204 protein-coding genes, 1 tRNA gene and 3 pseudogenes (1 of these 208 cut by a window edge) are annotated in these 228,833 nt (G+C 73.5%); 130 read left to right on the forward strand and 78 right to left on the reverse strand.

Annotated features, from left to right (window positions below):
- Nucleotides 1–37 precede the first annotated feature (37 nt).
- The 4 genes from ACIRG9_RS08745 to ACIRG9_RS08760 all read right to left on the reverse strand — a co-directional run bounded on the left by ACIRG9_RS08745 (nt 38) and on the right by ACIRG9_RS08760 (nt 6,242).
- Complete coding sequence (locus ACIRG9_RS08745; RefSeq protein WP_402852320.1) at nt 38–1,333, reverse strand: DUF2314 domain-containing protein; 1,296 nt, start codon at nt 1,331–1,333, stop codon at nt 38–40.
- Between the two features lie 65 nt (nt 1,334–1,398).
- Nucleotides 1,399–2,172 carry an adenosylcobinamide-GDP ribazoletransferase gene (locus ACIRG9_RS08750; RefSeq protein WP_402852323.1) on the reverse strand — a complete coding sequence of 258 codons (774 nt, stop codon included), beginning with the start codon at nt 2,170–2,172 and terminating at the stop codon, nt 1,399–1,401.
- Nucleotides 2,162–4,123 carry a bifunctional adenosylcobinamide kinase/adenosylcobinamide-phosphate guanylyltransferase gene (locus tag ACIRG9_RS08755; RefSeq protein ID WP_402852326.1) on the reverse strand — a complete coding sequence of 654 codons (1,962 nt, stop codon included), beginning with the start codon at nt 4,121–4,123 and terminating at the stop codon, nt 2,162–2,164. Before ACIRG9_RS08755 ends, ACIRG9_RS08750 begins: the two co-directional genes overlap by 11 nt.
- A gap of 61 nt (nt 4,124–4,184) precedes the next feature.
- Nucleotides 4,185–6,242, reverse strand: a complete 2,058-nt coding sequence (locus ACIRG9_RS08760) for a protein kinase (RefSeq protein ID WP_402852329.1) — start codon at nt 6,240–6,242, stop codon at nt 4,185–4,187.
- 142 nt (nt 6,243–6,384) lie between these two features.
- Here ACIRG9_RS08760 and ACIRG9_RS08765 point away from each other — a divergent pair, with 142 nt between their 5' ends.
- Nucleotides 6,385–6,585, forward strand: a complete 201-nt coding sequence (locus ACIRG9_RS08765) for a hypothetical protein (protein WP_402852332.1) — start codon at nt 6,385–6,387, stop codon at nt 6,583–6,585.
- Complete coding sequence (locus ACIRG9_RS08770; protein WP_402852335.1) at nt 6,582–7,379, forward strand: site-2 protease family protein; 798 nt, start codon at nt 6,582–6,584, stop codon at nt 7,377–7,379. Before ACIRG9_RS08765 ends, ACIRG9_RS08770 begins: the two co-directional genes overlap by 4 nt.
- A gap of 72 nt (nt 7,380–7,451) precedes the next feature.
- Here the strand turns inward: ACIRG9_RS08770 and ACIRG9_RS08775 are convergent, their stop codons facing one another.
- Together ACIRG9_RS08775 and ACIRG9_RS08780 are read right to left on the reverse strand one after the other, a co-directional pair.
- Entirely contained in the window at nt 7,452–8,450 is a 999-nt protein-coding gene (locus ACIRG9_RS08775) for an aldo/keto reductase family protein (RefSeq protein WP_402852338.1), read from the reverse strand.
- Between the two features lie 115 nt (nt 8,451–8,565).
- Nucleotides 8,566–12,810, reverse strand: a complete 4,245-nt coding sequence (locus ACIRG9_RS08780; protein ID WP_402852340.1) for a WG repeat-containing protein — start codon at nt 12,808–12,810, stop codon at nt 8,566–8,568.
- Between the two features lie 162 nt (nt 12,811–12,972).
- Here ACIRG9_RS08780 and ACIRG9_RS08785 point away from each other — a divergent pair, with 162 nt between their 5' ends.
- The 3 genes from ACIRG9_RS08785 to ACIRG9_RS08795 are packed head-to-tail and all read left to right on the forward strand — an operon-like array spanning nt 12,973 to nt 15,588.
- Nucleotides 12,973–13,824 (forward strand): ABC transporter permease, encoded by an 852-nt coding sequence (locus ACIRG9_RS08785; RefSeq protein ID WP_402852343.1) that lies wholly within the window; start codon nt 12,973–12,975, stop codon nt 13,822–13,824.
- Nucleotides 13,817–14,620: an ABC transporter permease gene (locus tag ACIRG9_RS08790; RefSeq protein WP_402852346.1), complete on the forward strand. Its 804-nt coding sequence runs from the start codon at nt 13,817–13,819 to the stop codon at nt 14,618–14,620. Before ACIRG9_RS08785 ends, ACIRG9_RS08790 begins: the two co-directional genes overlap by 8 nt.
- Nucleotides 14,617–15,588, forward strand: a complete 972-nt coding sequence (locus tag ACIRG9_RS08795) for an ATP-binding cassette domain-containing protein (RefSeq protein ID WP_402852349.1) — start codon at nt 14,617–14,619, stop codon at nt 15,586–15,588. The genes ACIRG9_RS08790 and ACIRG9_RS08795 overlap by 4 nt, the downstream gene beginning before the upstream one ends.
- A gap of 19 nt (nt 15,589–15,607) precedes the next feature.
- Here ACIRG9_RS08795 and ACIRG9_RS08800 read toward each other — a convergent pair whose 3' ends face one another.
- The gene (locus ACIRG9_RS08800) at nt 15,608–16,168 is read right to left on the reverse strand and encodes a helix-turn-helix domain-containing protein (RefSeq protein ID WP_402852352.1); all 561 of its coding nucleotides are present in this window, start codon (nt 16,166–16,168) and stop codon (nt 15,608–15,610) included.
- Between the two features lie 67 nt (nt 16,169–16,235).
- On the opposite strand from ACIRG9_RS08800, the gene ACIRG9_RS08805 reads away from it, so the two are divergent.
- Together ACIRG9_RS08805 and ACIRG9_RS08810 are read left to right on the forward strand one after the other, a co-directional pair.
- Nucleotides 16,236–16,985 carry an AzlC family ABC transporter permease gene (locus ACIRG9_RS08805; protein WP_402852355.1) on the forward strand — a complete coding sequence of 250 codons (750 nt, stop codon included), beginning with the start codon at nt 16,236–16,238 and terminating at the stop codon, nt 16,983–16,985.
- Entirely contained in the window at nt 16,979–17,287 is a 309-nt protein-coding gene (locus ACIRG9_RS08810; protein ID WP_402852358.1) for an AzlD domain-containing protein, read from the forward strand. Before ACIRG9_RS08805 ends, ACIRG9_RS08810 begins: the two co-directional genes overlap by 7 nt.
- Before the next feature lie 52 nt (nt 17,288–17,339).
- Here ACIRG9_RS08810 and ACIRG9_RS08815 read toward each other — a convergent pair whose 3' ends face one another.
- From ACIRG9_RS08815 to nadA, 3 genes are all read right to left on the reverse strand, one after another.
- Nucleotides 17,340–17,948, reverse strand: a complete 609-nt coding sequence (locus ACIRG9_RS08815) for a DUF3043 domain-containing protein (RefSeq protein ID WP_402852360.1) — start codon at nt 17,946–17,948, stop codon at nt 17,340–17,342.
- A gap of 74 nt (nt 17,949–18,022) precedes the next feature.
- Nucleotides 18,023–19,378: a UDP-N-acetylglucosamine 1-carboxyvinyltransferase gene (gene murA, locus ACIRG9_RS08820; protein WP_402852363.1), complete on the reverse strand. Its 1,356-nt coding sequence runs from the start codon at nt 19,376–19,378 to the stop codon at nt 18,023–18,025.
- 213 nt (nt 19,379–19,591) lie between these two features.
- Nucleotides 19,592–20,767: a quinolinate synthase NadA gene (nadA, locus tag ACIRG9_RS08825; protein WP_402852366.1), complete on the reverse strand. Its 1,176-nt coding sequence runs from the start codon at nt 20,765–20,767 to the stop codon at nt 19,592–19,594.
- A gap of 44 nt (nt 20,768–20,811) precedes the next feature.
- Between nadA and ACIRG9_RS08830 the strand changes: the two genes are divergently transcribed.
- The 4 genes from ACIRG9_RS08830 (at nt 20,812) to ACIRG9_RS08845 (ending at nt 24,249) form a co-directional block, all read left to right on the forward strand.
- Nucleotides 20,812–21,972 (forward strand): glycerate kinase, encoded by a 1,161-nt coding sequence (locus ACIRG9_RS08830; protein WP_402852368.1) that lies wholly within the window; start codon nt 20,812–20,814, stop codon nt 21,970–21,972.
- A gap of 153 nt (nt 21,973–22,125) precedes the next feature.
- Nucleotides 22,126–22,494 carry an iron-sulfur cluster insertion protein ErpA gene (erpA, locus tag ACIRG9_RS08835; RefSeq protein WP_402852371.1) on the forward strand — a complete coding sequence of 123 codons (369 nt, stop codon included), beginning with the start codon at nt 22,126–22,128 and terminating at the stop codon, nt 22,492–22,494.
- 220 nt (nt 22,495–22,714) lie between these two features.
- Nucleotides 22,715–23,692 carry a carbohydrate kinase family protein gene (locus ACIRG9_RS08840; RefSeq protein WP_402852374.1) on the forward strand — a complete coding sequence of 326 codons (978 nt, stop codon included), beginning with the start codon at nt 22,715–22,717 and terminating at the stop codon, nt 23,690–23,692.
- Nucleotides 23,689–24,249, forward strand: a complete 561-nt coding sequence (locus tag ACIRG9_RS08845; RefSeq protein ID WP_402852377.1) for an AAA family ATPase — start codon at nt 23,689–23,691, stop codon at nt 24,247–24,249. Before ACIRG9_RS08840 ends, ACIRG9_RS08845 begins: the two co-directional genes overlap by 4 nt.
- Before the next feature lie 18 nt (nt 24,250–24,267).
- Here ACIRG9_RS08845 and ACIRG9_RS08850 read toward each other — a convergent pair whose 3' ends face one another.
- On the reverse strand, nt 24,268–26,301 hold the full coding sequence (locus ACIRG9_RS08850; RefSeq protein ID WP_402852380.1) for a BTAD domain-containing putative transcriptional regulator: 2,034 nt from the start codon (nt 26,299–26,301) through the stop codon (nt 24,268–24,270).
- Nucleotides 26,302–26,474: 173 nt separating this feature from the next.
- Here ACIRG9_RS08850 and ACIRG9_RS08855 point away from each other — a divergent pair, with 173 nt between their 5' ends.
- A complete protein-coding gene (locus ACIRG9_RS08855) occupies nt 26,475–27,347 on the forward strand; it encodes a M23 family metallopeptidase (protein ID WP_402852383.1) in 873 nt (290 codons plus the stop codon).
- A 124-nt stretch (nt 27,348–27,471) separates the two neighbouring features.
- Here ACIRG9_RS08855 and ACIRG9_RS08860 read toward each other — a convergent pair whose 3' ends face one another.
- Nucleotides 27,472–27,702, reverse strand: a complete 231-nt coding sequence (locus tag ACIRG9_RS08860; RefSeq protein ID WP_402852386.1) for a sulfurtransferase TusA family protein — start codon at nt 27,700–27,702, stop codon at nt 27,472–27,474.
- A gap of 147 nt (nt 27,703–27,849) precedes the next feature.
- On the reverse strand, nt 27,850–29,001 hold the full coding sequence (locus ACIRG9_RS08865; protein ID WP_402852389.1) for a cysteine desulfurase family protein: 1,152 nt from the start codon (nt 28,999–29,001) through the stop codon (nt 27,850–27,852).
- A 242-nt stretch (nt 29,002–29,243) separates the two neighbouring features.
- Between ACIRG9_RS08865 and coxB the strand changes: the two genes are divergently transcribed.
- Nucleotides 29,244–30,215 carry a cytochrome c oxidase subunit II gene (coxB, locus tag ACIRG9_RS08870; RefSeq protein ID WP_402852392.1) on the forward strand — a complete coding sequence of 324 codons (972 nt, stop codon included), beginning with the start codon at nt 29,244–29,246 and terminating at the stop codon, nt 30,213–30,215.
- A 10-nt stretch (nt 30,216–30,225) separates the two neighbouring features.
- Entirely contained in the window at nt 30,226–30,651 is a 426-nt protein-coding gene (locus tag ACIRG9_RS08875; protein WP_402852395.1) for a cytochrome c oxidase subunit 4, read from the forward strand.
- A gap of 160 nt (nt 30,652–30,811) precedes the next feature.
- Here ACIRG9_RS08875 and ACIRG9_RS08880 read toward each other — a convergent pair whose 3' ends face one another.
- The 4 genes from ACIRG9_RS08880 to ACIRG9_RS08895 form a co-directional block, all read right to left on the reverse strand.
- Nucleotides 30,812–31,027, reverse strand: coding sequence for a hypothetical protein (locus ACIRG9_RS08880; protein ID WP_402852398.1), 216 nt, complete (start codon nt 31,025–31,027; stop codon nt 30,812–30,814).
- Nucleotides 31,028–31,059: 32 nt separating this feature from the next.
- Nucleotides 31,060–32,106, reverse strand: a complete 1,047-nt coding sequence (gene trpD / locus ACIRG9_RS08885; RefSeq protein ID WP_402852401.1) for an anthranilate phosphoribosyltransferase — start codon at nt 32,104–32,106, stop codon at nt 31,060–31,062.
- Nucleotides 32,107–32,238: 132 nt separating this feature from the next.
- The gene (locus tag ACIRG9_RS08890; RefSeq protein WP_402852404.1) at nt 32,239–32,637 is read right to left on the reverse strand and encodes a hypothetical protein; all 399 of its coding nucleotides are present in this window, start codon (nt 32,635–32,637) and stop codon (nt 32,239–32,241) included.
- A gap of 89 nt (nt 32,638–32,726) precedes the next feature.
- On the reverse strand, nt 32,727–33,695 hold the full coding sequence (locus ACIRG9_RS08895) for a cytochrome c oxidase assembly protein (protein ID WP_402852407.1): 969 nt from the start codon (nt 33,693–33,695) through the stop codon (nt 32,727–32,729).
- Nucleotides 33,696–33,803: 108 nt separating this feature from the next.
- Between ACIRG9_RS08895 and ACIRG9_RS08900 the strand changes: the two genes are divergently transcribed.
- The 5 genes from ACIRG9_RS08900 (at nt 33,804) to ACIRG9_RS08920 (ending at nt 39,058) form a co-directional block, all read left to right on the forward strand.
- Nucleotides 33,804–34,403, forward strand: a complete 600-nt coding sequence (locus ACIRG9_RS08900; protein WP_402852409.1) for a heme-copper oxidase subunit III — start codon at nt 33,804–33,806, stop codon at nt 34,401–34,403.
- A gap of 72 nt (nt 34,404–34,475) precedes the next feature.
- On the forward strand, nt 34,476–35,312 hold the full coding sequence (locus tag ACIRG9_RS08905) for a c-type cytochrome (protein WP_402852411.1): 837 nt from the start codon (nt 34,476–34,478) through the stop codon (nt 35,310–35,312).
- Nucleotides 35,313–35,459: 147 nt separating this feature from the next.
- On the forward strand, nt 35,460–36,542 hold the full coding sequence (locus ACIRG9_RS08910; RefSeq protein WP_402852414.1) for a ubiquinol-cytochrome c reductase iron-sulfur subunit: 1,083 nt from the start codon (nt 35,460–35,462) through the stop codon (nt 36,540–36,542).
- Complete coding sequence (locus ACIRG9_RS08915) at nt 36,539–38,158, forward strand: cytochrome b N-terminal domain-containing protein (RefSeq protein ID WP_402852416.1); 1,620 nt, start codon at nt 36,539–36,541, stop codon at nt 38,156–38,158. The genes ACIRG9_RS08910 and ACIRG9_RS08915 overlap by 4 nt, the downstream gene beginning before the upstream one ends.
- A 210-nt stretch (nt 38,159–38,368) precedes the next feature.
- The gene (locus tag ACIRG9_RS08920; RefSeq protein WP_402852419.1) at nt 38,369–39,058 is read left to right on the forward strand and encodes a DUF4142 domain-containing protein; all 690 of its coding nucleotides are present in this window, start codon (nt 38,369–38,371) and stop codon (nt 39,056–39,058) included.
- Nucleotides 39,059–39,127: 69 nt separating this feature from the next.
- Here the strand turns inward: ACIRG9_RS08920 and ACIRG9_RS08925 are convergent, their stop codons facing one another.
- The 5 genes from ACIRG9_RS08925 to ACIRG9_RS08945 all read right to left on the reverse strand — a co-directional run bounded on the left by ACIRG9_RS08925 (nt 39,128) and on the right by ACIRG9_RS08945 (nt 44,648).
- The gene (locus tag ACIRG9_RS08925) at nt 39,128–39,415 is read right to left on the reverse strand and encodes an Lrp/AsnC family transcriptional regulator (RefSeq protein WP_091122500.1); all 288 of its coding nucleotides are present in this window, start codon (nt 39,413–39,415) and stop codon (nt 39,128–39,130) included.
- A gap of 52 nt (nt 39,416–39,467) precedes the next feature.
- Entirely contained in the window at nt 39,468–40,328 is an 861-nt protein-coding gene (locus tag ACIRG9_RS08930) for an NDP-sugar synthase (protein WP_402853044.1), read from the reverse strand.
- A gap of 59 nt (nt 40,329–40,387) precedes the next feature.
- Entirely contained in the window at nt 40,388–40,927 is a 540-nt protein-coding gene (locus ACIRG9_RS08935; protein WP_402852423.1) for an NUDIX hydrolase, read from the reverse strand.
- 49 nt (nt 40,928–40,976) lie between these two features.
- Nucleotides 40,977–42,767: a RelA/SpoT family protein gene (locus tag ACIRG9_RS08940; protein WP_402853047.1), complete on the reverse strand. Its 1,791-nt coding sequence runs from the start codon at nt 42,765–42,767 to the stop codon at nt 40,977–40,979.
- A 123-nt stretch (nt 42,768–42,890) separates the two neighbouring features.
- Nucleotides 42,891–44,648, reverse strand: coding sequence for a DEDD exonuclease domain-containing protein (locus tag ACIRG9_RS08945; RefSeq protein ID WP_402852425.1), 1,758 nt, complete (start codon nt 44,646–44,648; stop codon nt 42,891–42,893).
- A 129-nt stretch (nt 44,649–44,777) separates the two neighbouring features.
- Between ACIRG9_RS08945 and ACIRG9_RS08950 the strand changes: the two genes are divergently transcribed.
- Nucleotides 44,778–46,226 (forward strand): NYN domain-containing protein, encoded by a 1,449-nt coding sequence (locus ACIRG9_RS08950; protein ID WP_402852428.1) that lies wholly within the window; start codon nt 44,778–44,780, stop codon nt 46,224–46,226.
- Nucleotides 46,227–46,347: 121 nt separating this feature from the next.
- A complete protein-coding gene (locus tag ACIRG9_RS08955) occupies nt 46,348–46,563 on the forward strand; it encodes a hypothetical protein (protein WP_402852431.1) in 216 nt (71 codons plus the stop codon).
- Between the two features lie 28 nt (nt 46,564–46,591).
- Here the strand turns inward: ACIRG9_RS08955 and ACIRG9_RS08960 are convergent, their stop codons facing one another.
- Genes ACIRG9_RS08960 through ACIRG9_RS08975 form a run of 4 tightly spaced genes read right to left on the reverse strand, consistent with a single transcriptional unit; the run spans nt 46,592 to nt 49,806 of the window.
- Complete coding sequence (locus ACIRG9_RS08960; RefSeq protein WP_402852434.1) at nt 46,592–47,383, reverse strand: ABC transporter permease; 792 nt, start codon at nt 47,381–47,383, stop codon at nt 46,592–46,594.
- A complete protein-coding gene (locus tag ACIRG9_RS08965; protein WP_402852437.1) occupies nt 47,380–48,336 on the reverse strand; it encodes an ATP-binding cassette domain-containing protein in 957 nt (318 codons plus the stop codon). The genes ACIRG9_RS08960 and ACIRG9_RS08965 overlap by 4 nt, the downstream gene beginning before the upstream one ends.
- A 28-nt stretch (nt 48,337–48,364) precedes the next feature.
- Entirely contained in the window at nt 48,365–49,234 is an 870-nt protein-coding gene (locus ACIRG9_RS08970; protein ID WP_402852440.1) for a DUF4097 family beta strand repeat-containing protein, read from the reverse strand.
- A gap of 59 nt (nt 49,235–49,293) precedes the next feature.
- Nucleotides 49,294–49,806: a hypothetical protein gene (locus ACIRG9_RS08975; RefSeq protein WP_402852443.1), complete on the reverse strand. Its 513-nt coding sequence runs from the start codon at nt 49,804–49,806 to the stop codon at nt 49,294–49,296.
- Nucleotides 49,807–50,097: 291 nt separating this feature from the next.
- On the opposite strand from ACIRG9_RS08975, the gene ACIRG9_RS08980 reads away from it, so the two are divergent.
- Both ACIRG9_RS08980 and ACIRG9_RS08985 read left to right on the forward strand, forming a co-directional pair.
- On the forward strand, nt 50,098–51,357 hold the full coding sequence (locus tag ACIRG9_RS08980; protein ID WP_402852446.1) for a M48 family metallopeptidase: 1,260 nt from the start codon (nt 50,098–50,100) through the stop codon (nt 51,355–51,357).
- Nucleotides 51,354–52,478, forward strand: a complete 1,125-nt coding sequence (locus ACIRG9_RS08985; protein ID WP_402852449.1) for a glycosyltransferase family 4 protein — start codon at nt 51,354–51,356, stop codon at nt 52,476–52,478. Before ACIRG9_RS08980 ends, ACIRG9_RS08985 begins: the two co-directional genes overlap by 4 nt.
- 246 nt (nt 52,479–52,724) lie before the next feature.
- Here the strand turns inward: ACIRG9_RS08985 and ACIRG9_RS08990 are convergent, their stop codons facing one another.
- The 5 genes from ACIRG9_RS08990 to ACIRG9_RS09010 form a co-directional block, all read right to left on the reverse strand.
- Nucleotides 52,725–54,386, reverse strand: a complete 1,662-nt coding sequence (locus ACIRG9_RS08990) for a putative bifunctional diguanylate cyclase/phosphodiesterase (RefSeq protein WP_402853050.1) — start codon at nt 54,384–54,386, stop codon at nt 52,725–52,727.
- An 82-nt stretch (nt 54,387–54,468) separates the two neighbouring features.
- Complete coding sequence (locus tag ACIRG9_RS08995) at nt 54,469–55,281, reverse strand: SAM-dependent methyltransferase (RefSeq protein ID WP_402852452.1); 813 nt, start codon at nt 55,279–55,281, stop codon at nt 54,469–54,471.
- 207 nt (nt 55,282–55,488) lie between these two features.
- Nucleotides 55,489–56,157 carry a response regulator gene (locus tag ACIRG9_RS09000; protein ID WP_402852455.1) on the reverse strand — a complete coding sequence of 223 codons (669 nt, stop codon included), beginning with the start codon at nt 56,155–56,157 and terminating at the stop codon, nt 55,489–55,491.
- Nucleotides 56,158–56,164: 7 nt separating this feature from the next.
- On the reverse strand, nt 56,165–57,859 hold the full coding sequence (locus ACIRG9_RS09005; protein WP_402852458.1) for a GAF domain-containing sensor histidine kinase: 1,695 nt from the start codon (nt 57,857–57,859) through the stop codon (nt 56,165–56,167).
- A gap of 14 nt (nt 57,860–57,873) precedes the next feature.
- Nucleotides 57,874–59,679 carry an AMP-dependent synthetase/ligase gene (locus ACIRG9_RS09010; RefSeq protein WP_402852460.1) on the reverse strand — a complete coding sequence of 602 codons (1,806 nt, stop codon included), beginning with the start codon at nt 59,677–59,679 and terminating at the stop codon, nt 57,874–57,876.
- Between the two features lie 187 nt (nt 59,680–59,866).
- Between ACIRG9_RS09010 and ACIRG9_RS09015 the strand changes: the two genes are divergently transcribed.
- The 6 genes from ACIRG9_RS09015 (at nt 59,867) to ACIRG9_RS09040 (ending at nt 65,105) form a co-directional block, all read left to right on the forward strand.
- Nucleotides 59,867–60,322, forward strand: coding sequence for an SRPBCC family protein (locus tag ACIRG9_RS09015; RefSeq protein ID WP_402852463.1), 456 nt, complete (start codon nt 59,867–59,869; stop codon nt 60,320–60,322).
- Nucleotides 60,323–60,363: 41 nt separating this feature from the next.
- On the forward strand, nt 60,364–61,056 hold the full coding sequence (locus ACIRG9_RS09020; protein ID WP_402852465.1) for a hypothetical protein: 693 nt from the start codon (nt 60,364–60,366) through the stop codon (nt 61,054–61,056).
- Between the two features lie 63 nt (nt 61,057–61,119).
- Complete coding sequence (locus tag ACIRG9_RS09025) at nt 61,120–62,076, forward strand: ROK family glucokinase (protein ID WP_402852468.1); 957 nt, start codon at nt 61,120–61,122, stop codon at nt 62,074–62,076.
- Between the two features lie 30 nt (nt 62,077–62,106).
- Nucleotides 62,107–62,778, forward strand: a complete 672-nt coding sequence (locus ACIRG9_RS09030) for an endonuclease/exonuclease/phosphatase family protein (RefSeq protein WP_402853053.1) — start codon at nt 62,107–62,109, stop codon at nt 62,776–62,778.
- Between the two features lie 102 nt (nt 62,779–62,880).
- Nucleotides 62,881–64,284 carry a flavin-containing monooxygenase gene (locus ACIRG9_RS09035; protein ID WP_402852470.1) on the forward strand — a complete coding sequence of 468 codons (1,404 nt, stop codon included), beginning with the start codon at nt 62,881–62,883 and terminating at the stop codon, nt 64,282–64,284.
- Entirely contained in the window at nt 64,281–65,105 is an 825-nt protein-coding gene (locus ACIRG9_RS09040; protein ID WP_402852472.1) for an alpha/beta hydrolase, read from the forward strand. The genes ACIRG9_RS09035 and ACIRG9_RS09040 overlap by 4 nt, the downstream gene beginning before the upstream one ends.
- 9 nt (nt 65,106–65,114) lie before the next feature.
- Here ACIRG9_RS09040 and ACIRG9_RS09045 read toward each other — a convergent pair whose 3' ends face one another.
- The 3 genes from ACIRG9_RS09045 to ACIRG9_RS09055 form a co-directional block, all read right to left on the reverse strand.
- A complete protein-coding gene (locus tag ACIRG9_RS09045) occupies nt 65,115–66,533 on the reverse strand; it encodes a trehalose-6-phosphate synthase (protein WP_402852474.1) in 1,419 nt (472 codons plus the stop codon).
- A 177-nt stretch (nt 66,534–66,710) separates the two neighbouring features.
- Nucleotides 66,711–67,547 carry a DUF308 domain-containing protein gene (locus ACIRG9_RS09050; protein WP_402852477.1) on the reverse strand — a complete coding sequence of 279 codons (837 nt, stop codon included), beginning with the start codon at nt 67,545–67,547 and terminating at the stop codon, nt 66,711–66,713.
- A 357-nt stretch (nt 67,548–67,904) separates the two neighbouring features.
- Complete coding sequence (locus ACIRG9_RS09055) at nt 67,905–71,579, reverse strand: ATP-binding protein (protein WP_402853056.1); 3,675 nt, start codon at nt 71,577–71,579, stop codon at nt 67,905–67,907.
- A 94-nt stretch (nt 71,580–71,673) separates the two neighbouring features.
- Between ACIRG9_RS09055 and ACIRG9_RS09060 the strand changes: the two genes are divergently transcribed.
- Nucleotides 71,674–71,889: a hypothetical protein gene (locus ACIRG9_RS09060; RefSeq protein ID WP_402852480.1), complete on the forward strand. Its 216-nt coding sequence runs from the start codon at nt 71,674–71,676 to the stop codon at nt 71,887–71,889.
- A gap of 62 nt (nt 71,890–71,951) precedes the next feature.
- Here the strand turns inward: ACIRG9_RS09060 and ACIRG9_RS09065 are convergent, their stop codons facing one another.
- A complete protein-coding gene (locus ACIRG9_RS09065) occupies nt 71,952–72,644 on the reverse strand; it encodes a Crp/Fnr family transcriptional regulator (RefSeq protein WP_402852483.1) in 693 nt (230 codons plus the stop codon).
- Between the two features lie 251 nt (nt 72,645–72,895).
- On the opposite strand from ACIRG9_RS09065, the gene ACIRG9_RS09070 reads away from it, so the two are divergent.
- The 4 genes and pseudogenes from ACIRG9_RS09070 to ACIRG9_RS09085 form a co-directional block, all read left to right on the forward strand.
- A complete protein-coding gene (locus ACIRG9_RS09070; RefSeq protein WP_402853059.1) occupies nt 72,896–73,408 on the forward strand; it encodes a polyadenylate-specific 3'-exoribonuclease AS in 513 nt (170 codons plus the stop codon).
- Between the two features lie 151 nt (nt 73,409–73,559).
- Entirely contained in the window at nt 73,560–74,588 is a 1,029-nt protein-coding gene (locus tag ACIRG9_RS09075; protein ID WP_402853062.1) for a 6-phosphofructokinase, read from the forward strand.
- 72 nt (nt 74,589–74,660) lie between these two features.
- Complete coding sequence (gene proC / locus ACIRG9_RS09080) at nt 74,661–75,479, forward strand: pyrroline-5-carboxylate reductase (RefSeq protein WP_402852486.1); 819 nt, start codon at nt 74,661–74,663, stop codon at nt 75,477–75,479.
- 15 nt (nt 75,480–75,494) lie between these two features.
- Nucleotides 75,495–75,599 (forward strand): annotated as a pseudogene (locus tag ACIRG9_RS09085) (DNA mismatch repair protein MutT); the annotation flags it as partial.
- Between the two features lie 94 nt (nt 75,600–75,693).
- Here ACIRG9_RS09085 and ACIRG9_RS09090 read toward each other — a convergent pair.
- Nucleotides 75,694–76,383, reverse strand: a complete 690-nt coding sequence (locus ACIRG9_RS09090; protein WP_402852489.1) for an NADPH-dependent F420 reductase — start codon at nt 76,381–76,383, stop codon at nt 75,694–75,696.
- 249 nt (nt 76,384–76,632) lie between these two features.
- Between ACIRG9_RS09090 and ACIRG9_RS09095 the strand changes: the two genes are divergently transcribed.
- Nucleotides 76,633–77,439 (forward strand): SGNH/GDSL hydrolase family protein, encoded by an 807-nt coding sequence (locus tag ACIRG9_RS09095; RefSeq protein WP_402852491.1) that lies wholly within the window; start codon nt 76,633–76,635, stop codon nt 77,437–77,439.
- A 75-nt stretch (nt 77,440–77,514) separates the two neighbouring features.
- Nucleotides 77,515–79,128: a glycoside hydrolase family 44 protein gene (locus tag ACIRG9_RS09100; RefSeq protein ID WP_402852494.1), complete on the forward strand. Its 1,614-nt coding sequence runs from the start codon at nt 77,515–77,517 to the stop codon at nt 79,126–79,128.
- A 103-nt stretch (nt 79,129–79,231) separates the two neighbouring features.
- Here the strand turns inward: ACIRG9_RS09100 and ACIRG9_RS09105 are convergent, their stop codons facing one another.
- A complete protein-coding gene (locus ACIRG9_RS09105) occupies nt 79,232–79,720 on the reverse strand; it encodes a glutathione peroxidase (RefSeq protein WP_402852497.1) in 489 nt (162 codons plus the stop codon).
- A gap of 144 nt (nt 79,721–79,864) precedes the next feature.
- Here ACIRG9_RS09105 and ACIRG9_RS09110 point away from each other — a divergent pair, with 144 nt between their 5' ends.
- The gene (locus ACIRG9_RS09110) at nt 79,865–81,508 is read left to right on the forward strand and encodes a glycosyl hydrolase family 18 protein (RefSeq protein ID WP_402852500.1); all 1,644 of its coding nucleotides are present in this window, start codon (nt 79,865–79,867) and stop codon (nt 81,506–81,508) included.
- 66 nt (nt 81,509–81,574) lie between these two features.
- Here the strand turns inward: ACIRG9_RS09110 and ACIRG9_RS09115 are convergent, their stop codons facing one another.
- Nucleotides 81,575–82,567 (reverse strand): helix-turn-helix domain-containing protein, encoded by a 993-nt coding sequence (locus ACIRG9_RS09115; RefSeq protein WP_402852503.1) that lies wholly within the window; start codon nt 82,565–82,567, stop codon nt 81,575–81,577.
- Nucleotides 82,568–82,811: 244 nt separating this feature from the next.
- Between ACIRG9_RS09115 and ACIRG9_RS09120 the strand changes: the two genes are divergently transcribed.
- From ACIRG9_RS09120 to ACIRG9_RS09130, 3 genes are all read left to right on the forward strand, one after another.
- Nucleotides 82,812–83,309 (forward strand): hypothetical protein, encoded by a 498-nt coding sequence (locus ACIRG9_RS09120; RefSeq protein WP_402852505.1) that lies wholly within the window; start codon nt 82,812–82,814, stop codon nt 83,307–83,309.
- Nucleotides 83,310–83,422: 113 nt separating this feature from the next.
- Nucleotides 83,423–84,829, forward strand: coding sequence for a class II 3-deoxy-7-phosphoheptulonate synthase (locus tag ACIRG9_RS09125; protein ID WP_402852508.1), 1,407 nt, complete (start codon nt 83,423–83,425; stop codon nt 84,827–84,829).
- 104 nt (nt 84,830–84,933) lie between these two features.
- A complete protein-coding gene (locus tag ACIRG9_RS09130; protein WP_402853065.1) occupies nt 84,934–85,908 on the forward strand; it encodes a threonine aldolase family protein in 975 nt (324 codons plus the stop codon).
- A 105-nt stretch (nt 85,909–86,013) separates the two neighbouring features.
- Here the strand turns inward: ACIRG9_RS09130 and ACIRG9_RS09135 are convergent, their stop codons facing one another.
- Together ACIRG9_RS09135 and pknB are read right to left on the reverse strand one after the other, a co-directional pair.
- On the reverse strand, nt 86,014–86,883 hold the full coding sequence (locus tag ACIRG9_RS09135; protein WP_402852511.1) for a deoxyribonuclease IV: 870 nt from the start codon (nt 86,881–86,883) through the stop codon (nt 86,014–86,016).
- Nucleotides 86,884–86,999: 116 nt separating this feature from the next.
- A complete protein-coding gene (gene pknB / locus ACIRG9_RS09140) occupies nt 87,000–88,976 on the reverse strand; it encodes a Stk1 family PASTA domain-containing Ser/Thr kinase (RefSeq protein ID WP_402852514.1) in 1,977 nt (658 codons plus the stop codon).
- A 165-nt stretch (nt 88,977–89,141) separates the two neighbouring features.
- Here pknB and ACIRG9_RS09145 point away from each other — a divergent pair, with 165 nt between their 5' ends.
- Nucleotides 89,142–89,531 (forward strand): Rv2175c family DNA-binding protein, encoded by a 390-nt coding sequence (locus ACIRG9_RS09145; protein WP_402852517.1) that lies wholly within the window; start codon nt 89,142–89,144, stop codon nt 89,529–89,531.
- A 113-nt stretch (nt 89,532–89,644) separates the two neighbouring features.
- On the opposite strand, the gene ACIRG9_RS09150 is transcribed toward ACIRG9_RS09145, so the two are convergent.
- Nucleotides 89,645–90,727, reverse strand: a complete 1,083-nt coding sequence (locus tag ACIRG9_RS09150; RefSeq protein ID WP_402852520.1) for a polyprenyl synthetase family protein — start codon at nt 90,725–90,727, stop codon at nt 89,645–89,647.
- A 387-nt stretch (nt 90,728–91,114) separates the two neighbouring features.
- Here ACIRG9_RS09150 and metF point away from each other — a divergent pair, with 387 nt between their 5' ends.
- Both metF and ACIRG9_RS09160 read left to right on the forward strand, forming a co-directional pair.
- Entirely contained in the window at nt 91,115–92,032 is a 918-nt protein-coding gene (gene metF, locus ACIRG9_RS09155) for a methylenetetrahydrofolate reductase [NAD(P)H] (RefSeq protein WP_402852523.1), read from the forward strand.
- A 45-nt stretch (nt 92,033–92,077) separates the two neighbouring features.
- Nucleotides 92,078–92,767 carry a CDP-alcohol phosphatidyltransferase family protein gene (locus ACIRG9_RS09160; protein WP_402852526.1) on the forward strand — a complete coding sequence of 230 codons (690 nt, stop codon included), beginning with the start codon at nt 92,078–92,080 and terminating at the stop codon, nt 92,765–92,767.
- A 73-nt stretch (nt 92,768–92,840) separates the two neighbouring features.
- Here ACIRG9_RS09160 and ACIRG9_RS09165 read toward each other — a convergent pair whose 3' ends face one another.
- From ACIRG9_RS09165 to ACIRG9_RS09190, 6 genes are all read right to left on the reverse strand, one after another.
- Nucleotides 92,841–94,328 carry a phytoene desaturase family protein gene (locus tag ACIRG9_RS09165; protein ID WP_402852529.1) on the reverse strand — a complete coding sequence of 496 codons (1,488 nt, stop codon included), beginning with the start codon at nt 94,326–94,328 and terminating at the stop codon, nt 92,841–92,843.
- 9 nt (nt 94,329–94,337) lie between these two features.
- The gene (locus tag ACIRG9_RS09170; protein WP_402852532.1) at nt 94,338–95,462 is read right to left on the reverse strand and encodes a glycosyltransferase; all 1,125 of its coding nucleotides are present in this window, start codon (nt 95,460–95,462) and stop codon (nt 94,338–94,340) included.
- Between the two features lie 147 nt (nt 95,463–95,609).
- A complete protein-coding gene (locus tag ACIRG9_RS09175) occupies nt 95,610–96,506 on the reverse strand; it encodes a carotenoid biosynthesis protein (RefSeq protein WP_402853068.1) in 897 nt (298 codons plus the stop codon).
- A 23-nt stretch (nt 96,507–96,529) separates the two neighbouring features.
- Complete coding sequence (locus tag ACIRG9_RS09180; RefSeq protein WP_402852535.1) at nt 96,530–97,108, reverse strand: GNAT family N-acetyltransferase; 579 nt, start codon at nt 97,106–97,108, stop codon at nt 96,530–96,532.
- Nucleotides 97,105–97,857: a monooxygenase gene (locus ACIRG9_RS09185; RefSeq protein WP_402852538.1), complete on the reverse strand. Its 753-nt coding sequence runs from the start codon at nt 97,855–97,857 to the stop codon at nt 97,105–97,107. The genes ACIRG9_RS09180 and ACIRG9_RS09185 overlap by 4 nt, the downstream gene beginning before the upstream one ends.
- A gap of 37 nt (nt 97,858–97,894) precedes the next feature.
- A complete protein-coding gene (locus tag ACIRG9_RS09190) occupies nt 97,895–98,404 on the reverse strand; it encodes a YbaK/EbsC family protein (protein WP_402852541.1) in 510 nt (169 codons plus the stop codon).
- A 221-nt stretch (nt 98,405–98,625) separates the two neighbouring features.
- Here ACIRG9_RS09190 and ACIRG9_RS09195 point away from each other — a divergent pair, with 221 nt between their 5' ends.
- Nucleotides 98,626–99,270 carry a lysophospholipid acyltransferase family protein gene (locus tag ACIRG9_RS09195; RefSeq protein WP_402852544.1) on the forward strand — a complete coding sequence of 215 codons (645 nt, stop codon included), beginning with the start codon at nt 98,626–98,628 and terminating at the stop codon, nt 99,268–99,270.
- A gap of 105 nt (nt 99,271–99,375) precedes the next feature.
- Nucleotides 99,376–99,510, forward strand: a complete 135-nt coding sequence (locus ACIRG9_RS09200) for a hypothetical protein (protein ID WP_402852547.1) — start codon at nt 99,376–99,378, stop codon at nt 99,508–99,510.
- On the opposite strand, the gene ACIRG9_RS09205 is transcribed toward ACIRG9_RS09200, so the two are convergent.
- The 3 genes from ACIRG9_RS09205 to ACIRG9_RS09215 are packed head-to-tail and all read right to left on the reverse strand — an operon-like array spanning nt 99,492 to nt 102,240.
- Nucleotides 99,492–100,304: an FAD:protein FMN transferase gene (locus ACIRG9_RS09205; RefSeq protein ID WP_402852550.1), complete on the reverse strand. Its 813-nt coding sequence runs from the start codon at nt 100,302–100,304 to the stop codon at nt 99,492–99,494. The genes ACIRG9_RS09200 and ACIRG9_RS09205 overlap by 19 nt on opposite strands.
- 14 nt (nt 100,305–100,318) lie before the next feature.
- Nucleotides 100,319–100,819 carry an FMN-binding protein gene (locus ACIRG9_RS09210; RefSeq protein WP_402852553.1) on the reverse strand — a complete coding sequence of 167 codons (501 nt, stop codon included), beginning with the start codon at nt 100,817–100,819 and terminating at the stop codon, nt 100,319–100,321.
- 26 nt (nt 100,820–100,845) lie between these two features.
- A complete protein-coding gene (locus ACIRG9_RS09215) occupies nt 100,846–102,240 on the reverse strand; it encodes a ferric reductase-like transmembrane domain-containing protein (RefSeq protein ID WP_402852555.1) in 1,395 nt (464 codons plus the stop codon).
- Nucleotides 102,241–102,793: 553 nt separating this feature from the next.
- Between ACIRG9_RS09215 and ACIRG9_RS09220 the strand changes: the two genes are divergently transcribed.
- The 4 genes from ACIRG9_RS09220 to ACIRG9_RS09235 all read left to right on the forward strand — a co-directional run bounded on the left by ACIRG9_RS09220 (nt 102,794) and on the right by ACIRG9_RS09235 (nt 109,498).
- Nucleotides 102,794–103,291, forward strand: coding sequence for an SAV_6107 family HEPN domain-containing protein (locus ACIRG9_RS09220; protein WP_402852558.1), 498 nt, complete (start codon nt 102,794–102,796; stop codon nt 103,289–103,291).
- Between the two features lie 143 nt (nt 103,292–103,434).
- Nucleotides 103,435–104,199, forward strand: coding sequence for a hypothetical protein (locus tag ACIRG9_RS09225; RefSeq protein WP_402852561.1), 765 nt, complete (start codon nt 103,435–103,437; stop codon nt 104,197–104,199).
- 157 nt (nt 104,200–104,356) lie between these two features.
- Nucleotides 104,357–106,078, forward strand: a complete 1,722-nt coding sequence (locus tag ACIRG9_RS09230; RefSeq protein WP_402852564.1) for a DNA polymerase Y family protein — start codon at nt 104,357–104,359, stop codon at nt 106,076–106,078.
- Between the two features lie 18 nt (nt 106,079–106,096).
- Complete coding sequence (locus ACIRG9_RS09235; protein ID WP_402852567.1) at nt 106,097–109,498, forward strand: error-prone DNA polymerase; 3,402 nt, start codon at nt 106,097–106,099, stop codon at nt 109,496–109,498.
- 39 nt (nt 109,499–109,537) lie between these two features.
- Here the strand turns inward: ACIRG9_RS09235 and ACIRG9_RS09240 are convergent, their stop codons facing one another.
- Entirely contained in the window at nt 109,538–110,257 is a 720-nt protein-coding gene (locus ACIRG9_RS09240) for a sulfite exporter TauE/SafE family protein (RefSeq protein ID WP_402852570.1), read from the reverse strand.
- 181 nt (nt 110,258–110,438) lie between these two features.
- Here ACIRG9_RS09240 and ACIRG9_RS09245 point away from each other — a divergent pair, with 181 nt between their 5' ends.
- The 5 genes and pseudogenes from ACIRG9_RS09245 to ACIRG9_RS09265 all read left to right on the forward strand — a co-directional run bounded on the left by ACIRG9_RS09245 (nt 110,439) and on the right by ACIRG9_RS09265 (nt 113,557).
- Nucleotides 110,439–110,615, forward strand: a complete 177-nt coding sequence (locus ACIRG9_RS09245; protein ID WP_402852572.1) for a hypothetical protein — start codon at nt 110,439–110,441, stop codon at nt 110,613–110,615.
- A gap of 14 nt (nt 110,616–110,629) precedes the next feature.
- Nucleotides 110,630–111,379, forward strand: coding sequence for a methyltransferase domain-containing protein (locus tag ACIRG9_RS09250; RefSeq protein ID WP_402852575.1), 750 nt, complete (start codon nt 110,630–110,632; stop codon nt 111,377–111,379).
- A 24-nt stretch (nt 111,380–111,403) separates the two neighbouring features.
- Nucleotides 111,404–111,699: pseudogene (locus ACIRG9_RS09255) on the forward strand (alkaline phosphatase family protein); the annotation flags it as partial.
- 90 nt (nt 111,700–111,789) lie between these two features.
- The gene (locus tag ACIRG9_RS09260; RefSeq protein ID WP_402852578.1) at nt 111,790–113,049 is read left to right on the forward strand and encodes a DNA polymerase IV; all 1,260 of its coding nucleotides are present in this window, start codon (nt 111,790–111,792) and stop codon (nt 113,047–113,049) included.
- A 115-nt stretch (nt 113,050–113,164) separates the two neighbouring features.
- Nucleotides 113,165–113,557: a DUF3040 domain-containing protein gene (locus ACIRG9_RS09265; RefSeq protein WP_091196162.1), complete on the forward strand. Its 393-nt coding sequence runs from the start codon at nt 113,165–113,167 to the stop codon at nt 113,555–113,557.
- A gap of 247 nt (nt 113,558–113,804) precedes the next feature.
- Here the strand turns inward: ACIRG9_RS09265 and ACIRG9_RS09270 are convergent, their stop codons facing one another.
- The 3 genes from ACIRG9_RS09270 to ACIRG9_RS09280 are packed head-to-tail and all read right to left on the reverse strand — an operon-like array spanning nt 113,805 to nt 118,633.
- Entirely contained in the window at nt 113,805–116,267 is a 2,463-nt protein-coding gene (locus tag ACIRG9_RS09270) for a DUF3488 and transglutaminase-like domain-containing protein (RefSeq protein WP_402852582.1), read from the reverse strand.
- Between the two features lie 16 nt (nt 116,268–116,283).
- On the reverse strand, nt 116,284–117,582 hold the full coding sequence (locus ACIRG9_RS09275; protein ID WP_402852585.1) for a DUF58 domain-containing protein: 1,299 nt from the start codon (nt 117,580–117,582) through the stop codon (nt 116,284–116,286).
- A 1-nt stretch (nt 117,583) separates the two neighbouring features.
- A complete protein-coding gene (locus ACIRG9_RS09280; protein ID WP_402852588.1) occupies nt 117,584–118,633 on the reverse strand; it encodes an AAA family ATPase in 1,050 nt (349 codons plus the stop codon).
- 392 nt (nt 118,634–119,025) lie between these two features.
- Here ACIRG9_RS09280 and leuS point away from each other — a divergent pair, with 392 nt between their 5' ends.
- Entirely contained in the window at nt 119,026–121,890 is a 2,865-nt protein-coding gene (gene leuS, locus ACIRG9_RS09285; protein WP_402852591.1) for a leucine--tRNA ligase, read from the forward strand.
- Between the two features lie 104 nt (nt 121,891–121,994).
- Here leuS and ACIRG9_RS09290 read toward each other — a convergent pair whose 3' ends face one another.
- From ACIRG9_RS09290 to ACIRG9_RS09300, 3 genes are read right to left on the reverse strand one after another with little or no spacing between them, the layout of a single operon-like run.
- Nucleotides 121,995–122,702 (reverse strand): TVP38/TMEM64 family protein, encoded by a 708-nt coding sequence (locus tag ACIRG9_RS09290; RefSeq protein WP_402852594.1) that lies wholly within the window; start codon nt 122,700–122,702, stop codon nt 121,995–121,997.
- A complete protein-coding gene (locus ACIRG9_RS09295; RefSeq protein WP_402852597.1) occupies nt 122,699–123,421 on the reverse strand; it encodes a type 1 glutamine amidotransferase in 723 nt (240 codons plus the stop codon). The genes ACIRG9_RS09290 and ACIRG9_RS09295 overlap by 4 nt, the downstream gene beginning before the upstream one ends.
- Entirely contained in the window at nt 123,411–124,658 is a 1,248-nt protein-coding gene (locus ACIRG9_RS09300) for a MurT ligase domain-containing protein (RefSeq protein WP_402853071.1), read from the reverse strand. The genes ACIRG9_RS09295 and ACIRG9_RS09300 overlap by 11 nt, the downstream gene beginning before the upstream one ends.
- A gap of 355 nt (nt 124,659–125,013) precedes the next feature.
- Here ACIRG9_RS09300 and mraZ point away from each other — a divergent pair, with 355 nt between their 5' ends.
- From mraZ to ACIRG9_RS09425, 25 genes are all read left to right on the forward strand, one after another.
- Nucleotides 125,014–125,445, forward strand: a complete 432-nt coding sequence (mraZ, locus tag ACIRG9_RS09305; RefSeq protein WP_402852599.1) for a division/cell wall cluster transcriptional repressor MraZ — start codon at nt 125,014–125,016, stop codon at nt 125,443–125,445.
- A 207-nt stretch (nt 125,446–125,652) separates the two neighbouring features.
- Nucleotides 125,653–126,762: a 16S rRNA (cytosine(1402)-N(4))-methyltransferase RsmH gene (gene rsmH / locus ACIRG9_RS09310; protein WP_402853074.1), complete on the forward strand. Its 1,110-nt coding sequence runs from the start codon at nt 125,653–125,655 to the stop codon at nt 126,760–126,762.
- The gene (locus tag ACIRG9_RS09315; RefSeq protein WP_402852602.1) at nt 126,759–127,352 is read left to right on the forward strand and encodes a hypothetical protein; all 594 of its coding nucleotides are present in this window, start codon (nt 126,759–126,761) and stop codon (nt 127,350–127,352) included. The genes rsmH and ACIRG9_RS09315 overlap by 4 nt, the downstream gene beginning before the upstream one ends.
- Before the next feature lie 3 nt (nt 127,353–127,355).
- Nucleotides 127,356–129,569 carry a peptidoglycan D,D-transpeptidase FtsI family protein gene (locus tag ACIRG9_RS09320; protein WP_402852605.1) on the forward strand — a complete coding sequence of 738 codons (2,214 nt, stop codon included), beginning with the start codon at nt 127,356–127,358 and terminating at the stop codon, nt 129,567–129,569.
- Between the two features lie 52 nt (nt 129,570–129,621).
- Complete coding sequence (locus ACIRG9_RS09325) at nt 129,622–131,187, forward strand: UDP-N-acetylmuramoyl-L-alanyl-D-glutamate--2,6-diaminopimelate ligase (RefSeq protein ID WP_402852607.1); 1,566 nt, start codon at nt 129,622–129,624, stop codon at nt 131,185–131,187.
- A complete protein-coding gene (gene murF / locus ACIRG9_RS09330) occupies nt 131,184–132,581 on the forward strand; it encodes a UDP-N-acetylmuramoyl-tripeptide--D-alanyl-D-alanine ligase (protein WP_402852610.1) in 1,398 nt (465 codons plus the stop codon). The genes ACIRG9_RS09325 and murF overlap by 4 nt, the downstream gene beginning before the upstream one ends.
- Nucleotides 132,578–133,702: a phospho-N-acetylmuramoyl-pentapeptide-transferase gene (mraY, locus tag ACIRG9_RS09335; protein WP_402852613.1), complete on the forward strand. Its 1,125-nt coding sequence runs from the start codon at nt 132,578–132,580 to the stop codon at nt 133,700–133,702. The genes murF and mraY overlap by 4 nt, the downstream gene beginning before the upstream one ends.
- Nucleotides 133,703–133,934: 232 nt before the next feature.
- Entirely contained in the window at nt 133,935–135,350 is a 1,416-nt protein-coding gene (locus ACIRG9_RS09340) for an FtsW/RodA/SpoVE family cell cycle protein (protein ID WP_402853077.1), read from the forward strand.
- On the forward strand, nt 135,350–136,456 hold the full coding sequence (gene murG, locus ACIRG9_RS09345) for an undecaprenyldiphospho-muramoylpentapeptide beta-N-acetylglucosaminyltransferase (protein ID WP_402852616.1): 1,107 nt from the start codon (nt 135,350–135,352) through the stop codon (nt 136,454–136,456). Before ACIRG9_RS09340 ends, murG begins: the two co-directional genes overlap by 1 nt.
- 31 nt (nt 136,457–136,487) lie before the next feature.
- Nucleotides 136,488–137,975 carry a UDP-N-acetylmuramate--L-alanine ligase gene (gene murC, locus ACIRG9_RS09350; protein ID WP_402852619.1) on the forward strand — a complete coding sequence of 496 codons (1,488 nt, stop codon included), beginning with the start codon at nt 136,488–136,490 and terminating at the stop codon, nt 137,973–137,975.
- Entirely contained in the window at nt 137,972–138,790 is an 819-nt protein-coding gene (locus ACIRG9_RS09355; protein WP_402852622.1) for a cell division protein FtsQ/DivIB, read from the forward strand. Before murC ends, ACIRG9_RS09355 begins: the two co-directional genes overlap by 4 nt.
- Before the next feature lie 242 nt (nt 138,791–139,032).
- Nucleotides 139,033–140,148: a cell division protein FtsZ gene (gene ftsZ / locus ACIRG9_RS09360; RefSeq protein WP_402852625.1), complete on the forward strand. Its 1,116-nt coding sequence runs from the start codon at nt 139,033–139,035 to the stop codon at nt 140,146–140,148.
- Nucleotides 140,149–140,157: 9 nt separating this feature from the next.
- Complete coding sequence (locus ACIRG9_RS09365) at nt 140,158–140,904, forward strand: YggS family pyridoxal phosphate-dependent enzyme (RefSeq protein ID WP_402852627.1); 747 nt, start codon at nt 140,158–140,160, stop codon at nt 140,902–140,904.
- 195 nt (nt 140,905–141,099) lie between these two features.
- Nucleotides 141,100–141,807 carry a cell division protein SepF gene (locus tag ACIRG9_RS09370; RefSeq protein WP_402852630.1) on the forward strand — a complete coding sequence of 236 codons (708 nt, stop codon included), beginning with the start codon at nt 141,100–141,102 and terminating at the stop codon, nt 141,805–141,807.
- Nucleotides 141,808–141,835: 28 nt separating this feature from the next.
- Nucleotides 141,836–142,141: a YggT family protein gene (locus ACIRG9_RS09375; protein WP_091122170.1), complete on the forward strand. Its 306-nt coding sequence runs from the start codon at nt 141,836–141,838 to the stop codon at nt 142,139–142,141.
- A 41-nt stretch (nt 142,142–142,182) separates the two neighbouring features.
- Entirely contained in the window at nt 142,183–142,995 is an 813-nt protein-coding gene (locus ACIRG9_RS09380) for a DivIVA domain-containing protein (RefSeq protein ID WP_402852634.1), read from the forward strand.
- Between the two features lie 73 nt (nt 142,996–143,068).
- Nucleotides 143,069–143,740, forward strand: a complete 672-nt coding sequence (locus ACIRG9_RS09385; protein ID WP_402852637.1) for a hypothetical protein — start codon at nt 143,069–143,071, stop codon at nt 143,738–143,740.
- 2 nt (nt 143,741–143,742) lie between these two features.
- On the forward strand, nt 143,743–144,051 hold the full coding sequence (locus ACIRG9_RS09390; protein ID WP_402852640.1) for a DUF167 domain-containing protein: 309 nt from the start codon (nt 143,743–143,745) through the stop codon (nt 144,049–144,051).
- Between the two features lie 22 nt (nt 144,052–144,073).
- On the forward strand, nt 144,074–145,576 hold the full coding sequence (locus ACIRG9_RS09395) for a potassium/proton antiporter (RefSeq protein ID WP_402852643.1): 1,503 nt from the start codon (nt 144,074–144,076) through the stop codon (nt 145,574–145,576).
- Nucleotides 145,577–145,799: 223 nt separating this feature from the next.
- Entirely contained in the window at nt 145,800–146,219 is a 420-nt protein-coding gene (locus ACIRG9_RS09400) for a TraR/DksA family transcriptional regulator (RefSeq protein ID WP_402852646.1), read from the forward strand.
- A 69-nt stretch (nt 146,220–146,288) separates the two neighbouring features.
- Nucleotides 146,289–146,915: a signal peptidase II gene (gene lspA, locus ACIRG9_RS09405; protein ID WP_402852648.1), complete on the forward strand. Its 627-nt coding sequence runs from the start codon at nt 146,289–146,291 to the stop codon at nt 146,913–146,915.
- The gene (locus ACIRG9_RS09410) at nt 146,912–147,856 is read left to right on the forward strand and encodes an RluA family pseudouridine synthase (RefSeq protein ID WP_402852651.1); all 945 of its coding nucleotides are present in this window, start codon (nt 146,912–146,914) and stop codon (nt 147,854–147,856) included. The genes lspA and ACIRG9_RS09410 overlap by 4 nt, the downstream gene beginning before the upstream one ends.
- A gap of 40 nt (nt 147,857–147,896) precedes the next feature.
- On the forward strand, nt 147,897–148,775 hold the full coding sequence (locus tag ACIRG9_RS09415; protein WP_402852654.1) for a hypothetical protein: 879 nt from the start codon (nt 147,897–147,899) through the stop codon (nt 148,773–148,775).
- Between the two features lie 111 nt (nt 148,776–148,886).
- Nucleotides 148,887–150,440 carry an ATPase gene (locus ACIRG9_RS09420; protein WP_402852657.1) on the forward strand — a complete coding sequence of 518 codons (1,554 nt, stop codon included), beginning with the start codon at nt 148,887–148,889 and terminating at the stop codon, nt 150,438–150,440.
- Between the two features lie 41 nt (nt 150,441–150,481).
- Entirely contained in the window at nt 150,482–151,402 is a 921-nt protein-coding gene (locus ACIRG9_RS09425; RefSeq protein ID WP_402852660.1) for a DUF2567 domain-containing protein, read from the forward strand.
- Here the strand turns inward: ACIRG9_RS09425 and ACIRG9_RS09430 are convergent.
- Nucleotides 151,368–152,057: an LON peptidase substrate-binding domain-containing protein gene (locus ACIRG9_RS09430; protein ID WP_402852663.1), complete on the reverse strand. Its 690-nt coding sequence runs from the start codon at nt 152,055–152,057 to the stop codon at nt 151,368–151,370. The genes ACIRG9_RS09425 and ACIRG9_RS09430 overlap by 35 nt on opposite strands.
- Nucleotides 152,058–152,164: 107 nt before the next feature.
- On the opposite strand from ACIRG9_RS09430, the gene hisD reads away from it, so the two are divergent.
- From hisD to hisF, 9 genes are all read left to right on the forward strand, one after another.
- Nucleotides 152,165–153,487 carry a histidinol dehydrogenase gene (gene hisD / locus ACIRG9_RS09435; protein ID WP_402852666.1) on the forward strand — a complete coding sequence of 441 codons (1,323 nt, stop codon included), beginning with the start codon at nt 152,165–152,167 and terminating at the stop codon, nt 153,485–153,487.
- Between the two features lie 76 nt (nt 153,488–153,563).
- Nucleotides 153,564–154,652 (forward strand): histidinol-phosphate transaminase, encoded by a 1,089-nt coding sequence (locus ACIRG9_RS09440; protein WP_402852669.1) that lies wholly within the window; start codon nt 153,564–153,566, stop codon nt 154,650–154,652.
- 37 nt (nt 154,653–154,689) lie between these two features.
- Nucleotides 154,690–155,301, forward strand: coding sequence for an imidazoleglycerol-phosphate dehydratase HisB (gene hisB, locus ACIRG9_RS09445; protein WP_402852672.1), 612 nt, complete (start codon nt 154,690–154,692; stop codon nt 155,299–155,301).
- Nucleotides 155,301–155,471 (forward strand): hypothetical protein, encoded by a 171-nt coding sequence (locus ACIRG9_RS09450; RefSeq protein WP_402852675.1) that lies wholly within the window; start codon nt 155,301–155,303, stop codon nt 155,469–155,471. The genes hisB and ACIRG9_RS09450 overlap by 1 nt, the downstream gene beginning before the upstream one ends.
- Nucleotides 155,471–156,094, forward strand: coding sequence for an imidazole glycerol phosphate synthase subunit HisH (hisH, locus tag ACIRG9_RS09455; protein WP_402852678.1), 624 nt, complete (start codon nt 155,471–155,473; stop codon nt 156,092–156,094). The genes ACIRG9_RS09450 and hisH overlap by 1 nt, the downstream gene beginning before the upstream one ends.
- A gap of 40 nt (nt 156,095–156,134) precedes the next feature.
- Nucleotides 156,135–156,458: a hypothetical protein gene (locus tag ACIRG9_RS09460; RefSeq protein WP_402852680.1), complete on the forward strand. Its 324-nt coding sequence runs from the start codon at nt 156,135–156,137 to the stop codon at nt 156,456–156,458.
- 15 nt (nt 156,459–156,473) lie between these two features.
- Complete coding sequence (gene priA, locus ACIRG9_RS09465) at nt 156,474–157,202, forward strand: bifunctional 1-(5-phosphoribosyl)-5-((5-phosphoribosylamino)methylideneamino)imidazole-4-carboxamide isomerase/phosphoribosylanthranilate isomerase PriA (protein ID WP_402852682.1); 729 nt, start codon at nt 156,474–156,476, stop codon at nt 157,200–157,202.
- Nucleotides 157,199–157,618, forward strand: coding sequence for a RidA family protein (locus ACIRG9_RS09470; protein WP_402852684.1), 420 nt, complete (start codon nt 157,199–157,201; stop codon nt 157,616–157,618). Before priA ends, ACIRG9_RS09470 begins: the two co-directional genes overlap by 4 nt.
- A gap of 74 nt (nt 157,619–157,692) precedes the next feature.
- Nucleotides 157,693–158,460, forward strand: coding sequence for an imidazole glycerol phosphate synthase subunit HisF (gene hisF, locus ACIRG9_RS09475; protein WP_402852686.1), 768 nt, complete (start codon nt 157,693–157,695; stop codon nt 158,458–158,460).
- A gap of 39 nt (nt 158,461–158,499) precedes the next feature.
- On the opposite strand, the gene ACIRG9_RS09480 is transcribed toward hisF, so the two are convergent.
- Both ACIRG9_RS09480 and ACIRG9_RS09485 read right to left on the reverse strand, forming a co-directional pair.
- Entirely contained in the window at nt 158,500–158,961 is a 462-nt protein-coding gene (locus ACIRG9_RS09480) for a hypothetical protein (RefSeq protein WP_402852687.1), read from the reverse strand.
- Nucleotides 158,962–159,102: 141 nt separating this feature from the next.
- On the reverse strand, nt 159,103–159,777 hold the full coding sequence (locus tag ACIRG9_RS09485; protein WP_402852690.1) for a YitT family protein: 675 nt from the start codon (nt 159,775–159,777) through the stop codon (nt 159,103–159,105).
- 58 nt (nt 159,778–159,835) lie between these two features.
- Between ACIRG9_RS09485 and ACIRG9_RS09490 the strand changes: the two genes are divergently transcribed.
- Together ACIRG9_RS09490 and ACIRG9_RS09495 are read left to right on the forward strand one after the other, a co-directional pair.
- The gene (locus ACIRG9_RS09490) at nt 159,836–161,293 is read left to right on the forward strand and encodes a PLP-dependent aminotransferase family protein (protein ID WP_402852693.1); all 1,458 of its coding nucleotides are present in this window, start codon (nt 159,836–159,838) and stop codon (nt 161,291–161,293) included.
- Nucleotides 161,294–161,447: 154 nt separating this feature from the next.
- Nucleotides 161,448–162,761, forward strand: a complete 1,314-nt coding sequence (locus ACIRG9_RS09495) for a low temperature requirement protein A (protein WP_402852696.1) — start codon at nt 161,448–161,450, stop codon at nt 162,759–162,761.
- Between the two features lie 64 nt (nt 162,762–162,825).
- Here the strand turns inward: ACIRG9_RS09495 and ACIRG9_RS09500 are convergent, their stop codons facing one another.
- The 3 genes from ACIRG9_RS09500 to ACIRG9_RS09510 form a co-directional block, all read right to left on the reverse strand.
- The gene (locus ACIRG9_RS09500) at nt 162,826–164,652 is read right to left on the reverse strand and encodes an AMP-dependent synthetase/ligase (RefSeq protein WP_402852699.1); all 1,827 of its coding nucleotides are present in this window, start codon (nt 164,650–164,652) and stop codon (nt 162,826–162,828) included.
- Nucleotides 164,653–164,767: 115 nt separating this feature from the next.
- Entirely contained in the window at nt 164,768–165,718 is a 951-nt protein-coding gene (locus ACIRG9_RS09505; RefSeq protein WP_402852702.1) for a terpene synthase, read from the reverse strand.
- Nucleotides 165,719–165,845: 127 nt separating this feature from the next.
- Entirely contained in the window at nt 165,846–166,475 is a 630-nt protein-coding gene (locus tag ACIRG9_RS09510; protein WP_402852705.1) for a TIGR03085 family metal-binding protein, read from the reverse strand.
- Between the two features lie 130 nt (nt 166,476–166,605).
- Here ACIRG9_RS09510 and ACIRG9_RS09515 point away from each other — a divergent pair, with 130 nt between their 5' ends.
- Both ACIRG9_RS09515 and ACIRG9_RS09520 read left to right on the forward strand, forming a co-directional pair.
- Nucleotides 166,606–168,537: an ABC transporter ATP-binding protein gene (locus ACIRG9_RS09515; protein ID WP_402852708.1), complete on the forward strand. Its 1,932-nt coding sequence runs from the start codon at nt 166,606–166,608 to the stop codon at nt 168,535–168,537.
- Between the two features lie 55 nt (nt 168,538–168,592).
- Entirely contained in the window at nt 168,593–170,368 is a 1,776-nt protein-coding gene (locus tag ACIRG9_RS09520) for an ABC transporter ATP-binding protein (protein ID WP_402852711.1), read from the forward strand.
- A gap of 68 nt (nt 170,369–170,436) precedes the next feature.
- On the opposite strand, the gene ACIRG9_RS09525 is transcribed toward ACIRG9_RS09520, so the two are convergent.
- From ACIRG9_RS09525 to ACIRG9_RS09535, 3 genes are read right to left on the reverse strand one after another with little or no spacing between them, the layout of a single operon-like run.
- A complete protein-coding gene (locus ACIRG9_RS09525; RefSeq protein ID WP_402852714.1) occupies nt 170,437–171,048 on the reverse strand; it encodes a TetR family transcriptional regulator in 612 nt (203 codons plus the stop codon).
- Nucleotides 171,045–171,800: an ABC transporter permease gene (locus tag ACIRG9_RS09530; RefSeq protein WP_402852717.1), complete on the reverse strand. Its 756-nt coding sequence runs from the start codon at nt 171,798–171,800 to the stop codon at nt 171,045–171,047. The genes ACIRG9_RS09525 and ACIRG9_RS09530 overlap by 4 nt, the downstream gene beginning before the upstream one ends.
- Nucleotides 171,797–172,540, reverse strand: coding sequence for an ABC transporter ATP-binding protein (locus tag ACIRG9_RS09535; protein WP_402852720.1), 744 nt, complete (start codon nt 172,538–172,540; stop codon nt 171,797–171,799). Before ACIRG9_RS09535 ends, ACIRG9_RS09530 begins: the two co-directional genes overlap by 4 nt.
- A gap of 106 nt (nt 172,541–172,646) precedes the next feature.
- Between ACIRG9_RS09535 and ACIRG9_RS09540 the strand changes: the two genes are divergently transcribed.
- The 5 genes and pseudogenes from ACIRG9_RS09540 (at nt 172,647) to ACIRG9_RS09560 (ending at nt 176,665) form a co-directional block, all read left to right on the forward strand.
- Entirely contained in the window at nt 172,647–173,036 is a 390-nt protein-coding gene (locus tag ACIRG9_RS09540; protein WP_402852723.1) for a MerR family transcriptional regulator, read from the forward strand.
- Nucleotides 173,037–173,256: 220 nt separating this feature from the next.
- Nucleotides 173,257–173,931 (forward strand): annotated as a pseudogene (locus ACIRG9_RS09545) (phosphoribosyl-AMP cyclohydrolase); the annotation flags it as partial.
- A gap of 180 nt (nt 173,932–174,111) precedes the next feature.
- Nucleotides 174,112–174,546, forward strand: a complete 435-nt coding sequence (gene hisI, locus ACIRG9_RS09550) for a phosphoribosyl-AMP cyclohydrolase (protein ID WP_402853080.1) — start codon at nt 174,112–174,114, stop codon at nt 174,544–174,546.
- Nucleotides 174,543–176,096 (forward strand): anthranilate synthase component I, encoded by a 1,554-nt coding sequence (locus tag ACIRG9_RS09555; RefSeq protein WP_402852726.1) that lies wholly within the window; start codon nt 174,543–174,545, stop codon nt 176,094–176,096. The genes hisI and ACIRG9_RS09555 overlap by 4 nt, the downstream gene beginning before the upstream one ends.
- Nucleotides 176,093–176,665: a Trp biosynthesis-associated membrane protein gene (locus ACIRG9_RS09560; protein ID WP_402852729.1), complete on the forward strand. Its 573-nt coding sequence runs from the start codon at nt 176,093–176,095 to the stop codon at nt 176,663–176,665. Before ACIRG9_RS09555 ends, ACIRG9_RS09560 begins: the two co-directional genes overlap by 4 nt.
- Here the strand turns inward: ACIRG9_RS09560 and ACIRG9_RS09565 are convergent.
- Nucleotides 176,658–176,927, reverse strand: coding sequence for a hypothetical protein (locus ACIRG9_RS09565; protein ID WP_402852732.1), 270 nt, complete (start codon nt 176,925–176,927; stop codon nt 176,658–176,660). The two genes, ACIRG9_RS09560 and ACIRG9_RS09565, sit on opposite strands and share 8 nt — an antisense overlap.
- Before the next feature lie 423 nt (nt 176,928–177,350).
- Here ACIRG9_RS09565 and trpC point away from each other — a divergent pair, with 423 nt between their 5' ends.
- The 5 genes from trpC to ACIRG9_RS09590 all read left to right on the forward strand — a co-directional run bounded on the left by trpC (nt 177,351) and on the right by ACIRG9_RS09590 (nt 183,200).
- Nucleotides 177,351–178,214 (forward strand): indole-3-glycerol phosphate synthase TrpC, encoded by an 864-nt coding sequence (gene trpC, locus ACIRG9_RS09570; protein WP_091122053.1) that lies wholly within the window; start codon nt 177,351–177,353, stop codon nt 178,212–178,214.
- A gap of 37 nt (nt 178,215–178,251) precedes the next feature.
- Nucleotides 178,252–179,484 (forward strand): tryptophan synthase subunit beta, encoded by a 1,233-nt coding sequence (trpB, locus tag ACIRG9_RS09575; protein ID WP_402852736.1) that lies wholly within the window; start codon nt 178,252–178,254, stop codon nt 179,482–179,484.
- Between the two features lie 67 nt (nt 179,485–179,551).
- Entirely contained in the window at nt 179,552–180,355 is an 804-nt protein-coding gene (gene trpA, locus ACIRG9_RS09580; protein ID WP_402852738.1) for a tryptophan synthase subunit alpha, read from the forward strand.
- A gap of 476 nt (nt 180,356–180,831) precedes the next feature.
- On the forward strand, nt 180,832–182,001 hold the full coding sequence (lgt, locus tag ACIRG9_RS09585; RefSeq protein ID WP_402852741.1) for a prolipoprotein diacylglyceryl transferase: 1,170 nt from the start codon (nt 180,832–180,834) through the stop codon (nt 181,999–182,001).
- 11 nt (nt 182,002–182,012) lie between these two features.
- On the forward strand, nt 182,013–183,200 hold the full coding sequence (locus ACIRG9_RS09590) for an FAD-dependent oxidoreductase (RefSeq protein WP_402852744.1): 1,188 nt from the start codon (nt 182,013–182,015) through the stop codon (nt 183,198–183,200).
- A 35-nt stretch (nt 183,201–183,235) separates the two neighbouring features.
- Here the strand turns inward: ACIRG9_RS09590 and ACIRG9_RS09595 are convergent, their stop codons facing one another.
- Complete coding sequence (locus ACIRG9_RS09595) at nt 183,236–184,081, reverse strand: GNAT family N-acetyltransferase (protein ID WP_402852747.1); 846 nt, start codon at nt 184,079–184,081, stop codon at nt 183,236–183,238.
- A 147-nt stretch (nt 184,082–184,228) separates the two neighbouring features.
- Here ACIRG9_RS09595 and gltB point away from each other — a divergent pair, with 147 nt between their 5' ends.
- The 8 genes from gltB (at nt 184,229) to ACIRG9_RS09635 (ending at nt 197,985) form a co-directional block, all read left to right on the forward strand.
- Nucleotides 184,229–189,031 (forward strand): glutamate synthase large subunit, encoded by a 4,803-nt coding sequence (gene gltB / locus ACIRG9_RS09600; RefSeq protein ID WP_402852750.1) that lies wholly within the window; start codon nt 184,229–184,231, stop codon nt 189,029–189,031.
- Nucleotides 189,024–190,562 (forward strand): glutamate synthase subunit beta, encoded by a 1,539-nt coding sequence (locus ACIRG9_RS09605; RefSeq protein WP_402852753.1) that lies wholly within the window; start codon nt 189,024–189,026, stop codon nt 190,560–190,562. The genes gltB and ACIRG9_RS09605 overlap by 8 nt, the downstream gene beginning before the upstream one ends.
- Before the next feature lie 210 nt (nt 190,563–190,772).
- Nucleotides 190,773–192,446 carry an MFS transporter gene (locus tag ACIRG9_RS09610; protein ID WP_402852756.1) on the forward strand — a complete coding sequence of 558 codons (1,674 nt, stop codon included), beginning with the start codon at nt 190,773–190,775 and terminating at the stop codon, nt 192,444–192,446.
- A gap of 118 nt (nt 192,447–192,564) precedes the next feature.
- The gene (locus ACIRG9_RS09615) at nt 192,565–193,086 is read left to right on the forward strand and encodes a hypothetical protein (protein ID WP_402853083.1); all 522 of its coding nucleotides are present in this window, start codon (nt 192,565–192,567) and stop codon (nt 193,084–193,086) included.
- 85 nt (nt 193,087–193,171) lie between these two features.
- On the forward strand, nt 193,172–195,739 hold the full coding sequence (locus ACIRG9_RS09620; RefSeq protein WP_402852759.1) for an FtsK/SpoIIIE domain-containing protein: 2,568 nt from the start codon (nt 193,172–193,174) through the stop codon (nt 195,737–195,739).
- Nucleotides 195,740–195,752: 13 nt separating this feature from the next.
- The gene (locus ACIRG9_RS09625; RefSeq protein ID WP_402852762.1) at nt 195,753–196,532 is read left to right on the forward strand and encodes a hypothetical protein; all 780 of its coding nucleotides are present in this window, start codon (nt 195,753–195,755) and stop codon (nt 196,530–196,532) included.
- Nucleotides 196,533–196,717: 185 nt separating this feature from the next.
- Complete coding sequence (locus tag ACIRG9_RS09630; RefSeq protein WP_402852765.1) at nt 196,718–196,981, forward strand: DUF6244 family protein; 264 nt, start codon at nt 196,718–196,720, stop codon at nt 196,979–196,981.
- Between the two features lie 197 nt (nt 196,982–197,178).
- Complete coding sequence (locus tag ACIRG9_RS09635) at nt 197,179–197,985, forward strand: lipase family alpha/beta hydrolase (protein WP_402852768.1); 807 nt, start codon at nt 197,179–197,181, stop codon at nt 197,983–197,985.
- Between the two features lie 5 nt (nt 197,986–197,990).
- Here ACIRG9_RS09635 and ACIRG9_RS09640 read toward each other — a convergent pair whose 3' ends face one another.
- The gene (locus ACIRG9_RS09640; RefSeq protein ID WP_402852771.1) at nt 197,991–199,595 is read right to left on the reverse strand and encodes a GMC family oxidoreductase; all 1,605 of its coding nucleotides are present in this window, start codon (nt 199,593–199,595) and stop codon (nt 197,991–197,993) included.
- Nucleotides 199,596–199,848: 253 nt separating this feature from the next.
- Here ACIRG9_RS09640 and ACIRG9_RS09645 point away from each other — a divergent pair, with 253 nt between their 5' ends.
- The 5 genes from ACIRG9_RS09645 to ACIRG9_RS09665 all read left to right on the forward strand — a co-directional run bounded on the left by ACIRG9_RS09645 (nt 199,849) and on the right by ACIRG9_RS09665 (nt 204,794).
- On the forward strand, nt 199,849–200,214 hold the full coding sequence (locus ACIRG9_RS09645; RefSeq protein ID WP_402852772.1) for a YciI family protein: 366 nt from the start codon (nt 199,849–199,851) through the stop codon (nt 200,212–200,214).
- 292 nt (nt 200,215–200,506) lie between these two features.
- Nucleotides 200,507–201,955, forward strand: coding sequence for a pyruvate kinase (pyk, locus tag ACIRG9_RS09650; protein WP_402852774.1), 1,449 nt, complete (start codon nt 200,507–200,509; stop codon nt 201,953–201,955).
- A complete protein-coding gene (locus ACIRG9_RS09655) occupies nt 201,952–202,836 on the forward strand; it encodes an acyl-CoA thioesterase (protein ID WP_402852777.1) in 885 nt (294 codons plus the stop codon). The genes pyk and ACIRG9_RS09655 overlap by 4 nt, the downstream gene beginning before the upstream one ends.
- 71 nt (nt 202,837–202,907) lie before the next feature.
- Complete coding sequence (locus tag ACIRG9_RS09660) at nt 202,908–203,393, forward strand: RrF2 family transcriptional regulator (protein ID WP_402852780.1); 486 nt, start codon at nt 202,908–202,910, stop codon at nt 203,391–203,393.
- A 336-nt stretch (nt 203,394–203,729) separates the two neighbouring features.
- Nucleotides 203,730–204,794 (forward strand): sulfite exporter TauE/SafE family protein, encoded by a 1,065-nt coding sequence (locus tag ACIRG9_RS09665; RefSeq protein ID WP_402852783.1) that lies wholly within the window; start codon nt 203,730–203,732, stop codon nt 204,792–204,794.
- Nucleotides 204,795–204,830: 36 nt separating this feature from the next.
- On the opposite strand, the gene ACIRG9_RS09670 is transcribed toward ACIRG9_RS09665, so the two are convergent.
- Nucleotides 204,831–206,264 carry a pyridoxal-dependent decarboxylase gene (locus tag ACIRG9_RS09670; RefSeq protein ID WP_402852786.1) on the reverse strand — a complete coding sequence of 478 codons (1,434 nt, stop codon included), beginning with the start codon at nt 206,262–206,264 and terminating at the stop codon, nt 204,831–204,833.
- 230 nt (nt 206,265–206,494) lie between these two features.
- Between ACIRG9_RS09670 and ACIRG9_RS09675 the strand changes: the two genes are divergently transcribed.
- Nucleotides 206,495–208,774 carry a cellulose binding domain-containing protein gene (locus tag ACIRG9_RS09675; RefSeq protein WP_402852789.1) on the forward strand — a complete coding sequence of 760 codons (2,280 nt, stop codon included), beginning with the start codon at nt 206,495–206,497 and terminating at the stop codon, nt 208,772–208,774.
- A gap of 179 nt (nt 208,775–208,953) precedes the next feature.
- On the opposite strand, the gene ACIRG9_RS09680 is transcribed toward ACIRG9_RS09675, so the two are convergent.
- Both ACIRG9_RS09680 and ACIRG9_RS09685 read right to left on the reverse strand, forming a co-directional pair.
- Nucleotides 208,954–209,964 (reverse strand): LLM class flavin-dependent oxidoreductase, encoded by a 1,011-nt coding sequence (locus tag ACIRG9_RS09680; RefSeq protein WP_402852791.1) that lies wholly within the window; start codon nt 209,962–209,964, stop codon nt 208,954–208,956.
- A gap of 46 nt (nt 209,965–210,010) precedes the next feature.
- A complete protein-coding gene (locus ACIRG9_RS09685) occupies nt 210,011–210,490 on the reverse strand; it encodes an Lrp/AsnC family transcriptional regulator (protein WP_402852794.1) in 480 nt (159 codons plus the stop codon).
- A 102-nt stretch (nt 210,491–210,592) separates the two neighbouring features.
- Between ACIRG9_RS09685 and ACIRG9_RS09690 the strand changes: the two genes are divergently transcribed.
- Nucleotides 210,593–211,750, forward strand: a complete 1,158-nt coding sequence (locus ACIRG9_RS09690; RefSeq protein ID WP_402852796.1) for a trans-sulfuration enzyme family protein — start codon at nt 210,593–210,595, stop codon at nt 211,748–211,750.
- A gap of 58 nt (nt 211,751–211,808) precedes the next feature.
- Here the strand turns inward: ACIRG9_RS09690 and ACIRG9_RS09695 are convergent, their stop codons facing one another.
- On the reverse strand, nt 211,809–212,558 hold the full coding sequence (locus ACIRG9_RS09695; RefSeq protein WP_402852799.1) for a helix-turn-helix domain-containing protein: 750 nt from the start codon (nt 212,556–212,558) through the stop codon (nt 211,809–211,811).
- A gap of 33 nt (nt 212,559–212,591) precedes the next feature.
- Nucleotides 212,592–212,665, reverse strand: a tRNA-Leu gene (locus ACIRG9_RS09700).
- 92 nt (nt 212,666–212,757) lie between these two features.
- Here ACIRG9_RS09700 and ACIRG9_RS09705 point away from each other — a divergent pair.
- The 11 genes from ACIRG9_RS09705 to polA all read left to right on the forward strand — a co-directional run bounded on the left by ACIRG9_RS09705 (nt 212,758) and on the right by polA (nt 225,367).
- Nucleotides 212,758–213,378: an ANTAR domain-containing response regulator gene (locus ACIRG9_RS09705; RefSeq protein WP_402852801.1), complete on the forward strand. Its 621-nt coding sequence runs from the start codon at nt 212,758–212,760 to the stop codon at nt 213,376–213,378.
- A 55-nt stretch (nt 213,379–213,433) separates the two neighbouring features.
- Nucleotides 213,434–214,633 (forward strand): hypothetical protein, encoded by a 1,200-nt coding sequence (locus ACIRG9_RS09710; protein ID WP_402852803.1) that lies wholly within the window; start codon nt 213,434–213,436, stop codon nt 214,631–214,633.
- A 259-nt stretch (nt 214,634–214,892) separates the two neighbouring features.
- The gene (locus tag ACIRG9_RS09715) at nt 214,893–216,053 is read left to right on the forward strand and encodes a branched-chain amino acid ABC transporter substrate-binding protein (protein WP_402852804.1); all 1,161 of its coding nucleotides are present in this window, start codon (nt 214,893–214,895) and stop codon (nt 216,051–216,053) included.
- Nucleotides 216,054–216,155: 102 nt separating this feature from the next.
- Nucleotides 216,156–217,106, forward strand: a complete 951-nt coding sequence (locus tag ACIRG9_RS09720; RefSeq protein ID WP_402852807.1) for a branched-chain amino acid ABC transporter permease — start codon at nt 216,156–216,158, stop codon at nt 217,104–217,106.
- Nucleotides 217,103–218,212, forward strand: a complete 1,110-nt coding sequence (locus ACIRG9_RS09725; protein ID WP_402852809.1) for a branched-chain amino acid ABC transporter permease — start codon at nt 217,103–217,105, stop codon at nt 218,210–218,212. The genes ACIRG9_RS09720 and ACIRG9_RS09725 overlap by 4 nt, the downstream gene beginning before the upstream one ends.
- Nucleotides 218,205–219,035: an ABC transporter ATP-binding protein gene (locus tag ACIRG9_RS09730; protein WP_402852812.1), complete on the forward strand. Its 831-nt coding sequence runs from the start codon at nt 218,205–218,207 to the stop codon at nt 219,033–219,035. The genes ACIRG9_RS09725 and ACIRG9_RS09730 overlap by 8 nt, the downstream gene beginning before the upstream one ends.
- Nucleotides 219,025–219,735 (forward strand): ABC transporter ATP-binding protein, encoded by a 711-nt coding sequence (locus ACIRG9_RS09735; RefSeq protein ID WP_402852814.1) that lies wholly within the window; start codon nt 219,025–219,027, stop codon nt 219,733–219,735. Before ACIRG9_RS09730 ends, ACIRG9_RS09735 begins: the two co-directional genes overlap by 11 nt.
- Nucleotides 219,736–219,767: 32 nt before the next feature.
- Nucleotides 219,768–220,673 (forward strand): ABC transporter substrate-binding protein, encoded by a 906-nt coding sequence (locus ACIRG9_RS09740; protein WP_402852817.1) that lies wholly within the window; start codon nt 219,768–219,770, stop codon nt 220,671–220,673.
- A gap of 6 nt (nt 220,674–220,679) precedes the next feature.
- Nucleotides 220,680–221,663, forward strand: a complete 984-nt coding sequence (locus tag ACIRG9_RS09745) for an amino acid ABC transporter permease (protein ID WP_402852819.1) — start codon at nt 220,680–220,682, stop codon at nt 221,661–221,663.
- Nucleotides 221,660–222,550 carry an amino acid ABC transporter ATP-binding protein gene (locus tag ACIRG9_RS09750; RefSeq protein ID WP_402852821.1) on the forward strand — a complete coding sequence of 297 codons (891 nt, stop codon included), beginning with the start codon at nt 221,660–221,662 and terminating at the stop codon, nt 222,548–222,550. The genes ACIRG9_RS09745 and ACIRG9_RS09750 overlap by 4 nt, the downstream gene beginning before the upstream one ends.
- A gap of 117 nt (nt 222,551–222,667) precedes the next feature.
- A complete protein-coding gene (gene polA, locus ACIRG9_RS09755) occupies nt 222,668–225,367 on the forward strand; it encodes a DNA polymerase I (protein WP_402852822.1) in 2,700 nt (899 codons plus the stop codon).
- Between the two features lie 97 nt (nt 225,368–225,464).
- Here the strand turns inward: polA and ACIRG9_RS09760 are convergent, their stop codons facing one another.
- The 4 genes from ACIRG9_RS09760 to ACIRG9_RS09775 all read right to left on the reverse strand — a co-directional run bounded on the left by ACIRG9_RS09760 (nt 225,465) and on the right by ACIRG9_RS09775 (nt 227,837).
- Entirely contained in the window at nt 225,465–225,812 is a 348-nt protein-coding gene (locus ACIRG9_RS09760) for a MerR family transcriptional regulator (RefSeq protein WP_402852824.1), read from the reverse strand.
- A 104-nt stretch (nt 225,813–225,916) separates the two neighbouring features.
- Complete coding sequence (locus tag ACIRG9_RS09765) at nt 225,917–226,672, reverse strand: SDR family NAD(P)-dependent oxidoreductase (protein WP_402852826.1); 756 nt, start codon at nt 226,670–226,672, stop codon at nt 225,917–225,919.
- Nucleotides 226,673–226,772: 100 nt separating this feature from the next.
- Nucleotides 226,773–226,991, reverse strand: coding sequence for a DUF2945 domain-containing protein (locus tag ACIRG9_RS09770; protein WP_402852828.1), 219 nt, complete (start codon nt 226,989–226,991; stop codon nt 226,773–226,775).
- A gap of 39 nt (nt 226,992–227,030) precedes the next feature.
- On the reverse strand, nt 227,031–227,837 hold the full coding sequence (locus ACIRG9_RS09775; RefSeq protein WP_402852830.1) for a class I SAM-dependent methyltransferase: 807 nt from the start codon (nt 227,835–227,837) through the stop codon (nt 227,031–227,033).
- 355 nt (nt 227,838–228,192) lie between these two features.
- Here ACIRG9_RS09775 and rpsA point away from each other — a divergent pair, with 355 nt between their 5' ends.
- Nucleotides 228,193–228,833, forward strand: the 5' end (the start) of a protein-coding gene (gene rpsA, locus ACIRG9_RS09780; RefSeq protein ID WP_402852832.1) for a 30S ribosomal protein S1. Its footprint extends 844 nt past the window's final position; only the first 641 of its 1,485 coding nucleotides appear in the window; it begins with the start codon at nt 228,193–228,195; the stop codon falls past the right edge of the window.

Raw genomic sequence — 228,833 nt, forward strand, 5'->3', positions numbered from 1 at the left:
GTGGGGGGTGGGGGGTGGGGGGTGGGGGTGGGGGTGGTTAGTCGGGGGTGGGGGTGGAGTCGCCGGCGTCCAGGACGGCCTGGGTCCAGCCGCCTTCTATGACGCCGGTTCCGTCCAGGACGGCCCAGTCGACCACGTCCGTCGCCTCGACCACGACCGGGGAGCCGATCCGGACGCTCGGGTCGCTGTTGGCGTCGCTGGCGCTGGCGCCGACGATCCGTTCCGGGACCTCCCACGAGGTCACCCCGGCCCAGACGTACTCCGGGCCGTCGTCGCCGGGCAGGCCGTACTTGACCACCAGCTGCGACTCGGTGGGCAGTCGGCCGGCGACGAAGCGGGTCCGGATGTCACCCAGCCCGGCCCGGGCCGCGGCGACCGCCTTGCTCATCGCGTCGCCCGGCCGGGTGTACCGGACGTCCGGCTGGATGCCGTTGAACAGGGTGGCGCAGGCCGCGGCGAAGTAGCGGCCGGCCGGCCCGGGATGCCCCGGCGGCGGGCACAGGGTCAGGAACGAGTCGGCGTCCGGGTCGGTCGCCGGGTCCAGCTCCAGCCGCAGCAGCACCGGCGCCGTCGCGCCGTGCTGCTCCGGATTCCCGTACGCCACCGCGATGTCGTGCCCGGTCACCGTTGCCAACACGGGGAGCTGCACGAACGCGGGCACCTCCTCGCCGGCCAGGCCCTCGGTCCAGTCCCGCAGCAGCCGCCGCGCGGCGCCGCTCATCACCGCGCCCCAGGCCCGGGTGAGGTGGTCCGGCACGCCCTGGGCCTGGAGTTCCAGCAGCCCGAAGCGGCGCAGCCCCTTGGTGGTGAACCAGAGCCCGTCGGTGTCCGACGAGTACGGCACCAGCACCCAGTCGACCAGCCGGATCCGGCCGTCGGCGTCCGGCAGCGAGCGCAGCGCGGCCGCCGGGTCCAGGAACTGGAGGCCGAAGACGTCCACCACGTCCCCGTCGACCGTCTCGGCGATCGCCGCGGCCACCGCCCGGGCCGCCCACTCGTGCGCCGGCGGCCAACCGGGCCGATACTCCGCCTGCACCACCACCAGGTGCGTTGCGGCGGCCAGCCGGGCCAGCTGGGCCTCGGTGGCGCCGAACGCGGTGAGCAGGTCCGGCGGCAGCTCGGGGAACTCGCTGACCTGTCGGGTGTCGACGGTCATCAGCGGGCTGGCCAGCATCTGCTTCGCCAGCCCGTGCACCGGCTCGGCGAGCCGCCCGGCCAGGGCCTCCACCGCCGTCTTCGGGCTGACCCTCGGCAGCCCCGCGATCGGCACCAGGTAGGTCGCGTCCAGCGACTCCGGGACCGGTACGGGCAGGAAGTCGTCCGTGATGAGCATGCCGTCCCCCCTCGACCGCGCCGCTGCCGTCGTCCACGAACGCTACCTGCCCACCCGGGTGACGTTCAGCCGGACAGCACCAGTCCCAGGTAGGCCAGCGTGGTGACGATCTCCACGGTGGCGCCGAGCACGTCCCCGGTGATCCCGCCGAGCCGGCGTACCACGTGCCGCAGAAGCCCTGCCGCGACGGCGAGCGCGGCGACCACCGCGGCCGGCCCCTGCCAGGGGCGGCCCGGCACCGCCGGCACCGCCAGTAGCGCGACGGCGGCCGCGCCGACGACCAGCGCGACCGGCCCCACCGTGCCGGCCACCAGCGCGCCCAGCCCCTCCGGGCGGGCGGCCGGCACCCCGCGCCGGCAGGCCAGGCCGACGCCGAGCCGCCCGGCCGCCGTCGCGGCGGCCACCGCGGCGAGCGCCGCCGGCCACGACCGCCCGGCCAGCTCGGCGAGCACCGCGGCCTGAAGCAGGAGTACGACGACCAGCGCGACCACCCCGAACGGGCCGACGTCCGGCTTCTTCATGATCTCCAGCGCCGCCGCGCCGCGCCGGTACGAGCCCAGCGCGTCGACGGTGTCGGCCAGCCCGTCCAGGTGCAGGCCCCGGGTGAGCAGCGCGCCGAGCCCGACGGTGACGCCGGCGGCGACGAGCGGCGGTGCGGCGGCGGCGGTCAGCAGCAGCACCGCCGCGAGGAACGCGCCGAGCAGCGCCCCGACCGCGGGGGCGAGCGCCATGGCGGTGCCCGCCGCCGCCCGGTCCACCCGACCGGCGCGTACCGGAAGCGTGGTGAAGGTGGTGACCGCCAGCCGGATCCCGTCGGCGAGCCGTGCCTCAGTCGGCACGCCGGCCGGCGGAGTCCGGCACCGCGACCGGCTCGTCCGGCTCGACCGTCGCCGGCCCCGGTCCGGCCGGCTCCGGCTCGGCGAACTCCGGGTCGACAGGCGGCGGGCCGGGCTCCGGCTCGGTGGTGGTCGGCCCGGGGCCGGCCGGCTCCGGCTCGGCGAACTCCTCCTCGTCCTCGGCGCCGGCGAGTGACGGGTGCACCGGCAGGCTGGCGGCGAGCGCCAGCCCCGAGCGCAGCAACGGCAGGGTGGCCAGCGCGGTCGCCCCCTCGCCGAGGTCGAGCCGCAGGTCCACCAGCGGGTTCAGGCCGAGTACGTCGGCGGCGAGCCGCACCGCGGGCTGACCGCCGTGGTCGGGCAGCAGGCACCAGTGCCGGGCCTGCCCGGCCAGGTCGCGGCTGACCAGGCCGGCGGCGACGCCGACCGGCCCGTCCAGCAGCACCGGGATCCGCCGGGCGGTCGCGCCGAGCAGCACGCCGGTGGCCATCGCGATGTCGCCGCCGCCCAGCTCGGCCAGCACGTCCTTGGCGCCGCGCGGGGCGCGCCGGGTGCGGTGCAGCGCGTCCCGGACCGCCGCGCAACGGGCCATCCAGGCCACGTCGTCGTACTCGCCCTGCTCGGTCACCACCCGGCCCAGCACCGCCGGTGGTTCCGCACCGGCCGTCGCCGCCAGCACCGCCGCGGCGGCCGCCTCGGTGCCGGCCCCGCACGCCGCCAGCACCAGCAGCTGTACGCCCGCGTCGGCGGCCTGCTCGGCCAGCCGCCAGCCGTACCGCAGGGCCGACTCGACCTGGTCGGCGGTGAGCGCCGGTCCGTCCTCCATGGCTGCGGAGGCGGGTGCCTCGACCACCTGGAGGCTGGCCCCGCTCTCGGCCGCCAGCCGGGCGAGCGCCCCCTTGCCGGCGCGCGCCTGCTGGGCACGGCGGGCCGACTCACCCGGCGCCGCGCCGGCCGACGCCCCGCCGGCGTGGTCGCCGTGCAGCAGCAGCACCCGCACCGAACTCCACGGCGTGGGGGTCGGGGTGCCCTGGGTGGCGGCGGCGAAGGCGACCACCCGGTCCAGCACGCCCAGCCCGGCGCCGGGGATGTCCAGGGTGGCGAGCCGGTCGACCGCCTGCGGGCCGGCGTAGTCGTCGGGCATGGGCAGTTCCATGCCGGGCTGGATCACCAAGCCGGTGGCGATCATCGGCAGCGCCATGGTGGGGGCGGCCCAGTCTCCGGTCTCCGTCACCAGGGCGGGGGCCGGTGGGGGCGGCGGGGCCGGGGTCAGCACCTCGGGCAGCGCCTGCTCGGCCGGGCCGGGGACGGCCGCCGCCTGCCCGGTGGCGGATCCCGCCGGCGGACGCGCCGGGGCGCCGGCCTGGGCGGGGCCGGCCTGCGCCGGCACGGCGGGGCGGGGCGGGGCGGCCGGCTTGAGCCAGGCCGGCTGGCCGGCGACGACCAGCACCGCCGCGTCGCAGGCGTCGGCGATCGCCCGGTTGGTCTCGCCCAGCGCGTCGGTGAAGGCCCGGCCCAGCGGCGTGGTCGGCACCAGGGTGAGCCCCACCTCCGGGCTGACCAGCACCAGCCGGGCGGCGCTGGCCCGGACGGCCGCCGCCAGCTCGGCGACGGTGGCCTGGTCGTCGGCCGGCTGGTGGGCCGGGTCGAGCAGCACGGTCACCCAGCCGCCCAGGTCGTCGACGAGCAGCGTCTCGTTCGGCCCGGCCGCCGCGATCACCTCGGCGAGCCGGCCCGGGTCCGCCGCGGTTTCCTCGGTGGTCCAGCTGCCCGGCCGGCGGGCGCGGTGCGCCGCCAGGCGGGCCGCCCACTCGGCGTCCTCCGGATCCCCCTCCGCGGCGGTGGCCACGTACCGGACCGTGGGCGCGTCGGCGACCAGCGATTCCGCGAACTCGGACTTGCCGGATCGGATACCACCGAGCACCAGGAGGCTGTTCCACCCGTCAACGGACATGCCCGTACCTTAAAGCCGTCCGGCGGGCCGCCGCCTCCCACCCCAGGCGTGTGGCGGTGGATCAGTCACAGTGCTCGAAGGCGCTGTTGTAGCTGGCGCCGCCGGTCGACCCGCCCCACTTCACACAGGTCTTCACCGCGGCGGCCTTGACCGGCCCGGCGTAGTACGCGAACGATCCGCTGTCGGTGCCGCGCGCCTTCCCCTTCACCTCCAGGTACGCCGACACGGCGGTCGCCCGGCCGACGTCGTAGTCCTTGAGGGTGACCACGCAGTTGTTTCCGGTGCCCGAGTTGTAGAGCAGGTAGACCCGGCCCTTGCGGATGCCGTTCGCGGTCAGCGTCGCCGAGTCGATCACCTTGAAGCCGCTGCCGCACGCCTGCGCCGCCGTGTACGGGTTGGGCTTCTGCGGGGCGCTGGTCGTGCCCGCCGGCTTCGGCGAGCCGGTGCTGCCGGCGGTCGGTCGCGCCGAGGCGCCGGCCGACGGGGTGGTGGCACCCGGCCCCGAGGCGCGGCTCGGGGGAGCCGCCGGCGACCCGCTGACCGGCCCGCCGGTACCGCTCGGCGTCGACTCGGGCGAGCCCTCCGTGGCCTGCGGATCCAGCTGCTGCGGCTCCTCCTCCTGCTGCTCCGGATCGGCGGTCGCGGACTCGCCGGCCAGTGCTGGCGGGCGGTCCGTCGGTCCGTCGCCGGGGGAACGCAGCGCCGCCACGGCCACCGTCACCGCGAGCGCCACGACGACGACGCCGGCCGCCGCGGTCAGGGCGAGGACCCGTCCCCGCCCCGGGCGGCTCACCGGCTCCTCCAGCGTCTGCGGTTGTTGATCCTGCTCCGGGCCGTGCCCGGCGGGACGCGGGCCGGGCTGGCCGGGGTGCGCCACGCCGACCGACCAGGCGGGAAGGCCCGGCGGTGGCCCGGCCGGTCCAGCGGGCGGCTGCGCGCCGCGGCCGACCGGCGGCGGTCCGGCGGGTGGCTGCACGGCGGGCGCCACGCCGGAGGGTGGCTGAACGCCGGGCGCGGCGGGCGGCCGAGCGCCAGGGGGCGTCGCGCCGGCGGGGACCTGGGCGCCCGGGCCGGTGGCCGGCGGAGCTGAGGGCTCGGTTCCGCCGGGGTGGCCGGATCCGCTCGGACCGGCCGGGGACCCCACGGGGGCCGAGGCGCCGGACGGCGTACCCCCGGAGCTGTCCGGGCCGGTCGGACCGGGGGCGGGCGCCGGCAGCGCGGCGGGCCCCGGCACGGCCGGGCCGGCCACCGCCCACGGCGGCCGGGGCGGGACGGGGAGGCTGGCCAGGGTGGCCTCCCGGACGTCCTGGGCGGCCTCGGCCATGGCCGCCGCGCTCGGGAACCGGTCGTCGGGGCTCTTCTCCAGCGCCCGGCGGACCAGCTCGGCCACCGCCGGGGGCGTGCCCGGCGGCAGCGGCGGCGGCTCGTCCTGGGCGTGCCGCAGCGCCACCTGGAGCGGGTTGTCGCCCTCGAAGGGCGGCCGGCCGGCGAGGCAGAAGTACGCGACCGCGCCGAGCGCGTAGACGTCGGTGGCCGGCGAGACACGCTGGCCGGTGGCCTGCTCCGGAGACATGTACGAGGCGGTGCCGAGCACCATGTGGGCGGCGGTGATCCCCGCCATGGTGTTGGCCCGGGCGATGCCGAAGTCGACCAGCACCACCGCGCCGTCCCGCTTGACCATCAGGTTGCCCGGCTTTACGTCGCGGTGCACGATCCCGGCGAGGTGGGCGGCGTGCAGCGCCTGCCCGGCCTGCGCGACCACCGACATGGTGGACGCCGGGTCGAGCCGGCCGGCGCGCCGGATCCAGGTCAGCAGCGGCTCACCGTCGACGTACTCCATCACCAGGTAGCTGACCTGGCTGTCGTCGGCGAGGGTGGCGGAGCCGAAATCGTGCACCTGCACGATGCCCGGGTGCCGCAGCGCGGCCATCATCCGGGCCTCGGCGTGGAAACGGGTGGTGAACTCCGGGTCGGCGACCAGCGACGGCAGCAGCACCTTCACCGCGACCTCGCGGCCGAGCAGTGTGTCGGTGCACTTCCAGACGGCCCCCATGCCACCGGTCGCGATGCGTTCGCTCAGCCGATAGCGATCGCTGAGTACCACTCCTCGAGTCAGCACCGGGTCACCGTACCGGCCGTCGGCTCGGCGCATGATCCACCGGGGGGCTGTCCCGGCCCGTAGTGGTCGGGCCGATCCCGGCTCGGCCGACTACGCTTGCGGGGGTCCGGCCCCAGGGGGCGACGGCGAGGGGAGACACGGCATGGCGTGGAGCTGGCGGTACGAGGGCGCGAACGGCGAGTCGGTCGACGGACCGAGCGAGTCGTTCGGCAACCAGGCGGACGCCGAGTCGTGGGTCGGCCAGACCTGGCGGGAACTCGCGGCGTCCGGCGTCACGTCCGTCGCGCTCGTCGAGGACGACCGGGTGGAGTACCGGATGAGCCTGCTGCCCCCGGCCGGATGATGGGTTACGACCGCCCGGGCGAGCCGCTGGTGCTCGGGGTGCCCCGGGCGGCCTTCCGGCCCAGCCCGGTCTTCCTCGCACTGGTCGCGCTCTTCGTGACCAGCGGCGTGCTGGCCTGGCATGGGCTCGGCAACGTCCGGTTCGACGTCTTCCTGTTCGTGGTCTCGGGCTGGCTGGTCTCGCTCTGCCTGCACGAGTACGCCCACGCGGTGGTCGCCTACCGGTCCGGCGACCGGAACATCGCCCACCGGGGCTACCTGACGCTCAACCCGTTCAAGTACACCAACCCGCTGCTGTCGATCGTGCTGCCGGTGGTCGTGGTGCTGCTCGGCGGCATCGGCCTGCCCGGTGGCGCGGTCTGGGTGGACCGGCACGCCATCCCCGGCCGGCTGCGGCACACCCTGGTCAGCCTGGCCGGCCCGGCCACCAACGTGCTGTTCACCCTGCTGCTGGTGGCGGCGCTGCTGGTCGGCCCCGGTGTGGCCGGCCCGACGGAGTTCTGGGCCGGGCTGGGCCTGCTGGCGTTCCTCCAGCTCACCGCCAGCGTGCTCAACCTGCTGCCGGTGCCCGGACTGGACGGCGGCAACATGATCCAGCCGTGGCTCAGCCCGCAGTACCGCCGGATGTACGACGTGTTCGCCCCGTTCGGCTTCATCCTGCTCTTCGCGCTGATCTGGAACCCGCGGATCGGCGGCTGGTTCTTCGGCGCGATCTTCTGGCTCGCGGACCTGCTCGGGCTGCCGCCCGACCTGTACGTGCTCGGCCTTCAGCTGATCCGCTTCTGGCAGGGCTGAGCCCCGCTCAACGGCACGGCCGAACCGGACCCGGTCCGGCCGGCGCGCCGCGCCGACCGGACCGGGGACGCGTCACGGACGCTGGGCGGGGGACTCGGTCTTCGCCGGGTCCCGCTCGGTGACCGGCTCGACGATCTCGTCGATCGCCTTGAGCAGGTCGGCGTCGAGCTTGACGCCCGCCGCCTTCACGTTGTCGTGCACCTGCTCCGGCCGGGACGCCCCGACGATGGCCGAGGAGACGTTCGGGTTCTGCAGCACCCAGGCGATGGCGAGCTGCGGCATGGTCAGCCCGGCCTGCTCCGCGAGCGGCTTGAGCCGCTGCACCCTGGTGAGCACCTCGTCGCCGAGCCACTTGGCGATGAACCCGGCACCCGACTTCTCGTCGGTGGCCCGGGAGCCGGACGGCGGCGGCTGGCCCGGCAGGTACTTGCCGGACAGGACGCCCTGGGCCATCGGCGACCAGACGATCTGGCCGAGGCCCAGCTCCTCGGAGGTGGGGATCACCTCGGCTTCGATGACCCGCCACAGCATCGAGTACTGCGGCTGGCTGGAGACCAGCGGGATGCGCAGCTCGCGGGCGAGCCGGTGGGCATCGCGGATCTGCGACGCCTGCCACTCCGAGACGCCGATGTAGTGCGCCTTGCCGGAGTGCACGACGTCGGCGAACGCCTCCATCGTCTCCTCCAGCGGCGTGCTGTAGTCGTACCGGTGGGCCTGGTAGAGGTCCACGTAGTCGGTCTGCAGGCGGCGCAGCGAGCCGTTGATCGACTCCATGATGTGCTTGCGGGACAGCCCGCGGTCGTTGCGACCGGGCCCGGTCGGCCAGTAGACCTTGGTGAAGATCTCCAGCCCCTCGCGCCGCTCGCCCTTCAGCGCGCGGCCGAGCACCGCTTCGGCCTTCGTGCCGGCGTACACGTCGGCGGTGTCGAACGTGGTGATGCCGGTCTCCAGGGCCGCCCGCACGCAGGCGGTCGCCGCCTCCTCCTCGACCTGCGAACCGTGAGTGATCCAGTTGCCGTACGAGATCTCGCTGACCATCAGGCCCGAGCGGCCTAGGTGTCGGAATTCCATGCTCAAGACCCTAGCCCCGCCCGATCATGATCTCCGGTGCGACGCTGTGGCGGCCGCCACACGGCGGTCCGTGCCCGGGTAGGTCCCGTCCGGTCCGCTCAGGGCCTGTCGCCGCTCAGAGCACCGGGCTGGTGTCGGTGAGCAGTTGCTCGATCTCCGCGACCACGGCGGCCCGGCCCGGGTGCACCGGGTCGATCAGTGGCCCACCCCGCCGGTCCAGTGCTCCCCAGCGGCCCGAGCCGTCGCGGACCAGGAAGGCGACCGGGTGCACGACCAGCGTCGGGTACGCCGGATCGACCAGGATCCGGCCGGTCCGGTCCACCACGCCCCGGCGGCCGGCCAACTCCACCACGGCCAGGCCCTCCTCGGTGAAGCCGTCCACGTACCGGCCGTCGGCCAGGGCGGTGGTCAGGCCGTGGAACCGGGTCGGCACGACCACCTGACCGTTCCGGTCGACCGCGCCCCAGCCGCCGTTCTGGCGTACCGCCGCCAGGCCGCCCCGGAATGACCGGGCGTCCTCGTACCCGGGCGGGATCCGCACCATGTTGGTCGGGTCGACCGCCATCCATCGGCCCTTGCCGTCCATCGACACCCAGGCCAGCCCCTCGGAGAACGCGGCCACCCCCCGGTAGCCGTTGTTCGCCTCGATCAGCGCCGTGCCGGCGGTGTCGATCAACGCCCAGCGGGACGCCTCCGGGCGGCGTACCCAGGCCAGACCCTCGTGGAAGGGCTGCACCTCGGCGTACCGGTGGTCGATCACCAACTCGCCCTCGTCGTCCGCGTACCCCCAGAGCTCCCGCTCCTCGTCGAAGGTGGGCGCCGGGTACCGCTCCTCGCCGAGGATCACTTCCCGGGTCCGTGGCTTCGGGCCGAAGCCGTCGACCGCCGCCCGTTCGGCGACCGCGTCCAGCGCCACCGCCGTACGCGCGTTCAATTCGGCGTTCTCACCCTGGCGCAGGTCCAGCGCCCGCTCGAAGTGCAGGCACGCCTCGGTCAGCCGGCCCTGGTCGTAGCAGGACCGGCCGGCGTGTTCGTGCAGCGCCGCGCGCAGCCGGTCCGGCAGTTCCGGCGAATTGGCCTCGGCGAAGAGCCGGTCGGCCTCCGCGTGGTCGCCCCGCCAGCGCAGCACCTCGGCCAGCCGCGCGCGGGCCAGAGTGGTCCGCCGCAACTCGCCGGTGGCCTCCGCGTACGTCAGGGCGAGCCGCGCGTCGTCGCGGGCGTCGTCCAGGTCGCCGAGGATCCGGGCGGCCACCGACCGCAGGCTCAGCAGCCGGGCGCGGGAGCGGTTGTCCAGCGCGCTGCCGAGTTTCGTGGTGAGCCCGTCCCGGATCTCGCGCAGCGCCTCCGGATCGGGGGCCTCCTCGCGCAGCGTCTCCGGGTTCAACCGCCACCGGATGGCGGCCAGCGCCTGTTCCGGGTCCGCCGGGCGGACCTCCTGCGGCTCGACCTCGGGCTCGGCGTCCGGCGCCGGGGGCCCGGAGACCTGCGCCGGTGGCGCGGACACCGGTTCGTCCGCTGTCGATTCGTCCGCTGGTGAATCGGACGGGGGGCCAGCGGCCGGTGCGGGTGGTGCGGACACCGGCTGGTTCGCTGCCGGTTCGGCCGGGGCCGGAGGTGCGGAGACCTGTGCCGGTGATGCGACGGCCGGTTCGTCCGCTGCCGGCTCGACCGGTGCCGGCGGCTCGGTGGCCGGTGCGGGTGGTGCCGACACCGGGGAGGCGGGCGGCGCCGGAGGGGCGGCCGACACCGGCTGGGTGGGCGGCAACGGAGAGTCGGGCGGTATCGGAGGGGCGGCCGACACCGACTGGGCGGAGGGCATCGACACCTGGGCGGGTGGGGCCGACACCGGTGGCTCGGCGGGCGCTGCGGCCGGGGCCGGGGCCGGGGCCGGGGCCGGGGCCGGGGAGACCTGGCCGGCTGGCACGGCGTCCGGAGCGGGCGGTGCGGATACGGGCGGCCCGGAGGGCGTGCCCGTAGCCGAGCTGGGCTCGACGATGTCCTGGGCGTCGTCCCCGCCGGCCGGCGGTGCGCTGGTCGGGCGGCCGGACCCGGCGTTCCAGGCGGGCGGCGCAGGCCTCGGCTCGGTAGGAGGCGTCGGGCCGGACCCGACGTCGTCGGTCGACTCCGACGCGGGCCGTGCCGCCCGGAACCAGGCGTCCGCGTTCTCCTCGACACGACCTGCGGCGGGCGCAGCCGCCGGGCCGTCGTCCGCCCGGGGGGTTGGCGCAGTCTCCCGGGCGCTGCCGGCGCTCTCGACACCGGACGGGGTCGATGCCGGCCCGGCCACGCCGTCGACGGTCCGGGGGGAGACAGGGGTGTCCGGCGTGCCCGGCTGCCGAGGTGCCTCGGCCGGCACGGTCGTTCGCTGGTCACCGGGAGCCGTGGCGGCGTCCAGTTGGGCGGCCGTGGGCGCCGGCGCGGCGACCGGCGCCGCCTCGGGTACGGCCGGTGGTGCCGACCCCGGCGCGTTCCCGGACATCGGCGGCGCACCGGAGACCGGCGCGTCGGTGGGGCGGGTGGCCTTCGCCGGGGTGAACAGGTCCAGCCCGGCCGGCTCCGAGGGCCGGCCGGCGGAGGCCGCCGTGGGGTGGTCGGTGCCGCCCGAGCCCGGGACGTCGACCGGCCGGGCCGGCGCGGCGGGTGCCTGCGCCGGCTGCGGAAGCGGTGGCCGGGGCGGGGTGGACGCCGGCGCGGGCGGAGCGGAGACGGGCGGTGCCGGGCGCGGCTCGGGCCGACCGACCGGCTCCACCGGCGGGCGTCGGACCTCGTCGGCACCTGCCGGAACAGGTGCGACGGGCCGCTCGCGTACGTCCTCGGGTCGCGGCGCGGGGGGCGCCGACGGCCGGTCGCGCATGCCGTCCGGACGGGCCGGGGCGGGCGGGCGCTCGCGTCCGTCGCCGCGGCCGGCCGGCCCAGCGTCGGCCGGGCGGCCCTGCCTCTCCTCCGGGCCGCCCTGCCATTCCTCGGGGCGGGGGCGGCCGGCCGAGCGATCCTCGGGCCGGTAGCGGTCCTCGGGCCGGGGGCCGACGGGCTCGGGCCGGCGGCCGTCATGCCGCGAAATCGCCTCGTCGGCCGGGCGCGCCGGGCGCTCGTCCGGGCCGGGCCGGCCCGGACCGGCCGGGCGCTGCCATTCGTCGGGCCGGTACGCGGCCGGCTCGGTGCGGGGTCGCCGCCCGACCACCGGCCATTCGCCTGCACGCGGGCGCGCGCCGTCGGACGGCGGGCGGCGCTCGTCCCACCGTTCGTCGGGACCGTGTGTGCCGGGGCGCGGCCCGCCGTGCCAGCCGGGCTCCCCCCGGTGCGGATCCACCGGGCGGCGGTGGTCGTCCGGGGCGGTGGGCGCCGCCGGGTGCTGGTCGATCCGGGCGGCTGCCTCCCGACGCGGGTCGGGCTCGCGCCGGGCCGGACCGTCGTAACCCGGTTCGCGTCGCTCGAAGCCGGGTTCGCGTCGTTCGGCCGGGCGCTCGAAGCCGGGTTCGTGCCGGTCACCCCGGCCGTCGAACCGGTCATCCCGGCCGTCGAAACCGTGGCCACGCCGGTCCATCGGACGGTCGGGGCCGGGGTCGCGCCGGTCCATCGGGCCGCGTGGGGCCGTGGTGGGCTGCCCGTCGGGCGTACCCCGGCGCTGCTCCGACCAGCCCGGTCGCGGCTGGGGGCGGTGCGGGAACTCGTCGGGCTCCGGGAGCCAACCGGGCTCGACCGCGGGCGAGGCCGGCCGGCGGGAGTCCACGTCCGACGGTGGTGTCCGCCGACCAGGCTCGGGGCGTACCCAGCGCTGGTCGGACCGGTCGTCCGCCCAGCCGGCGCCCCGCGACCGGTCCGGGTCGTACCGGTCGCCCGGCTGCCCAGCGGGGCCGCGGCGGGGTACGCCTTCGCGTCCGTCGCCGGGTGCGCGTCGCTCCGCCCAGAGCCGCCGGTCGTCCGCGCGTGGCTCGTCCCAGCCACGCCCGTCCGGGTACGCGCGCCGCTCGCCCGGGCCCGAGTGCCCACCGCTCCGGTCGCCCGCGGCCGGGCTGACCGGGTATGTGCCGGGTCGCTCGTCGGGTCCTGCCGGGCTGACCGGGTATGTGCCGCGTCGCTCGTCGGGTCCTGCCGGGCTGACCGGGTATGTGCCGCGTCGCTCGTCGGGTCCCGCCGGGCTGACCGGGTATGCGTCCCCGTGGTCGGGCGCCGCGCTGACCGGGCGCACCTCGGCCCGGCCGACGACGGTGGCCCGGCCGCGCGGCGCGGGCGGGGTCAGGTGCTCGATGCCGATGTCGCCCGGGTAGCGCTGCCCCGGGAACTGCGGACGCCACTCGTGGGTGGGTTCGACGGCCCAGGACGCTTCGGCGGGCTCGTGCCAGCGGTCCCAGCCACTCATCGGGGGGACCCTGTCGCCGCCCGCGCGGCGCGGCCCCGGGCCGGCTCGCGTCGCTCGCTCACGGCGATGTCACCTCGTTGCAAATTGTCGCGCCGGGGCGCCCGACATGCCGGTAGAGTCGCCCGGTCCGGCACGTCGTGGCTGCGGAAGGAGGGTAACGGCGTGGGCTCTGTCACCGCCACTGTGGCATCACCCACGGACGAAAACGTTACCCGATGGTTTCGGACATTCAGCGCGATAGTGGCATCCGGTTTTCGGCGGTATGCCACCTACCGCCAGGCCACGGTCGCAGGAGCGGTCACCAACAGCGTCTTCGGCCTGTTGCGCTATTACATCTTCCTCGCGGCGGCCGGCGCGACGGGCCGGGTCGCCGGCTACGACCGGGCTCAGCTCGCCACGTTCGTCTGGGTCGGGCAGGGGCTGCTGGCGGTGGTCCTGCTCTGGGGCTGGACCGAGCTGGCCGACCGGATCCGCACCGGCGACGTCGCCGCCGACCTGCTCCGTCCCGTCGATCCGGTCACCAGCTATCTCGCCGCCGACCTGGGTCGGGCCGGGTTCGCGTCGCTGGCCCGGCTGCTGCCGCCGGTGCTGGTCGGCCTCTTCTTCTTCGACGTGTACCTGCCCCGCCGGCCGGGCACCCTGCCGCTGTTCGCGTTCTCCGTGCTGCTCGCCGTGGTGATCTGCTTCGGCTGCCGCTACCTGGTCAACACCACCGCGTACTGGTTGCAGGACGTACGGGGCCCGATGATCCTCTGGACGCTCTGCGCCGGCGTGCTGACCGGGCTCTATTTTCCGTTGAGTTTCCTGCCGGGCTGGCTGGAGACCCTGCTGCGGTACGGGACCCCGTTCCCGAGCGTGCTCCAGATCCCGCTCGACGTGCTGGTCGAGCGGGATCCGGCGCCGACGCAGCTCGCCCTGGTCGGGGTGCAGGTCGGCTGGGCCGTCGCGCTGCTCGCCCTCTGCCGGCTGGTCCAGCGCCGGGCCGAACAGCGCCTGGTGGTGCAGGGTGGCTGACCAGCTGGCGGCCTATCGGGCGCTGCTCGGTGCGCAGGCACGGTCGCAGGCCGCGTACCGGACGTCCTTCGTGGTGGATCTGGTCGGCAACGTCGGAGCGACGGTGTTCGACGTGGTCACCGTGCTGGTGCTCTTCGGGGTCACCCGCGAGCTGGGCGGCTTCACGCTCCGCGAGACGCTGGTGATGGTCGGCCTGTCGTCGTTCGCGTTCGCCACCGCGGACCTGCTGGTGGGCAACATCGAGCGGCTGCCCCGGTACGTCCGCACCGGCCTCTTCGACGCGGTGCTGGTCCGCCCGCTGGCCGCGCTGCCCCAGCTGCTGCTGATGGATCTGCCGCTGCGCAAGGTGTCCCGGGCGGTCTTCGGGCTGGCCGTGCTGATCGTCGCGGTCGGCCTGGCCGGGATCGACTGGACGTTCGGTCGGGCCGTCCTGGTCGTGGTCGCCCCGCTCGCCGGCGCGGTCTTCTTCGCCGCGGTCTTCGTCATCACGGCCACCGTGTCGTTCTACTGGATCGACTCCGGCGAGCTGGCCAACTCGGTCACCTATGGTGGGCGCGACTTCACCGCGTACCCGGTCACCGTCTACGGCGGCTGGTTCCGCGGGCTCTTCGCGTACGGGCTGGGGTTCGCCTTCGTCAGCTATCACCCGGCGCTGGCGCTGCTCGGCCGGGCCGACCCGCTCGGCCTGCCGGGCTGGGTCGGCTGGGCCGCGCCGGGCGTCGCGGTGCTCGCCGCCGCGGTCGCCGCCCTGGCCTGGCGCGTCGGCATCCGCCACTACCGGAGTACGGGCTCTTGAACGTCATCGAGACACGCGGGCTGCGCAAGGAGTTCACCGTCCGGGTGAAGGCGGGTCGGCTGCGCCGGGAGAAGCGGACGGTCACCGCGGTCGACGGGATCGACCTGCGGGTGGAGCGCGGCGAGATGGTCGGCTACATCGGCCCGAACGGGGCCGGCAAGTCGACCACCCTGAAGATGCTCACCGGCGTGCTCATGCCCTCGGCGGGGGAGGCCCGGGTCTGCGGGCTGCGGCCGGTGGCCGAGCGGACCCGGCTGGCGCTGCGCATCGGCGTGGTCTTCGGGCAGCGTTCGCAGCTCTGGTGGGACCTGCCGCTGCGTGACTCGTTCGACCTGCTGCGGCACATCTACCGGGTGCCGGTTGGGGAGCACCGGGCTCGGCTGGCCCGCTGCCGGGGCCTGCTCGACCTCGACGAGTTCCTGGACATCCCGGTCCGGCAGCTGTCCCTGGGCCAGCGGATGCGTGGCGAGCTGACCGCCGCGCTGCTGCACGGCCCGGAGGTGCTCTTCCTCGACGAGCCGACCATCGGGCTGGACGTGGTGAGCAAACAGGCCGTCCGGGGCTTCCTGGCCGAGCTGGGCCGGGCCGGCGACACCACCCTGATGCTCACCACCCACGACCTGGCCGACATCGAGCGGCTCTGCCGGCGGCTCGTGGTGATCGATCACGGCCGGGTGGTGCACGATGGATCGATCGCCGCCCTGCACAGCCGGTACGGCTCCCGCCGGATGGTCGTGGCCGAGCTGGACGCCGCGTTGCCCGCCCCACCGGTGCTGCCCGGCGCCCCGCTGGTGCGGATGGAGGCGGACGGGCACCGGCTGGTCTTCGCGCTGGAGTCGGCGAGCGTCGCCGAGGTGGTCGCCGGGCTCGCCGGCCTGGCCGCCCTGCGGGACATCTCGATCGTCGAGCCGGACATCGAGGAGGTCGTCGCCCGGCTCTACCGGACCCCGGCCGAGATCGGCGGCTGACCCCGGCGCACGGCTGGGCTCAGGGGTGTTCCATGACCAGCACCGCGAACGTTCCCGGGACCAGCGCCTCGTACCGGTGCGCTGTGTCGCCGGGGAACGTGGCGTAGTCGCCGGGTCCCAGCTCGACCAGGTCGGACTCGGGGCCGAGGCGCATCCGGCCGGCCGCGACCACGACGTGCTCGATGCTGCGCGGGGTGTGCGGCTCGGCCACCCGGACGGCTCCGGGCTCCAGCTCCATCAGGTAGACGTCGCGGCGGGTGTGCGGCGCGCCGGCGGCGAGCAGGGTGGCGCTGAAGTCGGCGTGCTCGGAGCGGACGCGAGGGCCCTCGCCGGCCCGGACGACGCGGACGGTGGCCGTGGGCGGCTCGACCAGCCGGCTGAACGGCACGCCCAGCGCCACGCCCACCGCCCAGAGCGTCTCGACGCTGGGGTTGCCGACGCCGGACTCCAGCTGCGACAGGGTGGACTTGGCGATGCCCGCCCGGCGGGCCAGCTCGGTCAGGGAGATGCCCGCCCGGTCGCGTTCGCGGCGCAGGGCGGCGGCGATGGTGGCCAGCGGGGGAGCGGGATCGACCGTCATTGTTCGCTCCATAAGTCGTTCTGTTCGGTTTGACGAACACATGCCTCTGCGTTCAGGATAATGGACCATGCGTACGGCATATCGAACGGGCGACGCGGGCGTGCTGCGCGACGTCGCCGCCATCGGCGCGGCGATGGTCGCCGTCGGCGCGTCGTTCGGCGCGGTGGCGATCGCCGCCGGCCTGCCCGCCTGGGCCACCCTCGCCATGTCGGTGTTCGTCTACGCAGGCGGCGCGCAGTTCATGGCGGTGGGTCTGGTGGCCGCGGGCAGCCCGTTCGCGGCGGTCCTCGCCGGCCTGCTGCTCAACGCCCGGCACCTGCCGTTCGGCCTGACCCTCGGGGGCAGCCTCGGGCCGGCCCGCTGGCAGCGGTTGCTCGGCAGCCACCTGATGACCGACGAGGCGACCGCGTTCGCCCTGGCCCGGCCGGCCGGGCCGACCCGACGGAGCGCGTTCTGGCTCGCCGCGGCGCTGCTCTTCGTGGCCTGGAACGCGGGCACGCTGCTCGGCGTGCTGGCCGGGGGCGCGGTGGGCGACCCGGCCGTGCTGGGACTCGACGCCGCCTTCCCGGCCGGGCTGGCCGCGCTGCTGCTGCCGAGCCTGCGGGACGCGCAGACCCGCCGGGTGGCGCTGGCCGGTGCCCTGCTGGCCGTGCTGGCCACCCCGTTCCTGCCCGCCGGGCTACCGGTCCTGCTCGCCCTCGCCGCCGTGGCCGTGCCCGCGATCCGCCGCCGCGGGCCGACCGGCGTCACCGCCGCGACAGTCATGGAAGAGACCGCCCCGGCCGGCGCCGCCCGCACCGAGGAGGCGCCATGCTGATCGCCGTGATCGTCGCCCTGGCCGCCGGCACGTACGGCTTCCGGGTCGCCGGGGTGCTTCTGCGCGACCGGCTGGAACTGCCCGAGTGGTCCCGGCAGTTGCTGCCGGTCGGCGCCGCCGCCCTGCTGGCCGCGCTGGCCGCGACCGCCGCGCTGACCGAGGCCGGCGCGTTCGCCGGCTACGCCCGGCCGGCGGGGGTGCTGGTCGGGCTGCTGCTGGCCTGGCGGCGGGCGCCCTTCGTGCTGGTCGTCGTCGCGGCGGCCGGCACCACCGCGCTGCTGCGCCTGTTCGGGGTGGCATGACGCGGCCCCTCCCCGCGGCGGCGGGAAGGGGCCGGAACCGGGTCGCGCCCGGTCAGATCTTGTCGCCGATGTTGACCCGGGGCTGCGGGGCGCGCATCCGGCGGAACGTGATCGAGCGCATGATCGCGTAGAAGTAGAGGGAGCCGAGCCGCTCGGTGCTCTTGGGGAAGCGCTCGCGGACCAGCTTCTTGATCTTGCGCGAGATCAGGATCGAGTCGATCATCACGCCGAGCGCCAGCGCCCCCCACAGGGCGTTGGAGATCAGCCGGACGATCATCGGCATGGCCTGGTTGGAACCGAGCAGCACGATCAGCGCGCCACCGAAGAACCAGGTGCCGACCGTACGCCGGGAGTCGACCACGTTGCGGGCCAGCAGCCGCTCAGGACCCCGGTCGCGCGCACCGCCCTCGCGGCGGAACTCGGCCGAGGCCTCGGCGCGCGCCGTCCGGCGCTGCTCCCGGGCCTCCTCCTTGGTCAGCGCCTTGCTCGGCGCGCCCGGCCGGCGACCCGCGGCGGGCCGCTTCGGCGTCACCACGCCCAGCTCCTTCTTGCTCGGGGTGTAGCCCCGGGAACGGGCGGCATCGGACACCTCGTCGGTCGTCACCGTGGTGACGGACTCCTCGACGAGGTCGGCGGGCTTACGACGAAACAGCGACGGCACTCGTGAAGGGTAGCCAAACAGCCGCGCCCGGTGCACATCGCGGGTGCACCGGGCGCGAAAAACTCAGTGTGATGTTACGGACGCTCTACGTGTGCGCCCAGATCCGCCAGCTTGGCCTCGAAGTCCTCGTAGCCGCGGTTGATCAGGTCGACGCCGTACACCCGGGAGGTGCCCTCGGCGGCGAGGGCCGCGATCAGGTGGCTGAAACCGGCGCGCAGGTCCGGGATGACCAGGTCGGCCGCGTGCAGCTTGCTCGGGCCGGCGATCACCGCGGAGTGTTTGAAGTTGCGCCGGCCGAAGCGGCACGGGGTGCCGCCCAGACAGTCCCGGTAGACCTGGATGTTGGCGCCCATCGTGTTCAGCGCCTTGGTGTAGCCCAGCCGCTGCTCGTAGACCGTCTCGTGGACGATCGACAGGCCGCGGGCCTGGGTCAGCGCCACCACGAGCGGCTGCTGCCAGTCGGTCATGAAGCCGGGGTGGACGTCGGTCTCCAGCGCCACCGCGTTCAGCTCGCCGCCCGGGTGCCAGAAGCGGATGCCGCCCTCCTGGCCCGGCTTGCCGGCCCGCGGCGGCCGGAGGTCGGTCACCTCGTACTCGCCGCCGACCGAGCGGAAGATGTTCAGGAAGGTCATCATGTCGGCCTGCTGGGCGCCCAGCACCTCGACGTGACCACGGGTGGCCAGTGCCGCCGCCGCCCAGCTCGCCGCCTCGATCCGGTCCGGGATCGGCCGGTGGGTGTAGCCGCTGAGCCGCTTCACGCCCTGGATCTCGATCACCCGGTCGGTGTGCACCTTGATGATCGCGCCCATCTTCTGCAGGACGCAGATCAGGTCGATGATCTCCGGCTCGACCGCCGCGTTGCGCAGCTCGGTGACGCCCTCGGCCATCACCGCGGTCAGCAGCACCTGCTCGGTGGCGCCCACACTCGGGTACGGCAGGGCGAACTTGGTGCCGTGCAGCCCGTTCGGGGCGGACAGGTGCAGCCCCTCCGGCCGCTTCTCGACCGTCGCGCCGAACTCCCGCAGCGCCTGCAGGTGGAAGTCGATCGGACGCGGACCGATGTGGCAGCCGCCCAGGTCCGGGATGAAGGCGTGGCCGAGCCGGTGCAGCAGCGGGCCGCAGAACAGGATCGGGATCCGGCTGGACCCCGCGTGCACGTTGATCTGGTCGGTGCTGGCGCTCTCGACGTTGGACGGGTCGAGAATGAGCTCGCCGTCCTCGTCGCCGTCGCTCACCTTGACCCCGTGCAGGTGGAGCAGCCCGCGGACCACCTCGACATCCCGTATCCGCGGCACGTCGAACAGTCGGCTGGGGGTGTCGCCCAACAGGGCGGCGACCATCGCCTTGGACACGAGGTTCTTCGCGCCGCGCACGCGGATCCGCCCTTGAAGCGGAGTGCCTCCGTGTACGACCAGGACGTCGTCGGTCAACGCAACCTCCAGCGCGTTGGTGCTGCCGTGTAGATGATGGGGTCCACGATCTGCATCGCTACCCGGAATGCGGCCACGGGTAAACGGCCCGCGTAAGTCGTCGCCCCGGCAGCATAGCCCTCCGTTACGAAAATGGAATCGGTCACATCACCAGCGAGGGCACGAACCGGGGTGTCCGGTACGTTTCCGTGCCAGTGATGTGACCGAGGGTGATCAGGCGCCGGGGAGGGCGAGCATCTGGTCCAGCGCGGTCCGGGCGTGGCGCGCGGTGTCCGGGTCGACGGTGATCTGGTTGACCACGCGGCCGGCGACCAGCTCCTCCAGGGCCCACACCAGGTGCGGCAGATCGATCCGGTTCATCGTCGAGCAGTAGCAGACCGCCTTGTCCAGGAACATGATCTGCTTGTCGGGGTGGGCCAGCGCCAGCCGGCGGACCAGGTTCAGCTCGGTGCCGACCGCCCACGCCGAGCCGGCCGGAGCCGCCTCGATGGTCTTGATGATGTATTCGGTGGAGCCGACGAAGTCGGCGGCGGTGACCACCTCGTGCCGGCACTCCGGGTGGACCAGCACGTTGACCCCCGGCACCCGCTCCCGGACGTCGTTGACGCTGTCCAGGGTGAACCGGCCGTGCACCGAGCAGTGCCCGCGCCACAGGATCATCTTCGCGTCGCGGAGCTGCTCGGGGGTGAGCCCGCCGTTCGGCTTGTGCGGGTCGTAAAGGACGCAGTCGTCCAGCGAGAAGCCCATCTCCAGCACCGCCGTGTTGCGGCCCAGGTGCTGGTCGGGCAGGAAGAGCACCTTCCGCCCCTGCTCGAATGCCCAGTCCAGCGCCCGCTTGGCGTTCGAGGAGGTGCAGACCACGCCGCCGTGCCGGCCGACGAAGCCCTTGATGTCGGCCGAGGAGTTCATGTACGTCACCGGGACGGTCTCCGCCGCGATGCCCAGCTCGGTCAGCACGTCCCAGGCGGTCTCGACCTGCGACAGCACCGCCATGTCGGCCATCGAGCAGCCGGCGGCGAGGTCGGGCAGGATCACCCGCTGGCGGTCCGAGGTGAGGATGTCCGCGCTCTCGGCCATGAAGTGCACGCCGCAGAAGACGATGTGCTCGGCATCGGGGCGGGCCGCCGCCTCGCGGGCCAGCTTGAACGAGTCGCCGGTCACGTCGGCGAACTGGATCACCTCGTCGCGCTGGTAGTGGTGGCCCAGCACGAAGACCTTCGTGCCGAGCGCGGCCTTGGCCGCCGCCGCCCGGGCCACCAGGTCCGGGTCGCTGGGGGCGGGAAGGTCACCCGGACACTCCACGCCACGCTCGGTGGCGGGATCGCTGCCGCGGCCGAGAAGCAGCAGCGCAGTGGCGGTGTTGGAGGGCTCAACCCAGGTGGAAGTCACGCCTCCCATCGTTCCACAGCCCGACCGGCTCGAAGCCGCCGACGATGTGGCCTGCCACACTGCTCGGCATGCGCGTGCTGCTCTGCCCGGACAAGTTCGCCGGCACGCTGCCGGCCCAGGAGGTGGCCGCCGCGGTGGCCGAGGGTTGGCGGGAGGTCGCCCCTGGCGACGAGCTGCTGATCCGGCCGCTCGCCGACGGCGGCCCCGGTTTCGTCGCGGTGCTCGCCGAGGCGCTCGGCGGGCGGCGGCTGCCGGTGCCCACCGTCGACCCGCTCGGCCGGCCCGCCACCGGTGAGATCCTGCTCACCGACGACGGCACCGCGTACCTGGAGAGCGCCCAGGCGTGCGGGCTGCACCTGCTGTCGGCCGCCGAACGCGACCCGAAGGCCACCACCTCTTACGGGCTGGGGCTGCTGGTGACCGCCGCGGTCGAGGCGGGGGCGCGGACCGTGGTGATCGGGCTGGGCGGCTCCGCCACCAACGACGGGGGCGCCGGCATGCTCACCCCGCTGGGCGTCACCGCCCTGGACGAGGCCGGGCAGGCCCTGCCGTACGGCGGGGCGGCGCTGGCCGCGGTGGCCGCGCTGGACGGCGCACCCCGGCTCCGCGGCACCGCCCTGGTCGCCGCCACCGACGTCGACAACCCGCTGCTCGGGCTGCACGGCGCCAGCAACGTGTACGGCCCGCAGAAGGGCGCCAGCCGGTCCGACGTCCTGCTGCTCGACGCGGCGCTGGAACGCTGGGCCGGTCTGCTGGAGCGCGACCTGCCCGGCTGCCCGCCGGGGCTCGGCACGCTGCCCGGCGGCGGTGCGGCGGGCGGGCTCGGCGCGGCCATCCTCGCCCTCGGCGGCCGGGCCGAGTCCGGCATCGGGCTGGTCACCCGGGCCATCGGGCTGGACGCCGCGCTCGACACCGCCGATCTGGTGATCACGGGGGAGGGGTCCTTCGACCACCAGTCGTTGCGCGGCAAGGTCGTGGCCGGGGTGGCCGGGGCCGCCCGGGACCGGGGCCTGCCGTGCGTGGTCGTGGCGGGACGGGCGAGCACCGGGCGGCGGGAGGCCGCCGCGGCCGGCGTGACCGAGACGCACAGCCTGGTGGAGCACTTCGGCGGCGAGGAGAACGACGGGTTGGAGGCGGCACTGGGCCGGCCCGCCGAGGGGCTGCGCGCGCTCGGCGCCCGGCTGGCCCGGCAGTGGAGCCGCTGAACGGCCCCGGGTGTTTCCCGCCACGAGTCGCGGCACCTGGGGTGACTTCCGCCCGGGCGGCGTACGATCGGATCTGGACCACACCGGGAATGACTGGGCGACGGGAGATGTTGGCCAGTGCGTCCGGACCCACACGCGCAGGGAGATTTCCACGTGACCACGCCAGCGCAGACCGAGTCGACCGAGGCCAAGGCCCCCAGCACCGTCGTCCTCACCGACGTCGCGGCGCAGAAGGTCAAGGCCCTGATCGAGCAGGAAGGCCGCGACGACCTGCGGCTCCGGGTCGCTGTGCAGCCGGGCGGCTGCTCCGGCCTGCGATACCAGCTCTTCTTCGACGAGCGGTCGCTCGACGGTGACATCGTCACCGGCTTCGACGGTGTCGAGGTCGTCGTCGACCGGATGAGCGCGCCCTACCTGGCCGGTGCGACCATCGACTTCGCCGACCGGATCGACGCGCAGGGCTTCACCATCGACAACCCGAACGCGGGCAACTCCTGCGCCTGCGGCGACTCGTTCAGCTGAGTCGACGCCGGGGCGGCCCGCACCGGGCCGACGGCTGACATACCCGACAACGGCGGGACCGCACCTCACCAGGCGGTCCCGCCGTTGCGTTCTTTCAACGGGTGTACCCGCGGTGACAACGGGATGTGCGGCCGACAACCGGTTGTCGACCGAGGCCGTACAGCTGTGCGGGGCGACCGGTAGGCTGACCGGCGCCGTGCTCCCGACCCCGAGGGTTGACATGAAGATCGCCGTGACCGGCTCGATCGCCACCGACCATCTGATGAGCTTCCCCGGCCGCTTCGCCGACCAACTCATCGCCGACCAGCTGCACAAGGTGTCGCTGTCGTTCCTCGTCGACGACCTGGTGCTGCGCCGGGGCGGGGTGGCCGCCAACATCGCCTTCGGCATGGCCCAGCTCGGGCTGCACCCGGTGCTGCTCGGTGCGGTCGGCGCCGACTTCGCCGACTACCGGTCCTGGCTGGAGCGGCACGGCGTGGACTGCGACTCGGTGCACATCAGCGAGGTGGCGCACACCGCGCGCTTCGTCTGCACCACCGACACCGACATGTGCCAGATCGCCTCGTTCTACGCGGGCGCGATGAGTGAGGCCCGCAACATTGAGTTGGCCCCGGTGGCGGAACGGCTGGGCGGCCTCGACATGGTGCTGGTCGGCGCCAACGACCCGGAGGCGATGATCCGGCACTCGGAGGAGTGCCGGGAGCGCGGTTACCGGTTCGTCGCCGACCCGTCCCAGCAGCTCGCCCGGATGGACGGCGAGCACGTCCTCGGGCTGATCGACGGCGCCGACTTCCTGATGACCAACGACTACGAGAAGTCGCTGCTGCTGAGCAAGGCGGGTCTCACCGACGCGCAGCTCCTGGACCGGGTCAAGGTCCGGGTCACCACGCTGGGCAAGGACGGCGCGGAGATCGCCGGCCGGGACTTCGACACCATCCACGTGCCGATCGCCCGGGAGATCCAGGCGGTCGACCCGACCGGCGTGGGCGACGGCTTCCGGGCCGGTTTCTTCGCCGCCCTGTCCTGGGGCCTGGGCCTGGAACGCGCCGCCCAGGTCGGCTCGCTGCTGGCCACCCTGGTGCTGGAGACCGTCGGCACCCAGGAGTACCAGGTCCGCCGGGACCTCTTCGTCAAGCGGCTCGCCGAGTCGTACGGGGACGCGGCCGCCGAGGATGTCCGGCCGCACCTGCTGCCGTGACCTCCGGCGTACCCGGCCCGGGCGGCACGGTGGATCCGGGCGCGGTCCGGGCCGGCGCCGACGGCCCGCTGCTGGTCGCCTTCGCCGGGCTGCCGGGAGTGGGCAAGAGCACCCTCGCCGCCCGGGTCGGTACCGCGCTGGGCGCCCCGGTCCTGCCAGTCGACCCGGTGGAACGCGCCCTCGGCCGGTACGGCCTGGTCGGTGACGTGCCCGGGATGGCCGCGTACGGCGCGGTCGCCGGGCTCGCCGAGGTGCAGCTCAAGCTCGGGCTGAGCGTAGTGGTGGACGCGGTCAACCCGGTGGCCAGCGCCCGCGGCCTCTGGCACGACCTGGCCGAGCGGGCCGGGGTGCCGCTGCGGGTGATCGAGGTGCACTGCGGGGACGAGGCGGAACACCGCCGCCGGGTCGAGGCCCGCCTGCCCGACGGGGAGTTTCCCACCTGGGAGCAGACCCTCGTCCGCCGCGCCGAGTACGAACCGATCATCGGCCCCCGCCTGGTCGTGGACAGCGCCGTCGCCATCGACCCCCTCCCCGCCATCCTCACCTACCTCCACTGACCCACCGGGGCGCGGGGGTCAGCCGGGGCGGCTCATCTCGTCCTCGACGGTGGAGTGCAGCCGCCGAGCCTCGGCCAGATACGCGTCGCCGAGCCGTCCCCGCCCGGCCTCCTGGTGCAGCTCGCCGAGACGCCGGGCGGCCTGCCCCTGGCCGCGGCGGTCACCGATCTGTTCGAAGATCTCCAACGCCCGGCTGAGCCTGCTGATCGCCGCGTCGCCGTGCTCCAGTTCGGCCAGGTCACTGAGGCAGTAGGCCTGGCCGTGCGCGTCGCCGATGGCAGTGAACCGGTCGAGCGCGGCGGTGAAGCAGCCGCGGGCGGTCGCTGCCTCGTTGAGCCGCACCCGGACCAGCCCGAGCCGGTGCAACAGGTGTGCGACCCGGTGCTGGTCGTCCACTTCGGCCGCGAGCGGCAGGCCGGCGTTCAGCGAGCGGAGTGCTTCCGCCGGGTTCCGTCGGGCCAGCCACACCAGGGCCAGCGCGCCGTGCACGTACGCCTGGCCGTGCCGGTCGCCGACCGCATGGTAGGAGGCCAGCGCCTGCCGGTAGCAGTCGTATGCGGCGTCGTGGTCGCCGCGCAGCCGGTGCACCGATCCCAGCCCGGCCAGGGCGCCCGCCTCGCCGTATGTGTTGCCGAGCCGGGCGTACGCCAGCCGGGCCCGGCTGAACGCCTCGGCCGCGGCCCCGTACTGATCGCGGTACAGGTGCAGTTGCCCGAGACCGCGCAGGCTCACCGCCTCGCCGAGCAGGTCACCCCTGCGCCGGCAGACGTCGAGCGCGGCGCGGTGGGTCTGCTCCCACTCGGCGGTGTGGCCGCCGAGGTCGCACCAGGGCAGCATGGCGTGCGCGAACTCCCAGGCCAGTTCCGAGCGGCCCAGCCGAGCGGCGAGGTCGACGGCGGTGAGCAGCGCCTGCCGTTCGACGGTGAACCAGGCGACCGCGTCCTTGGTCAGCTCGGCCGCGGCCGGTACCGGCCAGCGGTCCGCGACGCTCAGCCCCGGGCCGAAGATCTGTGCCGGCAGACCCCGCGCGGCCCGTCCGGCCAGGTCCAGGTAGCCGCCGAGGACCCGGCACAGCATCGCCTCGTCGACCGGTTCGGGCAGCTCCGGCGCCAGCAGGCTGGCCACGATCAACAGCCGGAACCGGGGCTGCCCCAGCTCGTCGCGGTCGACCCGGCGCACCAGCCGGCCCTGCTCCAGGTCGTCCAGCACGTCCTGGGCGTCGTTCCGGTCGAGCAGGGCCGCCGCCACCCAGCCGGGTGCCGGTCCGAGGTTGAGCAGGGCGAGCCCGCGCAGCACCGCGGCCGCGGCGGCGTCCAGCCGCGCCGATCCGGACGGGCCCGCCCGTTCGTCCTGGTCCAGCAGGCTGCGGTGCAACCGGCGGAGCGGTTCGCTGGGCTCGATGCCCAGCCCTTCGACCAGGAACCGGCGGGCGCTGGAGTACGTCGACAGTGCCTCCGCCCGGCGGCCGGTCGCCTCGAGCGCGGTGACCAGCAGCCGCCAGGCCTCCTCCCGCAACGGGTCCTCGGTCACCAGTGCCCGCAGGTCGGTGATCGCCCCGGCCGGATCGCCGGACTCGATGCGTACCCGGGCTCGCCGCTCACGGAGCAGCCGCCAGCGTTCGACCAGGCGTTCCACCTCGGGCCGCCACAGCGGCGGATGCGGCAGGTTCTCGACGGGCTCGCCCCGCCACAGCGCCAGTGCGGCGTCCAGCCGGGCCGGGTCGGTGGCCCGGTCGTACTCGTCGAAGCGGACCAGGTCGAGTTCGGCGGGACCCAGCAGCAGGCGGTACCCGGGCGGCTGCCGGCAGAGCCGGGCCGCACCGAGGTGGCTACGCAGGGCGTGGACGTACGTGTGGACGTTGGCCACCGCCGAGCGGGGCGGTTTCCGCGGCCACAGCACCTCGATCAGATGCTCCACCGCGACCGTGCGGTGGTTGCGGAGGGCGAGCGTGGCGAGCAGCTGGCGGGGCTTGACGCCGGCCAACGGGATGGGAACGCCGTCGCGCAGCAACTCCAGTGGGCCGAGTACGCGCAGCTCAAGTCCGTCCGGCATCGCCACACCGCCCGCGATCGATGATCGTCTTTGGCGATGCTACGCGGAGGCGACCGGGCGGGGCCAGTGGTGACAGCCGGTCGGACGTTGATCGATTGTAGGAAATGTGGAGTGCGGCTGAAGGGGGCCGGGCCAGGCTGGTGATCCAGAGTACCTAGGGAGAGGACGGCTAGATGCGAATACGTCATCTGCTGCGGGCCGTGAGCGCCTTCGTCATCGGTGTCGCGGGGACCCTGCTGATCGCGAGCCCGGCGCACGCCGCGCCGGCGTTCCAGCTCCCCTTCCCGTGCGGGCAGACGTGGCAGGGAAACAGCAGCAACAGCAGCGCCCACGTGTCCTGGGAGATCGACTTCAACCGAGGCTCCACCGCGACCGCGGATCTCGGTGACACCGTGCTGGCCGCGGCCGCCGGAACGGTCGAGGTCTCCGCGCACCAGGGCAGCACCAACGGGTACGGCAACCTGATCGTGATCAATCACGGCAGCGGGTACTACACGTACTATGCGCACCTGGACAAGCGCGCGGTGGTCGCCGGGCAGTCGGTTCTGCGGGGCCAGGCGATCGGGGCGGTCGGCAACACCAGCAAACCGGGCAACAACATCTCCCCGCACCTGCACTACGAGGTGCGCTACCCGGACCGTTCCCAGTCGCACATCATCAAGGCCGTCTTCAACGGCGCCACCTTCTCCTACGGGAGCGCCTCGGTGAGCAGCAAGAACTGTGCCACCTCGTACGACCCGGCCGAGGTGTGCGGCAGCGGATTCGAGGTCATCGACTCGGCGAAGCTCGGTTCGGCCGGCACCGCCAACCTGCTGTGGAAGGGCTCGACCAGCCAGAACTGCGTGGTCACCCTGAAGATGGCGAACGTCGGCACGGCCACCGCCACGACCGCCTTCCTCGAGCCGCAGGGCTCGTCGAGAACGACGGACTCCGGCAACTTCTCGTACTACGCGGGACCGGTGATCCGTTCCTCGCCGGACTGCGTGAAGTGGGGCGGCAGCACCGGCGGCTCCAGCTACACCTCCGCGGTGGAACACTGCGGCTGAGCCCTCCCGCGTTGACCGACAGCGTTGACCAACGCGTTGACCCACAGCGTTGATCAAGAGGTTTGCGTCGTGCCGCCCGCCGGTTCGCGACGCAAACCTCTTGACCAACTGGGAGGGGCAGGGGTCACTGGGTGCGGCGGACGTCGTAGGCGGGGGAGGGGGTGGGGTGGGCGGCGACGAAGTCCTGGCCGCGCATGCGGCACCAGGCGGGGATGTCGACGGCGGCGGCCGGGTCGTCGGCGAGCACCCGGACCACCGCGCCGACCGGTAGTTCGGGCAGCCGGCGGGCCAGGTTGATCACCGGCAGTGGGCAGCGTTGGCCCCGGCAGTCCAGGATCTCGTCCGGTTCGCTCACGCCGCCGCCTCGCTCCGCTCCCCGGCGGCGCGAGGCGCCACGCTACTGAGCCTGATGGTTCGCTCGCTCCGCTCGCTCACGCCACCGCCTCGCTCCGCTCCCCGGCGGCGCGAGGCGCCACGCTACCGAGCCTGATGGTTCGCTCGCTCACAGTCCGGTGACCCCCGCCTCGGCGCGCAGGTCGGCGACGATCCCGGGCAGCTCGGCGAGGAAGCGGTCCACGTCGGCCTCGGTGATGTCCCGGTGCAGCGACACCCGGACATTGCCGTGCGACAGCACCCCCATCGCCTCCAGCACGTGCGACGGCCGCAGCGTCGACGAGGTGCAGGAGGAGCCGGAGGAGACCGCGAAGCCCCGCCGGTCCAGCGCCTGCAGCAGCGCCTCGCCGTCCAGGTAGAGACAGGAGAAGGTGACCAGGTGGGGGAGGCGGTCCACGGGGTCGCCGACCACCTCCACGTCCGGCACCTCGGCCGCCACGCGGGCCCGGATCCGGTCCACCAGCGGTGCCAGCCGGGCCGTCTCGGCCGCCGCGTCGGCCGCCGCCGCGCGCAGGCTCGCCGCCGCGGCCACCACCGCCGGCAGGTTGAGCACCCCCGGGGTACGCCCCGACTCCCGCTCGTCGGCGGGGAACGGCGACTCCCAGCGGGTGCCCTTGCGGACCACCAGCAGCCCGACGCCGGGCGGCCCGCCCCACTTGTGCGCGCTCGCGGTCAGCACCGACCAGCCGGCCGGCAGCGGCGCCCGGCCGACCAGTTGCGCCGCGTCGACGTACAGCGGCACCCCCGCCTCGGCGCACGCCTCGGCCGCCGCCGGCACCGGCTGCACCGTGCCCACCTCGTGACTGGCCCCGATCAGGGCCGCCAGGGCCACCCCCGGGGCGGCCACCGCCGCCGTCCAGGCGTCCAGGTCCAGCCGGCCGAGCCGGTCCACCGGTACGGAGACCGCGTCGCCGCCGACGGACACGTGCCGCTCCGCGGCGTGCAGCACCGCGGAGTGCTCGATCGCGGAGTGCACCAGGGTCGCCCCGACCCGGCGCCGCCCGGCCAGGCCACCCAGCACGGCGGCGTGCGCCGCGGCCGTACCGCTGGGGGTGAAGGAGAGTTCGTCGGCGCGGACGCCGAGCGCCTGCGCGGCGGCCTCGCGGGCGGCGTCGAGCAGCTGGCGGGCCCGGCGGGCCTGGGTGTAGAGCCTGCCGGGGTCGGCCCAGCCGTCGTCGAGCGCGGCGAGCAGCGCCTGCCGCGCGACCGGATGCAGCGGGGCGGCGCTGGCCGCGTCCAGGTATACCGGGGATGTGCTCACGCCGCCGCCTCGCTTCGCTCCCCGGCGGCGCGAGGCGCCACGCCACTGAGCCTGATGGTTCGCTCGCTCACGAGGGCCGACGCTATCGCGCCCGCCCCTCGGCGGGAGCCCCGATGGGGGCGGAGAGTGACCCCAAGACGGTCTGTCCCGTCATGGTCGAGTAATCTGCGACCGTCGGTGACGCCTTTGCCGTGGGTACTGGAGGAAACAGCCACCGCGGCGCGCTAGGGAGGCAGGACCAGGTGGTCGCAAGGAGTTCGGAGGTACGGCCGTCAGCCGTACGGCACAGCGCTTCCCCAGGAGCCGGTGGACGCCGGCGGCGTGGTGCTGGTCGGCTCGCCGGGCTCGGTCTCGGCGGAGCCGCGCTGCTGGTTCTGCTCACCGGCTGCGACGTCGGCAAGACGTTCGACGGTTTCGGGTGGCCGCAGGGCGGCATCACCCCGCAGTCGCACCGGATGTACGACCTGTGGATCGCGTCCTGCATCGCGGCGCTCGCGGTCGGCGTCTTCGTCTGGGGCCTGATCTTCTGGTGCGTGATCCGCTACCGGAAGCGCGGCAACGAGCTGCCGGTGCAGACCCGCTACAACCTGCCGATGGAGTTCCTCTACACCATCGCGCCGATCCTCGTGGTCTCCGTGCTGTTCTACTACACGGCGGTCGTGCAGACCGGCGTGGACAAGACCACGAAGAACCCCGACGTGACCGTCGAGGTCGTCGCCTTCAAGTGGAACTGGCAGTTCAACTACCGCGACGGCCAGGGCCCCGACGCCAAGACCGTCGCCTCGGTCCTCGGCACCAGCGACGTCATCCCGGTGCTGGTCCTGCCCACCGGCAAGTCCATCCGGTTCGAGGAGACCAGCCGCGACGTCATCCACTCCTTCTGGGTGCCGGAGCTGCTCTTCAAGCGCGATGTCATGCCGGGCAACGTCCGCAACGTCTTCGAGGTCACCAGCCTCGACCAGGAGGGCGCGTACGTCGGCCGCTGCGCCGAGCTGTGCGGCACCTACCACGCCTTCATGAACTTCGAGCTGCGGGTCGTCTCGCCGCAGGAGTACGACCAGTTCCTGACGGAGAAGAAGGCCGGCAAGTCGACGCAGGACGCGCTCAGGGCGATCGGCAAGGAGCCGTACGCCGAGAAGACCAAGCCGTTCGACACCCGGCGCGCCAAGAACAACTTCAACCCGTCCGACGCGTCGGCCGGCGCGGGAAGCTGAGGGATCCGGCATGAAGACCGAGTGGCGAATCTTCCTGATCGTCGCGACGTTCCTCCTCGGCGTCGCCATCCTCTACGGCGCCTGGACGCAGGGCGAGAGCGGCCGGATCGAGTGGGTCGGCACGGTGGCGCTGCTGCTGTCGTTCCTGCTCTGCTCGATGTGCGGCGGCTTCTTCTGGTTCATCTCCCGGCGTATCGACCTGCGTCCGGAGGACCGGCCGGACGGCGAGATCGCCGACGGCGCGGGCGAGGTCGGCTTCTTCAGCCCGGGCAGCTACTGGCCGTTCGGCCTGGCCCTGGCCGCCGCGATCGCCGGCACGGGGCTGGTCTTCTGGCAGATGTGGCTGCTGGGCGCGGGCCTGGTCGCGGTCATCTTCGCCGCCTGCGGCCTGCTCTTCGAGTACTACTCCGGCACCCGCCGAACCGCCGAGCACTGAGCTGACGGCCACACCGTGAGGCCCGCCTCCCATCGGGGAGGCGGGCCTCATGTGTACGTCCTGTGGTGGCTTCAGCTCGGCTGGCGCCGAGCGCCGCGGCGCGAACCTGGAGCTGCCGGGTCCCGTCGTGCCGTCGCCCGGCGGGCGGGCGCGGGAGGGGTCAGGCGGCGCGGCGTCGGGCCGGTCGGCGGCCGGGGCGCGGGGCGCGCACGGCGAAGCCGGCGATCAGCAGCCCCGCGCCGCAGCCGGTGCAGGCCAGCTCGGACCACTCCGGCTCACCGTGTCCGACGCCACGCAGCGACCCGTCGACGGGGGGCGGCGTCTCGAAGAGCATGACGCCCTGGCAGATGTCGCAGTAGAGCTCGCGGTCCGACACGGTGTCTCCTCTCGCCTGACCGGCCGTGCCGGTCAGAGGGAGCGGCCGACCTCGAGCCACCGGTCGAGGACACTGGCCGCGGCCCCGGAGTCGATCGACTCGGCCGCCCGGGCCAGGCCGGCCCGCAGCGCCTCGTGCAGGTCGCCGTCGAGCGGGCCCTGGGTGGCCAGCGCCGCCGCGGTGTTCACCAGCACCGCGTCCCGGACCGGGCCGGTCTCACCGGCCAGCAGCCGGCGGGCCACGCCGGCGTTGTACGTGGCGTCCCCACCGCGCAGATCGGCCAGGGTGGCCCGGGGTATCCCCAGCTCCGTCGCGTCCACCAGCGCCTCCCTGACGGTGCCCTGCTGGGCCACCCAGACGCGGGTCGGTGCGGCGGTGGTGAACTCGTCCAGCCCGTCCTCGCCGCGCATCACGATCGCGGAGTCGCCGCGGGCCGCGAAGACGGCCGCCATCACCGGCGCCATCCGCAGGTCGAAGCAGCCGACCGCGCCGGCCCGGGGGCGGGCCGGGTTGGTCAGCGGGCCGAGGAAGTTGAAGAAGGTGGGTACGCCGACCTCTCGGCGGACCGGTCCGGCGTGGCGCATCCCCGGGTGGAACCGGGCCGCGAAGCAGAATCCGATGCCGGCTTCCGCCACGCACCGGGCCACCTGCTCGGGCGTCAGGTCAAGCGGTACGCCGAGGTGTTCCAACAGGTCGGCGGTGCCGCACGAGGAAGAGGCGGCCCGGTTGCCGTGCTTGACCACCTGCACGCCGGCCCCGGCCACCACCAGCGCGGTCATCGTGGAGATGTTGACCGTGTGCGCGAGGTCGCCGCCGGTACCGACCACGTCGAGCGCGGTGGCGCGTACCTCGTCGGGGAGTTCGACCTCGACGGACCGGCCGAGCATCGCCTCCACCAGGCCGGCCAGCTCGGCCGGGGTCTCGCCCTTGGCGCGCAGCGCCACCGCGAAGCCGGCCACCTGCGCCGGGCTGGCCGAGCCGGTCATGATCTCGTCCATCGCCCAGGCGGTGTCGGCGGTGGCGAGTTCCTCGCCGCGCAGCAGCGCGTTGATCAGCAGTGGCCAGGTCCGTTCGCCCATGGGGGGCCTCCCGAGCGGGGCGTGGAATGCGGGGTGGCGGCCTTCGTCCGGTCCCGAGCGCCGCCCGGCGGCCGGATCATGGCCTAAGCGTCGGCGCCACGGCCGCGCTGCCGTGGCGCCGAGTGGGCCGGCTCAGGCCGTGGCGTGCGTACGCCGCAGCAGGTCGGCGACGGTGGTGCCGGTGGTCACCGGGTCGAGCGGGTGGGCCAGCGTGGCGTCGACCTCGGCGTACGCGGCCAGCCAGCGGTCGGCGGCGCGGGCGAGCACCACGCAGGTCGGCGGGGCGTCGTCCCGGTCGTCCTTGATCTGGCGGGCGATGCCGATGCCGCCGCCCGGGGTCGCCTCGCCGTCGAGCAGGAGCAGATCGATCTCGTAGTCGTCGACGAGCCGGACGCACTCGGCGTAGTCGGAGGCCTCGACGAACTCGATCTCGAGCCCGGGCGCGGGCCGGGTACCGACCGCGAGTCGCATCCGGTCGCGGACCTTCGGATCGTCGCTGTAGAGCAGGACGGTGTAAAGACGCTCACTCATTCCGGCACTCCCACTTCGTAGCTGCCCGCTGATCGTAGCGGGCGTCACAGCCGGTGGACGGCCCGGCCTGGCGTACCCCCGCGGGGAGCTCAACCGGCGGCCTGCGCGGCCCGCTCGAGAGCCTCCTGGCGGTCCAGTTCGCGGTCCAACCGGCGGGCCTCGCGCTCGGACTGTTTGATCCACTGGACGACGAGCACGGCCAGCATGGTGACGCTGACGAACTCTCCGCCGGCCCAGAGCACGCCGCCGGCCACCACCTGGTCGTTCTTCGGGTCCGACCAGGCCAGTTGCAGCGACGGGTACCAGTCGCCGCCGAACAGGGTGGTGCTCTGCATGATCGTGAGCCCGAGCACGGTGTGGAACGGCACCGAGAGCAACATCAGCAGCGCCCGGGCCGGGTACGGCCAGCGGCCGGGCAGCGGGTCCAGGCCGAGCAGCGGCCAGAAGAAGACGCAGCCGGTCGCGATGAAGTGGGCGTGCACCAGCTCGTGCGCCCATTCGTGCTGCAGCGTGTAGTGGTAGAGGTCGGTGAAGTACAGCGCGAACGGGTTCACCACGAAGATGGCGAACGCGACCAGCGGGAAGCTGTAGATCCGGACGATCCGGCTGTGCACGATCGCCAGCAGCCGCTTGCGGGGCCGCACCGGGAGGGTGCGCAGGGCGAGCGTCACCGGGGCGCCCAGCGCCAGGAAGATCGGCGCGACCATGGACAGCACCATGTGCTGCACCATGTGCACCGACAGCAGCGTGGTGTCGTACGCGCCCAGCCCGCTGAGCGTGACCGCCGCGATGCCGCCCAGACCGGGAACGAGGAAGCACACCGTCCGGATCACCGGCCAGCGGTCGCCGCGCAGCCGCAGCCGGTACACGCCGTACAGGTAGAGGCCGGCTGCGAGCAGCAGCCCGAGGGTGAGCCAGCTGTTCAGCTGGGTCTCGGTGAGGATCCGGGCGACGGTGAAGGGCGGCGGGACAGTCGTACCTCCCGCCGCCAGGATCTCCGGAGCGACGGGCGACGGAGCGACCGTGATGGCGGTGAAGATCGGATCGGCGTGCAGCACGCTTTTCAGGGTAGGTCAGGCGAAGCGGACGACCCCGATCGGGCCACTACCGGCGCAGGATTGCCACCCCGCTGATCGTCGGTCCCGGTCAAGGGCAATAATGACCGCGTGACTGCGGCCCCAGCCATTGACAAGAGCCGGATCCATTCCCTGACGCGGCCCAACATGGTCAGCGTCGGGACGATCGTGTGGCTCTCCAGCGAACTCATGTTCTTCGCGGCGCTGTTCGCGATGTACTTCTCGATCCGCGCGGCAGCGCCGGAGCAGTGGGAGAAGCACACCGAGATCCTCAACATCCCCTACGCGACCACCTTCACGGTGATCCTGGTGTTGTCCTCGGTGACCTGCCAGCTCGGTGTCTTCGCGGCCGAGAAGGGTGACGTCCACGCCCTCCGCCGGTGGTTCACGATCACCTTCGTGATGGGCCTGATCTTCGTGCTCGGCCAGGCGAACGAGTACCGCAACCTGGTGCACGAGGGCGTCAAGATCAACGCGGACGGGTACGGGTCGATGTTCTACCTGACCACCGGCTTCCACGGTCTGCACGTGACCGGCGGTCTGATCGCCTTCATCATCTTCATGGTCCGCACCACCATGGGCCGGTTCACCCCGGCGCAGGCGACGTCGGCCATCGTCGTGTCGTACTACTGGCACTTCGTCGACGTCGTGTGGATCGGGCTGTACGCCATGATCTACTGGCTCCAGTGATCTTGGCGCGTCACGTACCGCGCCGCTGCTCCGTCCCCTGAGACAAGGTCCAACCGGTTAAGGACACAGGTCATGACTTCTGACAACGACCGCCGACGCGGTCTGCTCGCGCGGTTGCGCGGGCGGCCCGTAGCGCGCAGCAGGGGCCGCCGCCGGCTGGGTGCCGCGGTCCGGCTGGCCGCCGCGCTGATGCTGGCCGGCGGCGCATACACCGTCTTCGCCCCCGGCGTGCAGGCGCAGGACACGCCGCCCCTGAGCGCCGCCGCCAACGAGGGCAAGGCGCTGTTCGACGTGAGCTGTGTGAGCTGTCACGGCCGCAACGCGCAGGGCGTCAACGAGCGTGGTCCGAGCCTGATCGGTGTCGGTTCGGCCGCGGTCGAGTTCCAGGTCGGCAGCGGTCGGATGCCGATGGCCCGGCAGGAAGCCCAGGCCATGCGCAAGCCGCCGTCGTTCACCGACGAGCAGGTGCGCCAGCTCGGCCAGTACATCCAGGAGCTCGGCGGCGGCCCGGAGGTTCCCGCGGGCAACAACCTGCGCCAGAACGCAAACCTGGCCACCGGTGGCGAGCTGTTCCGGATCAACTGCTCGCAGTGCCACGCCTTCGGCGGTGGCGGTGGTGCCCTCTCCTCCGGCAAGTACGCGCCGAGCCTCCACCCGGCCAGCGACCGGCAGATCTACGCCGCCATGCTGAGCGGCCCGCAGAACATGCCGGTGTTCGGCGACAACCAGATCTCCCCGCAGGAGAAGGCGGACATCATCGCCTACATCCAGGAGACCCTGAAGACCGACCAGGACCAGGGTGGTCTCAACCTGGGCCGGTACGGCCCGTCGACCGAGGGCCTGGCGGCCTTCCTGGTCGGCATCGTCGCGCTGGTCTTCGCGAGCCTGTGGATTGCGGGCAAGTCGTGACCGAGCGAACCATTCGTTTCAGTGCTGCGGCGTCGACCCCCGGCGCCGCCCGTAGCGAGGTGGCGGCATGAGCGAGCGTCAGCGAGCGAATAGTCAGTACAGCGCCGTGGTGCCTCATGCCGGCACCGAGCGTAGCGAGGTGGCGGCATGAGCACCCATACGCACCAGGCGCCGCAGGGCCGGGAGCCGCTCGACATGGACGACCCGGGGCTGTCCCGGTTCGACATCGTCCAGGAGGGCGCGCGCCGGGACGACATCGAGATCGTCCACTACGAGCCGCAGGTGGTCCCGGGCAGCAAGGCGGAACGCCGGCTGACCCGTACGGTCGCCGCGTTCTTCCTGCTGACCGGCCTGGCCGCCACCGCGTTCCTGGTCGTCTACATCTGGTGGCCGTGGCAGTGGGAGCCGGGCCGCGGCGGTGACAACTGGTACACCCCGCTGCTCGGCGTGACCCTCGGCATCGCGCTGCTCGGCGTCGGCTTCGGCATCCTCACCTGGGGCAAGAAGCTGCTGCCGAAGGAGGTCTCGATCCAGGACCGGCACGACCAGCCGAGCTCTTCGGAAGACCGCCGGATCACCGGCGAGACCATGCTCTACATGGCCGACGAGCTGGGCGTCCGGCGCCGGCCGCTGCTCGGCGCCTCGCTGATGGCCGGTCTCGCGCCGGTCGGCCTGGTGGCCGCGGCGCCGCTGATCGGCGGCCTGATCGAGAACCCGCACAAGAACAACCAGATGTTCACCACCGGGTTCAAGCCGGCGGACGGGAAGAAGATCCGGCTGATCCGTGAGGACGGCCGGCCGATTCGCCCGGCCGACGTCAGCGTCGGTGGTCAGCTCACCGTCTTCCCGGGCGTCGACGGTGGTGTCAGCAACAAGTACGCCGACTCGCCGACCCTGCTGATCCACCTGCGGGACGGTGACGCGGCGGAGTCGCGCGCGGCCAACGCCCGGGTCGGGCACGGCGACTACATGTGGGGCAACTTCGCGGCGTTCTCCAAGATCTGCACGCACGCCGGTTGCCCGGCGAGCCTCTACGAGCAGCAGACCAACCGGCTGCTCTGCCCCTGCCACCAGTCGCAGTTCCTCATCACCGACAACGCCAAGCCGGTCTTCGGCCCGGCGAACCGGCGGCTGCCGCAGCTGCCGCTGGAGGTGGACGCGGAGGGCTTCTTCGTGGCGAAGTCCGACTACACCGAAACCATCGGCCCCGACTTCTGGGAGCGGCCATGAAGCGCCGAAAGTTTGACGTAGCCGCGGTGCCGGCCCGAACCGCCGGCGCGCTGGACGACCGGTTCTCGGCGGCCACCCCGCTGCGCAAGCTGCTGAACAAGGTCTTCCCCGACCACTGGTCCTTCCTGCTCGGCGAGATCGCGCTCTTCTCGTTCGTCGTGCTGCTGCTGACCGGCGTCTACCTGACCTTCTTCTTCGAGCCGTCGATGACCGAGGTGACCTACAACGGCAGCTACGCGCCGCTGCGGGGCACCCCGATGTCGGCCGCGTACGCCTCCAGCCTGGACATCTCGTTCGATGTCCGGGGTGGTCTGATCATGCGGCAGATGCACCACTGGTCGGCGCTGCTGTTCATGGCCGCCATCGTGGTGCACATGCTCCGCGTCTTCTTCACCGGCGCGTTCCGCAAGCCGCGCGAGACGAACTGGATCATCGGCTCGCTGCTGTTCTGGGTGGGCTTCCTGGCCGGCTTCACCGGCTACTCGCTGCCGGACGACGGCCTGTCGGGCACCGGTCTGCGGATCGCCTCCGGCATCATCCTGTCGATTCCGGTGATCGGCTCCTGGGTCAGCTCGTCGATCTTCGGCGGGGAGTTCCCGGGCACCATCATCATCAGCCGGTTCTTCATCGCCCACGTGCTGCTCGTCCCGGCCTTGCTGGTGGCGCTGATCAGCGTCCACCTGGGCCTGGTCTTCAAGCAGAAGCACACCCAGTGGCCCGGCCCCGGCCGGACCAACGACAACGTGGTCGGCGAGCGGATGTTCCCGCGCTACGCGATCAAGCAGGCCGGCTTCTTCCTGGTCGTCTTCGGCGTGATCGCGGTGATGGCCGGCCTGTTCCAGATCAACCCGATCTGGTACTTCGGCCCGTACGAGGCGTGGGTGGTCTCCGCGGCCAGCCAGCCCGACTGGTACGTCATGTTCCTCGACGGCTCGACCCGCCTCATGCCGGGCTGGGAGATCAGCATCCCGATCGGTGACGGGTACGTCATCCCGCCGCTGTTCTGGCCGACGGTCGTGCTTCCCGGCATCCTGGTGGGCCTGTCGACGATGTATCCGTTCCTGGAGGCGCGCCGCCTCAAGGACTATCGCCACCACAACCTGCTCCAGCGGCCGCGGGACGTCCCGGCCCGGACCGGGGTGGGCGCGATGGCCCTGACATTCTTCGTCGTGCTGACCCTCTCGGGCGCCAACGATGTCATCGCCGACAAGTTCCACATCAGCCTGAACGCGATGACCTGGGCGGGCCGGGTCGGCCTGCTGATCCTCCCGCCGCTGGCCTACTACGTCACCCACCGCATCTGCCTCGGTCTGCAGCAGCACGACCGGGAGGTGCTGGCCCACGGCGTGGAGACCGGCATCATCAAGCGGCTGCCGGACGGCCGGTTCGTCGAGGTCCACCAGCCGCTCAGTGCGGCCGAGGGCCACGACGGGCTGGAGTACGCCGGCTGGGTCGTCCCGAAGAAGATGAACCGGCTCGGTGCCCTCGGCCCGGCGGTCCGGGGCTTCTTCTACCCGATCGAGAAGCCGGTCGAGGCACCGGTCTCGCCGGGACACCCGCCGGTCGAGCCCCGACCGGAGCGCGAGGAGATCGGCAGCGGCGAGAGCCGTCGCTGATCAGCTGACCCAGTAGCACAGATCGTGGCGCCCGCCGGCTTCCCGGCGGGCGCCGCGGCCGTTTCCGCGCCGTCCGTCCCGTCCCGCACACCACGTGCCCGGTGCTTCCGCTCCGCTGCCCCGCCACCCCCTGACCCGGACGGGTGGATTCGCAGGAATAACCCCGGTCAGCCGGGTATCCGTGCGGTCCAACGAAAAAGGGGGGGAAAGATGTTGGGTATCAAACGCCTCGGACTCCTGGCCACCATGGTGGTGGTCGGGTTGGCGCCGGCCGCGGCGGCGCAGGCCGCGGCACAGCCGTCGACGCAGGACACCCAGTACCTGCAGGCACTGCACCAGGTCAACCTCTTCGAGATCGCCTCGGGCAACCTGGCCCAGCAGAAGGGTCAGAACGCGCAGGTGAAGGACCTGGGCAAGCAGTTCGTGACGGACCACACCCAGCTGGACGACTCGGTGAAGTCCACCGCGCAGCAGTTGAACGTCCAGTTGCCGAACAGCCCGACCGCGGACCAGCAGAACGTCCTCAACCAGCTGAACGGCCTCAGCGGGGCTGACTTCGACAAGGCGTGGGTGACCGCCGAGCTGAACGGCCACGTCCAGGCCATCCAGGCCACCCAGACCCAGATCTCGCAGGGTTCCGAGCAGTCGGTGATCACGCTCGCCCAGGACGCGCTGCCGGTGCTCCAGGCGCACCTGGACGCCCTGACGTCGCTGGCCGAGACCCTGGGCATCCCGGTGCCGCAGACCAGCGCCAGCGGCACGCCCGGCCCGGGCGGTACCTCCGCTCCGGGCGGCACCGAGTCGCCGGCTCCGGGTGGCACCGAGTCGCCGGCTCCGGGCACCACCGAGACGCCGGCTCCGGGCACCACGGAGGAGACCCCGGCGCCGAGCGAGAGCTGACCCGTACGACCGCTGGTGGCCGGTCCGTCCCAGGGGGGATGGGCCGGCCGTCACGCGTACCCGCCGGGATCAGTCGGCGTTGGCCAGCCCGATCGCGAACGCCTCCTCCAGGTCGTGCTGGGAGTACGCCCGGAAGGCGATGTGCGACTCGGTGTTGATCACGCCGGGCACCTTGGAGATGCTGCCGGCGATGACCTGGGCGATCTGCTCGAACTCGCGGACCCGGACCATGGCGATCAGGTCGACGTGACCGGCCACCGAGTAGACCTCGCTGACGCCGGGCAGGTTGGCCAGGGTTTCGGCCACCTCGGGGATGGAATCGGTGGCACAGTCGATCAGCACGATCGCGGTGATCACGGCACATTTCTCCGTTCGTCGAGTTCGTCGCCCATGCTAGAGGCTCGGCTGGTCAGCCTGTCCCCGGCTCGGCGATCCGGGCGGCCGGGACGGTCAGCCCGTCCCGGGCGCGGATCGCGTCGGTGAGCCGCTCGTCCGGCCCGACCGTCGCGCCGGGCCAGACCACGGCGCGGTCCACCTCGCCCCGGACGGTCGCCCCCGCGCCGATCACCGCCCGGCGGACCCGCCCGGTGACCGTGGCGGTCGGGTGCGCGAGGCTGCCGTCGCCGGCCGCGTGCAGGTTGGCCGCCAGGTAGTCGGCCGGGGTGCCGGTGTCGAAGAAGGTGCCCCGGTAGGGCACCACGGCCAGCGCCCCTGCCGCCTCCGCCGGCCGCCACACCGCCCGTACCAGGTCGCCGAAGGCCGCCGGAAGGTCCCGGACCAGCCGCCAGGGCAGCAGCGAGAACCCGACGAACCGGTGGCCGCTGAAGGTGCCCGGGGCCGCCGGGTCGTCGGCCGGCTGGCCGAGCAGGCGTACGCTCCGCCCGTCCCAGCCGTCCAGCAGCGCGGCGATGTCCGCCCCCGGTGCGGCGTCCGGATCCGCCAGGTACGCGTCGGCATTGCCGACCAGCACGCCCCGACCGGCGATCCAGTCCCGCAGGTTGCCCAGCCCGCCGGCGGTGCCGAGCGGGTTGCCGGGCTCGACCGACAGGTGGGCCCGGGACCCGACGTGCCCCACCACGAGGTCGCCGAGGTAGCAGGCGTTCACCGCGACGCGTTCCGGGCCGGTCAGGCCGAGTCCGGACAGCCGGGCGAGGGCCCGGTCCAGCAGCGGCACGTTGCCGACCGGGCAGAGCGCCTTGGGTACCCGCTCGGTCAGCGGGCGCAGCCGGGTGCCCTCGCCGGCCGCGAGCACCACCGCGCAGACGTCCACCGCCGGCCGCCAGCCCGGACCGGGCCCACCGGGTGAGCCGGGGCGCGGGCCGGGGCCGGTCACGCGGCGGGAGGCGCCGACGGCGGGACCTCGCCGGCGCGTGGACCGATGCCGTAGTACGCGAGCAGGTTGGCGGTGGCCCGGCTCAGCCGGGGCAGGTCGTCCAACGGGTGCCAGGCCGCCTCCAGCACCTCGGCCCCGTCCACCTTCAGCTCGGTGGTCGAGGCCGGCACCTCGGTCTCGAAGACCACGTCCACCCACCCCTTGGCGTGCACCACGGCGTTCGGCACGGCCGGGCGGAGCCGGTCGGGGGAGAGCCGGATGCCCGACTCCTCGTGCAGCTCGCGGGCCGCGCCGACCACCGGTGCCTCAGCGCGCTGCAGCAGCCCGGCCGGCAGGGTCCAGCTGTAGCCGGGCGGCTGGCGCAGCAGCAGGAGGCGTCCCGCGCCGTCGGCCTCGGCGTCCCGGACCAGGGCGACCGCGCCGACGATGTACTTCGGCACGGCCAGCCGGACCAGCCGGCGCCGCAGCGGGACGGGAAGCCGGTAGAAGAGTTGATAGCCGAGGGCCCGTCCGGTGGCACGCGCGCGGGGGATCATGCCTGTAAGGCTAGTGCTCCGCAGGCTTCGCCGGACGAACGGCTTTCGGCTAGCGGCGGTGATCGACGAGGTCGATCAGCTGCTGGACCACGGTGTCCGGCTCGACGGCCCGGTCGAAGACCGCCACCAGCAGGGTTTCCAGGTCCGGGTAGCCGAGTTCCTCGGAGAGCCGTAGCAGCGGCAGGTCGCTGGCCAGGCCCCGGTTGTGCTTGCGCAGCGCGAGGCCGATGGTGCCCCGGCCGAGGCGTACCTTGTCGGCGATCGAGATACCCGGCTCGGTGTGCTCGGCGAACCAGCGGTTGATCTGCATCTGGGCGTGCGGCGACTTGACGAAACGCAGCCACTCCCGGCGTGGGCCGCGCGGCGCGGAGTCCGCCTCGAAGCCGCTCTCCGCGTCGTTCTCGGTGAAGATCTCCACCACGTCGCCGTCCTCCAGCTCGGAGGAGAGCGGGGCCAGCCGTCCGTTGATCCGGGCGGCGAGGCAGTGGTCGCCCCGCTCGGTGCCCAGCTCGTACGCCAGGTCGACCGGGGTCGCGCCGGCCGGGAGGACGACCTGCCGCCCGTCGGCGACCACCTGGATCTGCGCCTCCGCCAGGTCGCAGCGCAGCGACTCCATGAACTGGGTCGGGTCGACGGTCTCCTGCTCCCAGTCGAGCACCCGGCGCAGCCAGGCCAGCTCGTCCGCCCGGTCGGCGGCCCGCCCGGAGGCGCGGGGGAAACGGTAGTGGGCGGCGACGCCGTACTCGGCGGACCGGTGCATCTCCTCGGTGCGGATGAGCACCTCCACCGTACGGTCCTGGGGTCCACGGACGCTGGTGTGCAGGGAGCGGTAGAGGTTGTTCTTGGGGGAGGCGATGAAGTCCTTGAAGCGGCCCGGCACCGGCCGCCACAGCCCGTGCACCGCGCCGAGGGCGGCGTAGCAGTCGGTGGCCGGGCCGTCCACCACGATCGCGATGCGGGGCAGGTCGTACGGGACGGCGTATCCGCCCGACACGGTGTCCTTCCAGATCGAGTAGAGGTGCCGGGGGCGGGGGGAGACCTCTGCGTCGACCCGGCTGCGGCGCAGCGCCACCTTGGTCTTCGCCACCACCTCCGCGAGGTACGCGTCCCACCCGGGCCGGTCGTGTACGTGCCGGGCGATCCGGGCGTGCTCCTCGGGGTGCAGGTGCAGCAGCACCACGTCGTCCAGGTCGCGTTTCAGGCTCTGGATGCCCAGCCGGTCGCAGAGGGGGACGAGCACCTCCTCGGTCTTGCGGGCGATCCGCTCCCGGGAGGCGGCGGAGCGTACGCCGAGGGTGCGCATGTTGTGCAGCCGGTCGGCCAGCTTGATGATCAGCACCCGGACGTCCTTGCCGGCCGCGACGATCATCTTGCGGACGGTCTCCGCCTCGGCGGCCTTGCCGTAGAACGCCTTGTCAAACTTGGTCACCCCGTCGACCAGGTGGGCCACCTCGCGGCCGAAGTCCTCCTGGAGCGCCTGGAGGGTGTAGCGGGTGTCCTCCACGGTGTCGTGCAGCAGCGCGGCGACCAGGGTGATGGTGTCCATGCCGAGTTCGGCGCAGATCTGGGCGACGGCGAGGGGATGGGTGATGTACGGCTCGCCGCTCTTGCGGAACTGGCCGCGGTGCATGTTCTCGGCGATCGTGTACGCCCGTCGCAGCACCGAGGCCTCTGCGCTGGCGTGGATGCCCCGGTGGGCGCGGACCAGCGCGCTGACCGGTTCGCCGTCGGTGGTGGGCCAGGTGAGCAGGGAGCGTAACCGGCGGGTCAGCGGCAGTTCGCCCGGCTGGGCCGGGAGGGGGCCGCCCAGGGCGGCGCCGTGTCCGGCGTCGACGTCCACCTGGGACACCTCCTCACCCCGGCCCCGGGCCGCTGCCGCGACCGGGAGCAGGCCCGCGAAACGGGCAGGACTGCACTCTCTTAACAGACTAAGGGAGTTGAGGTAGTCCGATCGGACACTTGGTCATGAGCGTTCGGTCGAGAGTTGGTCGGACCCCCCGGTTTCGGCCTTGGTCAGCAGGGCACGGAACCGGCCCGCGCCGGTGATCGGCGAAGCCCAGCCGGTGGAGGTCTCCACCAGCCGGGTCTCCGGCCGCTCCAACCAGGACAGGATGCGTTCGGTCTCCTCGGCGGTGGCCGCCGGGACCGGGCCGTGACCGGGCAGGACGGTCTCGGCGGTGGCCCGGATCGCGTTCAGCGTCGGTCGTGGATGGACGCCCGGCGGCGAGACGCCCGCGCCGGCCAGCCGGCCGTGCCGGACCAGGGCCAGCTCCCAGCCGCCGCGGGCGTGCGGGCGGGCGGCGGCCAGCTCGGCGATGCGGGTCAGCGCGACCAGGCGCTGCATCCGGACCGCCGCGCGCAGCACCGCGGCCAGCCGGGCCCGCACCACCGCGGCCTCCTCGTACCGCTGGGCGTGGGAGAGCACCTCGATGCGGGCGAGCAGGGCGTCCACCACCACCTGCGGGTCATCGGTGGTGGCGGTACGGAACGGGTCGGCGGCGCGGTGGTCGTACTCCTCGGGGGTGATCCGGTGCTCGCAGGGCGCCGGGCAGCGACCCAGCTCGGCCAGCGCGCAGGCCGGCATGGTGGTGCGCCGGGAGAGCCGGTGGGTGCACTGGCGCAGCGGCACCGCGTCGTGGAAGCCGGCGGCAGCCAGCTCGGCGGCCTGCTTGGAGCGGAACGGGCCGAGGTAGGCGGTGTCGGTGGGGGCGAGGTCGCGCACGATCGACAGCCTCGGGTACGCCTCGTCGGTCAGCTTCAGCCAGACCTGTCGTTCCGGGTACTTCGAACGCCGGTTGTACGGCGGCGCGTGCGCGGCGATCAACCGCAGCTCGCGGACCTCCGCCTCCAGTGAGTGGGCGCACTCGACGGCCTCGACCCGTTCGGCGGCGGCCAGCATCTCGGAGATCCGGGCCCGCTTCTCCGCCGCGGTGAAGTAGCTGCGGACCCGGGTGGCGATGTCGCCGGAGGTGCCGACGTAGAGCGGCCGGTCGTCGGCGGCCCGGAAGATGTAGACGCCGGGCACCTTCGGCAGCCCGTCGGCGAGGTGGCGTTTGCGGCGCTGGGTGGGGGTGACCGCCCTGGCGAACTCGATCGCCTCGCCGACGGTGTCCACCCGGTGCCCGCCGAGCCGGCCGATCAACCCGTGCAGCACGTCGACGGTGGCCTTCGCGTCGTCCAGCGCCCGGTGGGTGGGCTGGGTGGCGGTGCGGAAGTAGGCGGCCAGGGTGCCCAGCTTGCGGTTCGGCACCTCGTCGCGGGTGAGCACCCGGCGGGCCAGTGCCGCGGTGTCCAGCACCCGCGGGTTGGGCCAGCGGTAGCCGTGCTTGGCGCAGGCGGCCTTGAGGAACCCCACGTCGTACGGGGCGTTGTGGGCGACCAGCACGGCGTCGGAGATGAACTCCAGGAAGCTCGGCAGCACCTCCTCGATCGGCGGGGCGGGGATCAGCATGGCCTGGGTGATGCCGGTCAGCACGGTGATGAACGGCGGGATCGGCTCGCCCGGGTTGACCAGGGTGGCGAGCACCCCCAGCTCCTCGCCGCCGCGCACCTTGACCGCGCCGATCTCGGTGATCCCGCCGCCGTCGGGCGCGCCGCCGGTGGTCTCCAGGTCGACCACCACGAAGGTGGTCGCGTAGAGCGGCAGCGCGGGGTCGACTCCGCTGCCCGCCGCCCCGTCCAGGCCGGCCAGCGTCTGCTGGACGTACTCCGCTCGTGTCACTCGCGGCACGCTAGCGGCCGGGTCCGACACTCCCGTCCCACCGGTCCCAGCCGTCACGACCGGGGCTTAGGATGAGAGATCGGCTCACTCACCGGGCGGTGAGCCCGTCCGCGGTGGGAGACTTGCCACATGCCCCTCACCGAGCCGTACGACGACCACCTCCCGGAGGAGGAGCCGGTGGCCGCCGTGCACGACGCCGGTGAGGGCCCGTTGGCCCCGGGTGCGGACGCCGTCAGCGGGCCGACCGACGCCGACGGGTCGGCCGAACCCGAACCCGAGCCGGTCCTGCCCGAGCCGGTCCGGCAGCGGATCGTGGCGCTCACCGCGACCGTGCTGCCCGGGTTGCCCGCCGACGAGGTGCCGGTCCCGCTGCGCCGGGTCGCCAAGTTCGCCCCGAACCGGCGTGCCCGGCTGGGCGCTCCGGTCATCGCCGCCCAGCTCACCGCCGACCCGCTGTTCCGCCAGCGGGTCGCCGCGCGGGTGCTGGCCGACGCCGGCGACCTCGGCGCGGCCGTCGTGGAGGGGACCGCCCCGGCCGCCGCCGACCCGGTCGAGGTGGCCGCCCTGGCCTATCTGGCCCGGCCCCGGGGCTGGCGGGGGCTGATCGATTCCAGCGGTGCCGCGGTGCGCGCGGAGGCGGACAGCGCGGTGGTGGCCGAGCTGGTGCGGGAGGCCGAGCAGCGGGCCACCCGCGCCGAGCACGACCGGGCCGTGGCCCGGGTCGAGGCGGAGAAGCTCCGCGACGAGCTGGCCCGGGTGCGGGAGGAGTTGGGGCAGCTCCGCGAGGAGGCCCGCCAGCTCGCCCGAGCCCTGCGGGAGACCCAGGGCCGGGAGCGCAAGGCCACCGAGACGCTGGCCACCGAGCGGGGCCGGGCCGCGCGGGCGGCGGCCGACGCGGACGCCGAGCTGCGCCGGGTCCGGGCCCGGCTGGCCGAGGCGGAGTCGGCCGCGGGGGTGGCCCGGGCCGTCGCCAAGGAGGCCCGTTCGGTCGACGACGCGAAGCTGTGGCTGCTGCTGGAGACCATCGGCCAGGCGGCGGTGGGGCTGCGCCGCGAGTTGGCGCTCGATCCGGTGGAGAAGCTGCCGGCGGACTTCGTCGCGGACGCCTTCGCCGACCAGTCGGCGGCCACCCCGGCCGGTGCCGCCGCCCGCGCCCGGGACACCGACGACCCGGCCCGGCTGGACCAGCTGCTCGCGCTGCCCAAGGCGCACCTGGTGGTGGACGGCTACAACGTCACCAAGCGAGGCTTCGGCGAGATGTCGCTTGAGCAGCAGCGCAAACGGCTGATCAGCGGGCTGGGCGGGATCGCCGCGCAGACCGGCGACGAGGTCACCGTGGTCTTCGACGGCGCGGAGCGGATCCACGGGCTGCCGCCCACGCCGCGCGGGGTGCGGGTGCTGTTCTCCCGCAAGGGGGAGACCGCGGACGAGCTGATCCGCCGGTTGGTCCGCGCCGAGCCGCCGGGGCGTCCGGTGGTGGTGGTCTCCTCCGACCGGGAGGTCGCCGACGGGGTACGCCGGCACGGCGCGTACCCGCTGGGTGCGGACTCGCTGGTGCGGCGGCTCGCCCGCTCCTGACCGTTGATCACCCGGTTGTCCGTTTGTGTCGTACCCGGTGGCTAGCGTCCGACCTGACCGACGGTGGCCGGGTGGTGACGATGGGGTCGTGCCCGACGCCAGACCTTCGTCAGGAGGCACGATGCTGATCGACTGTGACACCTGTGGGATCCGCGGCGCCGGCTGCTCCGGCTGCCTGGTGACCGCCCTGCTCGACGTGGAGTCGCCGGTGGCCCGGCTGGACGCGGCCGAGCACCGGGCGATCGAGGTGTTCGCCCGGGCCGGCTTCGCGGTGGAGGTGCTGGCGCCGGCTCCCGCCGCCCGTCCCCGCCGGACCCGGCGGGAGCGAGTGGCGTGAGCCGGCGACCGCGCTCCGCGGGGACCGGTCAGCGTGCGGTCCGGCGGGCGTAGAGCCGCTTCGCCCAGAGATAGCTGACCAGCGCGATGGCGGCGCACCAGGCGGTGGCGGCCAGGGCGTTGGACCCGACCGGGCCGCCGGTCAGCAGGCCGCGCAGGGTCTCGATGATCGGGGTGAACGGCTGATACTCGGCGAACTGGCGTAGCCCGGCCGGCATCGATTCGGTGGGCACGAAACCGCTGCCGAGGAAGGGCAGGAGGGTCAGCGGCATCGGCAGGTTGCTGGCCGTTTCAACGCTCTCGCTGACCAGGCCGAGGGCCACCGCCAGCCAGGTGAGGGCGAAGGCCGTCATGGCCAGGACCCCGGTGGCGGCGAGCCAGGCGAGCGGGCCGGCGTCGGAACGGAAACCGACCAGCAGCGCGACACCGACGACCACGACCAGGCTGAGCATCGTCTGGATCAGGCTGCCGACCACGTGACCGGTCAGCACCGAGGAACGGGCGATCGCCATGGTGCGGAACCGGGCGATGATCCCCTCGGTCATGTCGGTGGCGATCGATATCGCCGTGCCGTTGGCCGCACCGGCCACGCCCATCAGCAGGATGCCGGGTACGACATAGGTGAGGTACGCGGCCCGCCCGCCGGAGGGGCCGCCGAGCCCGTTGCCCAGGGTTCCGCCGAAGACGTAGACGAAGAGCAGCAGGAACAGCACGGGCATGCCGGCGAGCATCAGGGTCAGCGAGGGATATCGCTGCATGTGCCGCAGGTTGCGGCGCAGCATCGTGCTCGAGTCGCGGACGGTGTGCGAGAGCGTGGTCATGACGGCACCTTCTCCTCGGTGGGGGTGGGCTGGTTGGTGAGCGCCAGGAAGACGTCATCCAGGTCGGGCGTGTGCACGGCGAGCGACTCGACACCGATCGCGGCGTCGTCGAGCCGGTCGAGCAACGCCCGCAGCGACGCGACCCCGCCGTCGCCCGGGACCTGCAGGGTGAGCTGGTCGGTGCCGGGGACACCGCCGAGCAGGGACTCGGCCGCGGCGCAGTTCGCCGGGTCGGTGAACCGCAGGGCAACGTGCCCGCCGGGGACCAGTCGCTTGAGTTCGTCCGGGGTGCCCTCGGCGATCAGTCGGCCGTGGTCGAGCACGGCCACCCGGTCCGCGAGTTGGTCCGCCTCCTCAAGGTATTGGGTGGTGAGGAAGACGGTCATCCCGTCGGCGACGAGGTCGCGGACGATGCGCCACACCTCGCGCCGGCTGCGCGGGTCGAGGCCGGTGGTCGGTTCGTCGAGGAAGAGCACGCGCGGCGTGCCGATCAACCCCATCGCCAGGTCGAGGCGGCGGCGCATGCCGCCGGAGTAGGTGACCGCGGTCTTGTCGGCTGCCTCGACGAGGTCGAAGCGCGCCAACAGTTCATGGGTGCGTCGCCGGCCCTCGGCCCGGTCGAGGTGGTGCAGGTCGGCCATCAGGAGCAGGTTCTCCGTGCCGGTGAGCAGGCCGTCGACGGCGGCGAACTGGCCGGTGACGCCGATCGCGGCACGCACCGCGTCGGGCTCCCGGGTCAGGTCGTGCCCGGCGACCCGGGCCTCGCCGCCATCGGCCGGGATGAGCGTGGACAGGATCTGCACGGTGGTGGTCTTGCCGGCACCGTTCGGGCCCAGCAGGGCGAAGATCGTTCCCGGTGCCACGGCCAGGTCGATGCCGTCGAGCACCAGGTGGTCGCCGTAGGACTTGCGGAGCCCGGTGGCCGCGATCGCGGGTGGGGGCAAAGTGGTCATGGTGTCTCCTCTTGGGGGCGGGGCGGGGTCAGCTGCGCCGGATGACGATGTCGCCGCACGAGGTGCGGGCCCGGACCTCGACGGTCCGCTCCTCCTGCGGCGGGGTGTCGGACGGCTCGATCTCGTTGCGTACGTTGCCGAAGGAGGTGTGCAGGTCCAGGTAGGCAGCGACGCCGCCGTGAATGCCGACCTCGAGCTCACCCATCGCGGTCTTCATCGACACCGGGCCACCGTGGACCTCCGCGACCCGGATGTCGCCGTTGGCGGTGGCGGCGGTGACGCCGGCCCCGGCACGGTCGACGAAGATGTTGCCGTTGGCCGCGTTCACCCGCACGTCGCCACCGACCGCGCCGATCCAGCTGTCGCCGTTGGAGTTCTTGATCACCGCGCCGCCGTCGATCTCGCCGACCCTGATCTGGCCGGAGCCGGTGCTCACCTCGGCGCGACCAGCGACAGAGTTCACCTCCACCGCGCCCGTGCCGGTGGACAGGTCCAGCGGGCCGGTGTGGTCGGCGTGGACGTCTCCGGCAGAGGTCTTCAGCCGGCACTCGCCGAGACGGCCGGTGCAGCGGAACGCGCCGACCGAGGCGGTGCCCTGCACCCGCGAGCCCGTCGGCAGTTCGACCGTCACGTCGATCGACCCGACCTTGCCGAACACGCCGCCGTCGCCGACCAGCTTGTAAAGCAGCGAATTCGTCCGTGGCCCCTTGACCACCAGCCGGCCGTCGCCGTATTCGACGCGGGTCTGCTGGGCGGCCTGGATGTCGGCCTCCCTGGTGCCGTCGGTCGGGCACACCTCGACGACCGTGGTGTCACGGTCGCCGGCGGTGATGCGGATGTCGCCGACGGAGATGTCGACGACGGCCTGGATCTGTTCCGGGGTGTCGAAGGTGGGCATGGCGGGATTCCTCCGGTTTCGGGTCGATGGGGATGGCGGTGCTGGACGGTGCCGGGCGGTCAGCGGACCCAGCCGGTGTAGCGCTGGCTGCCGCGTGCGGCTCGCGCCGCCGGTCGGCTCGGCGGCTCGGTGTGCACCGCGGCCGTGGCGGCCCGGACGAGCCAGGCGTTGACCGAGAGCCCCTCCCGGCTCGCGGCCTCCTCGATCCGGGTCTTGAGCTGGTCGGGCAGCCGGAAGCTGATCCGCGACACCGGGCCGTCCTCGGCGTCGGGGACGGCCGGCGCCTCGGCGCCGGAGTTGATGGGCTCGGCCTGGAACTGCGGCTCGACCGGCGGCGGCGTCACCACGAAGTTGGCCTCCCGGCCGCGTAGGCGCAGCTCGACCGACCCCGGGGCGAGGTCCCGGGTGATTTCGCCGGCCGCCGCGGACAGCGCCTCCAGCAGCGCCAGGCGGAAGGCGGACTCCATCGACCCGGTGAGCCGCTCGGCCAACGCGCGGGCCTCCTCGCCGCCGAGCTCGGCGACGCCGGCCAGTTCCCGGCGGAGGCTGTCGACATACGACGTCAAATCCATGACGTCATGATGGCATCATCATGACGTCACATCAAGCTCAATTAGCGTCAGGCGGCGTCTTCCTGGCGTCGGGCGTGATGCCGGCGTCGTCACGCCGTCCCCTCCGAGCCCGCCGACGCCCCGGGTGCGACGGGCCGGGTGGGCAATAGGATGAGCCGTCACGGCGGAAGGGTGCGGCATGAAGCAGGTACGGCGCGGCAGCGGCGCGCGCGGGGCGCTGGCCCCGGAGACGACCAGCCGGGCCGGCCTGCGCGCGATGCCCGGAGCCGGTTCCTCCGGACGGGTGCCGCGGTGAGCCCGCGCGGATGGGCCCTGCTCACGCTCGCCGGGCTGGCCGTCGCGCTGGTCGTCACCGCGGCGCTGCTGATCCCGTGGCAGCGGCCACCGGCACCCCGCGCCGACCAGTTGGCCGCGTTGCGGGCGCTCCCGGTCGAGCAGGTGGCCCGGGGGCGGGCATTCCACGCCGCGCTGCGCCCCGCCGGGTGGTCGGCGCTCGCGGTCGGCCTGGTGGTGGCCCTGGTGCTCGGGCTGACCCCGCTCGGCGGCCGGCTCGTGGAACTCGCCGGCCGGCCGTTCGGCGGGCACTGGGCCGCCCAGGCGGTGCTCGGCGGGCTGGCCGTGATGCTCCTCGCCGACCTGTTCACCCTGCCCTTCGCCGCCTGGCGGCACACCGTGCTCACCCGCTACGGGCTGAGCACCCAGGGCTGGGGCGGCTGGGGGGTCGACCTGCTCAAGTCGTACGCGGTCAGCGCGGTCATCGGCGCGTTGGTCCTGCTCGGCTTCTACTCGGTCGTCCGGATCGCGCCCCGCTGGTGGTGGGCGTTCGGCGCGGCCGGGGCGGCCGGGCTGGTGGTGCTGCTGTCGTTCGTGTTGCCCGTGCTGGTGGAGCCGGTGTTCAACCGGTTCACCCCGATGGAGCCCGGCCCGCTGCGTAGCGAGCTGATGAGCCTGGCCGCCCGGGACGGGGTGCCGGTCCGCGACGTGCTGGTCGCCGATGCGTCCCGGCGGACCCGTGCGGTCAACGCGTACGTCTCCGGACTGGGGCCCACCCGGCGGGTGGTGGTCTACGACACCCTGCTGCGCGAAGCCACCCCGGAGGAGGTGACCAGCGTCGTCGCCCATGAGCTGGGGCACGCCAAGGACCGCGACGTATGGGTCGGCACCCTGGTCGGCGCGCTCGGCGCCGCCGCCGCGGTGGTGGCCCTCTACCTGCTCGGCTCCTGGCCGCCGCTGCTGCGCCTGGCCGGGGTCGAATCGGTCGCCCAGCCCCGGGCGTTTCCGCTGCTCATCGCGCTGATCACGGTGGCCGGTCTGGTGGCCACCCCGGTGCAGGCGCTGGTGTCACGGCGGGTGGAGGCCCGGGCCGACGCACACGCGCTGGCGCTCACCGGCGACCCGGCCACCTTCGAGGCGATGCAGCGCCGCCTGGCCGGGGTCAACCTGGCCGACCCCGATCCGCCCCGCTGGGAATACCTCTGGTCGGCGTCCCATCCGTCCACCGTGGAGCGGATGGCCGCCGCCCGCGCCTACGCCAGGGAGGTCGGCGGATGAGCCGGACCTTGCTGATCACCAACGACTTCCCGCCCCGCCCCGGCGGCATCCAGTCCTTCGTGCACAACCTCGCGGTGCGCCAGCCCCCGGGCTCGGTGGTGGTGTACGCGTCGAGCTGGCGGGGCGCCGCCAAGTTCGACGCCGACCAGCCCTTCGAGGTGATCCGGGAACGCACCAAGGTGCTGCTGCCCACCCCGCTGATCGCCCGCCGCGCCGCGAAACTGGCCTGGGCGTACGACTGCGACACGGTGTGGTTCGGCGCGGCCGCCCCGCTGGGACTGCTCGCGGCGGGGCTGCGCCGACGCGCCGGGATCCGGCGGGCGGTGGCGCTGACCCACGGGCACGAGGCCGGCTGGGCGGCGCTGCCCGGCGCCCGGTCCGCGTTGCGTCGGATCGGCCGGGGCGTGGACGTGACCACCTACCTGGGCGAGTACACCCGGGTCCGGCTGGCCCGGGTACTGGACGGGGTGACCGAGCTGTGCCGGCTCGCGCCGGGCGTCGACGTGGACACCTACCACCCGACCGTTGACGGGGGACGGGTGCGGCTGCGGCTGGGCCTGACCGACCGACCGGTCGTGGTGTGCGTCTCGCGCCTGGTGCCCCGCAAGGGGCAGGACATGCTGATCCGGGCCATGCCGGAGATCCGCCGCCGGGTGCCGGACGCGGCGCTGCTGATCGTCGGCGGGGGGCCGTACCGGGCGACGCTGGAGAAGCTGGCCCGGCAGACCGGGGTGGAACGGGACGTGGTCTTCACCGGTTCGGTGCCGTCGGCCGAACTGCCCGCCCACTACGCCGCCGGCAACGTCTACGCCATGCCCTGCCGTACCCGGAACCGGGGTCTGGACGTCGAGGGCCTGGGCATCGTCTACCTGGAGGCCAGCGCCACCGGGCTGCCGGTGGTCGCCGGCGACTCCGGCGGCGCGCCCGACGCCGTCCGCGAGGGGGAGACCGGGTACGTGGTCCGGGGCCGGGACGTGGCCCAGCTCGCCGACCGGGTGGCGACGCTGCTCGCCGACCGGGACCTGGCCCGCCGGTTCGGTGCCGCGGGCCGCGCCTGGGTGGAGAAGGAGTGGCGCTGGGAGGCCCAGGCGGAACGGATGGCGGCCCTGCTCGCCGGCTGACCCGCCCGCCTGCCGATCCGTCCGCCTGTCCAACGCCCCCGTCTTGATCAATGCCCCCGTCTTGATCAACTCCGTGTGCGGCAAACGGTGGTCTCGTTGCCGGTTTTGACCACCAGATGCCGCACCTTGAGTTGATCAAGCAGGGCGCGAGGCCCAAGCCGGGGCGCGGGATAAGCCGGGGCGTGGAGGCCAAGCCGGGGCGTGGGGGTCGAGCCGGGGCGTGGGGGTCAAGCCGGGGCGTGGGGGTCAAGCTGGGTGGGGGAGGGCCTCGTGAGCGGGGGCGGGGCGGCCGAAGTGCCAGCCCTGCCCGGCGTCGCAGCCGATCGCCCGCAGCCGGTCCGCCTGCTCGGCGGTCTCCACGCCCTCGGCGGTGACGGTCAGGTCGAGCGCGTGGGCGAGCGAGACCAGCGAGGCGAGGATCCGCTCGTCGGTACGGCTGTCCGGATCGTCGTCCGGGGCGCGGAGTCCGGCCACGAACTCGCCGGCCACCTTCAGCTCGCTGACCGGCAGGTCCCGCAGGTACGCCAGGTTGCAGTAGCCGGTGCCGAAGTCGTCGATGGCGATCCGGACCCCGAGTCCCTTGAGCACCCGCAGGGCGCGTACCGGCTCGGCCACGGTGCTCATCATGGTGCTCTCGGTGACCTCCAGTTGGAGTCGTTCCGGCGGTAGTCCGGTGCGCCCGAGCACGGCCTGCACCTCCTGCACCAGGCCGGGCCGGTGCAACTGGCGGACGGCCAGGTTGACGCTGACGAAGGGCGCGTCGTCGCCGGTCCAGGTGCGAGCCTCCCGGCAGGCCTCGGCGAGCACCCAGCCACCCAGCCGGACGATCAGCCCGGTCTCCTCGGCCAGCCCGATGAAGCTGTCCGGCCGGAGCACGCCCAGCTCCGGGTGGCGCCAGCGGACCAGCGCTTCCATGCCGAGCACCCGGCCGCCGCGCAGCGAGGTCAGGGGCTGGTAGTCGAGGTAGAACTCGCCCCGGTCCAGGGCGGCGGGGATGGCCGCGGAGAGCGCGTACCGGGCCAGTTCGTGGCGGTTGCGGTCGGCATCGAAGATCGACCAGCGGGCCCCGCCGGCCGCCTTGGCCCAGTGCAGGGTGCTGTCCGCGGCCCGCATCAGCTCCACCGGCGTGGTGCCGGCCACGGGTCGCTCCACGATGCCGATGCTGGCCGACACGGTCAGCTCGTGCCCGTCGACGAGCGCCGGCTCGCTCACCGCCGCGAGAGCGGCCTCGGCGACCTTGACCGCGTCGTCCGTGCAGCCGGTGCGTTCGACCAGGACGACGAACTCGTCGCCGCCGAGCCGGGCCACCAGGTGTTCACCCAGGGCCCGGCGCAGCCGCTGCGCCACCGACACCAGCAGCGAGTCGCCGACCTGGTGGCCGAGGGTGTCGTTGACCACCTTGAACCGGTCGAGGTCGAGGAAGCAGACCCCGATCCGGTCGGCGCCCCGGCCGGGATCGTCGAGGGCGGCGGTGAGTCGCTCGGTGAACAGGGTGCGGTTGGGCAGGTCGGTCAGCGGGTCGTGGGTGGCCTGGTGCCGGAAGCGGGCCTCGCTGTCCCGCAGCGCCTGTTCGGCCTGTGCCCGGGCCATCATCGCGGCGCGCAGGATGGACTCCTGCTCGTCCAGGGTGCGGTCGCGCAGGGCGCGGGCGTAACCGGTGGCGACCGTGGCGAGCAGCCGGGCCATCCGGTCCTCGACGTCGCCGTCGATCAGGCCGAGGTCACGGACCAGGCGGAGCTGGATCACCTCGATGGTACGGCCCAGCCCCTCGGCGGAGGCGATGTGCGCCTGCACCAGCTCGGCACCGACCTGCTGGCCGACACGCAGGTCGAACGGCTCGGTCCGGATCGCCACGGCCAGCCGCTCGGTGAGCCGCTGGAGCAGGGCCTCGAGCTGGGCCTGGGTCATCGGGAGGTAGCTCGTCCCGGAGACCGCCTTGGCCCAGGCCCGCGCGAAGCTGGCGGGGCAGGAGCGGGGCACGGCGGTACGGTCACCCACCGAGCCGCCCGACGCCGCCCAGGAAGACTGCCTGCGCCGCGTTCTCCGCCTGCTCCGGCGACTCCGGGCGCCACTCCGGCACCCAGACCACGCCCGGGTCGGCCAGCTCGAAGCCGTCGAAGAGCGCGGTCAGCTCGGCCCGGCTGCGGATCCAGAGCTGGCTGTCGGTGCGCCGGTAGACCTGCTCGGCCTCGGCCCGCTCGCCCGTCCCGGTACGGCCGTCGTCGCTGGCCTGGGACATGACCAGGTAGCTGCCGGGGGCGAGCGCCGCCCGCAGCGTCCGCAGGATCTCCTCCGGCCGGTCCGCGTCGGGGATGAAGTGCAGCACCGCCACGATCATCACGGCGACCGGCTGGGTGAGGTCCAGCAGCCGGGTGACCTCGGGGTGGCCGAGGATCGCCGCCGGGTGGCGGAGGTCCTCCTGGGCCACCGTGGCCCGGTCGTTGCCGGCCAGGATCTCCCGGCTGTGCGCCACCGCGACCGGGTCGACGTCGACGTAGACCACCCGGCACTCCGGGTCGACCCGCTGGGCGATCTCGTGCACGTTGCCCACGGTCGGGATGCCGGAGCCGATGTCGAGGAACTGGCGCACGCCCGACTCGGCCAGGAACTGCACCGCCCGGCGGAGGAACGCCCGGTTGGCCTGGGCCATCAGCGGGGCCTCCGGTACGGCGTCCACCATGGCCCGGGCGGCGACCCGATCGGCGGCGAAGTTGTGCGAGCCGCCGAGGTAGTAGTCGTACATGCGGGCCACGCTCGGGCGCTCGATGTCGATCGTGTCGGGTGCCCAGTCCGGCCGCTGCATGGTTCGCCCCTTTTGTGTCAAGAGCGCGCGGGTTCGTCGCCCACGCTGGCCATTCGGGTATTCTGCCCGCCCGTCCTCCCGGTGCAAAGACCGCCGTCGCTACGCGGTCGACCCGTCACCGTACGTCGTGGCGAATTGCCCCAGAATGCCGAGAAAGGCCCAGGTCCGGGGCGGACGTGGGCCTTTCCGGCGAACTGTCGGGCGACGTCAGAACTTGGGCGCGTCCGGGGCCTCCAGCAGACCCAGCCGCAGCGCCGTCATCAACGCCTGGGCCCGGTTGGCGGCGCCCAGCTTCTCGTAGAGCTTGGAGATGTGCGTCTTGGCGGTCGACTCGCTGACGAACAGCTGCTTGGCGATGCCGGCGACGCTCATGCCGTCGGCGAGCAGCCGCAGCACCTGACCCTCCCGCGGGGAGAGCTGCGGGCCGGACGGGGCGAGCCGGCGCTTCATCGCCTCGGCCAGGTCGGCCGCGGTGAACGCGCTGGGCGAGGAGGCGGCGTGCCGGGCGGCGGCCACCACCTCGTCGGCCGGCGCGGTCTTCGGCACGAACGCGCTCGCCCCCGCCTCCAGGGCCCCGAAGAGCTGGTCGTCACCGGCGTACATGGTGAGCACGACGATGCCCACCGACGCGCTGGACTTGCGCAGGGCGCGGGTGGCCTCCAGGCCACTGCCGTCGGGCAGGCGCAGGTCCATGATCACCACGTCCGGCTGGAGCGCGCCGGCCTGGCGGACGCCTTCCGCGGCCGTGGCGGCCTCACCCACCACCTCGAACTGCCGGTCACGCTCGAAGGCATGCCGCAGTCCCTTGCGGATGAGATCGTGGTCGTCGACAAGGAGAACCTTGGTCCGGGTGGCCGGTGTCGGGCTAGTGGTCATCCTCGGGTTACTCCTCTTCTGCTGCTGCGGCGCTGCCGCGCACCTTATCGCGCCGGGGCGAGGAGCCGAGTACCACCGCCACGGTGGTGCCGCTGGGTCGCCGCGGCCTGATCTCCAGCCGGCCCCGGATACGTTCCGCCCTCTCGGCCATGATCGCAAGGCCGTAGTGCCCGTCGGGGCGCTGGTCACCGATGCCGTGACCGTCATCCGACACTTCGATCTGCGCGTACGGGGGATCCACCTCGCAGGTGACCCACAGGTTCGCCGCCCCGGCGTGCTTGCGCGCGTTGGTCACCGCCTCCTGGGCGATGCGCAGCAGCTCCGCCTCGGTGGCGGCGGGCAGCCGGGCGGTGGACTCGTCCAGCGACAGGTGCACCCGCAGGCCACCGGCCGCGCCGACGGTGCGGGCGTACTCGGCGATCGCGGCGGCCAGCCCGCCGTGCCGGTCCACCTCGCTGCGCAGCTCGAACAGGCTCAGCCGCAGCTCGGTGATCACCCGGGTGACCTCCTGGCGCAGCATCCGCAGGCTCTCGGCGGTCTCCTCGGCGTCGTCGTGCACGGTGGCCAGGGCGTTGTCGATGCCGTACCCGACCATCACCAGCTCCTGGGCGACCCCGTCGTGGATCTCCCGGGCCAGTCGCTGCCGCTCCTCGTTGGTGGCCAGCGACCGGACCTCGTCGAAGAGCAGCGCGGCCTCCAGCCGCAGCGCCGCCGGGCCGGTCAGCGCGGTCACCCGGGAGACCACCGGCGGCGGGTACGCGTGCGCGGTGTCCGCCTCGACGACCACCAGACCGACCGTCCGCACCCCGGCCACCAGCGGCACGATCAGCGCGGAGACCTCCCCGGAGTGCTGCGAGCGGGCCTGCGAGCGGGTCGAGGTCTGCGGCTGCTGGCTGGCCCAGGCGTCGGCGATCGCCGAGTCCGCGTCGAGCGTGGTCTCCCAGTCCACCCGGTCGGCGCCGAGCTGGGCGAGGACCACCAGCCGGCCGGCCCCGCCGGCGGACAGCACCGCCGCCCGGTCGGTCTTCGCCACCACCCGCAGCTCCTCCAACAGGTGCTCGGAGATGCCGCCCGGGTCGAGCGTGGCGCCGGGCAGCTGGCGGGCGACCGTGCGGAGCTGGGTCAGCAGCCGGGTGGCCTCCGCGTACGGCTGCGGCTTGCCCTCGCCGCGGACCCGCATCACCCGCTGGAGCATGCCGGCCGTGTAGAGGCCGAGGGCGGCCAGGATCAGCCACTGGGCGCAGACCGCGAGGTAGCCGAGCTGGCCGAGTTGCCGCCCGTTGCCGACATCGGTGAGGGCCGCGCTGACCACCAGGGCGGCCGCGACGACGGCGAGCAGTGCCGCGCCCTCCCGGAACCGGCGGCGCAGCGCGGTCACGGTGACCGGCACGGCGAGATACGGCAGCACCGCCGAGGCGCCCACCCCGCCGGTCACCCCGTCCAGGTGGGTGTCGGCGGCGACCTTGCTGGCGGCCAGGCCGAGCACCACCACCTCGGCGAAGTGGCTGAGCGGTCCGAGCAGCCGGTGCTGCGGGGCCAGTACCGCGGGCAGCCCGGCGAGGCCGAGCAGGGCGATCCACCAGAGCTGGGACACGTCGCGGGTCGCGAACAGGGTCAGGGCGGCGACCAGCGCGAGGAGGACCACCCGCGCGGCTGCCGCGAGGGGCTGCGTCTGCGGTTGGCTGGATGTCGAGGCGGGCACGTGACGGATGGTAGTCAGCGTCGGTAGATGTCCGCGATCTCCGCGGCGTACGACTTCTGCACGACCTGCCGCTTCACCTTGAGCGACGGGGTCAGCTCGCCGGTGTCCTCGGTGAAGTCCCGCGGCAGGATCCGGAACACCTTGATCGCCTCGGCCCTGGAGACCGACTGGTTGGCCTGGTCGATCGCGCCCTGGATCTCGGCCCGCAGCGCCTCGTCGTCGCGCAGTTCGGCGACGCTGGTGGTCTCCGGGCGGCCGTGCGCGGCCAGCCACCTCGGCAGCGCCTCCTCGTCGATGGTGACCAGCGCCGCGACGAACGGCTGCCGGTCGCCGACCACCAGGCACTGGCTGACCAGCGGGTGGGCCCGGACCTGGTCCTCCAGCACCGACGGGGCGATGTTCTTGCCGCCCGCGGTCACGATGATCTCCTTCTTGCGGCCGGTGATGCACAGGTAGCCGTCCTCGTCGAGCTGGCCGAGGTCGCCGGTGCGGAACCAGCCGTCCGAGGTGAGCACCTCCGCGGTGGCGGTCTCGTTGCGCCAGTACCCCCGGAACACCAGCTCGCCGGCGATCAGGATCTCGCCGTCGTCCTCGATCCGGATGGTGACCCCCGGCAGCGGGCGGCCCACGGTGCCCATCCGGGTGGCGCTCGGCAGGTTCGCGGCGGCGGCGGGGGAGGTCTCGGTCAGGCCGTAGCCCTCGGAGATGTTCACCCCGACGCCCCGGAAGAAGTGTCCCAGCCGGGGGCCGAGCGGCGCCCCGCCGGAGATGGCGTCCCGGCACCGGCCGCCCAGCGCCGCCCGCAGCCTGCTGTAGACCAGCTTGTCGAAGAGCATGTGCTGGGCGCGTAGCCCCAGGCCCGGCCCGGCGGTGGTCTCCAACGCCTCGCTGTACGCGATGGCGACCTTCTCGGCCCGGTCGAAGATCCGGCCCTTCCCCTCGGCCTCGGCCCGCTGCCGCGCGCCGTTGTAGACCTTCTCGAAGACCCGGGGTACGGAGAGCACGAACGTCGGCTTGAACTCCTGCAGCTCGGCGACCAGGTTCTTGGTGTCCGCGCAGTGCGCCATGGTGGCCCGGGCCTGCACCACGCCGATCTGGATGAGCCGGGCGAAGGCGTGGGCGAGCGGCAGGAACAGCAGGGTGGAGGCGCTCTCCCGGAACAGGTTCGGCAGCACCGGCACGGCGTTGGCGACGTCGGCGTACATGTTGCGGTGGGTCAGCATGCAGCCCTTGGGGCGGCCGGTGGTGCCGCTGGTGTAGATGATGGTGGCGATGTCGTCGGCCTTGGCCGTCGAGCGGCGTACCTCGATCTCGGCCGGGTCGACCGACGCGCCGGCCGTGGTCAGCTCGTCCACCGCGCCCTGCTCGATCTGCCAGACCTGGCGCAGCTCGGGGAACCGGTCCCGTACCCCGTCGACCAGGCTGGCGTGCGTCGGGGTCTCGACCACCGTGGCCACCGCCCCCGAGTCGGCGAGGATCCACGCGGCCTGCTCGGCGCTGGACGTCTCGTAGATCGGTACGGTCACCGCGCCGGCGGCCCAGATGGCGTAGTCGATCAGGGTCCACTCGTAGCGGGTGCCGCTCATCAGCGCGATCCGGTCACCGGGGGAGATGCCGGCGGCGACGAGGCCGCGGGCCACCGCGACCACCTCGTCCCGGAACTGCCGGCAGGTGACCTCCGTCCCGGCGCGCTCCGTGCCGCAGCCGCGTCGGACGAACTGCACGGTGTCGGGGGCGACCTCGGCGTTTTCCCAGACCGGGTCGGTCAGGTTGGCCGAGTCGCCGACGGTGACGATCGGCGGAACGGAGAACTCGCGCACCTGCACTCCCTCGTGCTCGCACTGGCCAGGACGGCCGTGGGCCTTGTCGAAACCTACCTGTCCGGCCGGCTGGCTGAGGTGGGAGGCCGCCCGGACCGGCTGGTGGGACGGGTCACCGGCGGCTCCGGCGCGACGCCTGGCGGGGTGGAGCGGCGCGCGCGGGGCCCGCGCCGGGTAGCCTCCCCCCATGGCGGACACCTCCACCCAGTCGATCGTCATCGGCGCGCCACCGGACCGGGTGGCTGCGGTCATCTGCGACTTCCCCCGCTATCCGGAGTGGGCCGAGGCGATCCGGCGGGCGGAGGTGGTCGAGGAGTACGAGGACGGCTACGCCAGCCAGGTCCGGTTCACCATCGACGCCGGCGTCATGGCCGACGAGTACGTGCTGGCCTACGAGTACGCCGAGGACCTCTCCCGGATCGAGTGGCACCTGGTGGCGCCCTCGAAGATGCAGACGTCCCAGCGCGGGTCGTACGACCTGGTCGGCAACCCGGACGGGACCACCACGGTGACCTACACCCTCGAGGTGGATCTCTCCGTGGCCATGCTCGGCATGTTTCGCCGCAAGGCCGAGAAGATGATCATGGACGCGGCGTTGAAGCAGCTCAAGCGCCGGGTAGAAGCACCCGGTGCGGCCCACTGACCCGACCGGCGATCCGGTCGCCACGGGAGAGGAGCCGACTCATGGGCACCACTGATCCAGGTTCGGCCCGGGAGGAGGCCGAGCGCCTCGTCGCCATGCTGCTGGCCTCCGCCCGGCTGGCCGCAGGCGCGCCCGGCGCCGGGCCCTGGGGTCCGCTCGGTGGGATTCTGGCGGGTGTGCTCGGTCACACCCAAGGTGACGCCGGTGCCGGTGACCAGGCTTCGGCGACGCCGGGGGCGGCCGTGAGCGGGGCCGGTTTCGCCGCCGGATCGCCCGAGTGCAGCGTATGCCCGGTCTGTCGGGGTATCGCGGCGTTGCGGGATCCGAGTCCGGAATTCGCCGAGCGGCTCGCCACCGGCGCCGGTGACCTCGCCGCCGGCGTGGCCAGCCTGCTGCGCGCCTTCGCCCCGGCCGAGTCCGCCGCGCCCACCGAGCCCACCGGTGCCACCGAGCCGACCGGCGCCACCGGGGCGGCCGGAACACCGACGCAGGACCACGTCTGGCGCGAGGCGACCCGTACCGGGCATGATTCTCAGCCGGCACCCGAGCAGGACGTGTGGTCCGCCGCCACCCGGGAGGAGGGCGCGGCCGCTCCGGGTGCCGTCGTGTCGCCCGCCGACGCCGCCGGGCCGGACGCGCCGGCGCCGCGCCGGCCGTCGGCCGGCCGTCCCGTGGTGCCCGCCTCGCGGGCGTCCGGCGAAGTGGGCGAGGACGCACCAGGCGACGGGGCCTGACCACCGGACATCCCGGCAGCGCACGGCCGGTTCGGCCGATGCCGGGCAGCACAGCAGAGGGGAGTGGCAGCGGTGACGCTGACCATCGGAGTCGACGTCGGTGGCACGAAGGTGGCCGGTGGTGTCGTGGACGACGCCGGCAAGGTTCTCGTGCAGGCCCGACGGGACACCCCCGCCGAGGACGTGGCCAAGACCCGGGACGTCATCATCGAGGTGGTCACCGAGCTGGCCACCGGCCGTACCGTCGAGGCGGTCGGCATCGGCGCGGCCGGCTGGATCGACGCCGCCCGCGCCACCGTGCTCTTCGCGCCCAACCTGGCCTGGCGCGACGAGCCGCTCCGCGACTACGTCAGCGCCGCCACCGGCCTGCCGGTGATCGTGGAGAACGACGCGAACGTGGCCGCCTGGGCGGAGTTCCGCTACGGCGCCGGCCGGACCGCCGACGACTCGATGGTCATGTTCACCATCGGCACCGGCGTCGGCGGGGGCATCGTGCTCGGCGGCGAACTGCTCCGCGGGTCCAACGGCATCGCCGCCGAACTCGGCCACATGCTCACCGTGCCGGACGGCCACCAGTGCGGCTGCGGCCGACTGGGCTGCATCGAGCAGTACGCCAGCGGCAGTGCCCTGGTCCGCTTCGCGCGCGCCGCCGCCCGCCAGGAGCCGCACCGGGCCACCGCCCTGCTGGAGCTGGCCGGTGGCGAGGCCGACGCCATCACCGGACCGATGGTGACCGCCGCGGCCCAGAGCGGCGACCCGGTCTCCGCGGAGGCGTTCGCCCAGGTCGGCCGCTGGCTCGGCACCAGCCTCGCGGACATGGCGCAGATCCTCGACCCGCAGGTGCTGGTCGTCGGCGGTGGCGTGGTGGAGGCCGGCGACCTGCTGATGGGCCCGACCCGGCGCTCGTACACCGACGCGCTCGCCCAGCGCAGCCGGCTGCCCGTCGCCGAGGTCCGCCCGGCCGAGCTGGGCAACGCCGCCGGCGTCATCGGAGCCGCCGACCTGGCCCGGCGGATCTGAGTGTCCGGGCCCGGCGTGCCGTTGCGGGTGATGTCGTACAACATCCACAGCCAGCGGGACGACCCCGCCGCGCTCGCCGGGGTGGTCCGGGCGGCCGCGCCGGACGTGGTGATCGTCCAGGAGGGGCCGCGGCGGCTCCGGTGGCGGCAGAAGTGTGCCTCGCTGGCCGACTCGTTCGGACTGGTGGTGGCGGCCGGCGGCCTGCCCGCCCTGGGCAACCTGCTGCTGGTCAGCCTGCGGGTGCGGGTGCTCGCCACCCGGTGCCGGCGCTATCCGCTGACGCCCGGGCGGCACCTGCGCGGCGCCGCGTACGCCGAGTGTCTGGTGGCCGGCGCCCGGTTCCTGCTGGCCGGTTCCCACCTTTCCACCGACCCGGCCGAGCGGCCGGCCCAGGCGGCCGCGTTCAAGCGCGACCTGTCCGCCGCGACGCTGCCGGTGGTCGCCGGCGCCGACCTCAACGAGGGGCCGGACGGGCCGGCGTGGCGGACGGTGGCGGAGGGCCTGACCGACACCGCGGTCGCCGCGGACCGGGCCGACCGGCACACCTTTTCGTCCGCCGACCCGCGTCGCCGCATCGACGCCGTCTTCGCCGACCCGGGGATCGACGTGGTCGACTACGACGTGGTGGACACCCCGTGCACCCGCCGGGCCAGTGACCATTTCCCGATCCTGGTCGATCTGTTGCTGCCCGCCGCCGGCTGAGCCACCGGCCCGGCGCGGCCCGGCGGGCTGGACAACGGCGGGCATTGTCGGCAGGATTTCGCACCGACCCGGCACGCGTGCCGCACAAAGGAGATTTCCCCGGTGTCCTCCTCCACCGACCTCGACCGCCCCGGCCCGGATCCGACGGCCGCTCCGACCCGGGACGGCCGCCCGGTCTCCGACCGGGGCGACACCGTCTGCGTCATCGGCGCCGGCGCCAGCGGCCTCACCGCTGTGAAGAACCTCCGCGAGCATGGCTTCGGCGTCGACTGCTACGAGCGGGAGACCGGCGTCGGCGGCGCGTGGAACTGGCGGCACGACCGCAGCCCGGTGTACGCCAGCACCCACCTCATCTCGTCCCGGCCGTTCACCCAGTTCCCCGACTTCCCGATGCCGGACGACTGGCCGGACTACCCGCACCACGCCCAGCTGCTGTCCTACTTCGAGCGCTACGCCGACCACTTCGACCTGCGCCAGCACGTCTGGTTCGGCACCGAGGTGGTCCGGGTGGAGCCGGTCGACGGGGACCGCTGGGACGTCACCACCCGCAGCACCGGCGGCTACGGCCCCGAACGCACCTCCCGGTACGCGGCCGTGGTGATCGCCAACGGGCACAACTGGTCGCCGAAGCTGCCCCGGTACGAGGGGCTGGAAGAGTTCCGGGGCGAGGTCATGCACGCCTCGTCCTACAAGGACGCGGCGCAGCTGCGCGGCAAGCGGGTGCTGGTGGTCGGCGCCGGCAACACCGGCTGCGACATCGCGGTCGAGGCCGCCCAGCAGGCGTCCCGCTGCTGGCACTCGGCCCGCCGAGGCTACTGGTACGCCCCGAAGTACGTCCTCGGCCGCCCCACCGACCAGGTCAACGACACCCTGCTCGCGCTGCGGGTGCCGCTGCGGGTGCGGCAGTGGCTCTACCACTGGACGCTGCGGCTGACCGTCGGCGACCTGACCCGGTTCGGGCTGCCCAAGCCGGACCACCGGGTCTACGAGACCCACCCGATCGCCAACAGCCAGCTCGTCTATCACGTCGGCCACGGGCAGATCACCCCGGTGCCGGACGTGGCCCGGTTCCACGACCGCACCGTGGCGCTGACCGACGGGCGGGAGATCGACCCGGAGCTGGTCGTCTTCGCCACCGGCTACCTGCCACGCTTCGAGTTCCTCGACGGCGGGGTGCTCGGCGACTCCGACGGCACCGGCCGCCCCCGGCTCTGGCTGAACGCCTTCACCGCCGGGCACCCCACCCTGGCCGTGCTTGGCCTGGTGCAGCCGGACTCCGGCGTCTTTCCCATCGCGCACTGGCAGAGCGTGCTCTTCGCCCGGCTGCTCGCGCTCCGTGTCACCCGGCCGGAGCGGGCCGCCGCGTTCGGCCGCAAGGTGGCCGCCGGCCTCGGCGAGCGCTACTCGGGGAAGGTCAAGGACAGCACCCGGCACTGGTTCGAGGTCGGGCACGTCGACTACCTGCGCGCGCTCCAGCGTGCCCTGCACGACCTGGAGGGCAAGTGACCGGCGAACGGATTCGGATCATCCGGCCCTGGGAGTGGGCCCGTCCGGAGCGCCCGGCCCACCGCGAGGTGCTGGCCATGGTGCCCGAGCTGGAGGAGGCGAAGCCGCCACTGCTCTTCGTACCCGGGTTCGGGCACGGGGCGTGGGCGTTCGCCGAGCACTGGCTGGGGCACGCCGCCTCCCGGGGCTTCCCCGCGTACGCGCTGAGCCTGCGCGGCCACGGCGGCAGCGCGCCGGCACCGGAGGCGACGCTGCGGTCGTACACCCATGACGTGGTCCAGGCGGCGGCGGGCCTGCCGCGGCAGGCGGTGCTGGTGGGGCACGGCGCCGGCGCCCGGGTGGTGGCACACGCCCTGGCCCGCTACCCGGCCCGGGCGGCGGTGCTGGTGGCGCCGGTGCTCGGCGGCTGGGGGACGTTCGCCACCGCGCTGCGCCGCAACCCCGTCGGCACCCTGCCGGCGGTCTTCGGTGGTCGGCTGCGGCTGCGCCGCCGGCAGCTGTTCAGCCGGGAGCTGCCCGACGGCGACGCCCGCGGGTACGTCTCGCGGCTGGGCCGCGCGGGCCGGCGGGCGCAGTGGCAGCTGGTCACCGGCCGGCAGCCGGAGCCGGCCGTGGGCCGCCCGCCGGTGCTGGTGCTGGGCAGCCCGGACGACCGGGTGGTGTCGGCGGCCGCGCTGACCCGGGCCGCCCGCCGGCACGCCTCGGCCCCGCTGCTCTTCCCCGGCATGGGGCACGACCTGATGCTCGACGCCCGCTGGCGGGAGCCGATCGACGCGATCCTCGACTGGCTGGAGAAGGATCCGACCTCGGCCGCCGGGTGAGCGCCGGGCTCAGTCGGTCGTGCCGAGCTGGCGCAGCAGCGAGCCGGTCTCGTCCAGCGCGGTCAGGTACGACCGCGCCCAGGCGTGGATGTCGTCGCGGCGCAGGTGCGCGCGCATCGCCCGCATCCGCGTGGCGACGTCGTCGGGCGTGGCCCGCAGCGCCGCGAGCAGCCCCTGCTTGAGCCCGTCCAGGTCGTGCGGGTTGACCAGGTACGCCTGCTCCAGCTCGGCGGCTGCGCCGGCGAACTCGCTGAGCAGCAGCGCCCCGGTGTCGTCCACCCGGGCGCCGACGTACTCCTTGGCGACCAGGTTCATCCCGTCCCGCAGCGGGGTCACCGCCATCACGTCGGCGGTCCGGTAGAGGGCGACCAGCTCGGCCCGGTCGAACTGCTGGCTGAGGTAGTGGATCGCCGGCTCACCGACCCGGCCGAACTCGCCGTTGATCCGGCCGACCTGGTGTTCCACCCGGTCCCGGAGGATCTGGTACTGCGCGACCCGGTCCCGGCTCGGCACCGCGACCTGGATCAGGACGGTGTCCCGTACCTTGACGTCCCCGCTTGCCAGCAGCTCGCGGTACGCCTTGAGCCGCTGCTCGATGCCCTTGGTGTAGTCCATCCGATCGACGCTGAGGATGACGCGGTCGGGTTCGCCGAGGTCCTGGCGGAGCCGGCGGGCCCGGTCGGCGACCTCGGGCCGGGCGGCGAGCGCGGCCATCTCGGCGGTGTCGATGGAGACGGGGAACGCGCCGACCCGGACCACCCGCTCGTCGACGTTGATCTGCCGGTCGGTGGCGGGCAGTCCGAGCACCTTCACCACCAGCTGGGCGAAGTTGTGCGCGGCCTGGGCCCGCTGGAAGCCGATCAGGTCGGCGCCGAGCATGCCGCGCAGCAGTTCGGCCCGGCGGGGCAGCTGCATGAACAGCTCCGGCGGCGGGAACGGCACGTGCATGAAGAAGCCGATCCGCAGGTCGGGACGGAGTTCCCGGAGCAGCCCCGGCACCAGCTGGAGGTGGTAGTCCTGCACCCAGACCAGGGCACCGGGCTCGGCGGCCTCGGCGGCGGCCCGCGCGAACCGCTGGTTGACCCGCTGGTACGCCTCCCACCAGCGGCGGTGGTACTCGGGCTGCTCGACCGCGTCGTGGTAGAGGGGCCAGAGGGTGGCGTTGGCGAAGCCCTCGTAGTGGTCGCGGAGGTCGTCGCCGGTGAGCGGGACGGTGTGCATCCGGACGCCGTCCACGTCGGGCAGGTGCGGTGCCGGGCCGGTGCCGCCGGCCCAGCCGACCCAGGCGGCCGGGGTGTTACGGAGCAGCGGGTGCAGGACGCTCACCAGGCCGGCGGGGCTGCGGCGCCACTCGAAGGCGCCGTCCGGCGCCACACTGTCGTCGACGGGAAGGCGGTTGGCCACCACCACGAGGGGGCTCTGTCGCATCTCGGGCATTCCGATCAGCCGAGGACCGACCGCCGGAGAGACGGGCAACCCGGACAGCCGGTGAGGGAAGTGACGTACAGCGATATTCCTACTGACAGTAAGTTACACCACTGTTACGCGACCGGTCCGCGCGGGCGGCCGTCCCGGCATCCGGGAGGCGGGGTGAGGCGAGACGGATCAGACGACCGCGCCGTCGTCCGGGTCCTCCTCGTCGGAGTCGCCGGGACGCAGCCGCCAGATCAGCATCACGAAACCGGCCAGGATGCCGGTGAACCCGAGCAGCGTGACCACCGACGGGTCGGTGACCGGCAGCAGGGTGGGGGAGAGGAAGAACGCGAAGCCGAGCACGATGCAGAGCACGCCGATCACCGCGTACTTCGAGAAACGTGGCAGCGGGGGCGGCGGTGGCGGAGTGTAGTGCTCCTCGTCGTCGGGCAGGTCGGCGCCGAAGGTGTCCAGCCCGTCCAGGAGTGACGGCTCGTCGGGCCGGCCGCGGTTCACCGAGATCCCGGAGATGTCCGCCGCGTAGGGCAGGCGGCGCAGATCGGTGGCGGTGGGGCCGGTGGCCTCCTCGGTGCGGGCACCGGTGCCCGCACCCGGGCCGGACGGGTCGAGGGGCTCGTCGACATCCTCGGCGGCCGGCCACGGGTGGCTCCCGTCGGCCGGCGCGGTGTGGAAACCGGCCACGATCTTCGCCCACTCGGCCTCGACGTCCGGCTCGTCGCGGGACGACTCGTGGGCGCCGTCGTCGGCGAGCTGGGTGAGGTAGTCCCGGGCGGTGGTCAGGTGAGAACGGTCGACGTAGAGCCGGTCGACCGGACGGGCCGGGACGGTGGTGGTGCGGGTGACCGGATTCAGGTCCGCGGAGGGTTGCAGGTACGCCGCGATTCCGCCGGCGGCGAGCACGTCGAGCAGGTGTTCGCCGACGCGCGGATCGACGTCGCCCGCGACCGCGTACTCGGCCGCGTCGAGCCCGTTGTCCCGCCGCCCTCGGCGTGGCCCACCCGCTGACACCGGACACCCTCCTCGCCGCACCCGTCGGTGCGTCCGTCCCGACGCCCCGCACGCCGTGCCCTGAATCGTGACACGTCCGCACCCTGTTCCGGGAGTGCGTTGTGGCGTGCCGCTCCCGTTCGTCGGCTCTCCCCCGGCGGTCCGGCCCTCCGGCGGCACCCCCGGGTGTGGTTCGCGCGCGTCCCGGCCCGGTCATCCTGGCCGGCAATCATTGCTCATTCTCCGACTCGATCTTCACGCCGTTCGCCGTCACGCGAAAAGTCACATTCATCGCTAAAGCCGCGTAGGTCACCGGGAAGGGATCAAGGGCTGGCTGACGAAGACGCTCTCCGTCGGCTCCGGGCCCGGCGGGGGAGTTCAGCAGGCGACCGCGGGACCGGTGTCGGGCACCGGCCGGCGGGCCAGCGCGAGCAGGCCCGACGCCTCGTTGCGCTGGGCGAAGGCGCGCACCTCGGCCAGCGGCGGGGCGACCGCCGCGCGGTCCCCGGCCAGGTCCAGCTCGGCCGTGGCCAGGGCGAGGGCCAGCATCCGGTCGGTCGCGTCCGGGATCCGGCCGTAGATCGTCGCGCCCGCCAGGTGCAGCTCGCCGGCCCGCCGGTGGTCGCCGTCCGCCGCGGCCAGGGCCCCGGTCACCGTCCGCAGCGCCGCCTCCGACCAGGGCGTTCGGTGCCCGAGCCGGTCCAGCATCCCCCGTATCCGCACCGCCGGATCCCGGCCGGACAGGGCGGCCGCGTACGCCGCCACGCCGATCCACTCACCGCTGGCCAGCGCGGGCACCGCCGACCACGAGTCGGCCAGCTCGCCGATCAGCTCCGCCGCCTCGTCCGCCCGCCCCTGCAGGGCGCGGCAGAGCGCCGCCATGCCGAGCATGGTCCAGTGCGGCCGGTGGAAGCCGCTGCGCCGGGCAGTGTCCAGCGCGGCGGCCACGTCGTCCCGGTGCAGGGGCGGCTCCGGCGCGGCGCCGTCCCGCTGGGCGGGGCCCGGCCGGGGCGCCGGGGGCACCGGCTGGCCGCGCAGCACCAGCAGACACGAGCGCAACCCGCGTACCTGCATGTCCCAGCCGCCGGTGGGGGTGTCCACGAACGCGTCGGCGGCGGCGATCAACCGAGCGAAGTCCCCGGCGAAGTACGCCTGCATCGCCTCCGCCGAGTAGCTGGTGGCCAGGGTCTGGCCGCTGCCCTTCGCTGCCGGGGCGGTGGTCATCAGCGCGTCGGAGCGCAGCCAGTCGCCCTCCTCGTTGAGCGCGGACCCAAGGTTCTGCAGGGCCCGGGACAGCGCCAGCAACTGCTGGGCCCGGCTGGCCTCGACCAGCGAGTGCAGCTCGTCCAGCCCGGACCGGTCGCCGGCCTGGTAGCGGGCGGTCGCCGCGGTGATCCGCGCATTGACGCTGATCTCGATGAGCCCGAGCCGCTCGCCGATCCCGGCGGCCGTCTCCGCAGCGGCGACCGCCGCGTCCCGCTCGTAGTTGAGCATGTGCAGCCGGCCCAGCTCGGCGTGCGCGTCCGCCTTCTGGGCGCTGTCCGGCAGCGGTTCGAACAGCGCGACCGCCCGGTCCAGGCAGGCCACCGCGGTGGCCCGGTCGGCGCGCAGCCAGGCCACCTGACCGAGCAGGGTCCAGGCGCGGGCGGCGCAGGCCGCGTCGCCGTGCGCGAGCAGCCGGTCGGCGAGGGCGTGCAGCTGCTCGGGTCCGCCGCCGGAGAGGAACGCGTTGCCGTCCCGGTAGAACGAGATCTCGGTGCTCAGCAGCTCCAGTTGCAGCCGGCCCACCGGGTCGCTGTCGTCGGCCAGGCCCAGCGCCCGGCCGGCGTGCGCGGCCGCCGCGTCCAGCCCGTGCAGGGCGTACGCCCGGCGGGCCGCCCGGTGCAGCGCGGCGCGGGCCGGGCCGGCGTAGCGGTGGGTGTCCATCCCCAGCGTGCGGGCGATCTCGTGGGCCGCCCACCGGTGGTGCGCGAGCACCTCGGCCAGGTCGGTGTCGCGGCTCTGCGACAACACGTCCAGCCAGTCCGCGGTGCGTTCGTGCCGGGCCACCCGCTCGGTGCGTGGCAGCCGCTGGTAGCAGACGTCCCGGACCAGGACGTGCCGGAACCGCAACTCCGGCTGCCCGGCCATGGTCGACGCCGCCTGCTCGTTTACGAAGTCACGCTGCTCCAGCCGGCGCAGGGCGCGCTCCACCGATTCGACCGGCTGGCCCAGCGCGGCGGCGACCGCGCCCGGCCAGAACTGCACGCCCACCACTGAGGCGGCCAGCAGCACGGCCCGGTCCTTGGCGTCGAGCAGGTCGACCCGGTTGGCGATCACCGCGTGCACGCTCTCCGGCATGGGCAGGTCGAGGTGTTTCTCCAGCGACCAGCCGCGCCCCGACTGGCGCAGCGCGCCCTGCTCGATGAGCATCCGGACGTACTCGTGGGCGTAGAGCGGGTTGCCGCCGGCCACCTCGACCAGCGGCGTGAGCATGTCGGCGGAAAAGGCGGCCTGACCGAACATGTGCGCGTAGAGCGAGGCGATGCCGGTGTCCCGCAGCGGGGGCAGGGTGATGGTGACCGAGCCGGTGATGGTCCCCGCCCAGGCCGGGTCCCGGTCGACCAGTTCCGGTCGGGCGGTGCAGAGCAGCAGCAGCGGCACCTCCCGGGCCGCCGCGCCGAGCAACTCGACGAAGCGCAGCATGGCGTCGTCGGCCCAGTGCAGGTCCTCGAAGACCAGCACGGTGGGGCGCCGGGCGGCGAGGGCCAGCAGGAAGCGTCGCCACGCCGACTCGGCCTCCTCGGCCGGCAGCGCGGCGCCGGCCAGCCCGACCAGCGGCCGCAGCGCGTCGACGATCCGGTCCCGCTCGGCCGGGCCGACCAGTTCGCTGACGGCCGCGGCGAGCCGCTGTGACGCGGTCGACGCCGGATCGGTGTCGAGGATGCCGGCCTCGGTCTTCACGATGTCGGCGAGCGCCGCGAAGGTGACGTTTTCGCCGAACGGCGGGCATCGCCCGGTACGCCAGGTCAGCGGCTCGTCGACCAGCCGCAAGGCGTGCCGGTAGAGCTCGCGGACCAGCCGGCTCTTGCCGATGCCGGCCCGCCCGAAGACGGTCACGACCTGCGGCAGCCGGTCCCGCAGCGACCGGTGCAGGGCGTTGACCAGCAGGCCCAGCTCGTGCTCGCGGTCGATCAGCGGGGTGGTGTCCGACTCCCGGTCGGTCGGCTGCCGGCGTACCGGGGCCAGGGCCAGCCAGACCTCGGTGGGGGTGGAACGCCCACGGAGGGTGACCGGCGGCTGCTCCTCGTAGCGGATGGCGTCCTTGGTCAGCGCGTGGGTGGTGCCGCAGACGAGCACCCCGCCGGGTGGCGCCACCGACTGCATCCGGGAGGCGGTGTTGACCACGTCGCCGGCGACGATCGCCTGCCCGCCGTGCCGGGCGGCGGCCACGTCCACCAGCGCCTCGCCGGTCGCCACGCCGACCCGGAAGCGCAGCTCCTCGGGACCGGTCGGAGCGAACCGGGTCAGCACCCGTTGCAGCTCCAGCCCGGCCCGTACGCAGCGCAGCGCATCGGTCTCGGTGGCCACCGGCGCCCCGAACAGCGCCATCACGGCATCGCCGATGTACTTCTCGACCACCCCGCCGTACTGCCCGACCACCCGTTTCGCGGCGGAGAAGAAGCCGGTCTGCATGCCGCGGACCTGTTCCGGGTCGGTCCGCTCGACGTACGGCGTGAAGTCGATCAGGTCGACGAAGAGGATGCTGACCCGGCGACGGTCCTCCTGCGGTGCGGTGGCCGGCGGCTCGGCGCCGGAACGGGGGACGCCGCACGAGGTGCAGAAGGTCACGTCGGCGGCGAGCGGGCGCAGGCAGTGCGTGCAGACCGCCCCCAGCTCCGCGCCGCAGCCACCGCAGAAGCGGTCGCCGTCGGCGGCGGTACGTCCACAACGGTCACACTGCGCGGAGATGACACCCCTCCACTGGTGGATCCTCCGACCGGTCCCGGCCGGGCGCCGCCCCCCGCGGCGTCCATCGTGAGTATGGCCGCCGTCGCTGCTGTCGGGTACCAGGCTGTTGGCTTGTGGACACTCGTCCGGGCGGTCGCCTGGGCCGGTCACCGACTAGATTCAGGGGCCGGACGACCGTGATCAAGGGAGACACGCCATGGTGTACGTCAAGCTGGAGAGCGACTGGACCGACGCCCACGGGGTCGCGCACTCGGCGGGGGATTCCGTCGACGTGGACGCCGCCACCCTCGCCGCGCTCCAGGCCGAGGGCATCGTCAGCGAGGGGTCCGGCGGTGGCCAGGAGAGCGCCAACTGGATGGGCCCGACCGGTGCCACCGCGAACTGGATGGGGCCGACCAGCACCAAGCCGTGACACCGCGCGGATGAGAACGACGACGCGGCCGTGGCGCCCGGCGCCACGGCCGCGTCGCACGCTCAGCGGTCGTTCATGCCGGCGCGGCGGCGCAGCGCGGCCACGTCGGTCACCACGATCCGGCGACCCTCGGTACGCAGCCACCCCCGGCTGGCGAACGAGCCGATCGCCTGGTTGACGCTCTGCCGGGAGCCGCCGGCCATCTCGGCGAGCTGGCTCTGGTTGAGCTCGATCGTGATCATCGGGGCCTGGCTCTCGCCGGCCAGCCGGACCAGCGTCTTGGCCACCCGACCGGGCAGGTCGAGGAAGACGTGGTCGGCGTTCTGCTCGGTGAGCCGGCGGATCAGCCCGCCGAGCGATCGCATCACCGCGTCGAGAATGCGCGGGTTGGAGTGCACCAACTCCATGAACGCCGGACGGGACAGCGCCAGGGCCGCGCAGTCCTCGATGGCCTCGGCCGAGGCGGACCGGGTCGAGGCGTCCAGCAGGGAGACCTCACCCAGCACGTCCGGCGGCCGGATGACCGTCAGCACGGCGCGTTCGCCGGTCGGGGCGGTGCGGAACACGGCCACGGCCCCCCGGCGCAGCACGATGAGGGATTCGCCCGGGTCGTTCTCCACGAAGAGCAACTGACCCTTGCGGTACGTGCGCGGCACCGCCGCGGCGATGACCCGCTGTCGCACCTCCGGCTCGAGCCCGGCGAACATCTCCACGCCCGTGAGCGCGTCACCCGGCTCCGGCAGGCGACCCTCCACGGCCCAACCCCTCCCCGGTCAAGGACCACAACTCGCTCTCCGGGGTGAACCTGACTCCCCCGGTGCGAGGCATCTGAACCGGTTCCGGCGTCCGGTAGCGGTACACATCAGATCATGACGCCCTGGTCGCGTGCTGTACACCCCCGGAGACACTTCCGTGACCCTTCGCCAGCTGCGCCGGGACCGGCGGAGCCGATCTCGGCGGGGCCCCGGCGAGCGGCCGTCGGCGACGGTGCGTGAGGATGGCGAGGATGGTCTACCGCTATTTCTACGACTGCGAGTTCATCGAGGACGGCCGGATCGTCGACCTGGTGTCGATCGGCGTCGTCGACGAGTACGGCCGCGAGTTCTACGCGGTCTCCACCGAGTTCGACGACTCCCGTGCCGTGCCGTGGGTGCGCCGCAACGTACTCGACAAGCTTCCGTCGCCGGCCGACCGGGCCTGGCGGTCGCGGGCGCGCATCCGCGACGATCTCCACGAGTTCCTGCTGGAGCCGATCCGGGACCGGCCGGGCGAGCAGCTCGAGCTGTGGGCCTGGTACGCGGCGTACGACCATGTGGTGCTGGCCCAGCTGTGGGGGGCGATGCCGGCGCTGCCCCGGGAGATCCCGCGGTTCACCAAGGAGCTGCGTCAGCTCTGGGACGACCGGGGCCGGCCGAGGCTGCCCGACGCCGACGCGGAGCGGCACGACGCCCTGGTCGACGCGCGGCACAACCTGGCCCGCTGGCGGGCGATGACCGGCCCCGGGCCTACCGCCAGGTAGCCCCGGGGTGCGGTGTCGCCGTACACCCACGCGGGCTACAGTGCGGACTGACGGCCCGCCCCGGGCCGGCAACGGCGCCGACTGTCTGATCTGACACATATCCTGGGGCTTATCCGGGCTTGACCTGATGCTCCAGGAGGATGAGCAGATCATGCGTATTGGCGTGCTCACCGGCGGCGGCGACTGCCCTGGTCTCAACGCGGTGATTCGGGCGGTCGTCCGCAAGGGCGTCGCCACCTATGGCCACGAGTTCGTGGGCTTCCGGGACGGCTGGAAGGGTCCGCTGGAGGGCCTGACCAAGCCGCTGGGTATCGCGGAGGTCCGTGGCATTCTGCCGCGCGGCGGCACCATCCTCGGTTCGTCCCGGACCAACCCGTTCAAGATCGAGCGCGGCGTCGAGCGGATCAAGGAGAACCTTGTCGCGCAGGGCGTGGACGCGCTGATCGCCATCGGCGGCGAGGACACTCTCGGCGTCGCCACCAAGCTGCACGAGCTGGACGTCAAGGTCGTCGGTGTGCCGAAGACCATCGACAACGACCTGGGCGCCACCGACTACACCTTCGGCTTCGACACCGCGGTCAACATCGCCATGGAGGCGATCGACCGGCTGCACACGACCGCCGAGAGCCACCACCGCACCCTCGTGGTCGAGGTGATGGGCCGGCACGCCGGCTGGATCGCGCTGCACGCCGGCCTCGCCGGTGGCGCCAACGTGATCCTGCTGCCCGAGCGGCAGTTCGACGTGGAGCAGGTCGCCGGGTACGTCGAGAAGCGCTTCCAGCACCAGTACGCCCCGATCGTCGTGGTCGCCGAGGGCGCGCACCCGCTGGAGGGCCAGATGGTCCTGCACAACAAGGAGCTGGACTCCTTCGGCCACGTCCGCCTCGGCGGCATCGGCCAGTGGCTCGCCGAGCAACTGGAGGCGAAGACCGGCAAGGAGGCGCGTACTGTCGTGCTCGGCCACATCCAGCGCGGCGGCACCCCGACCGCCTTCGACCGGGTGCTCGCCACCCGGCTCGGCCTGCAGGCGATCGACGCGGTGCACGAGGGCGACTGGGGCAAGATGGTCGCGATGAAGAGCACCGACATCGTCCGGGTCCCGCTGGCCGACGCGACCCGGGAGCTGAAGACCGTGCCGCTGGAGCGGTACGCCGAGGCCGAGGTCTTCTTCGGCAGCTGACCGACGGCCGGTGGCGCGGCGGGCCCGCCAGGGTCCGCCGCGCCCCGCCGCCATCGAGAGGGGTACGGCGTCATGGCACCCGAGGTGCACACGGTCGCGGTGATCGGCGCGGGCAAGATCGGCGAGCTGATGCTCTCCGGGCTGCTCCGCTCCGGCTGGCCGGCGGAACGGCTGCTCGCCACCGCCCGGCGTCCCGCCCGCGCCGAGGAACTGGCCGTCCGGTACGGCGTCCGGGTGGTGGACAACCTCACCGCGGTGGACGAGGCGGCGGTGCTCGCCATCTCGGTCAAGCCGCAGGACGCCGGGGCGCTGCTGGACGAGATCGGCCCCAAGGTGCCCGCCGGCAAGCTGGTCATCTCGCTCTGTGCCGGCCTGCCCACCAGCTTCTTCAACCGGCGGCTCCCCGAGGGCACCCCGGTGGTCCGGGTGATGACCAACACCCCGGCGCTGGTGGACGAGGCGATGAGCGCGATCTCGGCCGGCGCGTACGCCACCGGCGCGCACCTGGCCCTCGCCGAGGAGATGTTCCGGCCGCTGGGCTCCACCGTCCGCGTCCCCGAGTCCCAGCAGGACGCGGTGACCGCCCTGTCGGGCTCCGGGCCCGCCTATTTCTACCTGCTGGTCGAGGCCATGATCGACGCCGGCATCCTGCTCGGCCTGCCCCGCCAGGTGGCGCACGAGCTGATCGTGCAGACCGCCATCGGGTCGGCGGTGATGCTGCGCGACTCCGGCGAGCACCCGGTCAAGCTGCGCGAGGCGGTCACCTCGCCGGCCGGCACCACCATCTCCGCCATCCGCGAGCTGGAGAACCACGGCGTACGCGCGGCCCTGCTGGCGGCCCTGGAGGCCGCCCGCGACCGGGCCCGCGAGCTGGCCGCCCAGGCCGACTGAGGGAGCGCGGTGCGCGAGATCGACAAGGTGGCCTGGCTCGGCTACGCCGACCGGCACCGGGTCTCCCCGGTGGACCAGCTCATCTTCGACCACCTGAGGGCGACCGACACGCTGCGCTGACGACTCCGTTCGCGCCCGGGCACCTCGGCGTCCGGTCTGGCGCCGGCCCGGCCGGCGTCGGGGGCGGGAAGCTCCCCCGCCCCCGACGTGGCGGTCAGCTGTCGGCGTAGCGGCGGGCGGCGGCCAGGGCGGCGCGCAGCTTCGCCGCGTCGACGGGGGCCGGCCGTTCCCAGTCACCGGCCGGGTCGGCCGAGTAGAGGGTGGCGTACGCGGTGGTGTCACGCTGGAACCGCCACCCCTCGGCGAGCGGGCCGACATCGACCGCGTCGTAGCCGAGCGAGTCGAGGAGCGCGGTGACCGAGCCCTTGGCCGCTGCGTCGTCGCCGGCGATCGGCAGGGCGGTGCGGTCGCCCGCGTCGGCCGGCCGGGCCAGCGCGAGCAGGTGCTTGAAGTAGATGTTGTTGAAGCCCTTGACCACATGCGACTGCGGCAGGTGCCGCTGGAGCAGTTCGCTGGTGGTGGTCGACTCGTCGTCCAACTCCGGGAACCGCCCGTCCCGCTCCGGGTAGTAGTTGTTGGTGTCGATGACGGTCTTGCCGGCGAGCGGTCCGGCCGGCACCTCGCGGTAGGCCCGCAGCGGGATGGTGACCACCACGAGGTCACCGGCGGCGGCCACGTCGGCCGCGGTGGCGGCGCGGGCCCGCGGGCCCAACTCGTCCACCAGGTCCTTGAGGGTTTCGGGTCCGCGTGAGTTGCTGAGCACCACGTCGTGGCCGGCGGTCACCGCCAGCCGGGCCACGGTGCCGCCGATGTTGCCGCTGCCGATCAATCCCACAGTTGTCATGTCCGTTGCCAACCCGTGGAAGGCCGCCGGCATTCCCTACTGTGGCGGTTGGTTATACCCGGCGAGCCGGCAGCCAGATTGTGGCGTAGCGTTCATCTGGCGAAAACCTTCGGTGATCATGGCGGCTCTGGCAATGATTTGTAGGCAAAAGGGTCTATCGGCAAACCCTGCGAATCGTTGATCTTCCGCGGCGGTTTGATCTATTGATATCAATCTCCCACCAACACTTCCCACCCCCAGGAGTGCGACGTGCGGAGATTCCGTCTTGCCACCCTTGCCCTGACCCTGGCGTCCTCGCTCGGGGTCATGCTGGCCCTGGCCACCCCGGCCCAGGCAGCCGCCGCCGACCGGTACATCGCGCTCGGCGACTCGTACGCCTCCGGCGTCGGCGCCGACAGCTACACCTCGGAGAGCGGTTCCTGCATGCGCAGCAACAACGCCTACCCCGCGCTCTACAACACCAACATCAAGCCGGCGTCGTACCGCTCGGTGGCCTGCTCCGGCGCGACCACGGCCGACGTCATCAACAACCAGCTCTCCGCGCTCTCCTCGACCACCACCCTGGTCAGCGTCACCATCGGCGGCAACGACATCGGCTTCTCCAGCATCATGACCACCTGCGTGCTCAACGGTGAAGCCCAGTGCATCGCCGCGATCCAGACGGCCGAGAACAAGGTCCGCGCCGAATTGCCGGGCAAGCTCGCCAACGTCTACAACGGCATCAAGAGCCGCTCGCCCAACGCCCGCGTGGTGGTCGTCGGCTACCCGGTCTTCTACCAGCTCGGCAACCCGATCTGCGTCGGCCTCACCGAGGGCTCCCGCGCGAAGATCAACGAGGGCATCAACCTGCTCGACGACACCATCCGGACGGCCGCCACCTCGGCCGGGTTCAAGTTCGCCGACGTCCGGTCGGCCTTCGTCGGTCACCAGCTGTGCAGCGGCGGTGAGAAGTGGCTGCACGCGCTGAACTTCCTCAACCTGACCATCTCGTACCACCCGACGGCCGCGGGGCAGTCTGGCGGCTACTACCCGATCTTCCGCTCCACCGCGGGCTGAGCCCGCGCGGGTACGGGCCGCGTCGATCCGCGTATCGGATCGGCGCGGCCCGCCCTGTTGGTCCGGGATTGACGGATGAATGTGGAAGCGGGATGCTGCGGAGGCGCTCCCACCCTCATCGCCAAGGAACGGGCCCGCTCCTGCGGCTTCAGCGTGGAGAAGTACGGCCCGCAGGAGTCGACCGACGTCTGGGCGCCGGACTGCGGCAACGGCAAGAAGCCGGACGGCACTCCCATCACCGGCAACGATCCGGAGGACACCAGCATCGCGGTCGGCCCGGAGTACGTCACCGACTGGATCGACCACCTCAAGGGGCGGTTCGGCTCGGCCGCCGACGGCGGGGTCCAGTTCTACGACCTGGACAACGAGCCGGACCTGTGGCACTCCACCCACCGCGACGTCCGCCCGACCGGCCTCGGCTATGACGAGCTGCGGGACCGCACCTACGAGTACGCCGCCGCGATCAAGGTCGCCGACCCGGACGCGAAAACCCTCGGCCCGGTCGGCTGGGGGCTCAACTCGACCATCTTCTCCGGCCTTGACCAGGACGTCTGCAGCCGTACCGGATGTTGGGGGAACCCGCCCGACAAGGCCGCGCACGGTGGGCAGGACCTCGGCCCCTGGTACCTGGACCGGATGCGCGAGTACGAGGAGCAGCACGGCACCCGGATCCTCGACTACTTCGACATCCACATCTACCCCCAGCAGTCCGGGGTGTTCAGTGACGCTTCCGGCGACGCGGCCACCCAGGCCCTGCGGCTGCGTTCCACCCGGCAGCTCTGGGACCCGACCTATGTGGACGAGTCCTGGATCAACCAGCCGGTGCGGTTCATCCCGCGGCTGCGGGACATGGTCGACCAGCACTACCCGGGCACCAAGCTCGCGATCACCGAATACAACTGGGGCGCGTACGGGTCGATGAACGGGGCGCTGGCCGAGGCGGACGTGCTGGGCATCTTCGGCCGCGAGGGGCTCGACCTGGCCAACCTGTGGACCGCCCCGGGGGCGGACCAGCCGGTGGCCAACGCCTTCCGGATCTACCGCAACTACGACGGCAAGGGCGGCGCGTTCGGCGAGACCTCCGTCCGGGCCGCCAGCGCCGACCAGGACAAGCTGGCGGTGTACGCGGCCGAGCGGGCCGGCGACAAGGCGCTCACCCTGGTCGTGGTGAACAAGTCCGGCGACGACCTGACCAGCGCGGTGTCCCTGGCCGGCGGGTTCGCCACCACCGCCGAGGTCTACCGCTACGGCGGGGCGAACCCCGCCGGCATCGTCCGGGAGGCCGATCAGGCCGTCACGTCGGGCGGCTTCACCGCCACCTTCCCGGCCAACTCGATCACCCACCTGGTGCTGCCGCCCGGCCCCGCGATGGGCGACTGCCAGGTCAGCTACACGGTGCACGGCAGTTGGCCGGGCGGGTTCACCACGCAGGTCACCATCGCCAACACCGGCACCAAGGCGATCGACGGCTGGAAGCTGGGCTTCGACTTCCCGGCCGCCGGCCAGCAGGTCACCCAGGGCTGGTCGGCGCAGTGGCGGCAGGCCGGCGCGTCGGTGACCGCGGAGAGCCTGAGCTGGAACGCGAAGCTCGAGCCCGACGCCTCGACCGTCATCGGATTCAACGGCGCCTGGTCCGGGTCCAACCCAACGCCGCCGTCCTTCACCCTGAACGGCCACCGCTGCCACTGACCGCACCGCGCCGCCGGGCGAGTTGCCCGCACTTTCCCGGAAAGGGTGGCCATTTCATGGTGAATGGCCACCCTTTCCGGGAATCAGGGCGGATCTTGAGCGGTCAGGCGGGCAGCACCTTCTCGATCGCGGTGTGGAGGTCGGGGGAGTCGGGGGTTGTCTGCGGGGCGAATCGGGCGGCCGGTGTGCCGTCCGGGGCGACCAGGAACTTCTCGAAGTTCCACCGCACGTCGCCGGCGTGTCCCTCGGCGTCCGGGGTGGACACCAGCTCGGCGTAGAGCGGGTGCCGGTCCGGCCCGTTGACGTCGACCTTCTCCGTCAGCGGGAAGGTCACGCCGTAGTTGACCTGGCAGAACTCCTCGATCTCGGCGGCCGAGCCGGGCTCCTGGCCGGCGAACTGGTTGCACGGCACCCCGAGCACGGTCAGGCCCCGGTCGGCGTAGGAGTCGGCGAGGGCCTGGAGGCCGGCGTACTGGGGGGTCAGGCCGCATCGGGAGGCCACGTTGACCACCAGCAGGGCGCGGCCGCGGTACCGCCCGAGGTCGGCCGGGCCGCCGGAGAGGGCATCGATCCGTACGTCGAAAACGCTCATGGGGCGAGGCTACGCGCCCTGACCGGCCCGCCGGTGCCGGCCGCCAGCAAATCGATGCATCTACATCTTGACGAAGTGATGACGGCGTGAGTAGCGTCTCAGCATCAATTAGGAAAGTTTCCTAACTGTTCAGGGAGGCGCCGTATGAAGAGATCGCTCCGCCAGGCCCTCTGGGCCACCGGTGCCGTCTTCGCGCTGGCGATCGCGGCGGTACCGATGGCGACCGCGTCCGCCGCGGGCAGCGTGACCGCCACCTTCGCCAAGGTGCAGGACTGGGGGACCGGTCACGAGACGAAGGTGACCGTCACCAACGGCACCGGCGCCAGCGTGGACACCTGGCGCATCGAGTTCGACCTTCCCGCGGGCACGACCATCAGCACCTTCTGGGACGCCGACGTCACCAGCAGCGGCAACCACTACGTCGCGGTGAAGAAGAGCTGGGCCGGCCCGCTCGCACCCGGCGCCAGCTTCAGCTGGGGCTACAACGGCACCGGGGCGTACAAGGGGCCGCTGAACTGCACGGTCAACGGCGCGTCCTGCTCCGGCGGCGGCACCCCGCCGCCCACCACGGCCCCGCCGACGACGGCCCCACCCACCACGGCCCCGCCCACCACGGCTCCGCCGACCACGCCGCCCCCGACCACCCCGCCGCCCACGACCCCGCCGCCGAGCGGGGGCAAGAAGGTGGTCGGCTACTTCGCCGAGTGGGGCGTCTACGCCCGCAACTACCACGTCAAGAACATCCACACGAGCGGGTCCGCGGCCAAGCTCACCCACATCCTGTACGCCTTCGGCAACACCAGCGGTGGCCGGTGCAGCATCGGCGACAGCTACGCCGACTACGACAAGGCGTACACCGCGGCGGACAGCGTCGACGGCGTGGCCGACACCTGGGACCAGCCGCTGCGCGGCAGCTTCAACCAGCTCCGCAAGCTGAAGAAGATGTACCCCAACCTCAAGGTGCTCTGGTCCTTCGGCGGTTGGACCTGGTCGGCCGGCTTCACCCAGGCGGCGCAGAACCCGGCGGCGTTCGCCGACTCCTGCTACGCCCTGGTCAAGGACCCGCGCTGGGCGGACGTCTTCGACGGCATCGACATCGACTGGGAGTACCCGAACGCCTGCGGCCTGCAGTGCGACAGCAGCGGCCCGAACGCCTTCAAGAACGTGGTCAACGCCCTGCGCGGCAAGTTCGGCTCCAGCTTCCTGGTCACCGCGGCGATCACCGCGGACGGCAGCACCGGCGGCAAGATCGACGCGGCCGACTACGCGGGTGCCGCGCCGCAGCTCAACTGGCTGATGCCGATGACCTACGACTACTTCGGCGCCTTCAACCCCCAGGGGCCCACCGCCCCGCACTCGCCGCTCACCTCGTACACCGGCATCCCGCAGCAGGGCTTCTGGGCGGACGCGGCGATCCAGAAGCTCAAGTCCAAGGGTGTCCCGTCGGACAAGCTGCTGCTCGGCATCGGCTTCTACGGCCGCGGCTGGACCGGGGTCACCCAGACCGCCCCGGGCGGCACCGCCACCGGACCGGCACCCGGCACGTACGAACAGGGCATCGAGGACTACAAGGTGCTCAAGAACACCTGCCCGGCCACCGGCACCGTGGCCGGCACGGCGTACGCCAAGTGCGGCAGCAACTGGTGGAGCTACGACACCCCGTCCACCATCGGGGGAAAGATGACGTACGCGAAGAACCAGGGCCTCGGTGGCGCGTTCTTCTGGGAACTCTCCGGTGACACCAGCAACGGGGAGTTGATCGGCGCCATCAAGGGCGGTCTCGGCTGAGCCGAGCGCCGACGCACCACCCCACCGGGCGGGGAGGGGCCACACCGGCCCCTCCCCGCTCGGCGCTCAGGCCCGCGGACCGCGCTCGCGGTGCTCCCGGGGCGAGATCCCGTACGCGGACCGGAACGCGCGACTGAAGTGCGCCCGGTCCCGGAAGCCCCAACGGGCGGCCACCTGGTGGACGGCCTGGTGGCGCAGCCGCGGGTCGGCCAGGTCCCGGAAACAGCCGGCCAACCGCTCGGCGCGGATCATGGCCCCGATGGTCGTGCCGGTGTCGGCGAAGAGCCGGTGCAGCGACCGCAGCGACATGTGGTGCGCCTCCGCCACGGCCGCCGGAGTGAGGTCCGGGTCGGTCAGGTGCCGCCGGACGAACGCCTCTACCCGGGCCCGCAGGCCGGTGTCCTGGACCTCGACCGGCAGCTCCCGCTCGACGTCGAGCCGCCGGGCCAGGGTGCCGGCGATCAGGTCCAGGGCGATGCGGCCCAGCTGGGGTGCGTCGTCCGCCGCGTACTGCTCGGGGCGCGAGACGATTCCCCGCAGGTAGGCGGCGAGCAGCGCGCCCATCCCGCGGTCGGCCGGAATGGGAGCGGCGAGCAGCGCCTCCACCCGGCGCGCGGGCAGCGGGAGGGCACCGTGCGGCAGCAGGACGGTCAACGTCTCCAGGGGTGCGGCCGCCGGCGGGTCCGGCCGCTGCCAGGACCCGTGCGGGCGGACGGTGTCGACGAGGCCGAAGCCGGACGGGTCGAGTGGCCCCGCCCGACGTTGCTGGAACATCGCACCGCGCCCGGAGATGGGCAGGGCGAGATGGTAGAGCTCCGGGTCCGAGCTGCGGATCATCCGGGTCGTACGGGCCAGCTCCAGCGGCGGGTAGCGCCACAGCCCGAGCCGCACCGCGCCGAGATCGACCGACTGGGCCGAGGCGAGGAAGTCGTCGGTGTGCGCGCTGGTGAGCCGGGCCGCCACCGACTCCCGGGCAACCAGGTCCTGAAAGAAGTCGAACCGCTGCGCCGGCGGCAGCCACGCGGTGTCGATCGACGCCACGGTGAGGATGATCGTCACCTCCCGAGCGCGCGGCCCGGCGCCGCGACGCGCCCCGGATCTAACCAGCCCGCCCGGACCGGTAGTACGCCGTGTGCCGTTCTGGCCCTGCCGTCGGACGGAGGCGAGGATGGGGGACGCCGTAGTCTCGTGTCCCGCCGGGCCGGCGGTGCGCTGCGACGACGACGGGTGCAACATGCGGAATGTCGATGTGACAGACTCGCCGCTCGGCATGTCTCGAAGCTCGCGCCGATGGGAGAGACCGATGGGCCTGACGCACCCGAGAGCGGTGGCCGGTGCCGCCCTGCTCGCGCTCCTGCCGGCCGCACTGACCGGCTGTGGCCTCGGCGGCGGTGACGACACCGCCGGGGGCGCCGCGCCCAGCGACGCGAAGCGGGCGCCGGCCGAGGAGGCGGCGGCCAAGAGCCGCGAGCGGGTGCAGGCGTACCTCGACGCGATGGCCGCCAAGGACCCGGACGCCGGCCGCAGCCAGCTCTGCGCGCCCGCGCAGGCCGCCTTCGACGCCGCAGCCACCGGTCCCAACGGCGACTTCGCCGACCACTTCACCGTGCCGCAGGCCACCATCACCGACGTCCGGTCCGGCCCGAACGGCCAGGAGGTCAGCACCAGCGTCACCGTCGCCGCCGGATCCCGCAAGGGCACCCGGCCGCTGCTGTTCACGGTCACCCGCAGCGGCGCCGACTGGTGCATCTCGGCCGAGGCGCCGGGTGGTAACACCCCGGATCCCTCCACCACCCCCTGAACCGGCACCGGGCTGATCCGCGCCCGGCCCGGGAGTGTGTCGGTGATCTCCCAACCACCGGAACCATCCCCCTCGGCGACCGGCCGCCACCGTGGCCGCCGTACGCTTCTCTCATGCGCCATGAGTGGCATCAGCTGAGTCACCCCGCGGTGGGCAGCCAACAACTGCGGACCAGTCGTCCAACCGCCGACTCCGCCGAGGACGCGGCCCTCGGCCTGGACCGTTGGCGGGAGCTTCCCCGCGTGCAGATGCCGCCCTGGCAGGACCCGGCCCAGGTCGCCGAGGTCTGCAAGGTGCTCGACACGGTGCCGTCCGTCGTCGCGCCCTACGAGGTCGACCAACTCCGGCAGCGGCTCGCGCTGGTCTGCGAGGGCAGGGCGTTCCTGCTCCAGGGCGGTGACTGCGCGGAGACCTTCGCGGACAACACCGAGAGCCACCTGCTGGCCAACGCCCGCACCCTGCTCCAGATGGCGATCGTGCTGACCTACGGCGCGTCGCTGCCGGTGGTCAAGGTCGCCCGGGTCGCCGGCCAGTACACCAAGCCCCGGTCGCTGCCGACCGACGCGCGCGGCCTGCCGGCCTACCGCGGCGACATGATCAACTCGCTGGAGGCCACGCCCGCCGCCCGGGTCGCCGACCCGCAGCGCATGATCCGGGCGTACGCCAACTCGGCCGCCGCGATGAACATGCTCCGGGCGTACCTCGCCGGCGGGCTGGCCGACCTGCACGCGGTGCACGACTGGAACAAGGACTTCGTCAAGCAGTCGCCGGCCGGCGAGCGCTACGAGGCGATCGCCCGGGAGATCGACCGGGCCATCGCCTTCATCCGCGCCTGCGGGATGACCCAGGACGAGGCGCTGCGCACCGTCACCCTCTACTGCTCCCACGAGGCCCTGGCGCTGGAGTACGACCGGGCCCTCACCCGGATCTCCGACAACCGCGCGTACGGCCTCTCCGGGCACTTCCTCTGGATCGGCGAGCGGACCCGGCAGATCGACGGGGCGCACATCGACTTCATCTCCCGGATCGCCAACCCGATCGGGGTGAAGCTCGGCCCGACCACCACCCCCGACGAGGCCATCGAGCTCTGCGAGAAGCTCAACCCGGACAACATCCCCGGTCGGCTCACCCTGATCAGCCGGATGGGCAACCACCGGGTCCGGGACGCCCTGCCGCCGATCGTGGCCAAGGTCACCGCGGCCGGCGCCAAGGTGGTCTGGCAGTGCGACCCGATGCACGGCAACACCCACGAGTCCTCGAACGGCTACAAGACCCGACACTTCGACCGGATCGTCGACGAGGTGCTCGGCTACTTCGAGGTGCACCGCGGCCTGGAGACCCACCCGGGCGGCCTGCACGTCGAGCTGACCGGCGAGGACGTCACCGAGTGTCTCGGCGGCGCCCAGGGCATCGAGGACCTTGACCTGCCCGACCGGTACGAGACCGCCTGTGACCCGCGACTGAACACCCAGCAGTCGCTGGAGCTGGCCTTCCTCGTCGCGGAGATGCTTCGTGGCTGACGCGAGGAGTGAGCTTGCGAGCCCCGCAGCCGGCAGCCGAAAGGACGACAGTGGCTGATTTTGTTGATCTGCGCTCCGACACCGTGACCCGGCCGACGGCCGGGATGCGGGAGGCGATGGCGACCGCCGAGGTCGGCGACGACGTGTACGGCGAGGACCCCACCGTCGCCGCGCTGGAGGCCGAGGTCGCCGCCCGCTTCGGGCACGAGGCCGCGCTGTTCGCCCCGAGCGGCTCGATGGCCAACCAGATCGCCCTCCAGCTCGTCGTACCGCCGGCCGAGGAACTGCTCTGCGACGCCGACGCGCACGTCGTCACGTACGAGATCGGCGCGGCGGCCGCGTACGGTGGAATCTCGTCCCGGACCTGGCCGGCGGTCGGCGCGGAGATCGACCCGGACGTGGTGGCCGGGATGGTCCGGCCCGACGGCTACTTCGCGGTGCCGACCCGGGCGATCGCCGTCGAGCAGACCCACAACCGGGGCGGTGGCGGGGTGATCCCCCTCGCCACCCTGCGCGCGCTGCGCCGGGTCGCCGACGAGAACGGGCTCGCCCTGCACTGCGACGGCGCCCGGATCTGGCACGCACACGTCGCCGACGAGGTGCCGCTGGCGGACTACGGGGCGCTTTTCGACACCATGTCCGTCTGCCTCTCCAAGGGCCTCGGCGCGCCGGTCGGCTCGCTGGTCCTGGGCAGCGCCGAGAAGATCGACCGGGCCCGGTGGATCCGTAAGCGGATGGGCGGCGGCATGCGGCAGGTCGGCATCCTCGCCGCCGCCGGCCGGTACGCCCTCGCCTACCACGTCGAGCGGCTCGCCGAGGACCACGCCAAGGCGGCCCGGCTGGCCGAGGCCGTCGCCCCGTACGGGGTGCTCGCCACGCCGGTGCGGACCAACGTCGTCCCGCTCGACCTGACCAAGCACCCGCTCGACGCGAAGGCCCTCGCGGCCGCCGCCCGGGCGGCGGGCGTCCTGATCTCCGTGCTCGGCCCCCGCACCGCCCGCCTGGTCACCCATCTGGACGTGTCGGACGCCGCCATCGACCGCGCCACCGAGACCCTCACCGGAATCCTCCGCGCCTGACCCATCCTTGTCGATCAAGGAGTACGCGTCGGACTGCACGTTCCGGCTGGCGCGAACTCCTTGATCAATGCCGTGTCGCCGGGGGGACGGGCGCGGGGGTGGTGGTTAGGGGTGGAGGCGTTTGAGGGTGGCGATGTCGGCGGCGTGGGCCTCCGCCGGGGTCTCCACCAGGACCGGTATGCCGGCGGTGGCCGGATGGCGCATCAGCTCGGCGAACGGCGCCTCCCCGATGGTGCCCCGGCCGATGTTCTCGTGCCGGTCCCGGGTGGAGCCGCACAGGTCCTTCGAGTCGTTCGCGTGCACCAGCTTCAACCGGTCCGCTCCCACGGCGGCGACCAGGGCGTCCAGCGTGGCGGTCATCCCGCCCTCGACGGCCAGGTCGTGCCCGGCGGCCCAGGCGTGGCAGGTGTCGAAGCAGACACCCAGCATCGGGTGGCGGTCCGCCGCGTCCAGGTACGGGCCCAGGTGCTCCACCCGGGAGGCCAGCGACCGGCCGCCCCCGGCGCTCGGCTCGACCAGCAGCATCGGCCCCTCGACGGCCGCCGCCTCGTCCAGCAGCGGCAGCAGGGCCTCGCGTACCTGCCGCATCGCGGTCTCGGCGTGCCCCGCGTCCACCGCGCTGCCAGCGTGGAACACCACCGCCTCGGCGCCGATCGCCCGGCCCCGCCGCAGCGCGTGCGCCAGGGTCTGCGCCGACCGCTCGACGGTGGCCGGCGTCGGGGAGCCGAGGTTCACCAGCAGCGAGGCGTGGATGAACACCGGCACCCCGCGCTCGGCGCAGCCGCTCCGGAACAGCGCGTCCTGGGCGGGGTCGCCCGCCGGCAGGGCCCAGCCCCGGGAGTTCGAGACGTAGACCTGCACCACCTCGGAAGCCGCGGCGTCGACGTACGGCAGCGCCGCCTTCGCCAGGCCGCCTGAGGCGGGGGTGTGCGAGCCGACCCGCCGCCGCAGGTCCGGCTCGCTCCTCGCGCTCACGGGCACGTCTTTCGTTCGCGACTGCGGGGCTCGCAGGCCCGGCTCGCTCCTCGCGCTCACGGGCACGTCTTTCGTTCGCGACTGCGGGGCTCGCAGGTCCGGCTCGCTCCTCGCGCTCACAGGCACGTCACGGTGACGGGGGTGCCTGGCGGCACCGGGGTGTTCTCGCCCGGGTTCTGGAAGCGGGCCACGCCGTTGGGGTTGAACTGGATGTTGGCCGGGAAGCCCTGACTCTCCAGCACCTCCTTGGCCTGCTGGCAGGGCATGTCGATGACCCGGGGGACCGCCACCTGCGGCGGCCCCTTGCTGATCTCCAGCTTGACCTGGGCGCCCTTCTCCACGCCGGTACCGTCGGCCGGGCTCTGGCCGAGGATCTCGTCCCTCGGCTTGTCCGAGTCCTTGTACGACTCCACCGGGGTCAGTCCGAGCTGGCCGAGGATGGTCCGGGCCTCGTTGAGGTTCTTGCCGACCAGGTTCGGCACGGAGATCGGGGCGCGACCCTTGCTCAGGGTCACGGTCACCTTCGTGCCCGGCTTGACCACCGTGCCCACCTTCGGGTTGGTGGCCACCACCACCCCGGCGGGCAGCTCGTCGTCGTACTTGGCCGGGCCCTTGGCCACCACCAGCTTGGCGTCGGTCAGCTCGGCCTGCGCCACGTCGAACTCCTTGCCCACCACGTCCGGCACCGGAAGCTGCTCCAGGCCGAGTGACAGGGTCAGGGTGATGGTGCCGCCCTTGACGATCCGGGCCGTGCCCGCCGGGTTCTGCCCCAGCACGCTGTCCTTCGGCACCTTCTCGTCGTAGCGGGGATCGGTGTACTTCAGGGTGAAGCCGCCCCGGGTGGCCTGCCCCTCCGCGTCGGCCTTGGTCAGGTTCACCAGCTGCGGGGTGACCGTGTAGCGCCCCACCCCGAACCACCAGCCGCCGACCGCGGCGACCAGGCCGAGCACCACGACCGCCGCGGCCACCGCCATTCGGCCGCGCGGGGAACCCATCAGCCGGGTACGCAGCTCGGCCAGCCCGGCGCGCCGACCGTCGGCGGGGGCGGCCCGGCGGTGGTGCGGGCGTTGCCCGCCGCCCTCGGGCAGCCGGGCCCAGGAGGGGCGCTCGGTGGGGCGGACCGCCGCCACCACCATGGTGGGCTGGGCCACCGGGGCGGTCTCGTCGGTGACCCTCCGCAGCACGGCGGTGTGCGAATTGGGGTTGCCCAGGTCGTCCCGGGCCACCTGCACCTCGGTCAACAGCGCACCGGCGTCGGCGGGCCGGGCACTCGGATCCCGTCGGGTGGCCCGGCAGACCAGGTCGTCGAGAACCTTCGGCAGGCTCGGGACCAGGGTCGACGGGGCAGGCACGTCCCGGTCGACGTGCTGCCACGCCACGTCCACCGGGCGGTCGCCGTCGTACGGCACCCGGCCCGTGAGCATCTCGAACAGCACGATACCGGCGGAGTAGACGTCGGTACGCGGGTCGGCGTGACCCTCGGTGACCAGCTCCGGGGCCACGTACGCCACGGTGGCCATGAGCTGGCTGCCGTCCTCGGCGCTCGCCTCGACCGCGCGGGCCAACCCGAAGTCGGCCACCTTGACCACGCTGTCCACCAGGTTGAAGGTGCCGCCGGTGGGTGCCTCGGCGACCAGCACGTTCTCCGGTTTGACGTCGCGGTGCACCAGGCCGGCCCGGTGGGCGGCGGCGATCGCGGCGAGCATCTGCTCGGCGATCGCGAGGGCCTCGTCCGGGTTGAGCCGGCGCCGCTCGGCGAGGACGTCGCGCAGGGTGCGGCCCCGGACGTACTCCATCACCAGGTAGGGGAGCCCGCCGTGGGTGCCCTGGTCGTAGACCGCCACCACGTTGGGGTGGGTCAGCCGGGCGATGGTCTTCGCCTCGTCGGTGAACCGCTCGACGAAACCGGCCATCCGGGAGCGGGCCGCGGGTGCCTGGGTCGGATGAATGATCTTGACCGCCACGGTGCGCTCCAGGCGCTCGTCGGTGGCGGTGTACACGGTCGCCATGCCGCCACGGGCCACGCGACCGCGAATGCGGTAGCGCCCGTCTATCAGCGAGCCCAGCAACGTGTCGGCGACCTGTGTGTCCATCGGCAGGCAGTCTATGTGTCCAGGGGGTGAGGGTTGAACAGGATGCTACAGCCGGGGTGCGACGCAGGTCTCGTCGCGCGCGGCGGGGCGGCGCCGCCAGGTCCGAAAGTGCCCGGCCGGGGGTGCCGGTATCCGGGCCGACCCGGCACGTGGCAGGGTGTTCGAGTGACCGATTCCGTACCCGCCGACGCGACCGCCACCGGCGCCGACCAGCCCGGACCCGCCGACCCGGCCGGCTGGCTGACCCTGCCGGACGTGGCCGAGCGTCTCGACCTGTCGATCAGCAAGGTGCACCAGATGATCCGGGACCGGGAGTTGATCGCGGTACGCCGTGACGGCGTCCGCCGTGTCCCGGCCGACATGGTGGCCAACCGCACCGTGCTCAAGCACCTGCCGGGCGTGCTCAACCTGCTCGCCGACGCCGGTTATGACGACGAGGCGGCGCTGCGCTGGCTCTATGAGGAGGATCCCACCCTCCCCGGCACTCCCGCCGCCGCACTCGCCGGCGACCAGGCCCGCGAGATCAAACGCCGCGCCCAAGCCCTCGGCTTCTGACCCACCCCGCCCCTGCCCGCCACCTGGCTCTGCCCGTTGACCATGAAGTGACACGCCGATGAGCGGCGCGATAATTTCATGATCAACGGGTCAGGACGGGCCGGCGGGGGAGGTCAGTCGGTGCGGCGGGTGGCGGCTATGGCCAGGTCGACCAGGGACTGGCGGGCCTCGGTTTCCAGGTCGACCGTGGCCAGGGCGGCCAGCGCGCTCTCGGTCAACGTCGCGATCCGCCGCTCGGTACGCTCCAGCGCACCGCTGGCCGTGATCAACTCGCGCAGCCGCGTCACCCCGCCCGCGTCCAGCCCCGGGTCGCCGAGCCCGCCGAGCAGCAGCTCCCGGCCGGCCTCGTCGACCCCCTCCAGAGCCGTCGCCACCAGGTACGTCCGCTTGCCCTCGCGCAGGTCGTCGCCGGCCGGCTTGCCGGTGCGCTCCGGGTCGCCGAAGACGCCCAGCACGTCGTCGCGGAGCTGGAACGCCTCGCCCAGCGGCAGCCCGTACGCCGAGTACGCCGCGTGCACCTCGGCCGGGGCGTCGGCCAGCGCGGCACCCAGCAGCAGCGGTCGCTCGACCGTGTACTTCGCGGACTTGTAGCGGGCCACCTTGCCGGCCCGCTCCGGGGAGGTGTCCCCGGTGACCTGGGTCAGCACGTCGAGGTACTGCCCGACCGTCACCTCGGTGCGCATCTCGTCGAAGACCGGGCGGGCCCGGGCCACCGTACGCGGGTCGAGGCCGGCGGAGTGCAGCAGCTCGTCCGACCAGACCAGGCAGAGGTCGCCGAGGAGGATCGCCGCCGCGTCGCCGAAGCCGTCCGGGTCACCGCCCCAGCCGGCCGTGCGGTGCCGGGCCGCGAAACGCCGGTGCACCGAAGGCTCGCCGCGCCGGGTGTCCGAGCGGTCCATCAGGTCGTCGTGGATCAGGGCGCTGGCCTGCACGAACTCCAGCGCGGCGAGAGCCGCGACCACCTGGTCGGAGTCGACCCCGCAGGCGCCCCGGTAGCCCCAGTAGGCGAACGCGGGCCGTAGCCGTTTCCCGCCCCTCAGCACGAACGCCTCGATCGCGTCGGCGACCGGTACGAGGCCGTCGTCGACGGCGGTCAGCCAGCCGCGCTGGCCGGCGAGGAACTCGGTGAGGGCCTTGTCGATCCGCTGACGCAGGCCGGCGCGGTCGACGGGGGATACGGGAGCAGCGTCGGTCACGCCACGACGCTAGCCGGTCCCCGTCGGGCGCGTCTTCCCGGCATGTCGCCGTTCGGGGCGGGGCGTGGCTCGGGGCCGCCCCGACCGCACCGCGCCGGACCCGGCCCGCCCTCCGGCGGGCGTGGCAGGTACGGGCGGGCGGTGGCGAGCAGGCCGGCCCGGCGACGGCACACTTCCGGGCCGCGCGGCGCAGCCGGCGGGTGCCGTGCCCGGCCAGGTCGGCGCGCGGCATCAGTGGCCGGCCCGCGATCGCCGGCTGATCGCGGCCACGGTGCCCAGGCTCCACCCAGCAGGTCGTCCCAGCGCGCAGCACGACGCGCCTCGCGCCCGTGCTCGGAGGCTGGGAAGATCATAGGAACGGCGTGGCGTACCGGTTAGAGTCGATCCGTGGCGCTCGGTCTTCCCTCGGTACTCCCCAACCCACAGCCGGCCATCGGGGAGCTGATTCGTGACGGCCGGCCGACTTTCTCGTTCGAGTTCTTCCCGCCCAAGACGCCGCATGGTGAGCGCCTGCTCTGGCAGGCCATCCGCGAGCTGGAGTCGCTGCGCCCCTCGTTCGTCTCGATCACCTACGGCGCGGGCGGTTCGACCCGCGACACCACGGTCGCGGTGACCGAGCGGATCGCCACCGAGACCACCCTGCTGCCGATGGCGCACCTGACCGCGGTCAACCACTCGGTCGCCGAGCTGCGTAACGTCATCGGCCGGCTGGCCTCCGTCGGCGTCCGCAACGTGCTGGCCGTGCGGGGTGACCCGCCGGGCAACCCGGGTGGCGAGTGGGTCCCGCACCCGGAGGGCGTGCGGTACGCCGAGGAACTGGTCCGGCTGGTCCGCGACGCCGGCGACTTCAGCGTCGGGGTGGCCGCCTTCCCCTACAAGCACCCGCGCTCGTCCGACGTGGCCAGCGACACGAAGCACTTCGTCCGCAAGTGCCGGGCGGGCGCCGCGTTCGCCGTCACCCAGATGTTCTTCGACGCCGAGGACTACCTGCGGCTACGGGACCGGGTGGCGGACGCCGGCTGCGACACCCCGATCCTGGCCGGCGTGATGCCGGTGACCCAGATGAGCACCATCGAGCGGTCCGTGCAGCTTTCCGGGGCACCCTTCCCGCCGGCCCTGGCCGCGCGGTTCGAGGAGGTCGCCGACGACCCCGAGGCGGTCCGCCGGCTCGGCATCGAGCAGGCCGGCGAGATGTGCGCGCGACTGCTGGACGAGGGGGTGCCCGGGATTCACTTCATCACCCTCAACCGGTCCACCGCCACCCGGGAGGTCTGGCAGCACCTGCGGGCATACGCGCGGGTGTGACCGGCTGGCCCACGACACCCGGGTCGCCCTTCTACGGTTGATTCCGTGGTGGGCACACAGCTGAACTGGGACCAGTACGCGACCGCCTGGGCGCGGCTGCACGGCGGGTTCGATCCCCGGGCCGCCGCGCCGGTGGTCCGCGCCTGGCTGCGCTTTTCCTACCATGTGGGATACATCCTGGGTCGGATCCGGGTCGGCCCGACCCCGGTGACCGTGTTCGGGGTGCTGCTCTGCGTCTGCGTACCCCTGCTGGTCCGGCGGCCGACCGACGGGCCGTTTCTCGGTGCGCTGTTCGTGCTGCTGGCCGCGGTGGCGGACAGCGTCGACGGTGCGGTGGCGGTGGTCACCAACCGCACCACCCGGCTCGGCTACGTCTACGACTCGATCGCCGACCGGCTCGGCGAGGTCGCCTGGCTGGTCGCGTTCTGGCTGCTCGGCGCGCCGGGCGCGGTGGTCGTCGCGGCAGGCGGCCTGTCCTGGCTGCACGAGTACGTCCGGGCCCGGGCGATCGCCGCCGGCATGCGCGAGATCGGCACGGTGACCGTGGGGGAACGCCCCACCCGGGTCTGCGTGGCCCTGGTCGGGTTGCTGGTCGCCGGGCTCACCGGTCTGATCGACACCGACGTGACCGCCGGCACCATCACCATGGCCGCCACAGTCTGGGTGGTGCTGGCCGGCTTCGGCCTCGGGCAGCTCCTCTCCACCGTCCGCCGCACCCTGATCAAGGCCGGCTGACCGCTCAACACCAACGGTGCGGGTGAGAAGGGAACCCTTCTCTACCGTTGGCGTTAAGAGGGTGCCCTTCCCTTCACCAGGCCGGGCCGATCTCGGCGGCGACGATCTCCGCGGAGAGGGCGACCATGGGCAGGCCGCCGCCGGGGTGGCTGGAACCGCCGACCAGCCACAGCCCGGCCGCCGGGCCCCTGTTGGCCGGGCGGAGCAGGCCGCCCGCCGTGCCGTAGATCGCCCCGCCGGGCGCGCCGGTCGCCGCGTCCAGGTCGGCCGGCGTACGGGTCTCGCGGAACACCAGCCGGTCCCGGACGTCCACGCCACGCTCGGCGAGCACCTCGAGGACCCGGTCGGCGTACGCCTCGGCCAGCCCCGGCCGGCGCCAGTCGACCGCCCCGGCTGCGGTGCCGTGGCGGGCGGCGTTGACCAGTACGAACCACGCCTCGTGCCCGTCCGGGCGGACCGCCGGGTCGGCGGCCACGGTGACGAAGACCGTCGGGCCGAGGGCCGGCCGGGCCCGGCGCCCCCGCCCCGGGTCGCCGAAGACCGCGTCGAACTCGGCGTCGTGATCGTCGGGGAAGAAGACGGTGTGGTGTGCCAGCCCGGAGTCGCCGCGTACGCCGAGCAGCAGCACGAAGCCGGCCAGGCTGCGGTCGGTGAGCCCGGCCAGCCGGCGCGGGGCGGGCAGCAGGTCCCGGTAGAGGGTGAGCGCATCCACGTTGGCCACCACCACGTCGGCGGGCACCGGGGCGGCGACCCCGGCGAGGCGTACCCCGTGCACCCGGCCGCCGGCCGCGTCGATCCGGGTGACCGTGGCGCCGGTCCGCACCACCACGCCGAGGTCGAGGCAGCGGGACAGCAGCGCGTCGGCGAGGGTGGCCAGCCCGCCGCGCAGGTACCAGCCGCCGTACGCCAGCTCGGCGTACGGGACGGCGACCAGCGCGGCCGGAGCGCGGCGCGGATCGGCCCCGGTGTAGGTGGCGTACCGGTCGAGCAGCATCCGCAGCCGGGGATCGGACAACTCGCGGCGGCCGAGGCCGCGCAGGGTACGGCCGGGGGCGATCGCGGCCAGGTCGCCGAGCCGCCAGGCCAGCGCGGCCAGGTCGCGGGGGGAGCCGATCGGGCGGCGCAGGATGTCCCGGTGCGACGCCGCCCAGACCCGGTCGGCCCGCCGCCAGAGCCGCTGCCAGTCGGCGGCGGCCCGGTCGCCGAACGCCGCGCCGATCCGGGCGGCGAACTCGGCCGGGTCGGCGCAGGAGTCGAGGGTGGGGCCGCCGCCGGGGAAGACATGGCGGATGATCGGGTCCAACGGCACCAGGTCGAGGTATTCGTCGAGTTTCGCCCCGGTCGCCTCGAACAGGTCGTGGAGGACCTGCGGCAGGGTGATCAGGCTCGGCCCGGTGTCGAAGCGGTACGCGCCCTCGGGGGTGTCGTGGACGTGCCGGCCGAGCTTGCCGCCGACCGTGTCGGCCCGCTCGAAGACGGTGACGTCGTGCCCGGTGACCGCCAGCCGGGCGGCGGTGGCCAGCCCGCCGACGCCGGCGCCGATGACCACGATCCGCGCCATGCGCGCCCCCTAGTTGACCGGGCGACCCCGCCAGGTGAGCCGGCGTCGCTTTCGCAGATGGTACGACCGGAATGTCAGCCAACCGAGGACCACGACCGACACGGGGTGGGCCAGCGCGTCGGGCCAGGCCCGCCCGCCGGTGGCCCGGGCGCTGACCACCCGCCCGGCCACCCCCAGCACATACGCGACCAGCGCGACCAGCGACTCCAGTGGAGCCACCGGGGCGAGCCCGACGGCGACCAGCGGAGGCGCGGTGAAGAGCAGGAGCAGCAGGGCCACCACCACGGCCGCGGCGGCCGGGTGCCCGAAGGAGGCCCACAGCGACTTGGTGTAGCCGTCGCGCAGCTGCGGCCAGCTGTCGTACATCCGGCAGTCGGCCAGCCGGGAGCCGTCGGCCAGGGCGATCCGGCCGCCGGCCCGCTTCACCGCCCGGGCCAGCTCGATGTCCTCCAGGACCTTGTCGGCCACCGCCGCGTGCCCGCCGGCCCGCTGGTAGCCGGCCCGGTCGACCACCAGGAACTGCCCGCTCGCCGCCGCGAGGGACGGCCGCGGCGAGCGTTCCATCGCGCGCAGCGGCAGGAACGTCAGCCACAGCCACTGCAGCAGCGGCTGCACCAGCCGGTCGGCCACCGTCCGCACCACGATCCGGGGGTACGGCGACAGCAGCGCGGCCCCCGCCGCGCGCAGCTCGGTCACGGCCGCCGCGACCGCGTACGGGGCGAGCACCACGTCGGCGTCGACGAAGGCCAGCACGGTCGGGGCCGGCCCGGCCCGGGTGGCCAGCTGCCAGCAGGCGTACGGCTTGCCCAGCCAGCCAGGCGGCGGGGCGGCCCCGGTGAGCAGGGTGACCCGGGGATCGTCGCCGGCCACCGCGCGGACCACGTCGGCGGTGCCGTCGGTCGAGCCGTCGTCGAGCAGCACGATCCGCAGGTCCGGTACGCCCCGCTGGGCGAGCAGCGCGCGCAGGCACGGTGCCAGCCGGTGGGCCTCGTCGCGCAGCGGCAGCAGCACCGCCACCGCCTCGGTCACCTCGACCGGGCCGGCGGCGGGGCGGCGCAGCCAGCGGGTGGCGTTGACCCAGGTGTGCGTGGTGAGCGCGGTGACCGCGACCGCCAGCACGAGGACTGCGCTCATGCCCTCGCCTCCCTGCGGTCGGCGACGCCATGAGGCACCGACGCACTGAGCTGGCTGATTCGCTCGCTCCGCTCGTTCATGCCCTCGCCTCCCTGCGGTCGGCGACGCCATGAGGCACCGACGCACTGAGCTGGCTGATTCGCTCGCTCATGCCGGCGCGTTGACGCCGGGGCGGGCCGTCGAGGTCATTTCCCGGCGGTCGCCGGCCCGGCGGCGGCCGCGCAGCAGCGCCACCGCCAGCGGCGCGGCGGCCACCGCCATGCCGATCCCGCCCCAGACCGCCGAGGCCGGCAGCCGCAGGAAGACCGCGTGCGCCAGCACGCTGGCGGCGTACGTCCACAGATAGAGCGCGAACATCGGCGCGTCCCGCCGGTCGGTGCGGTCGACGGCCGGCCCGGCCAGCGGGCGCAGCGCCGCCGCCAGCAGCACCGCGAAGAGCAGCCAGCCGAGGTAGTTGCTGGCCGGGACTCCGGGCAGCCCGGGCAGGGCCGGGGAGGCGTCCCGCCACACCCAGTAGCCCTCGGCCACCATCTGCGGGTCGAGGAAGAGGTCCCAGGCGGCCAGCCCGACCGCGGCCAGCGCGATCCGGCCGGCGCTTCGACAACTCCAGGTCGGCACGTCTGGCGCCGCGCGGCGACCTGGAGCCGCGCCACGACCTGGACCTGGAGCCGTCGTCGGTCCGGGTGGCGTTCCGACAGCCGGGTAGGCGGTGATCCGGACCGCGGTGAGCCAGGCCGGCCAGGCCATCCAGGTCCACGCCAGGGGGATGATCAGCGGCACCCCGGCCAGCTTCGGGCCCAGTTCGCCGGAGTAGCCGTAGCCGCCGAACGGGAAGCCGGTGGCCACCCCGAGCGCCTCGACGGCGAACCCGCCGCCGGTGGCCACCGCGACCAGCGCGACCGCGGTACGCGTACCCCGGGTGAGCAGCGCGTGGCCGACGGAGAGCAGGTATCCGAGCACGACGGTGGCCATGGTCAGCCCGGCCCGGGTGGCACCGGTGGTGAGCGGGTAGCAGATCTGGGCGAGGACCAGGACGGCCAGCATCGCCCAGGGCAGCCGGCCGCGGCTCACGACGTGGCCGCACCCGGTGCGACGGCGGGGTCCGGTGGCGGCAGCGGCAGGTCCCGGCCGAGCACCCCGAACGGTCGCTCGTCGCCGGGGAAGTGGAAGTCGCGCAGGAGGTCGACGAAGCCGAACCGGCGGTACAGCCGCCAGGCCCGGGACCGCTGCTCGTCCGCCTCCGGGGTGGAGAGCAGCGCCGTGCTCCCCTCCGCCATGGTGAGCAGGGCGCGGAGCTGGCCGGCGCCGAGGCCGTGCCCCTGCGCGGGTGGACGGACGTGCAGCTCCACCACCTCGAAGGAGTGGGGCAGCCAACGCCGCCGGGCCTCGGTGCCCAGCGCCCGGTGCACCTGGTCGTGCCACCACTGCCCGGCGGCGCCGCGGTAGCCGTACCCGAAGCCGGCCAGGTGTCCCTCGCTGGTGAGGCTGGCCACGGCGCGGAAGCCGGGACGGCGGACGTGGGTGGCGATGTAGCCGCGCCGGGCCTCCAACAGGTCCGCGCGGTAGCCCATCGCCTCGCCGTAGACGGCCACCACGTCGTCCAGCCGCCGGACCAGGTCGTCCGGCGTCCACCGCACCAGCCTCATGCGTGTCCTCTCACCGATTCCGGGTCGCCCTCGGCGGCCCATCCCAACACCGCGAGGTCCCCGACCACGTCACCCACCGCGAACCGCGCGAACAACTCCTCCGCGTACCACCCCTCGGCGGCGGTGCGCGTGATCGCGGCGCGGTGCTCCGGGTGACGGTACGCGAACGCGACCAGGTCCGCCGTGTCCCGCCACACGGTCACCGTGCCCTGCCAGCCCAGCGGCGCCTCGCCGACACCGAAGCGGGCGAGCAGCCCGGGCGCGCCGGGCAGGGCGGCGGCCACCGGCGGGACGGCCCGCCAGAAGGTGACCGCCCGGCGGGCCCGCAACCGGGCCCTGGTCAGCGCCAGGACCGGACCGGTGACCGGGCCGCAGGAGGGCTCGCCGAACGGCCGGTGGCCGGACCATTCGCCCCGGCTGGTCAGCGGGCGCAACTCCACCCGCGCGCAGGAGCGGGCGAGCCGGGCCCAGGAGCGGCCGACCGGGGAGGTGTCGAAGCCGGCCGCCGCGGTGGGGGAGTCCCAGGCAACCAGGGCGGCCCACCGGGTCAGGTCGGCGTCGCCGGGGCCGAAGCCGGTGCCGGTCCCGGTGCCGAGCAGCTTGGCGAACCGTACGCCGGGGATCCGGCGCAGCCGCCACGGGTGCACCGCCATCCGGGCCAGGGCCCGGGGGACCGCCGGTCGGGGGATCCGCCACACGTGCAGCGTGACGAGCCCAGGAGCGCCGAGCCTGCCGGTTTGCTCGCTCACGCCACCGCCACGCTACTGAGCCTGATGGTTCGCTCGCTCACGCCACCTCTGCCGGGGTGCCGGCGGTGATCCGCAGCAGCTCCGCGTACGTGGTGGGGAAGACCGCCTGCGGTACGCCGCCGGCCGCCCACACCTCGTCGTACGCCGCCAGGGCGGTGTCGACCACGGTACGCAGCGGCTCGGGGTGGCCGACCGGGGCGACCCCGCCGATCACCTGGCCGGTGTGCCGCTTGACGAACTCGGGGGTGGCCCGGCGCAGCCGGGTGATCCCGAGGGACGCGGCCAGGCCGGCGGTGTCCACCCGGTGCGCGCCGGAGGTGAGCACCAGCAGCGGCGCGTCGTCCGCGTCGAAGATGAGCGAGTTGGCGATGGCGCCCACGCCGACGCCGAGCGCCTCGGCTGCCGCCGCGGCGGTGTGCACCGCCTCGGGCAGCAGGCGGACCCGGCTGGCGGCACCGGATGCGTCCCGCGCGCCCGCGTCGTCGAGCGTCCGTTGCACCGTCCGTACGTTCGGGTGTACCGCCGGCACGTCTGGCTGTGACTGCATGGCGCTCATTGTGCTTCCTGTCCCGCTCCGCCCCACACCCGCCTGGGCGGGTGTGGGGCGGCGTGGTTCGCCCGCCACCTGGTAGACATTGTCTACGGCGCTCTGGTAGACACCTCTCCGTTGCCGCGTGCCGCGCTGGGCGCCTGTCCTGGGCCCGCCGCGACACCCGCCCGCCATTGAGAACGGGGCTGCCAGTGCTGGTGCAGGGGATCGTACGAAGAGTGATCGCGCCACTCGCCCGGCTCCTCTACCGGCCGGTCGTCGAGGGGCGCGAGAACGTGCCGGAACGTGGGCCGGTGATCCTGGCGGCCAACCACCTCTCCTTTCTCGACAGCGTCGTGATCCCTCTGGTGGCACCACGGCCGGTGGCATTCCTGGCCAAGGCCGAGTACTTCCGGCGGCCCGGGTTCCTGGGCTGGCTGACCCGGACCTGCCTCACCGGGATCGACGCCGTGCCGGTGCCGCGGGGTGGCCACCGTGCCGCACAGGAGTCGTTGGAGGCGGCGCGCGGCATCCTCGCGGCCGGGCAGGCGTTCGGCATCCACCCGGAGGGCAGCCGTTCCCGGGACGGGCGGCTCTACCGAGGGCGTACGGGCGTGGGGTGGCTCGCGCTGGCCTCCGGGGCACCGGTCGTCCCGGTCGCGGTGGCCGGCACCGATCGGATCCAGCCGGTCGGTGCCCGGCTGCCCCGGATCGGGCGGATCACCGTACGCTTCGGCACCCCGCTGCACTTCACGCCGGGGCAGGTCAGCGCCGGTCAGGCCCGGCGTGCCGTCACCGACGAGATCATGGCGGCGATCCAGGAACTGTCCGGTCAGGAGTTGGCCGAGGGCTACAACGAGCTCTCCGCCACCACCGTCGGCTGACCCCCGAACCGCCGGGAGGGCGCGGGGCGTGATTCGTCTGCGCCGTCAGTTCCGAAGGCGGCGAACACCTGTCGCCGCGCCGGCGGGACGGTGGTGGCACGGGCGGTGATCAGCGAGATGCCGTCGAGGATGCGGGCGAACCGGCTGCTGGCCGCCCGGCCGGTCCGGGCGATGCTGGTCCGCGGCACCGGCGCGCTGGCCACCGATGCCGGGCTGCCCGACTACCCGGCCCGGGTCTGAACGACCGGCCGGGAGCCGGGCCAGCCAGGGGTGGCCCGGACCCGGCCGGCGGCGTCCACCAACAGCGCCGCGTACCCGTCCAGGGTGGCCAGCCAGTCGAGTGCGTCCGCGCCGCGGGCGACGGCCGCGGTCGCGTACACGTCGGCCCAGAGCAGCTCGGGGCCGACCACGGTGACCGACCGGACGGCCTCGGCGGGCCGGCCGGCGTGCGGGTCCAGGATGTGCGCGCCGCGCCGCGCGGTGCCCGAGGTGGCGACCGCGCCGTGCGTCCGCTCGACGACATCGAGCAGTTGTTCGGGGTGGTCGGGGTCCTCGATCCCGACCCGCCAGGCCGGCCGGCCCGGCGCGGTGCGCAGCAGCACGTCGCCGCCGGCGTTGAAGCAGAGGTCGTGGTCGGGCAGGTCGGTCAGCCACCGCGCGGCCCGTTCCACCGACCACCCCTTGACCAGCCCGGACGGGTCGAAGCCGAGGCCGCCGCCGGGCAGCGGCAGCCGCCGGGCGTCGAACCACCCGTCGGTACGGGTACGGGCCAGCTCACAGAGCTCCACCACCTCGCGCACCACCGGCTCGGCGATGGCCGGGTCGGGCATGGCGCCGCCGAGCCGGCCCAGCACGCTCTCCGGCCGGTACGTGCTGAACACCGCGTCCACCTCGCCCAGTTCGGCGAAGACCCGCTCCACCCGCTCCGCCACCGCGTCGGTGTGCACCCCGGGCCCGCGCAGGTGCACGCTGACCGGCAGCCCCATCACCTGCACCACCCAGGCCCGCCGCTCGGGCTCCGTCGCCAGGTTCATTGTCGCCACCCCGCTCACTTCAGATGCGCCGCGTCGATCGCGGACTGGAGGGACTCGCGGTAGCCGTCACTGGTGACGGTCGCGCCGGAGACGGTGTCGATCTGGGCGCTCTGCGCGGCCAGGGCCTCCTGCCGCAGGATCGGCACCGCGTAGTCGTTGATCTCCTGGTCCCGGCGGTTGCCCGCCGGCAGCTGCACGGCGCGGACGTCGCTGATCTTTCCGCCGGAGACGGTGATCTTCACCTGCACCGGCCCCCACCGGGTCTGCGCCACCGATCCGGTGGCCGCGCCGTTGCCCGACCCGGTGGCCCTGCCGCCGTCGTTGGACGACCCGCCCGACGGGCCCGACCCGGTGGAGCCGTCCTCCGTGCCGGTCCAGGAGCTGCCGGCCGAGCCGTCGGAGCCGGTGGCGATCGCGCTGTTCTCCCCGCCCGGGCCCATGGTGCTGGTCTTGTAGCTGAACAGCAGCACCACGACGGCCACGGTGGAGAGCAGCCAGAGGGTGATCCGGCGCACCGATCCTCCTAGTGGGTTCGCGCCTGTCACCAGGCGAAGCGTTCGTGATGGACATGCGCGTCGGGGACCCCGGCCGTGCGGGCGGCGGCACGGGCGGCGTCGACCCAGCCGTCCGGACCGCAGAGGAAGACGTCGTGCCCGGCGACGCCGGGGGAGAGCCTACGCAGGGCCTCCGCGTCGGACATCCCTTCGGCGTACGCCGGCAGCCAGGACGGGCGCCGCGCCCGCGGGCCGACCAGATGGTGCACGACCAGCCCGCGTTCCGCGGCGAGCCGGTCCAGCTCCGCCCGGAAGGCCAGGTCCTCCGGGGTACGCGCGCGGTAGAGCAGCACCGCCTGCCCGGGGGCGTACGGCAGCTCCCAGAACAGCGCCAGCAGCGGGGTGATCCCGACCCCGCAGGCGAGCATGGTGATCCCGCCGCCGCGCCAGTGCTCCCCGGTCAGCCGCCCGTACGGGCCCTCGACCAGCACCCTCGTGCCGGGGCGCAACGCGGCCATCCGGGCACTGCCGTCGCCGAGGTCCTTGACGGTGATCCGCATCAGGTCCCCGTTCGGCGGCGCCGACAGCGAGTACGGGTGCGCCCGGGACCAGCCGGGGCCGTCCAGGAACCGCCAGAGGAGGAACTGCCCGGCCCGGACGGGCAGCCGGTGCAGGTCGCGCCCGCGCAGCCAGACCGAGGTGACCCCGGGTGCCTCGGGGACCACCGCGGCCACCTCGATCCGGTGCCGCAGCGAGCGCCACGCGGGCAGCCCGAGCCGGTAGACCAGCACGCTGGCCAGCGCCAGTAGGTAGACCGTCCACCAGTAGGCGCTGGCCGCCGCCGAGCCGACGAGGTCGGCGCCGGTCCAGAGCTGGTGCGGCAGCGCCAGCCCGACGCCGAGGTACGCGTACAGGTGCAGCAGGTGCCAGGACTCGTAGCGCAGCCGGCGCCGGGCCGCCCGGACCGAGGTCACCACCACCAGCACCAGCAGGGCCAGCGCCGCGGTGGCCAGCAGCATCCCGGGATACGTGGCGACCAGGTCCCAGGTTTCGGCCAGTACGCCCTGCCGGGCGGTGCCGGCGTACCCGAGGACGGTCAGCGCCACGTGGGCGAGGAGCAGGTTGAAGGAGGTGAAGCCGGCCAGCCGGTGCCAGCGGGCGATCCGGTCCTGGCCGAAGCTCCGCTCGATCAGCGGCACCCGGGCCATCAGCACCACCTGGACGAGCATCAGGTCGGCGCTGATCAGGCCGGCGAGCCGGCCGAGCGAGGTGAGACCGGTGGCGGGGCCGGCCAGCAGCTCCTGGACACCCCGGTCGGCGGTCCAGAGGGCGGTGACGGCCAGCATGCTGAGCACCGCGACGCTGCCGGCGACGTCGGCCCACCAGGCGGGAGTCGCCGGCAGGGCGCGGCGTACGGCGCGCCGGTCGGCGACGGCGGTCAACGGGCGTTCCCTTCGGTGCGGCTGGCGGCGTTCATGGCGTCCACCCTGGGCCGGGGAACTCGGCTTTCGCTTTGCCGATGCTGTGCGCCACCTGAGAATCCTTCGGCCGGTGGGCGTGTCGCCGGCAACTCGCGGGCCGGACGGCGGATCGGCACGCCGGCGGGCACACGTTGCTTTTTCGTCGGTGGGGAGGTGTACTGTCAGGGTAGTTAGAACGAGTGTTCGATTCGGTCGTACGCCCGTTCCAACGTCGGGAGCGGTGTTTCGCGGCGCCGGCTCCCGGGAGGGTGCGGTTCCGCGGACCGCCCCCGGGGTTCCGGACAGTCGCGAGTCCGGGCCCGTCAGGCAGGATCGTCGCCCGCCGCCCACGACCCCCGGGCGGCGGGCGACGGACCCGCCGGTACAGCCGGCCGGGTGTGGTGTGGGGAAGCGTCCACACCCGGCCGGCCCCACCCGGTGCGTCTTCCTCCGCACCACCCGCTCCGGGCGTCCCGCCGGCGGATCCATCCGTCGCGCGGTCCGCCCGCCCCGGCCCACCCGCGGAGGAGAGACCATGCCGACCAGTCCGGCCCAGGCACCGGCGGTGCCCGCGCACGTGCTGCCGCACCGCACCCCCGCCCAACTGCTCGTGGTGGCCCGCCACGGGCTGGCCGAGGCGGGCCGGACCCGTCCCGACGGCCTCCGGTACGCCGCCGCCCACCTCGCGGCGCTGCGCGCCGCCGCCGCCCTGATCGCCGCCCGGGCCCGCCCCACGCCGACCCGGCGCAGCCGGATCACCAGCGTCTGGGTCCTGCTCGCCGCCGTCGCCCCCGAGCTCGACGAGTGGGCCAACTACTTCGCCGTCGGGGCGGGCAAGCGCGCCGCCGCCGAGGCCGGCATCCCCCGGGTGGTCACCGCCCGGGAGGCCGACGACCTGCTCCGCGCCGCCGAGCAGTTCGTGGCCGTGGTGGAGACCGCCCTCGGCCTGCAACCGGCGCTCGACGGTCTGTTCCCGCCCCTCCGGCTCGGCGGGTCTGACGCCACGGAGCGGCCCGGAACGGCCGCCGCCTGACCGGGCGACGTCCGGCCACCCGACGGGGAGGCGGGTGGCCGGACGCGCCGCGCCCGGTCCGGCGGATGCCCGCCGTACGTGGAGATCCAGCAGCACCACCACGGGTCGTGCCCGTGGGTAACACGCGACAGGGGGTAGGTCCAATGGCGGGCCGCATGGTGGTCGGTTCCGCCGCACTGGCCGAGCTGGTACGGCCGGCGAGCGCGCCCGACCCGGCGGGCGGTCACCGGGTGCTGCCCGTCCGGCCCGAGCTGACCGGGCTGCTGCCCCACCGCGGGCTGCGACGCGGCAGCACCATCGCGGTCGGTGCCGGGCAGTCCCGGCACAGCGGCGGGACGTCCCTGATCCTCGCGCTGCTCGCCGAGGCGTCCCGGGCCGGCTCGTGGTGCGCCGTGGTCGGGGTGCCCACCTTCGGGGCCGGTGCGGCGGCCGAGGCCGGGATCGCCCTGGACCGGCTCGCCCTGGTGCCGCACCCCGGGCCCGAGTGGCCCACCGTCGTCGCCGCGCTCATCGACGGCGTCGACGTGGTGGTCACCGCCGTGCCGGCCACGGTCTCCGCCTCCGTCGCCAACCGGCTGGCCGCCCGGGCCCGGCAGCGCGGCAGCGTGCTCGTCCCGTACGGCCGGTGGGACGGCGCGGACGTCACGCTCCAGGTGGTCCGGGGGGTCTGGGAGGGGCTCGGGCCGGGCCGGGGGCGGCTGCGCCGCCGGGAAGTGACCGTCTCGGCGCGCGGGCGGGGCGCGGCAGCCCGTCCCAAGGAGATCAAGGTCTGGCTGCCCGGCGACGAGTTGACCCGGGTCATCCCCCGGGCGACCGGTGCCGCCGCCCGCGCCGTCCCGCCCCGGCTCCGGGTGGTGGCGTCGTCCGCCCCGGCTGCCCGGCCCCGCACCGCGGTCGAGCCGGCATGAGCGAGCGTCAGCGAGTGAATCATCGGGCGCGGTGTGGTGGTGCCTCATGACGGCACGGAGCGCAGCGGAGTGGCGGCATGAGCGAGCGGAGTGAGCGAATCATCGGGCGCGGTGTGGTGGTGCCTCATGACGGCACGGAGCGCAGCGGAGTGGCGGCATGAGCGAGCGGAGTGGTACGCCGGTGCGGACCCTGCTGCTCTGGTGCCCGGACTGGCCGGTCCTCGCCGCCGAGATCGTCGACGGGGTGCCCGCCACCGGGCCGGTCGCGGTGCTGCACGCCAACCGGGTGGTCGCCTGCTCCGAGCGGGCCCGCGCCGAGGGCGTACGCCGGGGGCTGCGCAAGCGGGAGGCGCAGGGGCGCTGCCCGCAGCTCACCGTCGTCGACCACGACGCCGGCCGGGACGCCCGGGCGTTCGAGCCGGTGGTGGCCGCCGTCGAGGAGGTGGCCGCCGGGGTGGAGGTGATCCGCCCCGGGGCCTGCGCGTTGGCCGCCCGGGGGCCGAGCCGGTACCTCGGCGGGGAGGAGGCGGCGGCCGAGCGGATCGTCGAGCACATCGCCCAGACCTGTGCGGTGGAGAGCCAGGTCGGCGTCGCCGACGGGGTCTTCGCCGCCGGGCTGGCGGCCCGGGAAGGGCGGATCGTGCCGCCCGGCGGAACCCCGGAGTTCCTGGCCGCGCTGCCGGTCGAGGCGCTTGGCCGGCCCGCCCTGACCGACCTGCTGCGCCGGCTCGGGGTGCGTACCCTCGGCGACTTCGCCGCGCTGCCCGCCGGCGACGTGCTGGCCCGGTTCGGCTTCGACGGGGCGCTGGCCCACCGGCTCGCCGCCGGCCGGGACCACCGGCCGCTCGCGGTCCGGCAGCCGCCGGCCGACCTGACGGTCACCGCCGAGTACGACGAGCCGGTCGACCGGGTCGACGCCGCGGCGTTCGCCGCCCGAGCGCTGGCCGAAGAGCTGCACGAGCGGCTCGCCGCGTACGGGCTGGCCTGCACCCGGCTCGGCATCGAGGCGGTCACCGCGCACGGCCAGGAGCTGCACCGGGTCTGGCGGCACGACGGCCTGCTCACCGCCGCGGCCATCGCCGACCGGGTCCGCTGGCAGCTGGACGGCTGGCTCTCCGGCAGCACCGGCCGGGGTGGCACCCGCCCGGCCCGCCCCACCGCAGGGATCATCCGGCTGCGGCTGGTGCCGGACGGGGTGCTCGCCCAGGCCGGCCTGCAACCCGGGCTGTGGGGGGAGACCGGTGAGGAGCGGGAGCGGGCGCACCGCGCGCTGAGCCGGGTGCAGGGCATCCTCGGCCCCGAGGCGGTGGTCACCGCCGTGCTCGGCGGCGGACGCTCCCCGGCCGACCAGGTACGCCTGGTGCCGTGGGGCGACGAACGACTGCCCGCCCGCCCCGGCCCGCCGCCGCTGCCCGCCGGCCCAACGGACGAGGCGGCCTCGCCGGCCGGGGCGGTGCCATCGGGCGGAGCCGCGCGTTCGGGCGGGGTGGCGCCGACGGCCGGGGTGGCGCGGTCTGGTGGAGCCGCGCGGCCGGGCGGGGTGGCGGCGGTTCCGCCGTGGCCGGGGCGGCTGCCGCCGCCCGCGCCGGCCGTGGTGCTGCCGGCCCTGCTCCTCGCCGCCGTGCACGACGCCGCCGGTGAGCCGGTCGTGGTCAGCGCCCGGCTGGCGGTGAGCGCCGCGCCCGCGCGGCTGACCGTCGGCACCGGCCGGCCGGCCGAGATCGCCGGCTGGGCCGGCCCGTGGCCGGTGGACGAGCGCTGGTGGGCGCCGGCCGAGGCCCGGCGTCGGGCCCGGTTCCAGGTCTGCCTCGCCGACGGGACCGCCCTGCTGCTCGCCGTCGAGGCCGGTCAATGGCTGCTGGAGGCGATCTATGACTGACCGCCGCGGGGTGGGTCGGTGAGTTTTCACAACCCGAATCTGTCCTGGTCGGAGCTGGAACAGGTGCTCTCCGGCCGGCCCCGCGGTGGGCGGTCCGGTCGGAGCCGGTCCCGGGACGAGCGGCACCTGCACGTGGTGGACCCGCTCGCGGTGGACGCCGACGGCGGCGACTCCCCGGCGTGGAACCGCAAGCGGCAGCAGTACGAGCCGCCCGAGTTGCCCCGCCTGGACGACCCGGTGCCCTACGCGGAGCTGCACGCCCATTCCAACTTCAGCTTCCTCGACGGCGCCAGCCACCCCGAGGAACTGGCCGAGGAGGCCGTCCGGCTGGGGCTCACCGCGCTCGCCGTCACCGACCACGACGGCTTCTACGGCGTGGTGCGCTTCGCCGAGGCGGCCCGTGCGCTGCACCTGCCGACGGTCTTCGGCGCGGAACTCTCCCTCGGGCTGCCCGGCCCGCAGAACGGTGAGCCCGACCCGCACGGGTCGCACCTGCTGGTGCTCGCCCACGGCTACGAGGGGTACGCCCGCCTCGCCGCCACCATCTCCCGCGCCCAGCTGCGCGGCGGCGAGAAGGGCCGCCCGGTCTACGGCGAACTGGAGGAGGTCGCCGCCGAGCTGCGCGACCACGTGCTGGTGCTCACCGGCTGCCGCAAGGGGCACGTGCCCGGTGCCCTGCTCACCGAGGGTGTCGCCGCCGCCGCCCGGGAGCTGGACCGGCTCACCGCGCTCTTCGGCCCGGAGACGGTGGCGGTGGAGCTGACCGACCACGGCCACCCGGTCGACGCCGACCGTAACGACGCCCTGGCCGAGCTGGCCGCCTCGGCGGGGCTGCCCACGGTCGCCACGAACAACGTGCACTACGCCACCCCGGGGCGTCGCCGACTGGCGACCACCCTGGCCGCGGTCCGGGCCCGGCGCAGCCTGGACGAGATCGACGGCTGGCTGCCCGCCGCCGGCACCGCGCACCTGCGCAGCGGCGTGGAGATGGCGGCGCGGTTCGCCGCGTACCCGGGGGCGGTGGCGCGAGCCGCCGAGTTCGGCGCGGAACTCGCCTTCGACCTGCAACTGGTCGCGCCGCGGCTGCCGGCGTACCCGGTGCCGTCCGGGCACACCGAGATGAGCTGGCTGCGCAAGCTGACCATGGACGGCGCCCGGGAACGCTACGGCCCGCCCGAGGCGCACCCGGAGGCGTACGCGCAGCTGGAGCACGAGCTGCGCATGATCTCCGACCTCGGCTTCCCCGGCTACTTCCTGGTGGTCTACGACATCGTCACGTTCTGCCGCCAGCAGGACATCTACTGCCAGGGCCGGGGTTCGGCGGCCAACTCGGCGGTCTGCTACGCGCTGCGGATCACCAACGTGGACGCGGTCCGGCACCGGCTGCTCTTCGAGCGCTTCCTGGCCCCGGAACGCGACGGCCCGCCCGACATCGACGTGGACATCGAGTCCGACCGCCGGGAGGAGGTGATCCAGCACGTCTACGCCCGGTACGGCCGGGAGCACACCGCCCAGGTCGCCAACGTCATCTCGTACCGGCCCCGGTCGGCGGTGCGGGACGTGGCCAAGGCGTTCGGCTTCTCGCCCGGGCAGCAGGATGCCTGGAGCAAGCAGATCGACCGGTGGGGCTCGGTCGCGACGGTGGACGTGGCGGACATCCCCGAGCAGGTGGTGGCGTACGCCAATGAGCTGGCTGGTGGCTCGGGGAGGTGGGCGGGCTTTCCCCGGCACCTGGGCATCCACTCGGGCGGCATGGTGATCTGCGACCGGCCGGTGATCGAGGTCTGTCCGGTCGAGTGGGGGCGGATGCCCGGTCGCAGCGTCCTGCAGTGGGACAAGGACGACTGCGCCGCCGTCGGGCTGGTCAAGTTCGACCTGCTCGGCCTCGGCATGCTCTCCGCGCTGCACTACGGCTACGACATGATCGGGTCCCGGCTCGACCTGGGCGACATGACCCTGGACGATCCCGAGGTCTTCGCCATGCTCTGCCGGGCCGACTCGGTCGGGGTGTTCCAGGTGGAGAGCCGCGCCCAGATGGCCACCCTGCCCCGGCTCAAGCCCCGCGTCTTCTATGACCTGGTGGTGGAGGTGGCGCTGATCCGGCCCGGCCCGATCCAGGGTGGCTCGGTGCACCCGTACATCCGGCGCAAGAACGGCCAGGAGCCGGTGACCTTCCCGCACCCGCTGATGCGTAACGCGCTGGAGAAGACCCTCGGCGTGCCGCTGTTCCAGGAGCAGCTCATGCAGCTCGCCATCGACCTGGCCGGCTTCGACGCGGCCGGGGCCGACCAGTTGCGCCGGGCGATGGGGGCGAAGCGCTCGGTGGAACGGATGGCGCAGATCGCCGACCGGCTCTACGCGGGGATGGCCGAGCGGGGCATCACCGGCGAGCTGGCCGACGACGTCTACCGCAAGCTCACCGCGTTCGCCAGCTACGGCTTCCCGGAGAGCCACGCGATGAGCTTCGCCTACCTGGTGTACGCCAGCTCCTGGCTCAAGCGCTACCACCCCGGCCCGTTCCTGGCCGCGCTGCTCAACGCCCAGCCGATGGGCTTCTACTCGCCGCAGACCCTGGTCGACGACGCCCGCCGGCACGGCGTCGAGGTACGCCGGCCGGACATCAACGCCAGCGGCGCCAAGGCGGTGCTGGAGGCCACGCCGGAGACCCGGTGGGGGAGCCAGCCGGGGGAGCCGCCGCACGCCTGGGGGCTGGGCGGCCCGGCGGTCCGGCTCGGGCTGGCCAGCGTACGCACCCTCGGCGACGACGTGGCCGAGCGGATCGAGGCGGAGCGAGCGGCCAACGGGCCGTACCGGGGCATGCCGGACCTGGCCCGGCGGGTCGGCCTGACCGCCGCGCAACTGGAGGCGTTGGCCACCGCGGACGCCTTCGCCTGCTTCGGGCTGACCCGGCGACAGGCGCTCTGGTCCGCCGGCGCGGCGGCCCAGGACCGGCCGGGCCGGCTGCCCGGCACGGTGACCGGCGCGACCCCGCCCACCCTGCCCGGGATGGAGGCGGTGGACCGTCTCGTCGCCGACGTCTGGGCCACCGGCCTGTCTCCGGAGAGCCACCCGGCCCGGTTCGTCCGGGACCGGTTGGACGCCCTGGGCGCGGTGCCGATCGCCCGGCTCGGGCGGGTGGAGCCCGGCCGGCGGATCCGGGTCGGCGGGATTGTCACCCACCGGCAGCGGCCGGCGACCGCGGGCGGGGTGACCTTCCTCAACCTGGAGGACGAGACCGGCATGCTCAACGTCACCTGCTCACCGGGGCTGTGGCAGCGCTACCGGCGGGTGGCCCGGACCAGCGCGGCGCTGGTGGTGCGGGGCCGGCTGCAGCGGCACGAGGGTGTCACCAGCCTCGCCGCGGACCGGCTGGACGCGATCGACCCGCCGGTCACCCCGGCCTCCCGCGACTTCCGCTGAAAGGCGTGCTGATGCCGGACGAGGTCGGGTGGGGGCGGCTCATCCGGCCAGCGAGGCCAGCGCGGCGCCGGCGCTGCCGAGCAGCCCGACCAGCACGATCCGGCGGAACACCACCGGGTCGATCCGGCGGAACAGCCGGTTCCCCAGCCACCACCCGACCGGCACGGCGGGCAGCGCCGCGAGGGAGATCCACACCAGCTCGGCGCGTACCTGACCGGCGAGCAGGAATCCGGCCAGCCCGATGAGCCCGGTGCCGGAGAACGTCGCGGCCAGCGTCGCCCGGAAGGTACGCGGGTCGTAGCCGAGTGAATGGAACGCGGCGACCAGCGGCGGGCCGTTGGTGCCGGTGGCGGCCGTGAGCACGCCGACGAGCACGCCGACCGCGCCGAGTCCGAGCCGGCCGGTGCGGATCCGGGCGCGGCTGCCGACCAGCGCCGCGCAGCCCAGCACCACCACCGCGATCAGCGCGCTGAGCAGCCACTCCGGCGCGTACGCGAGCACCAGCAGGCCGGCCGGCAGACCGAGCAGGGCGGTCACGTTGAGCGCCGCCGCCACCCGCCACCGGGCGTACGCGCGCTCCCGGACGGCCGTGGTGAGGGTCAGCCCGATGCCGGTCAACGCCGAGAGCACGACCGCGCTGCGCGGGTCGACCGCGGCGGCCAGCAGCGGCACGGTCAGCAACGCGTACCCGAAGCCGCTGACCGCCTGGGCGAACGCCCCGAGCAGCACGATGCCGAAGGCGCTGAGCATGATGATCATCAGGCCAGCCTGGTCCGGGTGACGGGGGGCCGGCCGCAGGCACACAGCGCGGAGATCTTCGCCACACGGGGCCCGTGGTGGGCATGTTCTTGGTCACACCCGCGTTCCACCGGCCGACGGGCCGGAGATACCGTCCGCCACGTGGGCAGCGTGGCCCACGCGGGAAAGAAGGTGGAGAACAATGACGGGGAGCAACACCTATCGTGGCGTCGCCAACGCCCGTAGGACTCGGCTCGGTGCGGACTGGGCCCCGATGCACGAGACCGAGGTGCACGAGTACCCGGTGACCGACGGGCCGGTGGCCAACGCCCACCGCTCCCGCGCCGAGGAGGACCCCGCCGGAGGTGGCGAGTCCTGACCCGGGTGGCCCGGGTGACTAGGCTCGGCGGAGTGGAGCAGACCCGAACCCTGACCCCTCGTACCGCCGTGATCTGGGCAGTGCTCCGGGCCGAGTTGGACCGGCGGGCCGGCGAGCAGCTCACCGTGCTCGACGTCGGCGGCGGGACCGGCGGCTTCGCCGTCCCGCTCGCCGAGGCCGGGCACCGGGTCACCGTGGTCGACGCGAGTCCGGACGCGCTCGCCGCGCTGACCCGCCGGGCCGCCGAGGCCGGGGTCGCCGACCGGGTACGCGCGATCCAGGGCGACGGTGACGCGCTCGCCGGACTGGTCGAGCCGGCCACCGTCGACCTGGTGCTCTGCCATTCCGTGCTGGAGGTGGTCGACGACCCCGCCCCGGTGGTCGCCGCGCTGGTCGCCGCCCTGCGTCCGGGCGGCGCGGCCAGCGTCCTGGTCGCCGGCCGGGCCGCCGCCGTGCTGACCCGGGCGATGAACGGATACCTCGACGTCGCCGCCGCGCTGGCCGCCGACGCGGACGGCAGCGCCGGTCCCCGGGACACCCTGCGCCGCCGGTACGCCGCCGACGGGGCCGCGGCGCTGCTCACCGCCGCCGGGCTCACCGTCGAGGAGATCCACGGCGTACGCGTGCTCGCCGACCTGCTCCCGGCCGCGGTGGCGGACGGCCAGCCGGCCGCCCTGGTCGAGCTGGAGCGGGCCCTGGCGGCCCGGCCGCCGTACCGGGACCTCGCCGCCCAACTGCACCTGTTCGCCCGCCGCCCGGCATGACCGGCCCCGGCGGTGGATCCGTTCGAGGAGGTCGCGCCCCGCTACGGCGGCGGCAGCCTCGCCGAGATCCTGCCCAGCGCCCTCGCGGTGCTCGGCGTGCCCGGCGCGGCCGACCTGCTCGGCCGGGGACCCCGGCTGGCCGGGGTACGCCGGATCGCCGTGCTGCTGGTCGACGGGCTCGGCTGGTACCAGATCCCCACCGCCGCCCCGTACGCGCCGACCCTGGCCGGCCTGGCCGCCACCGTCGGCTCCCCGCTCACCTCCGGCTTTCCTCCACCACCCCGACCAGCCTGGTCACCCTCGGCGCCGGCACGCGGCCGAGATGACCATCCCGCTGCTGGTCGTTCGCGGCTGACCGGCTTCGGCCCGCCGGCGACCGGAGTGTCGGACCGGGCGGTTAGCCTGCCGGAATGGGCCGCAGCCAGTCGTTGCCCCGGGGCGGTGATCCGCGCTTCGGGCCGGACGCCGACGACACCGACTGCCCGATCCTGCACGTCGACATGGACGCCTTCTTCGCCTCGGTCGAGGTGCGCCACCGGCCCGAGCTGCGTGGCCGGCCGGTCGTGGTGGGCGGGATCGGGCCGCGCGGGGTGGTCAGCTCGGCCAGCTACGAGGCCCGCCGGTACGGCGTCCGCAGCGCCATGCCCACCGCCCGCGCCCGGGCGCTCTGCCCGCACGCGGTCTACCTGCCACCGGACTTCCCGCAATATTCCGCCGCCTCCCGGGCGGTGATGCGGATCTTCCGGGACGTCACCCCGCTGGTCGAGCCGCTCTCCCTGGACGAGGCGTTCCTCGACGTGGCCGGCGCCCGCCGGCTCTTCGGTTCCCCGTCCCGGATCGCCCGGCTGATCCGCCGCCGGGTCGCTGAGGAGCAGGGGCTCACCTGTTCGGTCGGCGTGGCGCCGAGCAAGTTCGTGGCCAAACTCGGCTCCACCCGGGCCAAGCCGGACGGCCTGCTCGTGGTGCCCGCCCCGCGGGTCCTGGAGTTCCTGCACCCGCTGCCGGTGGCGGCGCTGTGGGGCGTGGGGGAGCGTTCCGCGGAGGCGCTGCGCCGGCTCGGCCTGAACACCGTGGGCGAGCTGGCCGAGGCGCCGATCGGCCTGCTCCGCCGGGCGGTCGGCGAGGCGGCCGCGACCCACCTGCACGAGCTGGCCTGGGGGCGGGACCCGCGCCGGGTCTCCCCGGAGCAGGTGGAGAAGTCGATCGGCGCCGAGGTCACCTTCGACACCGACGTCACCGACCCGGCGGAGATCCGCCGCGCCCTGCTGGCACTGGCCGAGAAGGTCGGCACCCGGCTGCGCGCGGCCGGCCAGGTGGGGCGGACCGTGTCGCTCAAGGTTCGGCTGGCCGATTTCCGCACGGTCAGCCGGTCGCGCACCCTCACCGTGCCCACCGACACGGCCCGGGAGATGTTCGACACGGTGTGGGCGCTGTGGACCGCGCTCGCCCCCGATGAGCCGATCCGTCTGGTCGGCGTACGCCTGGAGGGGTTGGCCGCCGCCCAGGAGACGCCCCGCCAGCTCACCCTGGGCGCGCCCGAGCGCGGCTGGCGGGAGGCGGAGGCGGCGGCGGACGCGGCGGCTGCCCGATTCGGGCGGTCCGTCATAGGTCCGGCTAGTCTGCTCGGGAGGCGTGATCCGCGAAGGGTCGAAAAACCGAGCGGGCCATAGGTCGTCCCGCTTTCCGACGCGCGAGCCCCCTCGTAGACTTGCGGGTAAGCAGCCGGTTGGCTGCCACGGTCTGTCGGCCCGACCGGGCCGACCAACGTGACCGGGGAGGAGTGCCGTGCCGCTCTCGGAGCACGAGCAGCGGCTGTTCGAGCAGATCGAGCGGTCGCTTGCCGAGGATCCCAAATTCGCCTCGGCCGTGCGCGCCAGCGACCCGCGTTTCCACGCGCGGCGTCGCGTGCTCGTCGCTGCCGGCGTGGTCATCGCTGGTCTGGCCCTGTTGATCTACGGAGCCGTGATCAAGACGCCCCCGCTGGCCGTGGCGGGCTTTGTCGTCATGCTGGCCTCACTGGGCTACGCGGTGCAGTCGCACCGGCGGTCCCAGTCGCCCGACCTGCACGTGGTGGGCGGCACGACAAGCCGTCGCACCCGGGGTCGGACGGGCCGGCGGGGTTCGTTCCTCGACCGGATGGAGGATCGTTGGCGGCAGCGCCCGGAGGGGCACCGCTGACCACGTCCCGCCGTTGAGGCGGGTCCCGCACGCGACGGCGCGTCGCCGGAAACTGGCCGGCGAGCGTGGTCACTTCTTCCTGCCGCTCGAACCAGCGTCACCTCGGCCGCGGGCGGGCGACGCGGGATGCGGCAAGTTGGGGTCCCCCGGAGGCCCGGATACGCCCACCTGCCGCACCTGGAGTGGGTCATGTGGACGCCGATGATCCCCGTCCGCCGGCGGGGGAGCGCCGGCGGACGGGGACCGGTCAGCGGGCCGGGCGGTTCGCCAGCAGTCGCCGCGGGTTCCAGCGCAGCAGCCGCTGCCGCACCTGCCCGCCACCGGTGACCAGCCGGGACGAGCGCTCCGCCGCCGCGGTACGCCAGCGCAGCAGCACCGACGGCGGCAGCAGGGCCGCCATGATCCGGGTACGCCGATCCGCCCGTTCGGCCAGCGCCCTGCGCACCGCCCGCAGGGCCGGGTGCAGGGCCTCGCCGGTGAGCGGGTCGCGGGCGTAGCGGGCCCGCTCCTCGGCCCGGCCGAGCAGCCGAACCCCGTCGACCGCCCCGGCCTCCTCGGAGAGGGCCGCCCGGGCCAGCCGTTCGGCGGTCGCCCGGGGGGTCTCCGTCCCGTCGACGCGGACCTGGAAGTCGACCAGGGTGTCCAGCAGTTCGTCCCAGGCGGCGTGCGCGTCCGCGCGGGCCCGGTCGGCGTCCACCCCGACCACGATGTCGCGTACCCCACCACTCGGGCCCGGGACGCTGGCCAGCGCGGTGGCCGCCGGCGTCGGAGCCCAGGCCCGTCGCCGCCGGCGCAGCACGGACCTGCGCAGTGCCGGCAGCGCGAGCAGCGCCAGCAGGGCGACCAGGCCGGCCGCCCACCACGGCCAGACCGGCGACTGCCGGGTGGCGCCGCCATCACCGAGGGAGAGGCCCTGGTCGATGTCCTTGTCAAGCGGGTCCCGGCCGCGCGGGCCGGCCGAGGGGCCGACCCCGCCCGGGGCGGAGGTGCCTCCAGCCGACGGGGCGACCTCGTCCGGGGCGTCCGCGTCCGGAGCCCAGGCCGACCGGACCGAGCCCTGCACGCTGGCCGCCGGGGTGGCGTCGAACGGCACCCAGCCGATGCCGCTGAAGTAGACCTCCGTCCAGGCGTGCAGGTTCTTGTTGGTCAGCACGTAGCTGCCGCCGGAGTTGCTGCCGTTGGTGAAGCCGAACGCCACCCGGGCCCGGATGCCGGCCGCCCGGACCAGCCAGGCCATCGCGGCGGCGTACTGCTGGCAGAAGCCCACCTTGGTGGTGAGGAAGTCGGTGATGTCGTCACCGCTGGTACCACCCTCGGTGGAGAGCGAGTAGCTGAACCCGTTCTCCACCGAGAAGTAGTCGTAGATCGCGCGGACCTTGTCGTAGTCGTTCTGCTTGCCCTCGACCAGCCGCTTGACGAGTTGGTCGACCGCGGGGACCGGCGGCGGGACGGGCTGCTGGACCAGCACCGGATCGTCGGACGGCAGGGAGGGTGCCGCGCTCAGCACCGACGGGGTGTACGTCGAGCGGACGTAGTCGAACGAGTAGCGCTTGCCCCGCGAGTTCTCGCGGTTGGAGAAGATGATCTGGAGGTTCGGGTCGTAGAGCCAGTTGCCACCGAGGTTGTCGGTCTTCACCGGCTCGGCGTAGACCGGCAGCAGCGGCATGTTGAGGTTCTTCACCTCGACCGTGGCCCGGTAGCGCTGCCGCTCGACGCCGCGGTCGGGCCGCTCCGACGGGTCGGGCAGGTTCCGGTTCACCGGCCGTCCGGCGGGTGCGCGGTCCCGGAAGCCGGCCGGGCCCAGCTCGTCGGCCACCCCGAAGCGCAGATAGAACGGCGCCGGCTCGTTGGTGGTGACCTTGACCAGCTCGGTCACCTCGTTCTGGTTGAGCTGGCCGCTGAGCGCGGCGAACAGGTCGATCCGGCCGGGATTGCCGCCCTGGCCGGACCGGCCGTTGCCGTTGCCGGCCGCGTCGCCGATCGTGTCCAGCAGCCCGCCGGCCATACCGGGCACGGCCAGTGGCAGCGCCACCGCGAGAGCCACCCCGACCACGGCCAGCCGGCGACCCGCCGCGGCCAGCGGCGACGCCTCCCAGACGTCGACGTCGCGGCCCTCGCCGGTGAACCGGCGGCCGAACCGGCGTACCCGGTCGACGTTGTCGGTGACCAGCAGCCACAGGTAGCCGCAGGCGCCCACCACGAACGGGGTGGCCGGGACGCTGTCCACGTAGACCGCCACCGGCACCGAGTAGATGGCGAGCATCGGCAGCCCGGCCAGCGCCGGCCGGCGCAGCCCGACGGTGAGCACGTCCACCACCACCGCCACGACGCCGACGCCGAGCACGGTGAGGAAGAGCAGCGAGTCGACGTCCTTCACCTTCACGCCGTACGTGCGCATGTCCTGCATGGACGCGCCGAGCAGCTCGCCGAAGTGGCCGAAGGTGGCCGGGGTGGGCACGAGCGCCAACAGTTCGCTGCCGCCCGGGAAGAGCCAGGTCAGGGCGATGACGAGGCCGGCCAGCATGGCCAGGACCTGACCCCACAGGGGTGCCCGGGCCAGCCGGCTCAGCGCGGCGGCGGCGGCCACCGCGGCGACCGCGATGGCCGCCTCGATCAGCCACGTCCAGCGTTGGAAGATCGCCGACAACGGCGCCGCGGCCAGCAGGGTCGCCGCCGCCGCGACGAAGCCGAGGTTGCGGTGCGCGGTCACGCGTTTGTCCTTCCGGTCATCGCACGCCCCCGGCCACCGTCTCCGCCAGCGCCGCCCGCAACGCGAAGCCCTGCGAGCCGCGGGCCGCCTGCGGCCAGTGCATGGGCAGCCGGTCGCCGTGCGTCACGCCGATCATGCGCCATCCGCTCTGCAACAGGGCGAGCGCGGCGGTGCCGTGCGCGCGTTCCGCCTCGGCCCGGGCCTTCGCCGGCAGGTTCAGCCAGGTGGTGCTGTCGAGTAGGAAGCCGACGCAGGTCGCGCCGTTGCCGCGCAGGCCGGCCAGCAGTTCCGCCTCGGCGGTGCTCAGCGTGCCGAACAACGCGATGATCAGCCCGCCGTCGGCCCGCTGCCGGACCTGCTGCACCAGCGTGGTGATCTCACCGCGCTGGGCCAGGCGTACGTCGGCGAGGTGGTCGAGGAACAGGCCCTCGCCGGCCGCCTCGGTGGCGTCCACGTCCACGCCGGAGCCGGTGACCAGGCGCAGCTTGTAGCCGGCTTGGCGCAGGTGCACGGCGATGCTGGCGGCGGCCGAGACCGCCCATTCGAAGCTGGCCGTCGGCCCGTCACCGCGGTGCCCGGCGGCGCGGGTGTCCAGGATGAGCGTGGCCCGGCTCTCCCAGGGCTGCTCCTCCCGGCGCACCATCAGCTCACCGGTGCGGGCCGTCGACTTCCAGTGCACCCGGCGCAGGTCGTCGCCCATCCGGTACTCCCGGGTGGCGGCGTCGTCCTCGCCGTGCACCGCGACCGAACGGGCCCGGCTGTCGCCGCTGCCGGCGTACTCGCCGGGGAGGCGGATCGCCGGCAGCGGGGTGACCTGCGGGATGACCGTGAGGTGGTCGATGCTGGGGAAGGCGCGGCTGAGTTCGCAGAGCCCGAACGGGTCGGTCAGCCGGATCACCAGCGGGCCCACCTCGTACCGGCCGCGCACGTCGGCCCGGACGGTGTACGCCACCGAGCTGGCCTGGTGTGCGCCGAGGCGCTCCAGCACCACCCGGGGCCGGCTGCCCAGCGCGTACGGCAGCCGGTCCTCCAGCAGCAGGGTGCCGGTGGGCAGCCGGGACAGGTTCTGCAGGCGCAGCACCACCCGGGAGCTGGCCCCGACCGGCACCCGGTGCGGCTCCAGCGAGCGGTTGCAGGCGAGCTTGTAGCGGCTGCGACCCACGTAGGCCGCCGCGAGCAGCGGCAGGATGGCGAGCAGGACGGCCACCCGGAGCAGGTCCCGCTCGCCGAGGATGGCGGCGGAGAGGGCGGCGGCGACCGCGGCCGCCAGGAAGGAGCGGCCGCGGGTGGTCAGCCCGCGCAGCCCGTCGCGCACCTCACGGCCTCCGCGGCTCGAACGGCCCACGGTTGTTGCCGCCGGGCCGGTTCTCGTACGAGGAGCGCTTACGGTCGGTCGGCACCGGCAGCCGGTGCACCAGCTCGGCGACGATCGCGTCGGTGGTGCGCCGGGCCAGCTGCGCGTCGGCGGTCGGGATGATCCGGTGCGCCAGCACCGGCACCGCGAGGGCCTGCAGGTCGTCCGGGAGGACATAGTCCCGCCCCTCCAGGGCGGCCACCGCGCGGGCGGTGCGCAACAGCTGGAGGGTGGCCCGCGGGGACGCGCCGAGCCGCAGGTCGGGTGCCTCGCGGGTGGCGGTGACCAGGTCGATGGCGTACTGCTTGACCGCGTCGGCGACGTGCACCTGCCGGACGTGGCCGATGAGCTGGCGGACGGTGGCCGCGTCGGAGACCGGGCGCAGCTCGTGCAGCGGGTCGGTGGCGCCGTGGCCGTCCAGCATGGCCAGCTCGGCCCCCGCGTCCGGGTAGCCCATCGCGATCCGGGCGGTGAACCGGTCGCGCTGCGCCTCCGGCAGCGGGTACGTCCCCTCCATCTCGATCGGGTTCTGGGTCGCGATCACCATGAACGGGGTCTGCAGCTGGTAGGTGACGCCGTCGACGGTGACCTGCCGCTCCTCCATGCATTCGAGCAGGGCGGACTGGGTCTTCGGCGAGGCCCGGTTGATCTCGTCGCCGACGACCAGGTTGGCGAAGACCGCGCCCGGGCGGAACTCGAAGTCGTGCGTCTCCTGGTTGTAGACGCTGACCCCGGTGACGTCGCTGGGCAGCAGGTCGGGGGTGAACTGGATCCGCCGTACCGAGCAGTCGATCGAGCGGGCGAGGGCCTTGGCGAGCTTGGTCTTGCCCACGCCCGGCACGTCCTCGATCAGCAGGTGGCCCTCGGCGAGCAGCACGGCCAGGGCGAGCCGGACGGTCGCGGTCTTGCCCTCGATGACCTGCTCGATGTTGGCCACGATGGCTTCGCTGGCAGTGCGGAACTCGTCGTGCGGCAGCAGGCCGCCCACCTCGTCCCAGGTCTGTTGTGTCACGGGCCTCCTCCTCGTCGCCTGGACGGCAGCTCTGAATAGAGCACCTGGACCCGCCGTTGGGTTCGCGACGCCGAGCCTCTTTTGCCGCAGAAATCTCACTGGCCTCTCAGGCTAACCATGTTTGTCCTCCGAGCCGACCCCCGCAGGCGGTCGGTCGCTTACGCCCGGAATATCCCCCGGACCGGGGGAATGTCCCGGTCGGTGGAGCGGGCCGGATGACCGTCGGGCCGGAGGAGTACACTGCCGGTCATGGCCGGAGCCTTCCTGCTTCTTACCGAGCCGTGCTGATGCGCTGAGCGCGCGACAGCACGGCGGCCCCTCCTGCGCGAGGGGCTTTTTCGTGTCCGCAGCAGACCTCCCGAATCCGACATGACCCGCGCCGAGGAGACGCCATGAGTGAGGCAGCCGCACCGGCGACCGACATCCCCCCGTTCCGGTACACCGCGACCCTGGCCGCGCAGATCGAGCAGAGCTGGCAGGACACCTGGGAGCGGGAGGGCACCTTCCACGCGCCGAACCCGACCGGGCCGCTGGCCGACCCGAGTCACCCGCGCGCCGGTGCCGAGAAGCTGTACGTGCTGGACATGTTCCCGTACCCGTCGGGCGCCGGCCTGCACGTGGGCCACCCGCTGGGCTACATCGGCACCGACTGCTTCGCCCGCTACCAGCGGATGACCGGGCGCAACGTGCTGCACGCGATGGGCTTCGACGCGTTCGGCCTGCCCGCCGAGCAGTACGCGGTGCAGACCGGCACCCACCCCAGGACCACCACGGTGGCGAACATCGAGCGCTACAAGGCGCAGCTGCGCCGGCTGGGCCTGGCCCACGACGAGCGCCGCTCGGTGGCCACCATCGACACCGACTTCTACCGCTGGACCCAGTGGATCTTCCTGCAGATCTTCAACTCCTGGTACGACCCGGACGCGCAGCGGGCCCGACCGGTCGCCGAGCTGATCGCCGAGTTCGAGGGCGGCGCCCGGTCCACCCCGGACGGCCGCCCCTGGGCCGAGCTGACTGTGGCCGAGCGGCGGAAGATCGTCGACGACCACCGGCTGGCGTACGTCTCGGAGGCGCCGGTGAACTGGTGCCCGGGGCTGGGCACCGTGCTGGCCAACGAGGAGGTCACCGCCGACGGCCGCTCCGAGCGGGGCAACTTCCCGGTCTTCAAGCGGAACCTGAAGCAGTGGATGATGCGGATCACCGCGTACGGTGACCGGCTGCTGGACGACCTGGACAAGCTGGACTGGCCGGAGCCGATCAAGCTGATGCAGCGCAACTGGATCGGGCGGTCCACCGGCGCGCACATCGAGTTCCCGGCCTCGACCGCTGATTCCGGCGTTGCGGGCGAAGCCCGCATCAAGGTCTTCACCACCCGGCCGGACACCGTCTTCGGGGCCACCTACATCGTGCTGGCCCCCGAGCACGAGCTGGTCGACGTGCTGGTGCCGGGCGCCTGGCCGGAGGGGACGAAGGAGGCCTGGACCGGCGGGCACGCCAGCCCGCGGGAGGCCGTCGAGGCGTACCGGAAGGCCGCCGCGGCCAAGACGGACGTGGAGCGACAGGCGGAGACCCGGGAGAAGACCGGCGTCTTCGTCGGCGCGTACGCGACCAACCCGGCGACCGGCGCGGGTATCCCGATCTTCATCGCCGACTACGTGCTGGCCGGCTACGGCACCGGCGCGATCATGGCGGTGCCCGCCCAGGACGAGCGGGACTGGGACTTCGCCGAGGTCTTCGACCTGCCGATCGTGCGGACCGTGCAGCCGTCGGAGGGCTTCGCCGGCAAGGCGTACACCGGGGACGGCCCGGCCGTCAACAGCGCCGCGCCCGACCGAGGCCTGGACCTGAACGGCCTGGTGGTGGCCGACGCCAAGGCCCGGATCATCGAGTGGCTGGAGGCCAACGGGCACGGCACCGGCGCGGTGACCTGGCGGCTGCGGGACTGGCTGTTCTCCCGGCAGCGCTACTGGGGCGAGCCGTTCCCGATCGTGTACGACGAGACCGGCACCCCGATCGCGCTGCCGGAGTCGATGCTGCCGGTCGAGCTGCCCGAGGTGGACGACTTCTCGCCGCGCACGTTCGACCCGGCGGACGCCGCGAGCAACCCGGAGACCCCGCTGTCCCGGCGGCGCGACTGGGTCGAGGTGGAGCTGGACCTGGGTGACGGGCCGAAGCGCTACACCCGGGAGACCAACGTGATGCCGCAGTGGGCCGGCTCCTGCTGGTACGAGCTGCGCTACCTGGACCCGACGAACAGCGAGCGCTTCGTCGACCCGGAGAACGAGGCGTACTGGATGGGCCCGCGCGGCGCGGGTGATAGCGGTGGCACCGACCTGTACGTGGGCGGCGCCGAGCACGCGGTGCTGCACCTGCTGTACGCCCGGTTCTGGCACAAGGTCCTGTACGACCTGGGCCACGTCACCAGCATCGAGCCGTTCCGCAAGCTGTTCAACCAGGGCTACATCCAGGCGTACGCCTACACCGACGCCCGGGGCGCCTACGTGCCCGCCGAGGAGGTCGTCGAGGTCGACGGCCGCTTCTTCCACGGCGAGAGCGAGGTCAGGCGCGAGTACGGCAAGATGGGCAAGTCCCTGAAGAACGTCGTCACGCCCGACGAGATGTGCGCGGCGTACGGCGCGGACACCTTCCGGGTGTACGAGATGTCGATGGGTCCGCTGGAGGTGTCCCGCCCGTGGGAGACCCGGGCGGTGGTCGGCTCGTACCGGTTCCTGCAGCGGGTCTGGCGGGCGGTCGTCGACGAGCAGAGCGGCGAACTGCGGGTCACCGACGCGCCGGCCGACGAGGAGACCCGCCGGCTGCTGCACAAGGTCGTCGACGGGGTTCGCGGCGACATGGCGGCGATCCGGTTCAACACCGCGATCGCAAAGCTGATCGAGCTGACCAACGGGCTGACCCGGCTGTCGGCGACGCCGCGCGAGGTGGCCGAGCCGCTGGTGCTGATGCTGGCGCCGTTCGCCCCGCACATCGCCGAGGAGCTGTGGCGGCGGCTGGGCCACGACACCTCCCTGGCGTACGCGGACTTCCCGACCGCCGACCCCGCGCTGCTGGTCGCCGAGACCGTCACCTACCCGGTGCAGGTCAACGGCAAGGTGCGCGGCCGGATAGAGGTGCCCGCCGACGCGGCCGAGGACGACGTCCGCACCGCCGCCCTGGCGGCGGTCCAGGGTTCGCTGGGCGGCAAAGAACCCCGCAAGGTCATCGTCGTCAAGGGCCGCATGATCTCCATCGTCGCCTGACCCCCCCGCGCTCCGTTCGGCAGTTTCACGGAAAGAGTGGCTATTCCGCCGAGAATGGCCACTCTTTCCGTGAACCAGGGCGCCCGGGTGGGGCGCCCCGGCGCTCAGCTCGTGGCTGGGCGGTGGCGGCGTTCGGCGCGCCACCAGCTGTGGATGATGACCACGCTGGCGATCAGGCCGAGGCTGGCCGGCGCGGCGGCGTACCAGTTGATCTGGCCGGGGGAGGTGACGGCCGCGCCGATCGCCGCGTACCCGACGGCGGTGGGGACGGAGGCGATCACGCTGCCGGCCAGGAACGGCAGCATCCGCACCCCGGTGGTGCCGTAGCCGTAGCTGACCAGCCCGAACCCGGCGATCGGCAGCAGCCGTACGGTGATCACCCCGAGCACGCTCTGCCGCGCGAACCAGCCGTCCAGCCGGGCCAGCCGGCCACGGACCCGCTCGGCCACGAACTCCCGCCCCAGCAGGCGGCCGACCGTGAAGCCGAGCGCGGCCGCGAGCAGCGCCGCGCCGAGGGCGTACCCGGCGCCCGCCAGCGGCCCGAAGATCGCGCCCGCGGCGAGCGTGACCAAGGTGCGCGGGACGAGTGCCACCATCAGCAGCGCCCCGCCCAGGACCGCCGCGACCGGGGCGTACCCGCCGAGGGAGAGGGCGAGCCGGGGCAGGTCGGCCGGATCCGGCCGGGGTACCAGCAGCAGGACCACGGCGCACCCGGTGAGCAGCAGGAGCAACAGCCCGAACCGGCGCGCGGGCGGCTGCCGGAGCAGCGCGACGAACCGGCCCGCGACGGGCCGTCGGGCGGTGGGGATCACACCCGGGCGGCGGCGGCCACCGCGGTGCGACGCTCGGACCGGAGCCGGTCGGCCCAGGTGTCGTCGATCGCGGGCAGCTGGTGGATGCCGGTCGCCCAGCGCAGCAGCAGGTCGGCCAGGGCCGGGTTGCGGGCCAGCGCCGGGCCGTGCGAGTAGGTGCCGAGCAGCTTGCCCCGCCAGGCGCCCTCGGTCACCCCGTCGTTGCCGACCCCGGTGGTGACCCGGGCCAGCGGTGACACCCCCGGCCCGAGGCGGGTCCGCCCGCCGTGGTTCTCGAAGCCGGTCAGGTACGGGATGCCCAGCCGCCCGTCGACGTCGCCGGCCAGCTCCCCGACGGCCCGGGTGGGCCCCCGGTCGGAGGAGATGTCCAGCAGCTCCAGCCCCCGGTACTGGGTGCCCTTGGCGAAGAAGGACGTGCCGAGGAGTTGGTAGCCGGCGCAGACGCCGAACACCACCGAGCCCTGGGCCACCGCCCGGTGCAGGCCGCCGTCGGCGATCAGCCGCTGCGCGCCCAGCGCCTGCGGGCCGTCCTCGCCGCCGCCGACCAGGTAGATGTCGGCGGTGGCGGGCAGCTTCTGGTCGGAGCGGACCTCCAGCACCTCGACCGGCATGCCGCGCAGCTGGGCTCGCCGGGCCAGGATCAGGGCGTTGCCCCGGTCGCCGTAGGTGGACAGCAGGTCGGGATAGATCCAGACGATGCGCAGGCTCTCAGTTGACACGGTCCAGCTCCGCTCGGATGTCCTGGAAGGCGGTGTAGTTGGCGATGACCTCCAGCCGGCCCGGTGGCACCGACCGGACCGCCTCGTCGAAGCCGCGTACGTGCTGGAACGGCACGCCGTTGACGTCGAGCCGGACGGCCAGGTCGTACGCCCGGTCGCCGGTGATCAGCACCTGACGGCCGCGCAGCGGCGCGAAGTCGACGTCGAAGAGCCAGGAGGTGTCCAGCCCGTCGGGGTCGCGCGCGTTGATGGAGAGCAGTGTCGGCGCCTCGTCGGCCATGTCGAACGCCTCCAGCCAACTGGCCGGGTTCTTGGCCAGCAGCAGCCGGATGTTGCGCCCGTCCCGGTCGACCTGGGCGTAGCGGCCGGCGACCGAGGTGACCGTGCCGAGCCGGGAGACCGCGTCCACCGGCCGTACGCCGAACTCGGCGGCGACCGCGAGGGCGGTGGCCGCGTTGCCCAGATTCACCTTGCCGGGAAGCTGGAGCTGCACCTTGTGCCAGGCGCCGGTGGGGTCGAGCACGCCGTCGTCCTCGATGATCCACTGCGGCTGCGGGCGGCGCAGGGGGCAGCCCGTGCACCACCACTGCTCACCGGAACGCTGGATGGTGGAACCGCACTCGGGGCAGACCCACGAGTCGTCGTGCCAGCGCTGGCCGGCGCTGAACCAGGTGACGTGCGGCGGGACGTGGCCCTGGGCCGGGTCGGCCGGCGGCGTGGCGGCCCAGACCACCATCGGGTCGTCGGCGTTGGCGACCACCCGGACGTCGGGGTGCCGGACCAGCGCGGCGCGCCAGAGCTGCGCCATCATGGCGACCTCCTTGGCCCGGTCGAGCTGGTCGCGGGAGAGGTTGAGCAGGGCCACCACGTGCGGTTCGGTGGCCTCCAGCACCTGCGCGAGGTAGTGCTCGTCGACCTCCAGCACCGCGTACGGGGTGCTGCCGGCCTTGGCCAGCGCCGAGGTGTGGCCGGTGGGCATGTTGGCGCCGAAGGAGTTGGTGGCGACTCGGCCGAGGACCCCGACGGCGGCAGTGGTGAGCCGGGTGGTGGTGGTCTTGCCGTTGGTGCCGGAGACCAGCGCGATGGCGCGGCCGGCCGAGAGGTGTGCCAGCAGGTCAGGGTCGATCTTGAGGCCGATCCAGCCGCCGATAACCGAGCCGTCGCCACGGCCCGCGGCCCGGGACAGCGCCGCCGCGGTGCGCGACACGGAGCTGGCCACCTTCGCCCGCAGGGGCATTTTCGCGTCCGTCACGCGAGCGAGGTTACCGGACCCCGGCGCACGTCAGATCGTTGCCGACGGCGAACCGTTCGGGTGGGAACGCCCGGCGGACGGCCAGCGCACGTTGGACCGGATGGAGTCGATCAATGTCGGGTAGCGGACGCGCCCTGTGGGCGGCCCGCACCCTCCACTCCCCTCCACCCCCTTTGACGTGCGCTTTTGCGCGCGGAAACGCCGCGCCACGCGGGCGTTTCTGGTTGCAGGTGGAGGGAAGTGGAGTAGAGTGGGGCGCGATGGTGGGGCCGGGAGGGCCGCACCGGCCCGGGGGGTCAGCGGCGCCGCGAACGCCGCTCAGGGCGAGGGGGTTGGGCCGATGTTTCTCGGCACCCACACTCCGCGCCTGGACGACAAAGGCCGGTTGATTCTCCCGGCGAAGTTCCGGGATGAGCTGGCGGGGGGTGTCGTGATCACCAAAGGGCAGGAGCGCTGCCTCTACGTCTTCCCGATGCCCGAGTTCCAGCGGATCGCGGACCAGTTGCGCGCGCAGCCGATGACGAGCAAGACGGCCCGGGCCTACAGCCGGGTCTTCTTCGCCAGCGCGCACGACGAGGTGCCGGACAAGCAGGGGCGGGTAACCATCCCCGCGCACCTGCGCTCGTACGCCGCGCTGGACCGCGACCTGGTCGTGATCGGCGCGAGTACCCGGGTGGAGATCTGGGACAAGACGGCCTGGGAGGCCTACCTCACGGAGAGCGAAGACGACTTCGCCGACATCGAGGAGGGGGTGCTGCCCGGCGGTCTGTAGGGCGTGACGACGCCCGACGTACTGCGAGATCTCCAGCCGCTTTCGAGTTCCTGGCACCCCTTCCCCGGTGCCAGGCGCACGATCCGATCGGAGGGCCGCGGCCTCCGGCGGGCGGGGAGCGGATGGGGATCTGGCGGTATGGCGGGGCGTCGTGGCGTCGACGGACGCGACATGGATGGAAGTTGGTTTCAACCGGTGGGGGTCGACATGGGGGAGCTACGCGGCACGCACGTGCCGGTACTGCTCGAGCGGTGTCTCGAGTTGCTGGCCCCCGCGCTGGGGCAGAACCGACGTACCGTCCACGTCGACGCGACGCTGGGCCTGGCCGGGCACGCCGAGGCGGTGCTCGTCGCACACCCGAACACGGTGCTGATCGGCCTGGACCGGGACACCGAGGCCCTGGCCCACGCCCGGGTCCGGCTGGCCCGGTTCGCCGACCGGATCCACCTCGAGCACGCCGTCTATGACGAACTGCCCGATGTGCTGCACCGGCTCGGGTATCCGGCGATCGACGGGGTGCTGTTCGACCTGGGCGTGTCTTCGCTGCAACTCGACGCGCCCGACCGCGGGTTCGCGTACGCGCAGGACGCGCCGCTGGACATGCGGATGGACCAGACCCGGGGGGTGACCGCCGAGGAGGTGGTCAACACCTACTCCCACCCGGACCTGGCCCGGGTGCTGCGGGTGTACGGCGAGGAGAAGTTCGCCGGGAAGATCGCCTCGGCGATGATCCGGGAGCGCGAGCGGGGCCGGATCACCTCGTCGGCGCGACTGGCCGAACTGGTCCGGGAGAGCATTCCGGCACCAGCCCGGCGAACCGGGGGACACCCGGCAAAGAGAACGTTTCAGGCTTTACGGATCGAGGTAAACCGGGAACTGGTGGCGTTGGAGACGGCGCTGCCGGCCGCACTCGACAAGCTCGCCGTGGGCGGTCGCGCGGTGATCCTGTCCTACCACTCGTTGGAGGACCGGCTCACCAAGCAGGCGCTCGCCGACCGGGTCCGCAGCAAGGGCCCGGTCGACCTTCCGGTCGAACTGCCCGGGTCGGGCCCGACGTTCCGGCTGCTCAGCCGGGGTGCCGAGCTTCCCGGTGAGGCGGAGGTCGCCGCGAACCCGCGGGCCGCCTCGGTGCGGCTGCGGGCCGCCGAGCGGCTCGACCCGGAGGCGGCCCGGCAGGGGCGTACCGACCGCGAACGGTACCGCCGCCGCGTGAAGGCGATGCACCAACCGGGGACAGGGGCGCCGGGATCCGGTTCGGATCCCGGCTCGGCCCCGGGGGACGGCAACGGGACGGACGAAGAGGGGGAGGGAACATGAACGTCAATCAGCGCGACGGCCGGGACGCCGTCGGGCAGCGCGCACCGCGGTCGGGGGGCCGGACCACGGCGCAGCGCACCACGCAGGCCGCGACGGCGGGGACCGACCGGCTCGACCGCCGGGAGGAAACTCGCGCCCGGGGGGCGCGCGAGTTCCCCACCCAGGGCAGCGCCGCGCTGCGGCCGGCCGGGGGGACCCGGAAGACCGATACGACGGCGCCGCGGCTGCGGGTCGCCCCGCCGCCGCCGGTCTCCGTGCCTCAGGCGCCGTTCGTCGGCCTGATCCTGGTGCTGGTGGTCGGTGGGGTGCTCGGCATCCTGGCGGTCAACACGAAGATCAACGAGAACGCGTTCAAGCTGGAGCGGCTGCAGCAGCAGCAGGCCAAGCTCGACGTCGACCAGCAGCAGCTGGAGAAGGAGATCGCCGACCAGAAGGCCCCGGGCAACCTGACCGCCAACGCTCGCAAGATCGGACTGGTCGAGTCGGGCGAGCTGGCGTACATCCGGCTGCCGGACGGGAAGGTCATCGGCGTGCCGCACCCGGCGGAGGGCGCGCCCGCCATCACCAGCCAGCAGGGCAACGGAGGCTGAGCGGTGCCGCCGAGATCGGAGGATCCGCGCCGGGACGCCACGGGCTCCCGGCGCGGCTCGTCCCGGGGCGGTCGGGGCGCCGACCCCCGCTCCGGTGAGCCAGGGGTCGGCGGGATCTCCGACGCGCGGGCGTACACGCCCCGGGGGCGGACCATCCGGGAGGGGGGCGGCACGGCCCGGACCGGGGGCGCCGAGCAGCGGCGTACCCCGCGCGTCGGCCGCTCCGGCGACCCGTTCCGTCCGGCCTTGCAGGTGCTCGACGGCGGCCGGGCCGGGGCGACCCGCACGGGCCGCCGGGAGGCCCCTGCGGGCGGCCGGAGCGGTGTGGTGCGGACCGTGTCGGCCAGGCCGGTGCGGGAGCCGTTCGACGACGACGAGCCGCCGCGCCGCCGGCCAGGCCCGCGCCGCCCGGAGCGGCCCGCCGCCGCCCGGCGGCCGGTCCGCAAGCCGCGCCGCCCGCCGAAGCTCGCCGACCCGCGTCGCCGGCTGCGGCTCGGCACGCTGCTCGCCCTGGCGCTCTTCAGCACCATCGGCATCCGGCTGGTCTACCTCCAGACCGTGGACACCCCGGCGTACGCCGACGGCGGGCTCGCCAACCGGCTCAGGGTGGTCGAGCTGCCGGCCCCGCGCGGGGCCATCTACGACCGGAGCGGCGCCCCGCTGGCGCACAGCGTCGAGGCGCGCTACGTCTACGCCGACCCGCCCAGGGTCAAGGACCGGCTCGCCGCCGCGAAGCTGCTCTCCCCGCTGCTCGGGGTGCCGGTCTCCGACCTGGCCGAGCGGATGAAGGAGCGCACCCTTCCCGGCACCACCACGAAGTCCCGCTTCGAGTACCTGGCCCGCGGCGTCGACATCGACAAGGCCAAGCAGATCATGGCCCTGGAGCTGGACGGCATCGGCACGAACCGGGACGAGCGGCGTGAGGTGCCCGGCGGCGACCTGGCCGCCAACCTGATCGGCTTCACCAGCCAGGACATGAACGGCCTGGAGGGTCTCGAAGCGAAGTACGACGACCTGCTGCGGGGACAGCCCGGCCGGAAGCGGTACGAGGCCGGGCGGGGTGACCTGGCCGCACCGATCCCGGGCGGATTCAGCCAGACCACCCAGCCCAGGCCGGGCAGCTCCCTGGAGCTGACCGTCGACCGCGACCTGCAGTTCCAGACCCAGCGCATCCTGTCCGCCCAGATGGCCCAGACCCGGGGCAGCGTCGGCGCGGCGGTGATCCTGGACTGCTCCACCGGCGAGGTGCTGGCCCAGGCGAGCTACCCCGGCTACAGTGCGGCCGCCCCGACGAAGGTCAACTCGCCGGCCGACCGGGAGGACGCGGCCACCAGCTTCGTGGTCGACCCGGGCTCGATCCACAAGGCGATCACCTACGGCGCCGCCCTCCAGGAGGGGGTGATCACCCCGGACACCGCCTTCCCGGTGGCCAACACGATCACCAAGGGCGACGTGACCTTCAGGGACACCCATCCGGCCAACGGGCAGCGGATGAGCATCCCCGGCATGCTGGCCTTCTCCTCCAACGTCGGGACGATCGAGATCGCCGGACAGCTGGGCCGGGACCGCCTGATCGACTACCAGAAGCGGTTCGGGCTGGGGCAGCGCACCGGCGAGGGCATGCCCGGGGAGGCATCCGGACGGCTGCTTCCCGCCAAGGAGTGGAGCGGGTCGTCGTACGGGTCGGTGCCGATCGGGCACAGCGTCGACGCCACCCCGTTGCAGATGGCCGCCGCGTACACCGCGATCGCCAACGACGGAACCTACATCCAGCCGCACCTGATCAAGGCGACGATCGACCCGAAGGGGAAGCGGACCCCGGCCGCCGCCCCGCGCACCTGGCCGGTGCTCAGCCCGCAGAACGCGGCCGCGCTCCGGCGCATGCTGGAGGCGGTCACCACGATCGACGGCCCGGACGGGCGGGCCACCGGCCTGGCCGCCGCCGTCCCCGGCTACCGGGTGGCCGGCAAGACCGGCACCGGGTCCCGGTACGCCGACGGCAAGCTCCAGCCCGGCGAGGTCGGCTCGTTCATCGGGATGGCACCGGCCGAGAAGCCGAGGTACGTGGTGGCGGTCTTCGTGTGGAGCCCGGGCGGCGAGGGCGGCGCGGTGGCCGCACCGGCCTTCCGCGAGATGATGGGTTTCACTCTCCACCACTACCGGGTGCCGCCGTCGGCGACCGACAAGTCGCCCAAGTTCGAGGTCTTTCCGCGCTGAGCGGGCACGGAGGGACATCATCGGTGAGTGGCGACGAACCACCGGGGCGGCTGTGCGGTCGGGACCGGACGACCGGGTAGGGTCTGACGCCGTGCCCGGCAATCCACGTCCCCGTACCGTGAATCCCGTCCGGCTCGGCGACCTCGCCGCCCGGGTGGCCGCCACACCGCCCGAGGGGGCCGGCGCCGGCGTGACCGTCACCGGGGTGACCCACGCCAGCCAGGAGGTCCGACCCGGCGACCTCTACGCGGCCCTGCCCGGCGCCCGCCGGCACGGCGCGGAGTTCGTCACCGGCGCGGCCGAGGCCGGCGCGGTGGCCGTGCTCACCGACCCGGCCGGCGTCGAGCTGGCCGGCGCCGCGGGCCTGCCCGTGCTGGTGGTGGACGACCCCCGGGCGGTGCTCGGCGAGATCGCCGCCACCGTCTACGGAGATCCCACCGCCGGACTGCTGGTGATCGGGGTGACCGGCACCGCCGGCAAGACCTCCACCAGCTACCTGATCGAGGCCGGGCTGCGCGCCGCCGGGCACACCACCGGCCTGATCGGCACGGTGGAAACCCGCCTGGGTGACCTGGTCATCGACAGCGTGCGGACCACCCCGGAGGCGACCGACCTGCACGCCATGCTCGCCGTGGCCCGGGAGCGCGGGGTCGACGCGGTGGTGATGGAGGTGTCCAGTCACGCCCTGGCCATGGGCCGGGTCGGCGGGGTCCGGTTCACCGTCGGCGGCTACACCAACTTCGGCTCCGACCACCTGGACTTCCACGCGGACGAGGCGGACTACTTCGCGGCCAAGGCGAAGCTCTTCGACGGGCGCTGCCAGGTCGAGGTGCTCAACCACGACGACCCGGCGCTGCGACCGCTGATGAAGCCGGCCACCGTGACCTATTCGGCGGCCGGCGACCCGAACGCCGCCTGGTGGGCCGACGGCGTCGACGGCGAGGGCTACGCCCAGCGCTTCACCGTGCACGGCCCGGACGGGCTGACCCTGCCCACGGGCGTGGCGCTGCCCGGTCGGCACAACGTGGCCAACGCGTTGCTCGCCATCGCGATCCTGGTCGCCGCCGGGGTCGATCCGGCCACCGCCGCGACCGGGGTGGCCGGCTGCGGCGGCGTGCCCGGCCGGCTGGAACTGGTCAGCGGCGACGCGCCGGTCCGGGGCGTGGTCGACTACGCGCACAAGGCGAACGCCATCGAGGCCGTCCTGCGGGCCCTGCGCGGCCTGACCGCCGGCCGGCTGATCTGCGTGGTGGGCGCCGGCGGTGACCGGGACCGGGGCAAGCGACCGATCATGGGTGCCGCCGCGGCGGAGGGCGCCGACGTGGTGCTGGTGACCGACGACAACCCGCGCACCGAGGACCCGGCCGCGATCCGGGCCGAGGTGCTGGCCGGCGCGTACGCGGCGGACACCGGCGCGCGGATCGTCGAGGTGTCCGGCCGGCGGGCCGCGATCGAGGAGGCGGTCCGGGTGGCCGAACCGGGTGACGTGGTGGCGCTGCTGGGCAAGGGGCAGGAACGCGGTCAGGAGATCGACGGCGAGGTGCTGCCGTTCGACGACCGGGTGGAGCTGGCGGAGGCGCTGCGCGCCCGGTTCGGTGACCTGGTGGGGCAGCGATGATCCCGCTGAGCCTGGCCGAGGTCGCGACGGCCGTCGGCGGGCGGTTGGTCGCCGCCGACCCGGACGCCCGGGTCACCGGCACGGTGGAGTTCGACTCCCGCAAGGTCACCCCGGGCGGGCTCTTCGTCGCCTTCCCCGGCGAGCAGGTGGACGGGCACGACTACGCCGCCGCCGCGGTGGCCGCCGGCGCGGTGGCCGTGCTCGGCACCCGCGAGGTGCCCGGGGTGCCGATGGTGCTGGTCGGGGACGCGCTGGACGCGATGGGGCGGCTGGCCCGGGTGGTGGTGGACCGGCTGTCCGGGCTGACCGTGATCGGGCTGACCGGTTCCTCCGGCAAGACCACCACCAAGGACCTGATCGCCCAGCTCGCCGCCCGGCTCGGCCCGACGGTGGCGCCGCCCGGCTCGTTCAACAACGAGCTGGGGCACCCGTACACCGCGTTGCAGGCCGGTCCGGAGACCCGCTACCTGGTGATGGAGAAGGGTGCCCGCGGGGTGGGGCACGTCCGCTACCTGTGTGAGGTGGTGCCGCCGCGGATCTCGGTGGTGCTCAACGTCGGGGTGGCGCACATCGGCGAGTTCGGCTCGGTGGAGACCATCGCCCTGGCCAAGGGGGAGCTGGTCGAGGCGCTGCCCGCCGACGGGCTGGCCGTGCTGAACGCCGACGACCCCCTGGTCGACGCGATGGCCACGCGTACCGAGGCCCGGGTGGTCCGGTACGGCGAGGCGGAGCGGGCCGACGTGCGGGCGGTGGACGTGACGCTGGACGCGCGGGGGCGGGCGTCGTACACCCTGGTGACGCCGGAGGGGAGTGCGCCGGTGCGGCTCGGGCTGACCGGGCGGCACCAGGTCTCCAACACCCTCGCCGCCGCTGCGGTCGCCCGTGAGCTGGGAATGCCTCTGGCCGAGCTGGCCGCCGCGCTGGGCGAGCTGGGCCTGGTCTCCACCCGGCGGATGGACGTTTTCGAGCGCCCCGACGGGGTGACCGTGATCGACGACTCGTACAACGCCAACCCGGCCTCGATGACCGTCGCGCTGCGGTCGCTGGCCAGCATGGGGGGGTCGGGGCGTACCGTCGCGGTGCTCGGCTACATGGCCGAGCTGGGCGACTTCGAACGAGAGGGGCACCAGCAGGTCGGTCGGCTCGCGGCCGAACTGGGTGTCGACCGGCTGCTCGTGGTGGGCGAGCCGGCGGCGCCGATCCACGAAGGCGCCACAGCGGTAAGTGACTGGGGAGGAGAGTCGGTGCTGCTCACCGATCAGGCGGCGGCCGTCGAGGTGCTGCGGAGTGAACTGCGTCCAGGGGACGTGGTCCTGGTGAAGGGCTCCCGGTACCGCACCTGGGAGGTGGCCGACGCGCTGCGCGCGGCCGCCGGGAACGGGGCCGCCTCATGAGGGCGGTGATCGTCGCCATCGGGGTCGCCTTTGTGATCTCACTTCTCTGCACCCCGATCGCGATCAAGGTCTTCACCCGGCTCAAGGCCGGGCAGCCGATCCGGGCCGAGGGCCCGGCGATGCACCAGGGCAAGAAGGGCACGCCGACCATGGGCGGCGTGGTCTTCATCCTGGCCACGGTGATCGCGTACGTCGCCGGTCACCTGGCCCTGACCACCCTGCCGGACATGCAGATCGCCCAGGTCGAGCCGACCATCACGGCGCTGGTGCTGCTGGGGCTGATGGTGTTCTCCGGCGCGGTCGGCTTCATCGACGACTTCCTGAAGGTGCGCAAGCGGCACAGCGGTGGCCTGAACAAGCGGGGCAAGCTGGCCGGCCAGATCCTGGTCGGCGCGGTCTTCGGCGTGGTCGCGCTCTACTTCCCGAGCACCATGTACGACGCCCACGGCAACCGGACCAACGCCGAGACGGTGGGCAGCACCACGCTGAGCTTCATCCGGGACATCCCCGCGCTGGAGATCGGAAAGATCGGTGCGGTGATCGTCATCGTCCTGGTCGTGATGGCCGCGACCAACGGGGTGAACCTCACCGACGGCCTGGACGGCCTGGCCACCGGCGCGTCGGTGATGGTGCTCGCCGCGTACGGGTTGATCGCCTTCTGGCAGTACCGGCACTGGTGTGCCGACCCGAACTACACCGAGGCGTACTGCTACACGGTCCGGGATCCGCTGGAGATCGCCCTGATCGCCGGCGCGGCGGCGGGTGCCTGCGTCGGTTTCCTCTGGTGGAACACCTCGCCGGCCCGGATCTTCATGGGCGACACCGGCGCGCTCGGCCTGGGCGGCCTGATCGCCGGCATGGCGATGTCCACCCGGACCATCCTGCTGCTGCCGATCATCGGGGCGTTGTTCGTGATCATCACGATGTCGGTGGTGATCCAGATCATCTCGTTCCGGACCACCGGCAAGCGGGTGTTCCGGATGTCGCCGCTGCAGCACCACTTCGAGCTGGCCGGCTGGAGCGAGGTCAACATCGTGGTCCGGTTCTGGATCATCGCCGGCATCGGCGTGGCCATCGCGCTGGGCCTGTTCTACAGCGAGTTCCTCGCCGCGGTCACCTGACCTGGCGTCACGGAGGGGTCTTTCGGTGTCGCCGGGGACCCCTCCGCTCCCGTTCCGACACGCCGACCGGGCGGTTGCGCCACGGGCGGGCGGGCCGAGCCGCGATGATGAGCGGGTGGGGGAGGGACGAGACACCGAGGGGACCAACGACGCGCCGGCTCGCCGGCCACCCGGCGCGGCCCGGACGGCGGACCCGCCGGCCCCGCTGCTCGGGTGGGACGCCGCCGGCGGGCTGGCCGCGCTGCGCGGCCTGCTGGACCGGCCGCTGGCCTCCTACTACCTGCTGCTCTCCAGCGCCGGCCTGCTGCTGCTGATCGGCCTGACCATGGTCTTCTCGACCACCAGCGTGCGGGATTTCGCGCAGGACGGCGACGCGTCCGCGTCGCTGGTCAAGCAGGCGGTCTACGCGGTGATCGGCATCGTGGCGTTCTGGGCCTGCCAGCGGCTGCCCGCCGGCAGCTTCCGGGCGCTGGCCCGGCCGATGCTCGGCGTGGCGGTGGTGCTGCTGCTGATCCTCAACCTGCTGGTCGCGCTGGAGGCGCTGTTCGGGGTCAAGTCGATCGGCCCGCTCACGGCCTGGCTGCTCTGGCTGCACCTCGGTCCGATCTCGGTGCAGCCCGCCGAGGTGGCCAAGTTCGCGCTGGTGCTCTGGGGTGCGCACGTGCTGGCCCGCAAGGGTGCCACGCTGGGCTGGTGGAAGGAACTGGCCACCCCGCTGTTCCCGGTGGTCGGCCTGCTCTTCGTGCTCGTCGGCTACAACGACCTGGGCAGCATGCTCTGCCTGCTGGCCCTGGTGGTCGGGCTGCTCTGGGCGGCCGGCGTGCGAACGCGGGTTTTCGCCGCCCTCTCCGCGGTCGGCCTGGCCGGCGTCGGCCTGCTGGTCGCCGCCGCCTCGCTGGGTGCCGGCTCGGGCTCGCGTGACGCCGACAACTACCGGCTGGGCCGGCTCACCTCGTTCGTGAATCCGCCCGACCCGAAAGTCTGCTTCGAGGAGCAGTTGCAGAACTGCTACCAGCTCGTCCAGGCCCGCTACGCGGTCCAGCACGGCGGCTGGTTCGGGGTCGGCCTGGGCAAGAGCACCTTCAAGTGGGACTGGCTGCCCGAGGCGCACAACGACTTCATCTTCGCGATCGTCGCCGAGGAACTGGGTGTGGTCGGTTGCACCGTGCTGCTGGTGCTCTTCGCCGTGCTGGCGTACACCGGGCTGCGGATCGCCCGGCGGGTGGAGGACCCGTTCCGCCGGCTCGCCGCGGCGGGCGTCACGGCCTGGCTGGTCGGCCAGGCGGTGATCAACATCGGCGGGGTCACCGGCCTGCTGCCGCTGACCGGCGTGCCGCTGCCGTTCATCTCCGACGGCGGCAGCGCCCTGGTGGTGACCCTCGCGGCGGTCGGCATGCTCGCCTCCTTCGCCCGCGCCGAGCCGGACGCGGCCCGAGCCCTGCATGCCCGTCCACCGGCCCGATGGGTCCGACTAGTGTGGGCCCCGTTGCCGCCGCTTCCCGGCCGGCGCCGCCGGCCGGCGTCGCCACCCCCGGACCGCGGGTCCGTACCCCGGTCCCGGACGCGGCGGGCCGACGACCAGGCCGCAGCCCGCGGCCCCCGGCCGGGCCGGACGCGCGCCGGCACGGCGAGCGAGAGGAGACGCTGATGGGTCCGCTGCGTTCGGTGGTGCTCTGCGGAGGCGGTACGGGTGGGCACATCTACCCGTTGCTGGCCTTCGCCGACTGCCTTCGCCGACACGACCCGAGCGTCCAGATCACCTGCCTCGGCACACCCAAGGGACTCGAGAACGAGCTGATCCCGCCGGCCGGCTACGACCTGCGGCAGATCCCGGCCTACCAGCTGCCCCGCTCGGTCAACATGAACCTGGTCCGCACCCCGGACCGGATGTGGAAGGCGGCCCGCGCGGCGGGCAAGGTGATCGACGAGGTGCAGGCCGACGTCGTGGTCGGCTTCGGTGGGTACGTCTCGGTGCCCGGTTACCTGGCCGCGTGGCGGCGCGAGCTGCCGATCGTGATCCACGAGGTGAACGTGCCGCCGGGCGTGGCCAACCGGCTCGGGATGAAGTTCACCAAGAACATCGCGGCCGGCTTCCCGCACCAGCCGTCGCAGGCGGAGTCGCTGCGCGACGCCCGGGTGGTCGGGGTGCCGTTGCGGCGGGGGATCGCCGGCCTGGACCGGGCCGCGATGCGCAACGCCGCCCGGGCCCACTTCGGACTCCGCCCCGACCTGCCGGTGCTCTTCGTCGCCGGCGGCTCGCAGGGCGCCCGCTCGATCAACCTGGCGGTCTCCGGGGCGGCCAAGGAGCTGGCCCGCAACGGGGTGCAGGTGCTGCACGTCATCGGCGCGCGCAACGAGCCGATCTCCGTCCCCTCCGACCTGCCGGTGCCGTACGTGACCCTGCCCTATCTGTCCGAGATGGAGCTGGGCTACGCCGCCGCCGACCTGATGCTGGCCCGGGGCGGCGCGATGACCTGCGCCGAGGTGGCCGCGATCGGCCTGCCCACCATCTACGTCCCGTACCCGCACAGCAACCAGGAGCAGAAGCGCAACGCGCTGCCCGTGGTGGAGGCCGGTGGGGGGCTGCTCGTCGACGACGCCGAGCTGACCCCGTCCTGGCTGGAGCGCACCGTGATCCCGCTGGTCCGGGATCCGCGGCGGCTCGCCGCGATGGGCTCGGCCGCGGCCGCGTACGGCCGGCGCGACGGCGACGTGGCCCTGCTGAACTTCGTCTACGAGGCGGTGTCCCGGTGATGCCGGCCGCCGCGACGGGAAGGTACCACTCATGAACACCGCGCAGTTCACTCCCGCCGGCACGACGACCGCGGAGGACCTGGGCCGGATCCACCTGATCGGGGTGGGCGGGGTCGGCATGAGCGGCCTGGCCCGGCTCTTCCTCACCCGGGGTCTGCCGGTCTCCGGCAGCGAGCTGCGGGAGTGGCCGTCCCTGGCCGGCCTGCGGGCGCTGGGCGGCACCATCCACATGACCCACGAGACGGCCAACCTGGACGGTGTGGACACCGTGGTCTACTCCTCGGCGATCCCGCAGGACCACCTGGAGATGGTCGAGGCGCGCCGGCGCGGGCTGCGGGTGCTGCACCGCTCCGAGGCCCTGGCCGCGGCGATGACCGGCCGGCGGACGGTGGCGGTCGCCGGCACGCACGGCAAGACCACCACCACGTCGATGGTCACCATGGTGCTCCAGCAGGCCGGCACCGACCCGTCCTTCGTGATCGGCGGGGAGATCTCCGAGGTCGGCTCCGGCGCGCACCACGGCACCGGGGAGTACTTCGTGGTCGAGGCGGACGAGAGCGACCGCTCGTTCCTCATCTACCGCCCGTACGTCTCGATCATCACGAACATCGAGGCGGACCACCTCAACACCTACGGTGACCTGGCCAGCCTGGAGGCGGCGTTCGCCGACTTCGCCCGGCTCACCGACCCTGACGGGTTCATCGTCACCTGCGCCGACGACCCGGGCGGCCGGCGGCTGGCCGAGACGCTGCGGGCCGAGGGGCGCCGGGTCTGGACGTACGGCGAGTCGCCCGACGCCGACCTGCGGCTGAGCGGGATGGCCTCGTCCGCCCAGGGCGTGCGCTACCTGGCCGAGATCGACGGCCGGTCGCTGGGCGAGATCCGGCTGCCGGTGCCGGGGCGGCACATGGGGCTCAACAGCGCCTCGGCGGTGCTCGCCGCGTACCTGCTGGAGCTGCCGGTCGAGGCGGCCGAGGCGGCGCTGGGGGCGTTCCCCGGCGTGCGGCGGCGCTTCGAGCGCAAGGGTGTCGCGGACGGTGTGCTGGTCTACGACGAGTACGCGTACCACCCGACCTCGATGACGCTGGCCCTGCAGACGCTGCGCGAGGTGGCCGGCGAGGGCCGGCTGATCGTGGTCTTCCAGCCGTACCGGCTCTACCGCACCCGGGACCTGCTGGCGGAGATGGCCGCCGCCCTCGGCATCGCCGACGAACTGGTGCTGCTGGAGGTGTTCGGCCCGGGCGAGCTGCGCCAGCCGGGTGAGGGCTCGGTCGCGCTGGTCGGGGCGGTGCCGCTGCCGGCCGACCGGAAGGTCTTCGTCGAGGCGTGGGACGACGTGCCCGCCGAGGTGGTGCGCCGGGCCCGGCCCGGCGACGTCGTGGTGACCATGGGCGCCCCGCCGATCTCGCTGATGGGTGACCAACTGCTCGACGCCCTGCTGGCCCGTACCGCGGCGGGCGACGCGGCGGCGGTCGGCACCGGCGTCGGCCCGGACGGCGCGGCGACCGCGGCCGGATGAGCCCCGGCCCGGCCCGCGGCCGGACCCGCGGCCAGGACGGCGGGGCCGGCCGGCGCAACCCGGTGCGGCGGTGGCAGCTGGTGCGGGCCGGCGCGGACGCGGTGCCGCCGTCCACCCGGCGGTTCATGGCCCGGGCCCGGCGGCGCCGGATGCGGGCGGCGCTGCCCTGGGCGGTCACCGTCGCCGTGCTCGTCCTCGCCGGGCTGGTCGCCTGGACCGTGTTCGGCACCGGCCTGTTGGGCGTGCGCGAGGTACGGGTGGTTGGCGCGCGGCTGGTCACCCCGGTCGAGGTACGCGACGCCGCGGCTGTCCCGGACGACACGCCGCTGGCGCGGGTGGACCTGGCGTCGACCGCCCGGCGGGTCGGCACGCTCGCCCCGGTCGAGCGGGTCACGGTGGAGCGGGACTGGCCGTCCGTCCTGGTGATCCGGGTGGTGGAGCGCACGCCCGCGGCGGCGGTCCCGCGGGGCGACGGGTACGCGGTGATCGACCGTACGGGCGTCGTTTTCCAGACCGTGCCCCGGCTTCCGGACGGGTTGCCGGTGGTCCGGGTCGACCAGCCGGCGCCGGAGGACCCGGGCACCCGGGCCGGGCTGGCGGTGCTCGCCGCGCTCGGCCCGCAGTTGCGCGCCGAGCTGGTCTCGGTGGACGTGGCCGGGCTGGCCCGGATCAGCCTGCGGCTGCGCAACGACCGGACGGTGGTATGGGGGGACGCCACCCGGGGCGCGGACAAGTCCAAGGTGGCCACCGCGCTGCTCGGTCGGAAGGCCGACACGATCGACGTCAGCGCACCGGACGTGGTCACTTTCCAGTGATCCGCCGGTCAGGAGAGTGAGCCGCCCCGCTCCGGCCGGCGACACGCCGAAAAGGTCCTTGGCTCATCGCGCAGCGGCGCATACGTTGCCCGGAAGAGATCAGTGGTTGACATAGCTCTAAGCCTCTAGTAGAGGGTGAGGGTTTCGGTCGTCGGCCTCGTCGGGCAAGCAATGCTCCACCGCTGGTCCGGCCAAGCCGTGTGGGGTCGGCCCATGCCAATCTCGAAGGGAAAGGACCGGAGATGACACCTCCGCACAACTACCTGGCGGTCATCAAGGTCGTCGGCATCGGGGGCGGCGGCGTCAACGCCGTCAACCGGATGATCGAGGTTGGGCTCAAGGGCGTCGAGTTCATCGCGATCAACACCGACGCGCAGGCGCTGCTGATGAGCGACGCCGACGTCAAGCTCGACGTCGGCCGGGAGCTGACCCGAGGGCTGGGCGCCGGCGCGAATCCGGACGTCGGCAAGAACGCCGCCGAGGACCACCGCGACGAGATCGAGGAGGTGCTCAAGGGCGCCGACATGGTCTTCGTGACCTGCGGCGAGGGCGGCGGCACGGGCACCGGCGGCGCGCCGGTGGTGGCGAACATCGCCCGCAAGCTCGGCGCGCTCACCATCGGTGTGGTCACCCGGCCGTTCTCGTTCGAGGGCAAGCGCCGCCAGGTGCAGGCCGAGGCGGGGATCGAGGAGCTGCGCAACCAGTGCGACACGCTCATCGTCATCCCGAACGACCGGCTGCTCGCGCTCGGCGACCGCAACATCTCCATGATGGACGCCTTCCGCACCGCCGACCAGGTGCTCCTTTCCGGTGTCCAGGGCATCACCGACCTGATCACCACCCCGGGTCTGATCAACCTGGACTTCGCCGACGTCAAGAGCGTCATGAGCGGCGCCGGCAGCGCGCTGATGGGCATCGGCAGCGCCCGGGGCGAGAACCGTGCCGTGGAGGCGGCCGAGGCGGCCATCTCCAGCCCGCTGCTGGAGCAGAGCATGGACGGTGCGCGCGGCGTGCTGCTCTCCATCGCCGGCGGCTCCGACCTGGGTCTGTTCGAGATCAACGACGCCGCGCAGCTGGTCACCGACGCGGCCCACCCGGACGCCAACATCATCTTCGGTGCGGTCATCGACGACGCGCTCGGCGACGAGGTGCGGGTGACCGTGATCGCGGCGGGCTTCGACGGGGGCGCGCCCGCGTACAAGGCGGTCGAGCCGAGCCGCAAGACCAACCAGAACCAGCCGGCCCAGCCGAGCACGCCGGTCACGCCGGCGACCACGATGGCCGCCCCGCAGCAGTCGCCGCGTCGGGTGCTCTTCGACGACGTCGACGTGCCCGACTTCCTCAAGAACGGGTCCTGAGCCGCACCGATGACCGACACACCTGTCCCGGTGCGACCCGACCGTCGCGCCGAGCTCGCGGCCGGGCTCGCCCGGGTACGCACGCGGATCGCCGACGCCTGCGCGGCCGCCGGCCGGGACCGCGGCGCGGTGACCCTGGTCGCGGTGACCAAGACGTATCCGGCCGGCGACGTGGTGGCCCTCGCCGGGCTCGGGGTGACCGACGTGGGGGAGAACCGCGACCAGGAGGCGGCGCCGAAGGCCGCCGAGGTGGCGGCGGCCGGGGCCGCGCCGCGCTGGCACTTCATCGGCCAGTTGCAGCGCAACAAGTGCCGGTCGGTGGTTCGGTACGCCGACGTCGTCCAGTCGGTCGACAGCGTGCGCCTGGCGGCGGCGCTCGACGCCGCCGCGGCGGCCGGCCGGGACCGGCCGCTGGAGGTGCTGGTGCAGTTGAGCGTCGACGGCGACCCGGCCCGGGGCGGGGCGCTGCCGGACTCGGCGGATCCCGACCGGGGGCTCGACCGGGTGGCCGAGGCGATCGCCGGCGGCGGGGCGCTGCGACTGGGTGGGCTGATGGCGGTGGCTCCGCTGGGCTGGGAGCCGGAACGCGCGTTCGCCCGGCTGGCGGCGGTGGCGCAACGGTTCCGCGGCCGGCATCCGGAGGCGACGGTGCTCTCGGCCGGGATGAGCGGCGACCTGGAGACCGCGATCGAATACGGCGCGACACATGTCCGCGTCGGCAGCGCGTTGCTCGGAATGCGTCCCACGCTGCGGTAGCCTGACCGCGAGAGAAGCAAATTACATCAGTGTGGTTAGGAGCGGCGTTCCCGCAGCCCGGGGGCCGTGGTGAGCGGACCGCGAACCGCTCGCCGGGGATTGCCGATCCGATCCGGTGGGCATGTTGGTGTCCACTCGTGATCAAGCGACACGGCACGGGGGCGCGTGCCGCACGGCGGACGGAAGGGCGCGGGGATGGGTGCACTGCGCAAGGCGGGGGTCTGGCTCGGGCTCGTCGAGGAGGACGACGAGCGGGCGTACGAGGACGGTGGCTACGACAAGGGTGGCTACCGGGACTCGCGCTACCGGTCGAGCCGGTACGCGGAGGAGTTCGCCGACGACGAGGACGACGAGTCCGAGGAGCCGCCGGTGAGCCGTTCCCGGGTCGGCGACCGTGGCCGGCTGTCCGAGCGCGCCACGAGCCGCGCCGTGGACACCGACCGGGGCGAGGTCGAGCGTGAGCGTGAGCGCCCGGAGCGGACCGAGCGGTCCAGTGTCCGGTCGATCACCCGTTCCGGCGGCGGCGAGACCTCCGGCGCGTTGACCTACCACACCCGGGACAACCTCGCCCTCGCGCCGCAGGCGCAGTCACGGGAGCGGGCGGTGGTGGCCGAGGAGGAGCAGCGCTACCAGATCACCACCCTGCACCCGACCACCTACCGCGAGGCGCGCACCATCGGTGAGCACTTCCGGGACGGCGTGCCGGTGATCATCAACCTCACCGAGATGGACGAGGCGGACGCCCGCCGGTTGGTGGACTTCGCCGCCGGGCTCGCCTTCGGGCTGCGGGGTACGATCGAGCGCGTGACCAACCGGGTGTTCCTGCTCTCGCCAGCGAACGTGCAGGTCACCGCGGAGGACAAGGCCAAGATCGCTGAGGGCGGCTTTTTCAGCCTGAGCTAGCCCGCTCGACCGAGGGACGTCGCCTGCCGTGTTGTCGATCCTGTTCCAGGTGCTCTACCTGCTCGCCTATCTCTTCCTGCTCGTGCTTTTAGCCCGTTTTGTCCTCAGCGCCGTGCTGGCCTACGGTCGCCGTTGGCAACCCGGGCGAGGTGCCTCGGCAGGACTGGAATTGGTGTGGAGCGTCACTGATCCGCCCCTACGCGCGTTGAGGCGGGTGATCCCACCACTGCGAATTGGTACCGTGAGCATCGACCTGGCCTCGCTTGTGCTCCTGGTTATCCTGTTCGTGCTGATGGAGCTCGTGTTTAGGCGGCTGTTCCTGGCTTTTGCCTGACCAGCGCGCTTTCGCGGCCGCAACTGACCCGAGGAGTTTCGATGCCGCTGACCCCGGCCGACGTCCACAACGTCGCCTTCAAAAAGCCGCCGATCGGTAAGCGGGGGTATGACGAGGAGGAGGTTGACGCCTTCCTGGACGAGGTCGAGCGCGAGCTCGCCCGTCTGATCGAGGAGAACAACGAGCTGCGCGCCCAGGTGGAGCGCGGCGGTCGGGGCGGCGCACCCGCCGGCCCCGGCGGCGACGCCCGGCTCGCGGCGGAGCTCAACGACGTCAAGGCCCAGCTCGACCGGGTGCAGCGGGACAAGGCGGCCGCCGAGCAGGCGGCCCGGGCGATGCAGGCCGAGCTGGAGCAGGTCCGCGCCCAGGGCGGCCCGGCCGCCGCCGCCACCGCCGCCGACGGCGAGCAGCAGGCGCTGCGGGTGCTGATGATGGCCCAGCGCACCGCCGACGACCACGTGTCGGACGCCCGTCGCGAGGCCGACCAGGTGCTCTCCGAGGCTCGCGCCAAGGCCGAGGAGGTCACCCGCGAGGCTCGCGCCAAGGCCGACGCCCTCGAGCGGGACGCCCGCCAGCGGCACCAGGAGGCCATGGGGGGCCTGGACGCCAAGCGCACCGCGCTGCAGAAGCACATCGAGGAGCTCAAGCAGTTCGAGCGCGAGTACCGCACCCGCCTCAAGGCGTACCTGGAGAGCCAGCTGCGTGACCTCGACGGTCGCGGGCAGGGCCTCGAGGCCGAGATCAACCGCGCCGAGGGCAGCCGCGCCGCCGGTGGCAGCAACGGCCTCGCCGCCGCCGGCCTCGCCGGCTCCTACGGCGGCGGTCGCGCCGGCTCGCTCGAGTCCGGCCGCTGATCCCGCCGTCGGTGGCCGTCGGTTGACGGCCGCGCCGACTGCGTAGACCGACACGACGCGGCGGGGGTGAGTCGTGATATTCGCCAGTGTCCTGCTCATCCTCGTCGCGGTCGTGCTCCTGGTGGTCGGTTTGGCCAGCGGGTCCAGCCCGCTGCTGACCACCTCCATCGCGGCCAGCCTGCTGGCCGCCGTGGCCCTCGTCGCGGGCGCCTGCCAGGCGGCCGCCAACCGGGGCACGGCGGACCGGACGACCGGCCCCCGCATCCGGACCGAACCGGCCGATACCCCGTACGGGGCCTGGCCCGGCGAGCCGGAGATTCCCGTTCAGCACATCCCGTCGACGGTCGCCGCCGGTGGGGACGGGTGGCGGCAACCGCCCGGCTCCCCGGTGGCCGACCCGAGCGAGCCGTCGGCCGCCGACCCGTACGCCCCTCCCGGCCAGCGGGAACCGTCCGACGTCGTCGGCGACGACCCGTCGCCCACCTCACCGGCCGGCGGAGAGCCGCTCGACGACGAGCCGCCCGCGCAATACGTGTCGCCGGCCGACATCGCCCGGCTGGCCCGGCTCGACGACCCGGTGCGGGTGGTCGACGGCCATCCCCGCTTCCACCTGCCCGGGTGTCCCCACGTGCCGGGCGGGGACGACGAGGTGCTGCCGGTCGCCGAGGCGGTCGGGCTCGGTTTCACCCCGTGCGCCCGCTGCGCGCCCGCCACCGCCCTGCTCGCCGACGCCGAGCCTGGTTGATCATGACTACCGTGGACGACACGCTCACCGTCGCCGTACGCGTGAAGCCCGGCGTATCCCGGGCCCGGGTCGGCGGACGACACGACGGCCCGCACGGGCCGGCCCTGGTCATCGCCGTGACCGCTCCCGCCGTGGACGGTCGCGCCACCGAGGCGGCCCGGCGGGCCCTCGCCGACGCCCTCGGCATCCGGCCGGCGGTGGTCTCCCTGCGCACCGGCGCGGCCAGTCGGGACAAGCTCTTCCTGGTCGAGCGCCCGGCTCCCGGGTTGTCCGAGGTACTGCGCCGGCTGCGGGACGGATCGGCCGAGTGAGGACTGCCCGGGCCGGCCGCGGATGACCCCCGGGCTCGATCTCGCGCTGCTGCTCGGCGCGGCTGTGCTGCTGGTCGCGGTGGGGGCGGTGCGCTTCTCCACCCGGCTCGGCGTGCCGAGTCTGCTGGTCTACCTCGCGCTGGGGGTCGCGATCGGCGAGGCCGGGCTGGGCATCCGGTTCCACAACGTGGAGCTGACCCGGGTGCTCGGGTTCTGCGCCCTCATCGTGATCATCGCGGAGGGCGGGCTGAGCGCGCGGTGGAGCACCCTGCGTCCGGTGCTCGGGATGGCCACCGCGCTCTCCACCGTCGGCGTACTGGTCAGCATCCTGGTCGTCGGGGCCGTGGTGCACCTCCTGCTCGGGCTGGACTGGCGGTTGGCGCTGCTCTACGGCGCGGTGCTCTCCTCCACCGACGCGGCGGCCGTCTTCGCCACCCTGCGCCGGTTGCGCCTGCCGCCCCGCCTGGTGGCCACCCTGGAAGCCGAGTCGGGCATGAACGACGCCCCGGTGGTGATCCTGGTGCTGCTGCTGTCCCGGGACGCCGTGGCCGCCCACCCCTGGTGGTACGAGGTCCTCCTGGTCGGGTACGAGCTGGGCGTCGGCGCCGCCGTCGGGGTGGCCGCCGGGATCGCCGGCCGGTACGCGTTGCGCCGGGCCGCGCTCCCCTCCGCCGGCCTCTACCCGATCGCGGTGGTCGGTTTCACGGTGCTGGCGTACGCGGTCGGTGCGGTGCTGCACGCCTCGGGTTTCCTCGCCGTCTACGTCGCGGGCGTGCTGCTCGGCAACGCCCGCCTGCCGCACCGGCAGGCCATCCTCGGGTTCGCCGACGGGCTGGCCTGGCTGGCCCAGATCGGCCTGTTCGTCCTGCTGGGCCTGCTGGTCTCCCCGGGCCGGCTGGACGAGGCGGTGCTGCCGGCGGTGGTCACCGGGCTGGCCCTGGTGCTCCTCGCCCGTCCGCTGTCGGTGGCGGTCTCCGCGCTGCCGTTCCGGTTCGGCCCGCGCGAGCAGCTCTTCCTGTCCTGGGCCGGGCTGCGCGGCGCGGTGCCCATCGTGCTGGCCACCATCCCGCTGTCGGCCCGGGTGCCCGGGGCGGAGCGGCTCTTCGACGCGGTCTTCGTGCTGGTGGTGATCTTCACGTTGCTCCAGGCGGGGACGCTCGCTCCGGCGGCCCGCCGGCTCCGGGTGACCGCGCCGGCCGAGGCCGCCGAGATCCGGGTCGAGACGGCGCCGCTGGAACGGATGCGGGCCGACCTGCTCCAGGTGGAGGTGCCGCCGGGTTCCCGGCTGGGCGGGGTGCACGTGGACGAGCTGAGGCTGCCGGTGGGCGCCTCGGTGACCCTGGTGCTGCGCGACGGGGCGGGCTTCGTGCCCGGCCAGGGCACCCGGCTCAAGGTCGGGGACAGCCTGCTCATCGTCGCCACCGCCGAGGTGCGGGACGAGGTGGAGCGGCGGCTGCGCGCGGTGAGCCGCCGGGGCCGGTTGGCCCGTTGGTTTGGCGAGTACGGCGAGGATCAGGGCGATTGATCTGCTACCGTTCCCTTTGCCCCAATTGGTGGCTATGAGGGGCTGAATCGCGGCGCTACGGTGCGGCACGTTGTCGGACGCCTGTACGTTCCGTATTCTTGCCACCCTCCGGAGTGCACGGCCCGAGTGGCCGTGCGCCCGTTTTGTACATGGGGGACACCAGTGCCGGTTTCCCCTGCCCGGCACCGCCGACCGCCGCGCTACGCGGCCGAGGGAGCTGACGATGGCGAAGCCAGCCGACACCCGGACCGCCGGACGCAAGCCGGTGGCGAAGGCCACCCGCAGCACGGCGGAGACCGAGAAGATCCGGGCCGCCCTGGCGGCACGGCGGGACGAGCTGAGTGCCGAGTACGATCAGACGCTGAGCGAGATCACCGAGCTGCAGCGCGATCGGTTGACCGACTCGGCCGGGGACGACCAGGCCGACACCGGCACCAAGACGTTCGAGCGGGAGCAGGAGATCTCCCTCGCGAACAGCATCAAGGAACGGATCACGCAGGTCGAGCGCGCTCTCGAGCGCCTCGACGAGGGTGGGTACGGCTGGTGCGAGCGGTGCGGGAACCCGATCCCGGTGGAGCGGCTCGCCGCGTTCCCGTCAGCCACCCTCTGCGTGACCTGCAAGCAGTTGGAGGAGCGGCGCTGACGCACGCTCCCCCGGCGGCTTGACCGCCAGACGGTGAGGGTCACCGTCGCAAGCGTCGATGGGGAGCAGATGACCGCAGCACCGCCCGCCGGATCCGGCACCGCCGAGTCGGGGCCCGGCACGCCCCGCCGCCGGGCGGTCGGGATCCTCCTAGGCGTCGCCCTGTTCTCGCTCGTCGCCGACCTGATCACCAAGCAGCTCGCGCTCTCGGAGCTCACCGGCCGGGGCCCGGTGAAGCTGCTCGGCGGCGCCGTCTACCTCACCCTGACCCGCAACAGCGGGGCGGCCTGGAGCATCGGGTCCGGTCACACCTGGGTCTTCCCGCTGATCACCTTCGGGGTGATCGCCTGGATCGGCTGGATGGCGCTGCGGCTGCGCTCGCTGCCGTGGGCGGTCTCGCTCGGGCTGGTACTCGGCGGGGCGCTGGGCAACCTCACCGACCGGATCTTCCGGGCACCCGGGCACTTCGTCGGCCACGTGGTCGACATGGTCAGCCTCTTCGACCCGTACGGGCAGGTGTGGCCGGTGTTCAACCTGGCCGACAGCTCGCTCGTGTGCGGAGTGGTCCTGGCCGTGCTGCTGGAGCTGACCGGCCGCCAGCGCAACGGCAGCCGGGCCGGCGACGAGGCGGCGGAGCCCGCCGAGCCCACGTCCGCCGAGGCGACCCACGGCGGCGAGCAGCGGGGGCGGGCGTGACCTCCGCCTTCGCCGCGGGCGGCGACCACCGGTCCCTGCCGGTCCCGGACGGCCTCGACGGGATGCGGCTCGACCAGGCCGTCGCCCGGCTCTTCGGGCTCTCCCGGACGGCCGCGGCGGCCCTGGTCGACGCCGGGGACGCGCTGGTCGACGGTGTGGTCCGGGTCAACTCGCACAAGGTCAAGGCCGGCTCCTGGCTGGAGGTGACGCTCCCCGCGCCGGCCGCCCCGCCCACCGTGGTGCCGCAGGCCGTGCCCGGGTTGACCGTGGTGCACGCCGACGACGACATCGTGGTGGTGGACAAGCCGGTCGGGGTGGCCGCCCACCCGAGCCCCGGCTGGACCGGCCCGACCGTCATCGGCGGGCTGGCCGCCATCGGCCACCGGATCTCCACCAGCGGCGCCGCCGAGCGGCAGGGCGTGGTGCACCGGCTGGACGTCGGCACCACCGGGATCATGGTGGTGGCCAAGAGCGAGTCGGCGTACACCGCGCTGAAGCGGGCGTTCAAGTACCGCGAGGTGGAGAAGCGCTACCACGCCGTGGTGCAGGGCCACCCGGATCCGCTGCGCGGCACCATCGACGCGCCGATCGACCGGCACCCGCACCACGACTACCGCTGGGCGGTGGTCTCCGGCGGCAAGCCGAGCATCACCCACTACGACACGCTGGAGGCGTTCCCGGCGGCGAGCCTGCTCGACGTGCGATTGGAGACCGGGCGTACCCACCAGATCCGGGTGCACTTCTCCACGCTGCGGCACCCCTGCGTGGGCGACCTCACCTACGGCGCCGACCCGACGCTCTCGGCCCGGCTCGGGCTGGCCCGGCAGTGGCTGCACGCCCGCTCGTTGAGCTTCCTGCACCCGGGCACCGGCACCGAGGTCACCTTCGTCAGCGACTACCCGGACGACCTGGCCCGGGCGCTGGAGATCCTCCACGACTGATCCGGATCCGCCGTCCACCCGCCCGACGAGGAGAAGCACCGTGTCCGCCGACGTACCGCCGCGCCCGCTCCGGCGCCGGCCGTCGCGGTCCGGCCTGCTCACCTGGATCGCGCTGGCCTGCGCGCTGGCGGTGCTGGCCGCCGGGCTCTGGGAGCGCCGCCGCGAGCCGGTCGGCGACCGTACGGTCGGCGAGGTCACCCGGGTCGGCGTGGCCGACGGCGACTCGATCCCGGACTACCGACGTCAGGCCGCCGCCGAGCTGGCGACCCTGGCCGCACCGGCCACCCCGGGGCCGGGCGACTGGGCTCTGGTCTCGTTCACGGCGTACCTGACGCCGGCCCGGCTGGCCGAGACGTTGGGCGGCACCCCGGTCGCCGCGGTGGTGGCCCGGCTGCCGCTGCCCGACCGGCAGACCGAGATCGTCCGGATCGCCGCGATCCGCCTGCCCGACGACGTGGTCGCCGGGATGGCCGAGGTGGCCACCCGCAAGGACCGGGAGGCCGCCGACTACCGGGCCCGCGCCGCCGCCCCGTCGGCCGCCGCCGACGCCGAGCTGCGCCGGCTGTACGACACCGGCGCGTCGGTCTCGGCCCGGGAGGCGGCCGCGTACCGGTCGGGCTGCGCCTGCGTCTACGCCGCCGTGGTCCGGGACACCCCGGAGGCGCTGCGGGCCCTGGCCGACCGCCCCGGCGTACGGGTGGTCGACGCCGCGCCGGAGGTGCGCCGGCTGGACCGCACGGTGTTCACCCCGCCGCTGCCCGAGCAGACGGACTCCGTCCGGCCGCCGGCCGACACCGGAATGGCCGACCCGGGCCTGGCCGATTCGTCGGAAGCCGCACCGACGGTCAGCGCGCCGTCACCCACCTTCGGCCGATCCCCAACCGGTGCGGGACCTCCGAATCCCGCCCCCACCACCTGAGACAGGGCCGTCGGCGGGCCGCCCGCGGGGGACCGGTGGTGGGCGGAGACACGGCGGATGTGCAAAGCAAGGTGTGGTCCGAATAGGGTTTCGTTCGTAGCCTGTCAGGCAATGATCGATGGGCTGGGGAGGGGCGAAGCCGTGGACGGCAGCGAGACCGGCTGGGGCCGGCAGGCTGAGCCGGCACCGCGATGGCGGGCGCTGCTCGACCGGGCCCGGCTCGGCGGCCGCGGCGGGGAGCAACACACCGAGGCGGAGCGCCGCGCCGAGGGGTACCCGCCGCCGCCCGAGGAGACGTTGCCCCGGCGCGGCGCAGGCGCCGGGTGGACCGGCCGGGCCCAGCCCGTGCGGCCACCCGCCGAGCCGGCGTACGGTGCCGAGCCGCCCTATCGGGCCGAGGCGACCTACCGGGTGGAGCCGGCCTACCGGGCCGACCCGGGGTACGGTGCCGAGCCGCCTTACCAGGGGGCACCGGCGTACCGCACCGAGCCGGAACCGCGCGCCGAGCCGTCGTGGCGGCCCGAGCCGACGTACCGGGCCGACCCCGAGCCGGAGCCGCGGGGCCGGGGCACCGCCTCCGTGGACTCCCGGTACGCGCTGCTCGACAGCGGCTACCGGGACGACCCGTCGCCGCCGGAGTCGCGGTACGCGCTGCTGGACCGGGGTCGCTACCGCCCCGAGGACCACCGGCCGGCGGAACAGGCCCCGCCCGCACCGGCCTACCCGGCTCCGCCCGCCGCCGACGGCTACTCGGCCCCGCCGGTCGCCGACGGCTACCAGGCCCCGCCGGTCGCCGACGGCTATCCGGCCCGGGTCGAGCGGGCCCGGGTCGAGTGGCGCGCCCCGGAGCCGGACAACGGGCTGGAACGGGCCGCCGGAGTGCTCCGGCGCGAGCTGGGCGGACCCCGGGTGGTCGCCTTCGCCAACCCGAAGGGCGGGGTGCACAAGACCACCGCGACCGTGCTCGCCGCCGCGACCGTGGGCAGCGTACGCGGGCGCGGGGTGCTTGCCTGGGACGACAACGAGCTGCGCGGCACCCTCGGGCTGCGGGCCGGCAGCGCCCGGCACGCCCGCACCATCCGGCACCTGATCCATGATCTCGCCCAGATCGAGATCATGGAGGGCGACACCCTGCTGGGGCACCTCGACGACTACCTGCGGCACGCCTCCGACGGCTCGTACGACGTGCTGGCCGGCGAGGAGAGCCCCCGGTTCGCCCAGCGGCTCGACCAGTTCACCGTCAAGCGGGTGCTGGAGCTGCTGCGGCGTACCCACGAGGTGGTCTGCGTGGACACCGGCAACAACGTGGAGAGCCCGAACTGGCGTACCGTCATGCAGGCCGCCGATCAGCTCGTGGTGACCACCGTGCCGCGCGAGGACGCGGCGTTCAGCGCGGACTGGATGCTCGACCTGCTGCACGAGGTGGGCATGGGCGAGCTGGCCGACAACGCGGTGACCCTGATCTCCTGCCCGACGCCGGGGCGCAGCACGCTGCAGGACGACCTGGAGCGGCACTTCGCCACCCGCACCCGGGCGGTCGCCGTGGTGCCCTACGATCCGGCGCTGGAGACCGGCTCCTCGATCGAGTACCACCAGCTGCAGGCGGAGACCCGGCAGGCCTGGCTGAAGGCCGCCGCAATGATGCTGGAGCCGTTCACCCGTTGACCGACGCCCCGCGCCGGCCCGCGGCCTGAGAGGATCACCGGGTGAGTCCGGACACCCCTGATCCCGAGCGGGCCGCCGATCGTCCCGGCCCGCCCGGCGCCCCCGACCGCCCGTCCGGCGGCCCGGCGGGCGACCACCGTCCCGCAACGTCCCCCGACCGTCCGGCCGCCGACGGGCCGCCGGCCCCGGGCGACCTCTCCGGTTGGCCGGCCGGCCTGCCGGTGCCCGCCGGAACCCCGGTCACCGCGCCCGGCGCGGACCCGCTCGCCGGCCATCCCGGCGCCGTCTGGGCGGCACCCGGTGAGCCGTCCACCACCGGCCGGGGCCGGGCGGTCTGGATCACGCTCGGCGCCGCGCTCGTGCTGACCGGGCTGGGTGCGCCGCTGGGGCTGCTCTGGGCGGCCGTGGCACCGGCCACCCCAGTGCAGAAGACCCCCGAGGGCGCCATCTACGCCACGTCGCAGCCGGAGCAGCCGATCGCCGCCGACGGTTGGTTCAGCCTCCTCGGGCTCGCCTTCGGGGTGCTGGCCGCGGTCGCGCTGTGGTTCCTGCTGCGCCGCCGACGCGGCCCGGTGGGCCTGGTCGCCGGGACCCTGGGCGGCCTGGGCGCGGCCCTGGTGGCCTGGCAGCTCGGCCGCCGGGTCGGCCTGGCCACCTACCACCGGCTGCTGGCCACCGCGCCGGACGGGGCCGCCTTCACCAAACCGGCCGACCTGCGGGCCGGCGGCGTGAACTGGTACCTGCACCTGCTGCCCGTGCCGTACGGCAACCTGCTGCTGCCCGCGTTCGGCGTGGCCGTGGCGTACACCCTGCTGGCCGGCTGGTCGCGGTGGCCGTCGCTGCGCCCGGAGCCGGAGCCGGAGCCGCAGCTCGACGCCGGCTGGCCCGGCCCGGGGCTCGGCGGCTGGCCGCCGGCCGGCCCGGGGATCAGTTCGGCGCCGGAGGACCCGCCAGCTCGTTGAGCGGGACCGGGACCGCCCGGACGTGGCGCAGCAGCGACGTCTCCCGGTTGAGCAGCCGAAGCTCGGTCCGCAGCCGGGTGGCGGTGTCGTCGATGGCGAGCAGGTGCTGCCGGTCGGCGACGGTCAGCGCGGCGGTGGCGGCGACCAGGTGCGACAGCACGGTGGGATCCTCCGGGAGCTGCTCGGAGATCTCCTGCGGATCCGGCCGGACCAGGTTCAGATACTGCCGGAAGACCGAGATCACCCGGGCGGCGAGCAGGTCGGCGACCTCGTCGGTGCCGGCCGGCTCGGGCAGCCACTCCACCTCGGCGGTCAGGTACGGCGCGGTGCCCTCGTCGACCTCGGCGATACGGAACCGCCGGCGGCCCACCGTGACGATGTCGAAGCCGCCGTCGTCGAGCTCGGTGACCTGCCGCAGCTCGGCGGTGCAGCCCACCTCGTGCAGGGTCACGTCGCCGCCGGCCCGGCCGGCGCCGAGGGCCACCTCCCAGCCGGCCTGGATCGCCACCACCCCGAACTCCCGGGGCGCACCCTCCGGCAGCCCGACCAGGTGACGCACCAGCGCCCGGTAGCGCTCCTCGAAGATGTGCAGTGGGAGGACCAGCCCGGGAAAGAGGACCGTCCCGAGCGGGAACACCGGCAGCCGTGCGGTCACGCGTCCGAGCCTAGCCCGACCCCACCGGGCCGGCGTGTCCCGGCTCACCGTCCCGCCGTGCGGGCAGCCCCGGCCGGCTTCCGGCTGGCCCGCCTAGACTCGCAGGCGTGTTGACTCGGATCGACCTGCGCGGCGGGACCCCCGACCCGCGCCGCCTGCTGCCCCGTGCCCAGCTCGACGTGTCCGTGGCCGTCGAGCGGATCCGCCCACTGGTGGAGGCGGTCCGGGAGCATGGCTATCGGGCGATCCGGGAGGCGAGCGAACGGTTCGACGGCGTCTCCCCGGAGTGCCTGCGGGTGCCGGTGGAGGCGATCCGCGCCGCCGAGGGGACGCTCGACCCGCAGGTCCGCGCCGCGCTGCTGGAGTCGATCAGCCGGGCCCGCCGGGTGCACGCCGACCAGCGCCGCGCCGACCACACCACCCAGGTGGTGCCGGGCGGCACGGTGACCGAGCGGTGGGTGCCGGTCGACCGGGTCGGCCTGTACGTTCCCGGCGGCCTGGCCATGTACCCGTCGACCGTGGTGATGAACGTGGTCCCCGCCCAGACGGCCGGGGTCCGCTCGCTGGTGGTGGTCAGCCCGCCCCAGCAGGACAACGGCGGCCTGCCCGACCCGCGGGTCCTCGCCGCCTGTGCGCTGCTCGGCGTCGACGAGGTCTACGCGGTCGGCGGCGCCCAGGCGGTGGCCATGCTGGCGTACGGGGCGGCCGTCGACCCGGACGGGGTCGAGCGCTGCGCGCCGGTCGACCTCGTCACCGGTCCGGGCAACATCTGGGTCACCGCCGCCAAGCGGCTGCTGCGCGGGGTGGTCGGCATCGACGCCGAGGCCGGCCCCACCGAGATCGCCATCCTCGCCGACGACACCGCCGACCCGGCGCACGTCGCCGCCGACCTGATCAGCCAGGCCGAGCACGACCCGCTGGCCGCCAGCGTGCTGGTCACCCCGTCGGTGGCGCTCGCCGACGCGGTCGACGCCGAGCTGGCCCGGCAGGTGCCGGCGGCCAAGCACGCCGAGCGGATCGCCACCGCGCTGCGCGGCGAGCAGAGCGGCGTCGTCCTTGTCGACGACCTCGAGGCGGGCCTGCGGGTGGTCGATGCGTACGCGGCCGAGCACCTGGAGATCCAGACCGAGCACGCCCGCGACTGGGCGATGCGGGTACGCAACGCCGGGGCGATCTTCGTGGGCGCCTGGTCGCCCGTGTCGCTCGGCGACTACTGCGCCGGCTCCAACCACGTGCTGCCCACCGGGGGCTGCGCCCGGCACTCCTCAGGGCTCTCCGTGCAGTCCTTCCTGCGCGGTATCCACCTGGTGGAATACACCCAGGACGCGCTGCGCGAGGTCGCCCCGCACGTGGTCACCCTGGCCGGCGTCGAGGACCTGCCGGCGCACGGCCAGGCGGTCAGCGTCCGGTTCGCGGGGGAGACGTCGTGAGCGAGAGCAGCGAGCGAACCACGAGGCTCGGCCCCGACCGGCCTCAGCCCGGCGCCGCGCGAAGCGAGGTGGCGGCATGAGTGCCCTGGAGGACCTGCCGATCCGGGACGACCTGCGGGGGCTCACCCCGTACGGGGCGCCGCAGCTCGACGTGCCGGTCCGGCTGAACACCAACGAGAACTCCTACCCGGTGCCGGAGCCGGTGATGGACGCGATCGCCAAGGCGCTCGCGGTCGAGCTGCGTGACCTCAACCGCTACCCGGACCGCGACGCGGTGGCGCTCCGCGCCGACCTGGCGGCATATCTCGGCCACGGGCTCACCGCCGACCAGGTCTGGGCGGCCAACGGCTCCAACGAGATCCAGCAGCAGCTGCTCCAGGCGTTCGGCGGTCCCGGGCGCACCGCGCTCGGTTTCACCCCGGCGTACTCGATGCACCCGCTGCTGGCGCTCGGCACCGGCACCGGCTGGCTCCCGGCCGAGCGCGGCGTGGACTTCGGGCTGACCGCGGCCGACGCGGTCGCCCAGGTCCGCGCGCACCGGCCGGACGTGGTGTTCCTCTGCTCGCCGAACAACCCGACCGGCACCGCGCTCGCCCCGGCCGTGGTCGCCGCCGTGCTCGACGAGGCGCCCGGCATGGTGATCGTGGACGAGGCGTACGCCGAGTTCGCCCGGCCGGGGACGGTCAGCGCGCTCGCCGTGCTGCCCGACCACCCCCGGCTGGTGGTCACCCGGACGATGAGCAAGGCGTTCGGCTTCGCCGGCGGCCGGCTCGGCTACCTGGCGGCCGACCCGGCCGTGGTGCGGGCGGTGCAGCTCGTCCGGCTGCCGTACCACCTCTCCGCGCTCACCCAGGCCGCCGCGCGCGCGGTGCTGGCCCACCGCGACGCCCTGCTCGGCACGGTCGCCGCGATCATGCAGCAGCGCGACCGGATCGTGGCGGAGCTGCGCGCCCGGGGACACCGGGTCGCCGACAGCGACGCCAACTTCGTGCTCTTCTCCGTCGGCGGCGACCAGGCCGCCGCCTGGCGTACCCTGCTCGACGCCGGCGTGCTGGTGCGCGACGTCGGCCTGCCCGGCTGGTTGCGGGTCACCGCCGGCACCCCCGCCGAGACCGACGCGTTCCTTTCCGCCATGGAGACAATTCAGTGGGAGCGCGAGGAGTGAGCTTGCGAGCCCCGCAGTCGCGACCGAAAGGCAACCCATGAGTCGCAGTGCCCGGATCGAGCGGGTCACCAAGGAGACCAAGGTCCTCGTCGAGCTCGACCTCGACGGCACCGGCCGGGCCGAGATCAGCACCGGCGTCGGCTTCTACGACCACATGCTCAACCAGATCGCCCGGCACGGCGGCTTCGACCTCACCGTGCACACCGTCGGCGACCTGGAGATCGACGCGCACCACACCATGGAGGACACCGCGCTCGCCCTGGGGGCCGCGTTCGACCAGGCGCTGGGCGACAAGGCCGGCATCCGGCGGTACGGCTCGGCCACCGTCCCGATGGACGAGGTCCTGGTCCGGGCCGCGGTCGACCTCTCCGGGCGGCCGTACGTGGTGCACGACGAGCCCGCGCTCGCGCCGTACATCGGGCCGGTCTATCCGACCAGCATGACCCGGCACGTCTGGGAGTCGTTCGGTCAGGCCGCCCGGATCACCCTGCACGTCGACGTGCTGCGGGCGGCCCGTCCCGGTGGCCACCCGGACGCCCACCACGTGGTCGAGGCCCAGTTCAAGGCGGTCTCCCGGGCGTTGCGCGAGGCCACCGCGGTCGACCCGCGCGCGCAGGGCGCGATTCCCAGCACGAAGGGTGCGTTGTGATGGGCAGGGCGCTGCCGACGCTGCTGTTGATCCTGGCCGGGGTGCTGGTCGGCGGGACGTGGTCGCTCTACCGGCAGGGCGCGTCGCGCGGCGCCGTGGTGACCACCGGCCTGCTCGCCGCGCTGGCCACCGCGGGCGGCCTGCTCTGGCTGCTACCAGGGGAAGCGTGATGGCCGAGCGGGTGGTGGTGCTCGACTACGGCTCGGGCAACCTGCGGTCGGCCGAGCGCGCGCTGGAGCGGGCCGGCGCGGACGTCACCGTGACCGATGACCTGACCGTCGCCGCCGAGGCCGAGGGCCTGGTGGTGCCGGGCGTCGGCGCGTTCGCCGCCTGCATGGCCGGGATCGAGGCGCTGGGCGCCGGCCCGGTCATCGCCGAGCGGGTGGGAGCTGGCCGGCCAGTGCTCGGCATCTGCGTAGGGATGCAGGTGCTCTTCGAGTACGGCGAGGAGCACGGTGTGGTCACCAAGGGGCTCGGGCTGCTGCCCGGCGGGGTGACCCGACTGCCCGCCGAGCGGCTGCCGCACATGGGCTGGAACACCGTCCACCCGCCGGAGGGTTCGGTGCTCCTCGCCGGGCTGCCGGCCGACGCCCGGTTCTACTTCGTCCACTCCTACGGGGTGACCGATCTCGCCGGGCTGGCCGCCGCCGGGACGGCGGTGACCACTGCGGCGCACGGGAGCGACTTCGTCGCCGCCGTGGAGCGGGGCCCGCTGTCGGCGACCCAGTTCCACCCGGAGAAGTCGGCCGACACCGGTGCGGTGCTGCTGCGCAACTGGCTGGGGACGCTGTGAGCGCGACGGGAGCCCCGCGTTCGGGAAGCACGGTGGCCCGGTGAGCAAGGAGCGGGCCCGCCGCCGGGAGGCCCGCGAGGCCCAACTGGCGGCCGAACGCGCCGTCCGCCAACGCCGGGTGGCCCGCCGGGAACGGCGGCGGGCCGTCGTGCGCCGGCTGACCCCGGCCCTGCGGCGCGGCCGTAGCGGCCGGCTGGCGCGCCACACCCGCGGCGAGCGCGCCGCGATCGTGCTGCTCACCGGGCTGGCCCTGGCCGGCATCTGGAGTTTCGTCGACGACCTGGCGCTGCGGCTGGCGCTGGTCGTGTTGTTGCTGCTGGTCCTGCCGGCGATCGTGGTGATCGCCCTGGACCGCCGTACCTGAAGCGAGGAGAAGAGCTTGAGCCTCACCCTGTTGCCCGCCGTGGACGTCGCCGACGGTCAGGCCGTCCGGCTCGTGCAGGGCGCCGCCGGCAGCGAGACCGCGTACGGCGACCCGCTGGAGGCGGCACTCGCCTGGCAGGCCGACGGAGCGGAGTGGATCCACCTGGTCGACCTGGACGCCGCCTTCGGCCGGGGCTCCAACGCCGCGCTGCTTGCCGAGGTGGTGGGGAAGCTGGACGTCAAGGTGGAGCTTTCCGGCGGGATCCGGGACGACGCGTCGCTGCGGGCCGCCCTCGGGACCGGGGCGGCCCGGGTCAACATCGGCACCGCCGCGCTGGAGGACCCGCAGTGGTGCGACCGGATCTGCGGCGAGTACGGCGACCGGGTGGCGATCGGGCTGGACGTGCGCGGCCGTACCCTCGCCGCGCGGGGCTGGACCCGCGAGGGCGGTGACCTGTACGAGGTGCTGGCGCGGCTGGACAAGGCCGGAGCCGCCCGGTACGTGGTGACCGACATCACCAAGGACGGCACCATGCGTGGGCCGAACCTGGACCTGCTGCGCGAGGTCTGCGCCCGCACCGACGCCCCGGTGATTGCTTCCGGTGGCGTTTCCACGCTGGACGACCTGCGCGCCCTGGCCACCCTGGAGCCGGTGGGCGTGGAGGGCGTGATCGCCGGTAAGGCGCTCTACGCCGGGGCGTTCACCGTGGCCGAGGCCCTCGCCACGCTGCGGGCCGCCGGGTGACGGCCGTCACCCGGCTCGGCTCGGGTGGTCCCTGGGAGGCCGCGTACGGCTACTCGCGGGTGGTCCGGACCGGAAACCTGGCGGTCACCGCCGGCTGCACCGCCACGGTCGACGGCCGGGTGGTGCACGTCGGGGACGCGGCGGCGCAGACCGCCGAGGCGTTGCGTATCGGCCTGGCCGCGCTGGCCGAGGTGGGTGCGGGGCCGGCCGACGTGATCCGGACCCGGATGTACGTGACCGACCGGAGCCACGCCGACGAGGTGGGCCGGGCGCACCACGCCGTGTTCGGGGCGGTCCGCCCGGTGGCGACGATGGTGGTCGTGGCCGGGCTGATCGACCCGGACCACCTGGTGGAGGTCGAGCTGGAGGCGTACCTCCCGAACCCTGATCCCGCTGCCACCGGTGGGCCGGTGTGACGCGGGACTCGTTCCGGGGCGGCCGGTGCGTCGGGTCCGGTCGCCGTGCCGGACGGGTTGGATAGGCTCGCCGCATGACGGTGGCGGTACGGGTGATCCCGTGTCTGGACGTGGACGCCGGGCGGGTGGTCAAGGGGGTCAACTTCCTCGACCTGCGTGACGCCGGTGATCCGGTGGAGCTGGCCGCGGCGTACGACCGGGCCGGCGCGGACGAGCTGACCTTCCTCGACGTCACCGCCTCGTCCAGCGATCGGGGGACCATGCTCGACGTGGTCCGGCGTACCGCCGAGTCGGTCTTCATCCCGCTCACCGTCGGCGGCGGCGTACGGGCGGTCGCCGACGTCGACACCCTGCTGCGGGCGGGAGCGGACAAGGTCGGGGTGAACACCGCCGCGATCGCCCGCCCGGAGTTGATCGCCGAGATCGCCGACCGGTTCGGCCGGCAGGTGCTGGTGCTCTCCCTCGACGTACGGCGTGCCCAGGCCGGCACCACGCCGAGCGGCTACGAGGTGACCACCCACGGCGGTCGCCGGGGCACCGGCATCGACGCGGTCGAGTGGGCCCGGCGGGGCGCCGAGCTGGGCGCGGGGGAGATCCTGCTCAACTCGATGGACGCCGACGGCACCAAGGCCGGCTTCGACCTGCCGCTGATCCGAGCCGTCCGGGAGGTCGTCGAGGTGCCGGTGATCGCCAGTGGCGGTGCCGGCGCGGTGGCGCACTTCCCGCCGGCGATCGGTGCGGGCGCCGACGCGGTGCTCGCGGCGAGCGTCTTCCACTTCGGCGAGCTGAGCGTGGGCGAGGTCAAGGACGCCCTGCGCGGGGCCGGCCACCCGGTGCGCTGACCGAGGAGCGCCGGGTCCGGCGACGCCGGCGCTGCCGGGTCAGGCCCGGCCGGACTGACCTTCGGGGGAACGGCGCGGCATCGGGATCGAGCGGACCGCGTACTCCTGGACCGCGGCTGCGTGGTCGTCCGCGTCGAGGCGCCAGTCGGACTCGCCCGGGGCGTGCCGGCGGCTCAGCACGCCCTGCACGGTGTCCACGGTGGTTCCCACCCCGGCGCTCGGCCGGGTGCGCCACAGCCGTTCACCGTCCGGCGTGATCCGGAACCAGCCGTCGGAGACGCTGACCAGACCTGCGCCGGCCAGCCGGCGGACCGCGCCCTCCACCTCGTGCCGCTCCGGAATGGACCGGTTGAGGTGGTCGGCGGTGGAGAGGACGTCAGCGAGGCGGACGCCCTCCGGCCGGCGTGATGCGGCCGACCGGCGGTGCCGGCCGGCACCGCTGGCGATCACCAGTGCGACGAAGATCCAGGCGTCGGTCCTGCGCCATCCGTTCTCCCCCATGCACGAATGATGCCCGGCATCGACGGCGGAGGAAACACCTGGTTTCGTCGGACCGCGTCACGGCAGCTCAGCGGGGGGCCGGCCGTCCCATTTCAGGGCCGCCAGCGCGGCCGGGATGACGGTCGGTAGCCGGACCGGAGGTCATGCCGCCTCGCCGGCCGGCCCCGGCGCGGGACCAACCGCCGGCTCCACGGTGGACGGGGCCGGCTGCGCCGGCACCGCGAAGAGCGGGATGAACAGCTGGGCGAGGGGCCCGATGGCGAGCGCGTACGCGACGGTGCCGAAGCCGACCTTGCCGCCGAGCAGCCAGCCCAGCGCCAGCACCGTGACCTCGATGACGGTCCGGACCAGCCGGATCGAGCGGCCGGGGCGGCGGGCCACGTAGCCGGTCATCAGTCCGTCGCGCGGGCCGGGGCCGAGCGCCGCGCCCAGGTAGAGCCCGGTGGCCGCGCCGTTGGCGATGATCCCGACCACCAGCATGGCGATCCGTGCCGGCAGGCCGACGCCGGGTGGCACCAGGGCCAGGGCGGCGTCCACCACCAGGCCGATCACCACGACGTTGCTGACCGTGCCGAGGCCGGGGCGCTGCCGCAGCGGGATCCAGAGCAGCAGGACGATGGCGCCGACCAGGATGGTGATCGTGCCGAACGAGAGTCCGGTCTGCCGGGCGAGGCCCTGGTGGAACACGTCCCACGGATCGAGGCCGAGATTGGACCGGATCATCAACGCCATGCTGACGCCGTAGAGGGTGAGCCCGACGTAGAGCTGGGTCAGCCGCCGGGCCGGCCGGTGCCGGAGATTGCCAATCGCTGCCATGCGTGCCACTCTAGGGTCCAATCCTGCCGAGAATAGAGCCAATTGCGGAGGAGTGGCCATGACTAGCCAGGTGCGTGGCATCCAATTGGCTCGGCTGCTCGGTCAATGGCACGCGCTGCCCGGCCGGCGGCGCAGCCCCGACTACGCCGCGCTCGCCGCCGCCGTCCGCGGCCTGCTCGCCGACGGCCGGCTCGCCCTCGGGGTGCGCCTACCGGCCGAACGGGAGCTGGCGGAGGCGCTGCGGATCAGCCGGACCACGGTCACCGCCGCGTACCGGGAGCTGCGGGACAGCGGCCACCTGGCCAGCCGCCGGGGCGCCGGGAGCTGGACCATGCTGCCCGGCACGCACCGGGTCGCCAGCACCGGGCTCTGGACCCCGCTCGACGACCGCGACATGATCGACCTCGGGGTGGCCGCGCTCGCCGCGCCGCCGCAGCTCGTGGCCGCCGCCCGGTCCGCCGCCGAGGACCTGCCGCGCTACCTCGGCGGGGCCGGATACCACCCGACCGGCATCATCGAGCTGCGCGAGGCGGTGGCCCACGCGTACACCGAGCGAGGGCTGCCGACCAGCCCCGAGCAGATCATGGTCACCAACGGCACCCAGCACGCGCTGGACCTCGTGCTGCGGCTGGCCCTGTCGCCCGGCGGCGCGGTGCTGGTGGAGTCCCCGACCTACCCCAACGCCCTCGCGGCGCTCTCCGCCCGTCGCGCCCGGATCACCACCCACGGCCTGGCCACTGACGGCGCCGGTTGGGACGCCGACCTGCTGCTGGGCAGCATCCGGCAGACCCGGCCGAAGCTGGCGTACCTGATTCCCGAGTTCCAGAACCCGACCGGCCACCTGATGGAGACCGAGCTGCGCGAGCGGCTCGTCGGCGTCGCGCACGCCGCCGGGACCGACCTGGTCATCGACGAGTCCTTCGTGGACCTGCCGCTGGACGGGGCCCCGCTGCCGCCGCCGGTCGCCGTCTTCGACCGGCACTCCCGGGTGATCAGCATCGGCGGGATGAGCAAGCCGTACTGGGGTGGGTTGCGGATCGGCTGGATCCGGGCGTCCGCCCCCCAGGTGCAGCGGCTGGCCGCCGCACGGGTCGGCGTCGACATGGCCAGCCCGGTGCTCGACCAGCTCGTCGCGGTGCACCTGCTGGCCGAGGCGGCGAGCATCGTGACCGCCCGGCGGGCCCAGCTCGTTGCCCAGCGGGACGCGTTGGTCGGGGCGTTGGCCGACCGGCTGCCCGACTGGCGGGTCGCGGTGCCGCGAGGCGGGGTCACGCTCTGGGCCGAGTTGGACGGTCCGATCTCCAGCGCCCTCGCCCGGGCCGCCGAGGAGGTCGGCGTACGCCTGGCGCCCGGGCCCCGGTTCGGCCTGGACGGCACCCTCGAACGGTTCCTGCGGCTGCCCTTCACGTTGCCCGCCGCCGACCTGGTGGAGGCGGTCGGCCGGCTCGCCGCGGTCCGCTACGACCTGGACCGGGCCGGCCGCCCGCAGTGGCGGGAGCCCACCGTCATCGCCTGACCGGGACGCCCACGCACCGCCCGGGCGGTGGGTCGCCATTGCGGTCCGGAGCGCTGCTCCAACCGCCCGCCGCGCCCACACCGGGCCGGGCCGCAACGTCGCCGAGCTGCCCGGATCGCGCTCGCCGAGCCGGCCCGGCTGGGAGACTGCGCAGGTGGCGAATGGTGGCGGCAGCCGGTGGGCGAGGGCGGTCCAGCCCGGCGCGCCGGGGTCCCGGACCACCCGGCTGGAGCTCTTCTACGACCTGGTCTTCGTCTTCGCGTTCCTCAACGTCACCAGCCTGACGGTGGAGCATCCCTCCTGGGGCAACCTGTTCCGGGCGCTGCTGGTGTTGGCGCTGCTCTGGTGGTGCTGGACCGGATTCGCCGGACTCGGCAACATGGTCCGCGCCGACCAGGGCGTACTGCCGGTGGTCGGCTTCGTCACCGTGGCCTCCGCCTTCCTGCTGGTGCTGAGCATCCCGGGGGCGTTCGTCGACCAGCCCGGCGGCCTGAACGGCCCGATCGTCTTCGCCGTCTGCTACTTCCTGGTCCGGGCCGCCCAGTTGACGATCTTCGGCTGGCTGGCCCGATCCGATCCAGCCGCGTTCCGGCGCTGGCTGCTGCTCGCCGCACTGCCGGTGGTCGCCACCGCGCTGCTGCTCACCGCCGGGCAGGTGCCGCCACGGCTCGACGACCGCACCCTGGCGGTGGGGCTGCAGCTCGGCCTCTGGTCGGCGGCGGTGCTGGTGGAGTACGTGGCGGGGGTCGCCCTGGGCAGCTCGTACTGGGCGGTGATCTCCGCCGGGCACTGGGCGGAACGCCACGCCCTGATGATCCTCATCGCACTCGGCGAGTCGATCATCGCGCTCGGTCTCGGCGCGAAGTCCATCAGCGCCCTGCCGCTGACCGGTCCGGTGATCGTCGCCGCGGTGCTCGGTGTCGCGATCGCCGCGGTGCTCTGGTGGGCGTACTTCGACACCCTCGCCCTCGGGATGGAGCAGACCCTGCACCGGACCCGCCAGCCGGGCGCCCGGGCCCGGCTGGCCCGCAACGCGTACACCTACCTGCACATGCCGATGATCGCCGGGATCATCTTCTTCGCGCTGGGCGTCAAGGACATGCTCGCCGAGGCGGCGTCACCCGCGACGCCGGCCTGGGGGGAGCCGCTCGGCCTCTTCTGGGTCACCGTTCTCTACGGCGGTGTCGCCCTCTACCTGGTCAGTCTCACGGCCTGCGCGCTGCTGGTGCTGCGCAGCGTGCGCTGGCCGCTGCTGGTGACGGTGTCGGCGATCGTCCTGGTCGCACCGGCGGCGGCCCGGGTGCCGGAGCTGTTGGCGGTGGTGGTGCTGGCGGTGCTCTGCATCGTCGGCACGGTGGTGGAGACGAGACGGGAGGACGGCCGGCGGCGGCGGATCCGGCAGCTCGCATTGGACGAGCAGGTCGCCACCGAGGAGGCGCAGAGCCGGTGGCGCCGGCAGCACCTGTGATCGGCGGCGGCCGTGCCCCGGGACGGAGGGGCACGGCCGCCGGCGGGCGCTGGAGTTGGCTGAGCTACAGCTCGGCGAGGGTGCCCGCGTACATCTGGTCGATCTCGGTGGCGAAGTTGCTCTCCACGCTGCGGCGCCTGATCTTCAGCGACGGGGTGATCTCGCCGTCCTCGATGGTGAGGTCGCGGGGGAGGACGGTCACCTTCTTGATCGTCTCCCAGCGGTTGAGCCGGGCGTTGAGCTCCGCCACGTAGCCCTCGACCATCGCCTGGGCCTCGGCCGAGGCGACCAGGTCGGCGTAGTCGCGGCCGGCGAGCGGCCCGCCGGCCGCCCAGCCCTGGATCGCGTCCGGGTCGAGGGTGACCAGCATGGTGCAGTAGTTGCGGGCCTGACCGACCACCACGGCCTGGGAGGTGTACGGGCAGATCGCCTTGAACATGCCCTCGATGTGCGACGGGGCGACGTACTTCCCGCCGGAGGTCTTGACCAGGTCCTTCTTCCGGTCGGTGATCCGCAGGTAGCCGTCGTCGTCGAGGCTGCCGATGTCCCCGGTCCGGAAGAAGCCGTCCTCGGTGAACGCGGCGGCCGTCTCCTCGGGCAGGTTGTGGTATCCGCGCATCACCGGCCGTCCGCGGACCAGGATCTCGCCGTCGGTGTCGATCCGGCACTCGAGGTCGCCCATCGCCCGGCCCACGGTGCCGATCCGTGGCCTGCCCGGCGGGTTGACGAAGTTGCCGGCGCTGGTCTCGGTGAGGCCGTACCCCTCGGAGATGGGCAGGTTGGCGGCGGCGAAGAAGGTGGCGATCTCCTCGCTGAGCGGTGCCGCGCCGGAGACCAGCACCCGGATCCGGCCGCCGAGCCGGGCCTGGAGCTTGCTGAAGACGAGCCGCTCGGCCACCGCGTACCGCAGCCGCAGCCACGGCGGGAGCGGCTTGCCGGCCTGCTCCAGGGCGACCTTCTCCTTGCCCACTGCGACGCCCCAGGCGAAGATCCTCGCCTTCGCGCCGCCGGCGTCCTGCGCTGTGGTGACCACCTTGTTGTAGACCTTCTCGAAGACCCGGGGCGCGCCGCACATCAGCGTCGGTCGGACCACGGCGAGCAGCTCGATCAGCTTGTCCACCCGGCCGTCCACATAGGTGGGCAGGCCGACGTGGGTGACGCCGCAGAGCAGCGTCTTGCCGAACGAGTGGGACAGCGGCAGCCAGAGATACTGGAGGTCGTCCTCGCGCAGCAGGTCCAGCTCGGCCTGTGCCACGCCCTCCCAGCACCAGCCACCGTGCAACAGCTCGACGCCCTTCGGGCGACCGGTGGTGCCCGAGGTGTAGATCAGGGTGGCCAGGTGGTCCGGGCCGATGCCGGCGACCAGCATGTCGATCAGATCCGGCTCGGTCTCCAACGCCCGCGTGCCGCGCGCCTCCAGCTCGGCCAGCGTGAGCTGCGGGACCGTGGCGGCCGGGTCCGGGTCGCCGTCGAAGAGCACCACGTGGGTCAGCGCCGGCAGCTCCGCGCCGCCGACCTTCGCCGCCTGGGCCGGATTCTCGGCGAAGAGCACCCTCGACGCGGAGTCGGCGAGGATGTAGGCCGCGTCCTGCGGCTCGGTGGTCGGGTACACGGTCGTGGTGGCCCCGCCGGCGCACATGATGCCGAGGTCGGCGATCACCCAGTCGAGCCGGGTGTTCGCCAGGATCGCCACCGGGTCCTCCAGGCCTACGCCGAGCCCGTGCAGGCCGGCCGCGACCGCCTTGGCCCGCTGCCCGACCTGCTCCCAGCTCAGCCAGACCGGTCCGGAGTCGTCCGGGGCCGGGCCGGCGAACGCGGGCCGGTCGGGGGTCGCCGCCACGCGTTTGAGGAACATGTCGGGGATGGAACGGTACGGTACATCGAGCACCATCGCTGTAGCCGCCTTCGGGGATGGAGGGACGTGACGGGGGTCACGCCACTTTGCGGTTACCGAAGAGTATGGCCTGTACCCGGCCAGCGGCTAGCCCTCGTGCGGAGCGGACCGGTCAGGCGTACCGGTCGGCGGACAGCGACCAGTCGTACGTGGCCCGGATCCAGTTCCGCCGGGTGGTGAGGACGGCCCGGACCGCCTCGTCGGCCCCGGCGGCCAGCGCCGCCTCCCGCGCCGCGTACTCGACCAGCCCCTCGTTGAACCGGGAGGCCGCCTCGCGCAGCGCGGCCGCCTCGCCCTGCCCGGTCTCGCCGACGATCGCGGCGACCAGGTTGTGCGCGTCCGGCGTGCCGGTGCGCTCCTTTCCGTAGGAGAACACGTCGTTGCACCAGCAGACCAGGTCGGCCGCGAGGACGTCCAGCGTGGCCAGTGCCGGGTCCGCCCACCGGCCCGCTCCGGGCAGCCCGTCCTGGGCCAGGTCGGTCAGGGTGAAGCTGGGCCGGGTGCCGCCGGTGTGCCGGCGCATCTGCACGTACTCGGTCACTCCGGGGACACGGCCGTGCTCCCGGTTCGCCGCCTCCCAGAGCAACGCCAGCAGGTACTCCCGCAGCTGGGAGACCAGGCGGAGCAGCAGGGCCGGCCGTTGCCGGGCGCGGACCCGCCGGCAGAGGTCGTCCAGCGCGACCCCGAGCGGTCCGACCTCGGTCGGGGCCGCCACCGACTGGTTGCCGTGCCGTTCGAGCACCGCCAGCAGTTCCGCCACGGTGGGGGCGAGTCGGGTCGGGCTGGCCCCGAGGCCGTCCTCGTCGCAGGCGTCGTCCATCACGAACAGCCAGGAGATCAGGTCGGTGAGCAGGCGCAGCGCGTCCGCCGGCGCCTCCGGGCAGGCCCGGCCGGCCAGCTCCGCCGGGTCGGCGTCGGCCAGCCGGCGCAGTCCCGCCGGGGTGTCGATCAGGCCCAGGTCGCGTACCCATCCGGCGCTCTGCGCGGCGACCAGTTCGACGGCGTCGTGCCGGCGTGCCGGGAAGGGGGGTTCGCGTAGAGCCGAGACCGCGAAGCTCCGCATCCCTGCCCCTGTCCCTTCGTCTCGGCGGCGCGGCGACGGGAAAGCAGCGTACGGCAGCGGAGATCGGTGACGGTCAGTCGGGTGGAGGGCTTTTCGCCCATCCTGGTGACCGGTCCCGCCCATCAGGTCAGAGGCCCAGACGGGCCGTCCGCAACCGGCTCGCCGGTGCCGCCGGCCCGTCCACCTGCACCCGTGCCACCCGTTGCCGACCGGAAAGGAACAGCACCAACTCGCCAGGGCTGCCCACCAGCCGCAGCCGCTCGCCGCCGCGCCCGGCGCTGCGTTCGCCGTGGCCGGGTGCCTGGATCAGCAGGTCCGCCGGGAAACGCCGCAACGCCAGCCGGGCCAGCGCCGCCGCCCGCCTCCACAGCGCCGCCGCCAACCCGACGGGCAGGTCGCGGGGCAGCCACCCCGGCTGCGCCCGGCGTACGTCCTCGTGGTGGATGAAGAACTCCAGGGTGTTGGCCAGCTCGTCGGTGAGCGGGTTGCTCACCGGGCTCCACACCGGCGGGCGGCGGACCCGGGACACCAGGTCCGCGTACGGCCCGGCGGCCACCCGCCGGCGGACCGCCTCGCCGTGCCGGCGCAGCGGCGGCAGCAGGATGCCGGCGGCGGCGTCCGGCCGGCGTTCCCGCACCACCAGGTGCGCCGCGAGGTCGCGAGTGGCCCATCCGGCGTCGATCGTCGGCGCGTCCGGTCCCAGGTCCAGTAGCAGATCGGCCAGCGCCTCGCGCTCCGATCGGGCGTACCGCGGCATGGCCCGATCGTAGGCCTCCGCCGCGCCGGCCGGCGGAACGTGACGGTGGACATATCCGGCCCGGGTCGGCGGAGCTGGCCCGGACCGGTAAGGATGTGGGAGTAACTTGCGGCTTACGGCGGGGGAGAGCGTGGCGAGCGGGACAAGTCGGGACGTCCTCGGTAGGGGGCTGTGGGTGCTCGGTCGGGCCATCCGGGAACAACCGCGGATCTTCGCGGTCGCGGTGGCCGGCAGCGTGCTCTTCGGCCTCATGGTGATCGCCAGCGCGGCCGTGGTCGGCGCGGTGGTCGGCGAGGTGGTGGTCCCCGCCATCGCCCGCGGCTCGGTGGCCGGCGGCACGCTCGCGCTCGCCGCGGCCGCCCTGTTCGGGATCAGCGTCCTGCGGGTGGTCGGCATCTTCGGCCGCCGGCTCGGCGCCGGTTACATGCAGTACCGGATGCAGGCCGCCTACCGGCGCCGGGTCACCCGCCGCTACCTGGACCTGCCGCTGTCCTGGCACCACCGCAACGCCACCGGCACCCTGCTCTCCAACGCCAACTCCGATGTGGAGGCTGCCTGGTATCCGATCGCGCCGCTGCCGTTCGCGGTCGGCACGGTGGTGATGCTGGTCGGCGCGGTGGTCTCGCTGTTCCTCACCGACTGGGCGCTCGCCCTGGTCGGCCTCTTCGTCTTTCCGGCGCTGTTCGCGCTCAACGTGGTCTACTCCCGCCGGATGGCCCCCCGCCAGGCCCGCGCCCAGCGGCTGCGCGCGGAGGTCAGCGGCATCGCGCACGAGAGCTTCGACGGCGCGCTGGTGGTCAAGACGATGGGCCGCGAGGCGCAGGAGACCGACCGGTTCGCGTCCCGTGCCGGTGAGCTGCGCGACGCGCTGATCTCCGTCGGCCGGCTGCGCGGGGTCTTCGACCCGATGCTGGAGACCCTGCCCAGCCTCGGCACCCTCGCCGTGCTGGTGGTCGGCGCGATCCGGCTCCAGCAGGGCGCGATCACCGTCACCGAGCTGGTCAGCGTCGCCTTCCTGTTCACCGTGCTGGCCTTCCCGGTCCGCGCCATCGGCTGGGTGCTGGCCGAGCTGCCGCGCAGCGTCGCCGGCTGGGACCGGGTACGCCGGGTCCTCGACGCCACCGGCGAGGTGCCGTACGGCGAGGTGGTGCTCGACCCGGCCGCGCCGACGCCGGCCACCCTCGCCTTCCGCGACGTCCACTTCGGGTACGAGCCGGCCGAGGCGCATCTGCCCGGCGTCGAGGTGCTCGGCGAGGTCACCTTCACCGTGCCGGCCGGGAAGACGGTCGCCCTGGTCGGGCCGACCGGGGCCGGCAAGTCCACCATCACCTCGCTGGCCGTACGGCTGGTCGACCCGCGCGCCGGCACGGTCACCCTGGACGGCGTCGACGTCCGCGACCTGACCGCCGCCTCGCTCGCCGCGAACGTGGCCCTGGTCGCCCAGGTGCCGTTCGTCTTCGACGACACCGTCCGGGCCAACATCACCCTGGACCGGCCCGGGATCGGCGACGAGGAGGCCTGGGCGGCGCTGCGGCTGGCCGAGGCGGACGGGTTCGTCGCCGCGCTGCCCGACGGGCTGGACACCATGGTCGGCGAGCGGGGCACCTCACTCTCCGGCGGCCAGCGGCAGCGGCTCACCCTGGCCCGGGCGCTCGCCGGCCGCCCCCGGCTGCTGGTCCTCGACGACGCCACCAGCGCCGTCGACCCGCGGGTGGAGGCGGCCATCCTGGCCGGGCTGCGCGCCCCGGCCGATCGGCCTTCATTCGGTCCGGAGCGCCGCCAAGCGGCCCGGAGGCCGAATCATGGCCGCGCCGCGCCGGCGTCGATCCTGGTGGTCGCGTACCGGCGGGCCACCATCGCGCTCGCCGACGAGGTGATCTACGTGGAGCAGGGGCGGGTGATCGCCCGGGGCACCCACGCGGACCTGCTCGCCACCGTGCCCGGCTACGCCGACCTGGTCTCCGCGTACGAGCAGGCCGAGCAGGAACGCGAGCAGACCCACCCGTACGACGAGGTCAACCCCCCGCTGACCTCCGGCCTGGAAGTCGAGGTTGACCGGTGAGCGCGAGGAGTGCAGCGGAGCGGAGCCCCGCAGTCGCGAACGAGAGGCCGGCACGGTGAGCGCGACGGTTGAGGCGGAGCGGCCCGAGTCGACCTGGCGGACGCTGCGCCGCGGCCTGGCCCTCTCCCCGGAGCTGAGGACGGGACTGGCCGGCACGCTCGGGCTGGCGCTGGTCTACATGGTCGGCCGGGTCGCGGTGCCGGTGGCCGTGCAGCGCGGCATCGACCACGGCATCGTGGGCGGCCTCGACGTGAACGTGATCTCGCTGACCGTGATCGCCACCGCCGCCGTGCTGGTGGTGACCACCGCCTGCGGCTACCTGATGATGCGTCGGCTCTTCACGGTCAGCGAGACCGCCCTCGCCGGCGTGCGTACCCGGGCCTTCCGGCACGTGCACGACCTGTCGATGCTGCACCAGCAGTCCGAGCGGCGCGGCTCGCTGGTCTCCCGGGTCACCAGCGACGTCGACCAGATCACCCAGTTCCTCCAGTGGGGCGGCGTGATCCTGATCGTCAACCTGGGCCAGCTCGTGGTGACCACGGCCGTCATGCTGGCGTACTCCTGGCAGCTGACCCTGGTGGTGATCACCGCGTTCGCGCCGGCGGTGCTGGTGATCCGGGTGCTGCAGCGCCGCCTCGCCGTCGCGTACGGCCTGGTCCGCCAGCGGACGGGCACCATGCTCGGCGCCATCGGCGAGAGCGTGGTGGGCGCCCCGGTGATCCGGGCGTACGGGATCGCCGGGCGGACCGCCCGGCGGCTGGACGCGGCGATCGAGGGGCAGCGGCGGGCCCAGCAGGGAGCCATCCGGATCAGCATCCTGGGCAGCTCGGTGGGGGAGCTGGCGGCCGGCCTGGCCCTGGCCGGCGTGGTGGTGGTCGGGGTGAACCTCGGCGTCGACCGGACCCTGTCCATCGGCCAGCTCACCGCGTTCCTGTTCCTGGTGACCCTGTTCATCCAGCCGGTGCAGATCGCCACCGAGGTGCTCAACGAGGCGCAGAACGCGATCGCCGGCTGGCGCCGGGTGCTCGACGTGCTGGACGTCGCGCCGGACGTGGCCGACCCGGGGGAGCGGGGGCGGGAGTTGCCCTCCGGCCCGCTGGACATCCGCTTCGCGGAGGTGACCTTCGCCTACCCGGGTGGGCCGCCGGTGCTGCACGGGGTGACGCTGGACATCCCGGCGAAGAGCCGGGTGGCCGTGGTCGGCGAGACCGGCAGCGGCAAGACCACCTTCGCCAAGCTGCTCACCCGACTGATGGACCCCACCGAGGGCGAGGTGCTGCTCTCCGGCGTGTCACTGCGCCAGGTGCGGTTCGAGTCGCTGCGCGCCCGCGTGGTGATGGTGCCGCAGGACGGCTTCCTCTTCGATGCCACGGTCGGGGAGAATGTCCGCTTCGCCCGCCCGGAGCTGACCGACGCGCAGCTCACCACCGCCTTCACCGAGCTGGGGCTGGCGGACTGGCTGGACGGCCTGCCGGCCGGGCTGGACACCCCGGTCGGCGAGCGCGGCGAGGCGCTCAGCGTCGGCGAGCGGCAGCTCGTCGCGCTGGCCCGGGCGTACGTAGCCGACCCCGACCTGCTGGTGCTGGACGAGGCGACCAGCGCCGTCGACCCGGCCACCGAGGTACGCCTGCAGCGCACCCTGGACGCGGTCACCCGGGGCCGGACGACGCTCGCCATCGCGCACCGGCTCTCCACCGCGCAGGCCGCCGACGAGGTGATCGTGGTGGACCGGGGCCGGATCGTCCAGCGCGGCCCGCACGACGAGCTGGTCAAGGACCCCGACTCCGTCTACGCCCTGCTCTACGCCTCCTGGCTCGAACAGACCCGCTGACGCCCCTGGTCGCGTTGATCAAGAAGTTTGCGTCGGGATCCGACCGCCTGGAGACGCAAACCTCTTGATCAACTCGGGTTGGGTGGGGGGAGGGGGGCGGTCAGGTAGCGCTGGAGGGTCGGGCCGATCGCGGTGACCAGGGTGTCCGGGGCGGCGGAGGCGATCGGTTCGATGCGGATGACGTACCGCGTCATGATCAGGCCGGCCAGCTGGCTGGCCACCAGCCCCCCGCGCAGCGCGCGCTCGGCGGGGTCGACATCAAGGTGCTCGACGACCCGGCGCAGCACCTGGGTGACCAGGAACTCGCGCAGCAGCCGGGCGGTCCACTCGTTGTTCACGGCGGAGCGGAGCAGCGCCAGCCCCGCCGCGCCGACGGGGGAGTCCCAGACCTTCAGGAACGTGCGGACCAGCCGCTCGCCCACCTGGTCCGGGCCGGCGGCCAGCACGGCGGGCAGCAGTTCGGCCGGGTCGAGGGGGATCGCCACGGTGGCCCGGAACAGCTCCTCCTTGGTGCCGAAGTAGTGGTGCACCAGCGCCGGGTCCACCCCCGCGGCGGCGGCGATCGCCCGGATCGAGGCGGCGTCGAAGCCACGCTCGGCGAACGCCGCCCGGGCCGCGTCGAGGATGGCCTCCCGGGTGTCCGGGTTGCCGGGTCGTCGTCCGGTCCGCCGCGCCCTCATCCGCTGCGCCGACGCAGGGTGGCCGCGGCGAGCACCAGTGCCGCCACCGCCGCCCCGGCGACGATCGCCACGTCCCGCCACATGGTCCCGGTCGGCTCGGCGTGCGCGCCGACCTCCTGCAGCGCCTCGACCGCGTACGACAGGGGCAGCGCGTCGCTGACCGCCTGGAGCCAGCCGGCCATCTGCCCACGCGGCACGAACAGCCCGCACAGCAGCAGTTGCGGCGCCACCACCAACGGCATGAACTGCACGGCCTGGAACTCGGTGCGGGCGAACGCGGAGCAGAACAGGCCGAGCGCCACGGCGAGCACCGCGTTGACCCCGGCGATCATGACAACCAGCCAGAGGCTGCCGGCGGTGTCCAGCCCGAAGACCCGGTACGCCACCAGCGACGCGATGGTCGACTGCACCACGCCGGCCAGGCCGAACGCGATGCCGTAGCCGAAGAGCAGGTCGAGCTTGCCCAGCGGGGTGGTGAGCAGCCGTTCCAGCGTCCCGGTGGTGCGTTCGCGGAGCATGGCGATGCTGGTCACCAGGAACATGATGATGAACGGGAAGAAGCCCAGCATGATCAGTGCCACCCGGTCGAAGACGGCCGGTTGACCCGGCGGGGTGGGCTGGTCGGCGTACATGTAGTAGACCAGGGTGAGCAGCGCGGTGGGCACCACGACGAGCAGCGCGACGGTCCGCCGGTCGTGTCGGAGCTGGCGCAGGATCCGCCCGATGGTGGCGGCCAGGATGCGGGGGTTCACGACCGTTCCCTTCCGGCGGGCGCCCGGCCCGCCTCGTGCGCCTGGATCAGCCGGAGGAAGGCCTCCTCCAGGTCGTCGGCGCCGGTGGTGGCGCGGACCGAGTCGGGGGTGTCGTCGGCGATCAGCTGACCGTCCCGGATGAGCAGCAGCCGGTCGCAGCGGGCCGCCTCGTCCATCACGTGACTGGACACCAGCAGGGTGGTGCCGGCGGCGGCCATGGCGTGGAACCGGGCCCACAGGTCGGCCCGGAGCACCGGGTCCTGGCCGACGGTGGGCTCGTCGAGGATGACGAGTTCCGGATCGCCGACCAGTGCGCAGGCCAGCGAGGCACGGCTGCGCTGACCGCCGGAGAGCGTGCCGACCAGCTGGCCGGCGGCGTCGGCCAGGCCGACGTCGGTCACCGCGCGGTCCGCCTCGGCCCGGCCGCGCCCCTGGAGTACGGCGAAGTAGCGCGCGTTCTCCCGGACGGTCAGGTCGGCGTAGACGCTGGGCGCCTGGGTCAGGTAGCCGACCCGGTTCCGCAGGCTCGCCGCGCCGGCTGACCGGCCGAGCACGGTCACCGTGCCCGAGTCGATCGTCTGCACCCCGACGATCGCCCGCATCAGGGTGGTCTTACCACTGCCGCTCGGCCCCAGCAGCCCGGTGACCGTGCCGCGGGGCACCGAACAGGAGATGCCCTGAAGCACCCGCCGTCGGCCCCGGTCGACCACCAGGTCACGGACCACGACTGTGCCGTCCATGTCCGCCTCCAAGAACTCATCATGCGTTGAAATCAACGCTAGTTGAGTTACGCCGCTCCGCGCAACGGTTGACTTCGAGTGGGCTCGAACTGGAACCCTTGGACGGGTGGACATCAGCACGCGGGAGACGAGCCTCAGCGTCGGTGAGGCGGCGGAGCGGGTCGGCCTGACCACCTACACGCTGCGCTGGTACGAGCAGGAGGGTCTGGTCGCCCCGGTCGGCCGCGACTCCTCGGGCCGGCGGCGCTACACCGAGTCCGACGTCAACTGGCTGTTCCTGCTCACCCGGCTGCGCCGCACCGGGATGCCGGTACGGGACATGCGCCGCTACGCCGAGCTGGCCCGGCAGGGGGACCGGACGCTCGGCGCGCGGCGGGCCCTCTTCGAGGCGCACCGCGTCCGGGTGCTGACCCGGATGGCCGAGTTGACGGAGGATCTCAAGGTGCTCGACCACAAGATCGACGCGTATCGCCGGGCGGAGGAGGAACTGGCCTGATCCGGCCTGCGGTCCCCGGGAAAGGTACCCCGGGGTAGCAATGCGATTCGTCGGGCACTAGCCATCGCACCGGACACGAGGTCGGGCAACGGTCATTGCGTCGAAGATCGGACTCCGGCACCATGTCGCGGTGGGTCCCCCTGCGCTGCCCGAGACCGGATTCCTGGACGAGTGGGCCGCCCGTCTGCGGCAGGCCGCCGACCGTCCGGTGGTCGGCATCATGCTGCGCGGCAGCCACGCCCGACAGGCCGCCACCGAGCACAGCGACGTCGACGTCGACGTGCTGCTCGCGACCGAGGGGGAGCGACCCGCCGACGAGCCGTGGCGGGCCGCACTCCCCGATCCCGGGGCGGCGGGCCCGCCCGCGGCCGGCCTCCCGTACGCGGCGCGACGGGCGTACCTCGCCGAGTTCGAGGGACGCCTCGTGCACGTGTCGGTGGCCGCGCGGGACGTCCGGTCCTGGGTCCACCGGCTCGGCCAACCGGCCGACTGGGCGTTCGGGCTGCCGGTCACCGCGCCGGCCCGGCTGATCTGGGCCACGCCGGAGTGGCGGCGCCGGATCGACCTGCCGGTGCTCTGCCAGCCCGCCGACGAGCCCCGGCTGGAGGAACTCATCGCCACCCTCGGCAAGGTCGCCGGCGCCCGGTGGGCCGCCGACCCGCTGGGCGTCCGGCTCGCCGCCGCCGACCTGGCCCGGCTCTGCCCGTCCGTGCTACGGCTGGTCAACCCGTCGATCCGGGTGGCGTCCCGCCGGGACGCGCTGGCCGCCGCGCTGGACCTCCCGGTCGCCCCGCCCGGCTACCGCGACGACATGCTGCGCTGCCTCGGGCTGCGCCCCGGCGCCACCGGCGAGGTCGCGGCCGCCGCCGGCCGGCTGGTCACCGGGATCGTCCCGCTGGTCCGCCCGTACGCCGAGGAGATCGCCGCGGTGGCCGGCACGGACCTGGCGGAGGCCCTGATCGACGGTCGGCTCGACCGCTACCTGGCGCAACTGACCCGCGCCCTCGGCCGTCCGGGGGCCACCTCTCGGGACACGTCGGCGGTGCCCGCGCCGCGTGCGGGAGAATGGCTCACCGTGCCCGCCTCTGACGCGCCGGTGACCGGCGCCCCTGCCCGTTCCGGCGGCGCCGCGGCCCCCGGCCCGGCCCGCCCATCCCGGCTCGACCCGGCCATCGCGGCCCGGCTGCGCCGCACCGCCGACGGTCTGGTGGCCGCGGTGGTTCGCCAGCACGACTCGGGTGAGGTGCTGATGGTCGCCTGGATGGACGACGAGGCGCTGCACCGCACCCTGACCACCGGCCGGGCCACCTACTGGTCGCGCAGTCGCCAGGAATACTGGGTGAAGGGCGCCACCTCCGGCCACCACCAGTACGTCCGCTCCGTCGCCCTGGACTGCGACGGCGACGCCCTGCTGGTCAGCGTCGACCAGGTCGGCGCGGCCTGCCACACCGGGCATCACACCTGCTTCTTCACCGAGCTGCCGGTCAGCTCCCCGGAGGCGACGTCATGACGGACGGCACGGTCAGCCCGGAGCAGAGCGCCTTCGCCGAACTGGCGTCCCGCTGGCGGGTCGTGCCGGTCACCCGGCGGCTGCTGGCCGACGCGGAGACCCCGGTCGGCGTCTACCGCAAGCTCGCCGGCGGCCCCGGCACCTTCCTGCTGGAATCCGCCGAGCAGGGCGTCGGCTCGGCCGGCACCGCCTGGTCCCGCTACTCGTTCGTCGGCGTACGCAGCAGCGCCACGCTGACCGAGCGGGACGGCGCGGCGGTCTGGGCCGGCGCGCCGCCGGCCGGCGTGCCGGCCTCCGGCGACCCGGTGGCGGTGCTCCGCGAGACCGTCGCCGCCCTCGCCGGCCCGGCCTGGGACCCGGCCAGCGGGATGCCGCCGCTCACCGGGGGCATGGTCGGCTACCTCGGGTACGACCTGGTCCGGCGCTTCGAGCGGCTGCCCGAGCTGACCGAGGACGACCTCGACGTGCCCGAGCTGGGCATGATGCTCGCCACCGACCTGGTGGTGCTCGACCACTACGAGGGGTCGGCGATCCTGGTCGCCAACGCGGTCCTGCCGCCGTTGGACGCGCCGGGCCGGGAGGCGCTGGTCGCGGCGGCGTACCACCACGCGGTGGGGCGGCTGGACGCGATGACCGCGGCCCTGTCCCGGCCGATTCCGCCCATGATCTCGACGGTCGCCCGGCCCCCGGCCGGCGACGTGGTCAGCCGTACGCCCGAGGGCGGCTACCCGAAGGCGGTGGCGGCGGCCAAGGAGGCGATCCGGGCCGGCGAGTGCTTCCAGATCGTGCTCAGCCAGCGATTCGAGCGGGACACCCACGCCGACCCGCTCGACGTCTACCGGGTGCTGCGTACCACCAACCCCAGCCCGTACATGTACCTGCTGCGCTTCGACGGCTTCGACATCGTCGGCTCCTCGCCGGAGGCGCACCTGAAGGTGAGCGCCGGTCCGGACGGGCGGCGGCGGGCGCTGCTGCACCCGATCGCCGGCACCCGGCCGCGCGGCGGCTCCCCGGAGGCGGACGCCCGGCTCGCCGCCGAGCTGCTCGCCGACCCGAAGGAACGGGCCGAGCACGTCATGCTGGTCGACCTGGGCCGCAACGACCTGGGCCGGGTGTGCCGGCCGGGCACGGTCGAGGTGCCGGAGTTCGCCACCATCGAGCGGTACAGCCACGTCATGCACATCGTCTCCACGGTGGTGGGGGAGCTGCGCGCCGACCGCACCGCCTTCGACGCACTCGCCGCCACCTTCCCCGCCGGCACCCTCTCCGGGGCGCCGAAGGTACGGGCCATGGAGATCATCGAGGAGTTGGAGCCGGTCCGGCGGGGCCTCTACGGCGGCACCGTCGGCTACTTCGGCTTCGGCGGCGACCTGGACATGGCCATCGCCATCCGTACCGCGCTGATCCGCGACGGCCGGGCCTACGTGCAGGCCGGGGCCGGGGTGGTGGCCGACTCCGATCCCGCCGCCGAGGACCAGGAGACCCGGAACAAGGCCGCCGCGGTGCTCGCCGCCATCGCCGCCGCCGAGACCCTTCGGCCCGCCCGATGACGGCGTCCACCACCGGGTCCCCGGCCGGCCGGGGCCGGCGCGAGCTGACGTACGCGGTGCTGCTCTGCCTGGCCGGGGCGGGCCTGGCGCTGTGGGCGGTGACCCGGACCTGGTCGGTCGAGCTGGCCGCCCGGGGCTCGCTGCCGCCGGTGCGGCACGCCCGCACCGGCGCGGACCTGCTGCCCTGGGCCTCGGCGCTGGCCCTGGTCGGGCTGGCCGGCGGCGGCGCGGTGCTGGCCACCCGGGGTCGGCTCCGGCGCCTGCTGGGCGGCCTGCTGACCCTGGTCGGGCTGGCCGTGGCGGCTGGCGGCGGGTACGGCCTGACCGCCGACCTCGGTGCCGGGGTGAGCCGGCAGTGGCCGGTGCTGGTGCTGCTCGGCGGGCTGGTCGCCGCGACCGGCGGCGGGGTCACCGCGCTGCGCGGCGGCGGCTGGCCGGCGATGGGCGCCCGCTACGAGCGGTCGGCACGGCCGGCGGGTCCGGCGGGCGCCGGGCGGCCGGCGGTGGAACGTGGCACCCGGGACGCCTGGGAGGCGCTCGACCGGGGTGAGGACCCGACCGTCAACTGACCGGCTGCCCGGCGCGCGCGTCGCGGCGCTCCCGGGCGGCGCGGGCGGCGCTCAGCTCGGCGACCAGGCGGTCCAGTTCTCGGCGCTGCGCGGCGCGCGCCCGGTCGGCGCAGACCGCCTCCCAGGCGTTGCCACGGGCGGTCCGCATCCGGCCGTCGCCGATCACGGCGCGTTCGACGGTGTGCACCACGCCGACGGCGAGCGACGCGACGGTCCGGGAGATGGTGGTGAGCCCGATGTGGTTCGGCTCGATGGCGCTCATGGTCACCCCGCACGAGTTCGTTGACGCCGACGGGCGCCTTATCGAGTCTGCCCGATCGAAATCCTGCCGGGCTCGCGTTTCGCCGCCGTGACATCCAGGTCAACAGTCCGGCAGCGGGGGCGACCTGGGCAGGGCCGTTCGTCCTTGAGCTTGGTCACAACATCGAGAACGATCGTGGTCCTGCGCATCCGGGGTGGCCCATGGTGAGATGGGGCATGGGCGTTGGTCGATATGTGGATCGGGCCGCGGGACGGCCCGGACGGCACCGGCCGCCGGGCGAGGTGGCACTGCGTGACATCCCGTTCACCGAGGCCGGCCATCATGCCACAGCCCATGTGGTGAGGTGCGCCATACCCCCGGCGCTTGTCGCCAGGTGGCGCCCCCTAGCATCGGCCCATGACACCCGGAGAGGGGAGTCCGTTGGTGACTGCTGAGCATGCGCACGCGGAGGGGGACGACGCCGGTCCGGCGGCGTCCACAGGCGTACTCGACGAGATCCTGGCCGGCGTGCGCGAGGACGTGGCCCGGCGACAGGCGCAGGTGCCGCTGGAGCGGATTCGCGAGCTGGCCGCCGCCGCGCCGCCGCCGCTGGACGCGTATGCGGCCCTGCGCCGGCCCGGCGTGGCGGTGATCGCCGAGGTGAAGCGTTCCTCGCCGTCCAAGGGGCGGCTGGCCGAGATCGCCGACCCGGCCGACCTGGCCGGCGACTACGCGGCCGGCGGGGCCCGGGCGATCAGCGTGCTCACCGAGGGCCGCTGGTTCGGCGGGTCGCTGGCCGACCTGGCCGCCGTGCGGGCCGCGGTCGGCATCCCGGTGCTGCGCAAGGACTTCGTGGTCTCCAGCTATCAGGTGCACGAGGCGCGGGCGCACGGTGCCGACCTGGTGCTGCTGATCGTCGCGGCGCTGGAGCAGAACGCGCTGGTCGGCCTGCTGGAGCGGATCGAGTCGCTCGGCATGACCGCACTGGTCGAGGTGCACACCGAGGAGGAGGCCGACCGGGCCCTGGAGGCCGGCGCACAGGTGATCGGCGTCAACGCCCGTGACCTGCGTACCCTGGAGGTCGACCGGTCGGTGTTCGAGCGGATCGCGCCCGGCCTGCCGAGCAGCGTCGTCAAGATCGCCGAGTCCGGCGTACGCGGGCCGCACGACCTCATCCGGTATGCCTCGGCCGGTGCCGACGCGGTCCTGGTCGGCGAGGGCCTGGTCACCCAGAAGAGCCCCCGCGAGGCGGTCGCCGAGCTGGTCAACGCCGGCAACCACCCGGCCACGCCCCGCCCGGTGCGCTGAGCCGCGCCGGCCCCCCACGCAGCGAGAGGACAGCGCGATGACCGCTGACGCCCCGGCCGCCCGGGTCCCGGACGCCGCCGGTCACTTCGGCCGGTTCGGTGGGCGATTCGTCCCGGAGGCGCTGGTCGCGGCGCTCGACGAGCTGGACGCGGCGTACCGGAAGGCGATGACCGACGAGGCCTTCCTCGCCGAGTTCGGCGCCCTGCTGGTCGACTACGCCAACACCCCTTCGCCGCTCTACCAGGCCCGGCGGTTCTCCGCGAAGGCCGGGGCGCGGATCCTGCTCAAGCGGGAGGACCTCAACCACACCGGCGCGCACAAGGTCCGCAACGTGCTCGGTCAGGCCCTGCTCACCAAGCGGATGGGCAAGACCCGGGTGATCGCCGAGACCGGCGCCGGGCAGCACGGCGTGGCCACCGCCACCGCCGCCGCGCTGTTCGACCTCGAGTGCGTGGTCTACATGGGCGAGGTCGACACCCAGCGGCAGGCGCTCAACGTGGCCCGGATGCGGATGCTCGGTGCCACCGTCGTCCCGGTCACCACCGGCTCGCGGACCCTCAAGGACGCGATGAACGAGGCGATGCGGGACTGGGTCGCCAACGTCGACAGCACCCACTACCTGATCGGCACCGCCGCCGGGCCGCACCCGTTCCCAGAGATGGTCCGGGACTTCGTGCGCGGCATCGGCGAGGAGGCCCGCCGGCAGTGCCTCGACCTGACCGGCGCGCTGCCGGACGCGGTCGCGGCCTGCGTCGGCGGCGGCTCCAACGCGCTGGGCATCTTCCACGCGTTCGTGCCCGACACCGGCGTCCGCCTCTACGGCTTCGAGGCCGGCGGCGAGGGCGTGGCGACCGGCCGGCACGCCGCCAGCATCACCGGCGGCACCGCCGGCGTGCTGCACGGCACCCGCACGTACGTGTTGCAGAACTCCGACGGGCAGACGATCGAGTCGCACTCGATCTCGGCCGGCCTGGACTACCCGGGCGTCGGGCCGGAGCACGCCTGGCTGCACGACACCGGCCGGGCGACGTACCTGCCGGTCGACGACGACGAGGCGATGGCCGCGTTCGAGCTGCTCTGCCGCACCGAGGGGATCATCCCGGCGATCGAGAGCTCGCACGCGCTCGCCGGTGCCCTGAAGATCGCCCCGCAGCTCGCCGCCGAGCTGGGCCGGGAACCGGTCATCGTGGTCAACCTCTCCGGCCGGGGCGACAAGGACGTGCACACCGCCGGCGAGTTCTTCGGCATCCTCGACCAGGAGCAGGCATGAGCGAGCCAACCATTCGGCTCAGCAGCGTGGCGGCTCGCGCCGCCGCGGAGCGAAGCGAGGCGGTGGCGTGAGCCGGATCGGGGTGGCCTTCGACAAGGCCCGCGCGGACAATCGGGCCGTGCTGGTCGGCTGCATGCCGGCCGGGTTCCCGACCGTCGAGGGCAGCATCGCCGCGATGAGGGCCATGGTCGAGGCGGGTGTTGACGTCATCGAGGTGGAGATTCCGTACTCCGACCCGGTGATGGACGGCCCGGTCATCCAGCGGGCCAGCGACATCGCCCTGGCCGGGGGTGTGCGTACCCGGGACACGCTGCGCGTCGTCGAGGAGGTGGCGGCCACCGGCGCGCCGGTGGTCACCATGACCTACTGGAACCCGATCGAGCAGTACGGCGTCGACGCGTTCGCCCGCGACCTGGCCGCCGCCGGGGGCACCGGCCTGGTCACCCCGGACCTCATCCCCGAGGAGGCCGGCGAGTGGCTGGCCGCCTCCGACGCGTACGGCCTGGACCGGACGTTCCTGGTCTCCCCGTCCTCGACCGACGCACGGCTGAAGATGACCGTCGAGCACTGCCGGGGCTTCGTCTACGCCACCGCGATCATGGGCGTCACCGGCGCCCGGGCGCAGACCTCCGAGGCGGCGCCGATCCTGGTCTCCCGGACGCGCGCGGTCACCGACCTGCCGGTCGGCGTCGGGCTGGGCGTGGGCACCGGTGCGCAGGCCGGCACGGTCGCCGGGTACGCCGACGCCGTCATCGTCGGCAGCGCGCTCATCCGCTGCCTGCTCGACGCCCCCGACCAGGCCGCCGGGCTGGCCGCGCTGCGCGCGGTGAGCGCCGAACTGGCCGAAGGGGTCCGCAACCCGGTCCGCTGATTGCGGCAGTGGCCGGTCCGGCCGGCCCTCCCCGGCCACCCATGGCATCGTTTCTCAGCGCCTTCGAGCTGAATCGTCGGTGATATCGCCGGCAGGAGGCGGCGGGAGGTGAAGCAGGATGCGGCAAGTCGTGGTCTTCCGGAGGCGGGATACAACCACATGCCGCACCTGGAGTGGATCATGTTGCTGGGCAGTGCGCGGAACACGTGCACCAGCACGTCCGGCAGGAGCCCGCGACGGCCGGCCGGTGGTGGGGGAGCGGCCCGGTCCGCCCGGCAACGCCCAGCGCCGGCCGCATCCGGAGCGCCGGCAGAGCGGCACCCGACCGGCCTGGTCGGTGACGACGGCGGCGACCGCCCAGATGGGCGTGCTCCGGACAAAGAGCCTACGACCGCGCAGAGCAGAAGTCAGCCGACCCGTGAAGCGGGCCGCCCGGGGTGCCGGAAGCACCCTCCGCACGGGTAGCGTGTTCACCCGTGACCCTCGCCCCGATGACCCCACTGGCGGCGCTGCCCAGCCCCGCCACCGCCGTCTGGCAGCTCGGTCCGGTTCCGCTCCGGGCGTACGCATTGTGCATCCTTGTCGGCATCGTGGTGGCCGGCGTGGTGACCGAGTATCGGCTGCGCCAGCGTGGCGTCGCCCCCGGCGCGGTGCTCGACATCGCCGTCTGGGCGGTGCCGGCCGGGATCGTCGGCGCCCGGGTCTACCACGTGATCACCTCGCCGGAGAAGTACTTCGGCGCCGGTGGCGAGCTGATCAAGGTGTTCTACATCTGGGAGGGCGGGCTCGGCATCTGGGGCGCGGTCGCCGGCGGCGCGGTCGGCGCCTGGTTCGCCGCCCGCCAGCTCGGCCTCCCCCTCGGGGTGGTGGCCGACGCGCTGGCGCCGGGCATGCCGCTGGCCCAGGCGGTCGGTCGGCTCGGCAACTGGTTCAACAACGAGCTGTACGGCGGCCGCACCAGCCTGCCCTGGGGCCTCCAGGTGCACGTGATGGACCCGGACAATCCCGGCCACGCCCTGCGTGACGACGCCGGCAACCCGGTCCTCCAGCCGGGTCTCTACCAACCGACCTTCCTCTACGAGGCGCTCTGGAACGTCGGCGTCGCCGCGCTGGTCTACTTCCTCGACCGGAAGCTGCGGTTCGGCCGGGGCCGGGCGTTCGCGCTCTATGTGATGGGCTACACGGCGGGCCGGTTCTGGATCGAGATGATGCGCACCGACGAGGCCAACCACATCCTCGGCCTGCGGCTGAACGTGTGGACCGCGGGGCTGGTCTTCCTCGGCGCGCTGGTCTACTTCGTGCGGGTCCGCGGGCCCCGCGAGTTCCTGATCCCGATCGGCACCCCGGCCACCCCGGTCCCGCCCGCGGGTGGCGACGTGTCGCAGGTCGACCTCGCCGCCGGGGAGTCCGGGCCGGACAGGGTCGCGCCGGACGGCTATCGGGTGGTCAGTGCGGAGCAGTTCCGCGCGTACCAGGAGACCGGTGCGGTCCCCGACGAGGAGCCGCCGGCCGCCGACGCGGCGCCGGCGTCGGACGCCGACGGCCCGACCGCCGTCGACGCCGAGCCCCGCGCCGAGGCGGGTGTCCGCACCGGTGCCGAGCCGGGCGACGAAGCCCCGGCGGCGGTCCCCGACCGGGACAGCTGAGCGGGGGAGTCATGCGAACCGCGGTGGTGGTCGGTGCCGGTCTCGGCGGCCTGGCGGTGGCCGGCGCGTTGGCCCGCTCCGGGTGGCGGGTCACCCTCCTCGAACGGGCCGACCGGGTCCGTCCGGAGCCGACCGCCGTCATGCTCTGGCCCAACGGGGTACGCGCGCTGCGCGCCCTCGGCCTCGGCGCCGGCCTGGACGCGATCGCCACGCCGGTCCCCGACGGCGGGGTACGCCGGCCCGACGGGCACTGGCTGGTGCAGCCCCGCCCCATGCCGGCCGAGCGGATGCCGGTGGTGGTGCACCGGGAGGACCTGCACGACGCGCTCATCGCCGGCCTGGGTGATCAGGTGGAGCTGCGTACCGGGGTGACCGTGCGGACGGTGCGGGCGGTGCCCGGGGAGCGCCCGGCGGTCGGCGACGGCCGGCAAACCGTGACGGCGGATCTGGTGGTCGTGGCCGACGGCACCGACAGCGAGATCCGCCGGCAGCTCGCCCCGGAGGCGGCGGTGGTCAGCTCCGGCTGCGCCGCCTGGCGGGCCGTCATCCCCTGGTACCGCGTGCCGCAGCTCGCGGCCGACCAGCCTGAGTTCGGGGAGACGCTGGGCGCCGGCTACCGCTTCGTGGCCGCCTCGCTGGGCGAGCGGGGCACGGCGGGTGCCTCCCGCCGGGGCGGCATCTACTGGGTGGCCACCGCCGCCGGCGCGCCCCGCCCGGAGTCGCCGGAGACCCAGCTCGCCCTGCTCAAGCGCTGGTACGCGGGCTGGCCCGCGCCGATCGCCGAGCTGCTCGACGCCACCGACCCGGCCGACCTGGTGCAGCGGGAGATCCGCGAGCTGCGCCCGCTGCCCCGGTCGTACGGCTTCCCGGCCGGGCCGGGCGGGGTGGTGCTGCTCGGCGACGCCGCGCACGCCATGCCGCCGCACCTCGGGCAGGGCGCCTGCCTCGCCTTCGAGGACGCGGCGACGCTCTCCGCGCTGCTGCGCGAGTCCCGGCTGCCGGACGCGGTGGCCGCGTACGACCGGCTGCGCCGGCCGCGGGCGGCGACCATGGTGCGGCAGACCCGGCGGATGTCGGCCGTCCTGCAGACCCGGGGCCGGCTGGCGCTGCGTGCCCGCGACGCCGCCCTCGGCACGATCAGCCCCCGGCTGCGCAACACGGCCGCCTCGGCCGCCGCCTCCTGGCAACCGCCCACCTGATCGGGTCGCCCAGGTCCGGCCCCGGCCGACGAGGGTCAGCCGACGAGGGCGGCGGGCTCGGCGATGCAGGCGGTGCCGATCCGGCGGAAGCCGACCCGCAGGTAGACGCGGGCGATCTCCTCGCTGCCGGCGGAGAGGAAGACCAGGTCGGTGCCGGCGGCGCGCAGTTCGCGGGCGAGGGTGGCGGTGACCGCCGCGCCGAGGCCGCGCCGGCGGGCCGCCGGGAGGGTGGCCACCCCGGCGATCTCCGCCACGTCGCCGACCCGCATCGCCATCCCGCTGGCCAGTGGGCCCTGTTCCGGCGTCCTGGCGAGCGCGGAGATCCGCCGCCCGTCGACGATCCGGACGGCCTCCTCGTCGAGGGCGGCCACGTCGAGGCTGGGGATCGCGGCGTCCCGCTCGGCCGGCCCGGCCTCGCCCCGCGCGGTGCCGCCGTTGGAGAAGCCGACCGCCGCGACGGCCCGCCGGGCCGCCACGTCCGCCGGAAAGCCCGGGTCGGCCGGGTCGAGGACCCGCACCGGTACGTCGGTGAGCGTCGCCGGGTCGGGCAGGCGGGCCGGGTCCAGCACCATCAGCGGCGCCTCCAGCACGGACAGCCCCGCCGAGCGGGCCACCGCCAGCAGGTCGGGGGTGATCTCGTGCACCCACTCGAACGCCTCCGGCAGGCCCAGCTCCCGTTGCCGGGCCCGGACCGCTGTCACGTCGGCGAGTGCGGGCGGTGCGGTGGCGTCCAGCCGGGGCCGGGCGTAGAACGGCCAACCGGCGCCGTCCCGGACGAAGAGCACCAGAGCGCCGTACTCCTCGACACGGGCGCCGTCCCGGGGCACCGCGTCGTAGAAGCGCTCCAACCGGTCGAGTTCGTCAGCGCGTACGACATCCACCGCGCGAGACTACATGTCCCAGACTTTGGAATGTGTGATCAATCCGCACTGGCCTCGCGTCACTCGCCCTAACGTAGACTCAATTCGCCAGCAAGGGCCAACGTCGTCCCGCACCGAGATCCGATTGAGTGACGACAGGAGACCCGGGTGGCCTTTCCGTACCCTCTCACCCCATTGCCGGCCCCCGAGAAGAAGGGGCTCTACGACCCCCTCAACGAGCACGACGCCTGTGGGGTGGCCTTCGTGGCGGACCTGCACGGTGGCCGTTCGCACGGGGTGGTCGCGCACGGTCTCGCGGCGCTGCGCCGGTTGGACCACCGGGGCGCCCGGGGCGCGGAGCACAACACCGGCGACGGCGCCGGGATCATGATCCAGGTGCCGGACACGTTCCTGCGCGCGGTCGCCGCCTTTCCGCTGCCGCCCGCCGGCCAGTACGCCACCGGCCTGGTCTTCCTCCCCGACGACGACGTGGCCGAGGCCCGGGCCCGCCAGGTGGTGGAGAAGTACGCCCTGGTCGAGGGGGCGACGGTCCTCGGCTGGCGGGAGGTTCCCACCGACCCGAGCGACCTCGGCGAGACCGCCCTGGCGGTGATGCCCCGGGTCCGGCAGTTGTTCCTCGCCGCGCACCGGCTCACCACCGGGCCGGCCGGCCCGGCCGGCTCCCCGCTCACCGGGCTCGACCTCGACCGGGTGGCGTTCTGCGTACGCAAGCAGGCCGAGCGGGAGACCGCCGAGCGGGGCGTGCCCGCGTACTTTCCGTCGCTGTCCGCGCGGACCATGGTCTGGAAGGGCATGCTCACCCCCGACCAGTTGCCCGCGTTCTTTCCCGAACTGACCGACGAGCGGGTGATCAGCGCGATCGCCCTGGTGCACTCGCGCTTCTCGACCAACACCTTCCCGTCCTGGCCGCTGGCCCACCCTTACCGGTTCATCGCCCACAACGGCGAGATCAACACGATCCGCGGCAACCGGAACTGGATGCAGGCGCGAGAATCGATGTTGCGCACCGCCGCTTCCGCTGCCGCCAGCGGAGCCGGCGGACCCATCCCCGGCAACCTTCGCCGCGTCTTCCCGGTCTGCACCCCGGACGCCTCCGACTCGGCCAATTTCGACGAGGTCCTGGAACTGCTGCACCTGGCCGGGCGGAGCCTGCCGCACGCGGTGCTCATGATGATCCCCGAGGCGTGGGAGAACGACCCGGGAATGCGCGCCGACAAGCGCGCCTTCTACCGGTTCCACGCCAGCCTGATGGAGCCGTGGGACGGGCCCGCCTCGGTCGCCTTCACCGACGGGGAGCTCGTCGGCGCGGTGCTGGACCGCAACGGACTGCGTCCCGGCCGCTGGTGGCGCACCGCCGACGGCCTGGTGGTGCTGGGCAGCGAGGCGGGCGTGCTCGACCTCGACCCGGCCACCGTGGTCGCCAAGGGCCGTCTCCAGCCCGGGAAGATGTTCCTGGTCGACACGGTCGCCGGCCGGATCGTCCACGACGACGAGATCAAGACGGAGCTGGCCGCGGTCCGGCCGTACGGCGAGTGGCTGCACGCCGGCCTGATCGAGCTGGACGAGCTGCCACCGCGCGAGCACATCGTCTACACCCACGACTCGGTACGCCGCCGGCAGCAGACCTTCGGCTACACCGAGGAGGAGTTGAAGATCCTGCTCGCCCCGATGGCCCGCAGTGGCGCGGAGCCGATCGGTTCGATGGGCACGGACACTCCGATCGCTCCGCTGTCCACCCGGCCGCGGCTGCTCTACGACTACTTCCACCAGCTCTTCGCCCAGGTCACCAACCCGCCGCTGGACGCCATCCGGGAGGAGCTGGTGACCAGCCTGGTGTCGACCATCGGGCCGGAGGGCAACCTGCTCGACCCGGGCCCGGCGAGCTGCCGGCAGATCGTCCTGCCGTACCCGGTGATCGACAACGACGAGCTGGCCAAGATCCTCTCGATCGACGAGGACGGCGACCTGCCCGGCTTCAAGGCGGTCCGGGTCTCCGGTCTCTACCGGATCCGCGAGGGCGCGAAGGGCATCAAGGCCCGGCTCACCGAGATCTGCCGGCACGTCTCCGAGGCGATCGAGGACGGCGTCCGGATCCTGGTGCTCTCCGACCGGGACTCCAACGCCGATCTGGCCCCGATCCCGTCGCTGCTGCTCACCGCGGCGGTGCACCAGCACCTGATCCGCGAGCAGACCCGGACCCAGGTGGCGCTGATCGTGGAGTCCGGCGACTGCCGCGAGGTGCACCACGCGGCCGTGCTGATCGGGTACGGCGCGGCGGCGGTCAACCCCTACCTGGCCCTCGAGTCGGTGGAAGACATGATCTTGAACGGCCATGATCCGTTCTCCGGGCCGCCAGGCGGCCCTCGGGACCGAGTGACGGCCGCGGGTGCGCTGGTCGGCGTCGAGCCGGCGAAGGCGGTCCGCAACTACGTCAAGGCGCTCGGCAAGGGCGTCCTGAAGATCATGTCGAAGATGGGCATCTCGACGGTCTCGTCGTACTGCGGGGCACAGGTGTTCGAGGCGGTCGGCCTGGACACCCGCGTCGTCGACCGCTATTTCCGGGGCACCCCGAGCACTATCGGCGGCATCGGGCTGGCCGAGATCCACGCCGAGGTGGCCGCCCGGCACGCCCTGGCCTGGCCCGCCCCCGGCGCGCAGCCCACCGACCGGCTGGAGGTCGGCGGCGAGTACCAGTGGCGCCGCGAGGGCGAGCTGCACCTGTTCAACCCGGAGACGGTCTTCCTGCTCCAGCACGCCACCCGCAGCCGCCAGTACGACGTCTTCCGCCGGTACACCGCGAAGGTCGACGAACTGGCCGCCCGGGCCGGCTCGCTGCGCGGCCTGTTCACCCTGCGCACCGGCGTGCGCCCACCGGTGCCGCTGGACGAGGTGGAGCCGGCCAGCGCGATCGTCAAGCGGTTCGCCACCGGCGCCATGTCGTACGGGTCGATCTCGGCGGAGGCGCACGAGACCCTGGCGATCGCGATGAACCGTCTCGGCGGCAAGTCCAACACCGGCGAGGGCGGCGAGGACGTCGAGCGGCTGCGCGATCCGCGACGCCGCTCGGCGGTCAAGCAGATCGCCAGCGGCCGGTTCGGCGTGACCAGCGAATACCTGGTCAACGCCGACGACCTCCAGATCAAGATGGCCCAGGGCGCCAAGCCCGGCGAGGGCGGCCAGCTCCCCGGCAACAAGGTCTGGCCGTGGATCGCGCGTACCCGGCACGCCACCCCGGGCGTCGGCCTGATCTCCCCACCGCCGCACCACGACATCTACTCGATCGAGGACCTCGCCCAGCTCGTACACGACCTCAAGTGCGTCAACCCGGCCGCCCGGGTCCACGTCAAGCTGGTCAGCGAGGTCGGCGTGGGCACGGTGGCGGCCGGCGTCGCCAAGCTCAAGGCGGACGTCATCCTGATCTCCGGCCACGACGGCGGCACCGGCGCGTCCCCGCTCAACTCGCTCAAGCACGCCGGCACCCCGTGGGAGCTGGGCCTGGCCGAGGCGCAGCAGACGCTGCTGCTCAACAGGCTCCGCGACCGGGTCACCGTGCAGGTCGACGGCCAGCTGAAGACCGGCCGGGACGTGCTCGTCGCGGCGCTGCTCGGCGCGGAGGAGTTCGGCTTCGCCACCGCACCGCTGATCGTCGAGGGCTGCGTGATGATGCGGGTCTGCCACCTGGACACCTGCCCGGTCGGCATCGCCACCCAGAACCCGGTGCTGCGCGAGCGCTTCACCGGCCGGCCGGAGTTCGTGGAGAACTTCTTCCTCTTCCTCGCCGAGGAGGTCCGGGGCTACCTGGCCGAGCTGGGCTTTCGCAGCATCGAGGAGGCGATCGGGCACGCCGAGCTGCTCGACGTCGCCTCGGCCGTCGACCACTGGAAGGGCCACGGGCTCGACCTCAGCCGGGTGCTGCACCTGCCCGAGTTGCCCGAGGGCGCGGCCCGGCGCGGCATCCGGGCCCAGGACCACGGCCTGGAGCTGGCTTTGGACAACCAGCTCATCGCCCTGGCCGAGCCGGCGCTGCGGGACGCGGTCTCCCGGCCGGAGACGGCCGACGCCGGGGCGCGGAACCCCGCACCGGTCCGGGCCGAGCTGACCGTCCGCAACGAGCACCGCAGCGTAGGCGCGATGCTCGGCGGCGAGGTGACCCGCCGGTTCGGCGGCGTCGGCCTGCCCACCGACACCATCGAGTTCCTGCTACGCGGCACCGCCGGCCAGTCGTTCGGCGCCTTCCTGCCGCCCGGGGTCACCCTGCGGCTGCACGGCGACGCCAACGACTACGTCGGCAAGGGCCTCTCCGGCGGGCGGATCATCGTCCGTCCGGACCCGGCCGCGCCCTTCGCCGACGGCGCGGCCCGGCCCGGTGAGCGGGCCGAGGACCAGATCATCGCCGGCAACACCATCCTGTACGGGGCCACCAGCGGCGAGACGTTCCTGCGCGGCCGGGTCGGCGAGCGGTTCGCGGTGCGCAACTCCGGCGCGGTGGCCGTCGTCGAGGGCGTCGGCGACCACGGCTGCGAGTACATGACCGGCGGCACGGTGGTGGTGCTCGGACCGACCGGGCGTAACTTCGCCGCGGGCATGTCCGGTGGCACCGCGTTCGTGCACCGGCTCGACCGGCGGCTGGTCAACGCCGAGCTGGTGGACCTGTCTCCGCTGCGCGACGAGGAGCGCGACCGCCTGCACGACCTCGTCGAGCGGCACTTCGCCGAGACCGGTTCGACGGTCGCCGAGGAGCTGCTGAAGCGCTGGCCGGAAGCGGTGGAGGAGTTCACCGCCGTGGTGCCGCGGGACTACCGCCGGGTGCTGGAGATCATGCAGGCCGCCGAAGCCGCCGGCCGTGACGTCGACGACGCGGTGATGAGCGCCCTCACGGCGCCGTCCGACTCGTCCTTGCCGGTGCCGCCCGCCCCGCGGACGGTCGCCCAGGAGGTGGCTCGTGCCTGACCCGAACGGTTTCCTGCGCTACGAGCGGCGGCTGCCGGCCCGCCGGCCGGTGCCCGTGCGGATCATGGACTGGCGGGAGGTGTACCCGCCGGCCGGCGAGGAGCTGATCCGCGAGCAGGCCACCCGGTGCATGGACTGCGGCATCCCGTTCTGTCACGACGGCTGCCCACTCGGGAATCGAATCCCAGACTGGAACGACCTGGTCCGGACCGGCGACTGGGACGCCGCGGTGGACTCGCTGCATGCCACCAACAACTTCCCCGAGTTCACCGGCCGGCTCTGCCCGGCGCCGTGCGAGGCGGCCTGCGTGCTCGGCCTCGGCGGGCAGCAGCCGGTCACCATCAAGCAGGTCGAGGTGGAGATCGGCGACGCGGCGGTGGCCCGCGGCGGGCTGCGTCCCCGCCCGGCGTCGGCCCCGACCGGGAAGTCCGTCGCCGTGGTCGGCTCCGGCCCGGCCGGGCTCGCCGCCGCGCAGCAACTCGCCCGCGCCGGGCACGCCGTGACCGTGTACGAGCGGGACGACGCGCTCGGCGGCCTGCTCCGCTACGGCATCCCCGACTTCAAGCTGGAGAAGCGCCACATCGACCGGCGGCTGGCCCAACTCGCTGCCGAGGGCGTGGTCTTCCGGACCGGGGTGAACGTGGGCGTCGACGTGACCGCCGAGCGGTTGCGCGCCGAGCACGACGCGGTGCTGCTGGCCTGCGGCGCGCTGCAGGGCCGGGACACCCCGGAGACGCCGGGCCGGGCGCTGCGCGGCGTACACCACGCGATGGCACACCTGGTGGCCGCCAACCGCGTGGTCGCCGCGGCGGCTGCCGGCCAGCCCGGCGTCGCGGCGGCGGGCGAGGATCGTCCCGCCCCGGCCACCCTGGGCGACGGGACGCCGATCGACGCGGCGGGCAGGCACGTGCTGATCATCGGCGGTGGCGACACCGCCGCCGACTGCCTCGGTGTGGCGCACCGGCAGGGCGCGGCGGGTGTGTACCAGCTCGACCGCTACCCCGAGCCGCCGGCCGACCGGGACGCCGTCCGCGACCCGTGGCCCACCTGGCCGTGGATCCTGCGCGACTACCCGGCGCACGAGGAGGGCGGCGAGCGGGTCTTCGCCGTGGCGGTGCAGGAGTTCGTCGACGACGGCACCGGCCAGGTGCGGGCGGTCCGGATCGCTGAGGTCACCGTCGAGAAGCGGGACGGCCGGCGCATCGTCAGCGTGCTGCCCGGCTCCGAGCGGGAACTGCCGGCCGACCTGGTGCTGCTGGCCATCGGCTTCGAGGGCACCGAGGAGCAGCCGCTGCTGGCGCAGTTCGGGGTGACCCGCAACGGCCGGGGCGCGGTCGACGCCCGCCCGGACTGGCAGACCGACGCCGACGGCGTCTTCGTCGCCGGGGACATGCACCGGGGCGCGTCGCTGATCGTCTGGGCGATCGCCGAGGGGCGGGCCGCCGCCGCGGCGATCCACGCGTACCTCGGCGGGGTGGGTGCCCTGCCTGCGCCGGTGGACCCGGGTCGGCAGCCGCTCGCCGCCCGTTGACACGCCACCCTGGTCCGGGTCGCTCCGGCCCGGACCAGGGCGCTCCGGGCCCGCGTCCGGTTCCTGCCCGGCCCGCCCCGGATGCCGGACGCGGCCCGTGAAACGCCTCACGAACTGCGGCGACGGGGGTTCGCGCGCGGTCAGACTGGCGGCTGGCCGGACCCACGAGGTCCGGCTTTCGTCGTGTCATCACCTGGACGGGAAATCCTCATGGCCCTCGGCGCCACGTTCGCCGCGCTGCGCCACCGCAACTACCGGATCTGGGCCGCCGCCGGCTTCGTGTCGGTCATCGGAACCTGGATGCAGGTCCTCGGCGTCAACTGGTACGTCCTGGCGAAGACCGGGTCCGCCACCTCGATGGGGTTCACCGTCCTGCTGCAGGCGCTGCCCAGCCTGGTGCTGAGCGTCTGGGGCGGCGCGCTGGCCGACCGGCTGCCCGCCAAGCCGCTGCTGATCGTCGCCCAGGGCGCCCACGCGGCCCTTGCCGCCGGGCTGGCCCTGGTCGCCGTCACCGGCACCGGCGGTCTGCCGGCGATCTACGCGATCTCCCTGGCCACCGGCGCGGTGTCTGCGATCGAGGGCCCGGTGATGGGCCGCTGGTGCTCGACCCTGGTGGACCGGGAGAGCCTCGGCAACGCCCTCGCCCTCGGCTCGCTCACCAACTCCGCCGGCCGCATCCTCGGCATGAGCGTCGGTGCCGTCGTGGTCGCCGTCATCGGCCCCGCGCTGCTCTTCGCGGTCAACGCCGCCAGCTTCGTCGCGGTCGTCGCGGCCCTGTTCGCCGTACGCGAGCACGAGCGGCACACCGGCGGAACGGACGACGGCTCCCGGTCGCGGCGCGGCGCAGGACGCGTCGAGCTGGAGTCGTCGGAGGCCGACGTGGCGCCGGCGGACGGCGGCATCCGGGCCGGCTTCCGCTACCTGCTGCGTCAGCCGGTGGTGCTGGTCGCTCTGGCGCTGTCCTTCGTGCTCGGCAGCCTGGGCCGCAACTACCAGGTCACCATGGCCGCGATGAGCGACGGGCCGCTGCGCGGCGGTGCGTCGGGGTACGGCTTCCTCTCCACCGTCTTCGCGGTCGGCACCGTGCTCGGCGCGCTGGTCGCGGCCCGCCGCCGGGAGCTCGGCTACCGGGTGCTCGTCGGGGCCGGCCTGGTGGCCAGCGTCCTGCAGATCGTCGCCGGGCTGGCCCCCGGCACGCTGAGCTTCGCCGCGGTGATCCTGCCCGTCGCGGCGGCGGCCGTGATCATCGACACCACGGTCGGCGCCCGCGCCCAGCTCGACACCGACTACGTCATGCGGGGCCGGGTGCTGGCCGCCCTGGCGGTCACCGGTTCGATCTCCGCGGCCGTCGGCGCGCCCCTGCTCGGTTGGCTCGCCGAGCACGTCGGCCCCCGGCAGACGCTGGTGCTGGCCGGCGTGCTCACCTCGGTCGCCACCGTCGCGGCCGGGGTGGCCCTCGACCGGCTCCGCGAGCGGCGGCTGCGGCACCTGCTCAACGCCCCCGCCGTGCGCCGCCCGGTACGCCGGTTCGCCGCCACCGCCGCCCGCGTCGTGCGCCCCGCGGCTGTTGGCGGCCCCCGCCCGACCCCGGTGTCCCGGCCGGCGGTCGCCGACGGCCCCGGCCCGGCTCCGGTGTCCCGGCCGGCGGTTCCGCGTTCGACCGGTACCCGGTTCGCCGGGCTGCGCCCCCGCGCCGGGCGCCTGGCGGCCACCCCGTTCGTCCGCCCGACCCCGGGGTGCGCGGCCTGCGCAGCGCACCGGTCCCGGCGCCGGTCCCGGGCGACGGCGGCCCACGCGGCCGACTGTGCTCTCGCCGGCTCGCCACCGGCAGCGGCACCGACACCGGCACCGGCGCGGCAAGGTCACGCTCGATCCGGGAGGTAGTGGCCCACCACGCCGGGGAAGGCCACCGCCTCCACGATCGAGCACGATCTCCGGGGTGAGCGACGTCATGCCGGTTCGGGAACCCGACGGCACGAAGATCATCGTTACGCTGCCCGGTATGGATGTCGAGGAACGACTGCGGCGAATCCGCCGGTGGCTGTGGGTCGTGCTGGTGGGTCTGTTCCTCAGCGGGGTGACCGCGTTCCCGCTGGAGATCGAGGTGCGCTGGCTGCTGCGGGCGCTCGACCCGCTCTCCGGGCAGCTCCCGGCGCTGGTGGGCTGGATCGACCGGGTCCACACCGGACTCGTCGAGACCGGCGACCGCTACCCGTTCATGCTGTACGGCACCGACTGGCTGGCCTTCGCCCACCTGGTGCTCGCGGTGGCGTTCTGGGGGCCGCTGCGTGACCCGGTCCGCAACGTCTGGGTGGTCCAGCTCGGCATGATCGCCTGTGCCGGCATCGTGCCGCTGGCGCTGATCTGCGGACCGATCCGGGACATCCCCTGGTTCTGGACGCTGGTCGACCTCTCCTTCGCCGTCGGCGCGTTCCCGCCGCTGTGGTTCGCGTACCGGCACATCCGGGCGATCGAGGCGGCCGGCGCCCCGGCGAGCGCCGCGCCGGCCACGGCGGCGCCGTAGCGGGCCACCGCGCACTGTGCCGGGGCGGCGCGGGTCCGTTAGGGTTTCCTTGATCGCAAACCGTGGCGGTGTCGGAGGGCGGACGGTGGGCAGGCTCGCGACCGTGTACGGGCAGGCGGTCGCCTGCCACCGGCAGGCCGTACGCCGATGGCAGGCGGTGCGGCGCGCGATCGCCGCCGCCGGGCCGGTGGCCGCCGGCAGCCCCGAACTGGTCGCCCGGCTGGCCCGGCTCGGCGCCGAGCTGGCGGCGCCCGGCCCGGCCCGGCCCGCCACCACGCCCGTCCCGGTACGCCTCGGCGAGGCGACCACCCTGGACGGCGGCTTCCCGGCGCTGGTGCCGCTGGCCGGCGGCACCCACCTGGCGGTGGACACCGACGCCCGCGACCCGCGGGTCGGCGAGCTGCTGCGGTCGATGGTGGTACGGCTGCTCGCCGCGGCACCTGCCGGCACGGTCCGGGTCGCCGGCCTCGACCCGGCCGCGTTCGGCGCCGCGTTCCTGCCGCTGCGCCCGCTGCACGACGCCGGGGTGCTCGCCCCGGCCGCCACCACCGCCGCCGAGATCACCGCGCTGCTCGACGAGGCGGAACGGCACGCCCGGACCGCTCAGCAGGCGGCCCGCGACGACCAGGAGCTGCTGTTGCTCGTCGCCGCCTCCGCCCCGCCGCCCCGGGAGCTGGCCCGGCTCGCCGCGCTCACCCACGCCGGCCCCGCCGCGGCGGTCTGCGTCCTGTTCGCCGGCTACCCGGCCGCCGACCCGGCCGACCCGCCGCCGCTCGGCGCCACCACCCAACTCCGGCTGACCGACCGGTACGTGCAGGTCGGCGACCCGCCCGGCCAGCCGTTCAGCGTCGACGGCACCGGGCTGGCCGCCCCGGTCGTGCTCGACGGCGACCCGTCGCACGCCACCGTTTCCGGGCTGGCCCGGCAGCTCGGCGCGGCCACCCGGCGGGCCGCCGCCGTCACCTTCGCCGACCTGCTCCCGGCGCGGCGCTGGGCCGAGTCGTCCGGGGACGGACTGCGGACCGTGCTGGGCCGGGCGGCCCGACAACCTCAGTTCGGCGCGTCGGACGCCGCGCCGCGATCCGAAGCCGTCGTCGGACAACCGGTCACCGTCGCCTTCGACGACACCACCCCGCACTGGCTGGTCGGCGGCCGGACCGGCGCCGGCAAGACGGTGTTCCTGCTCGACGTGCTCTACGGGCTGGCCGCCCGCTACTCGCCGGCCGAACTCCAGCTCCATCTGCTCGACTTCAAGGAGGGGGTCAGCTTCACCGAGTTCGTCCCCACCGAGCGCGACCCGTCCTGGCTGCCGCACGCCCGCGCGGTCGGCATCGAGTCCGACCGGGAGTACGGCGTCGCCGTGCTGCGTGAGCTGCGCGCCGAGTTGACCCGGCGGGCCGGCCTGCTCAAGCGGCACGGCGTCACCAAGCTCGCCGACCTGCCGCCGAACGCCCGGCCCCCCCGGATCGTCACCGTGGTCGACGAGTTCCAGGTCCTGTTCGCCGGCAACGACGCCCTCGCGCGGCAGGCCGTCGACCTGCTCGAGGAGCTCGCGCGCAAGGGCCGCTCGTACGGCCTGCACCTGGTGCTGGCCAGCCAGAGCACCACCGGGATCGAGGCCCTCTACGGCCGGGCCGAGACCATCTTCGGCCAGTTCCCGCTGCGGGTCGCGCTACCCGGCGGGGGCGGCGTGCTCGACCCGGTCAACGACGCCGCGCGGGCGCTCCCGGTGGGGACGGCCGTGGTCAACTCCGCCGGTGGCGCGGCCGGCGCGAACACCGAGGTCCGTTTCCCGGACGCGCACGGCGCCCGCGCCGAGCTGGCCGCGCTGCGGCACGAGCTGTTCCAGGCCCGGCCGGCGGGTTCGCCACCCCCCGTCGTCTTCCGGGGGTACGAGACGCCTCGGCTGGCCGACGACCCCGGCTGGGCCGGGTTGCGTCCCGACGCCGACCCGCCCCTCGCCCTGCTCGGCCGGACCGTCGATGTGGCGGGCAGCAGCGCGGCGATCCGCCTCGACCCCGTACCGGGCCGGCACCTGGCGGTGGTCGGCACCGCCGCGGCCGGGGCGGACGTGCTCCGGTCGGCCACCCTCAGCCTGGCCCGGCAGCACACCCCGGGCACGGCCCGCTTCCTGCTCGCCCCCCTGGCGTCCGGCAGCACCGGCCTCGCCGACGACCTGGCGATGACCCTCGCCGCGGCCGGGCACCCGGTGCGCCGGCTCGACATCCCGGCCCTACGCGCGCAGCTCGCCGAGCTGGCCGCCGGTCCCGCGTCGAGCGACGGCCGGACCTACCTCGCGGTGTTCGGGATGGACGTCGCCTCGGGAGCCCTCGCCGCGACCGACCCGGACACCTTCCGTTCCGGGCACGACGACCTGCGGGCCGTGCTGCGCGAGGGGCCGGCGCGCGGGGTGCATCTGCTCGGCTGGTGGCGGGGCCTGCGCCGGCTCGGCGAGGACCTCGGCGGTACGCAGAACCGCGACGACGTGGCCTGCCTGGTCGCGCTGAACGTGCCCGGCGCCGACCTCGGCCTGCACCTCGGCGCGCACGACCTCACCTACACCCCGCGGGACGGGCGGGCCCTGCTGGTGGACCGGCACGACCAGCGGACCGACCTGATCGTGCCCTTCGTCGGCGACGGAGACGAGTGGTGACCGGAGACGAGTCGTGACCGGATTCGACGAGTACGCGGCCCTGGTACGGGAGCTGACCGCTCGGCAGCGCGGCGGGGAGCAGGCGGTCGCCGCCGAGGCGGAACGCCGTCGCGGCCTGCACGCCGCCGCCGACCAGCTCGGGCAGCGGCTCGCCGCTCAGGGGCAGCGCCTCGACCAGCTCGGCCGCGCCATCGGCGGCTCCGCTCCGGTGTCGGTCCCGGAGGGCACGCCGGCCGTGCCAGCCCTGACGTCTCCGGGAGCCGCGCCGCCGGCCGGAACCGGGGCGGGGGCGACCGGCGGCGCAGCCGCCGCGCCGGGGCGGCCGGAGGTCGAGGCGTATCCGGAAGGGACGGTGCCGTCGCCGCGGGCGCCGGAGCCGGACCCGGTGGCGGAGCTGGCCGGGGCCCGGCAGCTCGCCGACGAGGCCGACCGGTACGGGCAGCAGGCCGAGGCGATCGCGCACCGACCCACGCTGCTGCCTACCTGGTCGCCGGCGGCGCGGGCCGTCGCGGTCTACGCGGCCTGCGCGCTGGTCGGTTCGGTGCTGATGCTCGGCGCGGCGCTGTCCCCGGCGAACCAGGCGATCGGCCTCGGCCCGGTGCTCGCCGTGACCTGTACCGGGATCCCGCTGCTGTCGTTCCTCGCCGGTCACCTGATCCTGGGCCGCTGGGGCCGGCCGGTGCTCGGTGACGGCCCGCCGTCGTCGCGGTACGTCCCGCTCGGCTTCGTCATCTGCGCACTGCTGTCCCCGTCGCTCTACTGTGCCGTCCTGGTGGTCGCCCGCCTCGCCTGAGCCGCGAATCCCGGCCGGTGCCGGTCGTTTCCGCTCCAGGTCGCTGACCGGTGGGGCGGTGGCGTTCCTCGGTGGTCGGCGTGATGGCACGGTCGCGGGGGGTGCCGTGGTCTCGTAGGCTCCGGGGGTGCCGGTGCGGTGCGATGGCCCGGGCCGAGCGAGGCGGGCGACTTCGGGGAGGGCGTGTGAGCGCGGCGCAGATCATCGCGAAGCTGGCGGCGGCGGTGCAGAAGTTGGACGAGGCGAAGGCCAAGACGGCCGCCGCGGCGCAGGACGCCGCCGAGGCGCGGGCGCTGGTGACCGGTGCGCTGGAGGGCGCGGCGGCCGGTCCGTTGGTCGGCGTGATCGACGCCTACCGGCAGGCGCTTGCCCAGGCGGCCCAGGGCGGCGGGCCCGCCCGGCAGCACGTGCAGGAGACGATCGCCAAGGTTCAGGCGTTGGGACACTGAGCGCGACATCTGAAACTCGATCGATGGATCGCGCGCCCGGAATGCCGGAACGTGCCCCCAGCGCGACATCTTGTTACCCAAGCGTAACTTGTCATTGACGGGCGCCTATTGCGAGCTCCATCATCGTTCCCACGATCGATCGGATCCCCCACCCGTCCCTCCCGGTCTCCCGGGTGCCTCCCAGCGGAGGTGCAGCCATGCTGCTCCGAAAGATCATCACCGTCTCCTGCGTCGTCGCCGCCCTGCTCGTCCCCGCCACCGCCGCCCAGGCCGCCACGCCGACCGGTTCCGCCACCCCGACCGGTTCCGCCACCACCGCCGGCCGCACCGTTACGGCGACGGCCTCGGCCAACCCGGTCATCGTCGTCGGCGGGCTGATCGGCGTCTCCATCGCGTACGAGCCGATCGCCGCCCGGCTGCGGGCCGACGGCCGCCGGGTGTGGATCTACCAGCTGCCCGGGCTGGGCGTCGGCGACATCCGCGACTCCGCCCGCGCGTTGTCGTCCTACGTGGACCAGGTGCGTGCCGCCACCGGCGCGACCAAGGTGGACCTGGTCACCCACTCCGAGGGCGGCCTGGTCTCCCGCTGGTACGTCAAGTTCCTGGGCGGCGCCGACAGGGTGGCCCACTACGTCAGCCTGGGCACCCCGCAGCAGGGCACCTACGTCGCCAACATCCTGAACGTCGTCGGGCTGGGCAGTTGCGCCGGCATCGTCGCCTGCCAGCAGATGTCGATCGGCTCAAGCTTCCTCACCGACCTCAACGACGGCGACGAGACCCCCGGCGCGGTCCGCTGGACCACCGTGCGCACCTGGCAGGACGAACTGGTCCGGCCGGTCGACAACGCCGTGCTCGCCGACGGCGCCACCAACGTGCTGGTCCAGGGGTGGTGCCCGCTGCGGGTGGTCGGCCACCTCGGCCTGGTCCTCGACGGTACGACGTACACCGTCGTCCGGCAGGCGCTCGCCGACGCGGCCATCCGGCCCGACTGCTTCGCCCTCTGACCCGGTCAGTCCCGGATGCCGCAGTTCAGAATCAGGTCGGCGGCCCGCCAGGCCAGCGCGGACACCGGCGCGCTGATCCAGCCGGCGACCATCACGGGCAGCACCGACGCGTCGACCACGCGGAGCCCGGCCACGCCGCGTACCCGAAGTTGCGGGTCGACGACGTGCTCGTCGTCCGGGCCCATCGCGCAGGTGCCGATGGCGTGGTAGCCGCAGTAGCCGTCCGCCAGGGCCGCCTCGACGATCTCCTCGTCGGTCCGCGTCGCCGGGCCGGGCAGCGTCTCCGCCGCGAGCCGGTCGGCGATCGGCGCGGTGGCGAAGAGTTCCCGCATCCGCCGGAAGGTGTCCACCGCGACGGTGCGGTCGTGCGGGGTGTCGAGGTAGTTGGCCACGATCGCGGGCGGGGTGCGCGGGTCCGGCCCGGTGATGGCCAGGCTTCCCTCGCTGTCCGGACGGGTCACCGTGCCCAGGCACATCAGGCCCGGCTTCCGTTCCAGCTCCAGCGCCCGACCGGGCCGGCGCGGCGCCGCCGAGAACGGGGCCATCAGCAGGTGGGCGTCCGGGCGGTCCAACTCGGGGCGGGACTTGATGTGGGCCGCCACGTCGAGCACCGGCAGGGCGAGCGGGCCGCGGCGGGTGAACAGGTAGCGGAGCCCGGCGCGGGCCTGTCCGAGCGGACCGGCGAGGCGCGCGTTGTAGCCGCCCGGCCCGGCCAGCCGGTACTGCAGGGCCATCGACCGGTGTTCCCGCATGCCCGCGCCCACCCGGGGCCGGTCGAGCAGCACCTCCACCCCGGCGGAGCGCAGCGTGTCGGCCGGCCCGATGCCGGAGACCTGCAGCAGTTGCGGGGTGGCGAGGGCACCTCCGGCGAGGATCACCTCGGCGGCGGCCAGATGGTCGACCTGCCGGCCGCGGTGCTCGGTGCGTACCCCGAACGCCCGCCCGTCCCGGACCAGCACCCGCAGCGCGACGGTGTCGACCGCGACGGTCAGGTTCGGCCGGCCGCGTACCGGATGCAGGAAGGCGTGGGCGGCGCTGACCCGGCTCCCGTCGCGGATGGTGGCCATGGCATAGCCGATCCGCTCGTCGTCGTCGGCGTTGAGGTCGTCGACCCGGCGCCAGCCCAGCTTTTCCCCGGCCTCGATCATCTCCTCGCAGAGTTCGTCGGTGCCGGTGGCGGTGGAGAGCCGCAGCGGGCCGCCGACGCCCCGCACCGGCGAGGCACCCAGCGGGTTGTCCTCCAGCCGTTTGAAGATCGGCAGCATGGTCGACCAGCCCCAGCCGGGGTTGCCGAGGCGTTCCAGCGCGTCGTAGTCCGGCTGGGCGCCGCGGCTGTAGATCATGCCGTTGACCGAGGTCGAGCCGCCGATCATCCGCCCGCGCTGCCATGTCTCGTCCCGCCCCGGCCCGGTCGTCGCCGGATAGTGCCAGGCCGTACGCCGGTCGTCCATCAGGCGGGAGAACGCCTTGGGTACGCGGACGAAGGGGCTGCGGTCCCAGCCGCCCGCCTCGATCAGCAGCACCCGGGTGCCCGGATCCTCGCTGAGCCGGTTGGCCAGCACACACCCGGCCGCACCCGCGCCGACGATGACGTAGTCGAATTCGTCCACCTCGGACCCCACTGTCCCATGCGCGAAAATCCCTCACACCGTAGCGAATCGATCATGTGACGGAAAGTGTCGAGGCGACATTCTGTCTGCGAGTTCGCGCCCCCGGCCGGCGGGTGCCGCTGGTCGGGGGCGACGGGACGAAGGGCGCGGCGGGTCGACAACCCGGCGGCGGCGCGGGCAGTTGCCGCGAGCGACCGCGACGGCGGTCCACGCCGTGCGAGGCTGAGTCGGGGCGTACGTCTGGAGGTGCGACATGGCCGGAATGCCGCAGGTCGACTTCGCGCTGGACACGTACGAGTGCATCGTGCTCTATCCGGGGCCGTCGGGCCGGGCCCTGCCGGAGGAGACGGTGCAGCGCCTGCAGGCCGAGCACATCCAGCACATGCGGGCGTTGCAACGGCGGGGCGTCATCCTGATCGCCGGCTCGGTGGACGGCCCGGCCCGGCAGCCGGACCCGCCGATCGGCTTCGGCCTGGCCCGCACCGGCTCGGTCGACGACGTACGCGCCGTCATGGAGGCCGACCCGGCGGTGCAGGCCGGGCTCTACCGGGTGGACGTGCTGACCTTCCTCTGCCCGGCCGGCTCGCTGGAGTTTCCACTCGCCAAGACGCAGAGCTGACTCCCGGGGCGGACCCGCCCGGGAGCGGCCGCCGCCCGTCCGGACGACGGCGGTCAATCGCTGATCGACGCGGCCTCGAGCCGCGCTCGCGGGCGGGTCGGGAGCGCTCCGCCGGACAATGACGGCGGGCGGTACGATTTCCGCCGCGGTCGCCGATGCCCGCCACACACACGACGCCCCGGGTGCCATCGGGCACCCGCCCGCCGGGCGGGAAATCTCGCGTCGTTGGACAAATGTTCCGCGTTCCGAAAGGGGCCGGCCGGCAGGTCGACCCGGAGGAGAGACTAGCCTGATGGGCGTGACACGCCGCGCGAAGATCGTCTGCACACTCGGTCCCGCCACCTCTTCCCCGGAGCGCATCCGGGGCCTGGTCGAGGCCGGCATGAACGTGGCGAGGCTCAACTTCAGCCACGGCAGTCACGCCGACCACGAGGCGGTCTGCCGGCTCGTCCGGGAGGCGGCCGAGGCGGCCGGGCGCCCCGTGGCGGTGCTCGCCGACCTTCAGGGCCCGAAGATCCGGCTCGGCCGGTTCGCCGACGGCCCGCACGAGTGGCGCACCGGCGACTCGGTGGTGATCACCGGGGACGAGATCCTCGGCACCAAGGACCGGGTCTCCTGCACCTACCGCAAGCTGCCGCAGGAGGTGAAGCCGGGCGACCGGCTGCTGATCGACGACGGCCGGGTGGCGGTCGAGGTCAGCGACGTCACCGGCAACGACATCCGGTGCCTGGTCACCGAGGGCGGCGCGGTCTCCAACAACAAGGGCGTCTCGCTGCCGAACGTGGCGGTCAGCGTGCCGGCCCTGTCGGAGAAGGACGCCGAGGACCTGCGCTTCGCGCTCGGCCTGGGCGTCGACATGATCGCGCTCTCCTTCGTCCGCTCACCGGAGGACATCAAGCTGGTGCACGGGATCATGGCCGAGGAGGACGTGTTCCGCCCCGTGCTGGCCAAGGTCGAGAAGCCCGAGGCGGTCGACCACCTGGAGGCGATCGTGCTCGCCTTCGACGGCGTCATGGTCGCCCGCGGCGACCTCGGCGTGGAGATGCCGCTGGACCAGGTGCCGCTGGTGCAGAAGCGGGCGGTGCAGCTGTGCCGGGAGAACGCCAAGCCGGTCATCGTGGCCACCCAGATGCTCGACTCCATGATCGAGAATTCGCGGCCGACCCGCGCCGAGGCCTCCGACGTGGCCAACGCGGTGCTCGACGGCGCGGACGCGGTGATGCTCTCCGGCGAGACCAGCGTCGGCAAGTACCCGGTGCTCACGGTCAGCACCATGGCCAAGATCGTCCAGACCACCGAGTGTGGCTCGATCTCCGTGCCCCGGCTGCAGCACGACCCGCGTACGCACGGCGGCGCGCTCACCGTCGCCGCGTCCTCGATCGCCCGCGCCATCGGCGCCAAGGCGCTGGTCGCCTTCTCGCAGACCGGTGACACCGTCAAGCGGCTCGCCCGGTTGCACTGCGACCTGCCGCTGCTGGCCTTCACCCCGGTGCCGGAGGTGCGTAACCAGCTCGCCCTCTCCTGGGGTGTCGAGACGTTCCTGATGCCCTTCGTCGAGCACACCGACGACATGTTCCGCCAGGTCGACCAGGCGCTGCTCGGCCTCAACCGGGCCAACCCCGGCGACTACGTGGTGATCGTGGCGGGCAGCCCGCCCGGCACCCCCGGCTCCACCAACACTCTGCGGGTGCACCAGCTCGGTTCGCTGGTCGACGCCGCCTCGGCGCGGGCGTTGCAGTGACCGAGCCGGCCGGGGCGACCGGGCAGGCCGCGGTCGACCAGCTCCTGGCCGTGCTCGACCTGGAGCACACCGGCGAGATGACCTTCCGGGGGATGAGCCCGCCGGTCGGTCCGCAGCGGGTGTACGGCGGCCAGGTCGCCGGCCAGGCGCTGGTCGCCGCCGGGCGCACCGTCGACCCGGAGCGCCTCGTGCACTCCCTGCACGGCTACTTCGTCCGCCCGGGCGACCCGGCCGAGCCGATCGAGTACCAGGTGGAGAACGTCCGGGACGGCCGCTCCTTCTCGGTACGCCGGTCCGTCGCCATCCAGCACGACGAGCCGATCTTCTTCATGTCGGCGTCGTTCCAGCGGCACGAGGAGGGGCTGGACCACCAGGCTCCCGCCCCCCTCGACGTGCCCGGTCCGGACGAGGTCCCGACGATGACCGACCGGCTCTCCCGCTACCCGGAGCGCCTCGGCATCTGGGGCCAGATCCCGCGCCCGATCGACGTCCGCTACGTGGGCGAGCCCGGCTGGGTACGCCCCGGCGAACGGCCCGCCGAGCCGCACCAGCGGGTCTGGATGCGCATCGACGGCAAGCTGCCCGACGATCCGCTCCTGCACGCCTGCGCCCTGACGTACGCCTCGGACCTGACCCTGCTCGACTCGGTGCTCTCGGTGCACGGCGAGGTCTGGGGGCCCGGGGGAGTGGTGGGCGCGAGCCTGGACCACGCCCTCTGGTTCCACCGGTCCTTCCGCGCCGACAAGTGGTTCCTCTACGACTGCTGGAGCCCGTCCGCCTCCGGCGCCCGTGGCCTGGCCACCGGCCGGATGTTCACCACCGACGGCCGGCACATCGCCAGCGCCGTGCAGGAGGGGCTGCTGCGCCGGGTCGGCGCCTGACCGGCGAGCCGTGACCGTTCGACCGAGGGCCGGAAGATCGGCCGGCTGACCAGCGGACTAACCTAGCCGGCATGCGTCTCTCCGCCCGGGTCGACTACGCCCTTCGCGCCGCCGCCGAACTCGCGGCGGTGGAGGGCACCACGACGGCCGGCGGTTCGGTCACCGGGCGGAGCCGGCCGGTGACCGCCGAGCAGATCGCCCGCGCCCAGGAAATCCCGCCGAAGTTCCTGGAGAGCATCCTGCTGCAGCTGCGCCGGGGCGGCATCGTGCACGCCCAGCGCGGCCCCGAGGGCGGCTACTGGCTGGCCCGGCCCGCCTCGGAGATATCCCTGGCCGAGGTGATCCGCGTGATCGACGGCCCGTTGGCGCACGTGCGTGGCCAGCGCCCGGAGCAGCTCGGCTACCAGGGGGCGGCCCGGGCGTTGCAGGAGGTCTGGATCGCGCTGCGGGCCAGTGAACGGGAGATCCTCGAACTGGTCACCGTCGCCGACGTGGCCAGCGGCAAGCTGCCCGGCCGGGTCAACGAGCTCGTCGCCGACCCGAGCGCCTGGACCTGACCGCCGCCCACCGCACTACCGCCTGCCGCGCCGGCGCACCGCCGCACCGGGCACCGCCGACTGCCGGGCACCGCCCCGCCCAGCGTGCCGCCGCCCACCGTGCCGCCCGCCCACCGTGCCGCCGCCCACCGTGCCCCCGACTGCCGGGCACTGCCCCCGCCCACCGTGCCGCCGCCCGGCGTGCGGCGTCGCTGGACGTCGTGCGGTGACCCGGTGGCGGTGCGGCTGACCCGCGCGCCGTTCGGCTCGTCTCACCAGGCGGGTGAAGGACTTGACCGGAGCGCCTCCGTGCCGCATTGTCGACCAAGTCGATAGGAGATACCGAAAAGTCGGAGGATGCTCGTGCGCAAGCTGCTGATCCTCGCCCTGGTCGGGCTCGCCGCGCAGCTGGTCGACGGCGCGCTCGGCATGGCGTACGGGCTCACCTCCTCCACCCTGCTGCTCTTCGCCGGGGTGGCGCCGGCCGCCGCGTCCGCCTCGGTGCACCTGGCCGAGATCGGCACCACCCTCGCGGCCGGGGTGTCGCACTGGCGGTTCGGCAACGTCGACTGGCGGGTGGTCGCCCGGATCGCGCTGCCCGGCGCGATCGGCGCGTTCGCCGGCGCCACCTTCCTCAGCTCCATCTCCACCGAGGCCGCCGCACCGTGGATGGCCGCCATCCTGTTCACGCTGGGCGCGTACCTGCTGGTCCGCTTCTCCCGGCCGCTGCGCCCGAACCGGGCCGCCGGCCGCCTGCGGGGCCGTTTCCTCGCCCCGCTCGGGCTCTTCGCCGGCTTCGTCGACGCCACCGGCGGCGGAGGCTGGGGCCCGGTCGCCACCCCGGCGCTGCTGGTCTCCGGCCGGATGGAGCCGCGCAAGGTCATCGGCTCGGTCGACACGGCCGAGTTCCTGGTGGCCGGGGCGGCCAGCGCCGGTTTCCTCATCGGACTCGGCACCGAGGGCTTCCTGCTGTCCACCGTGGCCGCCCTGCTGATCGGCGGCCTGATCGCCGCGCCGATCGCCGCCTGGCTGGTCCGCATCGTCCCGGCCCAGTTGCTCGGCGCGGTCATCGGCGGGGTGATCGTGCTGACCAACACCCGCGCGCTGCTGCGCGCCGCCGGGCTGGGCGGCCCGGTCCCGCCCCTGGTCTACGCGCTGCTCGGTGGGGGCTGGCTGGTCGCGCTGGCGCTGGCGGTGCGGGCGCTGCGCCGGGCCCGCCGGGCCCGTGCCGTCGCCGAGGCGGCCCGCACCGCGTCGCCCGCAACCGCACCGCCCGCAACCGTGCCGCCCGCAACCGCACCGCCCGTGGCCGCGCTGCCCGTGGCCGCACCGCCGGTGGCACTGCATGTGCCGCAAACGGCGGTCTCCGACTTCGAAGAGACCACCACACGCCGCACACGGAGTCGATCATCGGCCGCATAACGTCCAGCCATGCGAGCACGGCGTGGCACGGGATGGTCAGACCGTGAGCGGGTCGTCGGCGGCGGTGCAGAGCAGCGCCCAGGCCTCGTCGACGTGCTGCTCGGTGGTCAGCGGCGAGCCGACCGCCAGGCGTAGCGCGTAGCGCCCCTCGATCCGGGTGTGGGTCAGCAGCACCCGTCCGGTGGCGTTGACCCGGCGCAGCAGCTCGGCGCTCGCCTCGTCGCCAGCCCGCAGCCGGAAGCAGACCAGCGAGAACGGATGCGGCGCGGCCAGCTCGAACCGTTCGTCGGCGGCGACCCGCGCGGCGAAGCGGTCGGCGAGCGCCACCCCCGAGCGGATGTGCGCCCGCAGTCCCTCGACGCCGTACCAGCGCAGGACGAACCAGAGCTTGAGCGCCCGGAACCGGCGGCCCAGCGGCACCTGCCAGTCCCGGTAGTCGATCACCGCCCCGGACTCGGTGGCCGTGTTGCGCAGATACTCCGGCATCACCGTCAACGCCTCGATCAGCTCACCCCGGTCGGCCACCCAGAACGCGTCACAGTCGAAGCCGGTGAGCAGCCACTTGTGCGGGTCGAAGCAGTACGAGTCGGCGTGCTCGACCCCGGCGTGCGACCAGCGCAGCTCCGGGCAGACCGCCGCCGAGCCCGCGTACGCGGCGTCGACGTGCAGCCACACGCCGTACTCGGCGCAGACCTCGCCGATCTCCGCCACCGGATCGACCGCCGTGGTGGACGTGGTGCCGATGGTGGCCACCACGATCGCCGGCACCACGCCGGCCGCCAGGTCGGCCTCGATCGCCGACCGCAGCGCCGCCGGGCGCATCTCCTGCGTCGCCGGGTCCACCTCGATCAAGCAGACCCCGTCAGCGCCCAGCCCGGCCAACCGGGCCGCCTTCTCGATCGAGGAGTGCCCCTGCGTGGAGGTGTACGCCCGGTAGCGCCGGTCGACGCCGTCGGTCCGCCAGCGGCCCTTGCTGGCCCGATGCAGCGCGCCCAGCGTGGCGACCAACGCCGCCGACGAGGCCGAATCCTGGATCACCCCGCCGCCGCGGCCGGTCGAGCGGAACCGCTCCGGCAGGTCGAGCAGCTCGGCGAGCCAGTCCAACATGACCGTCTCCAGCTCGGTGCAGGCGGGCCCGGTCGACCAGAGCATCCCCTGCACACCCAGGCCGGAGCTGACCAGATCGCCCAGCACGCTCGGGCCGGAGGTGTTGGCCGGGAAGTAGCCGAAGAACCCCGGGTGCTGCCAGTGGGTCAGCCGAGGGACGACGACCCGGTCCAGGTCGGCCAGCACGGCCTCGACCGGCTCGCCCTGCTCGGTCGGCCCGGCCGGCAGCGCGGCGGCCACCGCGCCGGGCGGATCCTGCGAGGTCACCGGCCGCTGCCCGACCGTCTTCCAGTAGTCGGCGATCCAGTCCACCACGGCGTACCCGGCGCGGCGGAACTCCTCCGGGTCCATGTGCTCGGCCATGCCCTGAGTCGATCAGGTGGGCCCGGCCGGGGCAAGGGGACGCGGTGGTGGTTGTGCGCGCCGAAAGCGCCGTCCTACGATGCCGGTGCGCGGAGCCAAATCACCGGCGTCGATCAGTGTCGTCGTCCACCGTCACCGTCACCGTCAGCGTCAGCGCGGCGTATCCTCCAGCCGGTCCGGGCAGGCCGGCTCCTCTGTCGCGTGCCTGACCTGCGCGAAAGGCAGCTTCCGTGCATCTCACCACACCGCGCCGCCGGACCGTTCTGCTCGCTGCGGCCTCGGCGGCCACCCTCCTCGCCGGCGTCCTCACCACGGTGACCGCCGCCGCGGCCACCGCCGCCTGCCGGGTCGACTACCGGGTCACCAACCAGTGGGGCGGCGGCTTCGGCGCCGACGTCACCGTCACCAACCTCGGCGACCCGGTCAACGGCTGGACGCTCGCCTGGGCCTGGACCGCCGGCCAGCAGGTGACCCAGTCGTGGAACGCCACTGTCACCCAGTCCGGCGCCCAGGTCACCGCCCGCGACGCCGGGTACAACGCGGCGATCGGCACCGGTGGCACCGCCGCCTTCGGCTTCAACGCCTCGTGGAACGACACCAGCAACCCGGCCCCGGCCAGCTTCGCGCTCAACGGCACCACCTGCACCGGCACCGCCCCGCCGACCAGCGCGCCGCCGAGCAGCAACCCACCCCCGACCACCGCACCCCCGACCACCGCGCCGCCCACCAGCCCGCCGCCCACGACCACGCCACCGCCGGGCGGCGCCAAACAGCTGGAGAAGCTGGACCGAGGCCTGATCAGCGTCCGCTCCGGCAGCGGCAACCTGGTCTCCTGGCGGCTGCTCGGCACCGAGACCACCGGGGTGGCGTTCAACCTCTACCGGGGCACCACCAAGGTCAACAGCACCCCGATCACCGGCGCCACCAACTACCTCGACAGCGGCGCGGCGGCCGGCTCGGCGTACACGGTGCGGGCCGTGGTGAACGGCGCGGAACAGGCGGCGTCCGCCCCCGCGCTGCAGTTCCCCAACGGCTGGCTGGACGTGCCGATCCAGCCGCCGCCGGGCGGCACCACCCCGACCGGGGAGGCGTACACCTACTCCGCGAACGACGCCAGCGTCGGCGACCTCGACGGCGACGGCCGGTACGAGTTCGTGCTCAAGTGGGACCCGTCGAACAGCAAGGACAACTCCCAGTCCGGCTACACCGGCAACGTCTACGTCGACGCGTACACCCTCACCGGCACCCGGCTGTGGCGCGTCGACCTCGGCCGCAACATCCGCGCCGGCGCCCACTACACCCAGTTCCAGGTCTACGACTACGACGGTGACGGCCGCGCCGAGGTGGCCATGAAGACCGCCGACGGCACCCGCTCCGGCACCGGCCAGGTGATCGGCTCGTCCTCGGCCGACCACCGCAACTCCAGCGGCTACGTGCTCGCCGGCCCCGAGTACCTGACCATGTTCGACGGCCGCACCGGCGCCGCCCTCTCCACCGTGGACTACGACCCGCCGCGCGGCACCGTCTCCGCCTGGGGCGACTCGTACGGCAACCGGGTCGACCGGTTCCTCGCCGCCACCGCCTACCTGGACGGGGAACGCCCCTCGCTGATCATGGCGCGCGGTTACTACACCCGCGCGGTGATCGCCGCCTGGGACTTTCGCGACGGCACCCTGCGCAAACGCTGGACCTTCGACTCCAACACCAGCGGTAACGGCGCCGCCGCCGGCCAGGGCAACCACAACCTCTCCGTCGCCGACGTGGACGGCGACGGCCGCCAGGAGATCGTGTACGGCGCTGTCGCGATCGACGACAACGGCCGGCTGCTCTGGTCCACCGGCAACGGGCACGGCGACGCCCTGCACGTCGGCGACCTCGACCCGTCCCGGCCCGGACTGGAGGTGTTCAAGGTCGACGAGGACGCCGCCAAGCCCAGCTCCTGGATGGCCGACGCCCGCACCGGCCAGGTGCTCTGGCAGACCGCGCCGAACGGCGACAACGGCCGCGGCGTCTCCGACGACATCTGGGCCGGCAGCCCCGGCGCCGAGTCCTGGTCCGCCGCCGTCGACGGCCTGCTCAACACGAAGGGGCAGAACGTCGGCCGCAAACCGTCCTCACAGAACTTCCTCGTCTGGTGGGACGGCGACCCGGTCCGTGAACTGCTCGACGCCACGAAGATCGACAAGTACGGCACCAGCGGCGAGACCCGGCTGCTCACCGGCAGCGGCGTGGCCGCCAACAACGGCACCAAGTCCACCCCGGCGCTCTCCGGCGACATCCTTGGCGACTGGCGGGAAGAGGTGGTCTGGCGCACCAGCGACAGCACCGCGCTGCGCATCTACAGCACACCGACCCCGACCAACCTACGCATCCACACCCTGATGCACGACCCGCAGTACCGGGTCGCCATCGCCTGGCAGAACACCGCCTACAACCAGCCACCGCACACCGGGTTCTTCCTCGGCGACGGCATGGCCACCCCACCAACACCGAACATCTACCTGCGCTGAACCCACAGCCGACAGGCAGAAAGGCACCGGGCCGCCAGCCGCGGAATCCGCGACGGCGGCCCGGTGCACCACACCGCGGCACTCCCGACCCGTCCCGACCGGGAGTGCCGTACCACCACCGGAACCCAACCTAGAGGCGTCGCGCGACGGTGGGGTGACGTGGCTATGAAGAGCGTGTTTCAGCCTTTTCGGCGCAGACCGCCGGCCACCCGCTCGGCGATCAGCTCGAACGAGCGGATCCGATCGGCCACGTCGTACACCATCGTCGTCAGCATCAGCTCGTCCGCGCCGGTCCGCTCGAGCAGCGCGCCGAGCTGCCCGGCCACCGTCTCCGGCGAGCCCGTCGCCTGCCCCTCCCGCCGCTGCGCCACGAACTCGCGCTCCAACTCCGAGTACGGGTAGGCCGCCGCCGCCTCCGGCGTGACCAGCGGCTCCGGCCGCCCCGAGCGCAGTTTCAGGAACGACAGCCCGGCCGGGCCGGCCAGCCACTCCGCCCGCTCGTCGGTCTCCGCGCAGACCGCGTTCACCGCGACCATCACGTACGGCCGCTCCAGCCACTGCGACGGCCGGAAGCTCTGCCGGTAGAGCTGCACCGCGGGCAGCGTGTTCTGCGCGCTGAAATGGTGCGCGAACGAGAACGGTAGCCCGAGCAGCCCGGCGAGCTGGGCGCTGAACCCGCTCGATCCGAGCAGCCAGACCGCCGGCGACTGGCCCCGGCCCGGGGTCGCGGTGATCGGGCCCGGCTCGGCTCCGCTGAAGTAGTTCATCAGGTCGGCCAGCTCCCGAGGGAAGTTCTCGGCCGACAACCCTTCCATGGTCCGGCGCAGCGCCAGCGCGGTCACCTGGTCGGTGCCCGGCGCCCGGCCGACACCCAGATCGATGCGACCCGGGTGCAGCGCCTCCAGGGTGCCGAACTGCTCGGCCACCACCAGCGGCGCGTGGTTGGGCAGCATCACCCCGCCCGAGCCGAGCCGGATCGTCGCGGTGTGGGCCGCGAGATGAGCCAGCAGCACCGCCGGCGCGGAACTGGCGATCGCCGGCATGTTGTGATGCTCGGCCACCCAGAACCGGCGGTAGCCCAACTCCTCGGTACGCCGGGCCAGCTCGGTGGTGTGCCGCAGGGCCTCACCGGCGCTGCCGTTGGCGGCGACCGGGGCAAGATCAAGAACAGAGAGCGGTACGTCGATCACGAACCTGACCAACCAGCCGCCGGCCGGAAATGTTCCGGGCTCGGTCCTAACCCATCCCTCGCGCCTGCTCGAAGATCAGACTCGTCTGCGTGTGCTGCACCGCCGGATCCACCGCCAGGTGATCCAGGACGAAGTCCCGCAGCGCATCCCCCGACGCGGCCCGCACGTGCAGCACGTAATCCTCCGCACCCGCCACGTGGAACACCGACACCACCCCCGGCAGCCGCACCGACCGGGCCCGGAACGCGTCCACCGCCGCCCGCTCGTGCGCCGTCAGGCGCACCGACACCAACGCCTGCAACGGCAACCCCACCGCCGCCGGATCCACCTCCGCGTGGATCCCGCGGATCGCCCCGCTCTCCCGCAACGCCCGAGTACGCGCCAGACACGTCGACGGCGCCACCCCGACCCGCTCCGCGAGCGCGTTGTTCGGCAGCCGGCCGTCGGCCGCCAACTCGGTCAGGATCGCGCGGTCGACGTCGTCCAACGCGGCGAACGGCCGTACAACATTCAGTGCGACAGGCATACGAACATCATTCTCCGAATCCAGCGACAATAGAAGGGCCACTAGCAGAATTTCCTTCGTTCCTATTGCTCGACATCGTCCTCATGTTCGACGCTTCCAGCCATGACCGCCGTGGACACCACAGCCGTGCACGCCGGGCGCGACGACCTCGCCGGGCTCGGCGTCCACGTACCGCCCATCGACCTCTCCACCACCAACCCCCTGCCATCCGTCTCCGGCGGTGGCGACGCCTACGAGACCCTCGCCACCGGCGGCACCCTCCCGCCCGGCGGCAGCGCCGTCTACCAGCGCCTCTGGAACCCCACCGTCGCCCGCTTCGAAACCGCCCTCGCCACCCTCGAAGGCACCGCCGAAGCCGTCGCCTTCGCCAGCGGCATGGCAGCCCTCACCGCCACCCTGCTCGCCGCCACCCGCGACGGAAACCGCCACGTCGTCGCCGTCCGCCCCCTCTACGGCGGCACCGACCACGTGCTCGCCACCGGCCTGCTCGGCACCGAGGTCACCTGGGCCCGCCCCGACGAGATCGCCACCGCGATCCGCCCCGACACCGCGCTGGTCGTCGTCGAAACCCCGGCCAACCCCACCCTCGACCTCGTCGACATCGCCGCCCTCGCCACCGCCGCCGGCGACGTCCCGCTGCTCGTCGACAACACCGTCGCCACCCCGGTGCTCCAACAGCCCGCCCGGCACGGCGCCGCCCTCGTGCTGCACAGCGCCACCAAGAGCATCGGCGGACACGGCGACGTCCTCGCCGGCGCCGTCGCCTGCGACTCCGACTGGGCCACCCGGCTACGCCAGGTCCGCGCCGTCACCGGCGCGATCCTGCACCCGCTCGGCGCGTACCTGCTGCACCGCGGCCTGCAGACCCTGCCGCTGCGGGTCCGCGCCCAGCAGGCCGGCGCCGAGAAACTCGCCGGCTGGCTCGCCGGCCACCCCGCCGTCACGCGGGTCCACCACCCCTCGCTGCACGACCCGGCCGGGCTGGTCGGCCGCCAGATGTCCGGCACCGGCAGCCTGCTCGCCTTCGAGGTGCAGGGCGGCGCCCCCGCCGCGGCCACCGTCGCCGGCGCCTGTCAACTGATCACCCACGCCGTCTCGCTCGGCGGCGTCGACACCCTGATCCAGCACCCCGCCTCGCTCACCCACCGGCCGGTCGAGGGCGACGCCAAGCCGGGCGGTGCACTGCTGCGACTCTCCGTCGGCCTGGAGGACCCGGAGGACCTGCGGGCCGACCTGGCGCAGGCGCTCGCCGCGATCTGATCCGCCACGGCTGCGTCCCGGGCGTCCCGCCGTCCGGGCCCGGGGCGCGGCCCCGACGTCAGGACTTCGGGCCGACGTGGCGGTCCAGTGTGGCCACCGCGTCTCGCCGCGCGACGGAGAGGCAGTTGCGGCGGTTCATCCGCCACGCGATGCCGAGCAGGTCGAGCGCCCACTGGCAGAGGCCCATGATGTCCACGGACTCGTTGGTGAACATGTAGCGCGGATAGACGTACTGCTTGCCGCGGACGGTGACCCGATTGCTGAACCGGCAGCCGTCGGAGTGGAAAAGGCCGCGCAGGAAGTCGCCGGGATGGGCCTGGACGATCGGCCGCTGCCAGTCAGCCAGGACGATCGGCCGCTCGTGCTTCTTGCCGGGCCCATGCTGGGGCAACAGGCACGGCCAGTGTTTGCCGTAACTCTGCACGCTGACGCAGCCCTGGCTCTTTACACGCTGCACCGAGGCCGCGAGGACGTTCTTCATCGCTTCCTCGCATGCGTCCATCAGGCCAGGCCAGGCATCGGCGCAGCTGATGCGTAACACCGGGATCCGGGCGGTGGTGACCAGGTGACCGTCGCCGAGATAGAGGCCGAGCAGGTAGGCGTACTGGGCTGGATTTGTCGGATTGCCGGCCTCGGAGCGGCAGCGGAAGCAGCGCATAGCGGTGCCGTGTTGCTTTGGCTCTGGTTGGACCCTGCACCAGTGCCGGACGGTGGGATAGGAGACCCCAACGGCGCGAGCCGCCTCCGCGACGGTCGCCCCGGTCAGGTAGAGGCGCCTCGCGCGGGCGCGAATTTCGGGAGGATGCACCCACGCATCTTCGAACGCGTGTATGACAGTTTGTGCCCCCGGTGGGATTCGAACCCACACTGTCGATCTTTTGAGAATCGCGCCTCTGCCGGTTGGGCTACAGGGGCTTCTGTAGTTCGGCCCCATCAGGTTACCCACTAGGCTAAGGGCGGCGACACCCGGCACGGGGGTGTCGGGCTCGAACTGGTGGGAGAGGCTCGTGGCGGAGACGCAGACGGATGCCGAGCGCAGGCGGGTACTGATCGCCGAGGACGAGGCGCTCATCCGGCTGGACCTGGCCGAGATGCTGGCCGAGGAGGGCTACGAGGTGGTCGGCGAGGCCGGTGACGGCGAGACCGCCGTCAAGCTCGCCGAGGAGCTCAAGCCGGACCTGGTCATCCTCGACATCAAGATGCCGATCATGGACGGGCTGGCCGCCGCCGAGCGGATCGCCGGCGCGCGGATCGCCCCGGTGATCATCCTGACCGCGTTCAGTCAGCGTGACCTGGTGGAGCGGGCTCGGGCGGCCGGCGCGATGGCGTACCTGGTCAAGCCGTTCCAGAAGAGCGACCTGGTCCCCGCGGTGGAGATCGCGCTGTCCCGCTACTCGGAGCTCGCCGCGCTGGAGGCGGAGGTCGCCGGCCTCACCGACCGGCTGGAGATCCGCAAGACCGTCGAGCGGGCCAAGGGCGCCCTGATGACCACGTACGGGATGACCGAGCCGCAGGCGTTCAAGTGGATCCAGCGTACGGCGATGGATCACCGGCTGACCATGAAGGAGGTCGCCGAGCGGATCCTCGCCGAGACCGCCGGCGGCGAGGTGGCGCAGCCGACCGCCTGACGGCGCGCTGGTCGGCAGACGCTCCGGAGCGGCGGTAATCGATAGAGTGTGATTCGTGGCGGCGCGTCGGCTTGCGGTGATGCTCGGCGTCGTCCTTGTGCTGCTCGCCGGTTGCGTGCGATCGCCAGCGCACGTCGAGCCCGCGCCGCTCCGTCCGGAGTGGCGGGCGTTGACGCTGCCGGTGCCGCCGGGAGCGCCCGGCCGGCTGATGCTGCGCGATGTGGTGGCCTGCGCCGGGCGTTGGTTCGTGGTGGGCGGCGTGGGCGATCCGGCGGGGGAGATTCGTCCGGCGGCCTGGGCAAGTGTGGACGGCCTGTCATGGTCGTCCGTGCCGATCGTGGCGTCTACTTTCTACGGTCGGCGGCACCTGCTCTACGCGGCGGCCTGTCGGCAGGGTCGACTGGGTGCGCTGGGGGCGAGGGGCGGGGGCGCGCACGGCAATCCGCGTACGGGCACCTGGGCGCAGGCTGCCGATGGCTCGTTGCGGGAGGAGGCGGCCCCGTTTGAGTTGTACGGGGGGCCGCAGGCGGTGAGTGTCTCGCGGCTGGTGGCCGGGCCGGGTGGGTGGGTGGTGGTCGGCTCCCGGTCTGACGGGGCGGCGGTCTGGACCTCGCCGGACGGGGTGCGATTCACACTGCGCGAGGGTGTGCCGGAGTTGGCCGGGGACGGACGGGGCCGGACGATCGGGCTCGATGCGGTGGCCGTACCACCGGGGTGGCTGGTGGTGGGGGCGGTCCTGCCGCCGCACGCGGCGGCGATGGCGCCGCTCTCCTGGGTTTCGTCCGACGGGCGGGCCTGGCGGCGGTTGGCGCTGCCGGCGTCGGACGGGCGGAGTCAGGCGCAGCGGGTGGTGCTGGTGGCTGGCGCGGTGGTGGCGGTCGGTCCGGTGCGGTCTGGTTTCGGGGTGTGGCGGGCGGCGCTCGCCGGTGGTGGTGCGGAGCGGATCCCTGATGCTGGCTGGCGGCGGGTCGGTGGTTTCGGCGAGGTGGGTGTGGGGGTGTCGGCGGTGCGGGCGCTGGCGTCTCTGGGCGGTGGGGGGTTGGTGGCGGTGACGGGTGACGGGGGTGGTCACGGTCTGTGGTTCTCGGGCGATTTGGGCGGTTCATGGCGGCCGTTGGCGTTGCCGGTCGCGGTGCCTGAGGGCGGGGACAAGGCGGTGGCGCTGGCCTCCGTTGAAGATCGACTGGTGTTGGTCGCGGATGACGGTGTGGGGTCTCTTGCCTGGTGGACGGGGTTGCCGATTGCCGGCCGGTAGCTGATGAACTGCCGTTGAGTGCTTACCGGGATGGCGGGGGTGCAGGGCCCGGAGGTCTGTAGATCTCTTACAGCGATCGTTCCCAATCCGCCACGGCGTGTAACGGTTCGGTCAACCCGCTCTTCTGGGGCTTACGTCACACCTGCAAGGTGGGATAGCGTCCGGCCCCAGACCGGCGACGACGGTCTGGTTCGGTCGCCCCCGCAAGGGCCAATCGGCAGCGGTGGTTCGGACCATGGGACTGAGGAGGGTCTGGGCCTTGAGGCAGAAGCTCACACGAGTGCTCGGCGGCGTCGCCGCGATCGCGCTCGCCGTTGGTGGTGCCGCGGCGTGCAAGAGCGACAGCGGCTCTGAGGCGTCCGGTGGCGGGTGTGGTTACAAGATCGCGTTCTTCGGAGCGCTGACCGGCTCCGACGCGGCGCTGGGCATCAACGAGAACAACGGCGTGAAACTCGCCCTTAAGCAGTACAACGAGGCCAACAAGGACTGCAAGGTCGATCTCCTTGCACTGGACTCGCAGGGCAGCCCGGACCAGGCGCCGCAGCTTGCCACGCAGGCCATCGATGACGAGAAGGTCATCGGTGTTGTCGGGCCGGCCTTCTCGGGTGAGTCGGAGGCAGCCGACCCGCTGTTCTCCGAGGCGGGTCTGGTGCACATCAGCGCGTCCGCGACCCGACCCAGCCTGAGCGAGCAGGGCTGGAAGACCTTCTTCCGGTCGGTCGGCAACGACAACGCGCAGGGCCCGGCGGCCGCGAAATACATCAAGGACGAGCTGAAGTCCGAGAAGGTCTTCGTCATCGACGACCAGTCGGCGTACGGCATGGGCCTGGCCGACGAGGTGAAGAAGGCGCTCGGTGGCGCGGTCATCGGCGAGGACAAGGTCCAGGGCGGCGGCAAGCAGACCGAGTTCTCCGGCACCGTCACCAAGGTGAAGGCCTCCGGTGCCACGGCCGTCTTCTTCGGTGGCTACTACACCGAGGGTGGCCTGATCCGTAAGGCGCTGACCAACGCCGGTATCAAGGCGACTCTGGTCGGTGCCGACGGCATGAAGGACCCGGCCTTCATCGACGGTGCGAGCAAGGAGGCCGCGGAAGGCACCATCTTCACCTGCCCCTGCCTGCCGGCGAGCGAGGTGAAGGGGACCTTCCCCGCCGACTACAAGGCGGAGTTCGGCGTCGACCCGGGTACCTACAGCGACAACGCCTTCGACGCGGCGAACATCCTGCTGGCCGGCATCAAGGCGGGCAAGACGAGCCGTAGCGACCTGCTGGCGTTCGTGAAGGGCTACACCGGTGAGGGCGTGGTCGGTTCGTACAAGTTCACCGACACCGGCGAGCTGGACCCGTCGGCCGTCCAGATCTGGGCGTACGAGGTCAAGAACGGCGAGATCACGCCGGTGAAGCGGGTTCCGCTGACGTAGTGCCACGGCGGTTCTGACCGTCAAGAAATCGCTGCGGGTGCGGTCGGGGGCACCTTCCCCGGCCGCACCCTGGCTTCTCTTCAAGTCGCTGGAGCACCCTTCTTGAACGTCGACGGATTGATCTCCAATTTTGGAGAGCTTACGACGACCGGGCTGACCGTGGGGGCGATCTACGCCTTGGTCGCGCTCGGCTACACACTGGTTTACGGTGTGCTGAGGCTTATTAACTTCGCCCACTCCGAGGTCTTCATCTCCGGCGCGTACGCCGCGATCTTCACCTGGAGCATGTTCGGTCTGACCGGGAACTCCCGGGTCTCCGGGGTGGGGTCGATCGTGTTGTATCTGCTGGTCGCGATGCTGGCGGCGGCGATTGCGTCGGCGACGGTGGCGACCGTGGTCGAGCGGGTGGCCTACCGTCCGCTGCGTAAGCGCAACGCCCCGCCCCTGGCCTTCCTTATCACGGCGATCGGTGCGTCGATCGTTATCTCGGAGGCGTTCGGCGTCTATACGCGACGGTTGTCGCGGGGCGCGCCGGCGATCGTGCCGCCCGAGCCCCTGTTCCGGATCGGCAAGGCGGAGATCGGCTGGGTGGAGCTGCTGATCGTCGGCTCCGCGTTGGTGATGATGGTCGCGCTCGACCAGTTCATCAACCGCAGCCGGATCGGTCGCGGGATCCGGGCGGTGTCCCAGGATCCGAACACCGCGGCCCTGATGGGGGTGAACAAGGACCGGATCATCATGATCGTCTTCATCGCCGGTGGCCTGATGGCCGGCGTGGCGGGCGTGCTGTACAACGTGCGGATCGGGGCACTGGCCTACAGCGTCGGGTTCATGCTGGGGCTCAAGGCGTTCACCGCCGCGGTGCTCGGCGGCATCGGCAACCTGCGTGGCGCGCTGCTCGGCGGCCTGCTGCTCGGCTTGAGCGAGAACTACGCCTCGGGGCTGTTCGGTTCGCAGTGGAAGGACCTGACCGCCTTCGTGGTGTTGATCATCCTGCTGATGTTCCGGCCGACCGGTCTGCTGGGCGAATCACTGCGGGGAGCGCGGGCATGACGGGCACGATGGAGAAGTTCCGGGCGGGCCGGCACGCGGTCGGCGAGCGTTGGCATGGCCTGCCGCGCTGGGTGCACTGGCTGGTCATCGCGGCGGTGATCGCCTTCTTCTACGCCCTGCCGAACAAGGAGTTCTACCAGTGGCTCGGGCCGATCCCGACCACCGGGTCCAACTTCGGCCAGGTGCTGTTCATGATGTCGATCTACGTGTTGCTGGCCGTGGGCCTCAACATCGTGGTCGGCTTCGCGGGCCTGCTCGATCTGGGCTACTTCGGCTTCTTCGCCGTCGGGGCGTACACGGTGGCGGTGCTGACCTCGCCGAGCAGCGACCTGAAGACGGTGTGGCCGTGGCTGACGGTGCTGCCGGTCGCGGTGGCGCTGGCGTTGGTGTCGGGCGTGCTGCTGGGTCTGCCGACGCTGCGGTTGCGGGGCGACTATCTGGCGATTGTGACGCTGGGCTTCGCGGAGATGATCCGGCTGACGGCGACGAGCGCGCCGTTCCTGAAGGGCCAGCGCGGCTTCAACCAGATTCCGCACCCGCCGGGCAAGCAGGCCGACGGCACGCCGCTCTTCGGTGTGCTGGATCCGCGGCCGTATTACTGGTTGGTGCTCACCTTGATCATCCTGGTGGTGCTCGGGGTGCGGAACCTGTCGCGCAGCCGGGTCGGTCGGGCCTGGGTCGCGATCCGGGAGGATGAGGACGCGGCGCAGCTGATGGGGGTGCCGACGTTCAAGTTCAAGCTGTGGGCCTTCGCCTGCGGCGCCGCGATCGGTGGTCTGGCGGGCGCGCTGTTCGCCGGTAAGCAGAACTTCGTCAACAACCAGAGCTTCGAGCTGCTGAACTCGATCATCATCCTGGCGGCGGTGATCCTCGGTGGTTCCGGCAACATCCTCGGTGCCATCGTCGGTGGTGGCCTGGCCTACTACCTCATCGAGCGGTTCCGGGGCGTGGAGTTGCTCGGCATCGAGCTGTACGAGTACCGCTTCGCGTTCTTCGGGCTGACCCTGATCGTCATGATGATCTACCGCCCGCAGGGCCTGATCGCCAGCCGGCGCAGAGCGGCCGAGTTCAAGGATCGGCGCAAGGAGGTGATCGTCGGTGGCTGAGACGGTGCAGAACGTTCCCGCGCAGCGGACCGCGTCGGTCGAGGTCGAACGGGAGCCGCTGCTCGAGGTCGACCACGTCACGCTCCGCTTCGGTGGCGTCGTGGCGCTCAACGACGTGGACTTCACTCTCTACAAGGGGGAGATCTTCGGGCTGATCGGGCCCAACGGCGCGGGCAAGACCACGTGCTTCAACGCGATGACCGGCATCTACCGTCCCAGCCAGGGGGAGATCCGGTTCCAGGGCGAGCGGGTCAACGGAAAGAAGCGGCACCAGATCACCAAGCTGGGCATGGCCCGTACCTTCCAGAACATCCGGCTCTTCCCCGAGATGACAGCGCTGGAGAACGTGCAGGTGGGCGCGGACGCGCACCACAAGACGAGCGTGATCTCGGCGCTGCTGCGGCTGCCCCGGCACTGGCGCGAGGAGCGCGACGGGGTGGAGAAGGCCGAGGGGCTGCTGGAGTTCGTCGGGATCGCGGGGCGGATGCACGAGTCGGCCCGCAACCTGTCCTACGGCGAGCAGCGCCGGCTGGAGATCGCCCGAGCGCTGGCCACCGACCCCGTGCTGCTGTGCCTCGACGAGCCGGCGGCCGGTTTCAACCCGGCGGAGAAGGAAGAACTGCTGCAGCTCATCCGGAAGATCCGTGACCGGGGCGTCACCGTGCTGCTCATCGAGCACGACATGAAGCTGGTCATGGGCGTCACCGACCGGATCGCGGTGCTGGAATTCGGAAAGAAGATCGCGGAAGGGCTGCCGGCGGAGGTACGGGAGAACCCGAAGGTGATCGCCGCCTACCTGGGAGTGCCGGACGATGCTGCTTGAGATCGAAGACCTGAGCCTGCTCTACGGGCGGATCCAGGCGCTGCACGGCATCAGCCTGACGGTGGGCGAGGGTGAGATCGTGGCGCTGATCGGTGCCAACGGCGCCGGAAAGTCCACCACGATGCGGGCCATCTCCGGGATCCGGCCGGTGTCCGCCGGCCGGATCCGGTTCGACGGCGAGGACATCACCAAGCTCCGGGCGGACCTGCGGGTGCGGCGCGGGTTGTGCCAGGCCCCCGAGGGGCGCGGCGTCTTCCCCGGCATGACGGTGCTGGAGAACCTGGACATGGGGGCGTACACCCGACGGGACCGGGCGGGCATCGCCCAGGACCTGGACCGGGTGCTGGAGCTGTTCCCGCGGCTGGCCGAGCGGCGCAAGCAGGCCGGCGGCACCCTCTCCGGCGGTGAGCAGCAGATGCTGGCCGTCGGGCGGGCGCTGATGAGCCGGCCGAAGCTGCTGCTGCTCGACGAGCCGTCGATGGGTCTCGCGCCGATGCTGATCCAGCAGATCTTCAAAATCATTGCGGAGATCAACGAACAGGGCACCACGATCCTGCTGGTGGAGCAGAACGCGCAGCAGGCACTTGCTCGGGCGCACCGCGCGTACGTTCTGGAGACCGGACGGATCGTCAAGAGCGGCACCGGCGCCGAGCTGTTGCACGACTCGGCGGTCAAAGAGGCCTATCTGGGCGTGGCCTGACCGGCCGTCACCCCTAGTGCAAGGAGTGGGACATGTTCAACATCAGTGGTGGCCGCCGCGCGGTCGTCGGGGTCACCGGCGCTGCGCTGCTGGCCCTGTCGATCGCCGGGTGTGGCCAGGAGGAGGCCACCGATCAGCCCGGTGGTGGCCCGTCCGTGACCGCGACGGCGGACTCGGGGCTGGCCGCGAAGGTGCCGGACGCGATCAAGGCGGACGGCAAGATCGTGGTGGGTAGCGACACGTCCTACGCCCCGGCCGAGTTCCTCGACAACGACGGCAAGACGGCCATCGGGTTCGACATCGAACTGTTCAACGCGGTCGCCGCGAAGCTGGGGCTGAAGGCGGAGTTCGTCTCCGCGGACTTCGGCGCCATCATCACCGGCGTCAGCTCGGGCAAGTACGAGGTCGGCGTCTCGTCGTTCACCATCAACGACGAGCGCAAGGCCCAGGCCAACATGGTCAGCTACTACCAGGTCGGCACCCAGTGGGCGACCAAGAAGGGCAACCCGGCCGGCGTCGCGATCGACAACGCCTGTGGCAAGAAGATCGCGGTGCAGAAGGACACGGTCCAGGTCGAGGACATCGAGAAGCGGTCGAAGGCCTGCACCGACGCGGGCAAGCCGGCGATCACCATCGAGCAGTTCCCCGGTCAGGACGCCGCGACCGCCGCGGTGGCCTCCGGCAAGGACGACGCGATGCTCGCCGACTACCCGGTCGGGGTGTACGCGGTGACCCAGTCCGAGGGCCAGCTGGAGCTGCTCGACAAGATGTACGAGGCGGCGCCCTACGGCTACGTGGTGGCCAAGGACCAGACCGCGTTCGCCGAGGCGGTCCGGGACGCGACGAAGGCCCTGATCGAGGACGGCACGTACAAGGCCATCCTGGACAAGTGGCAGGTCGGGGACGGCGCGATCACGGACCCCGCGGTCAACCCGTAACACGTCATGGCAACCGAGGAATCGACAACCGTACGGGCGCGGCCGGAGCCGATCCAGGCCGTGCCCGTACGGCACCCCGGCCGCTGGATCACGATCGCGGTGCTGGCGGTCCTGGTGGCGATGTTCGTGCACCTGCTGGTCACGAACGACCGGTTCCAGTGGTCGTTCATGGTCAGCAAGATGTTCCGGCCGCCGATCATCGAGGGTGTGCTGCGCGGCACGGTGCTGATGACCGTCTGCGCGATGCTGCTCGCGGTCTCCCTGGGCATCGTGGTGGCGATCATGCGGCTCTCGCCCAACCCGATCCTGCGGGTGGTGGCCTGGCTCTTCACCTGGGTGTTCCGGGCGGTGCCGCGGCTGGTGCTGCTGGCCGTCTGCGGCAACCTGGGCATCCTGTGGGCCCGGATCGAGTTCGGGGTGCCCTTCGACACCCAGATCGGCCACCTGTTCGGGGTCGACAACCTGCAGCTGCGGGCCTTCGGGTTCAGCGCCCGGGAGGTGTTGACCGGCTTCGTGGCGGGCCTGCTCGGGTTGGCGGTCTCCGAGGCGGCCTACATGGCGGAGATCGTGCGGGCCGGCATCCAGTCGGTGGACGGGGGGCAGGCCGAGGCGGCCTCGGCGCTGGGCATGAGCCGGGGGCAGATCATGCGCCGGATCGTGCTGCCACAGGCGATGCGGGTGATCATCCCGCCGACCGGCAACGAGACCATCGCCATGCTCAAGGACACCTCGCTGCTGATGGCGGTGCCGTACAGCATGGAGTTGTTCTTCCAGCTCGACGCGGTGGGCAAGCGCACGTTCCAGATCTTCCCGATGTACGTCTCGGCGGTCCTCTGGTATCTCTTCCTGACCAGCATCCTGCTCATCGGGCAGCACTTCCTGGAGCGGCACTTCAGCAAGGGGTACGGCACGAGCGGGCGGGCCCGGATGCGGCTGCGCGCGATGACGACCGAGACCGGAGGCAACCCGGGGGTGGTGGATCCGTCATGACGGAGCTGATCGTTCCCGCCCAGGCCGGAGCGCCGAGGGCGGAGTCGGGGCTGATGGTGCGGGCCGAGCAGGTGCACAAGTCGTTCGGGCCCCTCGAGGTGCTCAAGGGCATCGACCTGGAGGTCCGGGCGGGGGAGGTGTGCTGCCTGCTGGGGCCCTCCGGCTCCGGCAAGTCGACCTTCCTGCGCTGCGTCAACCACCTGGAGAAGATCAACGCCGGCCGGATCTGGGTGGACGGCGACCTGATCGGCTACCGGGAGCGCGGCGGCAAGCTGCACGAGATGCGGGACAAGGAGGTGGCCGCGCAGCGCCAGGCGATCGGCATGGTGTTCCAGCGGTTCAACCTCTTCCCGCACATGACCGCGCTGGCCAACGTGATGGAGGCCCCGCTGCGGGTGCGGAAGCCGAAGGTGAAGCCGGAGAAGTCGGCGGAGAAGGGCCGGCAGTCGCAGGAGCCGGTCCAGGCGTCGAAGAAGCAGGCCCGGAAGGCGAAGGACGAGGTCCGCGAGCGGGCGCTGGCGTTGTTGGCCCGGGTGGGGCTGGCCGACAAGGTCGACAGCTACCCAGCCCAGCTCTCCGGCGGGCAGCAGCAGCGGGTGGCGATCGCCCGCGCCCTGGCCATGCGGCCGAAGCTGATGCTCTTCGACGAGCCGACCAGCGCGCTCGACCCGGAGCTGGTCGGGGAGGTGCTGGAGGTGATGAAGGGCCTCGCCCGCGACGGGATGACCATGATCGTGGTGACCCACGAGATCGGTTTCGCCCGGGAGGTCGGCGACCACCTGGTCTTCATGGACGGCGGGGTGGTCGTCGAGCAGGGCAACCCGCGTGAGGTGATCGCGAACCCGCGGCACGAGCGGACCCGGTCGTTCCTGGCCAAGGTCCTGTAGATCCGGTCGGGTCCGGTGTGGCGTCGGCCGCACCGGACCCCGACACCAGCGCCCGTCGCGGCGGTTGCGCCGTGCCGCGGGCCGGGCTTGTCGGCGGTACGGACTAGAGTCGCTGCCGTGACAGCTACGACGCCGCGCCTGCTCCTCGTCGACGGACACTCCCTGGCATACCGGGCCTTCTTCGCCCTGCCGGTGGAGAACTTCTCCACCACCACGGGGCAGCCGACCAATGCGGTGTACGGCTTCACCTCGATGCTGATCAACGCGCTCCGCGACGAGCAGCCCAGCCACATCGTGGTCGCCTTCGACGTCTCCCGCCGCTCCTTCCGCACGGAGAAGTACGCCGAGTACAAGGCCGGCCGCAGCGAGACCCCGACCGACTTCAAGGGCCAGGTGAGCCTGGTCAAGGAGGTCCTGGCCGCGCTGCGGATCCCGGTGGTGGAGAAGGAGGGCTACGAGGCCGACGACGTCATCGCCACCCTCGCCTGCCAGGCCCGCGACGAGGGCATGGACGTGCTGATCACCAGCGGCGACCGGGACGCGTTCCAGCTCGTCGACGACCGGATCACCGTGCTCTACCCGCGTAAGGGCGTCTCCGACCTGGCCCGGATGGACCCGGCCGCGGTCGAGGCGAAGTACGGCGTCCCTCCGGAGCGCTACCGCGACCTGGCCGCCCTGGTCGGCGAGACCAGCGACAACCTGCCCGGCGTCCCCGGCGTCGGCCCGAAGACCGCCGCCAAGTGGATCAACGCGTACGGCGGGGTGGAGGGCGTGGTCGCCCGGGCCGACGAGATCAAGGGCAAGGCCGGCGAGAGCCTGCGCGAGCGGCTCGCCGACGTGATCCGCAACTACGAGATCAACTGCCTGGTCGCCGACCTGGAGCTGCCGCTGCGCGTGGCGGACGCCCGCTGGCAGGGCTGGGACCGGGAGGCCGTGCACCAGGTCTTCGACACCCTCCAGTTCCGCATCCTGCGCGACCGGCTCTACCAGTACCTCGAGGCGGTCGAGCCGGAGGCCGAGGCCGGCTTCGAGCTGGACGGGCAGGTGCTCACCGAGCCCGGCGGCCTCGCCGGCTGGCTGGAGACCCATGCCCCGACCGGCGCCCCGGTCGGCGTGGCGGTCAAGCTCGACACCGGCCCCAACCGGCGGCACACCGCGTCGGTCACCGGGATGGCCCTGGCCACCGCCGGGGGCGCGGCCGCCTGGTTCGACCCGGCCACCCTCGACGCGGCCGACGAGGCCGCCCTGGCCGGCTGGCTGGCCGACGCCGAGCGCCCGAAGGTGCTGCACGACAGCAAACCGGCGGTGCTGGCGTTCGCCGCGCACGGCTGGGACCTGCGGGGCATCTCCCGGGACACCCAGATCGCCGCCTACCTGGCCCGCCCCGACCAGCGGTCGTACGACCTGACCGACCTGGCGCTGCGCTACCTGCACCGGGAGCTGCGGGTCGACGCGCCGGAGACCGGCCAGCTCACCCTGGAGGGCCTGGGCGACGACGGCGAGGCCGAGCAGAACCTGATGCTCCAGGCCCGGGCCACCCTCGACCTGGCCGACGCGATCGACGCCGAGCTGTCCCGCGACGGCGAGCAGTCGGCCCGGCTGATGGCCGGCGTGGAGCTGCCGCTGATGCGGGTGCTCGCCAACCTGGAGCGCACCGGGATCGGCGCCGACACCGAATACCTGTCGGAGCTGGAGGCGCACTTCGCCGCAGAGGTGAAGGCCGCGGCCCAGGGCGCGTACGCGGCGGTGGGCCGGGAGTTCAACCTCGGCTCGCCCAAGCAGTTGCAGGAGATCCTCTTCGGCGAGCTGGGCCTGCCCAAGACCAAGAAGATCAAGACCGGGTACACCACCGACGCGGACGCCCTGCAGTGGCTCCACGCCCAGCAGCCGCACCCGGTGCTGGAGTTCCTGCTGCGGCACCGCGACGTGGCCAAGCTCAAGTCGACCGTCGACGGGCTGCTCAAGTCGGTCTCCGACGACGGCCGGATCCACACCACGTTCAACCAGACCGTGGCGGCCACCGGCCGGCTCTCCTCGACCGAGCCCAACCTGCAGAACATCCCCATCCGCACGGAGGAGGGGCGGCGGATCCGTCGGGCCTTCGTGGTCGGCGAGGGTTACGAGTGCCTGCTCACCGCCGACTACAGTCAGATCGAGATGCGGATCATGGCGCACCTGTCGTCGGACGACGCGCTGATCGAGGCGTTCAACTCCGGGCACGACTTCCACGCCGCCACCGCCTCCTCGGTCTTCGCCGTCCCGGTCGACCAGGTCACCGCCGACCAGCGCCGCAAGATCAAGGCGATGAACTACGGCCTGGCGTACGGGCTGAGCGCGTTCGGGCTCTCCCAGCAGCTCGGGACCAGCGCCGACGAGGCGCGCGGGCTGATGGAGAACTACTTCGCCGGCTTCGGCGGGGTCCGCGACTACCTGCACGAGGTGGTGGCCCGGGCTCGGCAGGACGGCTACACCTCCACCATCCTGGGCCGCCGCCGCTACCTGCCAGACCTGGTCAGCGACAACCGGCAGCGCCGGGAGATGGCCGAGCGGATGGCGCTCAACGCCCCGATCCAGGGCTCGGCGGCCGACATCATCAAGGTCGCCATGCTGCACGTCGACACCGCGCTGCGCGAGGCCGGGCTGCGGTCCCGGATGCTGCTGCAGGTGCACGACGAACTGGTCTTCGAGGTCGCCCAGGACGAGCGGGAGACCCTGGAGGCCCTGGTCCGCAAGGAGATGGGGGAGGCGTACCCGCTGTCGGTGCCGCTGGAGGTCTCCGTCGGCGACGGCCGCGACTGGAACAGCGCCGCCCACTAACCAACGTCCCCCCTACCTCCCCTCCCCCTCCCTCCCGCGGGGTTGATCATGAGGTTGGCGGCGGTGTGGATCTCCGCGACCGCCGCCAACCTCATGATCAACGGGCGGACAAGAGGGCGGCGGCGAGGCGGTCGCGGAGCGCCACCTGTGCGGCGATCCGGGCGTCGAGCACAGCCAGCCGCTCCAGGCCGACCCGGATGCCGGCGGGGGAGGGCGGCGCGGCTGCCACGTCGCCGTCCAGGCAGGGCAGGAAGACCTGGACGTCCTCCAGGGTCAGCCCGGCCGAGAGCAGGCGGCGGATGTTGCGGACCCGGACGACTGCGGCCTCGTCGTACTCGCGGTAGCCGTTCGCCGCCCGCTCCGACGTGATCAGTCCCTGCTCCTCGTAGTGCCGCAGGGCACGGGGAGTGCAGCTCGTCACCCTGGCCAGCTCGCCGATCCGCACGTGCTCGTCCTCCCGTCGCCTTGCTCCAGCCCTGCTCCGCCGAGGTTGCGGCATGGGCAAGGCCGGTACACCGCCATGTCGCCGATCCGCCGGCGCCCGGCCGGTCAGCCGACCACCGCTCCGCCGTCCACCGGCAGCACCACGCCGGTGACGAAGCCCGCCGCCGGATCGCAGAGCTGGCGGATCGCCCACGCTACGTCCTGCGGGCCGCCGATCCGGCCAAGGGGGGTGTGCGCGAGTTGCCAGCGGCGTACCGCCGCCCGCTGCTCCGGTGAGAGGCCCTGGTGTGCGCCGATGGGCGTGTCGATAGCGCCCGGGGCCACCGCGACCACCCGGATGCCGCGCGGGGCCAGTTCCACCGCCCAGCTGCGGGTCAGCGAGTCGAGGGCGGCCTTGCCCGCCGCGTACACGGACGAGCCGGGCCAGGCGCGTTGGCCGACGGACGTGGTGACGTTGACGATCACGCCCCGGGTGTCGGCCAGGGCCGCCACCGTGGCACGGGCCAGCCGGACCGGGGCGAGCAGGTTCGTGTCGAGCTGGCGCCGGGCGGCCGCCTCGTCCAACTCGGCGAGGGGGCCGCCGCCGGCGATCCCGGCGTTGTTGACCAACACGTCCAGCCGCCCGTACCGGTGGAGGGCGGCGCCGACCACCCGGTCCGGCGCGTCGGGTGCGGTGACGTCGGCGGTCAGCGGGGTGATCAGAGGGTGGCCGGCGGCCGTCTCGGCCAGCGGCGCGGCGCGGCGGCCGACGGCGAGGACGTGGGCGCCGTCGACGCTGAAGGCGCGGGCGGTGGCCCGGCCGATGCCGGTGCCCGCGCCGGTGACGACGACGACGACGACCCTGCGTTGTGCATCGTTCATGCCGCCGATGGTCCGACCCTGCCGTCAGCGGCAGGGTCAAGCCGTCAACGTGCGCGGGGTTCGCTTCGGGCGCTCGACCGACCGGATGCGGGCGCCGCCATTACTTCGGCTCATGGCGCAGCACCTGTGGTCGGTGGGCGACGTCCCGCCCCGAGTCGTCGTTGCGGATGCGGTACTGCGGGTTCTCCGGCGAGGCGTTCACCGTGTGCCCGCGTACGTGGGTGCGGTCGACCAGCTTCTCCTTGACCACGCCGTACGCCCGGCCGCTGTGGCTGGCCCAGGAGACATGGTCGCCCTCGCGGAACTCCTTCTCGGCCATGCTCTCGGCGTACCCGGGGCTGCCGAGCGGAAACGACGGCTACCCGTCGGCCGGCTTCTCCGCGACGAAGATCGCGGTGCCGGGGAAGAGCCGGCCACGCAGCGGGCTCCACTGGCCCCAGATCTCCTCGTGCCCCTGCGGCCACTCCGGCTCCACCAGGTCCAGCAGCCGGAACCCGGCCCCGACCAGCTCACGGATCCGGTCGCCGAGGGTGCGGTGCTGCTCGACGTACGTGGCCACCCCGTGCTCGTCCTGCTCGACGTAGGGGGAGCGGTCGAAGTACGAGTGCACCGCGGTGAGCCCGCCCTGACCAGGGTCGTCGAGGAAGATCCAGCGCATCGGGTGGGTGACCGAGAAGGCCCAGCGACCGCCGGGGCGCAGCACCCGGGCCACCTCCCGCATCACGGCCGCCGAGTCGTCCACGAACGGGATCGCGCCGAACGCCGTGCAGACGGTGTCGAAGGCGGCGTCGGCGAAGGGCAGGGCGAGCGCGTCGGCCTGCACCAGTGGCACGCGTACGCCGGTGCGGGCGGCGGCGGCCGTGGCGTGCCGCAGCATGCCGGCGGAGAGGTCCAGGGCGACCGGCCGGGCCCCCTGGCCGGCCAGCCAACGGGCGGCGGCCGCCGCACCGCAGCCGAGTTCGAGGATCCGGCGGCCGGTCACCTCGCCGAGCAGTCGGGCGTCGGCCTCGCGCAGCCCCTCGGGGCACCAGACGAAGTCCACCTCGCCCAGGAACGTCCCGTGCTCGGCCTGGTAGTCGTCGGCGTCGGCGTCCCACCAGCCGCGGTTGGCCCGGCGGATCTCGGTGGCGCCCACCCGGCGCCGGGTCACCCTGTCGTCATCCACCCGCTCAAGTTAGCCTCAGCCCTGCGCGTCGCCCCAGGGCGGTGTGTCGGGTGGGGAAGATGTGACGGACGAGACAGCCCCGGCACCTTACCGCGCGAAATCTCCGCTTTCGCAGCTGACGCGGTCGGCGAGGACCGGGAGGGCTTGCACGCTGTGGTAATGCAGCGGGTAGGCTAGACGATGCGCTCGCGGATCGTGTGCCTCGGCAGGGAGCAGGTGCGCGGTCACCGGAGCCACTAATGATCTTCTCAGGGTGGATCGTTCGGTGTGCCCGGCGACGGATCCGCTGGCGCGGACAGGTCACTGCGACGCCACGCCTGCTGTGACAACCCATCCGACCGGAGCAACCGCCCACATGACGAGCAGCATCGAGGCCACCTCGAGCGCCAACAAGGTCACCATCGACGACCTCGGCTCCGAGGAAGCTTTCCTCGCCGCGATCGACGAGACCATCAAGTACTTCAACGACGGCGACATTGTCGAAGGCACCGTCGTCAAGGTCGATCGGGACGAGGTCCTGCTCGACATCGGCTACAAGACCGAGGGCGTGATCCCCTCTCGCGAGCTGTCGATCAAGCACGACGTGGACCCGGCCGAGGTGGTTTCGGTCGGAGACCACATCGAGGCCCTTGTCCTCCAGAAGGAGGACAAGGAGGGTCGCCTGATCCTCTCCAAGAAGCGGGCGCAGTACGAGCGGGCCTGGGGCACGATCGAGAAGATCAAGGACGAGGACGGCGTCGTCCGCGGCTCGGTCATCGAGGTCGTCAAGGGTGGTCTCATCCTCGACATCGGCCTGCGCGGCTTCCTGCCCGCGTCGCTGGTGGAGATGCGGCGGGTGCGCGACCTGCAGCCGTACGTCGGGCGTGAGCTCGAAGCCAAGATCATCGAGCTGGACAAGAACCGCAACAACGTGGTCCTGTCCCGCCGGGCCTGGCTGGAGCAGACGCAGTCCGAGGTGCGCACCGAGTTCCTCAACAAGCTGCAGAAGGGCCAGGT

Source organism: Micromonospora sp. NPDC093277 (assembly GCF_044765245.1).
Lineage (GTDB): Bacteria > Actinomycetota > Actinomycetes > Mycobacteriales > Micromonosporaceae > Micromonospora.

Coding starts and splice junctions, on each gene's coding strand:
- ACIRG9_RS08990 (WP_402853050.1), bottom strand. CDS start 54,386: ATGACCCAGGCCCAGCTCGAGGCCCTGCTCCAGCGGCTCACCGAGCGG.
- ACIRG9_RS08950 (WP_402852428.1), top strand. CDS start 44,778: ATGCCCCTCACCGAGCCGTACGACGACCACCTCCCGGAGGAGGAGCCG.
- ACIRG9_RS08810 (WP_402852358.1), top strand. CDS start 16,979: ATGCTGATCGCCGTGATCGTCGCCCTGGCCGCCGGCACGTACGGCTTC.
- ACIRG9_RS09450 (WP_402852675.1), top strand. CDS start 155,301: ATGGGCAGGGCGCTGCCGACGCTGCTGTTGATCCTGGCCGGGGTGCTG.
- ACIRG9_RS08840 (WP_402852374.1), top strand. CDS start 22,715: ATGAAGATCGCCGTGACCGGCTCGATCGCCACCGACCATCTGATGAGC.
- ACIRG9_RS09490 (WP_402852693.1), top strand. CDS start 159,836: ATGACTAGCCAGGTGCGTGGCATCCAATTGGCTCGGCTGCTCGGTCAA.
- ACIRG9_RS09615 (WP_402853083.1), top strand. CDS start 192,565: ATGGATGTCGAGGAACGACTGCGGCGAATCCGCCGGTGGCTGTGGGTC.
- ACIRG9_RS09205 (WP_402852550.1), bottom strand. CDS start 100,304: ATGAACCTGGCGACGGAGCCCGAGCGGCGGGCCTGGGTGGTGCAGGTG.
- proC (WP_402852486.1), top strand. CDS start 74,661: ATGGCACCCGAGGTGCACACGGTCGCGGTGATCGGCGCGGGCAAGATC.
- ACIRG9_RS09260 (WP_402852578.1), top strand. CDS start 111,790: ATGGGCCGCAGCCAGTCGTTGCCCCGGGGCGGTGATCCGCGCTTCGGG.
- ACIRG9_RS09000 (WP_402852455.1), bottom strand. CDS start 56,157: ATGACCACTAGCCCGACACCGGCCACCCGGACCAAGGTTCTCCTTGTC.
- ACIRG9_RS08965 (WP_402852437.1), bottom strand. CDS start 48,336: ATGACCACTTTGCCCCCACCCGCGATCGCGGCCACCGGGCTCCGCAAG.
- ACIRG9_RS08960 (WP_402852434.1), bottom strand. CDS start 47,383: ATGACCACGCTCTCGCACACCGTCCGCGACTCGAGCACGATGCTGCGC.
- ACIRG9_RS09770 (WP_402852828.1), bottom strand. CDS start 226,991: ATGGCCGAGAAGGAGTTCCGCGAGGGCGACCATGTCTCCTGGGCCAGC.
- ACIRG9_RS09105 (WP_402852497.1), bottom strand. CDS start 79,720: ATGAGCGTTTTCGACGTACGGATCGATGCCCTCTCCGGCGGCCCGGCC.
- ACIRG9_RS09355 (WP_402852622.1), top strand. CDS start 137,972: ATGAGCCCCGGCCCGGCCCGCGGCCGGACCCGCGGCCAGGACGGCGGG.
- ACIRG9_RS09070 (WP_402853059.1), top strand. CDS start 72,896: ATGGTCTACCGCTATTTCTACGACTGCGAGTTCATCGAGGACGGCCGG.
- ACIRG9_RS08995 (WP_402852452.1), bottom strand. CDS start 55,281: ATGCAGCGGCCGGACTGGGCACCCGACACGATCGACATCGAGCGCCCG.
- ACIRG9_RS09300 (WP_402853071.1), bottom strand. CDS start 124,658: ATGCCCCTGCGGGCGAAGGTGGCCAGCTCCGTGTCGCGCACCGCGGCG.
- ACIRG9_RS09245 (WP_402852572.1), top strand. CDS start 110,439: ATGACGGGGAGCAACACCTATCGTGGCGTCGCCAACGCCCGTAGGACT.
- ftsZ (WP_402852625.1), top strand. CDS start 139,033: ATGACACCTCCGCACAACTACCTGGCGGTCATCAAGGTCGTCGGCATC.
- ACIRG9_RS09765 (WP_402852826.1), bottom strand. CDS start 226,672: ATGAACGATGCACAACGCAGGGTCGTCGTCGTCGTCGTCACCGGCGCG.
- ACIRG9_RS09380 (WP_402852634.1), top strand. CDS start 142,183: ATGCCGCTGACCCCGGCCGACGTCCACAACGTCGCCTTCAAAAAGCCG.
- ACIRG9_RS08755 (WP_402852326.1), bottom strand. CDS start 4,123: ATGTCCGTTGACGGGTGGAACAGCCTCCTGGTGCTCGGTGGTATCCGA.
- hisH (WP_402852678.1), top strand. CDS start 155,471: ATGGCCGAGCGGGTGGTGGTGCTCGACTACGGCTCGGGCAACCTGCGG.
- ACIRG9_RS08915 (WP_402852416.1), top strand. CDS start 36,539: ATGAAGCGCCGAAAGTTTGACGTAGCCGCGGTGCCGGCCCGAACCGCC.
- ACIRG9_RS09645 (WP_402852772.1), top strand. CDS start 199,849: ATGGCCGGAATGCCGCAGGTCGACTTCGCGCTGGACACGTACGAGTGC.
- ACIRG9_RS09560 (WP_402852729.1), top strand. CDS start 176,093: ATGACGGCGTCCACCACCGGGTCCCCGGCCGGCCGGGGCCGGCGCGAG.
- ACIRG9_RS09315 (WP_402852602.1), top strand. CDS start 126,759: ATGAACGTCAATCAGCGCGACGGCCGGGACGCCGTCGGGCAGCGCGCA.
- ACIRG9_RS09175 (WP_402853068.1), bottom strand. CDS start 96,506: ATGCTGGCCGTCCTGGTCCTCGCCCAGATCTGCTACCCGCTCACCACC.
- ACIRG9_RS09660 (WP_402852780.1), top strand. CDS start 202,908: ATGCGTCTCTCCGCCCGGGTCGACTACGCCCTTCGCGCCGCCGCCGAA.
- ACIRG9_RS08770 (WP_402852335.1), top strand. CDS start 6,582: ATGATGGGTTACGACCGCCCGGGCGAGCCGCTGGTGCTCGGGGTGCCC.
- ACIRG9_RS09565 (WP_402852732.1), bottom strand. CDS start 176,927: ATGAGCGCCATCGAGCCGAACCACATCGGGCTCACCACCATCTCCCGG.
- ACIRG9_RS09165 (WP_402852529.1), bottom strand. CDS start 94,328: ATGGCGCGGATCGTGGTCATCGGCGCCGGCGTCGGCGGGCTGGCCACC.
- ACIRG9_RS09590 (WP_402852744.1), top strand. CDS start 182,013: ATGCGAACCGCGGTGGTGGTCGGTGCCGGTCTCGGCGGCCTGGCGGTG.
- ACIRG9_RS08920 (WP_402852419.1), top strand. CDS start 38,369: ATGTTGGGTATCAAACGCCTCGGACTCCTGGCCACCATGGTGGTGGTC.
- ACIRG9_RS09420 (WP_402852657.1), top strand. CDS start 148,887: ATGATCGATGGGCTGGGGAGGGGCGAAGCCGTGGACGGCAGCGAGACC.
- ACIRG9_RS09190 (WP_402852541.1), bottom strand. CDS start 98,404: ATGCAGTCACAGCCAGACGTGCCGGCGGTACACCCGAACGTACGGACG.
- ACIRG9_RS09060 (WP_402852480.1), top strand. CDS start 71,674: ATGGTGTACGTCAAGCTGGAGAGCGACTGGACCGACGCCCACGGGGTC.
- trpB (WP_402852736.1), top strand. CDS start 178,252: ATGACCGCTGACGCCCCGGCCGCCCGGGTCCCGGACGCCGCCGGTCAC.
- ACIRG9_RS09230 (WP_402852564.1), top strand. CDS start 104,357: ATGAGCGAGCGGAGTGGTACGCCGGTGCGGACCCTGCTGCTCTGGTGC.
- ACIRG9_RS08985 (WP_402852449.1), top strand. CDS start 51,354: ATGAGCCGGACCTTGCTGATCACCAACGACTTCCCGCCCCGCCCCGGC.
- ACIRG9_RS09535 (WP_402852720.1), bottom strand. CDS start 172,540: ATGGACGGCACAGTCGTGGTCCGTGACCTGGTGGTCGACCGGGGCCGA.
- lspA (WP_402852648.1), top strand. CDS start 146,289: ATGACCGCAGCACCGCCCGCCGGATCCGGCACCGCCGAGTCGGGGCCC.
- ACIRG9_RS08800 (WP_402852352.1), bottom strand. CDS start 16,168: ATGACGGTCGATCCCGCTCCCCCGCTGGCCACCATCGCCGCCGCCCTG.
- murC (WP_402852619.1), top strand. CDS start 136,488: ATGAACACCGCGCAGTTCACTCCCGCCGGCACGACGACCGCGGAGGAC.
- ACIRG9_RS09685 (WP_402852794.1), bottom strand. CDS start 210,490: ATGCCTGTCGCACTGAATGTTGTACGGCCGTTCGCCGCGTTGGACGAC.
- pknB (WP_402852514.1), bottom strand. CDS start 88,976: ATGGACACACAGGTCGCCGACACGTTGCTGGGCTCGCTGATAGACGGG.
- ACIRG9_RS09505 (WP_402852702.1), bottom strand. CDS start 165,718: ATGCGGAGCTTCGCGGTCTCGGCTCTACGCGAACCCCCCTTCCCGGCA.
- ACIRG9_RS09370 (WP_402852630.1), top strand. CDS start 141,100: ATGGGTGCACTGCGCAAGGCGGGGGTCTGGCTCGGGCTCGTCGAGGAG.
- mraY (WP_402852613.1), top strand. CDS start 132,578: ATGAGGGCGGTGATCGTCGCCATCGGGGTCGCCTTTGTGATCTCACTT.
- ACIRG9_RS09240 (WP_402852570.1), bottom strand. CDS start 110,257: ATGATCATCATGCTCAGCGCCTTCGGCATCGTGCTGCTCGGGGCGTTC.
- ACIRG9_RS09750 (WP_402852821.1), top strand. CDS start 221,660: ATGACGGAGCTGATCGTTCCCGCCCAGGCCGGAGCGCCGAGGGCGGAG.
- ACIRG9_RS09125 (WP_402852508.1), top strand. CDS start 83,423: ATGCGCCATGAGTGGCATCAGCTGAGTCACCCCGCGGTGGGCAGCCAA.
- ACIRG9_RS09610 (WP_402852756.1), top strand. CDS start 190,773: ATGGCCCTCGGCGCCACGTTCGCCGCGCTGCGCCACCGCAACTACCGG.
- ACIRG9_RS09390 (WP_402852640.1), top strand. CDS start 143,743: ATGACTACCGTGGACGACACGCTCACCGTCGCCGTACGCGTGAAGCCC.
- ACIRG9_RS09395 (WP_402852643.1), top strand. CDS start 144,074: ATGACCCCCGGGCTCGATCTCGCGCTGCTGCTCGGCGCGGCTGTGCTG.
- ACIRG9_RS09170 (WP_402852532.1), bottom strand. CDS start 95,462: ATGAGCGCAGTCCTCGTGCTGGCGGTCGCGGTCACCGCGCTCACCACG.
- murF (WP_402852610.1), top strand. CDS start 131,184: ATGATCCCGCTGAGCCTGGCCGAGGTCGCGACGGCCGTCGGCGGGCGG.
- ACIRG9_RS09735 (WP_402852814.1), top strand. CDS start 219,025: ATGCTGCTTGAGATCGAAGACCTGAGCCTGCTCTACGGGCGGATCCAG.
- ACIRG9_RS09400 (WP_402852646.1), top strand. CDS start 145,800: ATGGCGAAGCCAGCCGACACCCGGACCGCCGGACGCAAGCCGGTGGCG.
- ACIRG9_RS08955 (WP_402852431.1), top strand. CDS start 46,348: ATGCTGATCGACTGTGACACCTGTGGGATCCGCGGCGCCGGCTGCTCC.
- ACIRG9_RS09120 (WP_402852505.1), top strand. CDS start 82,812: ATGGGCCTGACGCACCCGAGAGCGGTGGCCGGTGCCGCCCTGCTCGCG.
- ACIRG9_RS09725 (WP_402852809.1), top strand. CDS start 217,103: ATGACGGGCACGATGGAGAAGTTCCGGGCGGGCCGGCACGCGGTCGGC.
- ACIRG9_RS08905 (WP_402852411.1), top strand. CDS start 34,476: ATGACTTCTGACAACGACCGCCGACGCGGTCTGCTCGCGCGGTTGCGC.
- ACIRG9_RS08850 (WP_402852380.1), bottom strand. CDS start 26,301: ATGCCGGACGGACTTGAGCTGCGCGTACTCGGCCCACTGGAGTTGCTG.
- ACIRG9_RS09745 (WP_402852819.1), top strand. CDS start 220,680: ATGGCAACCGAGGAATCGACAACCGTACGGGCGCGGCCGGAGCCGATC.
- hisF (WP_402852686.1), top strand. CDS start 157,693: ATGACGGTGGCGGTACGGGTGATCCCGTGTCTGGACGTGGACGCCGGG.
- ACIRG9_RS08910 (WP_402852414.1), top strand. CDS start 35,460: ATGAGCACCCATACGCACCAGGCGCCGCAGGGCCGGGAGCCGCTCGAC.
- ACIRG9_RS08745 (WP_402852320.1), bottom strand. CDS start 1,333: ATGCTCATCACGGACGACTTCCTGCCCGTACCGGTCCCGGAGTCGCTG.
- ACIRG9_RS09180 (WP_402852535.1), bottom strand. CDS start 97,108: ATGAGGCTGGTGCGGTGGACGCCGGACGACCTGGTCCGGCGGCTGGAC.
- ACIRG9_RS09740 (WP_402852817.1), top strand. CDS start 219,768: ATGTTCAACATCAGTGGTGGCCGCCGCGCGGTCGTCGGGGTCACCGGC.
- ACIRG9_RS09665 (WP_402852783.1), top strand. CDS start 203,730: ATGCTCGTGCGCAAGCTGCTGATCCTCGCCCTGGTCGGGCTCGCCGCG.
- ACIRG9_RS09440 (WP_402852669.1), top strand. CDS start 153,564: ATGAGTGCCCTGGAGGACCTGCCGATCCGGGACGACCTGCGGGGGCTC.
- pyk (WP_402852774.1), top strand. CDS start 200,507: ATGGGCGTGACACGCCGCGCGAAGATCGTCTGCACACTCGGTCCCGCC.
- ACIRG9_RS09045 (WP_402852474.1), bottom strand. CDS start 66,533: ATGCGACAGAGCCCCCTCGTGGTGGTGGCCAACCGCCTTCCCGTCGAC.
- ACIRG9_RS09075 (WP_402853062.1), top strand. CDS start 73,560: ATGCGTATTGGCGTGCTCACCGGCGGCGGCGACTGCCCTGGTCTCAAC.
- ACIRG9_RS09500 (WP_402852699.1), bottom strand. CDS start 164,652: ATGGTGCTCGATGTACCGTACCGTTCCATCCCCGACATGTTCCTCAAA.
- hisB (WP_402852672.1), top strand. CDS start 154,690: ATGAGTCGCAGTGCCCGGATCGAGCGGGTCACCAAGGAGACCAAGGTC.
- ACIRG9_RS09220 (WP_402852558.1), top strand. CDS start 102,794: ATGCCGACCAGTCCGGCCCAGGCACCGGCGGTGCCCGCGCACGTGCTG.
- ACIRG9_RS08775 (WP_402852338.1), bottom strand. CDS start 8,450: ATGGAATTCCGACACCTAGGCCGCTCGGGCCTGATGGTCAGCGAGATC.
- ACIRG9_RS08765 (WP_402852332.1), top strand. CDS start 6,385: ATGGCGTGGAGCTGGCGGTACGAGGGCGCGAACGGCGAGTCGGTCGAC.
- ACIRG9_RS09670 (WP_402852786.1), bottom strand. CDS start 206,264: ATGGCCGAGCACATGGACCCGGAGGAGTTCCGCCGCGCCGGGTACGCC.
- ACIRG9_RS09030 (WP_402853053.1), top strand. CDS start 62,107: ATGTCGTACAACATCCACAGCCAGCGGGACGACCCCGCCGCGCTCGCC.
- ACIRG9_RS09020 (WP_402852465.1), top strand. CDS start 60,364: ATGGGCACCACTGATCCAGGTTCGGCCCGGGAGGAGGCCGAGCGCCTC.
- ACIRG9_RS09690 (WP_402852796.1), top strand. CDS start 210,593: ATGACCGCCGTGGACACCACAGCCGTGCACGCCGGGCGCGACGACCTC.
- trpD (WP_402852401.1), bottom strand. CDS start 32,106: ATGGGCGAACGGACCTGGCCACTGCTGATCAACGCGCTGCTGCGCGGC.
- ACIRG9_RS09635 (WP_402852768.1), top strand. CDS start 197,179: ATGCTGCTCCGAAAGATCATCACCGTCTCCTGCGTCGTCGCCGCCCTG.
- ACIRG9_RS08830 (WP_402852368.1), top strand. CDS start 20,812: ATGTGGCCTGCCACACTGCTCGGCATGCGCGTGCTGCTCTGCCCGGAC.
- mraZ (WP_402852599.1), top strand. CDS start 125,014: ATGTTTCTCGGCACCCACACTCCGCGCCTGGACGACAAAGGCCGGTTG.
- ACIRG9_RS08970 (WP_402852440.1), bottom strand. CDS start 49,234: ATGCCCACCTTCGACACCCCGGAACAGATCCAGGCCGTCGTCGACATC.
- rsmH (WP_402853074.1), top strand. CDS start 125,653: ATGGGGGAGCTACGCGGCACGCACGTGCCGGTACTGCTCGAGCGGTGT.
- ACIRG9_RS09485 (WP_402852690.1), bottom strand. CDS start 159,777: ATGGCAGCGATTGGCAATCTCCGGCACCGGCCGGCCCGGCGGCTGACC.
- ACIRG9_RS09480 (WP_402852687.1), bottom strand. CDS start 158,961: ATGGGGGAGAACGGATGGCGCAGGACCGACGCCTGGATCTTCGTCGCA.
- ACIRG9_RS09130 (WP_402853065.1), top strand. CDS start 84,934: ATGCGGGAGGCGATGGCGACCGCCGAGGTCGGCGACGACGTGTACGGC.
- ACIRG9_RS08875 (WP_402852395.1), top strand. CDS start 30,226: ATGAAGACCGAGTGGCGAATCTTCCTGATCGTCGCGACGTTCCTCCTC.
- ACIRG9_RS09510 (WP_402852705.1), bottom strand. CDS start 166,475: ATGCCGCGGTACGCCCGATCGGAGCGCGAGGCGCTGGCCGATCTGCTA.
- murG (WP_402852616.1), top strand. CDS start 135,350: ATGGGTCCGCTGCGTTCGGTGGTGCTCTGCGGAGGCGGTACGGGTGGG.
- ACIRG9_RS09225 (WP_402852561.1), top strand. CDS start 103,435: ATGGCGGGCCGCATGGTGGTCGGTTCCGCCGCACTGGCCGAGCTGGTA.
- leuS (WP_402852591.1), top strand. CDS start 119,026: ATGAGTGAGGCAGCCGCACCGGCGACCGACATCCCCCCGTTCCGGTAC.
- ACIRG9_RS09015 (WP_402852463.1), top strand. CDS start 59,867: ATGGCGGACACCTCCACCCAGTCGATCGTCATCGGCGCGCCACCGGAC.
- ACIRG9_RS09090 (WP_402852489.1), bottom strand. CDS start 76,383: ATGACAACTGTGGGATTGATCGGCAGCGGCAACATCGGCGGCACCGTG.
- ACIRG9_RS08855 (WP_402852383.1), top strand. CDS start 26,475: ATGCGAATACGTCATCTGCTGCGGGCCGTGAGCGCCTTCGTCATCGGT.
- ACIRG9_RS09100 (WP_402852494.1), top strand. CDS start 77,515: ATGAATGTGGAAGCGGGATGCTGCGGAGGCGCTCCCACCCTCATCGCC.
- ACIRG9_RS08890 (WP_402852404.1), bottom strand. CDS start 32,637: ATGAGTGAGCGTCTTTACACCGTCCTGCTCTACAGCGACGATCCGAAG.
- ACIRG9_RS08975 (WP_402852443.1), bottom strand. CDS start 49,806: ATGGATTTGACGTCGTATGTCGACAGCCTCCGCCGGGAACTGGCCGGC.
- ACIRG9_RS08780 (WP_402852340.1), bottom strand. CDS start 12,810: ATGAGTGGCTGGGACCGCTGGCACGAGCCCGCCGAAGCGTCCTGGGCC.
- ACIRG9_RS09525 (WP_402852714.1), bottom strand. CDS start 171,048: ATGAGGGCGCGGCGGACCGGACGACGACCCGGCAACCCGGACACCCGG.
- ACIRG9_RS09365 (WP_402852627.1), top strand. CDS start 140,158: ATGACCGACACACCTGTCCCGGTGCGACCCGACCGTCGCGCCGAGCTC.
- ACIRG9_RS08805 (WP_402852355.1), top strand. CDS start 16,236: ATGCGTACGGCATATCGAACGGGCGACGCGGGCGTGCTGCGCGACGTC.
- ACIRG9_RS09555 (WP_402852726.1), top strand. CDS start 174,543: ATGACGGACGGCACGGTCAGCCCGGAGCAGAGCGCCTTCGCCGAACTG.
- ACIRG9_RS08935 (WP_402852423.1), bottom strand. CDS start 40,927: ATGATCCCCCGCGCGCGTGCCACCGGACGGGCCCTCGGCTATCAACTC.
- ACIRG9_RS09110 (WP_402852500.1), top strand. CDS start 79,865: ATGAAGAGATCGCTCCGCCAGGCCCTCTGGGCCACCGGTGCCGTCTTC.